Origin of the sequence: Granulicella arctica (assembly GCF_025685605.1) — a bacterium.
Classification (GTDB): Bacteria; Acidobacteriota; Terriglobia; order Terriglobales; family Acidobacteriaceae; genus Edaphobacter; species Edaphobacter arcticus.
The window spans coordinates 4,143,519-4,374,204 of the sequence record NZ_JAGTUT010000001.1; the positions used below are offsets into that span (position 1 = coordinate 4,143,519).

Genomic DNA, 230,686 nt, shown 5'->3' on the forward strand with positions numbered 1-230,686 from the left:
GCTGGTGTACCCACTTGCGCCAGCTCGCAATCCAGGCCGTCGCCATGGGCGACTTCCGCCAGGATCTAGACGCCGAGCAGTTCGTCTTCGAGCTTTGTGGGATCTACTTCAGCTTTCATGTCTCGGAGCGCTTCATGCGCCATTCGGGCTCGCATGGTTTCGCAACAGTAGCGGTCAAGGGACTCGTCGACCGTGCCCGCCGGCATTAGCGACTACAGCAGCCCCTTCGGGAGCAAACTCGGGAAAACGGGAGGCCTATGCTTTAGACTCCCTACGCCAACGGCCTGGGCTGGTGCCAGTGAGCTTCGCGAAGGTTCGATTGAACGACGCTTGGTCACAGAATCCGGCTTGGAAGGCGATCTCTATAAGAGATTCGTTGGAGTTGAGAAGGAGTTGTTTAGCGTAATCGACTCGCTGCTCGATAACCCAGCGGTGAACAGGAAGTCCGAAGGTCTTCTTGAATGACCGCGCAAAATGGCTCACAGACAAGCGGCACTCTTTGGCGATGACCGCCAGCCTTACATCGTCGTACGTTCCCTTTGACAAGAGCTCCATCGCCCGCCGCCTCTGCCAGGTGGAGAGACCGCCGCGGTGTACCTCTTCATCCTTCGGCCGGGAGCTCCAAAGATGAACCACATGGGAGCAAAAGAGCATCACAAAATGATTCATGAAGGTGGACGAGAAGAGAGAGGGCGCTTCAATGCAGGGAATGATAAGGTTCGTGAGCTGAGCAAAGACCGGAGACTCACTCAAATCCCCATGGCATTCAATGGAGAGTCGAGGCAGCCCGTTCGCGTCGGTGAAGTCGTTGAGTGTTGTCCGCGGAAGATGAAACTGCACGGAATCGCACGTATGAGCGACCTCAGGGGAAAGTGCCGAATCAGGGTCGATACTGGGATTTTCGGCAGCGTCGATCTTGGGATCTCCAGAAACATCCAGCAGCCACCGTTGTTGCACCCGGACAGGGTTGAGATGGACCGTGACGACCAGCCTTGGCAGATGAACGTAGTCAACCGAAGCATTTGTCGCTCGGGTGTGAGGCAATAGAGGTATCACTGCCGTTCTGCCGCGCGTCTCTGATGCGGGCAGGGTATACATGCTGTTTGCGATTGAAGGGAGCGAGCTCCCTGGAACGTTTGTGTAGGGCTGTGGGTTGCGTCTGTCATTCATGTCCGCTACCGCCTTCATATGCTTCTGCAATTGATAATACGACCAGTCGTATTCCGAAACCATGAAAAGGAATTACCCATTCGTGGGGGGTCCTTTAGGGTGTTTCCTCCTTTTTTGAGCGATTCGACGATCAAGCGACAGCCAATCTATTGACAGGCAAGAGGTTCCAACGATGCGAACCGTCCGAGATTCACTGAACAGTCGTTGGAGGTCGGAGCCTAATGCCTCACGGACGCCTTTCGGGCCAGTTCCGCTAAAAGCCGAGTGGCTTCGACAAGAGAACTTCGGCGTATGTCAGTTAGCGTTGCGATAGTCGATTTCACACAGATTCGTTTGCACTTGGAGGTTCACTATGCCCAGAAGAGAGGACACCTCATCAGTCCGACACCGGATCTTATGTGTGGATGACGATCTTGTCTGTCTTCAGCTTCGTCAGACTCTTCTTGAAAGCAACGGGTACGCCGTGATCATCTCCGATCGACCGTTCGAGGCTTTGAAGCAAGACTTCGACGCTGTCGACCTGGCTTTTGTGGATTACGACATGCCTGGGATGAATGGCAGAGAGTTGCTGCTCAGAATGCGCGCGTCAAACGCAACATTCCCCATTGTTCTCCTGAGCGGACAAGCCTATACGTTGCCGGTCGAGGTGCGCGTCCTCTTCTCGGCTTGCATCGATAAGGGCTCGCCGGTACAAGAGATGCTCGAAATCATCGAGCGGTTTCGGACCCAGGGATACGTGGAGGATGGGCTTATGCGAGGTGCGTTCGGCTCTCAGACCTGAGTTGCAGGTCGGTTTTCCTGCCAACCAGCAAAGGAGCAGCGACAGGTGGCCTCCGCTTCGCTATGATTGCTCTGTAAACGGAGTGCCATGACAAACACCGGAACTCGCGAGAAGATCATAGAGGCAGCGTATCTCCGATTCTATGAGTTCGGATACAACGGCACGAGTGTACAAGACATAGTCGATCAGGTCGGCGTTCCCAAGGGAACCTTCTACAACTACTTTAAGAGTAAAGAGCTGTTAGGCCTTGAGGCGCTCGATCTCTATGCTTGTGTCGCCGACAAGGTGTTCACGCCACCCGAAGCCGCACAAGGATCGCCCAGGTCGAAGAAGCCTCAGCCATCGGAGATTGCTCGCCTCCGCGGCCAATTTGAGGAAGCTCTTAAGTTTCAGGAGCGGCAGAAGATCTCTCTCGGCTGCCTTATGGGAAATTTAACCGCGGAATCTTCTGCATTGCCAGAGAGCTTCGGGAAGTTGATTGAAAAGAGCTTTAATCGTTGGATCGCAGCGGTCTCTGCTTCCCTGCGAGCAGCTCAAGTGAGTGGGGAAGTTGCCCAGTCGCATGATCCGGATGGTCTTGCAAGATACCTGATGGCGGCATGGTTCGGCTCGTTGCTGTTGATGAAGAATTCGCAAAAGAAGACAGCGATCGATGATTTCTTCAGACTAACCTTCGATACGCTCCTGAAAAGTGAGCCTCCGCTAACGAAAAAGAAAGTTCCGCAACGTCGCAAGCGGAAATGAGAGCCTTTGAATTTCGGGCTGGAGAGCGGGATGACACGTTATCCGTCGAGGAAGCCGCGCCTCATCGCGATCGTTACAGCATGAGTTCGATCGTTCGCGGATAGCTTCGTAAGAATGCTACTCATATGATTCTTGACGGTGTCTTCCGAAACAGAGAGGCGCGCTGCGGTGAGTTTATTCGAGTGACCGCCCGCAACGAGTCGCAGGACCTGGATCTCTCGCGTCGTCAAAACTGTATCGCCAACATGCTCCGCGATGAGCTTCGCGATTTCCGCAGGAATGCAGCGCTCTCCATTGTGTACTGCGCGGATCGTTGCTAGAAGGTCCTTGCGGAGCATGCTCTTTAGCAGATACCCCTGTGCGCCTGCACGTAGAGCACGTACCGCTTGAACATCTCCGTCGTATGTAGTGAGAATGATGATGCGAGCCGAAGGTGCTTCGCTGCGAATGGTTTCAAGCGCTTCTAACCCGCTCATCTCCGGCATTTGGAGATCCATCAAGGTGATGTCCGGTCTGTGAAGCCGATGGAGCGCGACCGCTTCGAGTCCATTTGTGGCCTCGCCAATCAAGTGCATGTCAGGTTCACCGTCGACCGCCCCAGCGATGCCCTCGCGAACGATTGGATGGTCGTCGACGCTGAGCACGCTTATGAGGTGAGTAGTGTTCATGGGAGTGTTGTCCTAAAATCGCTGAGAAACACGCTCGACTGGAGCTATCATACTGCGCGCTATTCACCGGAAAAGCATCTTGAGTCGCTCGACCCTGCTTTGACCTTTGGACTTCCGATAGGCGACTGCTGCCGGTACGCGTAGCGTCACGCGTGTTCCCGGCTCTCCGTCGCAGGTGATCCTCACTGTACCGCCGATTTTGGCGGCGCGCTCTCTCATGCCACTCAGCCCCCAATGGCCTTCGCGAACACCAGCCGCCAAAATGCCAGATTCGATCCCGCGGCCATTGTCCGAGCATGTCATCACAAACGTTTTGGGGCCAAAATCCAGGCTTAGACGGATTGCTGTAGCGAAAGCATGTAACTGGGCATTTGACAGCGCTTCACGCCCAATCCAGTAGGCCTCTTCCCGAACAATGGGGTGGAGTTCGCGCTCGTCGCCGACCTTTGTGACAACGAATGCCGCGGCTTGTCCAATCGTCAACTCATCACTGAAGTCGCTGAGAGCAGTCAGCAGGTCTGAAGAAGTTACATCATCAGCACGCAGATCTCTCACCCTGCTTCGTCCTTCAAGGAGCACCTCGTCGGCGCGATCAAGCGCACTCTCCATCATTGCCTTTGAGGGTTCACCTTTTGGTATTTGCCTTGCAGCTGTACCAAAGCGCAGGATCAGCCCTTGGAAGCCCTGCAGAAGCGTATCGTGCAATTCACGCGCAATGCGCTCCCGCTCCACCATGCGTTCTGAAAGCTGTGAGCGAATCGCTTCACTCAAGTAACGCATACGGGCGACGATCCCGGCGACAAGCACCAATAGAAGAATGGCGACAATGAGAATCCGAAACCACAAGGTTTGTATCAGTGTTGGCGGAATCACAAATGTGATGGATTCGCCGGACCGATTCCAAACACCGTCGTTATTCGAAGCTTGCACCTGAAAGGTATAGGTGCCAGGCCCAAGGTTCATGTAGAAGGCCTGACGCCTCGTGGTGACATCGCTCCAATCGTTCTCCGCACCGAGGAGCCGATATCGGAAGGTCACCTTCTGCGGTGCGACGAAGCTGAGTCCCGTGTAGTCGATCTGAACGTCTCGTGTGCGGGCAAGCAGGCGCATTGTCTTGGCGATCGGATAGCTTTTGTGGTCTGCGAGGAGCGCTTCGATCTTGGTCGGCGGAGGCAGGAGATTATGCTGGATTCGGCCGGGATCGACCATCTGTAGGACATTTGATGTCACGAACCATAAGCGACCGTCAGATGTTTTAGCTAACCTAGGTGCGAAAATGCGGGGGCTCGTTTGCGCTCCGTCGGTCGCGTCGAACAGCTCATACTTCAACCTGCGCTTTGGATCTTGCCGCCACGCTGAAACCTCCCCACTCGGCACACGAATAATTCCGCATGACGCGTAAAGCCAAAGTGACTGTTGATTGTCTCTGATTGACGCGTATATCTCTTCGCAAGGCAGACCGTTGTTTCGGTCCATTGAGATCCACCTTCCGCTGGTCATCACAATCATGCCTTTTGTCTGAGATAACCATAGAGAGCCATCTCGCTCAATGGAAAGGCTGTTATTGCCTCGACTGGGTATTTCATATTTAGCGACAGCTATCCCTTCACTTGTCACATGCAGAAGGGATCTCTTGCTCGATCTGACCCATACACCATTCACGGGGTCGTCGGTTATTTCAAGGGCATCCTCGTTGTACCTGGCTAACGGTCTTGGAACGTAATCGGGTCCAATGCGGTACGGCTTGGAATCATAGGGGCGCATTGCCCAAATCCAACCGGACCTATCTTCGCATAGTGCTCGGATAGGCCCAAAAGCGGAGCCGTCTGGAAAAGTGATCGATCGAAAGTGACCCTTGCTGTACACCCGGAGAGAATCGTCGACACCCACCCAAAGTTTACCGTCATGAGCTGCCAGCACAGAAGTTGTGGTATGCCCCGGAACGGAAAGATTGCTAACGGAAGCTGCATCATCTCCCGGCCTAAAAGTGAATACCTTCTGCCCTGAGGCCACTGTGACCGATCCATTCGGGGATGCAGTGACTGATGTAACCCGATCTCCTCGCAAACCTGCAGCCTTGGAAAAGGTTAGAACATTACGTCGATGGAAGCGATCTAGGCCGGCCGTAGTCGAAACCCAAATGTCATTTTCGCGATCTTCGTAGATGTCCTTAACAGAGTCTCCCGTGAGACCATCAGCATTCCCGAAGTGTTCCATGTGTTCTTCCGTCAGGTGATACACCCCGCGGTCTGTCGTCCCTATCCACAGACTCTTTTTTCGATCAACAAATAGCGCTGAAATGTTGAGGGTTGCTGGATCGAAGTCAATAACGCGGGGTGACATCCAGACACCTTGATTGAATTTCCACAAGCCGCGATGGATCCCAATGGGAGGCATACCGACCCACAGTGAGTCAGCTCCAGAGACCAAGGCAGTGATACCTTGCAAACCATGCTGCGACTTCAGCTCTGCAATGTTGAAGGTTTTAGAACTCCCATCAAGCCAGCTGCAGATCGCATCCACGCTCTCTATCCAGAGTCTCCCTGAACGGTCCTCAACGACGGCACTAGCTCCGGGGCAACCCGGTACCTCCTTGGTGGAGATACATTGCAGTTGGTCGCCAGCAAGCTTACAGATTGAACCGGATGAATCATTGACGCGGGAACGCGCAAGCCACACAGTGCCGTCCGCATTGCGAGACAGCCAATTGATATGTCCGGTGGAACCACTCAGAGGACTCAAGAGACCGTTCGCGATTCGTTTCAGTCCGCTCCCATTACCCAACAGCAGTCCACCGTCTTCCATCGGAAGCATAGTGATGACTTCCGAGGTGTATGGTTGTGCGGTGACTGGGTCCACCCAAGGGGAAAACTGGATACCGTCAAATCGAAACAAACCGCCGTCGGTGGCCACCCAAAGATAACCATCCGAAGTCTGGACTACTTGACTCGGCACACCTCTGAAGGCTCCATCCTGGATGCGCCACGCGGCGTGGGAGTATTGGGTAAACGAGATATGCTTATCTTCGGCAGTCGCGGTCGATGAATTGAAGATGCCGAAGAAGCAGAGCAGGCATTGCAGCAAGGTTGTGAACGCCGCTCCTCCATTTTGGAAAGAAATCCTTTGCGTGGCATCTCTTGATCGCAGTCCTAAAGGCCATTCGCAAATCGCGCGGCATGAAGTAACAAAGCTGCAAGACGTCCAGCTAGCGCGTGAGGTAGGCGGAGCGGCGGCATTCACGTTCATACGCGGAGAGCTCTGGATCCAACGGCCTCTAGCAAATCTGTGGGCCTCTTTACTTCGAATCGTAGACAGAGATTGCTGAGGTCTCTTCGCTAAAACCACCTTCCTTTTGCATTCCTGCTCAAATGATTCATATCCCGACTAGGTTAGTGCATCCCCGGCAACACGATGAGATCTGTTCTGTCGATGGTGACCGAACACAGCGGAAGATTATTGCGATTCGAACGACGCCGATGGCGACCGCCTTTGACCCGCCTATCGCTCTGTTAGGAGGTAGCGTCCGACATCTTCTGGGCGATCAAGTTGCGGCCAATGGCCGGCATCCAGCAGATGTACTGACGCTCCGTTGAAGTGGCCGGCGAGATCCTGCGCGACCCCGACATTGAGATACGCGTCGCTCTTTCCCCAAACGATAGTCGTCGGAATACCCAACTCTGCTAGCTTGCTCACTTGCAGATTGTTCACAGCGATCTGGGGACGAAGGTCTGCAGCTAAAGCCGCGAAGGCGGGTCCAGCACTCGGCTGTTGGGCAAAATTGTCGAAGATGAGCGGCTGTACCAGCTTGTCAATGACGTCGATCTGGGCTTGCGACACGCCGATTTCAAACTGGAGTTGCTGAAACCTCAGAAGAAAAGCTAGCTGCTTGGGGTCGGAAGCCATAGCTAGTCCAAAGGCGCGTGTCTGAGGTAATGAAAACAGTTCGATCAGTTCTGGTATACGGAGCGTCGGCGCATCTGCATAGAAGGTATTCAACAGGACAAGCCCTGCAATCAACTTAGGTTTTGACAAGGTGAAGTTGATAGCGGCCACGCCGCCGGCATCGTGAGCGACCGGCACAATGCTGTCGAGTTTGAGGAAGTCGACAACCGCGTGCAGATCTCCGAGTTGCTGTTTAAAACCATAGTCGATTCCAGCAGGTTTCTCGGAAGCCCCAAAACCAAGGAAATCGAAGGCTACGACATGACGGCCAGCAGCGACGAGTACTGGGATCAGCAGGTCATAGATATGCAGATTGTCGGGATAGCCGTGCAAGAGAACAAACGTCGGTCCCTTGCCCTCGTACTCACGGGCATACAGGAAATGGCCTTCTCGCGGAACGCGGTGCTCTAAGAACGGAGGTATGGACTCCGAACCCTTAGCTTGCGATGCTCCTACCCCGCCCAATAGGTTTTCAGGTAGGTGCTTCTCCACCATTGCTCTTGTGGATGAGGGCGCTACGAGCCAGGCTGCGGCGACACCAATTCCGGTAACTATCTCTCGTCTGTTCATCTTTAACTACCCTTCAGAGCGCATGCACATCGTGAGATTTTGGAGCGGCATACCACCTCACCATAGAGTTCCGGTCGCCCCCCGTCTTCCCAAATAAGCTCATGCTTTGACCGGAAGAGCCTAAGAATGCTCGTGCTCGCCGACGGAACCGCTTTTGGGTTTGAAATGGAAAAAGGCGGTACTTTCTACAAAGAGATGTCTCTCGCCAACCCGTAGTGTCGAACGATGACACAGCCAGCTCATGCGCTGCCAATGGGGACTGTCGGCTCCGCACAATCACGGGAAGTGAGCAGGTCCGCCACGCTTGCGGCGCTGACACTTGCCAGCGCCGCAGAGACTTGGACCACGTCTGGCGTGAGTCTCACTCTTACGGATCTTACGGGCACTCTGAGTGCCTCGAGCGATCAGGCTAGTTGGGCTCTGACGGTGTACATGGCTGCGTTTGCCGTCTCTATTGCGCTGTCAGATCGCCTCTCCCTGAAATACGGAAACCGGCACTACCTCACAGTTCTCGCCCTGTCTTATGCGGTCGCATCGGTAGGGTGCGCGCTCAGTACCGAGCTGAGTATCTTTCTTCTCTTCCGCGCTATCGCCGGATTCGCGGGCGGGGCGTTTCTGGTCCGTGCATTCGTTTTCTTCACACAGCAATATGAACCTGCGGTTCGCCCTACACCCCTGGTTGGCTATGCGATCGCCTACTTCTTTGTTGGCAGATTCTTGTCACCAATGATATGCGGGTGGCTCGCAGATGTTGCTTCGTGGAGATTCCTCTTTGTTGTACCAACCATCCTGATGCTCACGGCCGCGTGGTTGTTTGATCGGTACGGAGCAAATCACTGGGCGACGGAGGATTCGCGTAAGCCTCTCGACTCATTCGGCATAGGACTTCTCATTCTCGGCGCTGTATGTCTGCAAACCGCTTTGAGCCGCGGCGAGGTAGACGGTTGGCTTGAGTCTTCGATGCTCTGCACCTTTTTCCTCGTGGGGGTCACCGCAAACTCGCTCTTTGTGCTGTGGGAACTGTCTTCCTGGAATAGATATCCTCTGCTTGATTTTGCGCTCCTTCGCAATTCTCTAGTTCGCGGGGGCGCGATCCTAGGCTTTATCGTCGGAGTGTTGCTGGCCGGCAGCCTTTACGTCATTCCCCAGTATTTGCGGAATCTTGAAGTTCATTCTGCACTTCAGACAGGTGTACTCCTCAGCATTGGCGGTGCCTCCTCTGTCCTCGTGCTTTGCTGCTTCCGTTCAATCATTCCTCTCTTCGCGAAGATTGGCGGGACGGGCGTACTTCTTTTTGCTCTTGCCGTGGAAATAGCTTCGCAACTCCTCTTTGCGCATTTCGTAACGACTGATACACCCGATCGAGATCTATGGCTGCCCTTGGCACTAAATGGGATATTTGTTGGGCTGTCCGTCCCTACCCTTGGCATTGTGGCGTTCGCAACGGTCGACAACCAAAGGGCTTCGAATGGTCGCGCGATGTATTACGGATGCAGACAACTCGGCGCATCCGTGGGGGTCACCTTATCGGCGGTCCTCATCGACCGAAGGATGTCACTTCATTCGTCGAGGCTTCTCGACGCCTTTGTTAATCGGAACCTTTCCGTGCTTGGACAAGCTTCATATCTCAGTGACAGAGCACTGTCTGCGATGGTCCGGAAGCAAAGTTCGGTATTGAGTTACGCCGATACCTTTTACACGATGGCGTTTGTGGCCGCGATCACTGTGTTCTTCGTTCCACTTCTTTCCTATCGCGCGGCGGCCCCGTCACCCACGCGAACTCCTCTCGACGAACCGGCCTCTGCCAGCCTCCCGCAAGCCGCTGGAGGGCGCACATGAAAAGGTCATTGTGGTCGTTTGGTCGTACAGTTTGTTTCACTCTCGGTGTGGCAGTTTGCTTGACAACAAATGGTCGAACGCAAAGTACCGGAAGCGGGAGCTCTCCGCAAAATACGGTTGACACCCCTCGTCCCTTCAACCCCGGTCAGAACACCACCAACCCAAGCGCATTTGCGGTGCAATCGCAGAATCCCTTCCTTGGCAGCGTGCCGACAGGACGGGTGGTTCCCGGGGTTCTTGAGTTCTCTTTACGCGCCGCCGTGGAATTAGCACTTCGAACAAACCTTGGTTACATCGACTCGGAACAAGATCACCAGCGGTCGCGTGCTGCAAGGCTTCGCGCTCTCTCGACGTTGCTTCCGCAGATTGGGGTCGAATCCACTGAGGACTACAGAAATCTCGTGATGGACGCCTTGGGCACGGAGAAGCTTGGCGTACCGCACGTCGTCCAAGGCTATAACTACCAGACGGCTCACGCCACACTCCAACAGCGAGTTGTAGATGTCCAGGCACTGCATGATCTGAAAGCTTCGAGCAAAGAGATGGAGGCCTCGGCTGCATCGATGGCTGACGCCAGGAATATCGTCGTTCTGGCCTCAGTCAGTTCTTACCTGCTAGTCGCGGCGAGTCAAACTAGGCTCGAAACCGCAAGAGCGCAGTTCGCAACCGCCAAGACCATTGAGTCCATTCTGTCGAGCAGGGTGGTACATGACCTTTCTCCTCAGATTGACGAGATACGAGCGCACGTCGCTATGCGTTCTGCGGAGCTTCGGGTGACTCTTGCGACGACCACGCTGGAGAAGGACAAGCTAGCCCTAACTCGGATCATTGGTCTACCCATCGAGCAAGAGTTCACGTTGACAGACGGGTTGAGGTACCTTGAAACCCCTTCCACCAATCAGGCGGAACTGCTATCGAAAGCCGCAGAAAAGCGCCAAGACTTACGAGCTGCGAGGGCGCGCCTCGATGCAGCTGAGCTGAGTGTGAAGGCGGAACGAGCACAGCGGTTGCCGTCCGTTGAGGTACTCGCCAATGGCGGCGAAACAGGCATCACTTATGGACACCCCTATCGGGATTATGACGTCGAGGGGCGAATCTCAGTGCCTATCTTTACTGGTAGGCGGATCGAGGCGGATGTGCTGGACGCAAAGGCAACCGCTAACCGGAGGAGAGCCGAGTTCGCCGACACGCAGGCAAGGGCGGTATTCGATGTTCGGACGGCTCTTCTGGATTTGACAGCTGCCAGCAAGAGTGTCGAAGTGTCCTTGGAGAATCAAGCCTTGGCGGTCGAGGGCCTGCGCCAGGCGAAGGACCGATTCGACGTTGGTGTGTCGAATGCAGCCGACCTCATCCAAGCTCAGCAGTCCGTGGCGGAGGCCGAGGATAACCGGATTGCCAGCATCTACGCGCATCAGGTCGCGAAACTTCTGCTCATCCGAGCCACTGGCACAGCAGAGCAAGACTACTTATCGTACCTAGGGGCACACTAATGGCATTGACCGAGACCAAAGGCAGGAAGGCTAGCAACACTCTGCTCGTCGCGTTATTCGTAGCGGTACTCATAAGTGCGCTCTTGGGCCTGTATTTTGTGGTTCATCCCAACGAGGTGAGCACGGATGACGCGCAGATAGACGGCCACGTTCACCCGATTAACACTCGAATTGCAGGGACCATCACCTGGGTAAACCCAAATGTTGAGGATACGTACTATGTAACGGCTGGTACCGTGATCGCACATCTGGACCCCAACGACTATCAACCAACAGTCAATCGATTAGAAGGCGAAGTGCAGGCTTCCGAAGCGCAGGAGCATGCCGCAGCGCTGAACCTACCTATCGCTTCAGCGACTGCCTTGAGCAGGCTGACCTCAGCTCAGGCCTCGCTTGCGGAGGCAGATGCAGACTCGGAATCTGCCTTATCTCAAAAGACCGCAGCCGAAGCGACGGTTGCTCAGACCGAGGCGAATTATCACAGAGCAGAAGATGATAGAGTCCGATATCAAGCCCTTGTGGCGACACACGAAATCTCACGATCCGAGTACGATCAGCGCGTGACGGATGCTAAAAGTGCTGCGGCACTTCTTGCAGCCGCTCAGGCCAACAGCGCCAGCGCTGATCAAAGGATTGAGGAATCACGCCAAAAAATCAAAGAGCGGCAAAGTGATCTTCGCATGGCCGAAACCGCTCCGGAGTCAATTGCGAGTGCGCGAGCAAACGTGCTTCGCGCTGCGGGTGAAACAAGGAAATCAAAAGCCACACTTTGGAATGCGCAGCTTGACCTCGGCTACACCAACCTGGTCGCACCCGTCAGTGGAATCGTGGGTCGTAAATCTATGGAAGTTGGAGAGCGAGTGGCGGCCAACCAACTGATGCTAACTCTCGCACCGCCGAAGGATGTATGGGCCATTGCCAACTTTCGAGAAACGCAGATGAAGAAGGTGCGCATCGGCCAGTCCGCAACTGTGCACGTCGATTCAATAGGTCGTGATTTCCAAGGAACTGTAGAAAGTATCGGAGGGGCTACCGGGTCCAAGTACTCAGTGATCGCCCCAGACAATGCAACCGGCAACTATGTGAAGGTCGTTCAGCGCATCCCTGTGCGGATTCGGCTGAATGGCCTTGAATCAGCAGGCCCGCTCTTGTTGCCCGGTATGTCGATCGAAGTTTCAGTTCGAGTGAGCCCATAGCTTAGGGTCTGAGGCTTCCTCACCTCTATCCGCGAAGTCTGTAACGCGCGAGGCTAGAGATGGCGTATGAGTAGGAAAAAGACAGCCACCGCGAGAACCACCATCCCCACCAGCAGAGTCGACACAAAGATGAGCGCGCCGCGCTCCTTGGCAGGGGTCGGAGGCGTGATACCGACGGTGAGGATAAACGCTTGTGAGATTGCCCGCAGGGGATTTTTCATGGTGGTGTGTGTCGCTTGATATATCGCAGATAGATGCCGTACAAGTAGCAAGGATAGAAGGACAAGGGATGGAGTTCTTTGCGGAAACGACCGTTGTTTGTCGCAGATGATAAAGATCACCGCCGAACCCCAAGACTTGGCGCTTCGCATAGAAAGACAAAACCTTTTGGCAGCAGCACTGCAAAAATGCAGTGCATTTTGAAAATCCTTCTTGGAGCAAGGTCGGTAGTCTCGCTGTATTGGCAACCGGGACATTGTCTTTGGTAGCTGGTCTGATATCTGTTCAACCAGAGCGGAACAAGGGAGATCAAATGACCAAGTCCAAGATTTTGGTGACCGGCGCAACCGGAGGAACCGGTGGCTGGGCCACCCGGTTCCTTCGCGATGAAGGGCATGAAGTACGAGCATTTGTCCTGAAGGACGACGCGCGGGCCGACGAATTACGCTCCCTAGGAGCAGAGATCGCAGTCGGCAATCTCCTGGATATCGATAGCGTTCGCACGGCGATGGAAGGAGTTGCTGCTGCGTATTTCGTCTACCCTCTGGCCCCACAACTCCTTGAGGCAACCGTCGCCTTCGCCCAAGCAGCGAAGGAAGCGGGGGTGGGTGCCATCGTCTACACCTCCCAGATGACCTCAAGGCGCGATTCGAAGAGCCATGCGGCTCAGAGTCATTGGCTCGCGGAGCAGGTGTTTGACTGGTCCGGCGTGCCTGTGACCCACCTTCGGCCCACCCTATTTGCTGAGTGGTTGCTCTATCCCTTCTCGTGGAAGGACTATGCAAGCAAGGACACATTGGCCCTGCCGTTCGGTCGAGGGAAGTTTGCGCCTATCGCTTCAGAAGACCAAGGGCGTGTGATTGCCAAGATCTTGGCGGACCCCGCTCCCCATGCCGGCCATCTCTACAAGCTGCTTGGGCCCGTTGAGCTTGACGTTTACGGGATAGCCGCCGCCGCGAGTGAAGTGTTAGGACGCACCATCACATACACTCCGCTCGAAGTCGACGAGTTCCTCGCGATTCTTGGGAAGATGCCAGACTATTCCTCGCCCTTCTTTACCCAGCACATCGGGGCCGTAGCCTTGGATTGCCAAAATGGCATAACCGGCGGAACGAATGACCATGTTGAGCACATCACGGGCCGCCCCCCCATGACCATCCAGGAATTTGTTACCAAGCATAAGGCTGCGTTTGAGGTCACCTCCAACTCTAAGGCGATCACTTAGAGCTGGGCAGCCGACCTCGTCCGGACGGGCCAGTCGAAGGCCGGCTACCATCCCCTAGAGCTCAGGGCCTAATACCTAAAGTCGCGCACGTGACGACCAGTCATTTCATACCAGAGGGCCGCCAAATGAACAATGGACTTGGATCATCGAACGCGGCTCCAGGAACCGAACCGGGGATAAAGACCGAATACGTACCTGACAATCGTCTTGTGGAACTGATCAGAATAGGAAGTCACGAAGCGTTCGAGATCCTTCGAGGTAGGCATGAGAAGCGTCTATTGAAAACCGCGATCCACATCTTGAGGAATAGGGAAGATGGCGAAGACGCGGTACAGGACTCCTTCCTGAAGGCTTATCGGCGAATCGAGACGTTTAGTGGAAGATCTACGGTGTCGACCTGGCTTACTCGGATCGTCATTAACACCTGCTTGATGCAGCTACGAAAGCAGAGAACGAGACCCACCGTATCTCTCGATGAGCCCAACGAGCACGGCCTTTCAAGGTGCGACGGCATACCCGATCGCTCAATCAACATCGAGGCTTTTTACGTCGGATGGGAGAGGCGTGAGCTATTGTCAATCGCAGTGTCACGATTGAAACCCTCGTTGCGTTCAGTAGTAGACGCTTACCGTCACCACGACTACACAATGGCCGAACTCGCGGAACAAAGTGGCTTGTCGGTTCCTGCCGCTAAATCTCGTTTGCGGCGGGCGCGTCAAGCTTTGGAGAGATCCCCAGTGATGAACGCATGTCGATAGTCTTTTCCACGATGTCATTGCACGCATTGCCACAGATTTGGATCCAAGGAGTTCGCCGATGAATTACCTTCCACTTCCTATCATTGTCTTCTTTCTAGGAGTCACCGCTCTAGCCCTTTTCCTGTTCGGCAAAGCCGTCCGTGGGTCCAGGCCGGCGATCTTGATTTCGCTGGTTTGGATGGTGTTGCAGTCGGCTATTGCACTCAGTGGTTTTTACCTGATCACCAACACGACCCCACCACATTTCATTCTGGCGATCGCACCGCCCGTGATCTTGATTGCTGGCTTGTTCGTAACCGAAGCCGGCCGACGTTTCGTTGACCGGATGAACCTGAAGTGGTGCATCCTCGTGCACATCATCCGGATCTTCGTGGAGGCCACTCTTTACTGGTTATTCCTCTATAAGCAGGTACCCGCACTGATGACGTTTGAGGCCGGAAATCTCGATATCCTGGCGGGGCTTACAGTGCCTTTCGTCTGGTGGGCGTTCAATACCGGAAGGATTGGAAGGAGAGGCTTGTTCATTTGGAACACGCTCTGTCTATTCAGCGTGCTGAATGCTCTTGCGCGGGCCATGCTCTCTGCACCGTTCCGCTTCCAGCGCTTTGGCTTTCAGCAGCCGACAATCGCTATTCTTCATTTTCCGTTCGTTTTGTTGCCGGCATTCATCGTTCCAGCTGTTCTGCTGTGCCATTTCGCAGTATTTAGAAAGCTCACTTCTTCGATGAGCTTGCCTGAGTAACGCAGCGAGTCTGTGGCTATCGGCTATCGGCTAACCGCTGACCGCACTTTCCAAAGGTATTCTGTGGGCTTGCTCTTAACCCTCGCTAGATTCCAGGCCAAACTGCGACTTTCCCGCCGTCCACACGATGACGAGCGTGCCGAGGAAGGTGGTGAAGGCGCAGCCGAACATCACATCCCGGTAGGCAGTGACAAACGAGTGTTGGACTATCGCTTTTGCGCGTAACGTCTGCGAATACCCAAACTGTTGAGGGATCGGAAGCGCCAGCATGAGCCCTTCTGTGCTGACGAGTACATGTTGCATCTCGACGGGTAATCCGGAAGACTGCAGTTGTCTTCCAAGCTCAAGATTGAACGTGTGGCTCACCGCGACGGCGACGACTGAGACTGCGATGAGACCTCCAAGCCGAGACACGGAGTTGTTCACAGCAGATGCTACGCCCCTGCGGCTCGCGACTACGGAAGACATAAGAAAAGACGTAAGAGGTGCGACGGTCAGTGTAATGCCCACCCCCAACAGCAAGACTCCAGGGAGAAATCCAAAAGCGTAACGGGTCTCCTTGGAGACTAATCCCAACAAGGCAAAACCTCCTGCGGTCAGTGCTGAGCCTACGACCATGAACTTTACTTCACCTACCTTGGCGGCTATCGTTCCGACCCTTCCCGAAAAGGCGAACATGATCGCAATCATCGGCAGAAAGGCGGCGCCCGCGGAGCTGGGCAGGAGATGCCGTGCACCAATCAGGAAGTACGGAACGATATAGAACGCGCCGCCGAGCGCCCCGTAGGCAAGAAAGGTTAAGACATTCGCACCAGAAAACGCTGCGCTACGAAACAGTGAGAGCGGAACGAGAGGGTTGGGGCTCCTGCGTTGAGACAGAACGAAGACGAAAAGCAAAACAAAGCCAGTGAGGAGAGATAGGCTGATTCGCGGATCTTTCCAGCCGAGTTGCGGCACGAAGGACAGGGCGAAGACGATGGCGGCGAATCCTAAAATGTTGAGCATTGCGCCCCGATAGTCCAGGGGAAAAGACGTGACTGGCGGTTGGTCATACGCCGTTCGCCTAAGCTTAGGGGCGAGCCAGATTATCCATAAAGTGAAGGGGATGTTGAGTAGAAAGATCGCGCGCCAGCCAGAAACTTGGATCAGCCATCCGCCGACAATAGGCCCCAGCGCAATAGAAACAGAAGTCCATGCCGACCAGGTTCCGATCGCGCCGGCACGCTCACTTTCCGGGTAGGTGTCAGAAAGTATTGCGAGCGCCTGCGGAATAAGGAGTGCCGCGCCAAAGCCTTGGATTGCACGCGCCAGGATTAGCTCACTGAGGTCGAATGATGCCGCACAGCCGATTGAGGCTAAAGCAAATACGGCAACACCTAAAAGGTAAATTCGCATCCGGCCGAAGCGATCTCCCAAGGCTCCGCAAAACAAAAGCAGCGCCGAGCCTAAGAGGGAATAAGCCTGAACAACCCAGAGGATGTGATAAGAGCTCGCTCTGAAACTTGCCTGAAGTGTAGGTAATGCCACGTTTACGACGGATCCGTCCATGAATGCCATGGAGGAACCCAGCACAGTCAGCAGAAGGGTCGATCGCCGATCAGACGCAAGGCACTGCAAGTCCACTCCGGTGTGGACCTCGGATGCAACACATGGCGGACTCATTGGCGACCGAGAAACGGCTAAGGTCATAAATTATTCTGGTGGAAGAAACATGGCATTGCCACTCACTGTGTTCTCGGCTGGTACCTCTTCCTGCATGACATCCCAATGTTCGACAAGCTTTCCGTCGACGATTCGGAAGATATCGACAGCAATCAGAGGTTTGGCTGCCCAACCGGTGTACCGACCGTGAATTGCGACGAACTCGCCTTCAGCAATGACCATGCCCATTTCGTATCTGAATTCGGCCGGCAGAGCACGAATCAGGTCAGGAATGGCTTTGCTGCCATTCGGAATGGCAGGGTTGTGTTGCTTATAGCCGACATCGAAGAGCTCTTCAGGCACATTGGTGTCCCGTTTGATAAAGACACCTGTGATCACTTTAATAGCAATGGCCTTATTCTTAGCGGTATTCTCGTTACTCATCAGGTCTCGATTCCTCCAGCACAAGGCAAGATTTTCCAGTCACTTCAGATTCATGGTCGAGCGTAGTTCATCGTCCAGATCGCTTTGTCGCCCGCGTGATACTCATTGCCTTCCCATGGACTCCCGCAGACGTGGAGGTAAGAGTAGGGCGTTCCTGCAAACATCACCCAGGCTCCCTTATCCCGGACCGTAGTGGGAAGTCCATTCGCCTGAGCATCGAAAGGCCAGGTAATCATCCAGTGGGGCCCAATGGGTATAGCGGGGCCAGTCTTGTCCGTTGCATCTGTATTGCTCCGCTGGGTCGCGCCACACAGCATGTAGATCATGCCGGGAGCGGGATTGCCCGGCTTCGGCTTGCCCTGCATAGCATCCATCATCCACTGCATGCCGAGCGGATTCATGCACATCGGCGGCGAACCGATTCGGTTCTCATCCCCGGGAACGCACACCCATTCGTTTGATCCTTGAACCAGAACCTTCATGACCCCTCCTGGTCCAAGTTCGGCCACGGTCGCATTCTTCGTCACTTGCTCCGGCCCTGAGAGCCGCGCTCTGGTGACCCTCGGATCTTCTGCTTGGTCCTGCATATTAGTACCCCTTTCCGTCTTGTTAGGGGTGTGTTCCAACGCCGCAACGCGTCCGACTGAAGCGGCTGAACTTTCACCAGAATTGGTCGCCAACGAAGCCGCAGTGGCAATCGTTCCGGCGATGAATGTTCTACGAGTCGTCATGTGAAAAGCCTACCCAAACCGGCAAAGTTTCCTGTTTGCTACGGTCGATGACGTGGCACGAGGGGAGGCATTGGTGGCTCTTCCTCGCGCCGCCTGGAGATGGTCAGAGAAGTCAGGCCTTGATGAAGGCGAGTACATCAGCGTTAACCTGATCGGCGAAGGTGGTGCAAAGCCCATGCGGCTGACCAGGGTAAATCTTCAGCGTGGAGTTCTTGACCAGCTTGGCGGTGAGAGGCGACGAAATCTGCAAAGGGACAATTTGATCGTCGTCGCCCTGCAGAATCAATGTTGGGATTGTGATCTTCTTAAGATCCTCCCGAAAATCCGTCTCGGAAAATGCCTTGATTGAGTCCAGTTCGCCTTTCACAGAACCCAACATTCCCTGAAGCCAGAAGGAATTCCTGATGCCTTCCGAAACCTTCGCGTCCGGTCGGTTATAACCATAGAACGGAACGGAAAGACCACGGAAGAACTCGGCCCGATTGTTCACAACGCCTTGTCGCAGCCCGTCAAAGACCGACATGGGAGCTCCGGGATGATCGGGAGTTTCGAGCATAAACGGCGTCACAGCTGAGATGAGGACTGCTTTCGATATGCGCTTGCTTCCGTGCCGGCCAAGGTACCGGGCAACTTCGCCCCCGCCGGTCGAATGGCCGACCAGAACAGCGTCCTTCAAATTCAATTTCTCGATCAGCTCCGAAAGATCGTCGGCATAAGTATCCATATCATTCCCGTTCCAGGACTGACCGGAACGGCCGTGGCCCCGACGATCGTGAGCGACGACCCGATACCCTTGCTCGCCGAAGAAGAGCATCTGCGCATCCCAGGCATCTGCTGTTAGCCGCCAACCATGTGAGAAGACAATGGGCTGACCGGTGCCCCAGTCTTTGTAGTAGATGGATGTTCCGTCTTTGACTTTGAGCATGTCCAATGAATCCTCTCCGGAGTGTGGCCTCGAAGGAGAGTCCCCCGTGCCGTGTTGTGAAGCGAAAGACTTAAGCGGAAGCGCCAATGATGTAGCCATCGCAGCGCCGCCGATCAGAATAGTTCTGCGTGAAAACTGGCTTTGAACATCAACTTGTTGAACGCGATCTTCACCCTCTTCTCGCAAAGTTTTCTCAAGGTTTGACATGTCGTTCTCCTGGGATTCGGCGCGTTAGACATTGATGTCGACGATCAGTAGCCTTGATGATTGAGCATGGCGCGTTGCGGAAAGCTTTGAGGTGTTTCACCCCAGATGACCGCTTCTAACTGATCTCCAACCTACCGGAAGAGCAAGCAATCCTCTTTCTGATTGCAACTGTATTTTGACGAATACAGCTTCGATGTTTCGGCGAGATCCCCGCTCTCAACCGACCGCGCGAGTGCGGCTGGAGAAGTGTGGATTAGTCCTTTCTTTCGACAAAACCCAGCCGCTTTGGCAAAGAGAGATCATGCGATTCGGCTCTATGGTCACTACAGATGGCTGTGGCCGTCATCAGCCGGGACCAGCCTCGCCAAAACCAAAAAGCAGTCAGGAGATTCTTATGAGTGTAAAAAGCCAAGAAACAATCCAGGATGCAGATAACCTGAAAATATTCTTTCGGTCCTGGCGCCCTGAAACGAAAGCCCGCGCCACCATAGTCATCGTGCCTGGATTCAACGCCCATAGCGGTTACTACGAAGACGTAGCCGAGCACCTCGTTGCCGACGGCCTCTCCGTGTACGCCGTGGATCTTCGTGGCAGAGGTAACTCTGAAGGCGAACGCTTCTTTGTTGAATCGTTCGATGACTACGTGAGTGACGTTGAGGCCGTCATGGAGATCGTGAAAACCCGTGAACCGGCCTTTCCGATGTTCATGCTCGGTCATAGCGCCGGAGGTGTCGTCGCGTGCCTTTACACCCTCGATCACCCAGCGGATCTTACGGGACTGATCTGCGAGAGCTTTGCCCATGAACTACCCGCTCCCGAGTTCGTCCTGTCAGTCTTCAAGGGACTGAGTCATCTCGCCCCTCACGCACACATCCTTCATCTTCCGAATGAGCGATTCTCAAGGGATCCTGTTGCTGTAGCGGCGATGAACAACGATCCGCTGATCGAGAACGAGACTCAGCCTACACAGACCATGGCCGCGATGGTTCGGGCGGACGAACGCCTTAAGCAGGACTTTCCCCAGATCACATTGCCTGTTCTTATTCTCCACGGAACAGAAGATAAGAACACACGGCCAAGTGGTAGCCAGCACTTTTACGACAATGCTGGCTCTTCTGACAAGACCCTCAAGTTCTACGACGGCGGATTCCACGACCTTCTCAACGATGTGGATAAGGATGTGGTTCTGGCCGACATCATCGCCTGGATCAATGGTCATCTGGTTGCGACGGCACACATTCCCGAAGAGCTCCCCGCACTTGCGCATTGATGTGTTGTGACCAACGTTATGCGCCCCTTTCCTCTGCCGCGCTGCGTTTTCGCCGCGTGGCAGTTTTATCCTTGTCCCCTGGGTCAGAGCGATGAAGCCCTAGGATCGATGCTTCTGCCCGCACAGGCAGGAGATCCCGTTGCTCATCAGCTCCTCTCTGCGATGAAGCGCGACGAGATCAATGGAAAGGAAGTTTGTTATGAATGTGGAGAACTACGAAAACGTCGTCATCGGCAGCGGCGAGGGTGGCAAGTACCTCGCTTGGCATTTGTCACAGTCTGGACAACAAGTCGCTGTAATCGAGCGGCGTTGGATCGGGGATCCTGCCCGAATGTAAACTGCCTCCCGAGTAAGAACGAGATTTGGAGTGCCAAGGTCGCGTACCTCTCGCAGCACGCAAGCACCTTTGGTGTGGCTCCCACCAAACCCCCATCTGACATGGAGGCGGTCCAAGAGCGCAAGCGAAGAATGGTGCAGGGCCTAATCGCTACAAATTTGGAACACTACAAGAGTAGTAGCACTGAGCTTGTGATGGGTGAGGCAAAGTTTGTTGGTCCGAAGACGCTTGAAGTACAACTAAACGACGGTGGGACTCGAACACTGAAAGCAGAGCGGATCTTCCTCAACCTGGGAACCCACGCCTCAATTCCCCCGGTCCCGGGCCTCGCAGAGGCTCGGCCCTTAACGAATATTGAGCTTCTTCAACTCGATCGTATCCCCGAGCACCTTATCGTCTTGGGGGGAGGATATGTCGGGCTCGAGTTCGCTCAGGCGTTTCGTCGTTTCGGAAGCCGAGTAACGATCCTGCACCGAGGGTCGCAGTTGTTGACGAACCAGGATGCAGATATCGCTGGCTCTCTACTTGAAACGTTACTCAAAGAGGAAATCGAAGTGATTGCCGTCTCCGAGACTCTGAGGGTGGCGGGGACATCGGGTTCTAGCGTCACTTTGCTCGTAAGAACTGATGCTGGCGAAACCGCGCTTGCAGGAAGCGATATCCTCGTCGCGACCGGCCGAGCCCCGAACACCACCTCAGTAGGTCTAGAGATCGCTGGTGTTCAACTCACTGACCAGGGGTATGTAAAGGTGGATGATCGTCTCCAGACGACCGCTGCGGGTATATGGGCAATCGGGGAATGCGCAGGGAGTCCGCAGTTTACCCATATTTCCTACGATGATTTCCGTGTGATTCGTGACAATCTCGCCGGCATTGATCGGACGACAGCCGGCCGCCTGGTACCCTCCTGTCTCTTCACCGATCCACCGGTCTCGCAGATTGGTTTGACAGAGCAGGAAGCTCGCCGTCGTGGAATACCTGTACGAGTAACCAAGTTACCCATGGCTGCTGTGCTAAGGACGCGAACCCTCGATGAGAGCCACGGGTTCATGAAGGCACTGCTTGAGGTGGGAGGGGACTGCATCCTGGGCTTCTCCATGATTGGACCGGAGGCGGGCGAGGTCATGGCCATCGTGCAAGTAGCAATGCTGGCCGGTCTTCCTTATACAACCTTGCGTGACGCCACATTTACACATCCGACGATGGCCGAAGGCCTCGTCTTTCTCTTTTCACAAGTGGAGCCACGACGTTGACGGTTAGTTAGAGCCCCTCACAAGGGGCTGCGGAGATGGGAGAGGAAGTGCTATGGCAACACACGGATTCGGTGCGCAACTTAGTAATCGAGAGTTTTTCATCAAACGTTGGCAGCAAGAACACTCTGCCTTTGTCAATGTGATCGCGGCACTGCCGATCGATCTTTTGGACTTCCGGCCACATCCTCTTTCGCGTTCAGCGGCACAGCTAGTTGCGCTGCTCATCTCAGCCCAGCGGAGCTGTATTCAACTCTGCGACAACAAAAAGAGCTCATACACTGGGATGCACTGGCAAGAACCAACCACCTTGGATGATCGTCTTCACACTGTGGCAACCTACGAACGCGACCATATCGAATTGAGAGGTCAGCTTGGCGCCTTGGACGATGACAGTTGGAATCATCAAGCCTGGTTGATCCATGGTAAGGACGAAATCCTACTAAGGGATACTTTGGGTGGGCTTCTGTGGATTGCTCTCTTCGATACGGTTCATCACCGCGGCCAGTTGACTACCTACATCCGTCCCATGGGTGGGAAGGTACCGAGCATCTATGGCCCCTCCGCCGACGACCAAAGGGAATGGCACTAATTGGTCGGACGAAGGTCCATTCTTAGGGTCCGCAGCGTCGACGCGTCGGTCATAGTCGTACGCACAACGCCAATCGGAGCAGGAGACTTGCACATGTCGACCGATAACAACGAGAACCACTCAGTACTCTTTCCTCGCCTTGACGCTCAAAGCCTTCGAACGCTTGAGAGAAAAGGTACGGTGCGAAAGACCACGGTGGGTGAGGTCCTGTTCAACCGGGAAACTCTACAGCATGGGCTCTTCGTGGTGCTGAGCGGCAGTATTGATCTCGTCGGCGTTGCAAACGGGCATGAATCCATTATCAGCGTGCTCGCTCAGGGTGAGTTCACGGGCGAGTTGACTCAGCTCTCTGGTCGGAGAAGTCTTGTCTCTTGTCGAGTCTCGACAGCCGGAGAAGTTCTTGAGGTGGATCGTGCATCGTTGCGCCACATCATGCAAACGGATGCCGTCGTCGGCAATCTGCTGCTTAATGCGTTTGTGCAACGAAGAATCTATCTGATAGCGAATGCCGTGGGTGACGCAGTCTTAATCGGCTCAACCCACTCCAGTGACACCCTACGCTTGCGCTCGTTCTTGGTACGTAACGGGCACCCCTATACCTATCTGGACATTGATGAAGATCCCGATATTCAAAGCGTTCTAGATCAGTTTGGTATTGAAGTGGCCGACATTCCGGTTGTGATCTGCAGAGGAGACATGGTTCTGCGTGCTCCTAGCAATGCCGAAGCAGCCGTATGTTTCGACCTGAACGCTGGGGTGGACCAAACGGATGTGTTCGATGCGGTCATCGTTGGAGCTGGACCATCTGGATTGGCGGCTGCAGTCTATGGAGCATCCGAAGGACTCAACGTATTAGTTGTTGAGAGCAACGCTCCTGGTGGGCAAGCAGGATCGAGCTCCCGCATCGAGAATTACCTCGGATTCCCCTTCGGGATTTCGGGACAGGAGCTGGCGGACGCTGCTTACATTCAGGCAGAAAAATTCGGAGCTAGGTTATCCATTGCTCGAAGCGCCTGTACGGTGCAATGCGAGCAGCATCCTTATCGGATCAAGCTCGATGACGGAACTTTGATCCAGACCCGAACTGTTGTCGTTGCCACCGGATCTCGTTATCGTCGATTGGATATCCCTAATGTCGCTCGCTTTGATGGTAATGGAGTCTATTACGGGGCGACACAACTTGAGGCTCCTCTGTGTCAAGGCGAAGCCGTCGTAATTGTCGGAGGCGGAAATTCTGCCGGGCAAGCCGCGATCTTCCTTTCGAGTTTCGCGACTAAAGTCTATCTGCTTGTCCGTGGGCCAAATCTCAAGACCAACATGTCCAAATACCTGATCTCAAGAATTGAGGCTTCGCCAAAGATCATCCTTAAGACGCGCACGACTGTAGTGGCTCTGGAAGGTGGAGACAGGTTGGAGGGCATCCGTTGGATGGATCACTTGACAGGCGAATCGGAAGACCATGAGGTCCGGCGCCTATTCATGATGGCTGGGGCCGACCCAAACACAAGCTGGGTAAGCGGCTGCCTTTCCTTGGACACTAAGGGATTCATAAAGACGGGTACGAGCGTGCTTGCAGACTGGAGTCTCCAGCGTGCTCCCTATCCCCTAGAGACAAATGTGCCAGGAGTGTTTGCTGTAGGAGACGTAAGGGCGGAAAGCGTAAAGAGGGTAGCGTCGGCCGTGGGAGAAGGTTCCATGTGTATCCAGTTCGTTCATCGTGCACTGGCGAATCAATGATCGCAAACCAGACAGACAGAGAGCAATTTCTTTTGACAAACGCTGGCGGCTTCCGCAAAGACCTCCCCCTCGAAGAGATCCTATCGTTGGAATCAGCTTCCGGAGAAATCATGACCTTCACTGACACAATCACTCTACGAAACGCCGAGTTTGCCAAGGAACGGTATTCGTCTGATCTGAAGATTATCCCCTCAGCGAAGACCATCATCATCGGGTGCCTCGATCCCAGGGTCGATCCGGTAGACGTCTTCGGTTTGAAGTCGGGGGAGGCAGCGATTTACAGAAATCTTGGCGGCAGGATCAATCCTGCCCTCGTCGAAGCCATGGTCTTGCTTCCGATCGTGACCAGAGCCGCAGGCCAAGAGATGGGCGTAGGGTGGGACCTCATCATTCTCCACCATACCGAGTGCGGCATTATCGGTTGTTATAAACACGCGCCTGATCTGCTCGCAGTCCATCTTGGTGTTAGCAGGCCCCAACTCGATCTGATGGCGATCGGCGACCCGCGCAAAGCTGTAGCCATGGATGTTGAAGCCTATAGGAGCAATGAAGACATCCCTGGTGGATTCATGATCTCTGGGCTTGTCTACGACGTTGCAACAGGGTTGATCGAAGTCGTCGTGCCTCCAAGCCGACTCCGCTTGGGTGCGTAGGGTCAAGCCCGCGCCCATCGGATTCGACCTTAGCCCTCCTTCCAAACCCTAAATCAGCAACGCGTAAGTGATTCTGATTCCCAAGATCGCGTGAGGCGAGCCATGAATTCTGATCAGGTAAGCAAGCGTAGTACAGCATCTGACGAGGACACAAAGCTGATCCTGGTCACCGGGGCAACAGGCGACACTGGACGGCCAACGGTGAAGCTCCTCCTAGAGAGAGGTCACCGAGTAAGAGCATTGGCGCGCAAACAAGATGCGCGCTCGAGAGCACTTCAGGAGCTTGGCGCCGACGTTGTCTTTGGCGACATGTTGATGATTGGGGACATCAGGGCTGCGCTGAAGGGTGTCAGGAGTGCCTATTTCGTCTATCCTCTGGCGCACGGACAAGTTGAGGCCTCGGTAATCTTTGCCAAGGCCGCGGAAGAAGAAGGACTGGAACTCGTCGTAAACATGTCCCATAAGCAATCTCGGCCTTTCGCGAGAAGCCAAGCAACGATGGCTCATTGGCTTTCGGAGCAAGTTTTTGACTGGTCAGGAATACCCGTAACGCACCTCCGGATTACGTTCTTCGCCGAATGGATACTTTACATCTCCGCCCTTATCCGCAAGGGGCGTTATGTCGTTCCGTTCGATGGGGAAAGCCGGTTTGCTCCCATCGCGTCAAGCGATATTGCGCGGATCGTGGTCGGTCTACTTGAGAATCCAGCGAAACACGTCGGGCAGGCCCTATCCCTACACGGGCCCGTTGAATATAGCCATGTCGAGCTTGCGGCCCTTATCGCGCGGGTCCTCGAAAAAGACGTTCGATTCGAACAAGTCTCTACTCCCGAGTTCCTTGAGTTGCTTGGCATTCCGAACGACACCGCAAAGGGAGCGCACTTCGAGGCGGTGAAGATTGATCAGCAGGAGGGACTTCTCAGCGGGACCGACAGCCTAGGATCGGAGATCGCCGGCGGCCCACTCATGACGATGGAAGAGTTCGTTGCAAACCATCGTGCGCATCTGACGTGAACTGCGCAGATTCAGACGCATACCTCAGACCGCCAGCCCAGGTCGGTAAGGTTGTCATCACGTTGTGAAGGTCCATAAGGCTGAGCCATCTAACGGAACCGACACTCTGTCAGGTGCTAAGCGGGTTGCTAGTGATAAACCTATGACGGAAAAGAAGACCCGAGGCCGTCAGCGTAGCAGTGAATCGCAGGAGGCGATTCTCAAGGCGACTGCCGAACTGCTGACAGAAAAGCCTCTTCGAGATGTCACCATCGAATTTATTGCCACTAAGGCGGGCGTGGGAAAGGTGACTATCTACAGGTGGTGGCCCACCAAGGCCTATATCGCGCTGGACGCCTATCTGAGAATACTTGCCAAGCACATAACGGTGCCGGATACGGGCGACATAAAGACAGATCTCACAACATTGCTTCGCTACAGCATGAATTTAGCGGCTATGCCAGAGTAGTCTGCCCATCTTGGCTTAATACCTCTTGCTCCTCTGTCCTATGGAACATGCGTCGACCGGTTAGAGAGCGAATAATTTGCACCAGCCATCTCATCGGACCGCAATGGGTGACCGGGGTTCTTCCGTGTGCCTACCGAATGTAGGCGGTTGAGAGCGATGGTCTGCTTGTTCTTAGCTGCCCATACATGGAGAGGCATCAGCGCACCGCGTAGGGTCTGGCCCAGTTCCGTCAATTCGTAATCGACACGGGGCGGCACGGAGGGAAACAGTGTGCGTGTGACGATGCCATCGGCCTCCAGGCGTTTCAGCGTCATCGTAAGCATTCTTTGCGAGATCCCACTGACACGCCGCTGAATTTCGTTGTAGCGCAGCGAGCCTTTCGACAATGCCCCAACGGCCATAATGGTCCATTTGTCTCCGACGCTGGCAAGCACATCGGCTAGACCCTTGCAATCGGTGGGAGAGAGGGAGCCGTCAGGAACAGAAATGTTCGTTTCGCTCAAAATAGTGCCTCCTTGTGCAGCTTTCGCATACATCCCATACTAGCCCTACGAACAGATTGTTCGCGTTATACTCACGAACTTCCGGCCTGAGCGAACGAAAGGACATGATATGCAGACATTCGCCAGCACCTCCGTAGACGCTGCAATACAAGCCCAGGTCCAGAACTCTGTCGTGAAGTCACAACGGCGGAACAAAATCATCTACTGGACATTAACACTCGTCATGTTCCTGCCGGCGACCGCGGGAGCGGTCGTCGAAGCATTCACCCATGGACCGGCGAGCATCGTGAAGATCATGATTGCCCTTGGGTATCCGCTCTACCTCATGAAGCCCTTGGGGGTAGCGAAGATCTTCGGAGGAATCGCGACCTCACGGGCAAGCTGCCCAGGATGAAGGAGTGGGCTTATGCGGGTTTCTCGTTCGACTTCCTTGGTGCAACGGCGTCGCACCTCATTACGGGAGACGTGGCGTATGCGCTCTTCCCGTTCGTCTTCTTTCTGGTTCTCTTGGTGTCGTACACCTTGTGGCATAAAACGGCGGCAACTCCGCTGCCATTTGATGACCGGGAAGCTCATGCCTAACCATAGCTGCCACGTTTTCATAATTGTTGGCCCTTTTCCTCGATGAGAGGAAAACGGCGAAACACGAAAGGACAAAGAATATGCCAAAGCTTCTAGTTGTTGAGGCAAGCCCACGGGGAGAGTACTCGATCTCCCGCAATCTGACAGTGAATTTCGTAGAGCAATGGAAAGCCGCGCATCCGGGAGGCGAGATTGTGGAACGCGATCTCGCGAAGATGGATCTGCCCTACGTGAATCTGCCTTGGTTGGGCGCGAGCTTAACCCCAATCGAACAGCACAGCCCAGAGATGAAAGAAGTCCTTCAGGTGTCGAACGAGCTTGTGGCCGAATTGGTGGCCGCGGATCACATCGCCATCAGCACCCCGGTCTACAACTACAACATTCCTGCAAACCTCAAGTCTTACGTGGACCACATCGTACGCAAAGGTCTAACGCTGGGCATGAAGGGCGAGGGCCTGCTTCACAACAAGAAGTGCACGGTCCTGATGGCCTCGGGTGGCGTCTACACCGAGGGCTCGCCGATCCGCGACCGCGATATCGCAACCACGTACCTGCGTCTGATTCTCAAGGTCATTGGAATCGAAGATGTGACAGTCGTTGCCGCGGGCGGAAGCAAGGTTGTCGACCTTGGAGAGAAGTCGCGAGCTGAGTTTCTCCAGGCGTTTGAGCCAGCCGTCGTATCCGCTGCGCAGATGTAATGCACTTGTCCCTAGTCCTTTAGGAAGGAATGCTTTATGAGTAATACCGTTGAAGATCAAAGCTTGCAGCCTGTAGCGGCTGCGCTGCCTCTCCTATCGGCAGCAACGAAGCTCGGGAAGGTTGGACTGGTCGTGTCCAACCTTCAGCGCTCGCTAGAGTTTTATGCAGACATCATAGGCTTGCAAGTCCTGGCTCAAAGCGAACGCTCCGCGCAGCTTGGCATCACCGCAGAGAACCGCATTTTGCTTGAGCTGGAACAGAGAGAAGGTGTCCGTAAACTTATAGGCAAGCGGCTTGGCCTTTACCATTTTGCCCTGCTGCTTCCTTCTCGGGCGGATCTGAGCAGTTTTGCTGAACACCTTCAAACTGCAGGGGTGCGAGCCGGGATGAGCGATCACCTGGTGAGCGAGGCTTTCTATCTGGAAGATCCAGATGGCCTTCAGATCGAGGTCTATGCTGATCGTGACCCGAAAGAATGGCTCTGGGACGGCGATGAGATTGCCGTCGCGACGCAGCCTTTGGACCTTCGCAAGCTTCTGAGTCACCGCCATCAACCGTGGGCGGGAGCTCCTCTCGGCAGCACCATCGGTCACATCCACCTCTACATCGGCGACATACCCCGTGCAGATCAGCTTTATCACCATGGATTGGGTATGAACGTCCGTTCCCGTAGCTTCCCCGGAGCGTTATTCCTCGCAGCAGGCAAATATCACCATCATGTCGGTCTGAACACATGGGCAGGAAGCGTGCCCGTGGCCTCCGAGACCGATGCGCGACTGTCGATCTGGGAACTCCAGGTGCCATTGACAGACCTGATCACACTCAGCGACAGGATGCTGTCGAACGGCTGGCAGCCCTTGGAGAGTACAACCTTCGTGGACCCGTGGGGCATTGCGCTGCGGCTGGTTGCCGTCCAGTAAGATGCGCTACAAGTGGAAGAGCTTCTTTGCGTTGCCGCTTGCAATGGCTAGCTCTTGCCCGTACGCTGCTTGCCAAGCACCCGCCCCTCCACGCCTTCCGCACCTGGTGTGACCGATTTGCGAAGTTCGGGAGGATGAAGTACTTAATCGCGAACATCGTCCATGCGGCGACATCAAATCAAGATCTCCAAGATAGCTACACGCCGGTGCCGGGCGCCGTTCGCCAGTTCATTCATGCCTGTGAGGGGCCAGGCGATATCCGTACCGGAACCGCCCCCAAAGATTTCCTAGTCTTGGTAGGACTCTTATGGCGCATCCCTCCAACTTCGTCCGGTGAGGCGTGAGTCAAAAGACTTCTTGCCCTCGCGGTTCGTCGGTTGGGCTCAAACGATCAGGAACTATAAACGCATCTCACACCATCTGGTCTTTCCCTACAGGCTAGGAATAGGTTTTCGCTTGAATGGGATCACTTAGTTTTATCGGCACTTTGCCCGGTGAGACCACAACAGGGCTAAGAGCACGAAGTTTCCAACTCACACTGACGCCTGCCGCAACAAACGGATCGCCTTTGACAATCTTGTCCGCCTCTTCAATCGTCTCGACTTCGAGTATCCACAATGCTCCAGACTCGTCATCAAACGGCCCAGCGGCGCGCAGCCGGCCATTCTCAAGGAAGCCTTGTCTATATGCATGATGGGCAGGCCAAGTTGCTTCGATCTTTTCCTTGTCCTGAATGTATTCGATAATTGCTGCGATCTTCATTTTTGTTGCTCCGTTTCATGACGAGTATTTCGGCTGTGGCAGGTTGCAGGATCAAATTGATCCCAGGTTCGCGCTCATTCGAATCGAGGGCGTTCAGGCCAGCGAAGCCCCCTGAGAAGCAAGCGCAATTGGTGTCGTCAGCCCTTTGCCTGAGTCGAAGAGTTCGTGAAGCTTACACGGTGCCCCATGAACACGGTCGTGCACAGCAAATAAACGACGAGGGCTGCCGCAGAACTCTTTGATTGCGACGTGGCATGGTAGAGCGTGGTGTTGAAGTTGATCGCCGCAAGAACGGTGAGCGCCAAGGCTACAAAGCACTTTATTAATAGCAATATGCCGGCGATGGCTTGAAGGAAAGCGACCTTCACCATGTAGGGAAGGTCCAGTAAAGCTTCCATGTATTGCTTCGCCACAAGGAGAGTAGCGGAAGGGTGGTAGGCCAAATCAAGGAAAGCGTTAAGGCCTCCCCACGTCATAAGGAAGTCAACAAGATAGCGGACTATGGTGATGGCTATTCGCTCAACTGTTGACGAAGGGACAGATGTCGGATCAGATTCCACTTGACCGGGTGTCTTGAAGTTTTCAGCGGTTTCCATCTACTTAACCTAGTGCGTTAGGCATCGGTCCGCCGTCAAGGATGGTATGGATTTGTAGTCGAGCGTAGACGACTTCGCACACAGTCCCTCCGACTTATACGCCTACACTTGCTTACACGAACACACTAAGTCTGACCGCATGCCTCCCGTTCAACGACTAAGGTCGGGACATGAACGCTCTGCAGAAACTTAAGAAGATTAGCATTTCTGTCCTCGAAGACGAGCGGCGTCGGTTGGTAGTTCTCCCTTTCAGCCTTTGTCTGTTCCTTCTTGCAACTGTTCTCCCTGCAGATGCTCAACAACAGGCCGGTACACCTACGGCGGTCAGCGCCGTTCTCCCGGACGCTCCGCTGCCTGAATTTGGTTTGCAAAGCGTTCCATCTACCACGCAAACAGAGGGCCAAGGCACCATTTTAGGCGTGGTGCTTGATCTGAGTGGAGCTCGCGTTGTTGACGCTCGGGTAACGCTCACCACTGCCAATGGAGTCCAGGTGCAGACGTTGCAGTCCAAGGATGACGGCACTTTTGTGTTCAAGGCTGTTCCATCAGGCTCGTATCAGGTAGTGATTGACGCTAAAGGTTTGGAGCCGTTTACCTCTGCTCCGATAGTACTCGGAGCTGGGCAGGTCTATGAAATGCCGAGAGAACTGCTGGGCATTGCCTCGACGAGCACAACGGTTGAGGTTCGACCAACTGAGGAGATTGCTGCCGAGCAGATCAAGCAGGAGGAAAAGCAACGTATTCTCGGTTTCGCGCCAGCCTTTTACGTGAGCTATGTCAAAGATGCAGCCCCAATGACCACAAAGCAGAAGTATTCCCTTGCCGCGCACGACACTCTCGATTGGACTTCGTATATAGGCGTCAGTGTGGCCGCCGGTATTGAACAAGCAAGCAATACACACCCCGGATACGGACAGGGTGCGGCTGGATACGGCAAACGTTGGGCGGCACAGTTTGGTGACGGACGCTCCAGCGACTTTCTGAGCCATGCGGTCTTCGCTTCCATGTTTCATCAAGATCCCCGCTACTTCTACCAGGGTACGGGAACAACGAAATCGCGTTTATATCACGCCTTGAGCAGTGCCTTTGTCGCACGCAGCGACAGCGGAAAGACGATGCCGAACTATTCGTATCTTCTTGGAACAATGGCATCCGGCGCACTCTCGAACGCCTATTATCCCCATGCGGATCGTGGGGTAGGTCTCGTCTTCACAACTGCCGCCATAGGGATCGGTGGACGTGCCGCTCAAGCCGTGCTCGAAGAATTTGTGAGTAAGAGGATTACAAAGAACGCGCCCAAGTCGATTCCGGCTGGGCCAACACCATGAACGGCACGCATCACCTCCAATTTCATTCCGGCCTGCTTGCGAGTTGCTGAACGGTGATGATCCTCGACGTTGCCTGTACCCGTCTGAAGTGGCCGGAAGACGGCAAGAAGATTCCTCTAAGGAAAGCAGAGTGATGAGAGTCAGACGGAAGCGAAGCCTAATTGCAAGTATCGGGGACATTGGATCTATCACGCGGCGTGTTGCGCAGGCCGTCTCAGGGAGCCGTATGAACTACTGGGCCTCTTACGTGACTGACTTTACGTGTCCTCTTCTGTTCGCATATCTCGGAACGAGACACCATTGGAACTGGCCCTCTGTCATCTTCAGTTTCTTATCTGGCTGGACCGTATTCAGTCTGATCGAATACTCGGTTCATCGCTGGCTTCTTCATGCCGGGGAGGGGCTCCTCTTTCGCCTTCATGAGAGTCACCATCAGCACCCTGAAGAGCCTTCAGCCTTCTTCTTTCCTACGAGCATCGTGGTACTGACACTGGCCTGGCTGCTCCTCGACCGGGCTCTCCATCTCGACGGCGCATCTTTTTTTATCTGTGGTGTCGCGAGTGGCTACTGCTATTTTGGACTTCTTCATCACCTCGAACACACGACCCGCATCAATCGAATACCTTTTCGATGGCTGCAGAAACGATGGGCGGCTCATAGCGTTCATCACCGGCTGGACCATCATAATTTTGGAGTCATCACGTCTTTTTGGGACCTTGTGTTCAGGACACATCAAAGCAGTAAGAAGCGGGAACGGTCGGAAGTCGTTCCATAAGCGCGAGCACAACCGATGTTTTCGCAGGCGGGAATCTCCTAAGCCTTCGTCGATAGACATTCAGTAAAATTGGCAGACGTGAGCAGCCAAAGCTCGATTCATTGTCCTAGGAGGCGCTATGCTGGAGAGCCTCATCAATCGAAGTGCAGCAATCTTAGGACACGTTCCAAGATCGCGCCTGTTCTTCAAGATCTTCGGCTGGTTCTGGTTCACGACGATAGCGATCCATGTAGCCTTTTCCGTCGGCAGTGCGCTCACCGGTGTTCACGTCGTTCCCCAAGGCAATATGTACGCCACGGTTGCCCCGCTGCTGGCGGCCGAAGCAGTCGATACGTTTGAGACCGGGGGAGCGCCCGCGTTTGCGCAGTTCTCTGAACATAATTTCAGCCAGAATCAAGGAACGCTTTTCCTTCTGAATGGTTTCTACGCGGATGTGCTTTCGAGAACTCTTCCTCCCAACGGAGTTCGAATCGCGAAAGAGGCTCGACTGGGACAGTTGACCGTCTTCGGACCGCATCTTGCTGCCTATAGATATCTCAGCCGCTCAGGTCGACCCTATACTCTTCTGCTCGCAATGCGAGATGGGCCTGGTCAGTTTCGCGAGATATGGGGTCTTTCCGCCCTGTGGTTCGTGGCTGCAATCGGAACTGTGGTCACGATGCTTTGCTGGTGGCTGACCTACCACATTGTCTCTCCGGTACATCAGATTCAGGCTGCGGCACGGGACGTGGCCCTCGGAAACCTAAGTGCCCGAGTCGCGCCGGCAGTACATCGGCGAGGAGACGAGCTTGCTGCTTTGGCAAGGGACTTCGACGGGATGGTATCCCGGCTGGAATCCCTTATCCGGTCGCAGAAGTCTCTGCTCAATTCTGTTTCGCATGAAGTGCGGTCTCCTTTAGCTCGAATTACTCTCGCCGCCGAGGTCCTCCGTGATGGCCCTGTCTCGGAGGCGGAAAACGCTTTAGCTCACCTCGACAGGGATGTAAGCCGGTTGGATATTCTGATGGGGCAGCTGCTCACGTTATCGCGCCTCGATACGGGTCTCGGCTATGGGGAACGCGAGAGCCTCGATCTTGTACAACTCGTAGAAGAAGTTGCTGCGGACGGAGACTTTGAGGCGCGGGCGAATGGGAAACGTGTTTTGTTCCGCTCGGGCTTGACACGGCTCGACTTGCCCGCAAATGCATCTGCGCTGCGAAGTGCTGTTGAAAATGTCGTTCGCAACGGCATCCGCTTTTCGGACACTGGTGCCGAGGTCTTGGTGGATCTTCGGGTTGTAAATCAATCCATAGCCCCGTGCGTTCAGGTGCGCATCCGTGATCATGGGCCTGGCGTGCCGGACGATTACCTCGATACGATCTGCCAGCCATTTTTCCAGATCAAGAACGCTTCTATCTCACAGGTTGGCAATGGTCTTGGATTGGCCATCGCTCTTGAAGCAGTCCGGATGCACCGTGGCTCTATTCTTGCGACAAACCTGTCTCCGTCGGGCTTGGAGATGATGATCGAGATACCTCTCACTCATGCATCTCCTTCGGAGCATACCGTCGTAGGGAAATCTTTGACACTCAGCTAGAACCAGCAGAAACCTACAAATCATGACGAATCTGATCACATCCTGACGGCACTCTAGGGTGTATCGGGTGATGCTAGTGATTGTTGGCTTGCGCCTGCCTTCCTTGCTCAGTTGTGCCGGAAGAAGTAAGGAGGAGAATTACGAACTTTGGAGACCCAATGCAGAGCGAAGTTCAGATATACCATCCGACGCGTGAGCAGAAATTGATTCGGGTGCTGAAAACGGCTTTAAGGTGGGGAGGACGCATCGTGATGATGGGTTTAGCGGTTCTGGTTGTTGCAATTGCTTACCTCAGCCACGTCGGGGAGCCAAGCTCTGCCTCCTCCATGAAGTTTGAAGGATTCATCAAACTGCCGAAAGATCGCATCCTCAACATCTTCGACTACATGGCTCTTTCCGACCGAACCATCTTCGTCGGTAATATGCTGTCGGGCAGCGTCATCAAAGTGCAGCTGACCAACGATCACGGTGGGCCGCTCGCCAGTGTTTCTGAGCAGCGCGGAGCGGGGAATGCGCATGGGATCGCAGTCATTCCGCACGAAGACAAAGCATTTGTGACCCGCAGCGGCGAGAACGTTGTCGATGTGTTTCAGCCCAGCTCACTCAACCTGTTGGGACAGATTCCGGTCGCCGACGATGCGGACGCAATCATTTACGATCCTGTGAGCCGCATGATCTATGTAGCGAACGGAGCGCCTAAGCTGGCGACGATCATCGACCCGGAAAAGCTCCAACCAGTAGCGACCATTCCTCTAGGGGCTGAGCCGGAATATCCCGCCGCCGACGTGCAGCATGGCCTCATTTATCAAAACATGCATGACACGAACGAGGTCGCAGCGGTTGATTTGAAGACTGGTTCTGTCGTCGGCCGATGGTCTCTCGCGCCATGCGTCGGTCCATCCGGGCTGGCACTCGACCCCGTCCAGGGTCGTCTATACGCCGTCTGTATGGGAAGCTCGCAACTTGTGGTCTTTTCACTTGAACAACACAAAGTAATCGCCTTCCTCCCCGTGGGTGGCAAGCCGGACTCAGTCGCCCTGGATCTTGAGCTTCATCGCATGTACACCGCTGGCATAGAGGGTGTGATGACCGTGATCGAGCAGAGCGGGGAGGACTATCGCATCCTTGACAACATCGAGACCCACCCTTTTGCCCACACCCTGATTGTCGATCCCCAGACCCATCGCGTGTACCTCACCTACGCGGCACTGCTGAGCGCACCGCGGATCGCGGTGTTTTCCCCTAAGCCGTAAAGAACAGACATGGAGGACAATGGTTCTATGACACGCACGCCATTCGTGGCCTCAGACTCTGGAAGTGTTCCAGTGCAGGCACCCGCCGTCATTGAAAGGCCAAAAATCCTTTTGATCGATGACGATCAAGAGTTGTGTCAGCTCCTAAGAACACGCTTCGCCTCGGAGGGCCTCGACCTGAAAACGGTTTTTCTCGGCAAGGAAGGGCTGCGATGCGCCTTAGAAAGCTCGTTCGCCCTGATCGTGCTCGACGTGATGCTTCCCGATATGCGAGGATTTGAGGTGCTCATGGAGCTTAGAAAGCACACGCTCACGCCTATCATCATGCTGACGGCGCAGGGCGATGAAGTAGATCGTATCCTTGGGCTGGAATTAGGTGCGGATGATTACCTGCCCAAACCCTTCAGCACTCGGGAATTATTGGCGCGAATGACGGCTATTCTTCGGCGCTCGGCATGGAAAGTACCCTTCACCGCCGGGAAGCCGCCGAAGTTCCTCTCCGGGGACCTGGAGATCGATCGTGCTCTCCGCATCGTTCTCCGGAATGGGGAACAGATCAAGCTCACCTCGACTGAATTCGATCTCACGCGGAGCTTCTGTGAGGCGCCCGGCGAGGTGCTGACGCGGGAACTGCTGGTAGTGAAGATACTGGAGCGAACCTTTGTCCCGTTCGACCGGAGCATCGATTTACATATCAGCAATCTCAGACGCAAGCTCGGTCCTCGACCCGATGGCTATGAGCGGATTCAGAGCGTGCGTGGCATTGGCTATCTGTACGTCTGGCCCGCATAGCCATCCCCTAGGATCAGCAGAACGCTACAAACCTAAACAACATCTCACCGTTCTAAACAGCACAGCCATTCTCCAGACCAGAAAATAAGTCAATGAGGATTTTTTGGATGATTGTGGCGACGGCGGGAATGATTAACCTTGGCGATCCGAAAGAGCTTCAGGCCCAAAGCGAAGCGAGCAAACCAGAATTTTATCTCCAGCATGTTAGGCCGATCTTTGAGGCACATTGCGTTCGCTGTCATGGGAACTCAAACCACCGAGGAGGGCTGAGCATGGAATCTCGTCAAGATTTGCTGATGGATCGAAGGAACAAGCCGGTCGTGATCCCGGGAGATGCAGCAAACTCACTGCTTGTGCGGCTGATTCGACACGAAGGGCCGCCGAACGATCCAATGCCGATGCCCAGCAAACGAGAGCGTCTGTCCGATGCCGATATTACGATGATCGAGCGATGGGTCCAGGCGGGAGCGATCATGTCCTCCACCGTGTTGGAAAACAGACGTTAACTCTTCCTGGAAGAGGTCGCACCGAGAATGATGGACACCCAAGTCTTCCACCCAAGACGAGTCAGCACCTGCGGGCGCACCAAGCAGGGATGTAAGAAGATCCGATAGCCAAAATCAGGAGATTAGAACGGCTGGTCGCCGAGCTTTGCTACAAGAACCAGGTCCTGCGCAACTGCCTCGCGACGCTAGAACACTCGCAAACTTACATGGAGGCTGATCTACGATCAGAGCAGCTGCCCGTGAAAGTTGTCGCAGTTATCTAAAAGGCGAAATCATAGAGTGGGTACGACTCACGACAAACTCACTGCGAGCACGTGCAGCTCGAATCATTATCAGCGACCCGCTCCGTCTCGCTCCCTCGGAGCCAATGAGACTCTGGCGTCTCGGGTGTCATTTCCTAGCACTTCTGCACCTGAGCGGCACGGGTGCCGAGGCCGTCTTTGACGGTTTTGTTCCAGGATGCCTCTATGTTTTTCTTGGTTTCCTCGAGCATCGATTGAGGTTCAAGGTTGCGGTAGCTATCGGTTTCGCCTGCGACTACCTTTGTCATCGTCGCGATCATGAGGGCTGGATCGAACTGCGGTCTCGGGAATGCCAGCTCTGCATCATTGAAAAGCCTTTCAAACGGCTCGTCTTCCCAGCTTTCCCACGTCTGGAAACCGCGATCGTTGAATCCGGTTAGCAATAGCCCTGGATTGATGGTCGCCACCTCGATCCCGAACTCCTGCAGTTCCATGCTCATCGTTTCTGCGATGGCCTCAATGGCGTGCTTGGAAGCTGCGTAGATGCCAGCGAAGGGATTGACGTTTAAACCTTCCCGGGAGGAGACCCAGTTTCACCCAACATGTCCAATGACGTTCACAGGTGTCGAGCACTCTGATCCCATTTACGGAGCGACGGTCGGTTCAGGCAAGCTTCTTGAGAAGCAGCTCAGCAGCCGCAGCCGAAGACTTCGGGTTCTGGCCGGTGATTAGAAGTCCATCCACGACTACGTGTTCGGCCATGTCCTCACCTTTCGAATAGAAGCCACCCAACTTCTTGAGTTCGTCTTCGAGCAAGAACGGGACGACGTCAGTGAGTTCCATCACAGCTTCTTCTGTGTTGGCGAAGCCGGTAATGTTCCGTCCGGAGACTAGTGGCGCTCCGGACGCCGTCTTCACATGACGGAGCGCGGCAGGCGCGTGACATACAAGGGCAATAGGCTTTTCCGCTGCAAGAAAGGATTCAATGAGGATCTTCGAATGCCTGTCTTCCGCGAGGTCCCACATCGGTCCATGCCCGCCCGGGTAAAAGACCGTATCGAAATCTGACTGAGAAACGCTATCTAACCGTTCCGTGGCTGCGAACTGGTCTTTGGCTGCAGCGTCAATCTTGAAGCGGAGCGTGGCTATCGTTTGACATTTCATTTCATCGCTCCTTGGGTCGATCGGGGGCTGACCGCCCTTTGGTGAGGCGAGAACGATTTCTGCACCCGCATCCTTGAATGTGTAGTACGGAGAAGCGAACTCCTCGAGCCATAGGCCCGTCTTTTTGCCGGTATTCCCTAGTTCGTCGTGCGAGGTAAGCACCATCAGAATCTTCATTGATAATCTCCTTGAGACAAAGCCTAGATCTTAGGCGGGTCGATTGTGAATGCCTAAGGCTGCCGAAGAAATGCCTAATCCTGCCTTGTACAATTTTGTACATATGCCAAGCCGCGCAGATCAGAGCATGTCGTACCTGGCAGAGTTGACCTCACTAGTGGATCGATACACCGACACCAAACGGGAGGATAGGCTTTATGCGACTGCAATCGATGGTGTGTCGACCCTGCGCTCGGACCGGCTTACACAGTCAGCCCAATGCATGATCAAGCCTGCTTTGTGCATCACTGTGCAAGGGGAAAAGGCAGCCAAGTTCGGTTCTAATATGTACGAGTACGGGGCAGGATATGGGCTCGTTGTGACCGCTGAGATGCCCGAGCGGGGTACCGTTTGCGCTGCAAGCAAAGAAAAGCCTTACCTTGGGCTCGTGTTTGAGCTAAATCTCCAGACACTGCAGGAATTAGTCGAAGGTAGGTCCGCTGAGGCGAGAACGTACGCGAGGCGAAAAGGCACAGGACCTTTCACCCTCGAACTGAACGTTCAACTGCTCGATTGTGTCCTACGCACGGTGCGGCTGTTCGACATGCCAGATGCTATTCCCGTTCTGTACCCCGGCATCATGCGTGAGATTTGTTTCTGGCTCCTGAAGGGCCCGGGTGGAGATCAGCTTAAGCGCATCATCGTCATGGCGAACGGTCAAGACCGCAGAGTCATGCTGGCGGTCCAACACCTTCGTAGTCGCTTTCGCGAGCCCGTCCATGCTGAGGAGTTGGCCAGAGCAGCTCATATGAGTCCCACAACATTTCATAGACAGTTCAGGATGATTACGTCGATGGCTCCATTGCAATATCAGAAGCAGTTGCGCCTTTTTGAAGCGCGGCGTCTGATGATCTCGGACCACGCAACAGTCGAAAGCGCTGCCTTAGAGGTGGGCTACGCGAGCGTTTCTCAGTTCAGCCGAGAGTATGTACGTACGTTTGGCAGCCCACCGCGCCGTGAAGTCTCCGCTTGGAGAACTTCTTCGTCGACTGGGCAAGCGCACCAATAGCATGGAATCCATTTTTTATCGTAAGTCCTTTACTTTGTGATATATACGATACTAGCAAGCAGCCGGCAAGAGAAAAGCGCCAGGAGTGATCCCGGCGCTTCCGTGTTCAGGCCGGTTACTTCTTAGGTGGCACGACCGCGTCTTTGGCAGCTTTGGAAAGGCGGAACTTCACGGTCGTCTTGGCGGCGATCTTGATCGATTCGCCCGTAGCCGGATTGCGGCCCATGCGGGCTGCACGCTGCGCCTTCAAGAGCTTGCCCAGACCAGGAATTGTAAATTCTCCAACGGTCCTGGTCTGCGTGGTTGCCGTCTCGATCAGCAGGTCGAAGAAGCCGGTCACCTGCTTCGGGGACACTTCCATCTGTTCTGCCATCTGCCGGATCAGTTGCGTCCTGGTCATCTTCGCAACCGGTGAGGTTTGTGCCGCAGCTTTCTTAACCGCAGCTTTCTTAGCCGGGGCTACGAGCTTCGTTTTGGCTATCTTCTTCGCTATAGCCTTTTTTGCTGCACTCTTCTTCGTTGCCACTGGATCTCCTTTAGGCTTCGACTGCGCTTGTTTTCGGGCGACCGCGCTTCTTGGCGGCTACCTTTTTGCTGGCCGATACGGGTTCGACAGCTTTCTTCGCTGCGCGCTTTCGAACCGTCTTCTGCGCAGGCTCTTCTGTCTCAAGTTGCTCTTCGCTCTGGATGGTCGTGCGGACCTGATCGCGAAGCTGTTGGAGCCGATCGATCTCGGCCTCGATTTGCTTGATGTACTCATTGGATTGTTGGGTAAACATGGTTGCCATGCTTCAAGCATAACCAAAGTGTGTGAGTCGATAAGGAAGGGTGGAAAATCCTTCAATCCAAGGTGAACATCGTTAGCTCATGGTGTAGTAACAAAACCACATCTTGGCTTCACACAATAATGTCGCAAGAGTTTCCGAGATACGGCCAAGCGATAGATCTCGTGTAACGTTGGAAAGGGCCAATCTCAAGCAGCCCATAGTGCTTGTGCGAAGCGCCAGCTCTCTCATCGAGTGCCCTGAGAACCGGAGTTGTTGTGGGTGACTGTCAAAATCGGGGTGAGTATTGGGCTCGCCACTGCACCGTTTATCCGTTTAGCAGCATGGACTTTCATGTCCGAAACATTAGGGCTGCTGTACGCTGTTCTGTTCTGTTCTGAACCTGATATTGTCCTTGTGCCCAGCCTGTGATGCAACGGTCCATCGCACGAAGGCAGTTCTCTTCGCGATGCCTCCGCTTCTCCTAAAGCTATGCGGGAGCAGCACCATGGTTGACCGCATCGAAAAACCCGGCGATGTCGGCGTCCACGATCCAGTTCACCTTCGTACTGGTAATCCCAACCGCCAACGCGTCCAGCGCATCGTGCTGGCCGCGTCCAGGCCGGAACCCATACGAAAAGCCCAGAAAGTCTTCCTCGTAGATCGCATCGAGCACTTGCGCCACTGCCCGTTGAACGATCTTGTCTTCCAGTACGGCGATGCCCAAAGGACGCTGCCGGCCATCGGGTTTAGGTATATATCGTGGCCTAGAAGGGAGTGCTCGGTACGTGCCTTGATGCACTTGCACGTGCAATCTCCTAAGGTTGATTTGAAGGTCCTGCTTATAGCTCTGCCATGTCGTCCCGTCCACTCCGGGAGCTGCTGCCCGCTTGAGGCTGGAAAACGCTTCCGTCAGTCGATCAACCGTCACATAGTGGAGCAAAGCGGTGAACCGTTCCTTCTTCCTTTGCTGCGATGCTTCTCGTACACGGTCAAGCCCCTCGGACATGCTTTCCCGGCTCTGAGTCTGGCGCATGTGTTGCTCGCCCATGTTCCCCTTGGCCCCTTCCCTTCGCTCCACTGACTCCGCCTCCGGTTGTCCGGTCTTGTTCGCCAGCTTCATCGCTACTATGGAAGGGTCTGACTTCTCCCGCCCGTGCATCATCGGCTTCGACTCCTCGTCTTCTCGATGCGGACCGTTCTGAAATAACCGGAACGGTCAGGCTGGAGATCTCCCGGTTCCCGAACAAAGAGCGTCTCTGCATGCCAGGGTCTAAGACCACGCAGGGCCAGACAGGCACTCGCAATAACGTGCTCATCCGTATTGCCTTCCGCCACGCTAACGGCGTCGGCACCCTGAACTGATGTATCGCTTTCGCGGCTTAATGGCTGGCCTACAGTCTCCCCTGTCAACGCTTCGCCCTGCACCTCGCGGTGCACAACGCATGACTCGGGGTCAGTGTGGTTTGCTATTCCTTCACTGCACAGGACTTCCACCTGCTACTCCTTGCCGATCTCCCGGCGCACTAGCGTACGATTTTTGACGTTTGGTGTAGGGACCCCTACCAGCGCTATGGCTCGACGTCCTGGCGTGTCGATGAGACTTACATCAAGGTAGGCGGCAAGTGGAAGTACCTCTTTCGCGCTGTGGATAAACATGGCGTGCTGATCGACTTCATGCTGCTGGACAGGCGGAATACCCTTGCAGCTCATCGTTTTCTGAGCAAAGCAGCTACCACGATGCGGGACTGGCCACCGACTTCCATCACGACGGACAAGTGCCCTTCGTATCCTGAAGCCATCGCTCAACTCAAGCGAGACGAACTCTTAGCGGAAGACACAAGGCACCGAACTTTAAAGTACCTGAATAACATCATCCAAGCAGACCATGGCGCCCTCAAGCAGCTGATCAAGCCAACCCCGAGGCTTCCAGACGATGAAGACTGCTGCCGCCACCATCAAGGGCTCGAGATCATGCGGATGATTCGGCGCGGGCACTGCCTCACCTGCAAGGGAGGCGTGCAGAACGAAGTGCGCTTCGTCAACTCGCTGTTCGGTATTGCCGCATAACGCCAGAGAGCAAAGCCAACATACTTCGTCTCAGCCCGTTAATGCAACAGAGCCGTTAGGCCTGTCTACGACGATCTGCGCCGATACAGGAACGGCTACCGCGGCACAAAGCAGGGCATAATACAGGTGAACACAGCGCGTGAGAGACATACCGGCAATGTAACTGATACCACAGATGAGAAGCAATTTGCTCCGCGCTTCTTCTGTCTGCATTCGATACATTCAGCCAGGAAACCCACTATAAGACACCTACCTAGAACTATGCCAACCAATTAAAGGCAAGTTCGAGGTGAATGGTTAGCGGTTCGATGCGCGGCCACTTGCCTTGTGGATCACACAGCGCCACTCGCTCCCAATATTGAGACGGCAATCGAAAGGTCTGCCGCTCACTGAAGCGTCTACACTAACTGTTGTTGCGGCTCCACCCGGCTGCAATTTTGAGCGCGGTGATCTGTGCTCCAGCTATCAGTGCATCTCCGAACCTGGATCTGTACCCATGTTGCTCTCAAACTCTCCAGTCGTACTGCAGGCGCAATGCGGCCGGCGCAGCTGGCAACGCAATAAAGAGCTTCGCTTTCAAGGCGAACCCGGACCATCCCTCAAGGGGGCTTACCTGTTGCCGGTCGAACATTCAATCGGCAAAGCGTTTCGCAATAAGAACCAGCAATCGATCTCTTTCCCGTAGAGCTACGGGCATGCATTTGAGCGGAGTGCTGTGGCACGCGCTGCGTGCGCTGTACGGGCAGGAAGAGCCTGCGACTATATGCCCTCTGCAAGGCGATCTCAGATTATGTGGGGCGTCACGGAGTACGATGCTCCCCTGAACAAGTGATCATTACCTCTGGTGCACAACATGGGCTTGATCTTGTTTCCCGCTTCCTGCTGGACCCCGGTGATGAGGTCTGGATGGAAGACCCTGGGCGCCCTGGCGCACGTCAGGCCTCCCGTGCTGCTGGTGCGGCGCCTGTTATAGTTTCGATCGACGCTGAAGGCTCCCAGTTTAGAGCGCACTATGCTTGCGTATATGCGTGTCGGAACCGATGAGTGCGAGTGTAAAAGCGAGTTGCCTGTTTATCGTGCACTCTAACGCTTGGTGGAGAGATCTTCTTCCTTCCCGCCTGCGCAGCCGGTAAGATTCGTCCTAACTTTGCAAAGGTCGACTGTATGTTGAAGAACATTCGGCCGTGTGATCACTCGTGTACTATAGACGGCGTCCTCGAGCAAGCATTGCGCCATGCCGGGCGAGTTCGTCGTGATAGATCGCGCGCCCGGCACATAGCTTGCGAGCTGATCCCGCTTAGAAACGATATGCCTATCTCCGTGGTGAACGGCGTGAGGCCTAATTCGGGCCTTGTCTGTGCATTTTGTGCCGATCAAGCCCGATGAATAACTGCCGTCGGGCCACACCCAGTCCAGCAAGTGCCGGCGGCCGGCCTCGAAGTCCTGCTAGTCGGCGGATGGAACTCTGGGCCGAATGGTAATGGCTTGTAAAACCAGACGAATCTACTTGGATGACGCGCTATGGGAGATCCACTGTTTCCCACGTACCAAACCGTTGTTACGGCCGTAGTTATAAGATACTAAGGCGTTTCTTGAAATTGCAATTGAAGCTCATGATCGAACAATCGGCCTGATGTTTGCCTTAGGACCCCGGATTTCCTATAGAGTCTACCTTCCTTCGCTTGCAGCCGGGATGTGCTGCAAGCACTGTTGTTGCGGACGTTCTACTCGATCCCTGACCGTGCGAAAAGATGGTCTTAGGGGCCTGGTAAATCAACTGAGGTGATCCTTTGATCGTCGCAGGTAAATACCACACTGTCAGAGATCCAAAAAACCGCGGCGTACAGCGATGGCTACGGAATGCGCTCGATCGCTCGCACTCAGCTTATCCATAATGTGACGTAGATGTGCTTTTACGGTCTGTTCGCTGATGAAAAGTAGCTTGCCTATCTCACAGTTACTGTTCCCAGCTGCGACACATTTCAAGATCTGCGCTTCACGCAAGGTAAGCTGTTGGTCAGCCATATGCGTCGCAAGCTGGACGGCAACAGAAGGTGGGATTATCTTACGGCCTGCGTGTACTTCACGAATGGCATCAAGCATTTCATTGGGCTGCATTGTTTTCAAGACGTAGCCGCGGGCTCCAGCGGTCAGTGATCTGGTAATGCTTGCATCACCTTCCGACGTAGAAAGCATGAGCACCCGCGCACTCGGATGAGAAGCGCGTATGGCGATCAGTGCTTCAATACCGGAGAGGTCAGGCAAACGAACATCCATTAACGTGACACTGGGCCGATGGATCTCGTATGTGGCAATTCCCTCACGAGCGGAAGAGGCTTGGGCAATGAGCCGCATATCGTTCTGCGTATGCAGAATCGCCGCGAGTCCTTCCCGGAAAGCCGGGTGATCGTCGATGCTGAGAATAGTTATTACCCGGCCCTCTTCGCTCACTGATGACATATGTCTCTACTCCCTTCAATCAGACTTACCTGTAGCATTTACGCCATTGCCGGAGAAGTGTAGGTATGCCGCTTTGCCGGCGATGGAGAGTTCGACGACGGTGCCCGAAGGTGCGTTGGGACTTATGTGAAGCTTCCCGCCTATTGCTCGTGCGCGCTCGCGCATGCCAAGGATGCCCCAATGACCATGATGAGATAGCTCGGACAGATTTGCTTGAATGCCACAGCCCGAGTCCGTGATACTGACGAAGAGGTGGAGCGTTTGATATATGACATCTACACGGATGAGGTCGGCGCCAGAATGCCGGACGGAGTTGGTGATTGCCTCTCCCACGATCTGCTCCACTTCCTTCTGTACCGCTGGCGCTAGCACCTGAGGTTGACCGGCGCAATGCACCTTTGGATGAAAGCCGGGCGGTAAGTTCATCGCTCGTATGTTTTTGACTAATGACGATTTTAGCAGGCCAGGAGAGGTGAGCGATGAGCGGAGACCTTCAACAGCCTGGCGGCTTTGTTCGGCAATCTCACGCAGCCGCTGCGATGCATTGTCGAGTAAGGAGGAGGGGTACGTGGTGCCTCCGGCCTGCTGTGAAGCAGCGTACATCTGCATTGACACGCCGAGTACTCCTTGAAGAAGTGTATCGTGCAGTTCACGGGCGATCCGCGCACGCTCCAGCATGCGGACATTCATTTGGGAGCTTACACGAGCTACACGCATTCGATGAAGTTGCCAAAAGCAGCCCGCAACAGAGAAGGCAAGCAACGAGAGAAACCACAGGGTTTGATAGAAGTAAGGGATGATCCGAATCGGCAAAACACTAGGGATGGAGTTCCAGTGATCATAACCGTCGGAACTTTCAACCAGAAAGCTGTAGTTCCCAGGGGGAATGCCCGTGTAGGTGGCATAGCGGAGCGTGTCCGCTCTTCTCCATTCTTTGTCCCAGCCCTTGAGCCGGTAGCGGAAGTGGATGCGGCGGGAAATTTGCAATTCAGGAAGCGTATACCGGATCTCCAAGCGATGTCTTCCGGGTGGGATGATCAATGGTCCGTTTGTAGGAATAATGACATCGCCATCATCCAAAATGATCTCGTCCACAAAATTAGGTGTGGGTGGGCTTGACTGTGTCTTACGCGGATCAATGGTAGCGATCTCATCGGGAGTGACGAACCATAGGTCACCGTGTTTGGAGAAGAATGCCGAGTTAGGGCGTGACAGTGCGTTATGGAAACCGTCGGCAGTTCCAAAAATTACAGGTAGGGCATGTGTGTCCGAAGCAAGCAGATTGCTTTTGCGCACTCGAATGACCCCCTGCTGTGTGCTCAGCCAGAGATTGCCTTCGGTGTCGGCAGCAAGGCCTACGATAACGCTTGTGGGCAGATTATCCCGTTGAGCAAACAGACGCGCCGTTCCCAGACCTGGAGGCACATAGATCAACCCCGACTCGGAGCCCGCCCATGCGCTTCCGTCGGTTGAAGTTTCAATCGATGTCACGTGAACGGACCCCAAGACGCGGCTCGGGATGCTATGCCGAATGATATCGAGGCCGGAAAGTGTACCTACCCAAATAGAACCTGATGCATCCTCGGCCAACGCACTCACATTGTTGTCATCTAACCCATCCGCGGAGGTGAAGGCACGAGAAGGACCGTGGGGCGGGTAGGCACGTACTCCGATCTCTGAACCGGCCACCCAGATCGTGCCGTCGCGACCGATCAACATCGTTCCAACGGAATGCCACGGAATGCGAGGCAGATGCTGTTCCACCGCGCCGTCGCGCAACACCGCTCTGCCTTGCTTGTTCACAAAGACCATGCCTTGGCTGCCGCGACGATAACTGCGCACCCATAGGGGGATTACCTCCTGGCCCTTTGTTTCTCGAGAAGTGTTTCCTGAGGACGAGGCTTGCTGCGCAGCAGTGCCAAGCGCTATCGGAAGAAGTCGGTCGCCGCTCACATGGAACGAATACCTGCCACACCCGAACCAAAGCTCGCCCTCGACGCTCTGCGATCGTTGCATACAGCTCGTTGACTGCGATGTCCCTTTTCCGGTGCGGTAGGAGGTGACCGATCCGTCGCTGAGTTGATTCAATCCGTCATTTGCACCGAGCCAAAGGCTGCCCTCGCGCGAGAAGTACAACATCCACAGTTCGTTGCTTACTAGACCTTCCCGTGCTCGCATACGCTCTATGCCTTGCGGGGTCATCCGGAAGAGCCCTTGTCCGGTGGAGCCAGTCCATATAGCATTGTTCGTGCAGTTGCTGTCGAGTGCCAGGATTGTTGCCGTGGGTAATCCCGGCAAAGGCAGGACGGTGAAGCGACCACCATCGTACCGGGTCAGCCCGCCATCCCCTGCGATCCATAGTGCGCCTGTACAGCCGACCGCGAGTGCATAGGTCCGCGTTCCCGCGAGCCCGTTCGCTTTCGTAAACTGCTTGAATCCTGAACTGGGGTTAAAAGCCAAGAGACCTTGAAAGGTTGCTATCCATAGCATTCCCTGCCGATCTTCGATGAGCGCATTCACCTCCTCAGGTAGTTTCAGGACTTGGGTTGGAAAGAGTTGCACACGACGACCATCAAAATGAAACAACTGGCTCTGCCAGGTGACGGCCCAAACTCCACCTCTTGAGTCAGACGCGATGCGCCAAACGGATGCTGCAGGTAGGCCGTCAGCGACTCCAAAGGTGTGGAAGTGGCCGCCACGATATTGTGTCAGACCATTGTCACTGCTGATCCAGAGGCTACCATCCTCGTCCTCGGCCAAACCTGTGATCGAATCGCTTGGGATAGAGTCGGCCTGGCCGACCTTCCAGGTGGTGAATGTCGCGCCATCGAAGCGTGCTAGACCTCCTCGCGTGCCGATCCAAAGAAAGCCGTCGTGCGTTTCAAGCATCGCACGGATCGAGTTTTGTGGAAGGCCATTTTCCGAGGTCCACGTGCGCAAGAGATGTTGCTGCAGGCTGCGCCCCGGATCGAGTCCGAAGCAACTCATGCTGATGAGGCAGAGAACGAAGTAGTACAAAACAAGCTCTGATTGCGGGCGAAGACTGGGATGTGTCTTCTGAAACTCAAGTGAATCCCCTTGACGGCTTACAGGACAGAGCAGCACCGTACTAACCTCCACGTGAGACTTGGGCACGAACTCGGATATCTGGCGATCATAACCGTCTTGATGCGGGCTGTTAGGAGTTGGGGCGTCCACGTTCCGTTAATAGCCAAAAGAAGTACGGATAAAGCACTCTTTCTCCCGATGCCAATCTATGCGCGATGCATCTAGACTTCACAACCGTAACCCTTAGTTGAAATTAATAAGCGGTCCGCCGCCACATGTGGCTAGGACTGCCTGCAAAGTTTTAGAAACTATCTTATTAGAGGCTGAGACGATGAGTATCTTGCGTTTTAGAAGTAGCTGTTTCTTAGTGTCCTTTCTGCTTATGTCTATGGTCGTGAGGGTGGCGCAGGGTCAGCAGGACCAAGGGGCGATCGTGGGTGTCGTTAGCGACAGTTCGGGCGCTGTTGTTCCGAATGCCCAGGTCACGCTCACCAACACGGATCAAGGTCTCGTATTGAAGGTCACCGCAGATGGACGCGGAGTTTACAGCTTTTCTCCTGTGAAGATTGGGAATTACTCGGTCAGCGTGACGGCTTCAGGATTTGCTACCACGCTTCAGGAACACCTGCATGTTGACGCGCAGCAGCGCGTTAATGCCGACCTTGTTCTCCATCCGGGCAGCGCATCGCAAAACGTGACGGTGAGTACGGCCCCGCCACTGCTTGAAACGGAGCAAGCCTCGGTGGGCCAAGTGTTCAGTGCGGAAGCCTTGGACCAGGCACCCTTGAACGGCCGGAACTGGCTCTTCATCGCTCAGTTAAGCGCCGGGGTCGCTCCCCCGTCCGGCGCTCGCGGCGCAGGCACAGGCGACTTCTCCGCAAGCGGGTCTCGATCAGACCAGAACAACTTCATTCTGGATGGCGTCGACAACAATGTAAACGTCGTCGACTTCCTAAACGGCGCTTCTTACACCATACAGCCGCCGCCGGACGCCATGGCCGAAGTCAACATCCAGACTAGCAGCTACAGCGCTGAATTCGGACACTCCTCCGGAGCCGTCGTGAACGCGAGCATCAAGTCGGGAACAAATAATTTTCATGGCAGCCTCTGGGAGTACCTCCGCAACGACGCCTTTAATACGCATGAATACTTCGATCAACCGAATACCTCAATTCCGGAGTACCGCCAAAACATCTTCGGAGGCACGCTGGGCGGTCCTCTCCTGCGGAACAAACTCTTCTTCTTCGGTGACGTCCAAGGCAATCGCGTTGTGAACGGTACCAATGAGATCTTGACGGTGCCGACCGCGCTCGAGCGGCAGGGCAACTTCAGCGAGCTGTTGAACTCGACACAGACCGGCGGCGCGCCAATCTATCTATACCAGCAGCGGTCCGGTGGCGGACCAACCCCGCAGGCGCCCGGCGCCACAATTGCCACGGCGAGTTCCTACCAGCAAAGCTGCAACGGCCAACTCAACGTATTGTGCCCATCGGCCATCAATGCTACTGCGCAGAGGCTCCTCAACCTTTACCCGCTTCCGAACCGCGTTAACACTGCAGGAAACGGCCTGCTCAGCAGCAACTTCACGGAACCGCTCAACAACACCGACAAGACCGTGCAGTGGGACGCGCGCGTCGACTACAATCAGAGCGCGGCCGACCAGGGCTTTGTGCGTTACAGCTACCAGCACGAGTATCAGCTCTACCCGCCGCCGCTCGGACCTGTCCTGGACGGTGGCAGCTTCGGCACGGACGGCAACGAGGTAAACCTCGGCGAGAATTTTGCGCTAAGCGAAACGCACATCTTTTCTCCGAAGGTCTTGAACGAGTTCCGTTTCGGCTATAACTATGGGCACTTTTCCTATACACAGCCCAACGCGACCAATCTCGGCCTCGCCGCTTCCTACGGCCTGGGGGGCATTCCTGAAAGCCCGCTGAACGGCGGCCTGCCAAACCTGTACTTTTCGGGCAACGCCGGCATCCAGGATGCCGGTTCGCCCAACTACTACCCATCAGACGAGCATGAGAACGTCTGGCAGGCGCTCGATAACGTGACTTTTTCCTTCGGTAACCATTCCATCAGAACTGGAGTCAGCATCCAGCGCATACGCTTCAGTACGCTACAGCCGCCGGGTGGGCATGGCAACTATAACTACACGGGGAGCTACTCGAGTGCGTATGGGATCGCTAACACGGGCAATCCCGTCGCCGACTTCCTTTCGGACAATCAGAACAACAGCTATCTCACTTCAGCGAACACGGTAGACGACGTGCGCTGGGATCGCGCCGCCTACATTCAGGACGACTGGAAAGTGTCGAAGCGCCTGACCGTCAACCTTGGGCTTCGGATCGAAAACCAGACGCCGTACTTCGAGCGTCACGGCGAGCAGGCGGACTTCTATCAGACTGCGGGCGTGACGTACAACCCTTCGGCCGGCCAGCAGGGACAGTCGAGCAGCGCCGGCGTGTACGTCCTGCCGAACAGTGCCCGTAACACTCCATTGCCTGCTAATTTCGTAAGCCAGCTTGAAGCAAATAACATCACGATTAAGTATTCGAGTAGCCAGTACCTGATTAACTACCAGACGCTGGACTGGGGGCCGCGCGTCGGGCTTGCCTACAAGCTGGATTCCCAAAGCGTAATCCGCGCCGGTTATGGTCTTTACTATGGTGGCCTTGAAAGCACCGGGTTCGCCCCCAATTTAGGGCTGAACTACCCTTTCTTCTATAGAACCGCTATTACAAATCCTGGCAACGTGGCCTGCATTTACAGCAATGGGTGCCCTACGGACGGGATCGCCCTAGAGACTGGCTACACCAACTTTCTTGCCAATGGGGGACTTGCAAACGCGAACGGAACGCCTAGCCTCAACGGCATTACGAACAATCTCCGAACGCCTTATACGCAGCAATTCAACCTTTCTTTTCAGGTAGACCTTGGACACGGATTTACGACGACAATCGGCTATGTGGGGTCGCTCACGCGTCACGCCTCGAACTTCGTCAACGCCAACAGTTCGCCTGTTATTACGCCGCTTTGCAACAGCGCCGGGGTTGGCGGTGCGCCGACCAATCTCCCCTGCGGGACCAGCAACTCACAAAATCCATTCAGCAACATTGGACTAAGTTATCAGTTGAACGACGGCCTTGCGGCGTATCACTCCTTACAGACGAAGTTGGAGAAACGCCTCAACAGAAATCTCAGTTTCCTGACGACCTACACCTGGTCGCACCAGATGACGGATTCGGGAACCGCCATCGCGCAGGGCGATAACTTTACCAGCGCGGGTGGAGCGCCCAACTATTACATCTTCGGTACGCGCGCGGGCTATGCCAACGGTCCGGAAGATGTGCGCAACCGCTACACCTTCAGCGGCAATTACACTCTGCCGGTGGGCAGGGGCCAGCGCTGGTTGAACGGCAATGGCATCGCTACGGTTGCCTTAGGCGGGTGGCAGACCTCGCTCACCGAGCAAATTCAGGACGGCGAGCCCTTCACCGTGGGAACAGCCAACTTCACGGGGGTCAACAATCTCAGCCAGAACGCCATCCTCATCCGAGATCCGTTCGCGGGTGGCGGGACGCCGGATCCAAGCTTAAACTTCCCCGCAGGAGCCACCTGCCCGACCAAGGTGCACACGTTATCAGCCTGGTTCAATCCTTGCGCGTTCAAGAACCCTCTGGCGGCCTCGGCTGTCACAGGTCCGATCACCACCGCTGGGGCGGCCGCCCCGTTCCTGGGCGACCGCAATAACCAGATCCCAGGCGTGGGATATAACCGCACCAACATGTCTGTATTCAAGTCATTCCCGGTCTACCGCGAGTCGCAGCTACAGCTGCGCGCAGACATCTTCAACGTCTTCAACACGCCTGCCTTTATTATCACGGGCGGAAACGACGGTCCCAACGGAGCAGTCATTGGTCCTGGGAGCTATCGGTTTTTCCAAAATAACACTCCAAACTCACGCTTTTTTCAGTTCTCGCTCAAACTTACCTACTAAAGCTTTCTGGTAAGTCGTCTGATTGAGTCTTTCAGAACGGGTACGCTCGCTGTACCCATACGCTCCCATCGCAGTGATGAATACCTAAACAGGGGAAAGATAGGGACCGTAGATGGTGAGCAAATGGTTGCATACGGCGATTGCGCTCCTGATAATGTCGCTGCCAGTGGCGGCGCAGGAACACGCAGCGCCAGAGTTAGCCACGAGAGTCAACCTTGATGGAGCGGGCACAGGGCGCACCTTCGGAGGTGTCGGGGCTATCAGCGGCGGCGGCGGAAATTCGCGGCTGCTGATTGATTATCCGGCGAAGCAGCGCAATGAGATCCTGGACTACCTGTTCAAGCCCGGGTATGGGGCGTCGCTGCAGATCCTCAAGATAGAAATCGGCGGAGATGCCAACTCTACGGACGGCGCCGAACCAAGCATCGAGCACACACGTGGCATTGTGAACTGCAATGCCGGGTATGAGTTCTGGTTGGCCGAAGAGGCCAAGCGCCGCAATCCAAACCTAAAACTTTACGGATTGGCCTGGGCCGCCCCGGGTTGGATCGGAGACGGGAAGTTCTGGTCACAAGACATGATCGATTACCTTATGACCTGGTTGAATTGCGCAAGTTCCCACGGCTTAACCATTGATTACTTGGGGGGTTGGAATGAAAGGGGCTTTGACGTCGGCTGGTATAAGCGTCTTCATTCTGCTTTAGCGGCAAAGCATTCGGCGATCAAGATTGTCGGTGACGACTCAGGCTGGGAGGTAGCCGCCGAGATGGCGAAAGATCCCGACCTCGCCAAGTCGATCGACATCATTGGCGTGCACTACTCCTGCGAGGGTGGTGATGGAGGAAACGCAGAGTCGTGCCATTCCACGGCCGCCGGTGTCAATTCGGGCAAACCGCTTTGGGATAGCGAAAGCGGTTCACAAGATGACAATACGGGCGCCGGTCCCCTAATCCGTGCAATTACTCGCGGCTACCTCGACTCGAAGATGACGGGCCTTCTGAACTGGCCTCTTGTTGCGGCTATCACTCCGAACCTGCCATACCCGACCGTTGGATTGATGATTGCTGCGGAACCTTGGTCAGGCAATTACAGCATCGGACAAAGCTTATGGATCACCGCGCATGTCACTCAGTTCACCCAATCGGGCTGGAGCTTTGTGGACAGCGCCAGCGGCTATCTTGGTGGGGATCGTCTCAACGGCAGCTACATCTCCCTGCGTTCGCCAGACGGTGCCGACGCGAGCACGATTGTCGAAACAACTACTGCTACTTCATCTACGGCCTTGGAGTTCAATGCTCCCGGCATCCTGAGGGGAAAGCAGTTGCACGTATGGGCCACCGACCTGAATGCCACATACGGAACTAAAATTTTCACCCATGTGGCCGACCTGAACCTAGACGGTTCAGACCGCTCACGGTTCACTCTTCAACCGGGCTATGTTTACACCTTTAGCACCATCAGAAACGCGGAAAAAGGGAACGCGGAGCCTCCGGCAACAAGCCACCTCGAACTTCCATACAAGGACGACTTTGAGCGCTACGCCTCAGGGAGCGAAGCTCGGTATGTCTCCGATATGCAAGGATCGTTCGAGGTGCAAGCCTGCGCGGCGAGTAGGGGAGGCAAGTGTCTTCAGCAGATGGCGCCAACAAAACCAATTGAATGGCAGGATGACAGCGACGTATTTACCTTAATAGGAGATCCATCCTGGTCAAATTACACCGTGAGCGTTGATGTGGAATTGGCTAAACCGGGAACCGTCGAATTGATCGGCCGGGCTGAGGTCCAGAAAAGACCGCAGTCGCACCAGCAGGGCTACTACCTACAAGTGGACGATCAAGGTGTATGGACGTTGCTAAAGAACAACTCAGACGGCGACCACACTCTGCTAGCCAAGGGAGTAGCAGCGCCTCTCGGCACGAGCCGTTGGCATCGTCTAAGCCTTTCGTTTGACGGTGCACACCTTACCGCCTCCTTGGACGGGCACGATCTCACCTCGGTTACGGATGCCTCCTATCGAAACGGTCAGATCGGATTGGGGACCGTCGGCTACGACTTGGATCAATTCGATGACCTTTCCATAAAGCAGCCCCGGTGACAGGGTCAGCAGATGGTGTGAATTAAGGAGCAAATCGTTGCAACCGACAAGACGCTGTGATCGTGCATTTCTGAAAATGTTCCTACGGAACAAGTTGGAGTCTTCAACGTGTATCAGGGAGTTGGCAACGTTGTCTTCAGCACGCAACATTCTCGGAGTTGTGAATTCCTCAAGTTGGGATGTGGGTGCTGTTCCTGCCGTTTCTTGAGAAATGGCTTGCCTCACAGCATCACAAGACTCGATCTTCCGATCAAGTCGTCCATCAGAGCTTTAGATTGTCCCCGTGAGGTGTTGTGACTTTTTCTCGAAACATTGCTCGCGCCCTAGCCATTGCTGCTTTTGCTATTAGCCCTGCCGCGCCTTACGTCTTCGCACAGGCGCCTTCCGACGTAACTAGGCAACCGACCCTTTATGTGGTCCCTTACGCCCATTTAGATACTCAATGGCGTTGGGAGTTTCCTCAGGTCATTAGCGAGTACCTGCTCAAGACCATGCGCGTCAACTTCGACTACATGGATAAATATCCACATTACGTCTTCAACTGGTCAGGCTCTAACCGTTACCGCTTGATGAAAGAATATTATCCCGCAGATTTTGCCCGCCTTAAAGGTTATGTCGCAAGAGGCCAGTGGTTTCCAGCCGGATCTTCGGTGGAAGAAGGAGACGTCAACCTACCCAGCGCAGAGTCGATTTTTCGGCAGATTCTTTACGGCAATACCTATTTCCGCGGCGAGTTTGGTAAGGCAAGCGCCGAGTACATGTTGCCGGACTGCTTTGGATTTCCAGCATCGCTGCCAACGATCCTCGCTGCTTCCGGCATTAAGGGATTCTCGACACAGAAGTTGAGCTCGGGCTGGCAGCCGGCCCCCAGAATTGGCGGACCGAACTCTCCAGAGAAGACGCCGGAAGGCATTCCTTTCAATGTTGGGGTTTGGACCGGACCTGACGGCGAGACGGTTCTCGCCGCGCTGAATCCGGGAGGGTATGGCAGTCAGATTCACTCTGACCTGAGTAAGCCTCCCGTGGCGGGTTCTATCGCACAAACGAGGAATGAGCCCGAGATCGACTGGCCCTCGCGCATCAACATCGATGGCAAACTTACCGGAGTTTTCGCCGATTATCACTATATCGGTACCGGGGATATCGGCGGAGCGACGAACGAAGAGTCCGCGAAGCTGTTGGAAGCTATTGTTACCGGCGGCGAAGCTATCATTCCCACATCTCTGGTGCGCACGCCTGCTGGCGCGGCGGGAGAGATCGTCACAACCGGAACTCCTGTTCGCATGGGTGACGGACCAGTGAAGGTCCTATCCGCGACCGCCGAGCAGATGTTTTTGGACATTAAGCCCGAGATGCAGTCGAAGATGCCTACCTACCATGGCGATCTGGAGCTTATCAATCACTCGGCAGGCTCGCTGACCTCGCAGGCGTATCACAAGCGTTGGAACCGCAAGAATGAATTGCTTGCAGACGCGGCCGAGAAGGCCTCCGTCGCCGCATCCTGGATAGGCGGACGGCCTTACCCGCAGCAACAGATGGACAACGCGTGGACTCTCGTCATGGCCGGACAGTTCCATGACACGGGCGCTGGCACGGCTACCCCACGGGCGTATGAGTTTGCCCAAAACGATGACATTATTGCGTCGAACCAATTTGCTGATGTCCTGACCACCGCAACACAGTCGATAGCTTCCTCGCTCGATACACAGGTGAAGGGAACCCCTGTCCTGGTTTGCAACCCACTTAACATCGCGCGCGAAGACATGGTTTCAGCCACCGTTCCCGGTATGATCGCCAAGGAAGTAGAAGTATTTGGTCCAGATGGCAGGCAAACCGCGGCCCAAGTCGAAAATGGCAAGGTGGTATTCCTCGCTAAAGTGCCCTCTGTCGGGTATGCCGTCTACGACATCCGTGAAGGCAAGAAGTCAGAGAAGTCAGAAGAACTGAAAGTTACTGAGTCCAGCCTTGAGAACGCCCGCTATAAGGTAGCGCTGGATCCAGCCGGAGACGTCAGCAGCGTCTTCGACAAGTCGATCAACAAAGAACTTCTGGCGAGCCCTATTCGCCTCGCCATCAACAACGACGCACCGAAGGAATGGCCGGCATGGAACATGGATTTCAACCAAGAGCAGGCCGCTCCCCGTGCGTTCATCGGTGGTCCGGTTAAGGCTCGCATCGTCGAGAACGGTCCGGCTCGTGTAGCCATCGAGGTCACGCGCCAAGGCGAGGGATCGAAATTTGTCCAGACGGTTCGCCTGTCCGCCGGCGACGCTGGCAATCGGGTCGAGTTCGGCGAATCGATCGACTGGCGTTCACTCTCAGCCAATGTCAAGGCGGTCTTTCCACTCGCCTCCGCCAACAGATTGGCTACCTATAACTGGGAAGTCGGTACGATCCAACGCCCGGTGGCCTTTGATCGTCAATTTGAGGTGGCGTCGCATCACTGGATCGATCAGACAGACGAGTCCGGAAGCTATGGTGCTACCATCCTCACCGATGTCAAGAACGGCTCTGACAAACGCGATGACAGCACCATCCGCCTTACCCTCCTTCGCTCGCCCGGCGGCGCGTCCGAGATGAAGGGTGCCTACACCGACGAACTAAACCAGGACTGGGGCCACCACGAGATTCTATTTGGGCTGGCAGGTCATGCAGGTGATTGGCGCCAGGCTCATACCGACTGGCAAGCGTATCGTCTCAGCACCCCACTCATCGCCTTTAACACGGAGAAGCATACCGGGAGGCTCGGTCACACTTTCTCACTCTTGACCGTGGACAGCCCAAGTGTTCGTGTACTCGCACTCAAGAAAGCAGAACTTAGCGACGAGATCATCGTGCGCCTTGTTGAGCTCAATGGTGCGGCAGCTAACAGGGTCAAGGTTAAGTTTGCCGGTCCGATTATCGCAGCACGTGAGGTCAACGGACAGGAACTTCCTCTCGGAGGGGCGAACGTTGTCGACGGCGCGCTCGAGACCTCATTCAAGCCTTATCAGCCGCGCACCTTCGCCCTTAAGCTCGGAACACCCGCCGTGCTTCAGGCCCTCATCATTTCGCAGCCAATCGCACTGAAGTATGACCTTGCTGTTGCTAGTAATGACGACACTAAGTCGATTGGCGGCTTCAACGAGCAAGGTGATGCTCTCCCCGCCGAGATGCTTCCTACAGACCTCAAGATCGACGGCGTTGGCTTCACCCTCGCGCCCGCCGCCACCGGCAAGCCCAATGCGGTCATCGCCAAGGGGCAGTCTATCGAGTTGCCGAAGGGTAAGTTTAACAAGGTCTACGTCCTTGCTGCCTCGGAGAACGGTGACCAGCAAGCCAGCTTCAAGGTCGGCAAAGTTCCGGTGAACCTCACCGTAGAGGACTGGGGCGGCTTCATTGGGCAATGGGACACTCGGCTCTGGAAGTCCAAGCCTGAAATTGTCACGGAAAGTGGTCGTCGCGGAACACCAACACGGCAGGTTGCCTTACGCAAAGACTTTGCTGTATCAGCCAGCCACCAGGATTGGGATCTTAGAAACTCGGGCTCGCCCGACTGGTCTCCGAAATACCCGGAAGATTACCTTGGTCTTCGTCCCGGTTACGTTAAGCCGGCTATCCTGGCCTGGTACGTCTCACATCACCATACCGCATCTGGCCTTAATGAGCCTTACCAATACAGCTACCTCTTTGCCTATGGCCTCGACCTGCCCGCTGGCGCAAAAACGATCACGCTCCCTGAAAATTCAAATATCCGCATACTGAGCATTTCCGTCGCTCTGGAGGAGCCACGCGTGATTCCCGCTCAACCTCTCTTCGATACCCTTGGTATGACGAAGAGCGACAAGATTGAAGCTCCCAGGCAGTAAGCGATTAGACCCTTCTACTAACGCTGTCACGCGACCCGCACAACGAGGAAAGCGGCTCGATCAGCATTGGTAACGAACGCCGTACCTTGGACCACGTACGAGGGGATTCCAGATATGAGCAAGCAGTTCACACGCCGCGGCATCATGAAGACCGGCATCGCCGCCTCTGCCGCCTTGATAAGCTCGAATGCTGTCGCATTCGAGATGCCCACGTCCGGCAACGAACCCTTTGAGGTTGACAGTGTCTGGCTGCCTGCTGCCGATGGCACGGATGCTTCGCACTCACCCCGCCAGCGCTTGCTCCTGGACTTTGGCTGGCGCTTTCACCTGGGCGATGCCAACGACGCCATGAAGGACTTCCGGTACGGCGCGCCGACCCGTGAAGGCACCTTTGCCAAGGCTGGGCAGAACTGGCTGCACAACGCCAAGGAGGGGCCGCTGCAGCACAGCTTCGATGACAGCGCCTGGCGATTGATCGACCTGCCGCATGACTGGGCGGTGGAGCTGCCCTTTGAGCCGATCGAAGGTCCGGAAGGATCCGTCCACGCGGCACATGGCGGTAAGGCGCTTGGTCGTGAATATCCCACCACCAGCATTGGCTGGTACCAGCGCACCTTCGACATACCAGCCTCCGATGAAGGTCTGCGCATCTCCATCGAGTTCGACGGCGTGTTCCGCGATTCCACGGTGCTGTTCAACGGCTTCTACATCGGACGGAACCTCAGCGGCTACGCGCCCTTCAGCTTCGATGTGACCGATTACGTCAAGTACGGCGGCAGCAACGTCATCACCGTCCGCGCAGACGCCACGCTGAACGAAGGCTGGTACTACGAGGGCGCCGGGATCTACCGGCACACATGGCTGGTGAAGACGCATCCCCTTCACGTGGCGCAGTGGGGCACCTGCGTGCGCAGCGAGGTCCGAGCCAAAGGCGCACGTGTCTCGGTCGAGACGGAGCTGCTCAACGAAAGCGATACGGCGGCTCGCGGCCGTCTGACCTCGAAGATATTTGGACCGGATGGCGCCCTTGTAGCGACTGTGCCGGCCCGGCCATTTGAGATTCCAGCCTGGGGCACGATAACGATCACAAGCCAGGTGCTTCTGGCGGAGGCTAAATTGTGGTCTGTGGAAGAGCCGCACCTGTACAAAGTGACCACGCAGGTGGAGAGCGGCGGTCGCATCGCGGACGAACATGGCACGACCTTTGGCATCCGGTCCATCCGCTTTGACCCGGACAAGGGCTTCTTCCTGAACGGCAAGAGCGTCAAGATCAAGGGCACATGCAGCCATCAGGACCACGCTGGTGTCGGCATTGGCGTGCCGGACCGCATGCACTATGACCGGGTCGCACTGTTGCGGCAGATGGGATCGAACGGCTGGCGCACCGCGCACAACCCCGTGGCGGCAGAGGTTCTCGACGCGTGCGATCAACTGGGCATGATGGTGATGGCGGAGACGCGCATCATGGCATCCACGCCCGAAGGCCTCAGCGAACTGGAGCGCATGGTCAAGCGCGACCGCAACCATCCCAGCATCGTCATCTGGTCTCTTGCCAACGAGGAGTACTTCTATCAGGGAACTCCCACGGGCGCGCGCATCATCGCATCCATGAAGCGCGCCACAAAGAAACTCGATCCCACACGGCCAGTGACAGGAGCCATGAATGGCAGTTGGGGGAGGGGCATGTCCAATGTTGTAGACGTGCAAGGCTTCAACTATTTCAACGGCGGCATCCCCGACGAGAAGCGGCCTACTGGCCGCGCGGAAACCGCGGATATTGACGACTTCCACGCCAAGTTTCCGAGGCTGCCAACCATCGGCACGGAGATGGCGAACGGCAAGAGTGTACGCGGCATCTACGAGACGGACCCGAAACGCGGCTATGTGGCCGCCTACAAGCCCGGCTGCGCGGACTGCAAGACTCCCGCTGAAACGTGGTGGACAATCTTCGACGAGAGGCCGTTCCTGGCGGGCGGCTTCACCTGGGCCGGCTTCGACTACCGCGGTGAACCGACACCGTACGATCACGTCGCCACCGGCTCTCAATCCGGCATCCTGGACATATGCGGTTTCCCGAAAGACATCTACTTCTACTACAAATCATGGTGGGGCCAGGAGCCAGTGCTGCACCTCTTTCCGCACTGGAACTGGCAGGGCAAGGAGGGGCAGGCGATCGATGTACGCAGTTACTCGAACCTTGATAGCGTGGAGCTCTTCGTGAATGGCGTCAGCGGGGGCGTGCAGTCGCCAAAGCGCAACTCGCACCTGTACTGGAGCGTCGTCTATGCGCCGGGGGTGATTGAAGCGCGTGGCATGAAGCAGGGGAAAGTTGTCCTGACCGTACGGCGCGAGACGACTGGCGCGCCGGCGCAACTGGCGCTGCTGCCAAACCGGACTTCCTTCCAGGCCAACGGAGAGGACGTGGTCTCCATTGCGGTAGAGGTCCGCGACGCGCAGGGCCGCCTGGTTCCAACGGACTTCAGCAAGGTCCACTTCTCTCTCTCAGGAGCGGGCAGGATCATCGGCGTGGGCAATGGCGATCCCAGTTCTCGCGAGACAGACCGTCCCACGTCCGCGCATTCAGCGGAGAGAAGCGCGTTCAGCGGACAATGCATGGTCTTTGTACAGTCAGTGAAGCAGGCAGGCGCGGTGGAACTGCAGGTCTCAAGTGAAGGTCTGGCAAGCGCAGTTGCGACACTTCACAGCACGGCTGATGTAGCCCGGCCGGCCGTTGCATAGGAATGGGCTCGTACAGGCTTGCAGCATTCTGGCTGGAGCCTGAAGCGAAGTAAGCTGACACTGCACGTGATTCGTCGGCGATGTTGCTCTGAGTGGCACGGAGGAAACACCTTGAAGACACCGAAGCTCCTGATCCTGATTCCGCTTCTCCTCTCCAGCGCATTGCGCATGGAAGCACAGAAGCGGCCGGTGGAGTACGTCAACACGTTCCTGGGGACGGCTCCGCTGACCGATCCTGCGGACATCGGGTTCAAGCCGCCATGGCGTGTGTGGGCCGGCCTTGTCTTTCCTGGAGCGTCTGTACCCAACGCGATGGTTCAGCTCAGTCCCATTACCAAGTTCGGCAGCGGCGCCGGTTACGAGTACGAGAACAACGTGATCTATGCCTTTGCGCACACCAACAAGGGGCATTGGAACCTGTGCAACATTCCCATGCTGCCGGTCAGTGGTGACGTCAATCCGGAGGACTTCGGTTCGCCCTTCAGTCACGCGAAAGAATCTGCGCATCCCGGCTACTATCAGGTGTATCTGGACCGTTACGGGATCAACGCCGAGCTCACCTCTACGCTCAGGACCGGGTATCACCGCTACACCTACAAAGACAATGCTCAGCCCAAGAAGCTGATCGTGAATCTTGCCCGCTCCAACGAACGCATCCGGGACTGGAAGATCGAGCAGGATGGAGACAACGCGTTCAAGGGTTTTCAGGTTGCGAGCGAGAAGATCTACTTCTATGCCGTATCGAACTACACGATCAAACAAATCGAAATGCTGAAGGGCGAGAAGGCACAACTGCCCGTCCTTGACTTCGCCAGCGGCAGCGGGCCGGTGGAGATCAGGATCGGCCTTTCGTTCGTGAGTACGGACAACGCAAAAGAAAACCTCCAGAAGGAACTTGGGAATAAGAGCTTCGACACCGTCAAGGCAGAAGCGTCTGCATCCTGGCAGGCGCTCCTGTCGAAGATACAAGTCTCCGGCGGCACGGAACGTCAGAAGGAACTCTTCTACTCTTGTCTGTACCGGTCGTTCCTTTGGCCCGCCCTGCGGAGCGATGTGAATGGCGAGCACATCGACGAGAAGGGCGCCGTGGTGAAGGCGAACTTCCAGTACTACACTCTGCCATCCCTCTGGGACGACTACCGGAACAAGCTAGTCCTGCTGGGCATGATCTCTCCGGAGGTCACTGTCGACGTCATCCGCTCACTGGTGGAACGTGGTGAAAAGACCGGGTTCATTCCAACGTTCTTCCACGGCGATCACGCCGCGCCTTTCATTGCAGGCTCCTATCTGCGTGGGCTGCGAGGCTATGACGTCCGCAGCGCCTATAACCTTTTGCTGCGCAACGCCACCGTGGAGGGCGGCACGCGCCCGTACATCGGCGAGTACATGGAGAAGGGGTTCATCTCCGATCCGGACGTAGCCAATCCCGTAGTCGAGACCAAGGGCAAAGCGGGTGTCACCAAGACGCTGGAATATTCTTACGACGATTATTCCGTGGCCTTGCTCGCGAAGGAGCTGAACGACCAGCCCAACTACGACATGCTGATGAAGCGGTCACAGAACTACAAGCACATGTTTGATCCGTCCACCGGTCTGATGCGGGGGCGCCTGGACAACGGCGAGTGGATCAAGAACTTCAACCCGCAGTACCCTTACTACGAGTACATGTACCGCGAAGCCAACGCGTGGGAATCATCCTTCTTCGCGCCGCATGACACGGACGGTCTGATCGGCCTATATAAAAGCAAGGCCGACTTCGAACAACATCTCGACTCCTTGTTCACCATCCCCTGGAATCCCAATTACATCGCGGAGAACATCAATTCGTTCATCGGGCAATACTGCCAGGGAAACCAGCCCGACCATAGCTTCCCCTTCCTGTACTACTTCGTAGGCAAGCCGGAGAAGTCGCAGGCCATCCTGAACACCATCATGAGCCGCTTCTATGGCATGGGCGAGCAGGGGCTTGCACTGTCTGGCATGGATGATGCCGGAGAGATGTCGTCGTGGTACGTGTTTACCGCAATCGGCTTGTACCCGTACTCTCCCGCCGATCCCAGGTACATTGTTTCCGTGCCCCTGTTTCAGAAAACCACGTTCCGTCTGAACGAAGGAAAGACACTCACGATCGTGAAGAAGAACGCAGGCGAACGGATCACCGGCATCACGGTCGGCGGCAAGAAGGTAAACGGCTACTTCGTCGAAGACAGCGATCTTGAGGCCGGCAAGGAACTCGTCATCGCAACGCAGTAGCAAAACAGTGAACTGGACAAGGTAAAACAGCAATGGGAGATGGGATGATGACGAATCGAGTTCGCAGTTGGATGGGTGTTGGCGCGCTGCTGGGAAGCACGCTCCTTGCGCAGGCGCAGAGCCTGCCCCGGAGCACACCGGAGGCTGAGGGCATTCCATCAAGCGCCATCCTGGAGTTTGTGCAGGCTGCGGACAAGAACGTAGATACCTTTGACAGCTTCATGGTCCTGCGGCACGGCAAGGTTATTGCTGAGGGCTGGTGGAAGCCGAACTCCGCCGAAGCTCCTCACATCCTGAATTCCGTCAGCAAAAGCTTCACGTCCACAGCGGTTGGACTCGCCATCCATGATCACAAGCTGAAGCTGGATGATCGGGTGCTGAAGTTCTTCCCAGCAGATGCTCCGCCGGATCCTTCGGCGAACCTGCATGCCATGACGGTGCGTGACCTGCTCACCATGTCCGGCGGCCACGAGGTGGAGCCAACGCGTGACGGCGGACCATCGGTAAAGCAGTTCCTTGCACAGCCTGTCGTGTTTCAACCCGGTACCCACTTCCTGTACAACACCATGGGCACCTACGTGCTCTCCTCCATCGTCACCAAGGTCACGGGACAGACGGCGCTTGAGTATCTCAAGCCGCGTCTCTTCGGTCCGCTGGGCATCGAATCTCCCCGCTGGGATGCCAGCCCGGAGGGTAACTCCCTGGGCGGCTACGGCCTGTATCTTCGCACGGAGGACATCGCCAAGCTGGGGCAGCTCTACCTGCAGAAGGGCAAGTGGAACGGCAAGCAGTTAGTTCCGCGTAGATGGGTCGAGCAAGCCACGTCCAAACAGATCGACAACGCGAAGGAAAGCCACTCGAAGATCGGCCCTGACTGGATAGAAGGGTACGGCTTCCAGTTCTGGCGCTGCCGCCACAATGCCTACCGCGCAGACGGAGCCGGCGGACAATTCATTGTCGTTATGCCAGATCAGGAGGCAGTTGTTGCTATCACTGCGGATACCGGCAACATGCAGGGAGAACTGAACGCCATCTGGGATCACCTTCTGCCCGCTTTTCAGGCCGCGCCAATTGCTGCAGATGCTGCAGATCAAGCGGAGCTGAAGGCTACGATAGCAAAGCTCGTCGCCCATCCAATGAAGAAGGATCACTGAAGGCAGACGCGTTGTTCATGTGCCCGATGATGAACGGCACTGAAGAGTCTGTTCCTTGCAACGTTTTGCTGTTCGGAGATGCTATACGTTCGTTCTGCCGCCTTACGTTTCTGTTGCTCCTTTGTGTGGCTTCAGTAGCACACGCCGCCGAAACTGAAGTTCAGTACCTGTCCGGCCTCGGCAAGGACGATGCGGTGAAGTGGCAGTTTCTCTGCGACCACGGCCCGAACGCAAACCAGTGGTCCACCATCGGCGTGCCTTCCAATTGGGAACTGCAGGGCTTCGGCATCTACACCTACGGCCGGGTCGCGCCGGCAGGCGGCTGGACCAAGGTCCACGGCGTCTACAAGCGCACCTTTACGGCACCCGCCACTTGGCGGGACAAGGCCGTCATCCTGAACTTTGAAGGCGTTATGACCGATACGCGTGTCACGGTGAATGGTCAATCCGCAGGTCCGCTGCACCAGGGCGGCTACTACGCCTTCCACTACGACATCACCCGTCTGCTGAAGCCCGCAGGCCAGCCGAACGAGATTCAGGTCGACGTGGATGACGAATCCTCAGACGCCTCTGTCGATAGCGCCGAGCGTCGTGGCGACTTCTGGAACTACGCCGGCATTTTTCGTCCGGTGTACCTGGAGGCTGTGCCGAAGACGTTCATTGAGCACCTGGCCGTTAACGCCACCGCGGCAGGCGTCCTTGAAGTCGATGCCAGGCTGGCCGACCGGCGCTTGGCGGAATCGTCCGGCGCAACGGCCAGTGTAGAAGCACAGGTGTTCGACCTGAGCGGCAAGCCCGTCGGAGAGCCGGTCACCCTTTCGAATGCAGCCTTCGGCAGCGTGGCACATCTTGCCGGAAAGATCTCCAATCCGCGACTGTGGACCGCTGAAACGCCGAGTCTATATCGACTCGACGTGCAGTTGAAGATAAACGGGACCGTCGTGCACACGGTTCACCAGAAATTCGGTTTCCGCACGATCGAGGTTCGCCCCGGTCAAGGCCTGTTCGTCAATGGCAACCGCATCTTTCTGAAAGGCGTCGACCGGCATTCCTTCTGGCCCGATTCCGGCCGCACTCTGTCTGAGAAAATTTCCAGGGACGACGTCAACCTGATCAAAGAGATGAATGGCAACGCGGTCCGTTCCAGCCACTATTCCCCGGACCGTCACTTTCTGGACGCCTGCGATGAACTTGGCCTCTATGTGCTGGACGAACTTACAGGCTGGCAGGCGAAGTACGACACCGGCGTCGGCAGGAAGCTGGTGAAGGAACTGGTCGAGCATGACGTGAACCATCCCTCGATCCTGTTCTGGGACAACGGCAACGAAGGTGGTTTCAACTTCGATCTTGACGCCGACTACGCGAAGTACGATCCACAGGCGCGATTAGTCCTGCATCCCTGGTCTGAGTTTCCCGTTGGCATCGCGGATACCAAGCACTATCCCACCTACGAAGGACTGCAGCAGAAACTCGCCGCCGATCCTGTCCTGTTTCCCACAGAGATGCTGCACGGCCTCTACGATGGCGGTGCGGGCGCAGGCTTGCAGGATTACTGGGATGCCATCCTGAGAAGCAAGGCAGGTGCTGGCGGATTCATGTGGGCACTACTGGACGAAGATGTGAAGCGCGTTGACAAAGGCGGCATCCTCGACTCTCAAGGCAACTATGCGCCTGACGGTATCGTCGGCCCGTACCGCGAGCATGAGGCCAGCTTCAATACCATTAAGCAGCTCTGGTCACCCATCATCGTCACGCCCCCCGCCGGCGGGTCGCATGCCTACACTGTGACCAACCGCTACAGCTTCCTGGACGCGGGCGGATGCACGTACGAGTGGCAGGCCATCGCGTTCCGCCGTCCCAGTGACGCACAGTCCGGGTCCATGGTGCTGACCTCTCGCATCGATCATGGCCGCTCGCTGGCGCCCGGCGCCTCGCAAGCGTGGGATGGATGGGGACTCCCGGCATCCGCATCCGGACGCGGCAAAGCCAGGGCAGACGCCACCCGGCTCATCATCCGCGACGCGACCGGACAGGTGATCCAGACCTATGTCTGGCCCGTCGAGACCGCCGGAAGTGCGCCGGACGCCACGGCGAGGTCCGGCGGCGGAGCAAAGCCTGCAGTAACAGAGACGCCGGAGGTGTTCACCGCGAAGGCCAGCGATATGTCCATCCAGATTGACAAGAGCAGCGGGCTGCTAGTGTCTGCCTCGCGGCAGGGACATACGTACTCGCTGAAGAACGGCCCGCGCGTTGTTGCCATGGACCCGCGGCCGGTTCCGGTGCGCGGACAAACCGCGCCACCGCCGCAGCCGGCCATTGCAGCACCCTCGAAGTTGGTCTCTCTCACGCATGCCATGGAGGGCGAGGATCTGGTCATTTCGGCGGCGTTCGACGGCCCCATGAAGACGCTGCGGTATCGTCTGAAGCCCAACGGTTGGCTCTCGCTTGACTACGTGTATGCCATGACGGGCCCACACGAGTACTTCGGCATCGGCTTCGACTATCCTGAGGCCGATGTGAAGAGCATGCGCTTCTTCGGACAGGGGCCGGATCCCGTCTACCAGAATCGCCTGGCGGGTGGAACTCTCGATGTCTGGCAAAGGTCCTACAACAACACCATGGTGGGCGACCCGGATGACCTGAAGCCGGGAGAACACTTTGACTACCCGGTGTTCAAGGGCTTCTATTCCGGCGTGCGTTGGGTGCAGTTCAAAACCACTGAGGGCGAGATGACCGCCGCGGTGGAACAGCAGCCTGACTCGCCGGTGTACCTGCAGGTCTTCGCGCCCAAAACGGCATCGGCGAAATTGGTCGGGCAGGTCGCCGTGCCGTTTCCCTCCACTGGGCTCTCGTTCCTGAATGCCATCCCCGCCATCGGCAACAAGTTTGGCGGACCGCAAACCATGGGACCCATGGGGCAGTCCGCCATCGCAACGGGTGAATACAAGGGCCATATCAGCCTGTACTTCGGAACGTTGCCGAAACGGTAGCGTTTACCTGCTCGAATGAGCACAGTACCGGGTGTTCTGCATTAGACGCTTGAGTGCAGATGCCCCAAAAAGGAGTTTCTGACCGATGAATCCTGCTGCACCTCGTCGCGATGCTTTGGCGCGGCCTTTCCGTTCGCTGCCCGCACGTCTCTGTCTCCTCCTGGCAGCGGCATGCGCCTGTTCGTCTGCGCAGGTGGATGTGCTCACACAGCACAACGATGCTGTCAGAACGGGCGCGAACCTTCACGAAACGGCACTGACGCCGCGCAGTGTGAATCAGGCCGGCTTCGGCATGCTGTTCAAGCGTGCCCTGGATGACCAGCTGTACACCCAGCCGCTGGTGGCGACCGGCATCCAGGGTGGCGGCGGCACACGCGACATCGTCTACGTGACAACTGTGAACAACAGCGTGTACGCCTTTGACGCAAACGACCCAGAAGCCGCCCTGCCGCTTTGGCACGTGAACTTTGGCGCACCGGCTGACGTTCACAGCGCCGACTTCGGATGTCTGGACATCAACGGCAACATGGGCATCATCGGTACGCCCGTGATCGATAAGGCACGCGGGGTCCTATACGTGGTCGCGCTCACGCGTGCGCGCGCCGCCGCCGGTTCGGGAACAGGGTACACACAGAGGCTGCACGCGCTGGATCTGGCGACCGGCGCGGACGTGCCGGGAAGCCCGGTTGTCATCAGCGCCCCGGCCTTCGATCCGCTTATGCAGAACCAGCGTCCTGGCCTGATGCTGGCCAACGGCATGGTGTACGTGGGCTACGCATCGCATTGCGACAAGGAGCCGTATCACGGCTTCCTGATGGCGTATGACGCGAAGACGCTGACGCAGGTGGGCGTCTTCAACACCTCGCCTACCGGATCAGAGGCCAGCATCTGGCAATCGGGGCAGCCACCGGCCGTCGATCCCGAAGGAAACATCTTTGTCGTGACCGGCAATGGAAGCTGGGACGGCATTTCAAACTTCAGCGAGAGTTTTCTAAAGCTGTCGCCACATCTCAAGTTGCTGGACTGGTTCACACCGACGAATCACTTCGAGCTCGACAAGGGGGACACCGACCTCGACTCGTCCGGGGCGACGCTGATTCCGGGAACCCATCTCGTTCTGGGCGGCGGTAAAGAGGGCGTGCTGTACACGCTGGACACCCGCAACCTGGGTCACCTGGGCGATGAACATGCGTTGCAGCACTTCCGCGCCACCGCCTCACACCTGCATTCACTCGTGTACTGGACCAGCGCGAAGAACGGCAACCTGCTGTACGTCTGGGGCCAGCGGGACAAGGCCAAGGTGTACAAGCTTGAAGGCAGCAAGATTGCAGAAACTCCGCTGGTGAGGAGGGACATCCCCAACGAGGGGCATCCCGGTGCCATGCTGTCGCTGTCGGCGAATGGAGACAAGGACGGCATCCTGTGGGCCGCGATTCATGCCACGGGCGACTCATGGCATGAGTCCAGGCCGGGTGTTCTTTACGCCTATGACGCCGACGACATTCGCCATGAACTGTGGAACTCCCTGCAGATGCCAGGCCGCGACGACTGTGGCCGGTATGCCAAGATGGCTCCGCCGACGGTCGCGAATGGGCGAGTCTACCTGGCCAGCTTCGGCTCGGAGAACATCGGCACCGGCCAGTTCTGCGTCTATGGTCTGCTGCCATCCGCGGGTGCTGCACCGCTTGCTGCGCCTGCGGCGGTTTCGGCCACGGTCGCCGCAAAGCGCCTCACGCTTAGCTGGACGGCAGTGCCGGGCGCGCGTGTCTACCGCGTGCTGAGAAAGAGCACGCTCGATCCCGCGGCAAAGACGGTGGCGATGGGACTCACTAGCCCCGCATACACGGAGCCTGCTCCGGAGCGCGGAGAGTTCATGTCGTATTCGGTCGTAGCGGTGGCCGCCAACGGACGGGTCAGTCCGGTCTCCAGCCCCGCGACCATTGCTTCTCCTAAACGCAAGAAGATGGAGGATTAATCGATGCTGCCACGGCTTCGTCTACTCGCGTGCCTCTTGGTCGCATGCGCCGCGTGCGCCGCGCAAACTCAGGGCGGCGCCCGCACGACCTCACCGCTGCCCGGCAAGGGTCTGGTGGAACATGATTTTCTGTACGCCGGCGAATCGCACGACCGCCGCATCTTCCTTGTGCGACAAGGCAAGGTAGTCTGGACGTACGACGACCCTGCAGGCAAGGGCGAAGTCAGTGACGCCGTGATGCTCTCCAACAGCAACGTCCTCTTCGCCCACCAGTTCGGCGTCACCGAGATCACCCCGGAGAAGAAGGTCGTCTGGAACTATGACACTCCGGCAGGTCATGAGGTCCACACCGCCATGCCCATCGGTAAGGACCGCGTCCTCTACATCCAAAATGGCAATCCGGCCGTGTTGCGGGTCGTCAACATCGTCACAAATGTGACCGAGCACGAGATCACATTGCAGACGAAACATCCCGACAGCACGCATGGGCAGTTTCGCCACGCCCGCCTCACGGAACAAGGCACGCTGATGGTGGCGCACATGGATTCGAACAAGGTTGTCGAATACGATTTCGACGGGAAAGAGCTATGGTCGTTCCCGGCAGCCGTGCCATGGGGCGTCACGCCCCTGTCGAATGGCAACGTGCTCATCACGGACCGTGAAGGCGTGCGCGAGGTCACGCGCCGCGGAGACATACCCTGGAGCTTCCGTCCGTCTGACACACCCGCCTACCCGTTCACCAGTTTGCAGCAGGCGTGGCGGCTGCCAAACGGCAACACCGTGATCAACAACTGGATCAACGAATGGACCAAGACGCCGGCAAACGAACCGGGTTCCGTGCAGGCAATTGAACTCACACCCACAAAGCAGGTAGTGTGGGTACTCCAGTCATGGAATCCGTCGGCGAACCTGGGTCCAGCCACAACCATCCAGTTTCTTGGCACCGGCCCGGCAGCGGAGGACGTTCACTTTGGGCCGATCCACTAGACAGCTTACTGAAGCCAAATGATAGTGAGTCTGCTGTTTGGAAGAGCTTCTAACACGGTGTGCGCCGAATTAAGCTTCAACGATCCGGCAGCGAGTGCACCCAAACTGCAGCGAGACCACTTGATTTACCCGGCCGACCGCAGCGACCGGTTTGTAGCGCCTGCCAACAGGAACGAGCCACTCAGGATGCCAGACAGCACTAGAATCGACAATTAGGGACAGCCTCGGGAGAACACATCGCAAATGCGTTACAAGAACATATCCATCTCAGCCTTACTCGTGTTATTTGCGTTGACACTCACACTGCGGGCGCAGACCCCGTCAATACCGCCCGAGGTTGAGAATGAGGCCATTCTTGGCATTCACAAGGAGCCCTATCACGCCACGCTGATGCCGTACAAAGACCGCACGGAGGCTCTGGCGGCTGACCGCAAGGCTTCCAGTTGGGCCCGCACCTTGAATGGTTCCTGGAAGTTCCACTGGGTCCCGCGGCCGGAGGAGCGTCCCGTTGACTTCTGCAAGCCGGCCTTTGATGTAAGCGGCTGGAAGGATATCCCTGTCCCATCCAACATGGAGGTGCAGGGTTATGGAACCCCCATCTACACGAATTTCACGTATCCCTTCAAGAAGGACTGGCCCAGGGTCACCGGCGAACCTCCGCGTGAGTTCACCACGTATACGGAGCGCGATGCCGTCGGCAGCTATCGCCGCGAGTTTGACGTTCCGGCGAACTGGAAGAGCCGGCGTATCTTCGTCACCTTCGACGGTGTCGACTCGGCTTTCTTCCTCTATGTCAACGGCAAGAAGGTCGGATACAGCGTGAACAGCCGCAATCCTGCGGAGTTCGATCTAACCCCCTATGTGATTCCCGGCGCAAAGAATCTGATCGCCGTTGAGGTGTACCGGTTCAGCGCAGGCAGCTACATGGAAGACCAGGATATGTGGCGGCTCAGCGGCATCTTTCGCAACGTAACCCTGTGGAGCGCTCCACAGGTTCATGTGCGGGATTTCTCTCTCACGACGGACCTGGATCCCGGGTATCGTGACGGAGTTCTGCGCGTGTCCGCGAAGATTCATAACTATTCCGCTGCACCGCAGCCGGCACGCCGTCTCCAGGTGGAGGTTGTGCCTCGCGGACAGACGGCAAGCATCGCACAGACGGCAGTCGACATTCCCGCGCTGGCGGCAGGTGAGGAGCGGCAGGTTTCCACTTCGCTCCCGGTTGCAAATCCTGCAAAGTGGACGGCGGAGACGCCGAATCTTTACACCGCGGTGCTGTCGTTGTCCGGCGGTGGAGACGTGCCTGCGGAGATGCTCTCGGCTCGCACCGGCTTCCGCAAGATCGAAATCAAGAACGCCATCTTCATGATCAACGGCGCGCCGGTGAAGCTGAAGGGCGCGAACCGCCACGAGAACTGGCCCGACACCGGGCACACCGTCTCAGAAGACCGCATGATCCGCGATTTGGAGCTGTTGAAGCGGGTGAATGCGAATCACGTGCGCACCTCGCATTACACGGACGATCCGCGGTGGTATGAGCTTGCGGACGAGTACGGCATTTACCTTGTGGCTGAGGCAAATGTCGAGTGCCACGGCTACATGAACGTGCTGGACCGGGAGCCGCGCTACGAGCCAAGCATCGTCGATCGCAATGTGGCGAATGTGGAGAACCTGAAGAACCATCCCTCGGTGGTCATCTGGTCGCTTGGAAATGAATGTGGCGGCGGCAGCAGCTTCCGGACTGCGCTCTCGGCAGTGCGGGCAATCGACAGTACACGGCCCACGCACTATGAACCCTTCGGCGGCGGGGCAAGCCTGCCCACCGACATCGAAAGCCACATGTACACCAGCCCGCAGGAGCTGCAGGCGGCGGGCGAGGATGCCAAACGCACCAGGCCGGTCTACCTCTGCGAATATGCGCACGCCATGAATAACTCCATGGGATCAGTGGGCGATTACAACGACCTTTTCGATAAGTATCCAACGTTGATGGGCGGAGCCATCTGGGAATGGGAAGACCAGGGACTGTGGAACGGCCGCGATCCCAATCACCAGTACATGGCCTATGGCGGCGGATTTGGTGATTTTCCCAACGACAAATACTTCATCCACAAGGGTGTTGTCTTTTCCGACCGCACACCGAAGCCTCATTACCCTGAGCTGAAGCGTGCCTATCAATGGGTAAGCTTCACCCCGATCGCTCTGGATCGCGGAACGATTGGCATCCGGAACAGGTATGCGTTCACCAACCTGAACACCTTCGTGCCGCACTGGACCCTCAGCGAAGACGGTATGACCATCGACGGTGGCACACTTCCCCCCATCGACGTGGCGCCGGGTGCGAGCTCTGAGGTGACGCTGCCGATCCGCCCCCTGTCCCGGAAGCCAGGGCGCGAATACTTCCTCCAGCTCTCCTTTGAGCTGGCAAAGCCGGAGCTCTGGGCAGATGCGGGATATCCAGTCGCGACACAGCAGTTTGTACTGCCCGTCGCACCTGCCGTAATGAGGGAGATTGCACAGTCAGACGTACCTGCATCCCTGAAGCTTGCCGAGGACGACAGGTCCATTACCGTGACGGGTAACTCGTTTCGCGTTGCGTTTGACAAACGGCAGGGAACCATCTCGCAGATCGAGCGGGGCGGCACATCGCTGTTGATGGAAGGTGGCGGGCCGAAGCTCTACCTGTGGCGTGCACCCCACCGCAATGACGATGAGTGGGCTTCCAAGGCGTGGGACAAGTACGGCATCAATGAGCTGCAGACATCGGTGAAGAGCATCAAAGCGACCCAACTGGGTGACTCGCAGGTGCTGGTGGAGGCCACGCTGCTGGAGCAGGGGCGCCAGGGTTGGTCGGCAACCTACAGGACCGCGTACACCGTTTCAGGCGACGGCTCCATTGCGGTGAAAAACAACTTCGTACCTGCGGGCGAGAGGATTCCGCTGGCAAGAATCGGTGTGCGTCTGATGCTGAACAGGGCTTACAACCGCTTAACCTACCTGGGCCGGGGACCCATGGAAAACTACTCCGACCGTGATCGCGGATCGGACGTGGGTCTGTATTCCAGCACCGTGCAGGAGCAGTTGACCCCCTATCCGAAGCCGATGGAAGCGGGGAACCATGAAGACGTCCGCTGGGCTGCGCTGGCCGCCAGCGGTCTGCCCTCGCTGGTAGCCGTGAGTGAGGGCAAGCTGTTGCAGGTATCCGCTCTACCGCTCCGGGATGAAGATCTCGACCAGCCGGCTCATGCGGAGGACCTGCCGCCGAGTACGTCCACGGTGCTCACGCTGGATACACGCACGCTCGGCGTCGGCTCCAACAGTTGCGGACCGAAGCCCCTGCCGCAATACATGGTCTGGTCCGATCCAACGGAGTTTTCATATGTGCTGCGACTGCTGCCCGCCGGCGACCATGAGTACCGCGATGCGGCGAGACTGCCGAATCTGGCGCAGTCACGGCCGTCTGCAACGCGAGATAACTTGCGATGAGGTCTGGTGTGCGCGGTGTCAGTTCACCCGCGGCGGTGACACCGCGCAGGTGCCAGGGATGCTGACAGGGTGTCAGCCCAAAGGTAAACGTCAACTCTGCACGGCCGCACAACACCCGTTAGACTGGCACTCCTTCATCGAAAGGCACACGCATGCACTCTCACACTTCTTCGGCACAGACCTCATCCTGGACCCGGCGGCAGTTCGTTCAGATTGGAGGGTCAGCCGTAAGCGCGGGTGTGGCCACGTCGTGGCCGGCACTTTCGTTTGCATCGTCACTGCCATCGCATACTGCCGGGACCTATAGCAACCCGGTGATCGCGGGTGACCATCCCGATGCGGGTGCTATCCGCGTCGGCAGTGAATACTACCTGGTTCATACCACCGACCACTTTTCGCCCGGCCTGCTCATCTGGCACTCACGCGATCTGGTGCATTGGAAGGCCGCTGGAGCGGCGCTCGATGCCTACTATGGAGCCGTCTGGGCGCCCTTCCTGTGCGAATACAAGGGGCTCTTCTACATCTACTATCCCTGCGACGGCAAGATCTTCGTTGTACACGCGCCGCATCCGTTGGGACCATGGAGCAAGCCGATAGCGCTCGGTATTGGCGGGATCGATCCCACACACGGTGCCACTCCGGAAGGCCGCCGTGTCCTCTATCTGGCGGGCGGAGGGATGGCGGAGCTTTCAGACGACGGCCTCTCCGTGAAGGCACCGCCGCGCAAGGTATTGTCCGCGTGGACCATTCCAGACAACTGGCAGGTCGAATGCGAATGCCTTGAGGCGCCCAAGCTGCTGTTCCACGACGGCTACTATCACCTGACGGTCGCAGAGGGCGGAACCTCCGGGCCGCCCACAAGCCACATGGTGCTCTCTGCCCGCAGCCGCAACATCGACGGCCTCTGGGAGTGGTCGCCGCACAACCCCATCGTTCACACTCGCAGCAGGGCAGAGACGTGGTGGTCGCAGGGTCATGGACGCCTGGTGGACGATGCGGACGGCTCCTGGTGGATGACGTACCATTCCTACCGGAATGGCGCTCAGAACCTTGGCCGCCAGGTGCTGCTGCTGCCCATCGAATGGACTGCAGACGGCTGGTACAAGGTGCGTGATGACATCTCGGCTGGAAACCCCATCCCTAAGGCTCACCTGGAACCCGAACCGTCAGCGGACACGGCTGGCGCGTTCTCCGGCACAGCACTTGATCTGCAATGGCAGTTCTGGAAGGGCTATGACCTGAACCGGGTGCGCCTTGCGGACGGCTCGCTCACACTCGCCGCCCACGGCGACAGCATCCAGACCACATCGCCGCTCACGCGCGCCGCCACGCACCCGAACTACACGGTCGAGGTTGACATCGAGATCACGCAGGGGTGCGAGGCAGGATTGATCCTCTTTTACGACAGCACTCACCTCTGCGGACTGCGCCTCACCTCGGACCCAAGAACCCGGTCTCCCGGCAAGACCTTCCTCGTGCAAGGCGGACGAGCAACCCTGCGGATCGTCAACGTGGACCAGGTCGCAGACTTCTACTATCACCTTCAGGACGGACCCACCGCAGGCAAGTGGACGCACATCCGCGATTCACTAGATGTCACGACTTACCAGCAGAATGCGATTGGAGGCTTTCTTGATTTAAGGCCCGCTTTGTATGCCTGCGGCACTGGATCAGCGACCTTCCGGAAGTGGAAATACGAGCCGAAGTAGCGACTCCACGGAGGTCGTACATCGGTGAGGTGAGCTAAGGACAAGAGGAAATCGTTCCATCGCGAATCAACTCCGCTCGCGAATCTTCGTGACCGCAAGTCCTGTGCGGCGAGAGCTTGCTTGTAGGGCTCTTAGCGACATCCTCACCCTGTTCTGAAGTCTGAAGGAGCGTGTGATCCGATCCGCCGAGAGAAGCTTTGAGGTCTCCTCAGACACGATGGACCGCACCCATTTGCACGAGCAAACGGAGACAGCAAATCTTTGTGATCTTTGCCCGTAGTTGGGATCTGGCGATCCCAGGAGGTGCATGGTCCTCGGCATGTACCCGGGGTATTTACAATGTCCGAAAGTCACCCGCTCGAAAGCAGCACACCATCATGGAAACGCAGATCGTCAATGTTAACGAATACCGCAACGTAACACTCGCATGCTAAGTGAGTCCAAGACCAACCCCCGTCGCACCTTTGAAGCAACGGCCTTGAAGGAGCTGGCAGAGTCCATCCGTACCCAGGGGGTTATCTCGCCCTTGCTGGTTCGGCCACTTACCGAGAATGGCTTCGAGATCATCGCAGGAGCACGGTTTATCGCGCCGCGCAGATGGCATAAGCCTCGACCGTGCCCATCCGCATCATTCATCTCTCCGATGCAGCAGCACTGGAGGCTCAATTGGTGGAAAACCTGATAACGTCTGAATTCATCCGATGGAGGAGGCGCAGGATTCCGCGCTTTGCCGGATTGGAAGACCCCACGTACAGCATCGAGCAGATTGAGGCGAAGGTGGGCAAATCGCCCGTCTTCGTGGCTTCGAGGTTGAAATTATCCGACCTTGTCCCGTCTGCGGTCGATGCCTTCTATGCCGATGAGATCGGCGTTGGCCATGCGCTATTGTTGGCGAAGCTGCCCGCCGATCAGCAGGAAGCGGCCCTTCAATCCTGTTTCAAGGAGGTCCACAATGGAGGATCGAAGCCCGCTCGTATCCTGCTGCCTTTCCGCAACCTGCAATTCTGGATTGACAGCAATATCCTGTTAGTCCTGAAAGATGCGCCGTTCAACAAGCGGGACGCGCAGCTTATCCCGACCGCTGGCAGTTGTGCCGATCGCCCCAAACGGACAGGCCATAACAAGCTGCTGTTTGGCGATGACCTCGGAAGACAGGGTGACCGATGCACCGATCCCAATTGCTATCAGGCCAAAGTCTCAGCGCATGTCGCGCAGACCGTCGCCGCGAAACCGGAGTTGGTGCAGATCAGTACGGCCTAGGGGGGCAGAAAGAAGGCAGCCTGGTATTGCCGCGCAACAGGTACACCGTGTTTCGCGACGACCGTCCCAAATCCAAAGACGAGGCCAAGCGTGGCGAATACAAGAGTGCAAGTTCACCACTGAGGCCATCATCACCGAAGGTACGGACGTAGGCACGACCCATAAGGTCTGCGCAAACGCGAGCTGCCCGGTACATCATCCGAAGCAACCAGCGAGCCGAGACGAAAGCTGGAAGGCAGAACAGGAGAAGCAGCGCAAAGAGGCGGCTATTGCCAACACCGTTGGCCTTCGCATATTGTCTGCCATCGGCTCCGCCGTCCCGGTTCGCTTATTGAAGCGTGACATGCTTCTCATCATCGAGAAGCTGACCACTTCAATGGACGACAGCCGAGTGGAGATGTTGGCGCGGCAGCATGGCATCCGTCAGAAACGGGACAATGGCGGTGTGAAGAAAGCCTTCATCGCCTTCCTCAAGAGAGCGGACGAAGGCACGCTGTCTCGGATAGCCGTCTAGGGCAGCATCTTGTTGGCGGCATCACGTAGTAACTCCACCAACGTCCTGAAAGACGCAGCAGCCGCCTACAAAGTTGACACAGACGCCATCACTGCGAAGGTGCGGCAAGAGTTCTCTGCGAAAGAGAAGGCGAAGAAGGCCGCACAACCAGCGGCGAAGGCAACCAAGAAAGCGGCCTAACGGGGTCGGTTCTCTCGAGGGGCGCCCAATGGCCGTCCTTCGTTTATTCCTCAAAAAGCCGCAGGGAGAAACCGCTTTGGTTTCTCCCCGCACCTCTCATCCCGTTACCGGCCCCCGCTCGCCCGCTGCGCGGCAGGAGTCGAGTTCCTCCTCCTGCACCTTCCCCTCCTGCAAATGAGCAATTGCTGAGAATCGCGTTGACCGTTCCTTATCTGCTCCGATTTATGCCATGTCAAGCTTCAACGCGCAGGGTCCGCATGGCACCCGACCAACGAAGCACTTGCCGCAACATCTCACGGACTGAAGCTGTGAGCGCTTCTGTAGGGACGAACGCTCCGGAAGCAAAGGTGGGATGCGTTAGAACCGCGGGCTGGAAGCGCACGGTGGCCACCTGAAGTTCAGCAAGCACGAGTCTGAGCGCTTCTGCTGCTCGCACTCCTGCTGCCCAGCCACCGTAGCTCACGATACCAGCGGCTTTGTCGTTCCACTCACGATAGACATAGTCCAGAGCGTTTTTTAGCGCCCCGGGGTAGGAGTGGTTGTACTCCGGAACGACGAACACATATCCATCAAAGCTCCGGATGACCTGACTCCACTTTTTTGTGTGCGCATGCTCATACTTTTGGTGATTTGGGTTACCACCCTCATCGAGATTTCCAAGATGGTAGTCGGCCAGGTCGATCAACTCGTAGGCGGCGCCACCGTGGTTCCGCGCCGTGTCCAGCACCCAGGATGCGATCTGGTCGCCCCGCCGTCCGGGACGTGTACTCCCAAGAATGATTGCAATGCGAAGATCCATGACTGCACCTTTATAGTTGATACGTCAACACTATAAGGCCATCAGTTGATGCGTCAACTGTTACTGGATAGAATAAGAAGATGAAGCGATCTGCAGACCTCTCACCTCAGGAATGGGAGCAATGGCATCGGTGGACGCTCATGCAGCGTCTCTTGACGCAGCAGATAGAGCGGCATCTACAGTTGTCGTTTGGGATATCGAAAGCAGAATTCAGCATCCTGGTAACCCTGCTCCGTTCGTCCGTCAAGGAACCACGCGTCGGCGACCTTTCGCAGTCGCTTGGTTGGGAGAAAAGCCGTGTATCCCATCTGCTCACCCGAATGGAAGGCCGTGGGCTCGTAAAGCGAGTAGAAACTGGAGCCGCCGGACGACGCACGGGCTTGCGACTCACGTTTCAGGGACGCCAACTTGCGGAGCGCGCCGTCACCGGGCATGCTCAGAACATCAAGCGCAACTTTTTCGAGGTATCTACACCTGACCAAAACGTCACGATCAGGTCATGGATAGAGCAAATGATCGTGGCCCTCCAGGGCCCTGAGGCGGTTAGCCAGGGCTCAGTCGAGCCCTGACACATAGGGCCTTCGACCTGGCCCCTCCTATCGACCCTCGATCATTCGGTACTTCCACAACACCTTTGGTCTCCAGAAGTCTTAGTGCTGTACTGATGTGACTCAGTGAGTGCAATGGCGATTTGGTACACATTGAGAAGGGGCCTTTGCTTTTCTGAACATCGGACTGGATTTGTGGAGAGGACAGGTCCGCTGAGATTCTCTCTCCCTTGTCTAGGCTTTCTTTTCTCTTTACGGGCGTCCAGAGGGGATATTTCTCATTCCAGTTTTCGTAATTTCGGGTCCATGGTTCGTATACCCATCGTATGTTCGATTATGAGCTGACTTCGAGGGCGTCCATGGAAAGCGAAACGGAACGAATCGCGCTTGGGTTGCGCCAGCGAGATGTCGTCGTCCTTGAGGCTCTGGTCGAGCAATACCAATACCGGCTTGTTCGTTATCTGGTCTCCCTGTTGGGCAGACGCGATGGAGTTGACGATTTCGTGCAGGAGACGTGGCTACGAGTCCTGGAGCGGGGTGGGTCCTACGACGGGCAGTATCGCTTTGAACCCTGGCTCTTCAGGGTGGCACGCAATGTTGCTCTCGATGCCATGCGTAAGCGACCGATGTTCAGTCTGGACTCAGATGAGGCGGATGGCGTTGGCTCATCGCCTGCTTCCGGTGAGCCTTCGCCATACACGCTTGCGGCGCGGACACAAGATGCCGAGCGGATTGCCCACTCGCTGCAAACTCTGGAGCCCGTCTATCGCGAAGCCCTCGTACTGCGTTTTCAAGAAGATTTATCTCTAGAGGAAATATCTGTGATTGTGGGAGCGCCGGTCTCTACCGTAGCTTCCAGAATTTATCGAGGACTGGCAACGCTGCGGCCGCGGTTCGAGGGAGACACAGCATGAATATTGACCACCACGAAACTTTCCAACGCATGATCGACGAGAGTCTGGCGGGCGCCCTCTCAGCGGAGAACGAACAATCTCTTCGCGAGCATCTCTCCACTTGCGCTACCTGCAGGGAGTATCTCAGCGCCAGCAACCGGATTATCGCGGGCCTCAGCGGTTTTTCCTTCGAGGTAAATCCAACCCTCAATGCCAGGGTTCTCGTAGCCCTTAAGCTGTATAACACCGGGACAATGCGACAGCACAGCGTGCCATTCAAGAACTGGGCTGCATTTGCTGTGGCACTCTCGATGTCATTTGTCGGATCGGGACTCGTGTACCAGATGGCCGAGCGCCTGGCGGTCCCAATGCATTTTGTCTCTGCTCAAGTCCAGGCAGGCGTGCTCGTCTTTTGGCTGCTGCCATCTCTTTGCGCGGCCTTATGTCTGCTCGCGGCGCCTGGTGAGAATAGAGGTATTGCATGACACAGCAATCGGCGGTGCTTTTGATAGCGTTCTTGGCCGGGATTGTAATCGCGGCTGTCTTATTGGGATCGGCAACGCGGAAGCTTCTACCGCGATCTGCAATGGGCATCGCGGCACTGGCGATCCCGATGTGGGTGCTCTATTTTGTTTCCGGCCAGGGCCGTTCCCTACTTGCCACCAAAGGATTTCTCAATGCGATGCCGGAAGCGCTTTGGTTTGGCTTAACGTTTGGCGTCTTCACCGCGGCTTTTTTCCTTGCCCTCGGATATATCTATGGGGACGCAAAAAGGCGTCAAATGCCTGCCTGGGCCTGGGTGATTGCCGCTTTCCTCATACCCAATTTCATTGGATTCATCCTTTATCTTGTGTTCCGAAGGCCTCTCCTTGGGCCTTGCAGTTCCTGTGGCAAGCCTGTTCGCGGGGGAGAAGCATTCTGCAGGCACTGCGGGCACTCGCAGGGTTCTTAGTATCGAACCCATCGCAGCTGACGATCACACAGAACGGAGGACGGTATGAAACGTGAACGCGCCTTACAGGTAGTGTTGGTGTTGGTGGGCTTGATTTATTGCTTTTGGGGCTATCTCCTGTTCGACAATCTGTGGCACGATAAGTGGCTTCGCGGGCATAGTGACGTCATGCCGATGTTCCTGAGCCTTAACACGGCGCTTGGAGTCTGCCTGTTGCTGGCCGTTAAGCAACCGGCGAAGCATCGTTTGATGATCGGCTACGGGGCGTGGTCCAGCCTTGCCCACGCGTTCACGATGACCATCATGTCGGCAGAGGCGATAGTTCACGGGACCCACAGGCAGGATAGTCCACAGGACATTGTGATGTTTGTTGTTATTGGAGGCACGCTGCTTGCGCTCCTCCCGGCAAAACAAGCATCGCAGGCCGGTGAACATATCGGTGAGCCACGCTTTGTCGAACGTTAGGATCTCGAATTTCAACTGTCGATAGCAGGCCAATGCACTCATCGAGCACTTGCTCAAGCGTTGCGGACGGGATTAGTACCGGGAAAGGCCGTTCTCGTCGTCTGAGCCATCGCTGACGAGAAGCCGACTTTCTATGAGCAGGTCACTAGTGTCAAGGGATTGTTCTTTGTTTTTCCTTCATAGGGCTTTTGCTTTTGTCGTTGCTCTTGGTTTCGTTGCTCTCCACCGTGTTTCTATTCGCACTCTTGATGAGCTGTCTTGAAGCAAGCTCGGTGCCGGTTGGGGTTCGAGAGAAGAGTCGATGCTGCCATTTATCGGTCGGCCTCGAAGGCCGAAGTCGGCTCGCAGTCATCGGAACACGGTGTCGTCGCAACGGGTGAACATGTTGATCTCTCAAGCAGCTTGTTCGTAGAACGGCACGTACGGCTCTTGAGTGCTCCAGAGGTGATGAAGCAACACGGCAAGCTTGCGGGCTACGGCAACGACGGCCTTACTTTTGGCCTGTTTGCCGCCTCGGCCAGCTAAGTGGAGACCCCACTGTCGCAACGCCGAGTCTCGTCCGTGCGGTCGCAGGATGTGGTTGGAGCACTCGATCAGCAGACTTCGAAGGTATGCGTTGCCAGCATGGGTGATGCCGAGTTGAGGATCGTGATCTCCGGACTGACTTCGACGAGGTCGTAGGCCCAGGTAACACCCAACGTCGCGACTTCGTCCGAACCGCTCCTTGCTGCCGAGCGTTAGCACGAAGGTCAAGGCGGTGAGGTGGCCGACGCCGTGAACCTTCAGCAGAGCCTGTGTCTCCGGATACTCGGTCTGGCCGAGCTGCTGGATCTGCCGGTCGTACAGCTTGATCTTTATTGTCATCTCCGCGATCTGCTGAAGTACCGGACCGAGCGCCTGTGCCAGTCCAGGCGGCATAACGGCCAGGCTGCGCTGGGCGAAGCACGTTGTGGCGGAGGCAGGCATACGGTGGCCGCACGACTTCGTCAGACCACGAACGGCATTCACCGCAGCGGTACGCAGTCGCACCAGCAGAGCTCGCGCACGGATCAGAGTCAGAGCCTGCTGTTGCTCGACCGTGCGATGGGCGATCGGACGAAGGATGTTCGGATCAAGCCGGGCATATCTTGCCAGCTTCTCAGCATCGACCTGATCGCTCTTCCGGTCACTGTGCGAGATCGCCCGCAACTCGCGAACGTTCGCCACGATGACTTCGTGACCTAGTTCCTGCAACTGTGCGCTGATCCAGATCGAGTGTGTTCCAGCCTCCATCGCAACCCGCGCTGGAGCCACGTCGGTAAACCACTTCTCGATCGCCTTCGGGATAGTTCTGAAGCGGCCACGGTCGACCACTTCTCCGTCCTGGTTAAGGGTGCAGTAATGACTCCAGACATCGCCAAGGTCGATGCCGATCGTCATCTCGACCTTGGCTTGCCTGCGTGGAGCTTCAGCGATGAGGTGTTGCGCTGGATTCTTCATGGGAACAGTCTGCTCCTCCTTCAGAGGACCTGCTCATCCCATTTATGATGACTATTCGTCTTGCGCACACTAGGTCTGACAGCTTTTGCTCTATGTGGATTGAATATTCTGAGCACACCTTTGCAGCAGAGTCACGAGGGTGCGGATCTCCGCAGCAGTAAAGCCGGCCGTCATCCCCTTCTCGACTGCATGGATAGCTTCACGAGCGCTTGTCAGCACCTTCGTACCTTTTGGGGTCAACTCACTCTGCATGATACGTCCGTGTATCTCGTGCGGCGTCCGGCGCATCAGCTCCGCCTTCTCCAGGTTGGCCACGATGCCAAGCATGCTCTGTGCTGTGACGAAAGACCCGCGTGCGAGGGAGGCATTTGAAATACCTGGCTGTTGTTGAACGGCGGATAGCACATTGAACTGTGCCGTGGTCAGCCCCAGATGGCTGAGCTGGTCATCCATGGTTGTCCGGAGTGCGTGTTGTGCTCGTTTGAGTACATAACCAAGTCGATCTGCCATCGGATGTTCGGCTGCCATATTCGTCCACGTGTTTTCCGCTCTTGACATATAAGGTTCCTTATATAATATAAGGAACATGACAACATCAAGCAAGCACGCAGATAAGCCACAAGTGATCGGACCAAGCTTTATCGCACTCCAGGTACGCGATCTTGAAGCCTCCAGGAAGTTCTACTTAGAGCAGGTCGGCCTCACGGCATCGCCGCACATGCCGCCCGGCGCGGTGATTTTTGAAGCCAAGCCCATCCCATTTGCGATCCGTACACCGATGGTCGACCTGGATGCGACGAGCAAGCTGGGATGGGGCGTATCTTTTTGGATGGCCGCAACGGACGCCGATGCGCTCCATGCAGAGCTTGTCGAGAAAGGCGTATCCATCGTCCTTCCTCCGGCTGATGGACCGTTTGGAAGATTCTTCTCGTTTCGAGATCCGGATGGATATGGCATTACGGTCCACACAGCAAAGCAGGCAGCAGCGTAATGCTTCGCTATCGGGTTGGTGTCGCAAGCCACGACCACGTGCAGGGCGCGGTTGAAGGCGGCTTCTGCCAGTTGGGTCATGGCAAGGAAGCTCCAGTGCGCCGGCTGAAGTCCGGCGACCTCATCATCTACTACTCGCCGCGCGAAGGGATGAGAAGTGGAGCTGTCCTGCAGGCTTTCATCGCTGCAGGGCGCATCCTCGATGAAAATCCCTATGTAGCGGAACAGTCTGCTTGCTTCCATCCCTATCGTCGTAAGGTGAAATTCTTTAAGAGCAGACGGGCGCCTATCCGGCCGCTACTGCAAGAGCTGACATTTACCCAAGGGGACGAGCACTGGGGCTTGGCGTTTCGCAGAGCAGCGTTCCAGATCAGTGAGGACGATTTCAAGAGAATTGCAGGGGCCATGACCCTTGATGCGGAGCTCTAGAGCCAGCGGCCCGTTGAAAGCTTGGAACTTAGTGCTTTGGCGTTCCGGACTGTTGACCTCACCTGAATTTCTCTTGAGTCGATGTCTTCGCGTTCGAGTCCTTCGAACAGGGCCGTGCCCTTATTGAGTACGGTTTACTATCGAGCGAGCAAGAAATAGGTAACGAGAAACGTTAGTACCCTATCAGGGCTGCACCGCGCACGAAGCTGGATGTGCTGCGCAGACCGTCGGGGCAGTTTTGATAGGGTACCGTCCCAACGCGAACCTGATAGCGACGGCGTAAATGCGATCTGAGCTAATCTGAAAAAGCAGCGAAGGGGAAGGACCGCATCTGCGAGGATGCCAGAGGGTAATGCTGACCGCGCCCAGGGTCTTGGGTACCGTCTGCGAGAAACGGTCGAGCGCAGACCAAGCTTTCGCTGCTAAAAGCTTCCGCCGAAGTCTCCACAGGAACAGCAACGACGAAAGAACAGTCACAACGGCGTGCCTTCAACCTGATACTGATAATGGTCGTCAACGACCGACCGACTTATAAGGACAGGCACGCAGCGGAACTCATCATGGCCACGAGAGATATCTCCACCTAAAGGCCGAATACATTGCCGCAGACTTGTCTTCTCGCACGCAGCTTTTCCGTTGCAGTCCTGCGGCGGACCATACATTGGCAGTACTATCAAACAAATAATAGGCCAGCAGTGACAGAAGGGCATGGTGGTGATTCTGGCACTCTGATCTGGCCCATTATGGCGGTTTAAGTTGGCCCACCCTTGGGCAACACGGACTCTACCCTGTTTCTCAGTGATATGAGAGGCGGAGGGCGAGTTGGATTGGAGAGCCAAGGTGGAGCTATACGAGCAGATTCGTCGGGAGTATGAGTTTGGCGTTGGGTCGGTGATTGGTGTGGCGCGGAAGTTGGGCGTGCATCGGCGCATGGTGCGTGAGGCGGTGCGCAACGCAGTTCCCACTCAGCGGAAGAAGACGGAACGTCCAGCAGTGAAGATGGCACCGGCGGTGTCTTTGATCGACTCGATATTGGAGTTGGACCGTAAGGCTCCGCGCAAGCAGCGCCACACATCGCGGCGGATCTATGACCGGATTCGTGCCGAGATCCCAGGATGCACGCCAGCGCAGCGAACGGTTCGGCAGTATGTAGAGCGGCGCAAGCAGGCTCTGGGTCTGGCTGAACACGAGGTGTTCGTTCCGCAGAGCTACGACTGGGGCGTCGAGGCGCAGGTCGATTGGTATGAAGCGTATGCCGATCTGGACGGGGAACGGATCAAGCTACAGGTCTTTGAGATGCGCTCGATGGCGAGCGGTGCTGCCTTTCATCGGGCGTATCCATGTGCGACGCAGCAGGCTTTTCTGGAAGCACATGAACTTGCCTTCGAGTATTTCGAAGGCGTCTTCCGGCGGCTTCGCTACGATAACCTCTCGAGTGCGGTGAAGAAGATCCTGCGCGGCCAGCAGCGAGAGTTGACGGCACGGTTCATCGCGTTCCGTTCGCACTGGCAGTATCAGGCCGAGTTCTGCACTCCGGGCGAAGGCCACGAGAAGGGCGGAGTGGAGGGCGAAGTTGGTTACTTCCGCCGCAACCACTGGGTGCCGGTGCCGGTGGCTGCCGATTTAGCGGCGCTGAACCGGAAGCTGCTGGAGGACTGTCGCGCCGATGAGGGCCGGATCATGTCAGGCCATAGCGAGTGTGTTGGAACCCGGCTGCTGACGGAGAAGGAGCATCTTCTGCCGCTGGCCGACGAGCCCTTCGATCTGGCCGAGGTTAGCTTCCCGCGCGTCGATCAGACAGGATGCGCGAAGGTGCGGACGAACTCCTATTCCGTGCCGTTGAAGCCGGGCTCGATCGTCGAAGCCCGCGTCTATTCCTGCACGGTCGAGTTCCATCACCATGGCAGCCGAATCGCCAGCCACGAACGCTGTTACAGCCGATTACAGAAGATCTTCGATCTGGAACATTACCTTGACGTGCTGGACCGGAAGCCTGGCGCGTTGCGCGGGTCGACGCCGCTGGCGCAGTGGCGAGCACAGGGCCGTTGGCCTAAGAGCTATGACCGGATCTGGCAGCAGATGATCGAACGGCAAGGACGACAGCCCGGCACCCGTGCCATGGTGACGCTCATCCGCATGGGTCGTGAGTTCGGCTATGAGAGCCTGACGGCTGCCGTAGAGCAGGCGCTCGATCTGGGTTGCGAAGACGTCGCCGCGATCCGTCATCTGCTCATGTCCGATCAGTTGCAGCATACCGTTGGCGAGCCGATCGAGATCGGGGCTCTGTCCGCGTATGAACGCCCGCTGCCGACCATGATCGAGTATGACCGGCTGTTACAGGCGGTGCAGGCATGAGCCTCCAGATCGCAAGTATCGCTCAGAACTGTAAGGCGCTGCGACTGCCATCTGTCGGTGCGCAGTTCGCATCGCTCGCCGAAGAAGCCGCTCAACGCAAGCACTCGCATCTGCACTATCTCGAGGCTCTGCTCCAGTCGGAGATGGAAGACCGAGAACGACGCAGCATCGAGTTGAGGATGAAGGAGGCGCACCTGCCCAGGGTCAAGACGCTAGAAGAGTTCGACTTCGCTCAGTCGCCGCACATCCCCGCCGCCCGCATCCGCGCCCTGGCCGAAGGAGGCTATCTCGAACGTGCCGAGCCGGTCCTGCTGGTTGGAGATCCCGGCACAGGCAAGAGTCATCTTGCCACCGGTCTGGCGATCGCTGCCTGCCGTCAACGCAAGCGAGTGCGCTTCACCACCGCCGCCGCCCTGGTCAACCAGCTCGTAGAAGCGCAACGGGAACAGAGCCTGAGCCGGATGCTGGCACGCTGGTCTCGTGTGGAGCTGATCGTCATCGACGAACTCGGCTATGTCCCGCTTGCCGAAGTCGCCGCCGAACTGCTCTTCCAGGTCATAGCAGAGAGGGCTGAGAAGGCTGCCATCATCGTGACCACCAACCTGCCCTTCTCCGAGTGGCCTCAGGTCTTCACCAACGCCCGGCTCTGCAAAGCAGTGCTTGATCGGCTCACCGATCAGGCGCACATCATCGAGACCGGATCGGAGTCCTATCGCTTCCGTAGAACCCTGCGGAAGAAGACCAAAGAGTAAGCCCTGGGCGTTAGGTTCTGCTTCCGCTACGCCCTCCGGGCTACGCTCCAGCAGAACCCAACTCCCTCAAGATCAACACCCAAAGGGTGGGCCAAAATAAACCGCCGAAGTGGGCCAAGCCAAGTTGCCAAACTCAGTTGGTCAGGTACAAGCGCGTGAGCGCACCCGACCAGGCCGACCTCTGGCAGCTCGACGGAGGTGAGACCGATAAGTGGTTCACTGACAAGGCTTACCCGCTTGACGACAGTATGAAACCTTTTCGTGCAAGAAACTTAAGATGCGTATCGGGATGCTAATCCCTTTGAAATTACGCCTAAACCTAGACGGGGTCAGGAACCCAATTCCCATGAAACCCAAACGGGACACGCACTGGCAAGCGGATCCTAGCGACGGGTGCCTCGGAGAATGCTTGCGCGTCCACGATAACGACATCGGAAGCGTCGCGCGCAGCATCGTAAACGAAAGATATGATCCAGCCGTCGTCCTCCGCTGATGCAGCTTGCCTAGGAACGAAAACCGGCTCAAGCGTTACACAACATGGGCCATAGTCATGCACTTCCGTGCGCCCGGTGCTCACGTCATGTTTGTAGGCCGGACCGAAGCGTAGTCCCTCCATCGAAGCGGTGTAACCGTACTTGTAAGCCTGGCCAGCGTATGCGTCGTTAAAGCGAGGGAACTCACAACCACGCTCTTCAAGTATTGACTCCTGAAGAGAACCGGTGGCGAGATTAATCGTCCAGCGCGCAAGGCGCGGTACAGCCTCACTGGGGCCGCGCCGGTCCTGATCGAACGTGTGGGAGTGGCGTACCACGTCCAAGACGACCGTGTTGTCTCGATCAAAGGCATTCATGATGTGGAAGACGAAGCATGCGAGAGCCTCGAACCAGCGCAGCTCGGCAACATTCCCGCTTCGCGGCAGTAAGCCCACTCGTGCTGGTGACTGGGCGTTCCATGTATAAGGAAAACTGCGGCCGACCTCTGCCTTGTTGAAGGTTACGGGGAGATCTAACACAATCACCTTGGTCGCGGTGAAACCCATATCGTGAACCATTGGGCTGTTTGGCACGGCAATCTCGGCGACCGAACGACTGAGGCCATCCTTACCCACGACAATATAGCTCAGGTTGCTAAGCCCGGGTTCATAGGTGATCGCGTGAAGCTCTCCAGTCTTGGGATCCAGCTTCGGATGAGCTACGAAGCCATGCTGGAGACTACCGCGGAAATCAGATCGGGCGGAACTCTCGAGAGTGTACGTAAGTTCGACCGGTAGGCCGCCCGCTTCAACGGTGGCGTAGGTGCGCCCAGCAATGTCCAAGATATTTGTGTTTACGACATTCTTATATCTGCCGTTTCGTGGGCCGGGCAGGGGAGGCCGTCCGAGGGACGACGCGGTGATGTCGTCCACCACAAAGCGGTTGCGATACCACTCCGCCTTCCCTCCACGCAGACGAAGTCCGTGTGCCATCCCTGAGCCCATAAACCAGTGGTGCGTCTCTTCCTCTGGCGTTCCCGTAGGATTCGGCCCGATCCGAAGAAGTCGACCCTCCAGTTCGAGTGGGATCTCACCCTCTACAGGCAAGTCGAAGGCAGTGGTTTCCGTCAAGACCGGAGCGAAGTTTCCCATGAGATAAGGATTGGTGTGCGGAAGATGAATGCTTGCAAGGTCGAGTTCCGGCATGATTGCGCCTTTCGGGTATGTGATTGTAAATCACATATGTAATGCTACATTACATAAACGCACTGTGCGCCGAGGTAGGAAAATGCCAATCATGAACCGCGAGTCACCGCAAATACTGGGGAAAACTGCTCGCGCTGCAGGAGCGAAGGGCGCCACGAGGGCCTATCACCATGGTGACCTCCGTGCTTCCCTCATCGCTGCTGCCCGTGAAGCGCTAGAAACGACTGCGCATGAAGACATATCCCTGAAGGGGCTGGCGTCTCACCTGGGTGTGTCTCAGCCTGCACCTTATCGGCACTTTGCCGATCGAGGGGATCTGCTGAGGGCTGTGGCAACGCAAGGATTCCAGGAGTTTTGTGCCAAACTTGAACCTGCCTCCGGTCTAAGCGCACGCCGAGACTTTACGAGGGCCTGCGAGGCCTACCTCAACTTTGCTCAAGGCAACCGCGGTCTGTACCGCCTGATGTTCGCATCACGCCTTTTGAAGGATTCGGAGGGAAGTGAGCTTAGCAAGGTGGCTGACGACGCATTCATCTTATTGCTCCAAAGAGTTCGACGTTGCATAGGAGCGGAGGATGCACTAGTAAACGCCGTCTGGATATGGTCTACGCTGCATGGGTTGGCGATGCTTGATGCCGAACAGATCACGTCTGGTCCGCTCGCGGGCCATCTCACGTCAGTACAGGTCATACGTCATATGTTGAAATCAATGATGCGGAAGTGAGTGACACACGATTAGCTTCATCGAGCAAGCCCTGACATGTGCAAAGGTCTGCACAAGAAAAGGAAGATCTTGCATATGTCTCTCTTCCGGGAAGCCAACAGCTCAGCATCAGATCTTGCTTACCGGAAAGATAATGAAATTCAGCCAAGACCTCGGCAGGTTGTGACGTTCCAGTCCCCTTGCTAACTACTTCTGAAGCCTCTAACTACGTTCTCTTAAACCGAGTTATTGTCGGTACCAATTGGGCGTGAGATTCCTGGTAGCTCTCTGCGATGCTCCTACATGGACCTCGACCCTACGCGTAGATTCCTGGGGAGCACCTCAGAGTATCTGAACCCTTCGACGAAACCCCAGTGGTCGTACGTTGCACCAGAAGCGGGTATATTGCCGATCTTATCGGGGCAACGTCGTGCATGCTTTGATAAGTTCGGTGACATTGCACGTGGATTCAAGTCGTGGCTTCGGGCGCGGCCAGTTGTCTAACATCCCAAACGCGCCATTTTGGCAGAAGCAGAAGGAGTAAAGCTCCCAAGACTTCCACCAACGCTGATCCCCGCATCGTCCGACTGATGGAACCGCGATCTGCTAGGTACGCAAGTCCAAGAGCGGCGACCGGCTGCGATCCATAAAACGCGGCGCCGAAAAGACCGAAGAGAGGCCCATGCGTAGGAACTGGTGGGACGGTCTGGATGAGGCCAAGCGTGGTCACGAACAAAACGGTGGTCGCGAGCCCAAGAGGCCACATCGATATAAGCTGAAGGGGGAGAAAGTCAAAGCTTGCGGTGACAGCCAGAGCGGAGCTCATCCAAAGGAGCGCGCCGCACAGCAACAATCCCGGACGTCGAAACCCCTGGAAGAACGGCATCACGCAAAGGGCGCTTGTGAGTGATCCAAGTCCGGCGGCTCCGAGGAGAAGGCCTGTCGCGCGGGCGTCGCCGGCTTCCAAAGCCGGTATCAAGGCATAGCAGGATTGGCCAAACACATTCATCAGTCCAACCGTTGCGAAGACTCCAAGCATCCGCACATCTTGTGAAAGATACTTTACTGTCTTTAGCAGGCTCCAGCCTTCCTGTCGCTCCACATGTTGCTTTTGTTCCTCACGGAGAAGCAGCAGCGATACGATCACAGCGACGAATGAAAGACTATTCAAAAAAAAGGCGATGCTGATCCCGAAGCTGCCAATCAGGAGACCTGCAAGCGTTGGCCCCCCGAATCGAGCGATATTGCTGATGACGGCGCTTAGACCCACGGCAGAGCGGATGTGAGTGCTGCCCGCTATATCGCGAAGGAGGCGTTGCACTGCGGGGAAATATATGGCCTCGGCGCATCCCAAAAGGAAAGCTAAGACATAGACGCACGCGGGTGTCGCCCTGTGGGCGTGGACAAGCAAGCCCAACACGGCAGCTAGAAGCAGCTCGACGGCTTGGGTGGCTATTACAAGGTGGCGACGGGGGATGTGGCTCGTCAAGTTGCCAAGCAGCGGCCCAAGCAGGATCAGAGGAATGGCAGTGCAACACGCGGTGATGGCAACCGGTTCCGAATGGCCGCCGGAGACCCGGTAGACCAACAACGCCTGCGCGGTAGATTGCAGCCATGTACCGACAAGGGAGATAGCTTGTCCGGCAAAGAAGAGACGCAGGTTTGGAATGGACAAAGGGTCAAATGTTCTGCGCCATGTCGCTTTGATCGAGGAAGAGGTGGAGGTTCTTATCATTTCTGACCAGACTGAACCGACTCGCGGGTGCGATATTCAACGCCAGCGTGGCGGCACCAGTATTCCCATGCACGGTCATAGCCCTCGTTTGGTTTTGCGTTGGCAAGGCGTTCAGAAATGATCCTGATCTCACCGTCGGACAGAAAGGTGATCGGGGAGAAACGACTCGCCTGCATCTGCAATTCCGCGTTCACCTCCAGGTAAATCGCCGTGTAGACCGCCTCGCGTATCGAACGCCCGATGACGGTACAACCGTGGCCTCGCATAAGGGCAGAGTTGTTCTGTCCAAGTGTCCTCGCAAAGTCCCGACCCATTTCCAAAGTGGAGATCAGAAGATTGCTGTCGCCAAACATCGTGTGAGCGTCCCACACCGGAATGTGAGCGCCGATGGTGGCACAACTATGCACGATCGGCCGAAGTTTTTCACTGGTGACACTGTATGGAATCAGTCCCTTGCTATGGTTGTGAACGATGGACTGAACGTCCGGACGCGCCTCGTAAATCGCACCGTGAATAAAGCGCTCAAGGTACGCCTTGCGAACGTCGCCACCGGGAACCTCACCGTCAAACGCAACTTCCATGAAGTCTTCTGGGGTGACGAGCTCGGGTGATATTGCCCGCGCGATGATATAGCAATCCGGGTATTCGGGGTGGCGTACGCTCACGTGTCCAAACGCATCCACGACCTTCTCGATAGCGAGGATACGATTTGCCGCGACGAGATCCGCGATGATAGCGCTTATGTTTAGCTTCTGATTCAACGGTCTAATTCTCCTGTCATCAAGCAGATCTATTTGAGAGTGCTTTGGCGGAACATGAGGGGAGAGTCAGGAGAACTCTAGCTTCCTGTTCGTGTGGTGGTGCCTCCTAAGCCCCTGTCAAGTTCAGAGCTTGGAGGATCTCTTTTGTCGTACCTGTCTCTCCCAGTCGAGGAAGGATATACGACACGCTGTTGTCATGGGCTGCGATGCTGCGGTCACTCATGGCATCGGTGGCGAGGGTTACATTGAAGCCAAGTGCGTAGGCCAGCCGTGCGGTGGACTCCACGCCAATGCTGGTGGCGGCTCCAGCGATGACGACCTGCGTCACTCCTTTGCTTTTGAGGTAATCTTCGAGGCCTGTATGGGTGAAGGCGTCCCAGGTTTTCTTGATCACGCGATAGTCTTCGCTATGCGCGATGAGCTCCGGCATTAACTCGGCCCAATCGTCCGGGCGTGGCCCTTTGCTTAGAGTCTGCTCCGTTCGGCCGGGCGCGGTGCCGACGACGGTCACGAGTACAACCGGGAGCTTCTTATTTCTAAACGAGATGGCTAGTTCTGCCGCGTTCTGAACGACGATGCTCACCGGATGTACCAAGGGATGAGCGAGGACACCCTTCTGCAAATCGACAACGATCAAAGCTGTCACGGGATCAATGGTTTGGATCGACATTCTTTTACTTCCTCCTGGTGCTGATAAAGTTGGGATCGGCTCGGGGGAACCTGCAACACCTTTGCGTTTCGGCTCGATCGCGGACAGACGAAACGGCATGAAACTGCTGCAGCAGAGGCTGGTAAGTGCCACAACGAGGGACCTACGCGAAGTTGGATGATCATCAGAAAACATTGAATGCCTATAGCGCTCAACACTTGTGAACTATTAAGTGTTCTGCCTGTTCCAAGGCTAGGCGAAATGGTCCCTTGCAGCAATGCTGTGCTCGACAATGTATACTTGCCCAAAATGAAACAGTTCGATGCCAACCTGCTGTTTGCCCTGAATGCGCTGCTTGAAACCGGCAGTGTCACCGAAGCCGCGGAACGAACGGGTGTGAGCGTTCCAACGATGAGCCGGACCTTGACGCGTATCCGCAAATTGATGGGTGATCCCATCATGGTGCAGGCCGGGCGGGGCTTAGTGCCCACTCCGAAAGCTCTGGAAATGAGGGCGCGTTTACATGCTTTTGTGCAGGAGGCGTACGATCTCACGCGTACTTCCTCGCCATCGCTCGCGGATGTAGCCCGAACGGTAAACATTCGAGCGGACGAGTCCTTGGTCGCGGTGTTTGCCGCTTCTATCCTTGAGACCGTTCATCGTAAGGCGCCGAAGGTCAAACTACGCTTCGTGTCGCACGGAGAAGAAGCTGTCGGGCCTTTGAGAGAGGGCGTTCTCGATCTCGACCTCGGGAACATCAAACTGAGCGGGCCTGAAGTGAAGCTGCAAAAGCTTTTCTCATCCCGCTTTATGGGAGTGGTGCGTACAGGTCACCCGCTGTCGAAGGGGAAGGTTACGGCAAAACGATACGTCGAATATGAACACATCAGCGCTTCACGGCGGGGGCTACTCGGAGGTCCGATTGACGATGCGCTGGCCGAGCTAGGTTTGAAGAGGACGGTATCTCTGAGTGTGCCGACACTCTCAAGCGCCCTCGCGATTGCAGCTACCTCTGACCTCGTGGCCGCCATACCCGAGCACCTCAGCGGCATTGCAAAGACGCTCTACCGTTCCTTTATCTTTCCATTACCCGTTCAGACAGCAGACCTCCGCATATCTTTAGCATGGCACCCGCGCTTCGACAATGAATCCGTGCACCGCTTTGTGCGTGAAAGCATCGTCAAAAGCTGCTCTACGATTCACTCGCAGCAATCGAAGCTAAGTAGCAGAAAGATGCGCTTCAGGTAAGGACGACCTGGATTGATGCTAAATCGCCGAGTCACTCATTGAGCGTAGTGATTACGAAGGAATCTCACAGCGGATGCTTACCGCTACGCTGCGTCAGCTGGAGCGGATGGTTTGCTCTCTCGCGAGGTATTCTTTACGGCGCTGCCTAGGGTGGAATACGAACTGACAGGACTTGGACTCAGTCTTCTTCAACCAATGCGAAATCTGGTCCTCTAGATCGGGAATAACTGGGAGCCCATCAAGAAAGCATGAGAAGTTTTTGACAAGTGAGTCGGCTGATTGACGACCTGCTGTTCATTCGCTCGGATAGGCGAATGGGCTTGATTGGAGCTTTACCTGAATACTCACCAGGAACTCCAGGTTCTCCCGAATAAGGGAACAGCGGTCGCGATGGCGAGTTCTATATCGATTCAGGCATGGAAAGTGCTGCGAACAGATTGCATCTGCCCGCAGCTTCCGATGGCTATGCTTCCTTCAGCAGCTCGGTACGGTACTTCGGAGCAAGAGCGTTGGCTTTCTCCATGAACCGTTGCTGCTGTTCTTTATCGAGTTTGGGTGGGGCGGTCGTGCGAGTGGCTACAGGCACTCCCACTTCCTTGAAAAAAAGCTCTTGCCCCGAAGGCGAGCAAATGCACAGCAGACGAACCGGCTTGGAAGATGACTTATGAAATTGATGCGGCGCGTTTGCGGGGATATTGATGGTTTCGCCGGCGCGCACTAGGGACTTCTTCCCGCGGAACGTGGCCTCCATTTCGCCGTCAAGCAGGATGAAGGTTTCTTCAAAGTCATGACGATGTGGCGCGGGACCGCCCCCTGGCGGGATGTGCATGTCAATGACGCAGAAGCGACCTGCAGTATCCTCGCCCGAAACGATGATGGTATAGGTATCGCCTACGAGGCCGATGTGGGGCAGTATTTGATCGCTGTCCGGTCGTGCGATCGTGAGCGCACGCTTCAAATCATCGGGCGGAACGGGTGGGTATTGCGTCGTGGACTCAGACATAGCAGTTCTCCTTGTGGAATCTTGAGGCTCTGATTTAGGGGATGGGCTGCCCAAAACTGCAGAGGCCCAAAGTTTGGAAGAAGAGAGTCCTACGCCAGCCATGGCGGCAAGCGTGAGAACAGAGCGTCGGCTAAGGTCTGTCATACTCGAGCGACCCCTCCGACGAATTCCTGAAAGAGGCGCATGAATTCAGCGGGTTGTTCTTCCGGGATGAAGTGACCACATGCCGGGATAACTTTTCCAGTCACATTCTTCGCGACCGCCTCAACCATCTGGCCGACCTTGGCGCCAAGCGCTTTTTCTCCGCCAATGGCAAGCACCGGGACTTCGACCTTGTTCTTCTTCAAAGGCGTGGTCTGCTCAATGGTCGTAAAGGCGGCACGGTACAGGCCAAGCGCTCCGAGCACACCTTCCGTGCCACTAAAACTGCGGAGAGTTTCCTTGATCGATGTTTCGCTGATGGGCGATGCATCTGCTGTGGCGCCCTCATAGAACCATGTCAGAAAGGCGCGCTCATTGCCAACGATAAGGCGTTCCGGTACGCCAGGTGCTAGCGGGAGAATCCACCACCACATGGAACCCTTTGCCATCGCCTCCGGCTTGTACACAATTACTTTTGTCAGGAACTCTTCGAGCATCGTGGGAACTTCCATATACACGAGGCCCCTGATTTCGTCGGGGTGATGTGCAGCCCACAGCAGGGCTGGGTGTGCCCCCATATCGTGGGCGGCAAGGATCAGCTTCTGACCATTCCCGAATTCGATCTGCCTGACCAGGGCTCGGAAGTCTTCCGCAAGTGCCCGTGCGTCATAGCCTTCTGTTCCGGCGGGCTTGTCGGAGTCTCCATAGCCGCGCATATCCGGCACCAGAACGCAGTAGCCGGCTTCCGCGAGAAGCGGCATGACCTTGTACCAGCTATAAGCGGTGCCAAGAAATCCGTGCCATAGCAGGACTGGCCGACCATGAGAATTGCCGCCAATCCAATAGTGCAGGCGTACCCCATTCACGATTGCCGTTTCACTGCGAAACGTTGCTATGTCAGGCGCGCTCGACTGGGCCATTCCGCTCTCCTAATTTCAGTTGAGTTCTTCGAAAAATGCCTGCAGCGTCCGCGGCTCCCGCCCAAGGATCGCTCGAAGTGTTGTGCTGTTGCCGAGCAGAGCATGTCTGTCGTACCAGGCGAACATCCGCGTGAGCTTCGGAGACATGTTGGCCTGCGCGGGAATCTCCACTTTGATCGGCTTTATCTGCTTGCCAACGACCTTGCTCATCAAGGCAGCAAGACCATGCCGATTCAAGTTGCCTTCGGCGCAGAGCTCGAATGTTCCATACAGGAGCCGATCTTCGGTCAACGCAATCGCCGCAACCTCGGCAACATCGCGGTAATCGACGCGGGAAAAGCGGGTCTCAGTGGACCAAGGCTCGCCATATACGCCAGTTTCCTTCATCCTCGCCCACGCAGCGCCGATGTTCTGGAAGAACATCGCAGGATGGAGGAACACATACTCCAACCCGGAATCGAGCAGTGCTACTTCCACTGGCGCTTTGTCGGCGTGATTGACGAGGTCGCTAAGGACTGGGTGTATCACGGACGAAAAGACGACGCGCCGTACCCCTGCTTGCTTCGCTGCCGAAGCAAATTGTTTGTCGACTTCTGCTTCATTCTCAAGGGCTGCCGGGGCGATGTAGAAAGCAGCGTCTATGCCCTCCAATGCCTTGGCGACCGCCGCAGCGTCGGAGAGTTCGCCCACTACGATGTCAGTGACACCGAGCTTTTGAACGGTTGGTCTATCTTCCGATTTGTGGACGAACGCTCGTACCGATACGTTTCGCGTCAGCAACTCTGGAACCACCATGCTTGCTGACGGACCTGCCGCTCCCACTGCGAGTACTTTGAGTGTCTTGTTGGCTTGCATCGTTCATTTCCTCCAAATTCCTGGTCATTTAGTGCTTGATCTTTCCGCCGTCTACGACAAGCATTTGACCGGAAACAAAATCGGCATCCGGAGAACACAATAGAAAAACGGGCCCAGCTAGATCTTGTGGGTGCTCATCTCGTTTAATGGCCCGGAGGTCCACTTGAGTCTTTATCAACTCTTGCGGCATGCCGTTGAGCACAGGTTCTGTAAGCGTCAGGCCGGGAGCAACGATGTTGACGGTGATCCCGTAGTCTCCAACTTCCATTGCCAGGGAGCGCGTGAAGCCTACGATGCCAGCTTTAGCCGAAACATAATGAGTTTGCCCAACGACACCTTCGAACACCGAAGCGGAGCCTATGTTTATGATTCGTCCCCAACCCCGACTTTTCATCAGCGGCAGCAGCGCGTGTGTCACCCGGAAGGTTCCCGTGAGGTTGATCGCGATCATCTCCAGCCACTGCTCCTGCGTCATCTGCTCGAATGAGACAACGGGGTAGGACCCCGCGCAGTTCACAAGCACGTCAACATGACCATGCGTTTGGTTGATGTGCTTCGCGAATTCGGCGACAGCATACTCGTCAGTTATATCGACGCAAGCAGTCGAAAGCTGATTGCCAGCGTTCCGGCTCGTGGCTAACTCTTCCAACGAGGACTTTGCGCGGTCCAAATCGATCACCCGATCCCCATTGGCGAGAAAGCGATCCACAATCTTGCGGCCAATGCCTCCGCCCGCTCCTGTGATTGCGACAACTCTTCCGTCTTTCATTGCTATGCCTCATCCAAAATCATCACTCGCATCCTCCGTCGGAGGATGATGCGCAGCCTAACGAGTATTGGTCTCACGGAAAATCTGTTGCAGAAATTCGCCTATATTGGCCAGGGCATCCTTGGCACTCTGGAGCGCAAGGTTGGAAACAAAAACGTGCGTCATTCCCTCCTAGATGTGCAGTTCCGCGACTCCGCCCGCAACATCAATCCGGCTCGCGAAGCGTCGGGAATCGTCCAGCAGGATCTCGTCTTCGCCAACGTGGAACAGAACAGGCGGTAGACCGCTCATATTCCCGTACAGCGGAGAGGCTCTGGGATCGCGGTGATCCTGATCTCCCAGGTAGTGTTGAGCTGCCCCATCAAGTGCTTCCCGCGTGAGCAAGGGGTCCGCTGCTGCGCGACCCTCCATGCTGTCGCCTGTGAGCGCAAGATCGGTCCACGGCGAGATCACCACCGAGGCCAAGGCCTTCGGTATGCCTTCCTCCTGTGCCCCCTCTGTCGTGATCAGAAGAAGCGCGAGAGCCAGTCCACCGCCAGCGGAGTCTCCTGCTATAACCAGCCGGGAAAATCCCAAGGCCGCGAGGCCAAGATAGACGGCCTTAGCGTCTTCGACCGCCGCAGGAAACTGATGCTCAGGAGCGAGACGGTAGTCAACTACGAAAATTGCCGTTTCCGCGCCTGCTGCAATCTGAGAGACAAAATTGCGATACGCCTTCGCAGAACCGAGGGCGTATGCGCCTCCATGGAAGTAAACAATCGCCGACCCGGGAAGTGATCCTTGCGGTTTACACCACCATCCCGCTACCCCACCAACTTCCGCCGTTTCATACGTCACCCCCGCCGCCTCGGGTGTCTTCTCCATCAGGCTATCAAAGTCGGGACGAGCTTCTGGAGTGAATTGTAGTTTGGGCTGAACCGCCAGCATCGTGCGCATAAGAACCATTGCGGCACGATCGAGGAGGTGTTCCTTGTGGTAAGTCGTCATTCCTTACTCCAATATCAGCGTGTCTATCCAGTGCTCCTGCGGACCCGAAGTCAGGCTTTCCACGATTCCGCCGTTTCGGTCGCAAACTCTTCGTAGCTGCGCGGCGTATGACCAAGTAGTTTTGCGAGACGCGCGACTTCCGTTTCGGTCGAGGCGAAGCCGCGTTCGAAATATCCCTGGAGCATCATGCGGAGATCGTAGGCGCTCCAACCGGGCATTCGTGCACGCATGCCCTGCTCCCACTGATCAAAATCGTGTCCCGTGTACTTGATCTCATTGCCGAGGAGTTTGCTCCATAGAGTCGCATTCCCAGGACCGCTGATCAGCGTGGGCGACACGATATCGTAAGTCTGCCCGTCATGGCCATCTTCCGTCAGTGAGATTGCCGCTGCTTCCGCGATGTCTCTCATGTCGGCCGCCGCGATCCCGGCCGTTCCGAGGGGCATGGGATATACACCCGCTTTAGTTAGCGGGTCCTTAAGCCCAAGATCGTTCTGGATGTAGTACCCGGGACGAAGGATGGTGAATGGTACCCCGAACTCGCGCAATGCACCTTCAACCGCGAGCTTGGATGCGAAGTGCGGTACGTCGCGGAACTGTTCAACTTTGAAGACAGAAAGATAGGTCACATGCTTCAATCCGAGACGCTTCGCGATGCCGTACGCGATCAACGCCTGCGTCAATTCATCCGCAACAACCGCATTCAACAAGAAAAGCTTATCGACCCCTTGCATCGCTTGTTCGACAGACACTGGGTCAAGCAGGTCACCTGTGACAATCTCTACGCCGGCCTGCACCTTCTCTTCCGGCCGCTTGCGAGCGAGCACGCGAACGTCAGCCCCTCGCTTCAATAACTCCGACACAACCTTGCCGCCCACATTTCCGGTTCCGCCTGTTACCAGAATCTTCATACCAGCCTCCAATCCATACTTCGGGCGGTTCTGCGGTTCCGCCATGTTGTTAAAGATGCTTGTCCGGGAGATGTCGCACGCCAGGACTGCGCAAAACGGAATTGCGCGCTTGCAAAACCCGAACCAACGTTAGTTGCCCTTGGAGCGCAATATGAGTGAAACGGGCGCATCGTAGAATCAAAGGATGGACGCAGTCGACCTTAACGACATCCGTATTTTCACAGTGGTGGGTCAGGAAGGCACCCTAAGCTCCGCAGCCGTGAAACTGAAGGTGCCGACTTCGACGGTCAGCCGCGCTTTAACACGCCTGGAGAAGAACCTGGGCGCACTACTGATACGGCGAAGTTCGCGAGGCCACGTTCTGACAGATTCCGGCAGGGACTATTTACAGGTCTGCCGGCGCGCGCTACGCACCCTGGATGAAGGCGGCGAAATGCTGGCAGCTCAACGAGAACGGCCGAGTGGACTCATCAAGGTAGCATGTCCCGTGACGATGACCCAGCTGATCCTCGCGCCATTACTCAAAGAGTTGCAGGAACGATACCCGCAATTGCGATTACAAATTGAGTCTTACACTCCGGCAGCCGATCAGGAATTCCGTGAAGACATCGACGTCGTTTTCAAAGTAAGAACACCGCGAGATTCGATACGGCGGATGCGCACTTATCCCGGCACAAAGCGTGGATTCTTTGCGAGCGCCCAGTACATCAAAACGTTTGGGATGCCTTCTCGACCTGAGGACTTGCTGACACGCACATGCATCGGTTCGGGACCATGGCAGCTGAGTCGCGGCGACACGACTATGACTCCGAACATTCAATCTTCCGTAATTCTGAATGATCCAGCAGTGCTGCTAGATCTCATATTGAAGCATTCCGGTATCGCACTGTTGCCGCTTTACATGGCTAGGTGGCCAGAGATGGGCAACAAACTCGTCCCTGTTCTGGCACGCTGGACTGCCCAGCCGGTCACCCTTTGTGCGCTCTTCTCAGGCCAATCACGCCTGACCCCAAAGGTTCATGTTTTGCTCGACTTCCTGGGAGAATATATCGGCACTCCCCGCGATCCACGGTTACGTGGCGCTGACGCCAAAGGACTATTCATGAATCCACGCGAGTAGGATCGATACCCTTGATTTACGACGACCAGTCGCGATACCGACTTGTCCTAATACTTCTAGCGAGCAGTGTCTCTAACGAGAGTGTTGATCAGAGAACCAGGCCCTGGGACGATGATGAGATTGGAGGCATCTGCATCTCTGTCGACGTTAACTGAAATCCAATTCCCGCCGCTTATTGTTAAACGTCTCTGTATAACTTGCTTCATACTCTCCCTCAGATGCTCACGATGCAAGGAGCACCTGCTCCACAGGCGAGGAGCTCAGGCAAAGCAGTGAGGTCGGGCAACACAGCGTCCAGTGTCCAGTCAGGATTGAGCGTTTCTCTCAACCTGTCGATCCACACAGCGCGTATCCCCAATTCGTGACAGATCCAGAAAGCAGGTTCCAGAAGGCTGCAACGTCGGTGGAAGTACTTGAGCTAGCGGAAGTAATATCCGCCGTTCGGCGGCTCAACGAGTGCATCGGCTGGAAATCGACAGTCAAGACTTTCACCCCTGGCATTGAGTCGACGCAAAACGATCTCGCGTCAGGAACCGGAGTTGTCGAAATAGCGCATACGGTCGAGATCTTCCAGAAGCCCCGGCCCGGCCGATGTCCAACCGAGTCGCTCCCGAGTCCAAGCGCTCGACGCGGAAAGATCCATGCCTACGTATCCGCCGATACGACCAAATCGGGCTTGTGCCTCTTCCGATGAAATAGAGGTGATCGGAACTCTAAGGCCCCGGCCAATGGCGGCTGCAATATCCCTAAGGTGGATTCCTTCTTCGCTGACTGCATGGTAAGTGGAGGCTTCCCCTTTTTCGAGGGCGAGCCTATAAAGACGGGCAACGTCTGTGACATGCGCGGCCGGCCAACGGTTAAGTCCCTCATTCACGTATGCGGAGGCTCCCGTTTTGCGCGCTGCACCAATGAGGGTTGTGACGAGGCCCTGTTTGACTGTGTTGTGAACTTGGGGGAGCCGCACGATCGTGGCGTTGATGCCCTGTTGACGCAATGAACGTACGGCCTGTTCGGGACCGCGAGGTGATGCTGAGACGGCGGGCGCATCGACATCCTCTGTGATCGGACGAATCAGTGATGCGAGACCAAGTCCTGAACTGACAATGAGAGGACGATCAGAGCCTGCAAGCGAAACGCCCAAAGCCGCGATCGCCAGCCTCTCAGTCTCGCTACTTTCTTCAAAGTTAGCGAAATCCAAGTCGAAGGCACAGTGAATCACTCCGTCAGCCTTGCTTGTACCCTCACTGAGGGCTTGGACGTCTCCGAGAGTTCCCATAAGGACCTCAGCTCCAGCTGAGAGGAGAGCTCTTGCACTTGTCTCCGAACGGGCGAGGCCCAGGACCTGATGCCCAGAATTGATAAGCTCCGGAATGATCGCTGAGCCGATGAGTCCCGTGCCGCCGGTAAGAAATACACGCATTGAAATCTCCTTATATTCGTGAATCCAGACGCCCTTGCGTCTCGTGGTTGACTCGCCTACGGTTCAAAAGTCCCAATGTGATCAGCTCGATGGTTACTCTTCTATACCTACATCATGGAATGAGTGCTACGTTTAGGGAAGACGGCACAGTCACCTCAGTAACGGAGCTGGAAGTAACCCATGAAAAAGCCCAACAAAGATGCCGTTGGAGGCCCTGTCGCTCTCACGTGTAGAAGTGAGGAAACGGAGCCACTTCGCGATCTTCTTGCGAAAATCGGAGACAAATGGAGCATTCTGCTCTTGGTTTCGCTTTCGAGGAGGCCGGGCTATCGCGCGCGCTTTTCAGAACTCCAACGCTTGATAGATGGGATCTCGCAACGGATGCTCACAACTACGTTGCGCCAATTGGAGCGAGACGGCCTCCTGTCACGTCATGTGTTTGCGGAGGTTCCCCCAAGAGTGGAGTATGAACTTACTCCTCTGGGTCTCAGCCTTTTGGAACCGATGCGGACATTAGTTCATTGGATTGGAAGAAATTGGGACGTCATCAAGGAAGCCAGGGTCGGCTTTGATCGTCGCAATCGATGATTCAAGTACGAGTTTTCTCCACAATCAACCATCTTGATAAGCGGTCTCCGCGGAATGAACCGCACTGGATAGATGACAAATCGCCGATGCATCCGCTGAGTCAGATTAGTACCGTTATTGTATGGTCCGCCGCGCGACTGCAAGGGGTAGTTTGGTCGAGAAGACAGGTCTGCGGCAATGTATTCGGCCTTTGATGGAGCCGCGTGCTCCTAGCCAGGATGAGTTCCGCTGCGTGTCTGTCCTTACAAGTCGGGCGGTCGTTGATGACCATTATCGGCATCAGGTTGCAGACGCGCCGTTGTGACTGTTCTTTCGTCCTTACTGTTCCTGTGCAGACCTCGGTGGGGAAAATAAAAGTCGTCGTCGTGGAGCGGTAAAGTGGGAGCGCATAGCGCTTCCAAGCCGCAGGCGTCTTTTCCGCTGCTGCTTATGCGGGCGTGCTTGCCACTGGTCTGTACTCGTTGCCGCTAGAGAGAACAGCCCATGCGATGCGTGCGAGCTTGTTAGCCATGGCGACCACGAGGACGTTGCGAGGTGCCCGCGCTTCGAGCGCGTCCATCCACGCTCCAATCGGAGCTCGGTCACGCTTAATGCGCATCGCTGCGGCGCGTGCTCCGTGGATCAGAACCTTGCGGAGGTAGATGTTGCCGCGCTTGCTGATGCCCAGCAACTTGGCCTTCCCTCCGGTCGAATACTGTCGTGGCACCAGGCCTAGCCACGCTGCGAAGTCTCGGCCCTTGCGGAAAGCCGCGCCGTTGCCAATGGCCGCGACGATAGCAGTGGCGACGATCGGCCCAATCCCAGGGATCTTGCGAATGCGGCAACAGCCGGCGTCACTGGCAGAGATCTGTTCGAGCTTGTCGGTCAGCTCCTCGATCTGCTGCTCAACGGTCTTCCACTCACCCCATAGCATGTCGATCAGGTTCCGCATCATCGGCGTCAGCGTGTTCTCCGCGTTCTCCAAAACATCTGCCATCGCAGCCTTCAACTTCGCCGGCTTCTGCGCGAACACCATGCCTCGTTCCAACAGAAAAGCCCGTATCTGGTTAATGACCGCCGTACGCCGGGATACCAATCGGTCGCGCACGCGGTGGATTGCCTGGAGGTCCAGCTGGTCATCCGTCTTGATCGGGACAAAACGCATGTTCTTGCGCTCGACGGCTTCGGCGATGGCCTCCGCATCCACGAAGTCGTTCTTGTTGGACTTCACAAACGGCTTCACGAACTGGGCTGCGATCAGCCGCACATCGTGGCCCTGATCTCGCAGCGCCTTGCCAAGGAAGTGCGCTCCCGAGCACGCCTCGAGGCCGATCAAGGAGGTCTGCATGTTCGCCGTGAATGCCAGCAACTGCTTCTGTGTGAACTTCTTCCGAACGAGAACCTTGCCGGCAACTCCCAGAGCCACAAGGTGAAAGGTCGTCTTGCCCAAATCAATGCCTACTGAACGAATCTGCATGTCGATGATCCTCCTCATAGAAGCTGCCACCACGATCCCTCTACGACGGCTGAGGAATCAAGCGGCGGACCATCTCATTAGTCGGCTTCTCGTCGGCGATGGCCAGCTTCCGACCAGTGCGTTTATCGCTATCTATCCGACCTACCCGTCGATGGTTCCTTTCTGGCACTCACTATGCAGACGACCAGCGGCAGGTGAACTGAACAACGCATTCTAGCCGTGCGCGGGCAATTTTTTGACGAAATCATGTTCGCTCAAGAGAGGTCGAAAGCTCTGGATGGGCTTCGGCTTTGAAACGCAATCTGATAACTTCCCGCAAGTTAGGATCGCAATTAATAAATAGAGAAATACTTGTCGCTAATAATTTCGCCAAAAATTCTTTTCGCGCGGCTGTTCAGCGGAAAGCTGAATTGAAGATGTTGCAGTGGAATTGTAGAAGAACAGGCGAAGTGGATAATCTGCGAGGTCTAGGCAGAATGCGCGCGAAATGGGTCCCTAGGTCGCTCGATGAAACCGGACTCGTGAGCGGCTCGGCTGTATCGGCGTGGTGAAGAACCCATCACCGTACGAAATGCCTTCCGGAATGCACTCTCAGAATCGTAGCCCGACGATAGTGCAATGCCGGTGACCGAATCTTTCGTGTTGCGGAGACGGTCAGAGGCCACTAACATTCGCCATCGGGTGAGATACGCCATCGGCGTTTCGCCTACAGCTTCCCTGAAGCGCTTCACAAAAGATGATCGTGACAGACCAGACTTACGTGCAAGTTGTTCAAGCGTCCATGGATGCGAGGGGTCTTCATGCATGCTGTTGATCGCTGCTTTGAGAGAGTGATCCGCCATCGCAAAAAGCCAGCCAATGTTGCATGTGGTTCTGTCGGAGAGATGTTGCCGCAACGCCTGCACAAGAATCATGCATGCAAGCTGTTGCGCGATCAGGTTGCGTCCCGGCTGATCGCCCTGAAGTTCCGACCGCATCCGGTCGAGAGCCCAACGCAACTCGGTTTTGTCAGACTCGGAACGGACAAGCACCAGTGGTGTTAACAGATTCGTCAGGAGTTCGGCTAAGCCACTTTCTAAAGAAAAGTGAGCCCCAATAATGAAACACTCGCCACCATTTTGAAAGGTAGTGGTTCCCGTGCCCTGCACCATGGAACTGCAGATCGACTGCAATGCATCGATCGGGAGGATGCTCTGGTCTGTTCCCATGCCGAACGACAATCCGCGCGGCAGGAGAAAACAATCGCCGGTCCTCAATTCGAGCGGACTTTCTAAAGCCTCCATGGTGAGCCAGCACCGACCCGCAACGACCGCATAGCAGTTGATGCCATCCGGCAGATCCCATCGGAAGGCCCACGAGCCACCGAAATCGAACCCGCGGCATGCAAGGTTTTGAGGCCTCAGTAGCGAGAGCACATCAGACAACGGATCCGAACTCATCTTGACCTCAGCTTCATCGCGATTCTCGATACGATTTCGTCGAAAATAAGTACTCGACGACGTAGATCGTATCATTCTGGGGCCTTAGCCTCAACAAAGTGGAGCTGGAGTTTGTCAGCAACTCAGCGCTCCACGGATCTCAGAGGTTCAAAGGAGTTTTATGAGCAAACGAGGTACCGCTGTTGTTACCGGCGCATCGTCCGGCATCGGAGAGGTCTACGCGCAGCGCCTCGCCGCGCGCGGCTATGATCTGATTCTTGTCGCGCGCCGCAAGGACCGACTCGAAAAGATCGCCGCGGCTCTTCAGTCACGTTTCGCAATTCGGGCCGAAACGATCGTTGCAGACCTAGCCCAGGAAGCGGGCTTGGCCGAAGTCGTCCGGAAAATCTCGGACGACGCCTCCATCACGTTATTGGTAAACAACGCCGGTATCGCTGTGATCGGTCCTGTTTCTCAGACTTCTGCTGCTGCAACGCACAATATGATTGCAGTCAACATCACGGCTCTCACGGCCTTGACGATGGCGGTGCTTCCCGCCTTTATCGCGCGAAATGCTGGAACCATCGTGAACATCGGCTCGGTTGCTGGCTTCGCGCCGTTTGCATTCGTCCCCATCTACGGCCCCACTAAGGCCTATGTCCGCCAGTTCACGCAGAGTCTTCAGCAAGAACTTCAGGCCACCGGGATCCGCGTGCAACTAGTTAGCCCAGCCTCCACAGTCACTGAGGGTTTCGAGAGCCTGGGTATTCCTCCGTCCGTGCTCGATCCAGCTACGCTCATGACCGCGGAAAACTGCGTGGATGCTGCGCTGGAGGGACTCGACAACGGCGAGCTCAACACGGCTCCCTCGTTGCATGACGAAAATCTGCTACACCAATTCGAGGAAACCTCTACAAAGCTGCTGATGGCAACGCAGACTGGTCAACCAGCACCACGCTACCTTCTCAAATGAGGTGTCCCAAAGGCAAATCGAAGAGAAGGTCTCTCGGGGGCGCCGTCACGCTCTCCAGAGGGATGGTGATCACGAGAAGATGAACCCCCTTACCCTTCTCTCGTGCGCTCGTCCAACTCATATTCGATATGAAGCACGAGCTCGCTCATGTCTCTTCGGACAGCGATTCCATCAGCTTCCAATTGCCGAAGATTTGAATCAGCATTTTCTTGGAGGCGCCAGGAATAAGCCTCGCGAGCTGACCCAGGCGTACTGGACCAGATCGCATAGCACATAGAATTTTGCACTCTCCATTTGCTCTGGAGGAGCAGATCAACAGCAACAGTAGAGGAGTGTCAAGATCCTCAATCCCGTTCTTAATTACACAGCAGTTCGACAGGTTTCAAGTTTGAACCTCGAAAAACTGAAAAAGGAGAATTTATGGCATCGCAAAAAATCGAATTCACAACGCAGGGACGATTTGATTCGCGTAGGCGAAGAGGGCATAAATACAGGTGATGAAAGCGTACTAGACCCCTATTTTGCAGACGATTACATCTTCCATGGACCGGATGGAGACATGAACTTCACTCAACTTAAGGCGTTCTGGTCGGTCTGGCGAAGTGCGTTTTCCGGCTTCAGAATCCGGCGCGAACAAATCATGGTGGAGGGAAATTTCATTGGTGCACGAAACACCTTCTCGGGAGTATTTGACAAGGAAATGACACACTCTCCGATAGGTCCGATTCAACCAAATGGCAAGACTGTGCACATAGAAGTCATTAACACCTTTCGCTACGATGATGACGGCCGGCTCGCCGAAGAATGGGTACAGTACGATAACGTCGGCTATTTAAAACAGCTCGGCGTAGAAGTCCTGAAACACTAAACCTGCTCTGGCGCTCTTCACAAGTGCGGAACGCCGTTAACCGGGGTAAATGAATACGATTTCTAGAAAGGGGAGGCGCGGACAGCGCAAGATGAAGGGCTTGGATACTAGGTACGTGCGGAATGCGCTCGCGGATGCCGCGTCCTCTTTCGCTCGAAGCGTCGTCCAAACTGTCTTCATAGGACCTCCCACGCCCTGTGCGACCAAAAACGACAACAAAGACCACCTGTCTCTCAGAGGCCGAACTGTTCCCTTATGTCTCGGAGCCAGACGGCATCGTCGTCGATTTTTCGCTGGGCCCGCCGATCTTCTAGTCCCCGGACGCCAAGTTTGAGTTATTCGCTTATTTCAGCTTTTTTGGATTACGGTCAAAGCGGCAGATCCTGCCAGCGTTTCAAGTTTCTGCGTGGACATGTGGGCTCAGTGGCTGGTGGTTCGTAAGCGTCCGGTGTTGGCCGCGTGTACTTCGGGTTGTTCTGCCGTGATGATGTTGAGATGGCTGATGTTGAAGTGAGCGGTGGGTTGGTGGTGGGTCCTCGTCGTCGGCGGAGTACGGTGGAGCGGCGGCGGATTGTGGAGGAGACGCTGGAGGCCGGGGCTTCGGTGGCACGGGTGGCGTTGAAGTATGGCGTGAACGCGAACCAGGTGTTTCAGTGGAGGCGTCTGCATCGTGACGGCAAGCTCGGAGTGGCTGCTGAGCAAGCGATCAAGCTGCTTCCTGTCAGCGTCACGGAGGAGACCGAGCTTCGCAAGCCGGAGCTTCGCGAGCCTGAGCCGTCTCAGATTGAGCCGGCCAAGTGTGGTGCGATCCATATTGAGTTGCCAGGCAAGGTGCGGATCAGTTTGGAAGGTAACGTTGATCCAGGCATTGTCCGTGCGGTGCTGAAGAGTTTGCGCTCGTGATCGGGCTGCCGACAGGAACGCGGATCTGGATTGCAGCTGGCGTGACGGACATGCGGCGTGGCTTTCATGGGCCGATTGCGCAGGTGCAGACGGTGCTTGAACAACAGCCGTTGTCAGGCCATGTGTTCGTCTTTCGAGGTCGGCGTGGGGATCGTCTTTCATGATGCATCCTCCTTCAGAAGCCCGGTAGTTTGAGAGTCTTATTTTGGTGATATTGAAGCACTTTGAGGGGTCTTCTTCCGATTACATCCTGCACGCCTATCTTAACTTCCTTTGATTCGAGAGCCTGGACAGGTACTTTCCATGGGGCACAAGACATCAGTTGCTCAGCAGGAAGTATGCCCGCCTTGATGAGACGGATTACGGATCCCACGCAGATCTTCAGTCGTCGGGCGGTTTCATCGACACTGATCGTCTCCGGTCCCGCCGCAGCAGCGTCGAACTCCGCTACTCCTAGGCGTTCGCGCAGCGCTCGCACGCGAAGCGTGGTCCAGGACTCGCCATCATTTCTTTTGCATCGCATCCGATTCATGGTTACGGCAAGCTGGCGATCAGGCCAGTGTCCGCCAAGCATTCGGATCACTTCCACTGGGCTCGGATGACGATCATCTGGATACCTTCCGGTCCGGGTGCGAGCCAAGCGGATTTCGGTGTGTCTCCCGCCGGTCCAGTGGACCGTTATAGCCACTTCGTCTTTCCCATCATCCAGATCGATGACGACCTCCTGGATCAGGACCCGAGTCAACCGTTGCTTCGTTCGCATTGTGGCGCTGGGCGCATTCCATGCCGATGCCAGATCCTGCGCGAGCATCAGCAGGCTATCCTTATCAACTTGCGGGCGACAGGCTGTTTGCTCGTCCATACGAGCGAGTCGCTGCTCTAGTTGAACCACACGCTCAAGAGCGACATTCCATCGCGATTCAAGCTCGCGAGCAACCAGACGTTTTGCCGGATCAACTGCTTCGTAGCGTCGTGATGCCAGTGAAGCCTCGTACCGAGCTTGCTCCAGATCGCGCGTAGTCGCCTGCTTCACGTCGTCATCTCCGCTGATCACTCGTTGTGCGGCTTCGAGCGCTGCTTCGACTGCAAGCGTAGAGACAGCTTCCATGATGTAGTTCGCGATCGTTTGATCGACCCGTACTCCTCCGATTCCGATGCATTGGCCAGCACCCACATGTGCATCATCACCTCGACATTGATACCGATGCGCGTGGCCAGACCTCATGCCATAGAACACATGCATCATCCGCCCACAACGGCCACAGCGGACCAGACCTGTGAGGAGAGCCCTGCCACCTCGGGCTGCCTTCCGCGAGGCTCGATGCAGCATGTAGGCATTCTCAGTCAACATGCGACGGTTCTCCTCGAAGTCTTCCCAACCGATGTAGCCCTCATGATGACCTTGGATCAGCACGTTCCAGGCATGCATCGGTTTTCGATGTCCGATGGTCTTCCTGGGCCGGCCATCGACGACTTGTACCCGCTGCGTCCGCCTCCCGAACGCATACGCGCCAGCATAGATTGGATTCTGCATCATCTCAACAAGATTGTGATACGCAGGCGCCTGCCAGACGAGCTTCTGATGCCTCGCGTTCTGGCGAACTACGGGGATTTTGAGCTCTGCATCTCGGGCCCAGAGGAACAACTGACGCGCACTCCCAAGTTCTCGGAACTTGCGGAACAGCAACCTGATGGTGGCGCTAACGCGCTCATCTGGATCGACCTCGATTTGATCAACATCGTTCCAGCAGTAGCCCGGCGGAAGGGCGAAGCGTAACTCTCCGCGTTTGGCTTTGGAGTCCCTTGCCGCAAGTCCCCGTTGCCGCAGAAGATTCAACTCGTACTCAGACATCGTTCCCTTGAGGCCAAGCAGAAGGCGATCGTTGACCAGCCGGGGATCGTACACGCCATCATGATCGATCACCAACACGCCCACGACCGCACATAGATCCACCAGATGGTGCCAGTCTCGCCCATTTCTCGCTAGTCGAGAGGCCTCGATACAGAAGACGGCACCCACTGCGCCACCGCACACACTTGCCACGAGCTTCTGGAAGCCCGGACGAGCGACCATACCTGACCCGGATCGACCTAAGTCGTCGTCGATTACAGCTACCGAAGAAAAACCCATACCGGAAGCTGATTCGGCTAGGGCATACTGCCGTCGCTGGCTCTCCGTGTTTTCGATCACCTGCCCAAGTGTCGACTGCCGGATATACACGATAGCTCCCCGTCCAAGATGTTCAGGCGTGATCTTCGCGTTCATCGCTGACCTCCTTTTGTTTCTCGACGCTGCAGCTTTCCTGCAGACCCATCGCTTCGAGAAGAAGATCCGCTAACACCTCGATTACTTCGCTGCGGACGTGCTCCACCGGATGCGGTAGCACCCTGACCGGCTCGAGCGAGAGTTGTAGTTGCGTTCGGCTCCGCTTCATCAGTTGGCTCATCGGACATGCCCTCCTTCTTCTGGCACCTCCATGATCCAAGCGGACGGCCGCGATCACCATCTAAAACATTTCTGAGTTCCTGCAAGGCGACCAGGCTCAGCTGAGGCGGCCCAACCACCATCGTGGCGCACAACGAAGCATCGAACATCCATGCCGGCAGGTCACGGCATAACCCCTCCCGCACCTCAACGCAGAACTGTGGCTTGAGGTGTCTTCCGGCCTTTCGTATCAAGCGCACCTGTTTACCATGCAGCGGGTGCCACGGATATGCGATAACGACGTGGCTCGCTCGGTATGCAGAACATTGTTGTATCTGGCGACATCGTGAAGGTGCTCTGGTTTGATGGCGACGGGCTTTGCCTGCTGGCCAAGCGGCTGGAACGTGGCCGCTTTGTGTGGCCTCAGGCGAGCAGTGGTACGGTGTCTCTAAGCCGTGCGCAGCTGTCGATGCTGCTCGAAGGCATCGACTGGAGAGCACCGCTCCGGACGGCAGAACCGGTGATGAGTGTTTGAGCGTTTTGCCTTGTATTTATGCGGGTTTTCTGCTGTAACGCGATCCCGATTCATGGCATACTTCGCACATGCTGGCTGCTGCGCTTCCGGACCTTGAGTCGCTCGATATTGAAGCGATGAAGGCACTCGTCATCGAGCAGCATGAGCGCTTTACGCGCACGCTGAACTCGCGTGCCGGCGAGATCGAACGGCTGGTGCTGCTGGTTGCGAAGCTGAACCAGATGCTGTTCGGCCGGAAGAGCGAGAAGGTGCTCCGCCAGATCGAGCAGCTGGAGTTTCAGCTTGAAGACCTGCAGGTTGCCAGCGCTGTGGAAGAGACTCAGGCGGAAGCTGCCGCAGAGCGGCCCGCAGCGGCGAAGCCGCGTCGCCGCCCCTTGCCTGAGCATCTTCCACGCGAGATACACACCCATATGCCGGGTCATGACGCGTGCCCCGACTGCGGTGGTCGGCTCCGCGAGCTGGGCGAAGATGTGGCCGAGATGCTGGAGTACGTCCGCGCGAGCTTCAAGGTGCTGCGCCACGTGCGCCCGAAGCTGAGTTGCGACGGCTGCGACCGGATCGTGCAGGCACCGGCACCTTCGCGGCCGATCGACCGAGGGCTCGCCGGGCCCGGGCTGCTGGCGCATGTGCTGGTGTCGAAGTACGCCGACCATCTGCCGCTCTACCGGCAGTCAGATATCTATGCCCGCGAAGGCGTCGACCTGGATCGCTCCACGCTTGCTGGCTGGGTTGGTGCAACCAGCGAGCTGCTGAAGCCGCTGGTGGAAGCCGTTCGGGATCACGTTCTGAGCGCAACCAAGCTGCACGCCGACGACACGCCGGTGCCGGTGCTCGCGCCAGGCAACGGCAAGACGAAGACTGGCCGGCTCTGGACCTACGTGCGCGACGACCGGCCCTCAGGCGATCCCACCGCGCCCGCCGTGTGGTTCGCCTACTCGCCCGACCGCAAGGGCGAGCGGCCACGCGAACACCTCAAGCTCTACCGGGGTGCGCTCCAGGCCGACGCTTACGCCGGCTTCCACCACCTGTACGAAGCAGGAACGATCTACAAGGTCGCCTGCTGGGCCCATGCCCGGCGCAAGTTCCACGAGATCCATCTCGCGCACGCCTCGCCAACAACGTCACAAGCCATCGAGCGGATCGCCGCTCTCTACGCCATCGAAGCCGAGATCAGAGGCAGTAGACCGGAGATCCGTAAGACCATCCGACAAGCCAGGGCAAGGCCGCTGCTCGACAACATGCGCCGTTGGCTAGAAGCCACGCTCGCGAAGCTCTCGGCGAAGTCCGACACCGCGGCTGCCATCCGCTATGCGCTCTCGCGCTGGCGTGCGCTCACCCGCTACGTCGATGACGGCCAACTGGAGATCGACAACAACGCCGCCGAACGGGCGCTGCGCGTCGTCGCGCTCGGCCGCAAGAACTATCTTTTCGCAGGTTCAGACTCGGGAGGAGAACGCGCCGCAGCCATGTACTCGCTGCTCGGTTCAGCCAAGCTCAACGGCCTCGACCCGGAGATCTACCTTCACCAAGTTCTCGAACGTATCGCCGACCATCCCATCAGCAGGATCAACGACCTGCTGCCCTGGAATCTGGCACTGCACACACCACCCGTACCCTCATAATTTATGTATCCACATAACGTTATGTGGATACATAACTCTGACACCCACCCATAACGGTCCACACCGCACGCTTACGGTGGTTCTGCATTCTGCATGAACATGGATACTTCGTCGGCGCTGGGGCTCCAGCTTGCGGGAACGGCGACATTGAGCAGGCGCACTCACGTATGTTCGGTTCCCCCAAAACGCGGCATCGTAACAATTCGTGAGCTTCTCAGTTGATCCTCCGTTTCAGCAGAATTTGCTATAGAACGACTGTCGCTGATACTTGCCTGATACACTTTTGAGCGAGGTCGGTAAGAAGCGCCTGCATAGTGATTGTTTCGAACTCGAATCATTCGATTTTGAAGTGAGCGTTTCTTCGCTGAATCGCCTCTTCAGATGTTGGAACGAACATCTTCTGCCCAAATTTGACCGCCCGCGTTTGAACCTCCTCGACGAAGGGACGCAGGATGTCGTTGTACTCCTGAAACGCCGCCTCGAAATCGCTGGGGTGCTTCTGGAACGCGTCAGCCAGGGCGGTCGCTCCGACAATTGCCAGCGACCCTCCCATCCCTGCTGCGGGCGAAGCGCAATAACCGGCGTCGCCTACCAGGGCTACTCGCCCTTTGGTCCAAGAGGGCATCCTGACCTGACACATCCTGTCGAAGTAGAACTCTTTGCTGCGGCCTAATTCATCCAACAGTTCGCGCGTCCTCCAGCCTTCGCCGCTGAATTGCTGGAGGATGATGCCTCTCTGTTCCTCCTGATCGCGATAGTTGTAGGAGATTTCCTTGTCGGAGTGGAAACAGAAAATGATGTCCGTCTTGTTGTTGTAGGCGTTCAGCATCACAGACTTGCCAGGGACGTTGTACATCTGCGCCGTGTCTTCTTCGATCAGAAGCCTGTCGATGATCGTGATTGAGAAATACTTTTGAAGCGAGTAGGAGTATGCGGATTCTTCGCCGACGCACATTCTTCTGACGCTCGAGTGATTGCCATCGCAGCCAAAGAGGAGAGAGAAGGATTGTTGCCTACCGCTCTTGAACGCGACGGCAACCTCGTCTGCGGATTCATCGATGCGGGCGATGCTGTCCTCGAAGATGAATTCGACATCGTTCTTTACGCTGTCAACGTCATGTGAAGAAGGGTGTCTCTTTCAATTTCATACTCTGGATTCGAATCCTGCGCATCGCCGGCGTAGGCCGGCAACTTCGCTATCGTCACACCTTGGGCATTCAGAAAATCAATCCCCTTGGCCTTGAGGCTGGTGGCTTGAATTTGCTCCAGCAGTCCCATGCGCCGCATGATGTCCACGGTGCCTTCCTTGATATCGACCGGCGACCCGCCTGTCTTCAGGCCCTTTCCGATCTCGATGACCGTCACCTTGTATCCAAGCCGATTCATCCAGAAGGCCGTAGCCAGACCGGCGAAACTCGCTCCTGAGACGAGTACGTTCAAATGTTGACGTTGGTTTTCTGCGGCGATGTCGTGTTGTTGTGAGGAACTGGTCATAATGAACTCTCCGTGCTTATACTGAGTATAACTATATACCCTATACAATAGGTACAGTTAAACTATGGTGTCCATACCCCCAGATCGCCGAACGCGAAAGCGCCTCGCAACGCGGCAGAACATCTCGGATATTGCCTCGCGGCTCTTCGTCGAACGCGGGTTCGATCATGTGACGGTGGACGAGATTGCCGAGGCAGCGGACGTTGCGCGGATGACGGTCTTCAACCACTTCCCACGCAAGGAAGACATGTTCTTCGACCTTGACGAAGAAGGCCGCGAAGATCTGCTGGCTGCTTTACAGAGACGCGACGCGGGGACCTCTCCTATCGAAGCATTGCGCCTGTTCGCCCATTGGGCCATCGCCGAACAGCGCCCCTACGTCCGGTTCTTTGAAGGAGGAAGCGAACGATTCATTGAGACGATCCGGGCGAGCGAAGCACTCAAGGCTCGCGCCCGGGCGATACGCGACGAACTGACGGATACCCTAACCATCGCGTTGACCAAGGCTGCGAAGCGGCGTCAACCCGATCCTGCCGCGACCCTCGCGGCTACACTCCTTGTCGCGACTTGGGAGGTAGCCTTCCTTGAAGCGCATCGGATCTTCCACCAGAGCCGGAATATCAAAAAAGCAAACGCGGTCTTTCTCGCGATTGTTGACCAGGGGACCCGGGGTCTGAAAGCCGCTGTGGTAGGTTCCCCATATCCATGAGGCCATGTGGAACGATCATGATTTCGGTTCAAGCGGAGAGTCGATGTTGCCATTTCCCGTTTGGCTAGAACTGATAGGCGAAAGCGTTCACTAGCGCGCTTGTCGCCGCTGCCTCAATGACGGCATCGATGAGCGACACCCGTAGCTGAACACTCACGATGAGCGCTTCCAGCCGGCAAATGCTTTCCGGCTGCTACGGCGCTTCTGCTGTTTCTCCTTCATCTCAATCTGCGCGGCATTACTTGCCCCGGAAGGATTCGTTGAAACTCACGTCGGAGAATTGATCACAGCCGGAAAAGCTCACTCGCGCTCGATTGAATTTGAAGGATTCAACTCCGTACCGGAGGCCCTCTTGGGTCTTTTCGAGGGCGAGAACATGGGGAAGATGCTGATAAGACTCTAAGAGGTGCTGTTGCAAATTCGCGACGGTCGGCTAGGAAGAAGACACAGAAAAGCCCTTGTACCGACTAAAGGGGCAGCATTTTCAAAGCCATATCGGTGACACGCTTCAGTTCTGCTTTACCGTCTCCGTTCGCGGCCAGAACGCGCAATCCATACAAGATGGTACACACGTAACCTGCTAAATCATGAACACTGGCAGTTCGCGGCAGGTCACCCTCGGCCTTCGCTCGCTTGAACCGTTTGAGCAGTTCAGCCTCTCCGCTTTTGCGCCGGTCAATCAGAGCTTGCTTGACGGGTGCCGCTCCGACCCCCGTGGCGAGCGCTCCCTGGGTTATCAGGTCTCCCCGAGGATTTCTGGTATCGCCGAGCAGATTAACTGAACCCGTGAAGAGACTTTTGATGACATCTGCTGCTGTTTGTTCTTTGAGGGCGATCTTCCAAAAGGCAGCAGGACCGTCCTCGTATCGTGCCAATGCCTTAAGAAATAGGGTTTCCTTATCGCCAAAGGTCGCGTAAAGACTCGCGCGATTCATGTCCATCGCCTCCGTCAAGTCGCTGACGGAAGCGCCTTCGTATCCTCTCTCCCAAAAGAGGCGCATGGCAGCTTCGAGGGCCGTTTCCTCGCAGAAACAGCGAGGCCGTCCCATCTTTGCCGCCGAAGATTTCGTCATGCTCACACTCATCTGATGTGAATCATAACTGATCGTTCCAAAAGTTTTGAAACTTTGCCTGAGGCGAGACATCTAGAACGTACGGTCAGAAAGTGCCGGAGGAGAAGATATGTCAAAAAAGCTTGAAGGAAAGATTGCAATCGTCACGGGTGGCAGCACTGGAATCGGTCTCGCGACCGCTAAGGAATTTGTTGCCCAGGGTGCATATGTCTTCATCACAGGAAGGCGCCAAGCCGAACTCGATAATGCGCTCAAGGAGATCGGATCGAATGTTACCGCGATCCGCGCCGACTCTTCATCGTTGAGCGATCTGGACAAGGTGTACGACCAGATCAAACAGGAGAAGGGACGCATTGATATTGTCTTCGCCAATGCAGGCATTGCTGCTTTTGCTCCTCTGGGATCAATCACGGAAGAGCACTTCGACAGCATCTTCGACACGAATGTAAAGGGTCTCGTATTCACTGTCCAAAAGGCGATTCCTCTGATTCCTGACGGTGGCGCGATCATCCTCAATGCTTCCATCACATCGGTCAAGGGCACCGCTGCCTTCAGCATCTACTCCGCAACAAAAGCCGCAGTGCGTTCGCTTGCCCGCTGCTGGACACTGGATCTCAAAGATCGCAAAATTCGCGTCAACGTGGTTAGCCCTGGGCCAGTCGATACCCCCGGCCTGAATGGTCTCGTCCCCGAGGATCACAAAGCAGGACTGCATGGTGCTCTTGCCTCTCAGGTCCCCTTGGGGAGGCTCGCCCAGCCCGGGGAAATTGCCAAGACAATCGCATTCCTTGCGTCCGACGATGCCAGTTACGTCGCCGGCGCGGACATCCCCGTAGACGGCGGAGCAGCTCAAGTCTAACGACACAGTGGGTGCGTCCCGGTTTTGGACGCACCCATCTTCAATACGGACGAATGGACCGACAACGCATTCACGCGATTGTGACGCTGGCTCTTCCGCATTGAGTCCCCCGGTCTCGCTGTCTTGTTACTGGAGCCGCCATTGGCATCGTTCTAACAACTGCAGACATGAAGATAGGGTGAGACCTGGATGCTCAATGAGTGCGTTGGCCTGATTTCACTCTTCGACCTTCGGACGATATGCTACAAAGGCCAAAGTAGACCTAGTCGAATCCTTTGCTTCAACCACCAGGGCGTGGAGGCCGGCAAGCCGTTCCAGGAGATGGATCAGGCCGGAATGCAGACCTCGCAACTGGATCAAATTATGCGCCAAAAAGACGCAGAGCTGTTGAAGGCGGTCCAGCACCTTGCCACTAGAGAGACGGAGAAGGGTGTTGGTTTGTTGGTCCAGCAGGGACGAGTGACCGAGGTAAAGAGCGGCGTAGACCGTGTCGCGGCGATCGCCAAGGACTATGCTGCCCAACCAGAAAATACCCTCGTCGTCTCACCTGACAATCGGAGCCGTCAGCAGATCAACGAGTCCATTCGCGCTGAGCTTCAAAGCACCGGTCAGCTCTCCACGGACGGCCGCGCGTTCCAGACACTCGCGCATCGTTCCGACCTCACCGGCGCGGGCCGCACCTGGGCGGCACTCTACCATCCCGGCGATGTGATCCGCTATGAGTCCGGTAGCAGCACTCTCGGCTTCGAGAGGAATTCTGAGGCCCGCGTGGTCGGCGTGGACGCCCGGACCAATATCCTTATTGTCCAGAAGCAGGACGGCGAACAGGTCTCCTATGATCCGAAGCGGCTCTATGGCGTGAACGTCTTTGAAGAGCAAAGCCGCGATTTCAGTTTGGGTGAGCGAGTCCAGTTCACCTCTGGGAACCGCGATCTCGGCATCGCCAACCGCGACCTCGGCACCATCACGGCCCTTGAGGAGCGTTCCATCACCATACGCATGGATGGCAAGAGTGGGCGCGAGGTGACTTTCGACCCCACCGAATTCCGGCAAGCTCGACCATGGCTACGCTGTCACGTCCCACAGCTCGCAAGGACTCACCGCTGACCGTTTGATCGCCAATATCGACACCGACTCCAGCCGTTCGCTTATCAATGACCGGCTGGCCTATGTCGCCATCTCCCGCGCTGCGTATGATGCGCGCATTTACACCAATAACGCCGCCACCTTGGGCGAGCGGCTGGCGACCGATGTTTCGAAAAGCGCGGCTCTCGACCTCGACGATGTGCGGCAAGCGGTAGATATTTTCCGGCGCGCCGACCCTCAATCGGCAACCATGTTCCTGCGGGACACCAATCGTATCCAGGTCTATAGCGACCCGGAACACCGCACGGCTGCCGTGGCCCAAGAATACGTTTCCAAAGAAGACCGCGCCGTCATCTTCGCACCTGATAAGACGGAGCGTGAAGAGTTGACCCGGCTCATTCGTGCGGATCTTCGCGAGCGGGGTCGGTTGGGCGAAACTGTCAGCGCCAACGTCCTCACAGACAAACCCCTGTCAGACAAAGATGCAAAGATTGCCGCCAATTACGAAGTCGGCGACGTGATCCGCTATGGCAGCAAGGGCAGCGATGAGCTGGGCATCTCCCCGAACACCTATGGAACAGTGACCGGCTTAGACGCCGGGAGGAACCTCATCACCGTCACCGGAGCGGATGACAGCCCGCGCGTCTACAATCCTGCAACCGAATGGCAGATGCGCCTCAAGGCTATTGTTTACAAGCCCGAAGAGCGCGAGTTGGCCGAGGGAGAGCGCATCCAGCTCACCCGCTCCGAGTGGGGTCAAGGTATCCGTATCGGCAATGTCGCCACCATCGAGCAAATTTACGAAGACGGCGGCCTCTCAGTTCAAGTCGATTCGGGAGCGAGTCTGCACCTCACCCCCGAACAGGCGCAACATGTTGAGTATGGTTATGTCGTCGAGTCGACCGCGTCATCCTCAGCGGCGAAGCCGAACAATCACTGTTCAGCGCGAAGCACTCTCCCAACTTCCGGCCAAGCTCCACGAGCTAACCGTGTACACGTCGGACGGCTACCACCACGCCGCGCCCGACCTTGCCATGCAGAAGGAGCTTGTCGGTCCGGTTGTGGCGGAAATCCCCATGCCGGAGATCGACGCCCCTTCGATTGAGTTCGAGGGATATGCGATCGAGCTTTAGCCGATTCGGTCAGCAGATCGTCCTCTAGTCCCGAGAACCTTCTGCAGTTTCAGGCCCGGAATCGCGGGTATGACTCGCAGCGCAGCGATTCGATTTGAGGTAGCGAACCGCAAACACAGGCGACGGCATCAGCGCATAATTGAGGTATGGCGAAGTGCCTATATTGCGCAGCGGTTGGTGAAACGGAAGAGCACGTGATCCCGGCAGCGTTCGGCGAGTTCCGATCTGCTCCCAAGCTGCCTATACCTTTATGCCCGAAATGCAATAACGAACGGCTCAATCATCTGGACCAGCAAGTTTCGCGATGCGGACCCGAAGGATTTATGCGGGAATCTTACGGCATTAAGGGCCGGGCGCATAAGACCAAGGTCAACCCTTTTGCGCGGGGAAGCGCCGGTGGGAGCAGGCTGGAGTTTTCGACATTCGATCGTGAAGTGGGGGTGGAAGTCCACCTTGAAGTCGTGGATGGCGTTGTCACCCAGATGTGCGAGCTGATCCTCGTTGAAACCAGCATGGGGCGGGCGCATCATTTCCCTCTGTCGGAAACGACCACCGCTGATGAACTTCGGGGCGCGATTGCTCGGAAAAATGTTCCTGCACCCTATGATGTGCGCCTCTCCTGCCATCCGCATGAGCAAGAGTGGGTTGAGAAACTGCTACGCGAGCACTCACCCGGCATCGTGTTCTCCGAGCCGAAGCTCATGAGCCACATCATCAAGACGCCAGAGGTGAAATTCCAGTTGAGCGAGCGCTATTTCCGGGGAATCGCCAAGATCGGCTTTCACTATTTCTTGTCACAGTTCCAGGCCTATTCAGGCCATCATTCGATGTTTTCGGGCATCCGGTCGTTCATCTCTGAAGATACGAATGAGCCGGTGCGCCGAGTGAACGATTTCATTCAGCACCGTAACCATCCCCTGGTGTACCAAATGCTGAATGACGAGGCACGCCCCGACGGATGGAAGGCGCACATCCTTGCAGCCGAGGTAAAGCCGGGACTATGCCAAGCTCACGTGCAAATATTCCTAACCCAGGAAAACCCGAACCTTATCTATACCGTGAAGTTGGCTCATGACCGATCCCTTGTTGAGCAAGAGGTAGCCGCGCACGCGTACCGCTATTTTCATGACGGTAAGCAAGGGTCGTTTTCTGGGGAAGCCAGTCCACTTCCAGCTATTCGCGTCGACCAGGCATTCCCGCCCGCGACACCCGCAGTATCTGCATAGTGTCGTCTTGGACGCGATGATGAATTCGCTCAGCAACGCGATAGCATGGATTCGCTGGACATTCCACCAACCGATTGTGTGAATCCGCCAATGAGCTTCAGCATGAGAAACGTTAAGAGACTCGGTGACCAAGTGAGCGTGCCGATGCACAGCGACGAAGACGGTTATTTCGGACGTGAGTGCCCCGTCGAAGAGTGTCGCGGTTATTTCAAGGTCACGCCGGGAACAGGCGTCCAGGGTAGCCCCCTTTGCCACTGTCCGTATTGCGGCCACAGCGGAGACAACGGTACATTCTGGACTCAGGAGCAAATTGAGTATGCCCGTTCCTTTGTTCTCCGGCAGGTCACCGACGCTCTGCACAAAGACATGAAGTCTATGGAGTTCGACCATAAAACCGCAAGGTGGGTTCGGAATCGGCATCAGCCTCAAGGTGACGCGAGTCGCGCCTCATCCGATCCAATACTACCGAGAGAAAGAGCTCGAGACTCATGTGGTCTGCGAGAGCTGCGCACTTCGCTTTGCAATCTACGGCGTCTTTCGTATTCCTTCGGGAATGTCTTGGAGATCGCGAGACAGCGCCCGACAGCCACGAAATTCGCGGGCATGTATGCGTGGAACCAGTTAGGACGCCGCGTGAAGAAAGGCGAGAAAGGCATCCGCATTCTAGCGATTGCGATGCCCATCCCACCGCCGATGCATAGGCTGGCAACGCTTAATTCTTTTCCTCTAGCACGAAAATGGGAAGCAGATACTGGCCACGCTCAAGCGAATGGTCGTTTCGCTGTCACGGTCAGAGCATCATCCCTCCGTTGCTGCTCTTCGGAACTCGCTGGGAGTCGTTTGCATCACCTTCTTGAAGACCTTTGTAAAGGCGCTTTCTGAGGCGTATCCGACACCCTTAGCGATTTTGCCAATGTTGGAATCGGTTTTTCTTATGAGTACCGATGCTCGATGAATGCGCCATTGCGTCAGGTACTCCAATGGGCTCTGCCCGACGATCAATTTGAATCGGGCTGCGAAGGCGGAGCGTGACATGCCAGCACTCGCTGCCATGGAGTCGACGGTCCAATTCTTATGCAGATGCGCGTGCAATAACTGAATCACCTGTCCCAGTTGGCCGTCCGAGATGCCAGCCAGCCAGCCGCCTTGGTTCTGAGTCAGGTCCTGGGTATAGGCGCGAATGGCATGAATGAAGAGCATTTCACACAGTCGATTGATCATCTCTTCCGAAGCAAGCCCCGGGTGCTCGGTCTCAAGCGAGATCAATTCCATGACTGACTGGAACGAGTGAGTGCGTTTTTGATCGAGTTGAAGATGAATAGAAGCTGGAAGCACTTTGAGGATCGGACCTGCCTTCACTTGGTCGATGACAAAACGTCCAGCCGCGAGGGTGGTCGGCACACCACCGCCTCCGAATTGAATGACGCTGCCAATTCTCGTGAACACCAGCGCTTCACAATGGACACGCTGGGAGCTGGCCTCATTGGCAAGTGAATAGTCTCCGCCAAAGAGGATGAACAGATCGCCGCCGCGCAGTGATAGAGGCTGAGAGAGGGACTTAGTCTCAAGAACCGCGGATCCGCGAAGCATCAAGATGAAACGGATCTCGGGGCCCGAGGTCGAATGGAAACCCCATGGAGCGGTGACCTCAAGGCGATCGACCAGCGCTTGCTGGACGCTCATAGAACTAAATATCGCGGAAAGTGGATCCATGAAGGTCTCTGTCAACGTGGACGCACGCGCTAGGAATATGGACGACGAGCGCTCGCCTGCTCTCATCCTATCAGTGCACATGGATTGATGAGCATCTATCAACAGGCGCTACGGAGGAAAAATGACAATCACGATGACGAGTGACATTGAAAGAGTAGTGACTATGTTTCAAGGGTTTGGTGATCGGGATCCACACCTTGCGACCAAACACATTCACCCAACCAGTTACATCACTCACAACCCACTCGCGTTCGACGGCATAGAGGGAGTGAAGCGCTTTATCGATCACCTTCCTGGTGAGAAAAGTCCTGTGAAGATACTCCGAGCTTTTCAGGACGGGCCTTATGTCTTCACTCACGCTGAAGGAGATTTCTTCGGTCAAAAGCTCTTCTTCGACATCTTCAAACTGGAAGAGGGTCAGATCGTTGAGCATTGGGATAGTTCGACGGAGCCGACCCCTCCGAACGAGAGTGGGCACACGCAGACTGGCGGCCCAATTGAGGCCAAGGACCTTCACGCCACAGAAAAAAACAAGTCGATTATCCGTGATTTCTACGAGTCCGTTGTTGTTCCGGGAAAGATACCGGAGTATTTCGCCGGCGATCATTTCATACGCCACGACGCCAATGGCGGCGATGGAGTTGCGGCCTTTATGGCACGGTTGAAGGCATTGGCTCAGAAAGGAATTGTGTTCCAGATCGACGAGATCAAGTTCGTCCTGGGGCAGGGAGACTTCGTCCTTGTAGCCGCTAAAGGATCACTTGCAGGCGAGTCATGCGTCTACTACGACCTTTACAGGGTCGACAACGAAAAGATTGTTGAGCACTGGGGAATTACGGAGAACGTTCCTTCACAAGACAAGTGGAACAACAAAAACGGCATACTCTAGTTCCGATGCACCCTTCCGCATTCATGAATCGCTTAAGGCCCATCGGCAGCCACTCTGTGGTCGCAACAAGGGATCAAGGAGAATAGAGACGAAATAAGATCGCATTGTGATCATTTCTGGGGCTGCTGGGATGTACGGCTGGCAGCTCCAAGAATCATCGAGCCCTGCCTCAGGAGCAATCCAAGAGCTTTCTGCCGTCACGCACCACCGGCGCCTCCGTTCCACACCTTGCCAAGCCCAGGAAAAGAGGCCATCCGAGCAGGAATCGCCCATTCAAATTTCATAGCCTCCCATCGCATCCGCTGTGTTAGCCGCTTCCTTTCAAACGGCCCTATCAAAATTGCTCCGATAGAACGCCCCGCAGGTCCCGCCTTCCTGCACGGGACAGCCCTGATAGGTCCCTCACGTTTCTCGTTACCTATCTTCGGCGTGAAGTCGCGGCGCGAGATTTAACATGAGCGGTACAACAGCGAGAGCTGTAATGGCAGCAGCGACTATAGCCCAGATGATGCCGGCCGAGTCACCCAGACGACCGTACAGCACAGGCGCGAGCGCGCTCGAACCGAGAATGCCCGTGTAGAAGATGGCGAAAGCTCGCTCGATGCGATGCGGAGCCACAAGCTCCGGAACCGTGCCGTACAGCACGGACGATGTGCCATTGAGCATTATCCCGAGGAGCGGCAATAGGATCATGTATGGCCTAAGGGGCAGGATCAACAGCGACAGGATCGCGACGGCGGTACCGACCTCAGTGGTGAGGACCGTTGCCAGCAGCCCAAGACGTTCCCCGAGCCAGCCGCAGGCTGCCTTTCCGAAGGCTCCGCCGATAAAAACCAACGACAATGTAAACCCAACGGTCGTTAGCGATGCGACCTTCGTTTTCATGAGAAAGGGCAGGAACAATAGAACCCCATTCGTGTGGCGGTATCCAGGATGCCGATTACAAAGAGCAGCGCGAATCCCACATTGCCCTTTGTCACCCGGTGGGTCAATGCGACGAGCTTCACTTCGCCTGGAGAGGTTGAAGCGAGCGGCATAAATAGCCGGATGGAGACTGCAACGAGCAGGCCCAGCCCCGCAGCCACCCAAAGCGTCGAGCGCCAATGCATCACGGTCAGTAAGAAGGAAATGAGGGGTGGAAGCGTGGCCTTCCCGAGGTCGCCCGCGAAGTTATAGGTGCCCAGCGGCCCGCGTGATTTCTCGCCGTACGCCCGCGACACGGCACTGGAGGCAAGCGGATGCTGGGTGCTACTGCCGACGCCAGCCAGCGCCAAAGAGGCGGTCAAGCCTATGAGACCGCCTGAGAGACCAGCCACGGCATAGCCGGTTGCACTCAACAATGTTCCTAGGGCAAGGACGGTTCGCGCATTCAGACGCTTCGCAAGGTGCGCAGACGGAACCTGAAGTGCGGCCAATACCCCCACGTAGACAGCGCGAACGACTGCAAGAGCTACGTAATCAAGAGATAAGTCTGTCTGCCAAGCCGGTAGCAGCACGTAGATCATGTCCACATAGCCGTCATGCAGTGCATGCGCAACACTGGCGAGTGCCAGCGTGCGCCCTGCGCTTGCCGTTCCTGAGATTTCACCAGCCATGTATCACCCGCCTCTGCCCAATCCTGATTGCTACTGTGCCGAAATGGATGATCCCCTGGAAGGGGCCAGTATGGCGCTGCGATAGATCAAAGCCCCAAGACCGATGAGCAGATTCGACTACTTCATGTGGTGGCATCCAAGAATGAACGGTGATGCTGCCCATATCTGGCTTCGCAATGTCGTCGTCAGGTGGCTGAGAGTCTGTGACGCTCCGCATTACGGGAATATGTTTGCCGGTACTCAGGATGCAGCTAGTCGGGTACAGTGAATGCGTGCTGAATACCGCCATCGATTGGGAACACCGACGCAGTGATGAATCCTGAGTCATCACTAGCCAGGAATGCTACCGTGCCTGCAATTTCTTCCAGTGTGCCGAAACGCCCTAAGGGCATATGGGTAAACCGGCGTTTGCGCTCCTGTTCACCGATCCGAGAGAACACTTCGATGAGTTGAGGTGTTTCAATTGGACCAAGGGCAAGTGCGTTCACGCGGATGCCGTCTCGTGCGAGATTGGTCCCGAGATCGCGGCTGAACTGAGAGACCGCAGCTTTGGCGGCGTTATAGGCCATCTGTCCGGTTGCTGATCCCATATTGGCCAGAAATGAGCTGCTGTTCACAATGGAGCCGCTCGGCGGATTGTTCTTCAACATGAGAGGCACGCAGTATTTGCAGCAGAGCCAAGCCGTGCGGAAGTAGTCGCTATTGTGTTGGAGCTCGAGCGACTGCGAACGAAGTGACATCCGAAGGTGAGTCTCTTACTTAATCGCCTCGTTGAGCGACTGGAAGGCTCGTTCAAAATTCCCTAATTGCGCCGCGTCGCGCATCGGCTTGGCGCGGGCAACCACAATCTCGTGGGCCTCTGAAGAATCTCCCATCAAGCTAAACACCTCAGCGATAAAGTCGGGAAGCGGCATGGCACGGGGATCTACACCATGGCTGGGTCCGAGGTCGGTTTGCACGTATGGCGGGATCAATTCCATGACGCGGACCGGCGTGGATCGAAGTTGATATCGGAGGCTTTGCGTATAGGAGTGCATTGCAGCTTTAGTGGCACAGTAGGTGGGAACCCCTGCCAATGGAAGGAATGCTAAAGCCGAGGTCACATTGATGATGGTGCTTTGCTGTTGTCTTTCGAGAAGGGGCAAGAGGATTTTGGTGAGTCGGACTGGAGCAATCAGATTTGTCTGCACCATGCCTTCCATGGCTTTCAGGTCTTGAGCTTCATCTCTGAGTTTCTCCGGCGATTGAATACCGGCATTGTTGACCAGTATGTTAAGCGCTGGGAATTCGGCTGCAATTGTCCTTCCGAACTTCCGCACCTCGCCGGAGTGCGTGACGTCGAGAGGAAATGCCCGCATTCCTGGATTGACCCTTGTCACCCCGTCAAGTGCGGTTTGACGCCGTCCCGTGATGATTACCTGGTTGCCGAGTCGATGGAATGCCTCGGCTAGCCCTCGGACAATCCCAGAACCTCCGCCAGTGATTAGAATGGTGTTTCCTTGTAAAATCATGTTGCTCCTTCTGTAAGCGCTTCGACTCACCATTATTTGTCTATCAAGTAAGTCGCCTGTAGGGACGTTACTGATGAGTTTCAGGGTTTTATCGGTAGCTTTGAGGCACCCCGCAATCGTCGACCCGACAGGCAAGTACTAGATTGCTTCGCGACCAATCAAATTGAAGCTTGCCGTTCCGTCATCCATCAATTGACAAGGGAGATTTCTTTTATGGACCGAAAAGGCCTCGATTGCCGAGGCGTTGAACGCCTCGGCAAGTTCGGCGCGGCTAGCAGCGACCATGCAGCTCAACATGGTCAACTTCGTTCTATGTCAATGAGCCTGCTTTTTCCACTTCACCAAACCGTTCAGTTAGAAATTCCCTGATAAGTCCGAGGGCTTTTGCGGAAGCTGTCAGGCGTCCAGCGCCCCCCAAAAATCCGTGCGCCATTCCTTGCCATATGTCGACCCGAGCATCCACTCCGGCGGCAATCGCCCGCTCTACCAGCCGGATGGAATCATCGAGCAAGACTTCATCGTTGCCGACATGTACACGGATCGGTACGAGGCCTTTCAGGTCGGCATAGAGCGGCGAGGCGAGCGGATCCTCTGGATCGGATCCAGCCAGATAAGACCGCACCAGCTCGGCCGTTTGTGGCTGAGTGAAGTATGGATCGGCGATAGCGCGTGTCGACCAGCTTTCACCGGAAAAGGTCAAATCAGTTACCGGCGAGAGCGCTACTCCGCCGACAAGCGCTTCACTCGCGCTTTTACGCGATGTTGAAAGATGCACAAGCAAACCAAGTGCCAAGTTGCCGCCGGCAGAATCGCCGGTGATGGCGATCTTCGAGAAGCCTTTCTCCGTCAGACCGGCATAGCAAGCCTGGACATCTTCGACGGCAGCCGGAAACGGATGCTCCGGAGCGAGGCGGAACTCAGGTACGAAGGCCGCTACCCCTGCACTGGCAGCGATATGGCCTACCAGGTGACGAAAAGCTTTCGCAGAACCAAAGTTGAACCATCCGCCGTGTAGATGCATGATGGCCTGGCCTGCCCGCGCGGCTTCAGGGCGGCACCACCACCCTGGGATACCTCCCACACGATCCTCCTCAAAAACGACGCCGATGGGCGCAGCAACGCGCTCCATGATGGCGTCGTATGGAACTCGAGCTGCAGCTCCTTGAAGTTGGCCTTTGTTGGGTTCGACGATGGCCCGCATGGCGGCCATAGCAGCCTGGTCTTCTGCGCTGCATGGATGATCGACCAACCACGAGGCATTGTTATGATCTTCCCGAAGTGTTTGCATGATGTTCTCCCTTTTCACTGATCCACTGAAGCCCTTGGGCCTTCACGTTACTAGACGTAAAGGAAACCTATTCCGATGCATTTATTTTTACGTTCCGTTCAGGTAACGTTAGGTATGGCGAAGACGATTGCAAAACCGTTACAGATTGGGAGGCCGCGCAGTGAAGCAGCGGTTTCTCATGCCGCGATCATGGATGCCGTCTACGGATTGCTCAAAGAAAGACCCGCGCGTGACCTGACCATGGATGCCGTGGCAAAGCGAGCAGGTGTTGGGAAGCCAACACTCTACAAATGGTGGTCCTCTAAGCCTGCCCTTATTATGGCCATGTTCCATGAGCGATTCGGTTCTATCCTCGAAATCCCGGAAGCACGTACGGCGGAGGAGGCGCTGCGGACAAGAGTGAAATATCTGATTAAGCAGTCCAATGGTCTGTTCGGAAAGGTGATCGCCGACCTCATCGCGGAAGGTCAGGCAGATGAGTCGATTTTAAGCGAGCTGTACGAGAGCCACATTCGCCCGAGAAGGTTGTCCACGGGGACCGAAATCAGGCGTGGGATCAAGACGGGTGAGTTCGCCTCGAACACAGACCCAGAGCTGCTGATGGATGCGATCTTTTCGCCAATTTATCTTCGCCTCTTGCTCCGTCATCCCACATTGACAGAGGAGTATGGGATGCAGGTTATCGATCAAGCCCTCCTCGGTGTCCGAACACCCAAAGGGAACCTTTCGCGGCGGGAGTAAACAGGCTAGCTCAGCTTAGGATCAGTATGTCGGTCACGGTAACGCATGTGTGCAGGATATTTGCTTGCGTCTGCAAGAGGTTGAACTCGCCGGTCAATAGTAGCGAACCTGACAGCGCACGCACGACCTGCATAGAAATGGAAATGACAGAGAGGCGACCCGGATCGAGCGTAATCAGAAGACAGATGGCAGCCCGATGAGGAGGGAATCCACGCAAGTTGCCTCTGTAATCATGTGCGTTTTCACTAAACACTCGCGGAGAAAGGCGGGAGCGTCCGCTCGCACCGACGTTCCCGTCGAAACCAAAACAAGATATAGCGGGGCCCCTCTAGTGCTTGGCGAAAGCCGCAGACGGGGCTGCACCCGAGCCGGATTTCGCCTCCTTGAGTGTCATGCGTTCGATGAGACCCTTTTCGAACGTGTAGACATGCCATACTTCGCTATCTGAGAGAACCTCACCGCCGAGGCTTTTCACTAGCTGATGGACCCTCACGTCCGTCTTGCCATCTTCACGATCAATCACTTCCATCGGATCCACATGTGGATCGAATTCGGCCCATTGGCGCGTCCAGTAAGCCCGTATCTCTTCCTTCCCAATCACACTCCCACCCTCTGAAGCTTTGGGCCAACTGACCCCTTCACTCATGAGCGCCAGGGCTCCGTCGATATCGCGATTATTGAAGGCAGAATATGCCTGAGCAATCAGTGTTTGCGTGTTTGCCATGGTTCCTCCAAAGTGCATGCATGTATTATACACATATGCTGCCGAAAATGCATTGGTGCTCATGAGCGCTAAGCATGTGTATGATACACAGAGTGGTCGTGATGTGACACATGACAAAAGCAGGATCGAAATGGGCACTTATCCGGGCGTCGTTGCCACAGTTGCTCGGCTCGGTGCTCGACATAGTCGGCATCTTTAATAGCCCCGAGCGCGATGCGGCGATGCTCGAGAGCGCAGGCTTGAATCTCGAACGGGCGCTGTACCCGCTTCTTGTGCTTATTGGAAAATACGGCCCCATCGGCGTCGTCGATGTGGCAACCCGCGTCGGGCGGGACTACACTACCATAAGTCGGCAGGTTGCGCGACTCGAACAGCTTGGCTTAGTCACGCGCCGCAACAGTCCGGTGGATCGACGCACGCGAGAAGCGACTGTGACACCGCAGGGTAGGATCGCGACAAATGCCGTCGATGCTGCGCGCGAGCGGTTAGCTTTCCGTATGTTCCGTGATTGGTCTCGCTCCGACTACGAACAGCTTCTTCGGCTGACAAGAATGCTGGGGGATGGTCTAGACGAGACGCCAGCGCCAGGATCGAAACTGGCACAGACGATGGCGCGACGAAAAGCTTCACCTCCACGTACCTAGGGTGCTAGCTCTAGTCATAGGAAAAGCGTTGCTGCCGTGCGTTATAACAACATAGAATAATCCGGGCAGTACCGGCACTTCATGCGTACATCCGGCGTTCGTGACGGACGCGAACGTGCGTTGACGATCCTGGAGCATTGATGAACGTCGCTATGCACGGAAATGCCTAATGCGAGATATTTGCATCCGTCAAGTGGGCAGATGAAAGGGGCCCTTCAGCAGCGACCGAAGCATGACGGTGCATGGGTGTGCTCCGGCATCTTTGCTGTTCTGTGCCGACGGCCTAAGCAGCCCATCCTGCTGCAGGCGTCGCCACTGAAACACCTGGGTCACGTTACTCCCGTACTTGCGAACTACACGCGGAACCGACATCCCGTGCAAATACGCCTCTTCCACAATCCGCAGCCCTTCCTGAGCACTCCGACGGCGACGAGGACTAACCACCTCAACCGTATCTAACTTCACTTCAGACATACAACATCGTCATGCCTGATCAAACCCATGTACACACGGCCAATACAACACGCTTATTCCACAATCGTGCTCAGGTGCCCATCATCCACCAGGGCCAAGGCGCGCTCAGAGCATTCGACCTCGCAAGTGCCAAGCACTGCTCGAAGACTTCTACCCCGATCCACCAGCACCACTAGATGCGTCGCTATTCGGGCTTAGTTTAACCGTTAGAAGACCGGCCAGCAACTCGGAACAGGACTAAAAGTTTCCTTCACCCCGATAGATAAGGAAGAAAGTGAAGCTCAAAGCACTGGCCCTGGCATCTCTGACAACTCTCTATTCTGCAGTTCTTTCCGCTCAATCTCCACGCCCAAGCCCGGTAGCGACTGCTACCGAGCGGAAGTGGGTCTCGTTTTTTGGAGGCATCGCCTACGGGCGAACTGACCAAGCAGCCATCGTTGGCTGCATCTAGCTCGTGCTGGGTGTAGTCGGGCGTGAGATCCGACACATCTTCAAATGCTCTGCCTTCTCCATCCTCCATCTCTTACCCCAGCTGGAGACGGTCGGCTTCACCCAGGTCACATTGTTCAAGTGCCGCCTCTTCCTCTTCGAGGGAAGACAAGACTACGGCACCTCTCACCTCGCCGCAGCAGAATGGTTTCAGCACGTAAAAGCCCCGAAAAAAAAGCTCATCTGGTTTGACTACTCCGGTCACCTTGTAGCAGATGAGCAGCCCGGAAGATTCTTGGTTCATCTTATCACCGACGTTAGACCCATCGCATTAAGAGCAGGCAACGCAGCTCCCGAAGATGAAACACATAATTAGCGCATGCTAACTGGTTGGAGTGAACGCCTTGCTCTTCGGTCGAGCGACGAGGAACCCCCCAGCTTCCAGCTTCTTGCGGAATTAATCTTCAGTATCATGCATTGTACTCAGCAGGAACTGAGCTATGAAAAAGACGGCAAAGAGCTGCCTTGGAAAACGCCCACAAGCGTTGCTTTGGAAGTTCTTAGCTTCGAGAAGGTGATTAGCGCTTCGTAGAAGCGCCACGCGAAACTGTTTGAGCAGCTTGGATTTCTATGATGCTTGTGACGATCGCCAGGTATGATACGGACCGCTTAGGTGAAACGTCCTGAACTGGACAAGTGCGGCTGCAAGAACCCGTACTCTTGTTGGATGCGTGCAGCCGCGTAAATGAATTAGTTAGTGGGGTTGCGCTTCACAGACACCACTGCCGACATAGGAGGGCTTGGGAACAAGCACGGCAGCATTCGCACTACTTGCTGGCCCTCCTGTCCCATTGATGATATTGCTAATTTGCCCGCTACCATTGAGGAAAACAGTTCCAACGTCTGCTATTTGGATCCCCGCATAAGTCGGCACTATCATTGCGTTATCTTCTACGATTTTAACGCTCTGATTAAAGTAGGAGTAAATTCCGAGACCATACGCCTTGTGATTGCAGACGGACAGAGGAGATACCACGTATGACGGATAACCGTTCACCGAGCCATTGGCTGAGGGATAGGCTGACGAACTGCTGGACCATGCAGCTTGGTTCGGTGGATCATACGGCAGTTCGCTTTGGTAGAAGATCGTTTGTCCATTGTCTCCAAACCATAGGACCTGTTCTTGCTGGTAGTGCTCAACGGCAAGGCCCAATGCCGTTACGCCGTTTCCATTTACGACCACGCCGTGAGCTGCCGTGTTCACAGTCCAACCCACTGTTCCTGGATTTCCATGATCGGCGCGCCACGCCCAGATGTTATCGAGGATAACGCTTCCGCTATCAACCTGTAGACTCGTCGTTGCCGACCCTGCCGTAGAACCTCCGATGCGGAAGAACACGTCGTTGAGCGAAGTTGGATTGGCCGCGTGAGTGTTGTTTACTGAGCCTGCCACACCCACTTCCACCAATACGCTCGAATTCACCGGGCCTGCGTCAATCATCACTCCCGCCACTTGCACGCCATCAACGTCTGCCACAGTGATGGCGGGCGTTCCGGCTTGAGGAACAATGGTCGGGAAACCCATTCCGAGTACAACTGTATCTGCGTTTTCTACGCGAATCGAGTCTGTGTATTGGTAGATGCCCGGTGTGAGAATGAGATTTTGACCCGACGCCAGAGCACTGTTAATCTCATCGATCGTGCTTGAGGGCTGCGCGATATAGAAGCTGGTGATTGGCAGCGAGTGACCGGTGCCCAGAACGTCGCCAGCCCAACTCGTTCCAGTGGAATTCGTGCGGACTGTTGGTACAAACACGTTATACAGATTGTTGATGTCGAGATATAGGAACGGTTTCTCCCTGCTTACCGGCGTTGTCGCGACATTGGTGACATTAACCGCGCCAGCTGGTCCACCTGGATACGATTGAGCGGGCACGATTCCGGTATCACCCGAGAAGACAAAGTTCCACACGTAATTGTTGAAACCGCCTACGAGGTAAGTATTGCGCGTGTACCACTGCTGTTGAGAGCAGGCGTTTACACCGTTTCCACCGCTGCCTAATTGCGAGTCAGCAATAAAGCCTCCACTTGCTTCCTGACACGGATAAGCGGAACCGATCGTTCCAGAGTTCGCTAACCATAAGCCGCCAGAGACCAGCATTCGTCGAAGAGACGCACCCTGAGACACGCCCCAATCCAACACGTTTGCTGTCAACCCACCCGCGGGACTCACAGCCATGTTCTCTTGCGAGCGCCAGAAGTTCTGGGTCATATTGCCGGAAATCAGTTGATCCGCACCGAAACCGCCCGTCACGCTGACGTTAGTCGGCGACTGTCCTAGACCTGAGATTTGCTCGTAGAAGCCTAGTTGTGCGACCACCGGACTGGAAGCTGTTCCGTAGTTACCCGGCTTCAGTAGAACCGCATGACGATTCGTACTGAACTGTGTCTCCTGATTGAGCGAGTTCAACGTGGCGTTGATAGAAGCGGCTGACATCGTAGGGTCGAGCACAATCACATTTGGCCCGAAATCGGGAGCGCTGGAACTTCCTGTCGACCCCGAGCTTGCAGATTGTGGAATGGGGATGTCGAATTGATAATAGCAAGCCTTGACGACTCCCTGATTCGGATCACCGAACACAGAGGCACTGCATGGCGTGCCTCCGCTCAGCGTTTGATAATTGAAATGTCCATTTGCGCCGAAGGCTATTCTCCCCGGGCCTGCATAGCTGCATGTTTGATTTTCTTGTGCACACAAGACATATCCAGCGGGTCCCCCGTAAAGGTTTCCGGATGACAGTTGGTAGTAACAGGTTTTCGCGTGATTTGGAGCCGGGTCGGTGTAGAAGGTCGAGACGCTGCAGGCAAATGAGTTTTGGAAGCCGGCGATCGAGGCAAAACTTCCACTCAAGCCAAGGGCTCCGATCGCGACTCCGTTGAAGGTGCAAGTTCCGCCTTCGTCGGCGCAGTAGACGCCTGGTTGCGAATGGTTGCCCCGAAGACCGAGAGCGGGACTGTAGTAGCAAGCCTTGGTCAAGCCGGGAGTAGGATCCCCGAAAGCACTAACACTGCATGCGGTGGTGTTTGTCACCGTCAGGTAGTTATATTTACCATTCGCGCCGAAGGCGACTACCCGCGTGCCAGCGAAGTTGCACGTTTGATTTTCAGCAATGCAATGGGTATATAGGGTCGTACCGTCAGCATTGCAGCCAGGGTAAACTGCGCCATTGACACCACTACAGTTATTTCCATCAGAGTAGCCATTTTCTTGCATATAACTCAAGTTGCGAAGACCTAAACCTGCAAGCTGAGCGGCCCAACCCGCAGCAGAGTCAGCGGTGATAATGTTGAAGTTCTTACCGACCACGAAGTTCAAGTCGCTGCGAGTGTCAGCAGTGTCGGCAGGTGTGCCACCCGGGTAACTATAGTGAAACATGTTGAGAGTTTGGCAGGTTTGTTGAACGCCATCGTAAGTAATAAAGCAAGAACCATTTTGTGAACTGAAGAAACGCGCAGTATGCGTAGGATCATTCGGGTCGAAGTAGTCTCCGGTAGGACTAAATTCGGCAACAGATCTTCCCTGAGCGATATTCGTCGTCCTCATGGTATCGAGGATACCCCCAGATTGTTTCTGGGTAATTTCCGCCGAGATCGTGCTGAGTGTGGTGTCCTGATAGAAGCTGTTTAAAGAGTTGGTGATAGCTTGTTCACCGCCGCCGAACGGCGATGATGGATCGATGTCGCTTGTGTTATAGATCCACCACATGTTGAGGTATGGAGCATCCGCTCCGAAGTCGTTATGGAAGGCCTGGGGTGTCGGATAAAGATTTCCACTGATCTTGAATACAACATCCTGCCTAAAAGGACGGCCGAGAAAGTCCATCTGTTGTTGTTGGTTTGTTTTGCTGTTGCCATTTATCGCATTCCATACCAGATGGAATGTTGCCGCGTCTTTGATGTCAAATGCCAAGACAGTTTGGATTTGATTCGCGTTATAGAAATTGATGACATTTTGGAGCGTCGGCGGAGGCTCCGGATTGCTGGGATAGAGTAAAGAAACAGAATCGCGCAAGAGCAGATTTGCCTGAGTTTGCGCCATCGTCATACTCGTTATCAGGGGGTTGAAGGCGGTTTGCCCTGCCGGATCGGTGAAGGGATTGAATATCGAACCAGGACCCCCGCTTGTAAATACTGCTTGACGGCCCCAGGTCTTGTCGTGACTGAAGGTCAACTGGCCATCAGATGTCTGCTTAACATCAAGCTCAAGCACCTCGAGTCCGGCCCGTGCGGCAGCGGCAATAGATGCGAGCGAATTTTCGGGCACTCCTGGGACGTTTGGATTGTCTCCCGGGATTGCGTGAAGGCCGCGATGAGCGGACATGAGCGTTAGATCGGAGTGAGGTGTCTTCATCGCCTCGATGACTCTAATAGCATCCAAATGATTAGGGTTGTAGGAGTAGCTTCGCGTTTGTGCTTCGGACGAGCGGCAAAACAGCGCAACGCATAGCAGACCGACCGTCATACAGACGGGGTAGAAACCGGATAGTGACTTATTTGACCCTCGGACGCTTCGAATAATTGTGAGTCTCTTCGCGTCCTGAACGGTTCTTGACAGATGAAGGCAGCGATCTCGGAACATGCATTCTCCTTGGTTGGTTATGCTGCGGTTGGTGATAAGCGGAGGAGGTTACGCTGTGATCCTGCACCCCTTGTAGCCCTGAAACAAGTGAGGGACAGGTGAGATAAGGCCCGATGAAGAGTGAGTGATCCTCCTCTCTCTGCGCACGATGCAGTGCTTTCAAGAACTTGCAAGCGTGGACCGTTACTATCGCTAAGTGAAAATCTAATGAATGCGAAGTCCCTCAAAGAAAGCCTGTTCTAGGCGTCGCTCAGGGTGCAGTTCTGGCTTTGTTCCGAGAGGGTCTTGTTGGGCTTTCGAGCCGCGCCAGAATAAGCAGCGAGTTCTCTGCTGCTGGCAGTAACGTTCTTTACTTGCGGTCGCCGTTCGGCCACACTGCTAACTTTACAGAACGTAATGGGTCCACTCTGCAAGAACGTTGTAATCTGAGGACTCAGGAGAAGCGATGAGAGTAGGTTTCGCTCTAAAGTTTGGTGCCGCCCTTGTCACAGCAGCGTTATACTGGGGCGATGCGATCGCTCAATCGAGGCCTGGTGCGGTAGTCACGCCGGATGCGCACAACTGTTACCCATACGCAGGGCTGTGGAGTGACCGGATTGATCGGGCCTTGGCAGGAGGAACGCCAGTAGCGATCGAGCAAGATCTCTTCTGGTATCGTCCTGATCCGTCCCTACCGGGACGCTCGGTCGTTGCTCATGGAAAGCCAGTCAACGGCAGCGAACCAGGGATGGTGCAGTACTTCTTCGAGCGTGTGCGTCCGCTGGTAGAAACTGCGACGCGCAATCCGAACCACTCCCACTGGCCGATCATCACGCTCAATTTGGACATCAAGACGGAGGAGCCGGAGCACCTGAGAGCGATCCACGAGCTGCTCGTTAAGTATCAGGCGTGGCTGACAAGCGCGACGCGCACAAACGACGCTTCGCATGTTGAAGTTCTGACCGTCGGTCCGATTCTCGTGCTAAACGGCCCATCGGACGCGCAGCAGAAGGTCTTCTACGACGAAATCCCGGTAGGCGGCAAGCTGCTGACGTTCGGTGCCGTACACAGCGATGTGCATGACCTGGCAGCTCCAGCGAACAAAATCGAGACGGAGAACGCATCGAATTACCGTCGCTGGTGGAACAACTCTTGGATCGTGATCGAACCGGAAGGGCAGCCACACGCAACGGCATGGACCCCGGATAAGAATGCGCGACTAAGATCGTTTGTTGCTCAGGCTCATGCCCGAGGACTCTGGATTCGCTTCTACACCCTGGACGGTGCGAGCAAAACCGAACAGGATACGAATGGCTGGTTCGCCGGCTATAACTTCCCGAGCCTCGATGCCGCCGGTCTGCGCTGGATCGACTCCATTCGAGATGGCGTGGACTATCTAGCGAGCGATCAGTACGAGCTGGTCTCTGCTTTGGTGCGGAAGATGACCCCATCTAAATTGCCGATCCGATAGCGCCCCTCTGGAATTGCGACGTGGCGTTTTTAGAGGAACACCCGGCGTGTCAAGGGATTCGGATCTTGATGTCGCTGCGCATTTGATCCTGCTGAGCCACAAGCAACCACTTACCGTCCGGCGAAAGACTGACATCGGGATCATTGGTGACCAGTGGACCCGTAGGAGTTCCGAGAGCCGTTACATTGCCGTTCTCGAAGACACAGATTTTGAAGGTTCCGGCGCTTGCGCCCTCAGTCGAATAAACGAGTCCGTGCGTAGTCGGAGCCCAGCTTTTCACAGGGAATGCCGTTATGTTCAACGGGTGAGCACCGGTGCCGTCGGGGTTCGCTTCAAAGAGATGGCCGGAACGGTCGCTGTAGTACAACTCCTTTCCATCCGGCGACTGGGCGACCGTGTACATCTCGTGTTCACTCACCCGGACAGTCGTTCCTGCTACTAGGTCTTTCAGGTAGATGGCCACGGCACCGTCTTTGACAGAATTGAAGTAAACTGACTTTCCACTCGACGCCCAGCCAGGCATTCGTTGTTCAACGCCGGCATCATCAATCACTTCCATATCCCCTCCGTTGACCGGGATATCGTAGATTGCTGCGTGACCATGAGGCCGAGCGTCGAATGCGATTCTGCTCCCGTCTGGCGACCACGCAATCGAATTGACCCATGCCCCGTTTAAGTGGGTGAGTTGCTTCGCCGACGACCCATCCGCCAGAGCAGTCCAAATCTCCAATGTCCCGGAACGGTCTGAAATAAAGGCGATCCTTCTTCCATTGGGGGAAAAGCGAGCGTCATGGTTCCGGCCGGATGAAGAGATTAGTAGCGTGCCTGCCCCAAGAAATCTTTTTTGTACCGGATACCGCCACACATTCCAGTTTTCACTAGCATCGACAAATGCGAGTCGGTTCGATTGATGGAAAGCTACTGGACTTGTCGCGGATGTTGTATTGGTTGGCAAGAGGACTGGGGTTCCCCCCGCTGTCGGAATTGACCACAACTGGAAGAAGGATCGCCGGTTCGAGCAGAAGATAATCGATCTACCGTCTCGGCTCCAGCTAATTCCTTGGATGTCGCGAACATCGTTCGTCAGTTGAGTTGGAGTTCCTCCGGAGGCTGGGGCGATAAACAATTCGCCGTGACCGTGCGAGAAATATCTTACGAATGCCAACGTGTGACCATCATGAGACATCCGCGGAGCGAAGTCCCTCTGTTCGCCGGGCGCGGATGTAATTTGTTTTCGAGCGCCGGTCTCAATATCAATCTGATAGATTCCTCCGACGCCACCGTCGGAAAATTGCCGATCTGCTACGTAAACCGATTTGCCGTCCTTGCTCCATTCAGGACCAATGTTGCCTAGCAACGGTCCGCTATCCGACGACCATCTCCCCATCTCCCGGCGGATGCCAGCAACCAAGTGTCCCGATCCGCTCCGCAAATCTCGCACCATCAGATCGAGCTTTTCGTCTTTGAGCCTCAGGTAGCTGAGTTGCTTGCCGTCGGGTGACCATGCTGGCAGGTAATACTCCCCGTCATCACTCGTTAGCTTCCGACGCTGGGAGCCGTCAGCATTCTTCAGGTAGATGTTGGCTTTTCCAATGTTTCCGTCCCAGACATAGGCTATGACGTCATCGTTAGGCGATACCGCTGGGCTGTACTCTTCACCGATTTCATTGGCGAAAGGGACGATGCTGAACGCAGCGGCTCCAGCACTCGCCGGATGCCTGGACAGCTGGACACCTGTACCTATCGCAAGCATTAGTACGAAGAGTGCGATCAAACCGATAAAGAGCCACCGCTTGCGCAGGGAAGTCGGTGGCCGTGTCGTTAGAGGCTCCGGTTCAACGGCCCTTTGCAAAGGTTCCTCGCGTTGTGGCGTCGCAATCGAAGCGAACGTCGCCACATAGCTCCCAAGAGGAAGATCGATCAAGACGGTGGAGTCTGCCCCAGTTCCCGCATAGAACTCCCGAAGCTTTCGACGGAGACGGCGCGCTTCACTGCGAACAATCGTGTCGGCGCGAGGGTCCCATCCGTGCTCCTTCCCGAACACAGTCTCGCCGATACTTCGCTCTGTTAGCCTAGCCTTTTCGTGAGCGAGAGTCGCCTGGACGACCTCCGTCAGGAATGATGACATCCTCTCGGACCGAAAAAACTCCGGACTTGAAATGATCCGTTTGAGTTGCGAGGACACAAGTCCGCGGTCAACTGTCTGTGCGGTGGACACCGGCACTGGTCGCGCAGCCCCAACCGACTTTTCCGAGTGCTCCTCTGCGCTTATCATTCTCCACCCTCAAGGCACCACTGACGCACGAATTTGGTATCACTTAGACCCTACTACGCCGGTGTTTCGCAAATATTAACCGTATTGTCACCGAGTCGGGAAAGCGTCCATAATATTGATTATAAAGGACATAATACGGTGATCGCAACTGCTCACCTTTGTAAATCCCTCATTTTCCGGAGGGGCGCTCACCTCGCGCTGACTTCCTCACATGACGCGATATCCCGCACCCTCGAGCTACCGGAAATCTTTCGGAACCTTAGGAGATCAGTTATGCACGCAATTTTGTACTGCACGAAACGTACCCAGAGGCTAGAAGCCGTCCCGGGACGGATGACCTTCGGATTCCGATTAGAATCCGTCTTCTTTCTCCTTCTCTTCGTGTTTCTCATCTGCTCACAACTCAGCGCTCAAGTCGACTTGGGCCGCGTAGCCGGATCGATCACTGACCCCTCGGGAGCGGTTGTGCCGGGTGCCAAAGTCGTTGTAAAGAATGTCGACACCGGCGTCACACGTTCTACCGCGAGTGACACCGGCGGTCTCTATGTGATCCCATCCCTGCCTGCCGGTCACTATCAGGTCACGGTTGAAGTTACGGGTTTTCAGCCGACTTCCCAAACAGCCGATGTCACCGTGGGCGGCACAGTCGAACGGTCTTTCCATCTTTCCGTGGGCGGGACTAATCAACAAGTGGACGTCTCCGCTCAAGGGGGCCTGGATCTCCAGACCGAGAGCCATACGGTTGGCGGCATCCTCGGTACTGCCCAGCTCGAACAACTCCCCGTAAGCGGTCGCAATCCATTGGCCTTCGCAAGCGTGGAGCCCGGCGTCTCTCCCGGCAGCGACCCTTCTGTTAGCACTTCTTCTGCTCAGTTCTTCGGTAATACGAGCAACTCTATCGTATTAGGCGGTGCCCTAGACCAAGAGACCGGCTATCTGCAGGATGGCGTTGAGAATGTCACCCTGCTCACACAGACAGCGAACATCCTGCCCTCCGCCGAATCCATCAGCGAACTCAACGTCCAAACAAATGGGTCTGATGCCCGTTACCGTCAGCCAGGGATTATCAACATCACAACGAAGAGCGGGACGAACAAGTTCCACGGCACAGCATACGATTTTCTACAGAACGACGATTTGAATGCGAAGTCGTACAACTTGACGGCATCAGCACAGACAAAGACCCCATTGCGCTATAACCTCTTCGGAGCCAACCTCGGAGGTCCAATCTGGAAGAATCGTGCGTTCTTCTTTTTCGATTACTCCGGACTGCGCGATCAGAACACAACACAAACGCTTTACCGTGTGCCGACTGCGGCCGAGCTTCAGGGCGACTTTACTGGAGAGCAAACCCTATACGATCCGACAAGCTACAGCGCGACTACGGGAAGCAATCTCTCGTATCTTACGGAAACCGGCAAGAATGCGATCCCTGGAGGACCATCTGCGTTCAATGCCTTTGCCGTTCAGTATCTCAAGTACCTTCCAGCGGCAAACATCCCGCTGAATACCGCGCTTAATGTCAACTACCAAATCCCATTGAAACAAACGATTACGAACAACGAATATTTGGGTCGAGTAGACGTGGCACTCTCACAGAAAGACCAGGTCTACGGAGCGTTCGGCTACGCAGACATGCCCACCACCAACCCCACGCTCGTTCCGAACCTCTTCGGACGAATCTATGAAGGAAAATCGGTCAACGCACTTGGAGAAGAAACACATACCTTTTCATCAAGACTCGTCAACTCCGCACGTTTTGGATACAACCGCTCAAACTACTTCGAAACCATTCAGGGAGCGGGCGCAGAGAATTACGATCAGGCATTCGGTCTGAAGAACCTGGCACCTCTTCCGCAGCAATGGGCTCCGCCGTATATCAATCTCACCTCAGTCATCAGCCCCGGTTATCCTTACGCTCCTCAGGGTGCCATCCAGAACCGTTTCCAGGGAGTCGATCAGCTCAATTACATTATCGGCAAACACTCGCTATTCTTCGGCGGAGAATTGATCGTCACACGCTTCGACGGAAACTGGGTCATCGCGAACAACGGTAGCTATACCTTCAATGGACTGTTTACCTCGCAGTTTACCGGTGGCACACAGAGCAAGACCAACACCGGAAACTCACTCGCCGATTTTCTCCTGGGCTTTCCCTCCGGCGCCACTGGCGCGACCGGAACGACAGCCGGAAAGTTTCACGAGACCGAAGCCGCTGGATTCTTTCAAGACGACTGGAAAGTCCTTCCCAGCCTGACCCTGAACCTTGGTCTGCGCTACCAGTTTGACAATCCTCCCAATGACGCCTCCGGACACTCCAGCATCTACGACCTTCCCACCAATCAAAACATCCCGGGTACATGGCAGACCAACTATAACGATTGGGCTCCTCGAGTTGGTTTTGCATGGGCAGCCACTCCCTCGACTGTTGTTCGCGGAGGCGCAGGAATCTACTTCTCGCAGCCGCCCTACAACTTCCTTCAGTTCCTCCTCGCCCATGCACCAAACTTTATCCCTCAAGCTCCAACCTTCCAGATCACCAATCCAACACCAATTCAAAACGTCTTTGTCGCGAATCCATCGGCTGCCGGCCAGGTTCCTCAAACCCTGGCCTTGCACATGCCCGACACGAACGTGCAGGAGTTCAACCTATTCATCGATCAGAAATTTGCTAAAACGTTCTTGGCCACCGTCGGATACGCCGGCGAGATTGGTCGGCACGAGTCAATTCGCCTCAATGCAAATCAACCAAACGCCATTGCGCCGGGAACAACCACAACAAAATTCAACCTTCGGCCTTACACATACATCGGCGACGTTTTCGGTCAATACAACAAAGGAAGTTCCAACAGCAACGCGTTGCAAGCGAAGATTGATGGGCGTTTTGAAGGTGGTTCGCGGCTTCTTGCAAGTTATACCTGGGCCAGGTCAATGGATCTCGCCGACGGGGACCGCAACCCGATAACGGATTACTACAATCCGCAACTGAATTACGCGCCCGCAGCATGGGATCGCACCAACTCCTTTGTTCTGAGTGGCATTTACAAGCTTCCGTTCGGACCGGGACAGCGATTCCTGCAGTCGAATCAGCCCTTGTCAAGGTTGGCTATCGAGGGCTGGGAATTTACGGGAATCTATCATCTCGCGTCAGGCCTGCCAGTGAGTATCACTGAAAGCAACAGTGCTGACACGGGCACTGACGAAACCCTCTTTGCGCAGAAAGTTTGCGATCCTACGACAGACTTTACGAAGAGCCATACGGCATACTTCAACAAAGCATGCTTCGCTCAAACTGGACCGTTCACCTACGGTTTGGGAGGACGCGCCGGTGTTCGTCAACCAGGTATCGATAATCTCGATGTCGGATTCGACAAGAGCTTCCTCCTTACCGAAACTCAACAATTGCAGTTCCGAGCGGAGGCATTCAATGCTCTGAACCACGCTCAATTTAGCTTACCTGGCTCGATTGCAGTTTCAAGCACGTCACTCGGAGCTGTGACCGGCACATCACGCCCTATGAGAACCATGCAGCTAGCATTGCGCTATTCGTTCTAAACCTTCCAGCTGATAGGCGACCGCCGTTTCTCGGCAGTCGCCGAGTCTTTTTTGACCGTCATGATTGTGGATCGGGATCCGCATTGCTATCTTGCCGGTGACGGCCACGACGACTCTGTTGCAAGAAATAGGCATGAACAGGGGGCGTCCCGGGGGTGGCGTTTGATCTGGACGTCAGGCGGGTTGGAGTTCAAGCTGTTCCGTGATAACTGCGACGGCCTCGGCGAGCGTACTGGCACCGATCCCGAAGGCGCGTTCGACGATGCGCGCCTCGCCTCGGATGTCTTGTGTGAGGTTGAAGATCGCCGCCTGGCCCTTACGTAAGGCACGCATCACCTTAAATCCCATGATAGTCGCATAGGCGGTCTTCAGCGTCTTGAATCTCCGCACTCGACGGATCAGTCCGCTGCGGCGACGACGGGCATCTGGAGATCGACAACAACGCCGCCGAACGCGCGTTGCGCGTCGTCGCGCTCGGAAGGAAGAACTATCTCTTTGCGGGGTCGAACGCCGGCGGAGAACGGGCCGCCGCCATCTACTCGCTGCTCGGCTCGGCCAAGCTCAACCCCGAGCTCTATCTCCACCATGTCCTCGATCGGATCGCCGACCATCCCATCAGCAGGATCAACGACCTGCTGCCATGGAACATCACACTCGCAAACCAGGCCGCACCAACTTAGTTATGTATCCACATAATGCTAAGTGGATACATAACTCTGACACCCTTCATAAGAACGGCCAAGACCAAAGCTTACGTTGTAGCTGGGCATGGTGACACGCCATTTTTGCAGGCTGGCCAAACTGCGGGTTGCAAGACTGCATCCGGCCTTCAGATGAACGAAGCGGAAATGGAATTGATGCCTGACTTCTTTCTTGGAAAATAGACCTGGAGGTCAATTCAACCCGACATCGACAACCGTGTTGGCGCCCGATAGGAATGTCTCTGTGGGCGCCGGATAGAAATGTCAGTATAGGTCCTTCTGATAACTCGTAGTAGTCGGTGCGGTGGGAATGTGTGAAATCGCTGCACTTGCGATTTCCAAGGACTGTGGGAAGGGAGGGAAACGGCTTTATTGTTTTCCTCCCTTCCCATCAGGCCGTCATTTCCACCGCGGGCGCGTCCGCGAGTTTTTCTTTGTGGTCAGGCCCATAAACCTGGCGCGGTCGTTTCTTGTATCCGTTCTTGTCACTGTTGGTCAGGATCTCGGGCAAGCGCTTGAGATCCTGCTGCGCCTTCACCGTAGCGAGTGCATGTCGCAACCTCTTGTTCTCGACGATTGCCGTGTGACTGACACGCTGATCCTTGCTGAAGATGCGATAGGGAGGCAGTTGACCCTTCCATCGCACTTCAAGCGGCCGATCTGCGAAGTCATAGATCTCGACATACTGACCTGCCAAGCCATCCGCTAGAGCACTTCGCTCCAGGATGATCTGCCTGCGATCGTAGGCCAGGCTGAGCTGCTGGCCTACATGGCGTTTGTTCACGATGGCACAGGATGTCGGCCAGGCGAGGAGCCTGCACGTTCAGCTTGCGATGCAGATCCTCAGCCTTCACCGCGGACAGTGAAAACCTCTCGTTATAGTGCTTCATGAACTCGGGCAGGAAGGCGTTGCCAGTGTCCATGTCGCAGACGTTCTCAAGCCGAAGTTCCTTCACAAGACGATCCTGGAGCGTCCGGTTGGCTCGTTCCACACGGCCCTTAGCCTGGCTTGAGTTCGCACAAAGGATCTCGATGTTCAGCTCCGCCAGGGCGCGGCCGAACTGCGTCATCCCCGAGCCGCCCTTCGCATCCGGCTTGTTGACGCGGAAGACAGTGTGCTTGTCGGAGTAAAATGCGACAGGGCAGCCGTGCTCGTTCACGTAACCCTTGAGCGCGGCGAAGTAAGAGTCTGTGCTCTCGCTGGGCACGAAGCGCAGTTGCATCAGCTTGCTCGTGGCATCGTCGATGAAGACCAGTAACGTGCATGGCTCCCCACGCTGCTCGAACCACCTGTGGTCACTGCCGTCGATCTGGATCAGCTCACCATAGCTCTCCCGCCGAAGGCGAGGCTGGTGGAAGCTTCTGCGTTGCTTGCGGGACTGCCAGACACCTTCCTCCAACATCCACGATCGCAGGGTCTCGCGGCCAACCTGGAGGTCATGCTTCGCAAGCAGAACTTCAGTCGCCAACGTTGGCCCGAAGTCAGCGTACTTCGACTTGACGAGATCGAGCACGTACTCACGAACGCCAGCGCTCATGCTGTGGTTCGAGGACTGACCTCGACCCTTATGGATCAGCCCACCCCCACCGTCCTCTCGAAACCGGATCAGCAGCCGGTTGACCTGCCGCGCGGTGATCGCCAGCACGACCGCAGCCGAAGCTATCGTCCGCCGGCCAGACAGCACTTCCGTCAAAACCTCGATGCGCCGTACGTCCCGTTCGCTCATCAGCACCCATCCCATAAACATCCGTCTCCCAGGCCAGACCTAGGAGAGTACTTGGGACACTTCTATCGGGCTAGGGGGGGTGCGGACGAAAACTTGGACTGGCCAGGAGGTCGTCCATGTATTCGTATGAAGATCGCATTCGAGCGGTCGAGCTCTACGTCACGTTCGGAAAGCGGGCAGCTGCTACTGTTCTTCAGTTAGGTTACCCAACCACAAGAGCTCTCAAGCGCTGGCATGAGGAGTACCAGCAACGTCATGATTTGCCGGCTGGCTATGTGCGCTCCAAGCCGAAGTACTCACCCGAACAGAAGGCCATGGCAGTTGCTCACTACTTGAACCACGGCCGCTGTCTTGCTTTCACGCGGAGGGCGCTGGGATATCCGGGAAAAGGACAGCTCCCGGCCTGGCTTGATGAGTTGTCCCCCGAGTCCAGGAGACGCGTCACCGGCAAGGCCGGGAGCGTCTCTCGCCCTTCAGAGATAAAGCAGGCGGCAGTCATCGCACTCTGCACTCGAGGGGAGAGTGCACAGCAAGTTGCTCAGAGGGTAGGCGTGAGCAGGCCAACGTTATACAACTGGAAAAACAAGATACTTGGTCGCGAGGTTCCTGCATCGATGAAGCGCCACGACGATTCACCACAAGCCCCTGAAAAGAGAGAACTGGAGCGGCAAGTCGAGTTGCTTCGACAGGACATCCGGCGATTGCAGCTTGAACACGACATTTTGAAGAAGGCGAATGAACTGCTAAAAAAAGGTCTGGGCGTCGATCCGCAGCTTCTGAGCAATCAGGAGAAGACCCTGCTGGCTGATGCCCTGAGACAGACCTACGCGCTTTCAGAACTGTTTGCCGAATTAAAACTTGCCCGCAGCTCCTACTTTTATCACCGTGCGCGGCAGCGGGCTTCTGATAAATTCGCTGACCTGCGCTGTGTCCTCACGAGCCTCTTTGAACTCAATCATCGTTGCTATGGCTATCGCCGGATGCGAGCGGCTCTCTCGCGGCAGCAAGTCTTCATTTCGGAGAAAGTCGTGCGGCGTTTGATGAAGGAAGAGCGCCTCGCCGTTTCCACCCCGCGTCGTCGCCGCTACGGCTCCTATCTGGGAGAGATCAGCCCTGCGCCGAAGAATCTTATCAACCGCGACTTCCAGGCGACGGCTCCGAATGAGAAATGGCTTACCGATATCACTGAGTTCCATATCCCGGCCGGTAAGATTTATCTGTCACCAATGATCGACTGCTTCGACGGTCTGGTCGTTAGCTGGACAATAGGCACACATCCCGAGGCTGAGCTTGTCAATGCGATGCTGGATGCAGCCATCGAGAAGGTGACCCACAGCAACGATCGGCCTGTTGTCCACTCTGATCGCGGTGCCCACTATCGCTGGCCGGGATGGCTCTCACGCATCAGCGATGCGAAGCTGACCCGGTCCATGTCGCGCAAAGGATGCTCGCCAGACAATGCGGCCTGTGAAGGCTTCTTCGGACGGCTGAAAACAGAGCTGTTCTATCCTCGTAACTGGCAGGCGACAACCATCGACCAGTTCATCGAGCTGGTTGACTCCTACATCCGCTGGTATAACGAAAAGCGGATCAAAATCTCGCTCGGCTCACTCAGTCCTATGGAGTACCGCAAAAGCCTTGGGCTCGCAGCATAAAAAGAAGCCGGTCCAAGTTTTCGTCCGCACCCCCGGGTAGGACATTTCTATCCGGCGCTAATAAACCGACTATACATAAGCAGGCTTACCGGACGTAGTCCATTGTTTTTCCAGCCATGTTCCAACAGTATGGCGAAGTTCATCGGTTGTGCGAGGATGTCGTTCAGTTCCTGACTGGAGATGGATCCCGCAGAATCGTAGCCGGCCACAGTTCGCTTCTTAGAAAAGGCGAGCAGCTTGCGAATCAGCTTCGCGTCAGCTCCGATGGTGTACTCGAGAGTTTCGATGGTGCGGGTATGGTGCCCTTGCTGATTAGTAGTCCGATACCCGCTTGCACGCAAGGAGGTGTTGGCAAGCGCGAGCACAGCGTTGAAGCTCGTGTAAAAGCGCAGATCGTCAGAAATGCTTCCGACGGCGCGTCGTTCATAGAGCGAGCGACTATGCCCATTTGGTCTTCGATTTCTTGGCGGTTGTTGCGCAGGCTACGCCGGCGATGACACGCTTTAGCTCAATCTTCCAATGAGCGTCAGTCGTTTGCGAATTTCATTTATACGGCGGTGGCATTCGCGAAGAATGGTATGAACCGCTTTCATCACTAGCAACCATACGCATAATCCGTTCCGCCATCTCTTCAGTTGCCGGCATGAAAACCATCATCGTGAGATCCTGGCGTCCGTCTACGGCGAAGTTTGAGACCTCGAAGCTCATTTTGCCCAAACTTGGATGCTGCATGTCCTTTGCGGTGTGACTTACTTTAGACACGGCATTGTCCTGCCATATTGCTTTGAAGGCGGGACTGAAACGCGACAGTTCATCAACCATTGCAGCGACCTCAGTCACAGCACCAGCCCTCGCCACGTCTGCGCGGAAGCCTGCGACAGCCAATCGCGCAACAGCTTCCCAGTCGTAATACAGAGTCTTAGCGTCTGGATCGACGAAGAGCATTCGCAGCGTGTTCCGTTCTCCGGCAACATCGTGTCTAAGGTTGGGACAGATGAGCTTCGCAGCCTCGTTGCAAGCCACGACATCACAGGTTGCCGTCTTAATGAACGCCGGCGCAGGACTGAGCTTGTCCAGCACCCGTTGCAATCGAAGTTCAATATCCTCGGCCCGCTTGTAGCGACTTTCCGGCGCTCTCCCCAGTCCGATGAGGAACAGATGTTCGCGCTCGGCATCGGTCAACAGAAGTGCGCGCGCAAGATTATCGAGAACATCAGCCGAAGCTGCTCCTCCCCGTCCTTGCTCTAGGCAAACATACCAAGCGGAACTGATGTTCGCACGCTCTGCAACTTCTTCCCGCCGCAGACCGGGGGTCCGACGGCGGGTGGAAGAGAAGCCGAAAGAAGCTGGATCGAGTCTCGCCCGTCGATCCTGGAGAAACTTTCCAAGGGTCCAGTCGGGGTCCGTCTCCACGCTCATGGTGCCAGTTTTTATCATAGGATAGATCCTCGTCTTTACTATGGTAGCCGATGCTTCCATCATGGAGTCATGGTCGAGGAGGCCATGTTCATGCGTGTATTTGTAACCGGAGCGACAGGATTTATCGGCAAAGAATTGGTAAGAGAACTCATCAACGCAGGCCACAGGGTGCGTGGACTGACCCGCAGCGAAGCTGGCGCTGAGCAGCTGACGGGAGCAGGGGCCGAAATACACCGCGGTGATATGGAAGATCTGGACAGTTTGCGCAGTGGCGCAATCAGCATGGACGCCGTTATTAACTTGGCGTTCGACCAAGACTTGTCGAAGTTAGCCGAAAATGCGCAGAAGGAAATTAGTGCAATAGAAGCGATGGGCGCGGTACTCGAGCCGGGCAAGCTGCTGCTGGTGACTTCGGGTGTCGCCATCGTTAGCGGCAAGCCGGGACAAGTGCGCATGGAGACCGACCCTGCAATCGATTCACCGGTGATCCCGCGCAAACCGGAACAAGCCGCGCGAGCGGTAGCAAAGCGAGGCGTGCACGTTGGAGTGCTCCGTATGTCGCAGATACATGACATCTATAAGCAGGGCCTTGTCATATACCTGATTCAGATCGCGCGAGAGAAGGGGGTTTCAGCTTACGTCGGTGACGGAGCGTTCCGCTGGGCTGCAGCTCCCTTGAAGGACGTGGCATGGCTCTACCGCTTGGCTTTAGAACAGACAGGGCCTGGCGTAACCACATTCCACGCTGTGCAGGAAGAGGGAGTGTCATTACGGGAGATTGCGGAAGCAATTGGCAAAGGCCTTAACGTACCGGTGGTTTCGATCCCTCCGGAGCGGGCAGAGGAGCATTTCGGCATGTTCTCTCACTTCGTAACGTTGGACATGCCAGTGTCAAGCGAATGGACGCGCAAGACCTTGAAGTGGGATCCAAGCGGACCAGGTATGATCGGCGATCTAACGAACATGAAGTTCTGAAGCCCCGGTACTTGTGGCGAGTACCAGCTTTATTAGGCTCCTGAGCATAACCAAGACCGTGAAAAGAGAGGGCATAAGACACTCAGGCTCACGCAGGACAGGAAGGAACGGACCTCCACCCTGTCCTGCGTGAGCCGACATTTGAGGCACGAATTAAGGGCTGCGCCGTAATAGGGGTCACTACACCAAACGTCAAAAATCGTACGCTAACGCTCCGAGCTGAGGATCACCAACGGTCGTGAAGTTCGCTTGTGGGGACTAAACAAACAAATGATTCGATAGACTTGCACGATGCGGCGATCAATTGACTCCGTCCCAGAAATAGTCAAATTCGTGCTGCTCACCATGGCGCTCTACTTCGCCGCGCAGACAGTGATTGTCATCCTGCACGAACACGCGCACAGCACAGCGGCCTGGTTTCTGGGGTATACACGTACCCCCTTTTACCGTGGTCTGGGGCAATCCGCTGACGATCCTTGGTTGGGATGAAGGGGTGCCGTACGATCGGCTTTTCCCATCTCCCGGTCATCCTGCGGAAGCTGTAATTGGCGGCATTCCGTTGCTGATGCATGCGCTCCTCGCGGCGTTCGGGTTGTACTTTCTACAAAGGCCCCTGTCCACCTGGCGCAGGCTCACGTTCTATGCAGTGTACTGGTTCGTGGTCGCGAACCTGACTGAACTGGTTGCATACATTTTTATGGGCCCATTCATAGCGACAGGCGACACAGGGCGCTTTAATGAGGGCTTCGAGCTTTCCCCGTGGCCACTCTTTTTGGTGGGTTCAGCGCTGCTCCTAGTCGCGCTGTGGACGCTGCTGCGCAGGGTGATGCCAAGGCTCGACCTGGTCGCGGGTGAAAGCAGAACAAGATACCGGATCACAGTATGCTTCACCGCCTTCGTCATGTTTCTGTGGGGAAGCGGGCTGCGGATCATGTTGCTGTACCCTGACCGGCAATGAAGATGGGGACTGGTTGGTGTATTTGCCTTCATCGGCTGGATCGTTGCAGGTCGCTCCCGAGCAGCTCTTCCATTGACTCAAGCAACATCTGGACTCTGACCATCGATTCGGTTACAGAGAAGCTGTCGTGCGCGTCTCAGACGGATAGCCGACCGTCTTCGTTGCACAAACGGTTCGTTTGCACAACAAAGCGTGAGGGGCCTGTCGGTGAGCACATTGGCGATTTTGCACCAACTCAGAAGAGTTTCTGACGGGAGGCACTTTTCTGAAGACGTATCTACCCGCCAAAGATTCCCTGTTCTCAGGTTTATTGAACTGCTTCTTCATGCGCGTTGAAGCGTGCATTCCTCTGCTTAATCTCCTCCTCTGTTCTCGGAGCGAACATGGCGAGATCGATTTCGACCGCTTGCCGTTGAATCTGCTCAACGTTGGGGCGCAGGCTCCGGTCATATTTCTGGAACGCCGTCCCGAAGTCATCTGGATGCATCTGAAAAGCATCGGCTAAAGCTGCAGCTCCAAGAATTGCCATGGAACCGCCCATTCCTGCCGCGGGCGAAGGGCAATATCCTGCATCACCCACCAAAGCGACACGGCCTTTGGTCCACGATTCCATCCGGATCTGGCATAGCTTATCGAAGTAGAAGTTTTCGCAGGTGTTCATCTCGAAAAGCAGTTCCGGTGTTCTCCAGCCTCGACCTCCGAAATGCTGCTGGATCATTAGCTTTTGCTGTTCCACGTTACGGCGGTCGTAGGCGATCTCCTTATCCGAGAAGAAGGAGAACGCGATATCCGTCTTGCCGTTATAAGCATTGAGCATCACGGTCCTGCCCGGTAGATTAAACATCTGCGAGGTGTTCTCTTCAATCAGAAGTTTGTTCACGATCGTGAGCGAGACATAGTGCTGCAGGAAAAGCGAGAACAAGGACTCTTCACCGAAGCAGATCTTTCTAACCACTGAGTGAATCCCATCGCAGCCAAACACAAGAGAAAAAGATCGCTTCGTTCCGCTCGTTAACGTAACGGCGACTCCCTCATCGGTCTCCTCCAGGCCCCAAATGCTGTCCCCGAAGAGGAATTCAACGTCGTCCTTCACCTTGTCGAGGAGCATGTCGAGGAGATCGTTCCTCTCGATCTCGTATCCTTCCTCCTGTGCGCTGTTCTGGTCGTCCGCTGTCCTTGTGAGGCGCGCGAGAGGTGTCCCATCGGCACTCAGAAATTTGATGGGCCGCGGCGGAAGACCTTGGGAGCAGATGCGGTCAAGCAAGCCCATGCGCCGCACAACCTCAATCACACCTTCCCTGATATCGACGGGAGTTCCGCCCCTCTTCGGGCTTTCTGCAATTTCGACGATAGTCACCGCATAGCCGAGGCAGTGCATCCACCAAGCCGTAGCCAACCCTGCGAAGCTGGCTCCCACGATGAGAACGCTCGATTGTTTCCCCTTCATTATCTGGTTCCCCGCAAATTGCTCTGTACCCATTAAGTCACCCCGCTTCATACTTATACTATGTCAAGTTATAGACTGTGTATACTAAAACGGAAGGGGCTGAATCATCGTGAATCGACAGACTCGCAAGCGGCTCGCAACACGGCAGAAGATCTCCGACGTCGCGACCGGTCTTTTCATCAGGCATGGCTTCGACCAGGTAACCATGGGCGAGATTGCCGAGGCCGCTGACGTCTCCCGCATGACCGTGTTCAATCACTTCGCCCGAAAAGAGGACATGTTCTTCCACCTCGATCAGGCAGGGCGCGATGACGTATTGACTGCCCTGCGGAAAAAGCACCCTGGAATTGCTCCCGTGGAAGCGTTGCGACTCTTTGCGCATCGAGCCATCGCCGAAGAACGGCCCTACGTTCGCTTTTTCGATAATGGAAGCAAGAGGTTCATCGAGACGGTTCGGGGGAGCGAAGCGCTTAAGGCCCGAGCCAGGACCATACGCGACGAATTGTCAGATGTTCTGAGACTGGCGCTCACGGAATCTGTGCAACGTCCCCCACTCGATCCCGCGGCCTGCCTGGCAGCCTCGATGCTACTTGCGACATGGACCGTAGCCCTGAACGAGGGCTATCGCGTATACGAATCGAACAAGGATGTCGAGAAGGCGAAGAAGACCTTTCTTAATTTGGTCGATCAAGGTACGAAAGGCGTGCAGGCAGCGATCAAGGGCACTCCGTACGTTTGAAGTGACCGGTACCATGAGCCGACTTCTCGGAAGCAATCAGCCTCTCGGATCTCAAGTGGCGCTAACAGACCTTAGCGCGAATCGACACCTCGGCCGGGGTGCTTGGGCGCCGATCGTGGAGGGCTAAGAGCGGAACTTCCCATTAGCGTAAGATTTTTAACGTCTGGTGCAGTGACCCATTCTAAGTCGCGCGAACCGGCTGTCGTGAGCTCGCCTCCGCCATGAAAGCGAAGCAGCAACAATGACCAACCTTGCGCTGTCGTCATTTTCAGTGTCTTGACGACAAACGTACGCCGGTATCCTGACGAAAGAGCGGGATCAGTGGCTGATGCTTATATAGTTTCGGTCTGAACGCTTGGTTGTAAGTCCAACGAAGTAGACTTTGGACATGTCCGACCTCAGATCGACGCAGAGCGTATCGAAAGAGATGTTGAGCATTGCAGATCGCTTGAGACAGCTCATAAGCCGATGGGTCCGCATCACCCGCGACCAGGCTGGAACTCCCACTTCGGTACAAGTTGAGACGCTAAGGATACTCAACAACGAGGGACCGGCGAGTATAGCCGCGCTCGCACAGCAACGTGCGGTGAAGCACCAGAGCATGCGTGTCGTGGTCGAGCAGCTCGCGATCGAAGGGACCATCGTGAAGAGCGCCGACCCCACCGACCGCAGAAACCAGATCGTCAGCATCACTGGTAAGGGGAGATCGCTCTTGAGGCAGGAGCGACGCGCCCGCGCGCTGTGGATCGCCCAGCTCCTGCAGCAGAGTTGTACCTCAGATGAAGTCGCTCAAGTCATCGCCGCGATGGATACCCTTGAACGAATTCTGGCCAAGGCTCCGAAAAACAGCTCCTCGTAGCTTATTTGAGGCTCGCAATGACTGAGGACAACGTATTGATACCCCAGTGCTCGGCATACTGCCCATTCGCGAGTCTCACAACATCTATAACGTCGATGGCGACCTCTTTATGCGTTGGGGCGATGGACAGGAAGACACCTGTGTGGATTCCAACGATCGTCTTACGAGTGGTGACCTTGTCTCCCTCGGCAATTTGATCATGAATCGCCACCCGCAGGCCAGACAAGGCCGGTCTGAGAATGTTCTGAAAGGTATGCCACATGCCCTCGGCGCCTTTTGAAGTGCCCTCAGGAGCAGAATGATTAATGAACCCGTCTGCCATTAACTCCTTGAACACAGCCTCATTTCCTTCTTGTATGACCTCGCGGTTAAAGCGGAGCACAACTGATTTGTTCAATTCTGTTGACACAAAAAACCTCCTTGTCGTTCCAGAACATTATACAGGTACCCTGTACGTTTTTACTGGTCGGTTCCCGTCGTGGTGCTGCGGGTTGTACCCGAGAGGCTGGCGCTGTGAACTGCACACATGAACGTTTGTGAAACGATCTATAGAGAAACCCCAATCTCAGCGCCGTGATCGCACGAGAGTATGCAGCGGTAAGCCTCTAACTCAAAGCGCCATGGATCATTTCCGACATAACCCTCAGGGGAGAAGTGCCACCCCGTAACTGACCAGCTCGTACTTTAGCGGGAACCTAGCGAACGGACAGTAGACTAGCAAGTGCGGACGCTCCGGCCGGAGCCTCCGACCCACTCAAAAAGCTAGGATCCCGCCGTAACGCTTATAGTCGAAGAGCGTTCGAATCGGCACTGATCCATAAGCTTGGATTAGTTGACTTGTTGCGATGATGCCCAACCAATCCCGTCGGCATTGTTTCCAACTTTGATAAGTCCCTTGATGGACCAATCAGACAGATTGATCATGGCAACGTAACCACTCTTCATGCAAGCTACATAGGCGGTCCGATTGTCAGGCGTGATCACTACTTCATGCGGTCCTTTGGGAACGGAGATGGTTCGAACTATCTGTTGCGTGTACAAATCGACCACTGCTACCCCATAGGAGTTCGGGAGGCTCACGAGCAGCCATCGTCCATCCTGTGTGGTCCCAGTTCCGTATGCGACTGCAGGGAGAGAGATCCACTGCTTTATGGTGTTCGTCGTGGTGTCGATCGCGGCGAGCCTTGGACTAGTCTGGTCGGCGGTAAAAACCGTGCGGTCATCCGGTGTGATGGAGATGCGTTGAACGTTGCCAGACACTTTGATTACGCTAAGCAGCTTGCGTGCCTTCAGGTCTAGGACTGAGACAGTGCCCGGCCCTACGTTCGCGGTGTAGCCGAAACGGCCATCGTGTGAGAGCACCAGCATATGAGACTGATCTTGACCTGTCGGAATGTAGCCAACGATCTTCAGGAGTTTGGGGTCAATGATAGTGACCGTCTGATCAACCTCCGTCGTCACATAAAGCAAACCATCCCGCGGATTCATCACGATGCAGTGTGGACGGACACCGTGACCAAAATCAAGCCTGCCCACAATTTTGTGAGAGGCAAGATCTATAGCGAGCAGCTCCCTCCCATCCGTTCCAGCATCCCCAACACTGGAATCGCCGTAAATAGGAACGTAAGCGATTTTTCCATCTAGAGACGCAGCTACTTCATGACCTGCTACTACGCCTTCCGGAACACGAGCTACTTCTTTGACAGCGTTAAGGTCAACGATGCTGATGTTTGAATCAGCTTGGTTGACTGCGATCAGGGTACCCTGGGATGTTTGAGCGAAGATGCACTGCGGCAATGATGAGGTAAGGATCAGTATCGTGGCGAGACCGATGTGTGAGTAGAAGTGACGAGCGGCGGAACTTCTCTCCGAAAAAGACATAAGAACATTGTGGAAAATCGTGGTTTTCATGGATGCTTCCTCCGAGTCAGAACTTAGTTGTTGAATCTGTAGATTTGCTGAAGTAGAGTAAGCGTACGCCCTTCCCATCTGGTAGCGGATTGCCCTCAGGAGTGATGATGGCGTCATGATTGAGGCTGCGGTGAGTGACGTTCGTCGTGTTCGCCATTGGCGGAGTGTCGCCGAGAAGCGTCAGATTGTGCAGTTGACGATGGAACCGGGTGCGAGTGTGGCCGAGATCGCTCGCTCGTACGGATTGAACGCGAACCAGTTGTTCAAGTGGCGACGGGCGTGGGATCGTGGTGAGCTGATGGAGGGCGCTGGATCTTTGCTCCCCGTAACGTTGTCGAGTCCGGTTGAGCCTGCTACCGTTGCTCCTGAAGAGACCGTCGTTGTCGCCGAGCAGCAGTCGAGTAGCCCTTTGATTCATATTGAGCTCCCAGGTAGAACGATCATTCGGATAGAGCGTGGTGCCGATCCTGAGATGGTCCGCCTGGTTCTGAAGAGCGTGAGCCGGTGATCCAGCTACCCGCAGGTACCCGGATCTGGATCGCTGCCGGCGTCACCGATATGCGGCGAGGCTTTCATGGCCTCAGCGCCCAGGTGCAGACTGTTCTTGAACTGCATCCCTTCTCCGGACATGTCTTCCTTTTTCGCGGACGCAGAGGTGACATCGTCAAGTGTCTCTGGTTCGACGGGGATGGTCTCTGCCTCTTCGCCAAGCGCTTGGAGAAGGGCCGTTTCGTCTGGCCGAAGGCAGACAGTGGTACCGTCTCACTGTCCCCGGCGCAGCTCTCGATGCTGCTCGAAGGGATCGACTGGAGACACGTCGAGAGAACCTGGACCCTGCAGAGTGCCGTATAGAAGATCGGCATATTCTCCAGTATTCATCGGTTTTTTATAGATGTAACTACGCCGGATCAGTGCCATACTACAGGCATGGATTGCGCCTCCATCACTGATCTGGATAGCCTGGACCGTGAGGCGCTGATCGCGATCTATCTGGCGCAACAACAGCAGCTCTCCTCTCTCATGACCGGTCATGGGCAAGAGCTGGAACGCATGGAAGCGGAGCTTGAGCTGCAACGAGCCGAGCTCGAACTCCAGCGAACTGCACTCTCTGAACAGTTCGCAGAACTCCACTCGCGCAGTGAACGCATCGAGCACCTAAAGCTGATGGTAGCGAAGCTGCGCCATGTAATCTTTGGGGCGAAGAGTGAGAAGATTCTTGTCCAGCTCGGTCAGCTGGAGCTCCAGTTGGAAGAGGAAGAGAGCGCCTTGGCAGAGGTAGCAGCGGAGCTCGAACGTATCGCTCCCACGCCTGAGCCGAAGCCACGAACAGAACGCAAGCCGTTGCCAGAGCACCTTCCGCGCGAAGTGATGACGTATGCCCCCGATGCAGACTGTTGCTCGGAGTGTGGAGGCGAGCTAAGACAGTTTGGCGAAGACATCTCCGAGCAACTGGAGTACGTCCCCGATAGCTTCCGGGTGATCCGCCATGTGCGGCCGAAGTTCTCCTGCCGAGGATGTGACCTGATCGTCGAGGCACCCGCACCCTCACGGCCGATCGAGCGAGGACTTGCAGGACCAGGACTGCTGGCTCATATCCTGATGTCGAAGTTTGGCGATCATCTACCTCTGTACCGGCAGTCCGAGATCTATGCCCGGCAGCAGGTCGAGATCTCCCGTTCCACCATGGCCGGTTGGGTCGGCGCAGCCAGTGAGTTGCTTAGCCCACTGGTCGACGCCCTCCGCAGGCATGTTCTCGCCGGGCAGAAGCTGCACGCCGACGACACACCGTTGCCGGTGCTCGCTCCAGGCAACGGGAAGACCAGAACCGGACGGCTGTGGACCTACGTGAGGGATGATCGACCAGCCGGCGTTGAGATTCCACCGGCAGTCTGGTTCGCGTACTCGGAGGACCGCAGGGGAGAGCATCCGCGCCAGCACCTCAGCAGCTTTGAAGGAACGCTGCAGGCCGATGCCTATGCAGGATTTCAGCATCTGTACCGCAACGGGCTTACCGAAGCGGCATGTTGGGCCCATGCCCGCAGGAAGTTCCATGAGATCCATATCGTTCACGCATCGCCAACGACCACTGAAGCCCTGAACCGCATCGGTGCCCTCTATACGATTGAGGACGAGATCCGCGGCAAGCCAACCGACAGGAGGCTCAGTGTTCGTCAGGCAAGAGCCAGACCATTGCTCGCCGAACTGCGTGCCTGGCTGGAAACCGCACAGGCGAGACTGTCCGCGAAGAGCGCTACTGCGGGTGCGATCCGATACGCGCTCTCGCGGTGGCACGCCCTGATCCGCTATGCCGATGACGGGCTGTTAGAGATCGATAACAGTGCCGCTGAACGTGCTCTGCGTGCAGTAGCGCTTGGCCGCAAAAATTTCCTGTTCGTCGGATCGGACGCTGGCGGACGAAGCGCCGCTGCCATGTACTCCCTCATCGGATCCGCAAAGCTCAACGGGCTCAATCCGGAGCGCTATCTGAACACGGTCCTCGCAAAGATCGCGGATCAACCAATCAGCCGCATCGCCGACCTGCTGCCATGGAATCTGCAAGCCCCTTCCCCAACAAGCTAAGACACACGCAATAGGTGTCCGCTAAAAAATAAGCGGACACCTATTGGACACTCTTAGACCATCAAGGGGACACGGCGTACGCTTACGAAGTAGAGGGCGCTATGGCTTTGCAAGTTGTTTTTCGATGGCGGAGGACTTCCACAGGAAGAGAGTTGCAAGAAAGAGGGTGCAGCTCAACGCCGTGCTGAAAGGAAGGCCGAGATGAAGACCGTTGTTTAATCCTGGGTCGTCGCGAAACGCCAGCCAATCGCCCGCGGTCGTCCCTGCCGCCCGCACGGCAATAAGCGGGATCCAGTAAGCAGCCTTGGTGGTCCATCGCGATCGGCCCCCAATGGCAAGCACAACAGCAAAGATTGCGCCGAGCACGAGCGTGCCGTACCCCGTGCCGAGATGGAGTTGCTCGGCTGTGCAGTCTCCGATCGCGGTGCCCAGAGTTCCAGCGGTCAGGAGTGAAAGCCAGTACCAGGCGCTCGTTGCCGGCCGCCCCATTTCATTCGTCCCAGCCGCGAGCAGCCGTGGCAGCACCGGCCACACAACGAGTGTCTGCAAGACGGCTAATCCCAGAATGACGCTTGGATAGGGCCATTCGAATGTATGGGTGGCAAGATCGGCCAGATTCGTTGCGCCTGCGCGCAAGACAATCACAACAGCCCAGTACCAAGCCTCAGTCGCCCGGGCCGATTGGCGTTCACCGAACACGAGCGCGCCGAAGACAACGGCCAATGGAGCCAAACCGATCCAGTGATTCCAGTGTGCGTAAAACGAAAGGCAATCGCCCAGGTTGCAACCAAAGATGCTAGCCAACGTAATGGCAGTCCAGTATCGGGCGTCGATAGCCGGCACATTTGCGTAGCGCATGGGCCGAATGATGAATGGCCAATGGGAGCCCTTTGCCCGCTGTTTCAAACTTGCGACTTGCTGATTCATCGGTTGATCTCCCAACTCACTTATTCGTTCTTGCCCACTCAGTGGGCTTCAACAAAAGTGAAGTTACGGGAAGATACTGAAGATCTGCTGAAACGCCGGAACGATATTTTCAGAGGGAACGCATTGTATTTGCGTCCCCAACTCAGATGGGGGACGAGACCATACCAGTAGAGACTACGGTCTCGTCGCACCAATCCGCGGCCCTATCGGAAGGACAGTTCCACTCCGTCGTCCAGCGGGATTTCACACGATATGTACCCGTTAGCTCGATCTCGCACATAGTCTAAGTAGGGTCGGCATTTTGCAGCGAGGCTGATAACATCATCAGCCACCACCAGGCAGCGCGGGGAAAGAACCGGCTCCAATTTCTGAAGCAGTGGCAGGTAAAGAGGCTTCCAGCCATCGAGGACGAGCATGTCAATCTTTTCGACCCCCGCAAGCGTGGTAAAAGCATCTCCCTGGCGCAGTTCAATCAGGTCTGAGAGGCACGCCTGCTCGAAGTGCTGCGCCGCACGTAGTACTTTCTCCGAACTGTGTTCGGTCGTCAGGATGCAGCCCGACCCGTTGTCGCGCAAAGCCGCCGCGAGGTGTATGGCCGAGATACCAAACGAGGTCCCAAACTCGACTATGCGGGACGGCTTGTGGGTTCGAACGAGAAGATAGAGAAGTCTTCCAACCTCTGGAGCCACAGCCATGAACGTTCGATTCTGAATCGAAGCTAAGGTGTCGTCGTCCAAGCGTCCGTTTTCAGCGGCCTTGAGGGCAGCCTCTTCTTCGAGCTTCAGTTGAGCGTCGTTTTCAACGGCTTCGCTGTATAGACGCAACAAAACCGCTGCAACTTCGGGTTTGAAGAGCGTCATTTGCGCGGGTGCTGCCACGGTCGAAGCTTCGCGAGCCTCGGTAAGATGATGAGGGGGACGAAAAACATTACGGGTAAAGCCATAAACACACCTCCGCGCTCGCTGGCAAAAGAGCCAGTTCGCATAAACAGGGTGCGTTGGTTACCGTAAACGCTTACGACGTGCAAACGGGATGTCTGCCGCAATTCGACTTTGGGGCAACCAGCAAAATTTGTCAAATCATGCGCAAGAATCTTTGACGACGAAGAAGGCCCGATCCAGCGGAGATCACATCTTGTCTTCACACCCTGGAACCCTCTACAGCAAATCTTCAGCTACCGACCGTAACCTGCTACATGGCGGCTAATCTTAGGAAGCGACGTTGGTCGCGAAGGAGCACTTGCGTTCGTGCATATCCTCATCGTGGAAGATAAACGGAGTCTCGCTAAAACACTGAAGACGAGCCTCGAAGAAAAAGGCCACACGGTGGTTCTTGCGTTCGACGGGCTAGAGGGCCTTTCCCATGCGGAGACGGATCACTTCGATGTAATGGTGCTAGACATCATGTTGCCGGGGATCGATGGCTTCGAGGTCATCCGAAGACTCCGCAAGGGCAAACATCCATTGCCAGTGCTAGCGCTGACAGCTCGGGATACAGTCGGCGACATTGTTGCTGCGCTGGATCTTGGTGTTGACGACTACTTGACCAAGCCGTTTTCTATGGTGGAGTTTATGGCCAGACTTCGTGCTGTGGCGCGTAAGGGACCGGTACAAAATGTAAAGCTTGAGGTCGCGGACCTCGTCCTCGATCCCGCAAGTGGACAGGTCAGCCGCTCGGGCTTGCCGTTGTCTCTGACTCGCACGCAGTTCGTTCTCCTTGAGTACCTCATGAGACGCGCGGGGCATGTCCTAACGCGTGACGCGATCATCGAACGCATTTGGAGCGACAACCCGGACATCGAGGCCAACACACTCGAAGTCTTCATTCGAACACTCCGGTCAAAGATTGATGTCGATCGCGACGAAAGCGTCATCAAAACAGTGCGGGGTGTTGGATACCGCATGGACGCGGAGGGGCCACGATGAGGCCGCCCCCGATCCGGGTTCGGCTGACGGCTTGGTATCTGGCAGTAATCTTCTTGTCTCTCGTCCTGTACTCCATTGGTATGTACTTTGGTCTTCGAAAAGCGATTGAGGACACAGTCGATCACCAGCTTCAGGCGCGTAGCGCCAACATCGGGCAATTCCTGAAGACAAATGCAATCCAACAAGGGGCTAACGCGCCGCAGCTTCTTCCCAGGGCCAGTTGGTTGGGTCCTGGCGATGAACTCTATCAGGTGACAGATGCCACCGGTGCCATGATCTTCCAGTCTTCGGCGATGCGCGACCTGGATGTGCCGCTCGACAAAACGCGGCTTCGTCACCATTATCGTCATTACCGCGATGACGGTGACTTTACAACCTACTACCATCGCCAAGGCGATGTCCGTGTCTTAGCTTCTAAAGTGCAGGTCGGCGATAACGAATACAACGTTCAGGTCGCGACTATCGTCAGCCCGCTCTATGACGTGCTGCAAACGTTCCGCGCATGGGCCTGGACCGGTTTACCCCTTATCGTATGTCTTGCAGGTTTTGGCGGCTACTGGCTTAGCGGACGAGCGATGAAGCCGGTCCACAACCTTGTCATCTCAACCCGGGCAATCTCTGAACGAACTTTATCCAAACGGATTCAGGTGTCTGAGGCGCACGATGAGCTACGCGAGTTGGGGGACACCATCAACGCGATGCTCGGCCGGCTAGAGTCGGCGTTCACGAGGATTACTCGTTTTACTTCAGATGCCTCTCACGAGTTGCGAACTCCCATCACGGTCATTCGCACCACGTCAGAGGTGATTCTGGAGAGAGATCGCTCGACCGAGCAATATAAGGAAATGGTTGGGCAGATCCTGCGAGAGTCTGAGTCCACTTCGCTGTTGATCGAACAACTCCTCACCCTGGCACGGGCTGACGCGGATACTGAGCAGCTTTCCTTGGAAAAGACGGATTTGCGCGCACTGGTTGAGGAACTGGTGCCTGCCAGCAAAGCACTTGCTGAGAACCGAAACATTCGCTGGTCGGCACAGATTCCGGATGAACCCGTTGTGGTGCTTGGAGACCGGCCGCACTTGCGACGCTTGCTGTTAATTTTTATTGATAACGCGTTCCGGTACACCGACATAGACGGCTCGGTTCGGCTAAGGCTGGCTGCGCAAGAAGGCCAAGCGCTCCTTGAAGTGACCGATACCGGCATCGGCATACCACCGGACGAACTGACCCAAATCTTTGATCGCTTCTACCGCGCGTCGAATGCGCGTTTTTTCGAGCCGGATGGAAGTGGCTTGGGTCTGTCGATTGCCCATTGGATAGCAACGGCCCACGGTGGCACCCTAACAGCGCAGAGCATGCTCGGTTCGGGCACTTCCATGTTAGTGAGCCTTCCGATGGTCTAGGCGGTATTAGGTGACGTTGGTCGAGTGTAGGGCCGGCAAGACTGCGGCCCGTTCGTGTGCGGTCTTCGCATCTTCAGCATCTGCTGGATATGTCCTTGTTTCCGTGATCACCAGATGCCTAAGAGTTGGCCTGGACACAGGGCGTGAGCACCTTTGACTGTTGCAGTTCATGTTTATTGAATTCTTCAACAGACCTTCAGGTGTAGGGCATAACTTCAAACATGTGCAATGCACAGGAGGTACTACAAATGCGATCCATCACTTACAAACTCTTCCTCGCTTCAGCATTCGTCGCTGCGACATTTATGTCGGTCGCCGCAAAAGCCGAGACCACACTCAATGTTCCTTTCAGCTTCAACGTAGGCCACAATCTTGTTCCCGCCGGAACGTATTTGGTCGAGCGCAGTGGAGCACCTTGGGAGGGATTTGTCACTCTCAAGAATATACAGACGTCATCGACTTTCACCTGGGCCCTTGCTCCAGGAGATCCTGCGCCGACTGATACTCGCGTTGTCCTAAGGTTCGATGAGATCGGACAAACGCACTTGCTACGGTCAGTTCAGTACCATTCGATGATCACCTCCCAGCTGGATGAATCCACACGAAGCAATCAGCAGAACGATCTGCACTCTCGCGAAGGAAGTTAGCCCGTCGCAGACGCTGAGCGTGGTAGAAACTTGTTTGACGGAATAGAGAAGAGTCCATTGAGGGAACCTGAACGGGACCACTTTGTTCCATAAAAGAAAGGTAGGAGCCCTTGTTAAAGTGGAATGTGCGAAGTGCATCGTGGTTTGCTGGCGGCGTATTGTTTGCGATGGCGCTGCTGTTCGGAGCTGGATGGGTATACCTTGCCAACGGCAGCTTGCCCGTGGCTGTGGCGGACCGAGGCTTGCCTTTCGAACAGCAGCTCGTAGACATTCCGCTGGATGCAAGGATCGGCAGGGGGAAGCAGCCCGCCCCCTTTTACCCGAATCAAGTGGTCTATGAGGCCGGTGCCTCGATCTATCGAGAGCACTGTGCCTCGTGCCATGGAGATCCAACGAGCAACGTGGAAGCTGCTAAGTGGATGTACCCAAAAGCCCCGCAATTGTGGAAGCAACACGATGACAGCGATGTTGTTGGAGTAAGTGATGATGAACCCGGCGACACGTTCTGGAAAGTGAAGAATGGGATTCGGTTGACGGGGATGCCGGCGTACAGTCACCTCCTCTCGGAGGAGCAGATGTGGGATGTTAGCCTACTCCTGAAAGCGGCCAATCAACCCCTACCTGATTCGGTGAAGGAGCTCCTCTCAAAGAAGTGAGGGAATCGGCCAAAGTTCGCTTTCATGGCAGGTGCCCGATATCGTCTGCTCGCTCGTGTGCCGATGATTTGCCAGGTTCAGAGGCTGGAACAAGCTGACTTGGCTGTCGGGCATTCCTCGCACGACCGGTTAGGTAAGGGACGTGGGCAAGTTTCCTAACAGCCTCGTTGCTGCCGGAACTTTAGCGGCGCGTTCATCGGCTCTCGCCGTCAAGCCCGTTCAGGGCCTTTCGAGTCGACAGCAAATAGGTGGGCCCAACTTGAACCAAAGTCCCATCTTTAAGGAGCAGGCTCGACGCACCTCTTCTGAAGTTCTTCCAGCCGTGAACCCATCGCACCGCCACTAACGCAGATCGATGTACCCGAACGACCGACGATCCTAGCCGCTCGGAGAGCTGTGACATCGTCGCTCTAATCATGTGAGTTCGTGTACTGGTATGAATCAAGGCGTAATCTTTTGCGGCTTCAATCCAGATAATGTGGTCTTCTGGGAGGCTTCGACCGTTGGCCAGGATGAAGGACCGCTGCGCTTGATCGTTCGGCGGGACATGTGTTGGGTGTATAGCGATCCTCTCTGCTTTTCGTCGCTCCGCACGAGAGATGGCCTGTCCTAATCGCTCCAGGTTGAGTGGTTTCAGCAGGTAGTCCGTTGCTTCTACCGAGAATGCTTCTTCCCCGTAATTGTCGAAAGCGGTGACGAACACTACCTCAGCGGCGTGATCGCGTCCAAGAGTTGCCGCTACTTCAATCCCGGTCTTGCCGGGCATGTCTATGTCTAGAAAGACAAGATCGGGATTGAGGCTCCTAATCATGCTCAGCGCCTGATCTCCGTCCGACGCAGATCCAATCACCTCGATGTTTTCAAAAGTGGTGAGTGCCTGAGACAGTCCCCGACGTGCCAGTGGCTCGTCATCCACGATGAGCACCTTCATTGACATTCCACGCTGTTAGGACTGTTAAACTGCAAAGGCATGCGAAGTTCAGCAAGAAAACCTTTTTCGCGCTGCTCAGTCCTCATCATCGCCTCGTTTCCATGAAGTGCATCTAGACGTTCCGCGACGTTTTTCAGTCCTACGCCAGTTCCTGCTTTTGCAGTTACGCCCAGAGAACAGGAACCATCATCCTCCACGGTCAGGATCAGTTCCTTCTGATCGGCACGGGCTGAAATCCTAACATGTACGGCTTCCTTGGAGCGCGAGACACCATATTTGACAGCATTTTCAACAAGGGGCTGCAGAATCAGGCTTGGGACGAGAGCGTCGCTGAGGTCCGGTTCACAGAGATAGTCCACTACGAGGCGCTCTCCGAAGCGCACCGATTCGATTGCAAGATACGCCTGCGTAGTCTCCAATTCTGCGGCCAGTGTAATAGATCCATCCATTGATGAGGAAAGCGAAGCACGCATGAAGTCGGCGAGCCGCGAAATCATCTCTTCAGCTTCGTGAGCACCCAAGTCAGCAGCAAGGATAGAAATCGCATTCAAAGTATTGAATAGAAAATGCGGATTGAGTTGATACCTAAGGGCAGTGAGCCGCGCTTGCTGCAGGGCTGCACGTTCCGTTGCCAGTTGTCTTTCTCGGGCCAGAAGCGTTTTACTTGACGCAAGAAGAGCTAAAGCGACTATCTGCAGGCTGAACAGCAGATTGTAGTAGACCCAATTGAAGCGTGCCATAAGCACATCGCTCTTGGTCGGCGTCCGAAAACTGAGCAACGGTAAGTTCTGCGCTTGAACGATCAAGTCGATGGTCCACAGTGCTGATCCAGCCAAGAGAACCAGGCCTCCCAACAAACACCACTCGCGAGAGGTGCCGCGCCCTAGCAGCCGCTCTGCGAGAACAGACAAAACTAGAGAGATCAGCGGTCCGGCAAGGCTTGTTACGAGCACCTTGACTGTTTCTCCTCTTTGGGGCGGGCCTAGGAAGGACATCCCGACGTTAGCCAACCCAACGACAAGCCAAAGCGTCAGGATGAGACGTCTTGGTGACAAGATCTTGAGATCTGAGACGGGCGCAGACAACGTAGAAGCCATGATTCAACTGTATTCGCGTTGGTCGGTCCATCTGTCGTCTTCGTCGCAAAAGGGGCGCTTTGGTCGCAAAGGGAGATCATTGCGTTGAAGCCTCTCTTAGCCTTCTCCATAGGCACACTGCTCGGCAAACTTTCAGCTGATGTGCAAGGAGAAGTCATCTTGAAGTTCAGCAAGCTAATGGAGCGTTTGTACTACCCAAAGCTATTCGCGATGGCGGCAATCCTGATGTACGCGGGCTGTCCACTTTCGGCACAGCGGCTTTTGTCGCCAGGCGAGCCTGTCACGCACCCTCATTTCGGTACATGGGGGGTTGATACCAACGGAATGGATTCCGCTGTAAGACCGGGCGATGACTTCTTCCTGTACGCGAACGGAGCTTGGATCGAGAAAACCAACATTCCTCCTGACCAAAGGAGCGTCGGTCCCTTTTCCGATTTGCACCGACTCTGCGCGGAGCAAGTTCACTCTCTCTTAGAGAAGCCGCAGAAGGAGCGTCTAGATTCTGATGAGGGGCGGGTTCTCACTCTCTACCACGCTGATATGAACGATAGCGCGATTGAGGAACAAGGAACTCGGCCCCTTCAGTCCGACCTTCAGGCGGTGAGGCAAGTTGGCAAGAGAGCGGACGTGGCGCGATTGATGGAACAACATGGCTTCGAGGCCTCGTTGTTTCATTTGGAGATCGAAAAAGACGAGAAGCATACGGATCGATACGCGGTCCATTTAGGTCAAGGTGGTCTCGGACTTCCCAATCGAGATTTCTACCTGGATGCGCAGTTCGCAGACAAAAGATTCCTTTACACAGGCTACGTCGCGGAGATGTTGAGGTTAGCCAGGTGGCCAGATGTAAACGAATCAGCCTCAGCTGTGGTGGCATTTGAAAGCCAGATCGCGGCGGCAAGTTGGCGCGGCGAAGACCTTCGCGATGACACCAAGACCTACCATCCCATGTCGCTCGCGAGCCTTCGTCGTATGGCTCCCACGTTTCCATGGACGGAGTTCATGGCGGGCGCTCATCTTTCGGAGGTCAATCTCCTCGTTGTCACGACGGATACCAGCGTAGTGAAACTCGCCGAACTGTTTCACAAGACGCCCCTGTCGACCCTGAAGGCGTGGGAGGCGTTCCGCATTACGGATGCAGCAGCAACTTACCTGCCTCAGGCCTTTCGACAAGCACGCTTTATATTTCGAGGTCATGTCATCAATGGTCTGGAGTCAACTCCATCGGAACGCTGGCCCGAGGCAGTCAGCCTCTTGAATGACCTGATGGGATCCACTGTAGGCAAGATGTATGTTGCTGCTTACTTCCCCCCCGAAAGCAAGGCGGCGGTACAATCCATTGCCGACAACGTCAAGCAGGCTCTCCGTTCCGACCTTGCGCAACTCACCTGGATGGACCCTCCGACTCGGATCAAGGCCCTTCGTATGCTCGATAACATCGCGGTCCAGATGGGATATCCTGAGCGCTGGCGTTCTTATGAAGGTGTCAATCTGAACGACAAGACTTTATACAAAGATGTCGAAACACTTCAAGTTCACAACTGGAATTATCAGGTAAGTGAACTGAAGTTGCCTTGGAACAAGAATGACTGGCGCTTCTGGCCTCAAGAACCCGTTGCATACACGGAGAATGGCCAACTCATCTTTCCTGCGGGGATGTTGCAGGCACCGTTTTTTGATGCGCAGGCAGATGCAGCAGTTAATTATGGCAGTATCGGACATGTGATCGGTCACGAGCTGACGCACCCATTCGACGACCACGGCGATTGGTGGACGCCGGAAGACAGACATCGCTTCAAAGAACAGTCGGCTCGTCTGGCAAAACAGTACTCAGCGATGGAACCTCTGCCCGGCGTCCATATCAAGGGAGAGTTGACACTTACTGAGAACGTTGCGGATCTAGGTGGCTTGACGCTGGCATACAAAGCTTACCGCGCGACGCTTTCTCATGATCCGGATGCATCCGAGCGCGGCTTTTCCCGTGATCAGGAGTTCTTCTTGGGCTATGCCCAAGTCTGCCGTGAGAAGGAACGTCCAGACTCGCTACGCAACAGGCTGGCTTCTGAAGTCCATAGTCCCGCTGCAGCCCGTCTCGATGGTGTCGTTCAGAACATGCCGGAATGGTACAACGCTTTCGATGTAAATGTCGGGGACCGCATGTACATCAAGCCAGATGAGCGTGTTTCCATCTGGTGAATCCCCCATGTACCTCCAGCTCAATCGAGCTCTATCCCGCACTGCAACACCAGGAACCACTTGGGAACATAATCTTTAGCCGCCCGTCGCGTGGGCGTAATTTCAGCTTAGATATCCATGCTATCGTCACCGCGCATAAACATGTAGATGTAATTAGGAGACACGACATGAACCATTTTACAATCCGCAACTCTTTGGCTCTCGCACTTATAACGTCAACTATGGGCTTCGCACAAGACTCAGTCTCTGCTTCGAGGATTAAGGCGATCGCTTCCAGCGTCACGGCGGATACGGTCGACGTTCAGCATGTGATCAACGCGTACCATGATGCTGTTCTGAATCACGATGGATCTCGTCTCGCTAGCCTCTTCATCCCCGAAGGCAGTATGTGGCTCAACGTACTTTCCGATGACACGTACGCTCGTGCGAAAGCTAAATCACCGGATGCCCAGAAGATTCGCGTGGGAAGCTACACGGACTTCGCCAAAAGATGGTTCCCACCTCCAAAGCCAGCTTCAATCCAACGCACACGCATCTTCAGGAAAACAGCGACGGCACGATTGCCTCTGTGTATTTTGACTTCATCTTCTTGGTAGACGGAAAGCCGACGAATCGCGGCAGTGAGACTTGGATCTTGGTCAAAGGAGGTCAGGGCTGGAGAATCGCAGCAATAACCTTCTCGTCGAATCCACCCATATCCTAAGCGTCGTCACCATTGTCACAATCCCTTGTGCAGTGTTCCAAGGCTACATACTCAGTCTAGAAGTGCAAGGAACGCTGAACCTGAAAGCAAAGAAACACGTTCCTTCACGGAATGTGTAATATACACATAACGGAGATCGTCATCATGCAAATTGTTGAACCGGGTATTAACCACCTGTCGCACACCAATCCGTTTTTGAAGGGCAACTTTGCCCCGGTCACCGTCGAGACAACAGCCTTCGACCTGCCGGTCCAAGGCACGATTCCAGAAGAACTAGAAGGGCGGCTGCTGAGGATTGGTCCCAATCCAATACAAATGCCGCAGCATCAGCAATATCACTGGTTCACGGGTACAGGCATGGCGCACGGTTTACGCCTCAGAGGGGGCAGGGCAGAGTGGTATCGCAATCGCTTCATCGTTGACGGTATGAACGCCCCGATCCTAGGTCGTCCAAGACTACCTGGACCAGAGAATGGGGCCGGTCCGAATGTAGTCAACACAAACATACTTGGAATCTCGGGACGGACCTACGCGACTGTGGAGGCCGGCGGACTGCCTGTTGAGCTTTCTTACACACTGGAGAGCGTGTCGCGTTCCAACTTGGCAGGAACCCTGGAACATGGTTTTGTAGCTCATCCGAAATATGACCCCTCGACAGGCCAACTCCATGCCGTAAGCTATGAGCCGAAGTTGGAGACCCTGAGCTATATGGTGGTCGAGCCGAACGGAATGGCGAGAACGGTTGCACAGATACCTGCCGCACACCGACCCATGGTCCACGACATGGCCTTTACGTCGAAGTGGATTGTTGTGTTGGACCTTCCAGTGACCTTCGATCAAACGATCGGCCGTGGCAATTTTCCCTTCACTTGGAATTCGGACCGGATGCCTCGCATCGGCCTATTACCGCGCGATGGAGACGTCAGGCTCCTGCGTTGGATTGAAGCACCTTCCTGCTTCGTCTTCCATGTGATGAACGCGTTTGACTCAGAAAATGCTGTCATTCTCGACGTTGTGCGCCACGCTCGTGTGTTTGATAAATGGCGCAATGGGCCATTCGAGGCCGGGACCATGCTCATGCGTTGGCGCATTGATCTCCTAAACGGAAAGCTGACCGAGACCATGTTGGAAGAGCGGAATTGCGAGTTCCCCCGCTTCAATGATGCTTTTGGTGGAAAGGAATACCGATTCGGCTATACTGCATCAGTCGCTGCGGACAGTGTTAACTTCGGTCCGGCCTATAAGCACGACGTGAGCACAGGTCAAACCGAAATACATGATTACGGACCTGCTTGCGCTACCTTGGAGCCCGTCTTTGTCGCCCGACAAGGCAGCACCGAAGAAGATGACGGCTGGATACTTTCCTTTGTCTATAACGGAGAACGGGACGCCTCAGACGTCGTCATCCTAAACGCCAAGGCCTTCTCCGAAAAGCCGGTTGCCATCATAACGTTACCCGTTCGCGTACCTTTTGGCTTCCATGGAAATTGGGTTACGGATGCAGGGTGACGTGTGGGAAAGTCGCGATTTCAAACGCATTGTTCTTGCAGCGTGAAAACAATGAACCCCGTCGACTTTCGGGCTCCTCTGCGCAACTTATCCGCGACGGATCGAGTACGCAACATGCGATGTCCGTGGACGAAGCTGGTCTGCCCGATCTTTTGCACCACTTAGCTTGTTAGTGTAGCGCAGCTTTGAAGGGCCCAGCATTTCTATACCAAGGTCAGAGTTAGTCTTCGACCGGTTTAGGTTCCAGCCAGTACGCGGCTAGCCGCGTACTGGCTGGCGAACTCGCTTGGCGTCCTGTTATCGAAGATGCGTGAGGACGACTCTCATTGTATTCCGGCCTCCAGGCCTCGATCAGCTGCCTAGCTTCCTTCAGATCTATGCACCAGTGGATGTTCAGACACTCCGATCGGAACGTCCCGTTGAAGCTTTCTACGAACGCATTATCTGTTGGCTTGCCTGGTCTGGAGAAGTCGATCTTCACTCCATTCCGATAGGCCCACAAGTCCATCACCTGACTGGTGAACTCGCTGCCGTTGTCGCAGTACAGCACCTTTGGAACTCCTCGGCTGGACTTCAGCCGGTTCAGCGTTTGTACAACGTCCTGTCCCTTCAGGCTCTGCCCAGCGTCGATTGCGACGGCTTCGCGGGTGAACACTTCGACGATGGTCAACGAGCGGAAGCGTGTTCCGTCCTGCAGTTGGTCCGAGACGAAGTCCATACTCCAGGTCCGATCCGGTGCCGTCGCCTTCAACTTCTCTTCACGTTGCCGTGACGCTTTGCGCTTCCCAGCAGGCTTCATCCGCTTCAGCATGAGGCCTTCCTCCTTGTATAGCCGGTACACCAGATACTTGCCCACATCCCAGCCTTCACGGTTCAACAGCACGCGGATCTTGCGATATCCGTAGCGCACTCTTGCCGGAGCGATCTCGCGGATCCGCATCCGCAACTCAGTCCGTGGATCGAGGCAGCTCTTGTAACGGTAGGTTGCTCTTGCCAGGCGAAGCACTCGGCACGCACGCCGTTCGCTTACCAGGTAGCTCCCAACCAGACGCTCCACCATCGGTCCACGCCGCGAAGGCTTCACCATTTTTTTGGAGAGCACATCCTGACGCATCGTCTTGTCCAGCGTCAGCTCCGCCACCAGCTGCTTCAGGCGCATGTGCTCCTCTTGCAACTGAGCCATCTTCCGAACCTCGTCCACCTCCAGGCCCGCATACTTCGCCTTCCACCGGTAGAACGTCTGTTCGCTGATCCCAGCCTTCCGGATCACCTCAGCCACAGGAACACCAACCTGCGCCTGCTTCAATACCCCAACAATCTGCTCCACAGTAAAGCGCTTCTTCTTCATTCAAAGCCTCCCCTTATTCAGGTCAGATTTAGTCGAAGACTAACATTTCAACTGGTCCAGGAATAACGCGGCCGATCAACACCGCTCGGTTTCTCCCTGCGACCTGCGTTCCCGCTTTGACTCCGGCCCCGCACGCCGGGAAGCACGGCAGAATTCCTGTTTCCACGAGGGGCATACCTCGTCCCTTTTCGTCGCCGGTGCCGAAGCTACGTGCTGAACATCAATGGCCGGGCGTGGCATCAGGGTCGATACGAAAATTCCTCGTGAAAAGCGCAAGAGGAGCGATCATCAAAGTTAGCACACCAATAGCCCAGAAGCAGTCCGTGTATGCCAAGATGCGAACCTGCGCATCGAAGAGCTGACCGACAAAAAAGATAGCTCCTCTGGCTGCATCGGCCGGAGACCGCCCATGCTGTTGAAGGTATCGATCAACGGCGTTGATGGTTTGCTGTAAACGCAGGGATGTTGCTGGAAGATTGTCTGCAAGACGTGATTGATGGAAACTCGTCCTTCGTTCTGCGAGAGTGGTGGCGAAAGCGATACCAAAGCTTCCACCCCAATTTCTGAAGAAATTTGTCAAGCTCGACGCTTTGTCGTTCTGATCGGGTCGCAGTTCCGAATACGTAATCACCGTTAACGGGACGAAGAAGAATGCGTAACCGAATCCCTGCAAGGCACGCGCGAAAGCGTAATGACCGTAGTTTGTATCCAAGTTGAAATGACTGTAGTAAAGAAACGAGAAGCCCGCAAAGGAGATCGCCATGAACATCAGATACTTAGGACGGATGACTCCCCTTTGCACTAAGACTGCCCCTACGGGAGCTAGAACGGTGATAACGGCGGCGCCCGGTCCGAGGACGAGGCCGGCGTCCAGCGCACGATAGCCATAGAGTGTCTGCAGAATCTGCGGAAGTAGGGTTGTCGAAGCAAAGAGGCCGACCGCGAAAAGGAAGTAGAAGACGTTTGCGATGGCAAAGTTTCTTTTGGCTAGAAGGTGAAGGTCAATCACCGGATCTTTGTGATTCCATTCCCAAAAAACAGCAGAAACGAGACACAGAAGCGCAACAACGAAGGCCCAACAAATAAATGCGGAGCCGAACCAGTCATCTATCTGACCACGGTCAAGAAGAACCTCTAGTGCTGCCGAGCCGAGTGCGAGCAAGAAGATTCCGACCACGTCGATGTTCAATTTACCGCTCGGGGAACGTGCCGTTTTTCTCTCCTCGGTAAATGCCGGAGGGTCGTGCACGAAGCGATTCGTCAGAAACAGCGACAGCAATCCTATAGGTAGGTTGATCAAGAAGCACCAGCGCCAACTAAAGTTGTCAGTGATCCAGCCTCCTACCACCGGACCGACAGCGGGGGCTACAACAATGGCCACTGTGTAAAGTGCGAAAGCTGAAGCTCTCTTGGCGGGAGGGAATGTGTCTACAAGGATTGCTTGCTCAACCGGAGCCAAACCGCCTCCTCCTATCCCTTGTAGAACGCGAGCAATCAGCATGATCGGCAGGCTGGGAGCCACGCCGCATAGGAGTGAGCTGAGCGTGAAAAGCAGAACGCAGGCCATGTAGTAATTCTTTCGACCGAAGACACGACTAAGCCACGCGGACATTGGTAGGACGACAGCGTTCGCTACGAGATACGTTGTGAGAATCCAAGTCACTTCGTCGAAGGATCGGCCCAGACCTCCTGCCATATGAGGTAGAGCCACATTCGCGATGGAGGTGTCGAGGAGCTCCATGAATGTCGCGATTGTTACAGTCAATGCGATGATCCATGGGTTCACTCCTGAGCGCATGTTGCGTTTTGGCCCATCCCCTTGCTTGTTCATTGTTTGTTGCTCTCCAACCTGACTGCTTAGTGTTGCTTTGAGAGCGCACGATGATAATCCGCTTACCGTGGGCAGAACTTACTGCGTCCGGTGAGAGTCGGTTTGTGAGTCCGCTGTTTTGAGTGAGTGAGCAACCATGGGCAGATCTTATGGTTGCGCTTTCCAACGCTGAAGGCATGTTTCTCTCTGAATGATAGGAGCAAAGATCAGGGCGCCATCGGACGCTTGCGCAGCTCTCTCGCAAACATTGCGAGCGTCGTGGTTGGCTTTCCCAAGTTTCGCCAAGTATCAGCGGCGTAGAAAGGATCCTCATGACTGCCAAAATATGCGAAGAGATGACTGACAAACTTCATCTTGGTGTTGAAGAGCCCTATGATCCGGATCACCCACAGCGGCGCCACCCGGATCTTTAGCGCCGGATCATAAACCTCGACAAATAATTCCATCGCTCGTCTGATGGAGATGGCTTCGGGGCCCTGAATCGGACAGTGCTCAGGCATCTTTTCACGGTTCTGAAAGGCCTTGACCACCTGCCGAGCATAGTCCACGACGCTGATCCAATAGATCTTTACCTTTGTGTTGCCGACCCACTGGAGGGCGCGCTTGTCTATCATGTTCGGCAATAGCTCCATGAAATGGGTCGGCGCAAAGAATGTATGGGGGATGCCGGAAGCCGCGATGATCTCATGTCCCTCCATCCGAATTAGATTGGGGACCATGTTGCTCTTCATGCTCTTGAGTGCTGGAGGATAAGCGCCGAGAGCACCGATCTTTGCGACATACTGAATTTCCAGCCCTTGGGCGGCGGTCATCAGGTTTCTCACGCCTTCCCGCTCCTCGTAAAACGGCAGATTTAGGTCTGTCGTCTCGGTGGCCAGATTTAGGTAAATGGCGTCCATTCCTTCGAGGGCAGCGCGAAGACTCAGGATGTCGTGGAGGTCCCCTTGGACGATCTCGACATTTGAAGGAAGCATCGTCTTTGCTTTTTCTCGCGAACGAACGATTGCCCGAACTTGGAAATTCTTCGCCAGCTCTACGACTACTGGCGCTCCAAGACGACCCGTTGCCCCAATGACAGCTATCTTCTTTATCGATTTCATCTTTACTCCTGACCTATGCGTGCAAGGATGCTCTTAAGCTCTTTGGGATCGTAGTGCCGATTGATGGCGGTATTTTTCAGTCCAAGGCCGCGCAGCAGAAAGCGGACAGCGCTTTCCGTCAGTCGTTCTTGGGTCATGCCGTAATCGACGACATCGTTTTCCGGTAGACGGATCAAATGCAGCGTGTTCGCGAGATGGTGAACAAACCAAATCTCGGCCTTGCCGGTAGAAATTCCCTCCTCGACGTCTCCAGCCGCCCTCGCGGCATCAAGGGACTTTTCAAACAAGCCGACCCACGGCTTCACATGCCGATCAAGAAACGCCTTCGCGAAACGACCGTCGCCGACCAGGCTGGAGGTGACGAGACGCTTAGTGTCCTCGTGAGACTGTCGTGCGCCGATCCCTGGGAACACAGCTTGCACCAGCACAGCGACGCCCATAACCAACGTCGCCGTTGACGGCGTTGCTCCCTCGATAAGGGACACGCCGAGCGCGTTTGCCTCGACGCAATGACTCTCGAGCTCGGCATACAGCGCGTCCTTTCCTGGAAAGTGCCTATAAAGAAGGGCTTCGGAGACGCCCGCCGCCTTGGCGAGGTCCTTCGTTGTGGTGCCCGATCGTCCGAGGCGTGCGAACACCGGCGCAGCAGCCGTCATAATCGCTTGTCTGCGGTCTGCGGCAGGGAGTTTCGAGTTTGTGCGCATGATTTCTCCTTACCTCTTGACAGTAAGTGAATATTTACTTACTGTCAAGACAAGGGTGGGGCGGGCATGCGGAAAAAGGCGGTCATATCAATCCATGCTGCAGGAGAGGGGTCGGAGATTGAACGAGCTTTGTTCCCGCTGCTTGTGCTCGTCAGAAGTACGGTCCCATAGGCTTGGCCGACGTAGCGATCTGGGTCGGGGGCGACTACACCCCCGTCGTCCGGCAGGGGCGCGGCTTGAACAGCCTCGCCTGGTCGCCCGGCACACCATGTCAGCCGATCGTTGTTCCAGGGAAGCGGTCGTGACACCTCAGGTTAGTGCCGCAACGAATGCCGTCGACGCCGCGCGCGAGCGGCTGGCATTGCGCATGTTCCGAAACTGGAGTTGTCCCGATTATGACCAGATTCTTCGGCTCACGCGGATGTTGGCGGATGGCTTGGACGACGCGCCAGCGGCAGGGTCGAAACTGGCGGAAAGCATGGCTCAGGAGGGAGCTTCTCCCACGGGAACAGATGCACGGAGTGATCGGCGCACCATGAAGGTTATTTACGACTCTCACATCCAAACGTAAACGGCTTCATCCTGGGCCTAAAGACCAGTGTTTCTCTCTCTACAGAACACGTCGTAGCGCGCCCCTCTCCAAAGTTCAAGATCTTTTGAGCCTAAGGAAAAAGATTTGACCAGAAGCGATTAGAACACCAAACATGTTTCGGGACAGGGTGCAGAGATGAACTTCCCAGTCGAAACTCGCTTGCAGCTTACAGCTATCACCCTCGCGGATGAATTGAGCTTCACTAGAGCTGCCGAGCGACTGGAAATCACTCAGCCGGCTCTCAGTAAACGGATCGCCGAACTGGAGAAGCGAGTTGGCTTCATCATCTTTAAGCGTAACCAGAGAACAGTCGAGTTAACCGAGGCCGGACAAGTCTTCGTCAGAGGTTGTAAGGATGCCGCCGCTCTGCTCGAAAGGGCTGTGAGGCTCGCGCGCGCGACCCACGATGAGGTTCGACCCGTACTCACTATTGGGCACAGCCCGTATGTTGACCCCAGCCTAGTATCTGCCGTTTTGAGCGTTCATCTTCCCCTCCATGCAGACTTGAGGCTTCGCATGGAGAGCATGTTTGCTCTAGACCTTGCCCACTCCGTCTTGGCCGCAGAACTGGACCTTGCCATCATTACAGAGCCGTCCGATAATCCGCTTCTGACAAGCGTCGAAATTGCCACGGCTCCCCTCTGTGTGGTGATGCCAGTTGAACATCCGGCTGCGCAGGGTAGAAGTGTATCTATTCGAGACTTAGGGGAAGTCGGGTGGATGATCTTTCCCCGAAAAGCGCATCCTGTCGTTTATGACCGCGTCCTGGAAGTCGCGAGGCAGGCGGGAACTTCACCAGTGGAACTGCATCATTACGTCAGCCCACAAGAAGTGGTCCAGCTCATAGCGGAAAATTTTGGCGTTGCCTTTGTGGCAAAAGGCGTCGCCGAACCTCTGCAGAGTCGGGAAATCGCCGTCAGACCGTTGTCTGAGCGGTCCCTCCAACTCAAGAGTTACCTCGTGCTTCGTGCCGATCAATCAGCTCGCTTGGTGAATGAGTTCGGAAGGGCGTTCCTAAAGAAGGTCTTCCCGAACGCCAAACTTGTGGACTCCAATGGGCAAATGCTTCTCAAGCTGTAGAGCGGCGGCGAGCACTTATTCCCTGGGGGAATAACTCAAATACGAAAAGGAATTGGACGGCGTGGAATGGTACAGTCAATCCTTGTCTCCACAGAGTTGCCGAGTTCGTAAGCCGGCAAACGGTTGCGGAAACTTGGCAAAACCGTTGGATTTTCGTGGAGGAGAAGCCTCATGACCGAGCTGCGCAAGCCGCCCGTTTCCGAGAAGGGTGAGATCCCAGTATTTGGTCCGGGAGCCGCCCCGCTCATTGACAGCAATCAAGCCGCCCAGTTTCTGGGTGTCCATCCGAGAACCTTACAAAGGATGGTCCTGCGAGGTGAGATCGCCGCCGTCAAGGTTGGGAAACTTTGGCGATTTGTGCCGTCGGCGATTCAGGAATGGGTCGCACAGCACAGCATCGCCAGCTAGCCCCGGCGCTCCTTTACACACCTTCATTTTTATAGTTTTCCCGCGGACGTTGGGCTAAGCTTAAGACAGCCATTTGTGCCGGGAAATCAAGGAAAGGACCTTGATGGAACGTGCATGTTATCAATTCGGAAGTCTTACACGAAAGAAGCGGGCGAAGGGACGAGACACCTGGGAGTTTCGGTACTACGAAGCAACAGAGAAGGGCGGACGCAGGCGTAAATCCTGCATCGTCGGAACTGTTGAGAAGTTGCCTACCAAGACTCACGCGCAGAAAGCGGTCGAAGTTCTTCTCCTAAAACTCAACTCAGAAACTCCACAGCAGCGGATGGCCGCGGTAACGTTCGGTGCCATCTGTGACCGGTACCTTGAGGAAGAGTTGCCAGAACGATATTCGACGGCGAAATCCTACCGTTCGAACATCAAGAACTACCTCAAGCCTCGCTGGGGCGACCATCTGCTTGAACGCATCCGTCCGATGGCGGTCGAAGATTGGTTGAAGAATCTCCCTATGGCTCCGAAGTCCAAGACCCATATCCGAAGCGTGATGCACCTGATGTATGAGTGCGCGACACGCTGGGAGCTTTTCACGGATAAACGCAACCCCATCGCGCTCGTTCGTATCAAGGGCGGAAGCAAGCGGCGGGAACGTCCCATTATTCTGAGTGTGGACCAGTTCGAAAGTGTCGTCGCGACTCTGCGTGAGCCGTATCGCACGATGGTTCAAATCGCCCAATGCCTCGGTCTTCGCGTGAGCGAGATCGCGGCGCTTCAATGGGACGACTTCGATTTTGAAAAGAATCAGCTCCTCGTTCAGCGCAGCTACGTGAGCGGGCGGGTCGATGACGTCAAGACCGAATACTCCCACGACTATGTTCCTTTGCATCCATCCCTGACCAAGATCGTCTTGGCTTGGAGCAAGCAAGCCGTCCCCACCGCAGAAGGGTGGGTCTTTGCGAATCCGATGACGAACCGACCGTACCACCCGACCGAGATCCAGAAGCGGCATCTTCGCCCTTCGGGATGCTGCGTGGTCGCGTGTACGACGTGCGGCGCGGCTCCGGGTGTGTGGTGTTGGCAAGGTCAGCCCACGGCAAATGGCAAGCGCGTTCTGATCCATGACACACGCAAAATTTCGGCGGGGAAGCTCGGAGAGATCGGTTGGCACACGTTCCGCCACACGTACCGTTCGTGGCTGGACGAGACCGGAGCTCCGATGAAAGTGCAACAGGAACTGATGCGGCATGCCTCCATCCAGACGACGATGAATATCTATGGACAGGCAATGTCTTCATCGAAAAGAGAAGCGAATGGGAAGGTAGTCGAGATGGTGCTCAAGCCTGTTTTGGCGAGCGCCTAAATCGGTGATTTTCTTATTGGGAGATATTGGGAGTTTGTTTCAAAAGTCCGATCCTTGTAAGTGATTGAAAGGATTGGTTGCGGGGGTAGGATTTGAACCTACGACCTTTGGGTTATGAGCCCAACGAGCTACCGGGCTGCTCCACCCCGCATTCCCAATATAACGATTCGGTGAACATCGGTCAACCGTACGGCGGCTCACGCGACAGTTATCGTCCCCTTTTAGTAATGCTGGCCATAGCGTAACTTTTTCCTGAAAAGTGAGTCTTCATCCATATGGGCTTTAGGCGTCGTACTGCCTGGGTTCGTACGGAGGAACTATGCGGCAGAGTAACTACAAGGGAATGTCCAGAACGGGCCTCGCGATAGCGAGCATCGTGCTTCTCAGCAGTCCGATCTATGCGCAGACGAATGTGCCGGATGCTCAGATTGAGGCGAACGTGCTCAAGAGCCTGGCGGGTGCTCCTCAACTCGCCAACGAGAACATCATCACGAACACCATCGGCGGAACGGTGACGCTGAGCGGGACAGTCAAGGACGAGCCGACGCGCCAGATGGCTGAGAACCTGGCCTCACGCGCATCCGGCGTCAAAAAGGTTGTGGATGAGCTCACGCTCGGTGCCGGTGATCCGGGGCAGGGAACGCAAGGCGTCCTGCAGTCCGATGGCACCATGGCCCCAGCCCCTGGAGCGCATGCCCCGGATCCCGACACCTACGCCGCGCAGCATGGAATTACCGCGACGAACGACCAGGCATCTGGACAGAGTGCGCCGCCGGATGACTCTGCCATCACTGGCCAGCCCGGCGGTGGACAACCAAGTTCTACGCAGCCGGGCTATCGACAGCCGTACGACGCACAGAATGGTGCTTCGCCGCAACAGTACCCGCAGGGTCAGCAGCAGTATCCTCAGAATCAACAGCCATATCCGCAAGGTCAGCAGCCCTACCCTCAGGGTCGTCCTCCGTACGCCCAGCAGGGACAGCCTCCCTACCCGCAAGGTGGCTATCGCGGTCAGCCCGGCAACGCTCCTCCGCCCTATGGAGCTCAGGTAGCAGGGCGACCGGTCACCGTTCCTCCAGGCTCGTTGCTCCGCATCCGCATCAACGAAGGACTGGACAGCAAGCACACAGCGCCCGGAACTCCGTTCGACGCAGTTGTCCTGAACGATGTAATTGCTGACGGCGAGGTAGCGATTCCGCGCGGCGCCAGCGTGCAGGGAGTCGTGACCGAGTCAAAGAGTGGCGGCGTCATCAAGGGTCACGGCGAGATTGCCCTCCAGCTGAATCAGGTCATGCTCGGCGGTAAGACCTTCCCGATCACCTCCGACATCTGGTCGCGCGATAGCTCCGACAAGAGTGGCCAAACGATCGGCAGCGCAGTTGGCCTCGGAGCCTTCGGTGCCCTGATTGGTGCCGTTGCAGGCGGCGGACCAGGCGCGGCGATTGGTGCCGCTGCTGGCGCAGGAGCCGGAATTGGCAGTTCGGCAGCGTCAGGTAGCCGGCAGGTCCTGGTACCATCCGAGGCAATCCTCACCTTCCGCCTGACGGCACCTGCGCCCATGGTTACCATCTCGCAAGCCGAGATGGACCGGCTCTCGTACGGTGTGCCGACCGGCGCGCAGCAGTCCATGCAGCGGCGTCAGCCACCCTACTACGGCCCCGGCTACTACCCCCGTCCCTACCCTTACTAGAGAAATTCTGGCCGGAGTGGCCCGCGCGCTGCTCCGGCCCTTTCTCTTGTAGTCTTCGATTACCCACACACCTGATTTATACTGAGCACTTGCCCTGCAGTCGGCGTGGCGCGTGTCCTCAGACATGCAGCCAGGTCGCGCAAAACCCCGGGTAGGTGCCTGCTTTCCATGAATGCAGGGCGCTCGAACAAAGGTCTTTAGTCAAGCATGATTCGTATTCTGCAGCAGGACAATCGCATCATCAAGATCATCTTTGCGGTCATCATTGGCCTCGCCGTCATCACCATGGTGATCACGCTGGTTCCGGGCATCTTCGACAATACGGATGCAAATGCCTCGACCGTCTTCGCGACGGTCCGCAGCCCCGGCCTTCTTGGCCGCGTCTCAGGCGATAGCACGCCGATTCAGACGACCGAGGTCAATCAGCTCGCCCAACGCCAGCTCCAGCAGCAGAAGCTGCCGGACTTCCTGCTGCCGTACATGGCCAATCGTGCAGGCCAGATCCTCGTACAGCGCGCCATCCTGAAGCATGAGGCTGACCGCATGAGCCTCCAGGTCAGCGATCAGGACCTTGCCCGCGAGTTGAAGACCGGGCCGTTTGCCCAGTATCTCTTTCCGAACGGCACCTACATCGGCGACGACGCCTACATGAATTTCGTGCAGGCCGCCTTCCAGACCAGCCGTGGCGACTTCGAGTCGCAGGTCAAGCAGGATATGGAGCTGAATCGCCTCCAGGCACTCATCACCGGCGGCGTCACGGTCTCCGATTCTGCCGTGCGCGATGCCTACCGCATCCAGGGCACCAAGGTGAAGTTCGACTACGCCGTTATCTCGGCGGACGATCTGCGCAAGACCATTAACCCGACCGACGCCGAGCTGCAGAAGTTCTTCCAACAGAACCAGACGCGCTACGCATCGGCAATTCCTGAGACCCGCAAGATCCAGTACGTCTCCTTCGACGCCTCCAGCCTTCCCGGCGGCAAGCCGCAGGTTACGGACGCAGACATTCAGGCCTACTACACCCAGCACCAGGCACAGTATCAGGTGAAGGAGCAGGTCAAGGTTCGCCACATCCTCATCGCCGTGCCACAGGGCGCGGACGCGAAGACCGATGCCGCTGCCAAGAGCAAGGCTGAGGATCTCCTCAAGCAGATCAAAGCAGGCGGCAACTTCGCCGACCTCGCCAGCAAGAACTCCGACGACCCCGGCAGCAAGACGGCTGGCGGTGAACTCGGCTTCCTCGATCGTGGCAAGACGGTCCCGGAGTTCGATAAGGCAGCTTTTTCGCTCAATCCTGGTCAGACCTCCGACCTCATCAAGACCCAGTTCGGCTACCACATCCTGCAAGTCGAAGAGAAGAAGACAGAGCACCTCCGTCCACTCTCTGAGGTCAAGGCGGAGATCGTTCCTGTCCTCGAGCAGCAGAAGTCCGGCGCCGTCGAGCAGACGTTTGCGCAGCAGCTGGCCGCACAGTCCCAGAAGGAAGGCATCGACAAGACAGCCGCTGCCCACAACCTCAAGGCCGTCACCACTGACTACGTTGCCAAGGATGGCGTCATCGCCGGACTTGCCGACGGCTCGGCGCTCCTGACCGGTGCCTTCGGCGCGAGCAAGGGAGCAGCTCCTGCTTCGGTCTCGACCGGCGATGGCTACGCGATCTTCCAGGTCGTCGACGTCAAGGCAGCACACGCTCCTGACTTCAACGAGTACAAGTCGCACATCGCAGACGACTACCGCGAGCAGCAGGTTCCGCAGCTTCTGAACGCCCAGCTCCTCAAGCTGAACGATCGGGCCAAGGTCACGAACGATCTGCGCAAGGCAGCCGCTGAGATGAACATCCCCCTCAAGACCAGCGACCTAGTCGGTAAAGACGGTCAGGTTCCCGATCTCGGCGCGATGAGCGGTCCAGGCGCAGTTGCCTTTACGCTTGCCAAGGGTGCCATCTCCGGACCCATCAATGCAGGCCGCGTCGGCATCGTCCTCAGCGTCACGGATAAGCAGGAGCCGAGCGCCGAGGACATCACGAAGAACTTCACCGCCACCCGTGAGCAGTTGCTCAACGAGCAGCACGAGGAAATCTTCCGCGTCTACATCGCCGGCCTGACCGAGAAGTACGAGAAGTCAGGCTCCATCCGCTACTCCAAGAAACAGCCCGCACCGGGAGCCTCTCCCTTCGGCAGCTAGTTTTAGATAGAACAAATGGCCTGTTCCCTTGTAGCTTCCTACAACGGAACAGGCCATTTTCATTTGCGAAAGAAGCGTGATTCGGCATCACACTTGAAGCGTAAGAATAGAACTAGGTACTCGGGGGAATGATGGGTCAGGATCGGCTGTCTGGAGTATTGCTACACGTAACCTCTCTGCCTTCGTATGGCGGTGTCGGCGACTTCGGCCCGGCCGCATACGCATTCGTTGACTTCCTCGCCGCCGCCAAGCAGCGCCTCTGGCAGGTCCTTCCGCTTAGCCCTACAGGCTACGGAAGCTCTCCGTACTCCGCGCTCTCCGCCTTCGCTGGCAACTTCCAGCTCATCAGCCTCGAGCGCCTCGCGCAGGATGGCTGGATAGCCTGGGACCGCATCCAGGGCCTCCCAGGCCACGATGGTCCGGCGGACTTCGAAGCCGCATCCGAGCGCAAACTCCCGCTGATCCAGGAGGCTGCAGGGAACTTCCTCGATCGCGCCTCGGGCGACCAGCGCGTCCGCTTCCAGAAGTTCTGCCAGGACAACATCTCGTGGCTCACCGACTATGCCATGTTCAACGTCCTCCGCCGCCTCAACAACTACATAAGTTGGAACGAGTGGCCCATCGAGTACGCCCAGCGCCAGCACGACGCGCTGACAACCCTCCTCAACGACCACGGTCGCGAGCTCGCAGTCGAACAGGTGATCCAATTCCTCTTCAGCGAGCAGTGGTGCGCCCTCAAGAGTTACTGTGGCGAGCGCGGCATCCGCGTCCTCGGTGACGTCGCCATCTTCGTCAACTACGACAGCGCCGATGTCTGGACCAATCCCGACATCTTCGAGCTCGACGAGGAGCGCCGCCCCACTCGCGTCTCCGGCGTTCCACCCGATTACTTCTCCGCCACCGGCCAGCGTTGGGGCAATCCGCTCTACAAGTGGGGCCTCCTGCGCGAGCGCGGCTTCGACTGGTGGGTCGCCCGCATCCGCCGCTCCCTCGCTTTATACGACATGATCCGCCTCGACCACTTCCGCGGCTTTGAGGCCTTCTGGTCCATCGCCGCCGACGAGGAGACCGCCATCAATGGCCAGTGGGTCAAAGCCCCCGGCCAGGAACTCTTTCAGCGCCTCAAAGATGTCTTCGGCGACCTCCCCTTCATCGCAGAAGACCTCGGCCTCATCACCCCCGAGGTCGACGAGCTGCGCGAGCACTTCTGCATGCCCGGCATGCGCATCCTCCAGTTCGGCTTCTCCGACCGCGGCAGCCACCTCTATCTCCCGCATCGCTTCGTCCAAAATACCGTCGCCTACACCGGCACCCACGACAACAACACCACGCTCGGCTGGTGGCGCGACGACTGCAACGACAACGATCGCACCAACGTCCAGAACTACCTCCAGACCATCACCAACGAGGGCGACATCGTCTGGGCCATGATGCGCGCCGCCGCGCGGTCCGTCGCCAACATCTGCATCTTCCCGCTCCAGGACGTCCTGCACCTCGGCACCGAGGCCCGCATGAACCGACCCTCCGGTGCCTTCGGCAACTGGACGTGGCGCTATGACTCGAACGCCCTCCACCCCGACTTCGCCACAAAACTAGCCGCGCTCATGGAGATGACCGACCGCGACGGCTACGAAGAGCCCGCCAAAGGCTCCGACGCCGGCAAGCCGACCGAAGAGGCACACGAGCGCGCCGAACTCGGGTCCACCACCTAGCCCCCACGCAAACCCGTCACCGTTTAGACTGGTTGAGAGAAACATACTTACAGGAGTCACGATGCCTCTTTCCGGCGAAGCAATCCGCACCATGAACTACGTTGACGATATCTCGGTGACGCTCCGGCGCATCCTCGCCGTTCTGCCCTCCCTCACCGATGAGGATAAGCAGCGCGTAGCGGAGCACTTCCGCGTCTCCGAACCAAGCTACGAGTCCGTCCTCACCGCAGTAGCGAGCAAGAAGTAGTGGCAACGGCCTTCCCCGCACCAGGTAGCGCAGTCATCCGGACTGTCGCCGTCATCGGAGCAGGGAAGGCTGGCCGCAGCTTCGCTCTTGCCTGCGCCGCTGCAGGCTTCCACGTCGTCCTCGAAGATGTCATGCCCGCCAACCTTCGGCAGGCCGAAGCGGACTTCTCGGACATGCGTCTCCACGCCGCGCCCGGTCGTCTCGAACTGGCCCTCACCGTCGAAGACGCCGTCCACGCCGCCGATCTCGCCATCGACTTCGTACCGGACGAACTCGAATCCAAGCTCGAAATCCTCAGCCTGCTCGACCGCATGGCCCCACCCCGCACCATCCTCTGCACCCCCACCAGCGGCATCAGCATCACCGACCTTGCCTCCTGCACCTACCGCCCCGAGCGCTGCCTCGCCATCCGCGGAACCCTCGGCAGCAGCGTGCGTCTGCTCTATCCAGCTTCGGTCGACACCACCGCCCTCAGCGCGACGGCGCATTTCTTCGAAACCGTTGGCAGCACCGTCGAAACAGAGGCCGATCCCGACCTCCCCATGCTCATGAAAAACATCGTCTACACCCGCTAAGAAGTCTCCCTACACAAAACGGAACTCCTTCCGCATTCTCTGCGTAACGCACTAAGGAGAGCTGAGTCTAACCACCGTATGCGCGCCATCTTAGACACTTTCAGTCAGGTCTTTCGCGCCATCGGCGCGAATAAGCTGCGCTCGTTCCTCACCATGTTCGGCATCGCGTGGGGCGTAGCCTCGCTGCTCCTGCTCATCGGGCTGGGCGAAGGTTTCCGCTCCGGCCAGCGTCGCAGTCTGGCCGAAGTCGGCGACGACGTCATCATGATGTTCGGCGGAACCATCCCCGCACTCCCCAACCAGCACACCGGCATGCGCCCTTATAAATTGACGCTGGCTGATGCTGTCGCCGTGCAGTCTGGCGCCTCGCACGTGCGCAACGTCACCGCGCTCATCAATCGCGGCGACCTCAAGCAGGTCAGCGAGTTCTCAAGCTCTGGCGGCGCCGTCATGGGCACCCAACTCAGCTTCCCCATGATCCGTCATCTCCCCATCGCGCAGGGCCGCTTCTTCGATCAGGATGACCTCGCCCAGCGCCGACAGGTTGTCATCCTCGGCCAGAAGAACAACGCCCTCCTCTTTCCCGGACACCCCGCGATCGGTGCCTTCATCACCTTGAATGGCTACCGCTTCCAGGTCATCGGTGTGGCCGCCAAGATCGGTCGCGGCAACAACGACGGCGACAACCAGAAGGTCTACGTCCCCCTCACCACCATGATGGAGCTCTTTCCCATCACCGGCGAAAACGTCCCGGAGGACGCCATCACGTCCATCCAGTACCAGCCCATCACCGAGAAAGAGAACGAGGACGCCAAGGCCGATGTCCACCGCATCGTCGCCGCCAATCACGGCTTCTCGCCCGATCTCAAGGACGCCTGGGAGGAGTGGGACACCATCAAGTCCAACCAGACCGTCGGCATGATCTTTACCGCCATGGACTTCTTTCTCGGCGGCGTCGGCATCGTCACACTCGCGCTCGGCGCCGTCGGCATCGTCAACATCATGCTCGTCACCGTACAGGAGCGGACGCGCGAGATCGGTCTCCGCAAAGCAATCGGCGCTACCAACCGCAGCATCATGACGCAGTTCTTCCTCGAAGGCATGATCCTCACCGGCCTCAGCGGCTTCATCGGGATCGCCGCCGCGGCCGCGCTGATGGCCGTCCTCGGCTCGCTGCTCGGCAACAACCAGATGGGCATGGACCCGCCGCGGCTCGTTCCATGGTCGGCAGCCATGGCGATTAGTATTCTCACGCTCTGCGGCATCGTCGCGGGCGTCTACCCGGCGAGTGTTGCCGCAAGGCTCGAGCCGGTGGAAGCCCTGCGAAAGGAGTAGCCCCATGCTCAGAGACATCTTCGGCCAGGCTATGGAGGCCATGCGCTTCAACGGCCGCCGCACCATGATCACCATCCTCGGCATGGCTTGGGGCATCGCCACAGTCGTGCTCCTGCTCGCGTTCGGAGCAGGCTTCGGACGCGCCTTCGAAGCGATCTTTTCGCAGTTCGGCACCAACATGATCGGCGTCTTTCCCGGCACCACCAGCGAGCAGGCTGGCGGTGCAAAAGCAGGCGTGAAAGTCCGCTTCACCCAGGAAGATGTAGAACGCATTCAGGAAACCGTTCCCGGCATCATCCGGGTCTCGCCCGTCGACTTTAAGACCGTCCCCGTCTCGAACGAACTCCACAACTACACCTGGGAGGTCGATGGCATCACGCCCGCTCTCCAGCAGATCCAGAAGATGGATCTCAGCGCCGGACGCGCCATGAGCGAGGCCGATCTCGTCTCCCGCGCCCACGTTGCCATCATCGGTTCCGAGGCTAAGACCAAGCTCTTCTCCGGCCTCTACCCCATCGGCGAAAGCATCCACGTCAACGGCGTCAGCTTCCAGATCATCGGCGTCCTCAAGCCCAAGATGCAGGAGGGTGATGACAACGACAACCGCATCGTCAACATCCCGCTCAGCACCATGAGCGACCTGAAAGACACCAAGTATCTCGGCGGCATCTGGATGAGCTACCAGGGCGATCACATGGCCGTCGAGCGCGCACTTCGGAACACCCTGGGTGCCGCCCACGCCTTCAGACCCTCAGACAAAAACGCCATCTTCGTAGCCAATCTGATGGAGCAGCTATCCCAGTTCCGCGCCGTCAGCATCGGCCTGCAGGTCCTGCTCCTCTTTATCGGCGCACTCACATTAGGCATCGCGGGCATCGGCCTGATGAACATCATGCTCGTCAGCGTCAAACAACGCACCCGCGAGATCGGCGTCGAAAAAGCCCTCGGCGCACGCAAGCGCCACATCCTCTTCCAGTTCCTCGCCGAAGCCCTGGTCATCAGCAGCGTAGGCGGCGTAACGGGAGTCGCCCTCGCCTACGCCGTCAGCAAACTCATCGGCAGCGTAAAGTTCTACAGCGCCATAGCCGCCAACGCTACCGACGCAGACATTCACCTCATCATCTCGCCCAACAGCGTCCTTGTCGCCACCACAATCCTCATCATCGTAGGCACCATCAGCGGCATGATTCCCGCCATGCAGGCCGCAAACCTCGACCCCATCGAAGCCCTCCGCTACGAGTAGCAAAGCTGTCCCCAGGACTGCGATCCCGAGCGCAGTCGAAGGACCTGCGGTTCCGTGACTAACCGACTAAAGACAAAGCACCCTGTTTGACAAATACGCCCTTCAAGTACCCCACGTCACCCGAGATACTGCCCAGGAGTAGGGGTACTTGGTAAGGTACAAGTACCCCGCCAACCCTCCTGTTTAGAAGACTTTGGTACTTACAGGTACGGGGGTGGGGGTACTTTAATTATCGGTCTTAGGGCGCTTGTAAGGATTTTGCATCAGCGCCCGAGCCTCGTTCACAGCGCCCTGTGTATTGTCGTTCGTCTGTACCGCAAGCCGATACTCATTCACCGCCCGATCGCGCTGACCAGTGACATCAAACACACGCCCAAGCTCAATATGACTCCAGACCTCAACCCAGCGAGGATCGCCATCGCCGCGCAGCGCATCGCGAAAAGAGTTTGCCGCAGATTGGTAGTTCCGCTGCGTAAAAAAGATCTCGCCAATGCGATAGCTCGCAAGGGAACTCGTCTTGTTCGTATCCAAAGCCTTCTGATATTCGGCAAGCGCTCCTGCCATATCGCCTTGCGCCACAAGTTGCTGACCGCGAAGCACAGCGACGCGAACCGCCAGATCAGGCGTGCTCTTGAGCAGCCAGTTCTCCGGATCGATGCTGATCTTGCGCGGACGACCGAAGGTCTCGACGGAGTATTGCGACTCGGTTCCGCTCACGTCGACGCGACGCGTTTCAGTCTTGCCATCTGTCTCAATCCGCAATTCAACAGGCATGCGGAAAAGGTCCAGATCCTGCTGGACAGCTCCGACAGTACGAAAGCCCTTTCCATTGCCAAGCCGGAAGACGCTGAACTTGTCCGTGAACGTTGGAGCGCCCGTTCCATCGAGCCACTGCGCGAAGAACGGCTCAAGCGTCGTCTCCGACTGTGTCTGCGCTACAGTCTGGACATCGCTCGTCCGAATAGGCTTGTCGGCAAACTGGGTCAGGAGCATCCGCAGGAACTTGTTGAAGACGTCATCGCCCATCTCCCAACGAAGCATGTGGAAGACCATCGCACCTTTCTCAAGGGTCATCGACTGGAACTGCGGCGAGAACGGATCGAGACGTCCAACGCTGGTCAGCGGCTCGGTATCGTAGGCAAGCGCGCCAGCCGAGATGTCCGTAACAGCGGTCTGAAAGGCGGTCTTTCCACCGGAGTCTTCGAGGTACAGCAACTCGGCGTAGCGCGACATACCGTTCGTAATCCACGCATCGTTCAGGTTCGCGGGTGAGACTTCGCTGCCCCACCATTGATGTGCGAGCGTGTTCGAGAGCAGTCGCTGGCTGTTCCGATCCGCAATGCGTTGCCCGCTGATGGCCGCGATCTCAGGTCCCCAGGCTGCTGAAACGGAGTCGTCAGGAAGCTCGACGACGTTAATTAGACCTGTTTCAGGCTGACCGAAGATGCTGCTGAAGTACTCGAACTCGCGGGCTGTTGTGCGGACGTAATCGAGCGCGAAGTCCTTGCGCTTCTCGGTCGTATACACCTTGATGTTGCGGATTCCCGGAGCAGTCACGGGTTCGAGGAACTTGCCCGCGATGATCGTGCCGGGAAAGCCAGGCTTGGTCCAGTTGAAGCTGTACTCTTCCTCCTTGCCGACGGACTTGTGGCCTGTCGCGCCACTGCCGATGACGCGCTCATCGGACGGAACACGGATGTGCATCTCCGCCGTGAAGCGGTTGGTGAAGAGGCCAGTCATAGGAAACCAGCGACCAGCATAGAGCAGGATGCTGATCGGATCGGCCACAGCCGCAAGCTTGATGCCCTCGACAGGGCTTGTCTCCGAGCCGACAAGCGCGCCGGTGTACTCGAAGTTGAAGGTCGTTGAGGTGCCCTTCGGTACGGGCGTGTTCAGCGGCACGCGAACGGTTGACGTTGTGGTAAGTCGTTCCGGGGTGAGAACTTTGCCTGTCGCATCGGTCAGCTTTGTGATCGCCAGACCGTTATTAAGCTCGAAGGTAACGGTGTTGAGGTCTTCGAGGGCGCTCAGCGTGACCTTTGCTTTGGCCGTCAACTGGTTCGTCAACGGCTCGAGGTCCGCGCTGATGACATAGCCGGTAATCTGCATCTGGACGCGCGCAGGTGCTGCCCAAAGGCTCGCGCCAGTGCTGACTGCCATACAAACGGCTGCAATCCTGACTAGAAAGGGGTTAGGGCGCAAAGACATGCAGGCAGATTCCTCAATCCATCGTAGCTCTATCGATACTTTAGACGCTTGAGCGCGCGATTGGGCGGTCGCGCGCTAGTAGTGACTGTACGGCATCGCAAACACTGTGGATTGGGTTTGATTCGGGACTCGGGAGAAGCGATCTGCGGACCGCCGCGAGGTCGCTGATCATGGTCTCGCGGGCAGGTCCGTCAGCCAGAAGAGGTTGCAGCGTCGCGGCGAGGTTTTCGGCAGTGAAGCGGGATTGTAGGAGTTCGGGAACGATGCGTGTGCCGGCGATCAGGTTGACCATCGCGATGGGCAAATGGCCATCTGCATCGCGTGGAGCAGGGATCTCGGACGGATAGCGGATGAGGCGTTTGGCCAGGGTAAAGGTCACGTTCGACACCTGGTAGACCACCACAAAAGGGTTGCCGATAACAGCCGCTTGCACGGTAGCGGTGCCGCTGGCGACGATGCTGGCGCGGCTGTGGAACATGGCTGTGCGGGCGTCATCGACGAGAGTGATGGGGAGTTTGGCGGTGGATGAGTCTTCGGCGAGGGCGGTTCGCATAAAGTAGTGGCCGATGGTGTTGGCGACGGGCAGGAGGAACTCGTAGGGCTGGTCGTTGAGGAGCAGAGCGGCTGCCTTCAGCATCTCGGGAAGGTTGAGGTGGACCTCCTTGCGGCGGCTTCCGGGTAGAAGGGAGATCCATTGTTTTGTTGGTGTTAGGCCATGAAGTTGAGCGTATGCTTCACGAGTTTCGGTGGGGAGTGGAAGGGTGGCGAGCGGATGGCCTACGAACTCGGCATCGACGTTGCGGGCGCGGTAGAAGGCGGCTTCGAAGGGGAAGATGACCATCATGCGAGTGACGCGCTGTTGGACCCAGCGGAGACGGGAACGCTTCCAGGCCCAGAGTTGGGGGCTTACGAAGTAGACGACCGGGATATCGAGCTTCTTGAGTTCTCTGGCGAGGCGGAAGTTGACGTCGGGGAAGTCGATCAACACGGCGACTTGCGGGCGGCGCGACTTGATGGCGCCGACGAGCTTCCGGTACTCGCCGTAGATGCGGGGCATGTGGCGGACGACTTCGGTGATGCCCATGATGGCTACGTCTTCGGCTTTGACGATGTGGTCTAGGCCTTCCTGGGCCATCTCGAAGCCGCCTAAACCAAAGGCTGTCAGGTCTGGGAGGCGGGATCGGAGGGTGGCCAGGATCTGGGCGCCGTAGTGGTCGCCGCTGGCTTCGCCTGCTGAAATAAAGATGCTCGGGTTGGTTTCGTTAGCGATGGTGAGAGTGTAGCGGATGGTGGATGTCAGCCCGATGTGTCCTCGGATTTTGGCACCTTTTAACTTTTTCAAAACTACGAAAGTCGTCAAAACATTGGACTTAGGTCGGACCTGTTTCGGCTCGGTATGAGATGGTTATTGGCGAGAGAGTAACAGTTTTGCGGAGCTAAACCGGGGCGTACGCTATCCGGCCAGGAGCGATTCAGTGTCGAGCGGGGCGGTGATGATTCCAGACTCCTGATCGCGATATTGGAGCTGGTAGAGCTTCCAGTAGAGGCCGCGCTGGGTGAGGAGTTCCTGATGGGTACCGCGCTCGCGCAGCTGGCCTTTGTGCATGACGAGGATCGAATCGGCAGTCTGAATGGTCGAGAGGCGATGGGCGATGAGGACGGAGGTGCGGCCGGTGATCATGCGCGACAGGGCAAGGCGGACACGAAGCTCGGTCTCGGTGTCGACGGAGGAGGTGGCCTCGTCGAGGATGAGGATGCGAGGAGCGTGGGCGAGGGCGCGAGCGAAGCTGATGAGCTGCTTCTGGCCGGTGGAGAGGGTAGATCCTCGCTCGCTGACGGGTTCCTTGAAGCCGAGGGGTTGGGCACGGATGAAGTCACCCACGTTGACCTCGTCGGCTGCTTTTTCGAGTTGCTCGTCGGTGATCCACTTGGAGCCGAGGCGGATATTGTCGCCGATGGTGCCGGAGAAGAGGAAGGGGTCCTGCAGGACGACACCGAAGCGGCGACGGAGTTTGTTCAGGTCCTGATCGCGAACGTCTACGCCGTCGATGAGGATCTGGCCGTGCTGGATGTCGTAGAAGCGCATCATCAGGGCGGTGATGGTGGTCTTGCCGGCGCCGGTGTGGCCTACGATGGCGGCGGTTTCGTCAGGCTCGATGGTGAAGGAGACGCCGCGGAGGATCCACTCGATTTTAGCGAGAGGACCACTTTCCAGGGACTCTGAGCCCCGAATGATTCCGTGACTTTCTGGCAGCGAATTCACCAAGGAGAGGCCCGTGAGATATTCCTGCTGCTCAGCGGTAAGTTTCTGGTAGGTGAACCAGACGTTGCGGAACTCTACGCGGCCGGAGTTATCGCCGGGGATGGGGTTTGGCGGCGAGGTGATCTCGGGGGCGGTGTCGAGGAGGTTGAAGACACGCTCAGCGGCGGCCATGGCGGATTGGAGGATGTTGTATTTGTCGCTGAGATCCTGGATGGGCCGGAAGAATCGCTGCGCATATTGAATAAAGGCAATGAGGACGCCGATGGAGACGGTACCGAAGAAGCCGGGGGCGCGCTCCAGATGCAGGTTCGGGAAGGCGGCGAGGAAGCCGGCGTTGTGGAGGACTGCGGAGCCGCCGCGCCAGAGGACGAGGGCGATGGCGACGGAGCTAAGGAATTCGACGATGGGGTAGTAGAGGGCGTAGGCGAAGATGGCGTCGGTCCACGCCTGCTTATTCTCGGCATTGACGGAGGAGAAGTCGTCGTAGGCGCGGCGCTCGCGGTTGAAGAGCTGCACGATGGACATGCCGGAGACATATTCCTGCGTGAAGGTGTTGATGCGGGCGGTGGCGTGGCGCTGGCGGCGATAGCTCTCGCGGACGTACTTGCGGAAGATGCCGGTGACGTACAGGATGGCCGGGATGACGGAGATGGTAATGATGGCGAGGGGCCAGGACATCCGCAGCATGATGATGACGATGAAGGCGAGGACGAAGACGTCCTCAAAGATCGCGAGGACGCCGGAGGTGAACATCTCGTTGAGCGCGTCGACGTCTGAGGTGACGCGGGTGACGAGCTTGCCTACGGGGTTGCGGTCGAAGAAGGCGGGGGACATGCCCTGGATGTGGCGGAAGATCTGGCTGCGGAGATCGAACATGATCTTCTGGCCGGTCCACTGCATGAGGTAGGTCTGGAGGAATTCGAGGATGAAGGTGATAAGGAGCGAGCCGAGATAGAGGGAGGCGATCTGGGTGATGCCGGTCATCGGGACGGGGCTGAGGTGACGGGCGAGCCATGAGGGCCTGGGGTTCGGTGTGCCGGTCATGTACTGGTCGACGGCTACCTTGACGAGGTAGGGGCCGATGACGTCGCTTCCTGCTTTAAAGATGATGGAGACTGCGGAGAGGCCGGTCTGGAGCTTGTAGGGGCGGAGATAGGTGAGGAGGCGGCGCATGAGGCGGCCGTCGTAGGCCTTGCCCATGACCTCGTCGCCGTGCGCTGCCTTGCGCTTCTTGTCTTCCTGCTTGCTTTGCTTTGCCATGCGTTGTCTTCATTCTAGATGCTCGCGGATGGTGCTACCGACCAAGATTTGTTTGTCGCCGGGCGTGGTGGCGGATTTCTGCATCGATCTTGCGTGAGGTATTTGCATGGCGACAACGACGAGGCGGACGCTGGTGGACTTGCTGGGGAACGAGTTGCAGGAGTTGCTGGCTGCGGAGAAGGCGATTCTGAAGGTGCTTCCGCGGCTGGGGAAGGCTGCGCATACGGGTGAGCTTCGTGAGACGCTGACGGCGCGAGTGCGTGAGGGCAAGGAGCAGGTGGCGCGGCTGGAGAAGGTGGTGAAGATCCTCGACCTTGAGGGAGTGCGGGTTTGTGCGGGGACGAGCGGGATTCTGAAAGGATGTTCACAGGTGCTGACGGCGTACGAGGCGGGTAATCTGCGGGATGTCGCGATTTTGAGCGGGATGGAACGGGTGGAGGCTTACCGGGTGGCGGCGTACGGCTCGTGCCGCGAGATCGCGGAGCTGCTGGGACTGGATGAGGTTGTGGGATTGGTTGAGGAGGGGCTTGAGCTGGATGTGCTGGCGGGCAAGAAGTTCGCGCAGATTGCGGTGCAGGTAAATGCAGAGGCGTTTGTGGATGGGAACTCGCCGGATTGCTTTCTGAAGAACCATAACGATTAGCGGGCGGCGGCTACCTGGGGTGAGGTGGATGTGGGCGTGCTGATGGCTGCTCCGAGGATGGGGCCGAGGGTGGCGTTTGGGGTGACCTGCTGAGCGAAGACGACGACCTGCATGGTGGCAGGGGTTGCGCTTTCGGGGGCTGTGAGGGTGAAGCGGAGTGGACCGTGGGCGAGGTCGCGGGTGGTGCCGATGCGGGTGAGCGTGCGTACGACGGAGACGTGCTGGAGGTGACGGCCGGAGTTTTCGCCGCGTTGGACCTCGGTGGTGTCGTAGGGGTCGATCAGTGCGGCGTAGAGGTCTGCGTCGGATGCCGGGGGAGTTGCGAGAGAGACTGAGGCAGCGATGGTGCGGCCGCTGGTGGTGAGTGCAGAGAGGCTGAGGGGGAGTTTGGCGGTGCGGGCGGCGACTGTGACGGCTCGCCAGGCCTGCGTCTGATCATTGCCGACAAACTGTGCGGTGCCGTCGACGACCATCTGCGGGGTGTAGATGCTGTCGAGGTGGAAGCCGGTGCTGTAGTGATTCTGACGCGCGGTGAACTGGGCGGAGGAGAAGCGGTCGTGCCAGCCGAGCTGGTCCCAGTAGTCGACATGCTCGCCGAGGACGATGATCTGGGCGTTGTCGATGGGCTGGTTGTGGGCGAGGCGGGAGAGGAGCGCGTCCGCCGGCGGGCAGCTTGAACAACCCTCGGAGGTGAAGAGCTCGACGAGGACGGGTGTTCTGGCGGGTGTCTGTGCGGCTGCGAAGGACGGGAGGCTAAGGGCTGCGGCGAGGAGGATGAGGCGCATGATTGGAACTCCTGAACGTTGGAGTCGTTTGTTCGTACGAAGGTTACAGGTGGAAGGGCGTGAAAGAATTGAGGGATGGAGTCGGTGGGCGTTTACATCTCGGTGCCGTTCTGTAAGGCGAAGTGCAGCTTCTGTAACTTTGCCTCGGATGTGTTCGGGGCCGGGCGGATGGAGGGGTATGTTGCTCGGCTGGTGGAGGAGATTCGTGAGGCTCGGGTGCGGGCTGCGCGGATGGGTGCGGTGCTGCCAGAGCGGGTGGACACGGTTTATTTTGGCGGAGGAACGCCGAGTTTGTTAGAGCCGAAGATGATGAAGGAGATCTTTGCAGCGCTGCGTGGGGAGTTTGTGGTCGATGCCGGGGCGGAGATCACGCTGGAGTGTGCGCCGGGGCAGTTGGCGGATGCGACGTTGGCGGAGTTGCTGGGGCAGGGGCTGAATCGGGTAAGCCTTGGGGTGCAGAGCTTTGTGGACGCGGAGGCGGCGGCGGTGGGCCGGCTGCATACGCTGGCGATGTGTCTTGGGGAGATGGAACGGCTGCGGGCGGCGGGGGTGCTGGATCTTGGTGTGGACCTGATTGCGGGGCTGCCGCTGCAGACGGAGTCGAGCTGGCGATACTCGATTGCGGAGGCGGTGGGGACGGGGTCGGCGCATGTGAGTGTGTATATGTTGGAGGTGGATGGGGAGTCGCGGCTGGGGCGCGAGTCGCTGGCGGGCGGGACGCGGTATGGTGCGGGGGCTCTGCCGGCGGATGAGGCTGTGGCGGACTGGTATCTGGAGGCTTGCGCGGCGTTGGGGTCGGCTGGGGTGATGCAGTATGAGATCTCCAACTTTGCGCGGCAGGGGTTTCGGTCGCGGCACAACGTGAAGTACTGGCGGCGCGAGGCTTATGTGGGATTCGGGCTGGATGCACACTCGATGCTTCGGATGGAGGATGGGGTGGTGCGGTTTCAGAATGGGGATGAGCTGGACGGGTATATGGGTGGGGGGGTGCTCCCGCTGCTGGGCGCGAGGGTGGAGCCTGTGTTTGTGCGGGGGGATGAGGCATTTGAGGAGGCTGTATTTTTGGGGCTGCGGATGAACGAGGGAGTTTCGTTGGCGGGGCTGCGGAGGGAATTTGGTCTGGGGCTGGTGTCGGGGTTGACTGACGCGCTGGTTGAGTTGGTTGAGGCTGGGTTGGTGGGGATGGAAGGGGAGCGGGTTTGGCTTACGGGGCGGGGAAGACTGTTGTCGAACGAGGTGTTTGAGCGGGTTCTAGTGGCGGCTTGACGGAATGCGGGGGCCTCTCCACTTCGCGTTGCTCCGGTCGAGATGACGATAGTTGTGGCGCTCCGTCCGAGATGACGGTCTTGGTGGTTCGGCCGAAAACGGTTTATTTGGGGCGAGTCTTAAAGGCAGTTTGTGATGGTGATTCTAGGAGATGCGATGTATCAGGGTAGTGATGGTGTGATGGGAGCGGGTTTTGTGGATTTGCGGAGCGATACGGTAACGAAGCCTACGGCGGCGATGCGGGAGGCGATGGCCTCTGCCGAGGTTGGGGATGATGTGTATGGAGAAGACCCTACGATCAATCGGCTGGAGAAGCGGGCGGCGGAGGTGTTTGGGAAAGAGGCGTCGATCTTTGTGCCGACGGGGACGATGGGCAATCAGATCGCGATCCGGCTGCATACGGAGCATGGGCAGGAGGTGATCTGCGAGGCGCGGGCGCATGTTCTGGACTGGGAGATGGCGATGACGGCGGCGTTCTCGGGGTGCCAGCACCGGGCGGTGACGGCGGAGCGAGGGATTCTGACGTGGGAGCTGATCAAGCCGGCGATCGGCGCGAAGATCTACTATCGGGCGCAGACGGGGCTGATCTGCCTTGAGAACACGCACAATATGGCTGGCGGAACGGTGACGCCGCTCGCGGTGATGGAAGAGGTCTGGGAGGGCGCGAAGGCGGCTGGGCTGCCGGTGCATCTGGATGGTGCGCGGGTGTTCAATGCGGCGACTGCGCTTGGGATGGATGTTGGCGTGATGACGCATGGGTTCGATACGGTGAACTTCTGCCTGTCGAAGGGGTTGGGCGCTCCGGTGGGGTCGATGCTGGTGGGGACGCGCAAGCATATCGAGCGGGCACGGATGTTCCGCAAAGCGCTTGGGGGCGGGATGCGGCAGGCCGGGGTACTGGCGGCGGCTGGGCTGATTGCGCTGGAGGAGATGCCGAAGCGACTTGGCGAGGACCATGCGCATGCGCGGCTGCTGGCGGAGTGTGTGGCGAAGTCCGATAAGGTGGCGATTGATCTGGGTGCGGTGCAGACGAATATCGTGATCTTTGAGCTTAAGGGTGGCGGGGATGCTCCGGGTTTTGTTGCCGGGTTGAAGGCTCAGGGCGTGCTGGCCAGTGCGATTGGGCCTCATGCGGTTCGGTTTGTTACGCACTTTGATGTGGATCGAGAGGCTTGTGAGCGGGCGGCTGGGATTGTATGGGCGGCTTTGGGGGCGCTGTAGGGCAGCGGCGCTCCATGTGGGAATGCAGCAAAGTAGGCGCTTAGGGTCGAGCTTCGCACATTCCCATGTCCCAGGATCGGGACATGGGGCACCCGACCGTTCACGGCTGGACTCACAGCAAAGGCCGACCGCAGGTCCTTCGAACTTCGCTCAGGATGACAGTGTGTGGGGTGGGTCGAATTAGTGCTTTGCCTCTTGCTGGCGCATGGGCATGCTGTCGATGGTGTCGCGGAGCTTGTCGAAGGGGATGGGTCTGGTGGAGCGTAGCTTTTCGCCGCCGTCTTTGCCTACGAGGATGACGACGAAGTCTTTCGGGGCGACTTTGAAGCGGCGGCGGAGTGCTGCCTGCTCGCTGTCTTCTGGGGTGGGATGGCCGGTGACTTCCATGGTGAGGACGAGTTGGCGTTCGTCGGCCTCGGGCTGGTTGATGCGAATGGCGCGTGCCTGCTCGACGGCGCGGGGGTCGTTACCGGAGGGTGTGAAGACGTAGAGGGGACGGTTGGTCATGGGTTCGGAGCTCTGTGCGGTGAGCGAGGGTGCGGCAAAGAAGGCGGCGGCGAGGGCGAGATATAGAGCTTGCTTTGAGCGGGCCATGTCGTTCTATGATGGCAAATATCGAAGATGAATGCTGCGTTACAGGTCTTTTTGCCTCGTAAAGGTGGCAGATTCATCCCCTATTAGTATTTGCAGGCTTGTGGTGCGCTAGGCTGGACACGGTAAGTTTGCAGGATTAATCGAGGTCAACGCTTTGAGTCAAACGATCTTCGTTCTGGAAGATGATGCGGATATCTCCCGCCTGGTGCAGTATCACCTTGAGAGCGCGGGCTATGCGGTGCGCCCATATCTGGCGCCGAGCCAGATTGTTACAGATGCTGAGCGGCAGCCGCCGGCGCTGTTCCTTCTGGACATCATGGTGCCGGGTGGCGATGGCCTGGACCTGTGCCGAAGGCTTCGGCAGAATCCCAGCCTGAGCAGTATTCCGATCATCTTCCTGACGGCGCGAGCAGCGGAAAACGACAGGGTGCATGGGCTTGAGCTTGGCGCGGACGACTATATTACGAAGCCGTTTGCGACGCGGGAGTTGGTGGCGCGGGTGAAGGCTGTATTGCGACGCTTTGAGCGTCCGACCGGACCGTCGCTGATCAAATTCGAGACGATCGAGATCGACGCGAGCGCGATGCAGTTGCGGGTTGGTGGGGAACTGGTGACGACGACGGCTACGGAGTTCCGACTGCTCGATTATCTGGCGCGGCATCCGGGGCGCGTGTTCAGCCGGGACCACCTGCTGGATGCGGTGTGGGGCGATGCGCGCTTTGTTACGCCGCGGTCAGTCGATGTGTATGTGAGGCGGATTCGCGAGAAGATCGAGGCCGATGCTGAGACGCCACGGTATCTGAAGACGATGCGTGGGGCAGGATATCGGTTTGAGATTCCCAAAAGTGCTGCGGCTGTTCAGGAGAGAGGCGCTTGATGCGGACGAGTGCGGCTTGCACCGATTTCAGGAACCAGAACTTTCCAGGAAAGCTTTATTTCTGAACGGTGTTCTGCACGTGGGTGTGTGGCGTGAATCGTAGTTTCTTTCTTGTTTTTGCGAGCAGGTTGACGGCGCTGATGGCGCTGGTTGTGGTGGTCTGCCTGGCTTTGCCACGTGGGGCGTGGTTGCTGTACCTGGTGGTGGTCATCGTCGGAGCATGGGTGGCTTCGTTCTGGATCGCTCACTCGCTGCGGGTGGCAATTCTGCCGTTGCGGCGGGCCGCGGCTGCTGAGGCGACGCACGCTGATCCTGTGAAGCCCACGCTTTTTCGGGATGTAACCGATGTGGCTGAGGCGATGCGAGCGGCGTTGATGCGAGCGGATGTTTCGTTGGCCGATTCCGTGGGGGCTCGGCAGGAGCTGGAGGCGATGCTCGACAGTATGCAGGATGCGGTGGTCGCGGTGGATGCGGGCGGGCGCATTCAGTGGACCAATCAACGCCTGCAGCGATTGGTTCCCGGGGCTTCTTTTTCGAGTTCGATCCGGATTGGGCATGCGCTGGTGCAGACGATTCGCGACCCCGAGGTGCTGGATAGCGTGCGGATTGCGCTGGCGGAGCGGCAAGTGGTGGAGCGGCGATCGACGTCAGTGATCCCAGGCCGGATCTTCGAGGTAAGTGCAGCGCCGATGCCGGGTGGCGGGGCGGTGGCGGTGCTCCATGACATTACGCGGATCGAACAGGTGGAGCGGACGCAGCGGGATTTCGTGGCGAATGTGAGCCATGAACTGCGGACGCCGCTGACGTCGATTACAGGGTACGTAGAGACGTTGCTGGACCACGAAGCGAGTTTGAGCCCGCAGGCGCGGGAGTTTCTGTCGACGATTCTGAAGAATGCGACGCGCATGAATCGGTTGACGGAGGATCTGCTGGTGATGGCACGGGTAGAGGCGGCTGAGGAGAAATTGCATCCGGCACCGATCCCGGCGGACATCCTGGTGCGGGATGCGGTGCAGGGGATGAGCGGACTGGTGCAGGACAATGATGCGGTGCTGGAGATCGGGGAGGTCACTGACACGCAGGTGTTCGCGGATACGGATGCGGTGCTGCAGGTGTTGAGCAACCTGATCGAGAATGCGATCAAGTATGGACGAGCTAAGGGCGCGGCGCACTGTCGGGTGGTGGTTTCGGCGCGGGAGGTTGCGGAGCCGTACGAGGCGGTGGAGTTCAGTGTGCGGGACTTTGGGCAGGGAATTGCGTCAGAGCACCTGAGCCGGATCTTTGAGCGGTTTTACCGGGTGGACAAGGCACGGTCGCGAGAGTCTGGGGGGACCGGGCTTGGCCTGGCGATTGCGCAACATATGGTGCAGGCGCAGGGTGGATGGATTCGGGCGGAGAGCGAGTTGAATGCTGGGAGTAACTTTCTGTTTACGCTGCCAAAGGCGATGTATCCGGTTGGGGTGAAGGCTTAATGCCGGGCGTTCACGTAACTGTAATGTTCGGTTTATCGGCCTATTTATTGCGATGTAACGTTCTCGTAACACGGCTTGGTGAGACTGGAACAGTATGCTTCACTGGCGTGTTGCGACGCGATTTCCCGGAGGACTTATGAAACTGAAGGCGGCCTTAGTTACAGGATTCTTCGCACTGACCGCAGCAGCGGCATGTGCACAGAACATCAACGGAGCGGGAGCGACGTTCCCGAATCCGATCTATTCAAAGTGGTTCAGCGAGTATAACCAGCTTCATACAAATGTGAAGATCAACTACCAGTCGATCGGATCGGGTGGCGGTATTCGCCAGGTGTCCGAGGGTACGGTTGATTTCGGCGCGACCGATGGTCCGATGAGCGATCAGCAGATCAACGACGCCAAGGTCAAGACAATGCACATTCCTACCGTGCTTGGTGCGGTGGTTCCGGTGTACAACCTGCCGGGCGTTGGGCAGGAGTTGAAGTTCTCCTCCGATGTGATTGCGGACATTTACCTCGGCAAGATTACGAAGTGGAACGACGGTCGTATCGCGAAGGATAACGCCGGCGTAAATCTGCCGGACAAGTCGATTCTTCCTGTATACCGTTCGGACGGCAGCGGCACGACGTACATCTTTACCGACTTCCTTTCGAAGGTTAGTTCAGACTGGAACAGCCGTGTGGGTAAGAGCACTTCGGTGAAGTGGCCGGTGGGTATTGGGCAGAAGGGCAACGAAGGCGTGGCTGGGATGGTTCGCCAGTCGCCCTATGCGTTTGGCTATGTCGAGTTGATCTACGCGGCGCAGAACAAGATGCAGTTCGGGTTAGTGAAGAATGCTGCGGGCAAGTTCGTGAAGGCGTCGCCTGAGGGTGTCACGGCGGCCGCTGCGGCCTCGGCGAAGGTGATTCCTGCGGACTATCGTGTGTCGATCACAAATGCTGCGGGTGCGGATTCGTATCCGATTTCGAGCTTTACGTGGTTGCTGATTCCGCTGCACTCGACCGATCCGGCGAAGGGTAAGGCGCTTGCGGACTTCCTGACGTGGATGCTGGATAAGGGCGAGAGCGAGGCTGCGGCGATGACGTATGCTCCGCTGCCGAAGCCGATCCAGGATCGTGTTCGCGCGACGATCAAGCAGGTCAAGTAGGATAGTTTCGACGGCGCGGGTCTTTGATGAGACCCGCGCCAAGCTATTCTTCCTCTTCCGTTCTATCCTTGAAGTGTTGGAACTGCAGGATCAGGAAATTGCCTCCCAGCCGCATGACTCTAGAACGTGAACCCAAGACGTCGACACCTATGCCCATTTCTGTGCCCGTGACAGTTGTTGCTTCCACGGCTCCTGAGAGTTCGGGGCCGCCTTCCGTAGTTCGCGAGTTTTTGCGTGCGCGGGGAAGCGGCAAACTGGCTGATGCGGTGTTCTCTTCAGTGATGCTGGTGTGTGCGCTCAGCATCTTTGCGATCGTTCTGTTTATCGCAAGCATCCTCATTCTGCGCTCCCACCTGAGCCTGGTGCAGTTTGGGTGGAAGTTCTTCTCGCGACAAGCCTGGGACCCGGTGCAGGGAGATTTTGGAGCGCTGCCGTTTATCTTCGGTACGCTGGCGACGTCGTTTCTTGCGCTGCTGATGGCTGTTCCGCTGGCGCTTGGTGTGGCAATCTTCCTGACGGAGCTTTGTCCAAAGGCTCTGCGTGCGCCGATCTCCTTTCTTACGGAGATACTGGCGGCTATACCGAGTGTTGTGTACGGACTCTGGGCTGTGTTTGTGCTGGTGCCATTGATGCGTGATTCGATCGGGCCGGTGCTGTACAAGTATCTCGGTTGGACAGGGTTCTTTGAGGGATCGAACTTTGGCGTGGGGCTGCTGACGGCTAGCATCATCCTTGCGATTATGGTGCTGCCAATTATCTCGTCGCTGACGCGGGACATCATGACGGCTGTACCGAACTCGCAGCGTGAGGCAGTGCTGGCGCTTGGCGCTACGCGGTGGGAGATGATCCGCACGGGCGTGCTGCGTAACTCGCGCATCGGGATTGTGGGCGCGGTGATGTTGGGACTGGGCCGCGCGCTGGGTGAGACGATGGCTGTGACGATGGTGATCGGTAATCACCCTGACATTTCGAAAAGCCTGTTTGCGCCCGGCTACACGCTCGCAAGTGTGATTGCGAATGAGTTCACCGAAGCTACGGGTGATCTGTATATCAGTGCGTTGATCGAAATTGGCCTGGCGTTGTTCCTGGTGACGATTGTGGTGAATGCGATTGCGCGACTGCTGGTGTGGGCTGTGACGCGCAATGCTCCGGCGAGGGTGGCTTAGATGAGCACACAGCCGATGGGACTGGGCGTTCGCGCCAAGCCAATGAAGATGTACGGGGTGTACCGGGCGTCGATGAACTACCTCGTGACCGGGCTTGCGGTTCTGAGCACGATTGTGGTGATTGCACCGCTGGTGGCGATTCTTGTGTACCTCGTCTACAAGGGAGCGAGTTCGCTGAACCTTGCGTTCTTCACGCATATTCCGAGGCCTGTCGGTGAAGATGGCGGCGGCATGGCAAACTCCATTCTCGGGTCGGGTGTGGTGCTTGCGCTGGCCAGTTCACTTGGCGTTCCGGTTGGGATTGCGGCTGGCGTGTACCTCGCGGAGTTTGGCCGGGGCAGGATGCTGGCGAATGCAATTCGCTTTACGGCGGATGTGCTGAACGGCGTGCCTTCGATCGTGATGGGCATTGCGATCTATTCGCTTGTCGTGATGCAGCAGAAACACTTCTCGGCGTTTGCGGGTGGGTTGGCACTGGCGATCATGATGGTGCCGACGATTACGCGGACGACCGAGGAGATGCTCGCCACGGTGCCGTTCGCGGTGCGTGAGGCGGCGCTCGGGCTGGGTGTGCCGAAGTGGCGAACGGTGATCTCGGTAAGTCTGCGAACGGCCTCGCCGGGAATTATTACGGGCTGCATGCTGGCGTTTGCGCGGGTAGCTGGTGAGACGGCTCCGCTGCTCTTTACGGCATTGGGTAATGAGTTCTGGAGCTTCAAACTGAACGAGCCGATTGCGGCGCTGCCGTTGCAGATCTACAAGTACGCGACGTCGCCGTATGACGAATGGCATCGGCTGGCGTGGGCCGGGTCGCTCGTGCTGATCGTACTGATTATGGTTTCGGTAACACTGGTCCGCATCTTCGCTAACCGCGGTGCGTTGAAGGGAAATAGTTAAATGGGCGTTGGCATTGAAGTCGAAAATCTGAACGCCTGGTATGGGACGACGCATACGCTGCAGGACATCAATCTGAAGATTCCGGCGAACCACGCGACGGCGCTGATCGGGCCTTCGGGCTGCGGGAAATCGACGTTTGTGCGGTGCCTGAATCGGATGCACGAGACGAACCCGATTGCACGTGCGACGGGCACGGTGATGATGGGCGACGTGAACATCTACACGAGCGCTTCGCCGGTCGAGATCCGGCGACGGATTGGCATGGTGTTTCAGCGACCGAATCCCTTTCCAACGATGTCGATCTACGACAATGTGGCGAGCGGCTTGAAGCTGAATGGCTTTCGCAATCGCAAGGTGCTGGATGAGACGGTGGAGCGCTCGTTGAAGCAGGCTGCGTTGTGGGAAGAGGTGAAGGATGACTTGAAGAAGAAGTCGGGGGCGAGTCTTTCGGGCGGCCAGCAGCAGCGTATGTGCATTGCGCGCGCACTCGCCGTGGACCCTGAGGTGTTGCTGATGGATGAGCCTGCTTCGGCGCTTGATCCGGTTTCGACCTCGAAGATCGAGGACCTCATCTTTCAGTTGAAGAGCCAATATACGATCGTGATCGTCACACATAACATGCAGCAGGCTGCGCGTGTGGCTGAGAATACAGGCTTCTTCCTGAACGGCAAGATGGTTGAGTTCGATTCGACGCATAAGATCTTTACGAACCCTAAAGACAAGCGCACGGAGGACTACATCACCGGGAGGTTTGGCTGATGGCGCGCATTAAGTTTCAACAGAGTCTTGATGACCTGAAAGAACGCCTTTTGATGATGGCGGGTATGGCGGAGCAGGCGATCCAGCGGTCGATTGAGGCGTACCGGTCGCGGGACCTGAGCATCTGCGAGCTGGTGTTTCGGTCGGAGCCGGCGATCAATCGGCTGGAGCGCGAGATCGACCAGATGGCGCTCGATCTGTTGGCGATGGAGCAGCCGATGGCAATCGATCTGCGCTTCATTCTGTCCGTGATTCGGATCAATGCGGACCTTGAGCGTGTGGGCGATCAGGCTGTGAACATCGCGGTGCGTGTGCGCGAGATGGGTGCGTTCGCGAACATCGATCTGCCGGTTGATATTCCGAAGCTTGCGTCACTGGCTTCGGCTATGGTGCGCAAGGCGCTACAGGCGTTTATAGAGGGCGATGCGGAACTTGCGCAGTCGGTGCTGACGCTCGATGACCAGGTGGATGAGATGAACGATGCGGCGTTTTATGCGCTGAGTTCGCTGATCAAAGAGAAGCCGGAGCTTACGCCGCAGTCGTTGAATGCGCTGATTATTTCGCGCAATCTGGAGCGCGTTGGCGACCATGCAACGAACATAGCCGAAGATGTGATCTTCTGGGTGCGCGGCGCGGATGTGCGGCATAACAGCAGCGTCGTCTAGAGCTATTTTGGCATCAGGATGAAGCGCTCCACGGCTACCTTGCGACCGGCGGTTCGGTGGCTCGGGTCGGGTACGAGGGTTACCGTAATTGTGTCGAAGCGCTTGATACTTCCATGGGCTGGAAGCGGGAATGTCAGGGTCTGCTCGATGGGTGTGGTGTTTGCCTTTTGTTGATCGCTGTGGCCGGTGGACTTAATGCCTAAGTCCTGGGATGGTCTTCCTTTGGTTTGAGTGTCGGCAAGGGAGATACCTACGGCGAGGGCTCCGACGAGCCCGTCATTCTTGAAGACGATTTGTATTTCGCGACAGCATGCAAAGTCGATCGGTTGCGAGAGATGCTGGTGCGCCTGCATCAGGAGCGCTCGCTGATCTGTGGAATGAACGTTGACCTTAAGGGGATCGCCGCGGGTGGTGCGTGAGTTTGGACCGGGTGTGTCTCCGGCAGACTTGAAGTACCAGTATGGTCCGTAGAAGGGAATGATCCACGTCTTTGCTGTGCCTGAGGGTGTGCTGATCTGGAGTGGAGGCGCAGGAATTTCTTTCTGCTGTTTCTCGAGCGGCCAGAGAACGATCGTCTGGTAGCCGCTGGAGGAACGGTCCGGTGGCGCTTTCTGTTGACTCGGAGGAGGGTTTGACAGGACGCGATCCCAGCCAGGGAAAGGAAAGCGGATGCCGTGCGGGGAGAGCGAAAGCGCGATGAACGTTGAGCAGAAGGCTGCTGTGATCAGGATATAGGGGTACGACACTCGCTTGGATTTTCGCACAGTTTCAGGGGGAACTGCAGTGACCTGTAGGCAGAGGAGAAAGGTTCCTGCTGCGAGAAGGAGGGTCTCGAATACGTTTCTTCCAGTGGCGCCCATGAGGATTGTGCCGTAGAGGCAGAGTGAGAGCCAGAAGGGGACCCATGACGTAGGAGTGAGGCGAACTTCTGTGGAGAAGAGGGCGCTGTCAAGAGGCTGAGGGAACCACGAGGTGCCGAGGGCGTCGTGCGGCACAGCCTGTGTACGGCGGCGCAGGTAGATTGCCATGAGGGTTGCGGAGATCACAGCGACGAGTAGCGCCAGGGGAGACTGACGTTGGAGGAAGAGGACCATGGCGGGCAGGAAGATCCAGCCACGTAGCCCGCTTTGTGAAAGACCGCGAAGTTGGGTTCGTGAGGTGCGGGGCAGCGTGATCCACGTTCCCAATGCGCCGACGCAGCAGGCAAGTGCCAAGTAGACGACGGCAACGAGCAGGCGGGCTGTCAGGGAAAGCTTGTGAGGTTCGGGAGCGTTGCAGACGAGATAGCAGAAGGCGAAGGCAAGATTCAAACCGGTGGCGAAGGCGAGCCAACCACGTAGATCCAGCTTGGTGGTCGCTTGCTCCGCCGATACGACCTGGTACCTGGTAAAGCCCATGTACTGCACCATGCGTTGCGACGAGCGATTGGAGTCAGGCAGCGGGAGAAGCGTGATGTAGCTGCCGCGCGGGCTGAAGTGCGCATATTAGGGCGGAGAACAGACTCAGTGCCAGTGACAGACTTTGATACGAGAGGCGATCGTCGACCGGCTGCTGGGTTGCCAGGTGAAGAGCAATCGTCGACAGGAGGAGTGCGTTGAGACTGATGGACAGGCTTGCGACGAGCCTCAACGCGGGAGGCCTGTTTGTGCGTGATGCGAGATAGAGAAAGAGGCCGAACCAAACGAAGAGGATCGCGGGAAGGAGAATAGCGACTGCGTGGAAGCCGGTGGAGTAGGGCCAATCGTGTGTGGCCAGGCGTCGCGTTGCGGCTTGTGTCAGCGGCCCTCGCATGATGGAGGGCCATCCTGCGGAATAGACGAAGCTCCAGGCGACTGAGAAACCGAGGGGCAGAAGGTATGCCCGGAACCTGATGGAGACGGAGGTGGCGATTGCGGAGAGGACCTGCCGCCAGTACCAGCCTTTCGAGCGGCCGGATTGGAGTTCCTCGAACAGGTCGCCTGCGAGGGACTCGTTTGGAGAGCCGAGGGTGAGGTGCTGCAGGAGCCAATTCGCCAGAGCGATTGTTCGTGGAGATTTCATGAGAGGCCTTCGCTGAGAGGCGGGAGAGATTTCCAGAGTGTGCTGAGAACCTTGCGCGTCTCGTGAACGGTGCGTAGACCCTGATCGGTGACGCGGAAGTAGCGCTTGGCCCGACCACCTCGCTCCGGGGTGGACTCTCCGAGGTGGGAGGCGACGAAGCCCTTTGTTTCGAGACGGTCCAACGCTGCATAGACGCTGCCGACGGCGATCTCCCGACCGCGCTGAAGAGCTAACTCTCGCGACAACGGTACGCCATATGCATCGGCTCCGAGGCGAATGATCGTGAGGAGAAGGATCATCTCGAACTCACCCAGGTAGTTGTGCTCACCCATTTCTTCACTATAAATGAAGAAATAGAATTGCGGCGCAATTTTTACTCACAGGAAGTCCTACTTACTTGAGTAGATGTGCCAGACGTGGCTACAGTCCTATCGACAGACGCGGCGGACTTATGTCGGGAGTGCTCACTGTCTCACAGGAAGTCCGGGCGAGAAGTGTGCGGAAGGAGGAACAGCTTTGAGCAGAGATGATGAGAGTTACTTATGGGGGGACGCGAGCTGCGGAGAATCTTTAGGAAATGACTTGGCTAAATAATCGGCGATCAGGTCGGCCTCATCGTCTGTTGCTACGGCTCCTCTTCCCAGCATGACCTGAACCATGTCGTACCAGCCCTGATCGTCGAGGCGCTGTGCTGCGAGGACGGCGGCCGCGTGACACCGGGTGCACACCTTGATCGTGACGTCACGGCCAGTCCCGAGCGGCAGAATCGCGAGGCCTGTCGTAAAGCGGTTGTTCGGCATGTTTGCCGCCGCCGGTGTCGTTGGAACAGGCAATGAGTTCACGGCAGACTGTTTAGAAGAGAGCGCTTGTTCCGAGGAAGCGGCTGTCTGTCCGGCCCGTCGCAGTGTATAGACAACCAGTGAGTCGCTCAACAAGGGTGCACCAACAAGTCCGCCGCCTGTAGCAACCACCGCTACATATTGTCTACCGGTCGCATCCGCGTAGGTGATTGGGGTAGATTCCGCAGCGGCCGGAAGTTTGACGGTCCAGATCTCTTTTCCGCTTGCAGCGGCGAAGGCCCTGAAGCGCGCATCATCCGTGGCACCTATGAAGACAAGGCCGCTCGCAGTAGCGATAGCGCCTCCGAGACCAGGGCGACCCGTGTTTTGTTTTCCTTCAGGAAGAGTGTCAGTCACGCCCAACGTCGAACGCCACGCGATCTTGCCGGTATTGACGTTGACTGCAACCAACTGGCCCCAGGGTGTTGGTGTGCAGGGCAGATGATTGCTCGGATCCCAAAAACGCGTCAAGCCTGCGAGTGGACCGGCGTTGATATAGCTTCCATCATCGTTGCGGACGATGCGCATCGGTTGACCCAGATTATTTACATTGGCAATGAACAAGCCAAGCTTCGGATTGAAGGCTCCACCGTAGTAGTTAACGCCGCCCTGCGTACCGGGCATCGGTACGGTGTAGCGATCGAGTTGCGGCGGAGTGTAGGGAACCTCGCCAAGCACCATCTGATTGTCGTCTACATACTTCTCACACCACGCTTGATGTTCGGGCGTGTCTTTGTAGAGGTTCGTGCGGGTCAGCGTGTTTTGGGACAACGGCTCAGGAAGAACAGGGAAGGGTTGCGTGGGCGATGTCTGTTCGCCCGGTACGTTGCTTTTAGGTACGGGGCGTTCTTCGACTCCATAGATCGGCTTACCGGTGACGCGATCGAGAATGAACATCAGACCGTTCTTGTTGACGGTCGCTACAGCAGGAATGATCTTGCCGTCGTGCTTCACATCGAAGAGGGTTGGAGGCGATTGCGTATCCATATCCCAGATGTCGTGATGAACCACCTGGAAGTACCATCGCAGCTTGCCGGTGGAAGCGTCGACTGCAACGAGGGAGGAGCCGAAGAGATTGTTACCGGGACGATCTACGCCGACGCGATCATTATTCGGCGCTCCAAGGGGCATGTACAAGATGCCCCGGGCAGGGTCGAGCGTCATGAGTCCCCATACGTTGACGCCGGATCGATTCTTCCAACTATCACCGGCCCAGGTTTCGTGCCCCTCTTCGCCGGGGCGAGGCACAGAGTGAAAGGTCCATACCAGTTTGCCGGTACGAGCGTTCCACGCGCGCGTGTCGCCCGACGGACCGAGACCTCCGCCAAGACCGCCTGGACCTTCGCCCGGTCCAGCACCGGTGATGACTAAATCTTTATAGATGACGGGCGGAGAAGGAAGAATGTAACTATGATCCATCCCGGTCGTCATCACCTCCGCCGTCTTGAGGTTGACTACGCCGTTGTCGCCGAAATCAGCGTTGAGACGTCCTGTCATTGCGCTGATCGAGAACATCCTTCCGTTGCGTGTCCCGAAGATCAATGCGGGTGCGGCCGTTGCATCTCCCGGCCAATAGGCTGTTCCACGAAGGGAAGCATTGTCTCCATCTGGAATCTCGAAGACCCACTTCTCCTTGCCATCGGACGAGTCCAGTGCAACGACGCGGCTATAGGGTGTGACCACATACATCGTCTGCCCGATCACAAGAGGCTGATCTTCCGACTCGTGAAAACTAACGCGCTTCGCTGGACCAGCGGTGGAAGCGGCGTCAAGCTTCGACGCGGGTTTCATGTGATAGGTCCACGCTACCGTCAACTCTCCGACGTTCTCCGGGGTGATCTGCGTCAACGGAGAGTAGCGCTCGCCTCCGGGATCGCGACCGACCATAGGCCAGTCTCCCATAGCCGTAGCTGTTGCAGGCCCTGAGGGCACGTGGTGCTGAGCGGCATGGCCCGGTCGCAGCAAAGGCAACAACAAGAGCAAACAGGTCAGGCCGGTCAGCCATCCCCAACTTAGTCCCGGACGCTTCTTCATCCTTGCTCCTCATCACCCTAATGAACTCTTGCTAGAAATGAACGAACCGCCCCCAACGCCTAATGTGGTTTGACTGGGGGCTTGTAGTCGACGAGTTCGTCCACCTGCCTGTGGCCAGCCCAGGCCATGCCGCGAAGCAGCATATCTTCAATCTGGGGATTCGCGTAGTTTGCATAGATGTGCCCTTGCATCCACACAAATGCCCTGGCAGGCTGGCCGCCCGGAAGAGTGTGCTCATAGGTCCAGATCTGTGGCACGACCTCGCCTTTGTGGGTGCCGGCGCTCTTGGTTCCTGCAATGGTTGCCGTTGCCAGGGGGTGTATGGCTGGACTCTGCGCCCAGGTCATGTTGAAGAAAGCCTCATCAACAATGGTCAGGTCCGTCATACCGCGCATGATCGGGTTTGCCTTGTCGACGATGGTGTAGGGGACATCGGCGTCGAGGGTATAGTTCACCTCACCGTGCTTCTTTGCGCCCCCGACAAGTGATGCGAAGTACGCGGGATCGGGCCCACATAACGAGTCGTGAAGGCTGATCAGACCACCCCCTCGTTCGATGAACGCCGTGAGAGCGTCCTGCTCGGTATCAGTCATAAATCCGGCATCGCCCTTGTACATCACCAGCACGTCCGTATGTTCCAGTTCGGAGGCAGTTGGGGCGTGCAACGAGCCATCAACCACGGCTCCATGCTGGGTCAGAATCTTGCTCCAATCGGCAAGGAACTGAGGATAGTCGTGTTGACCGGCCAAGTGTGATTTCAAACCGGCTCGGATGTAGATGTGCATGCCATGAGGGTTTTGCCCAGGCGGCAGAGGCGCTGCTTGCTGAGTCTTCGCACTCTCCTGCGGCACAGAGGCCGCCTGCAGTCCTGAAAGAATTGGGGAAGATAGCATGATCGCGCTAGTAAGGGTACCCGACAACAGGAGGGATGTGACTCTTCTCATAGGTACTTTCTCGAACCACTTTCTATCGACGAAGATTCAGTGCAGACACTCTGAGCCTGGACCGCGTTTTCTTGCCTGTTGCCATTACTCATACATCGCTATAGTGTTCTCACATCCTGCGGCAGCATCGTTTGGCGTACGCTGAGCAGCTTACCTCTTTCACCTATGCATGGTATAGGTCACGCTATCTGAACCGTGTTCGTCGGAGCTAAGTGCATTGGATCAAAGCGAAAACAAGTACCCATCAAAGCCAAGCCGTGTGCGCTACAACGTGGTTGCGTTAGCGATCGCGCTTGCGGTTCTCTCGTATGTGCAACGGGTTGCGCTGTCGCAGGCCGCAGGTCCCATTTCGCGCGATCTGCATCTTAGCAAAGCTCAGATGGGGCTGGCATTCGGCGCCTTCGGGCTGTCGTATGCCTTGTTCGAACTTCCCATGGGATTGCTTGGCGACCGCTTTGGTGTGCGGCGCGTTTTGCTGCAGATTGTTCTGGCCTGGTCGGCATTTACGGCACTCACCGGGGTGGCGTGGAACGCTGGCTCTCTCGTATTAATTCGGTTCTGTTTCGGTGCCGGAGAGGCAGGCTGTTTTCCAAACCTCACGCGCATGCTGAGTGTGTGGCTGCCCAAGCGCGAACGATTCTTCGCCCAATCTCTCATGTGGGCCTGCACGCGATGGGGTGGTGCCGCAACACCGCCGCTGGTGCTGGCAAGCATCTCACTTTTTGGCTGGAGATGGGCCTTCGCACTCTTCGCGTTATTAGGCATTGTCTGGTGTGGCGTGTTCTTCTTCTGGTTCAAAGATGATCCGGCCGCTCACAAAGGCGTAGATGCGGGCGAACTGGAGCTGCTCGAAAGCTCCCGGGTCCTGACGACGCACCAACGTGGTCACGGTAAGACATGGTTGTCGATCTTAGTGACGCCACAAGTCTTCTTCCTGGTTCTCCAGTACTTCTGTTTCTCGTTTGTCTGGTACTTCTACATCACCTGGCTGCCAACCTACTTGCGCGAGGGGCGAGGACAATCCGCAGGTCACGCGGCTGCTCTCTCGGTGCTACCGCTTCTCTTCGGAGGCTTTGGTTCGCTGATCAGCGGGCTTGCGTCGGTCCATGTACCGCGTCGCGCCCTAGCGTTCGGCGGCTTTCTCTCGACCGCGATTCTTCTATTTCTCTTCACGCGCGTTCATGCTGTTCTACCAGCGATGCTCTGCATGGCGACGGCTAGTTTCTGCAGTGACCTCACCATGCCTATTTCGTGGAATGCCTGTGTCGAGATCGGTGGTCCGTTCACCGCCACCGTCGCAGCGACCATGAATATGTTCGGCAATCTCGCTGGCTTTGTCGCGCCGGTGATCGGCGGGTTGATTCTTCAGCGCACAGGCGGCAGCTGGAACCTCCTGATCTACCTTATGGTCGGCGCGGCGACCGTCTCAGCGCTATGCTGGCTCTATCTCGATCCGGAAAATGCCGATCGCCAACCTGCGGTCCTGTTGAACAGCAGAGGCCCACTTGTTCAGGATGCCGCTCTGTAATCGCGACCGCAGGTGTCAGGCTTGGTCCTTACTTGGCCGTCCAACCACCATCAATCACGATATCGGTTCCTGTAATGAAGCCTGCAAGCTCGGAGCAGAGATAGCAGGCGAGACCGCCGATCTCTTCGACCTTGCCCCAGCGTCCTATCGGCAGGCTCGCAAGAAACTGCGCGTTCAACTCCGGATTGTTCATGACGGCAGCATTCATCTCCGTTCCAAATGGACCCGGGCTGATCCCGTTGACGGTAACTCCTTCACCCGCAAGCTCCAGTGCCAGTGACCGTGTTAGCCCGAGAAGCGATGCCTTTGCCGAGGAGTAAGCCGTACGCCCGGGGAGGGAGACGTGGCTCATGATGGACGTCATGTTGATGATGCGACCATAGCCCGAGCCTGTCATTCCAGGTACAAATGCGCGGCACATCAGAAAGGTAGAGATGAGGCTCGAGTCGATGACGCTGCGGAACTCATCGAGGGTGAAGTCTACGAGCGATTTACGAATGTTGGAGCCCGCGTTATTAATCAGAATCTGGGGTGCCCCGAATGACCGCGCGATAGCCTGAGCGACCTTGGAGACATCATCCTCTACGGTCACATCACCGACAAAGTACTCCGCTGTGCCGCCACGCTCCCTGATCGCCTGCCGGGCCGACTCAAGCCGTTCCACATCGCGTGCCACAAGCGCAATCTGTGCTCCGGCATCCGCGAGAGCTAAGGCCATCGCGAGACCAAGGCCGCGGCTGCCGCCCGTAACGACCGCTGTTTTGCCCTTCAGATCAATCTGCATTTCATATTCCCTCGTCGAGTCCTGGATACGCGGGCTGATGCGATTCCGCGGTGCGATAACTGTACAGCCTTGGAGCTGGCGACCTGGCGACCCAACGCCCGTATCTTCGCTGACGACGTCACAGCCTGCTCTGTAGACCTGATTACGTAGAATAAAGGCATGAGTTCAGCAGATGTCTTCGCACTTGTGTCGCCGGTAAACACTGAGGTTGTTACCAGTCCCGTTCGCTTTAATTTTCAGAATACGTACGTGCGGTTGCCGGAACGCTTCTACTCTCGTGTGAACCCAACACCCGTAGCAGCTCCCGGTCTGGTCAAGGTAAATGAGGATCTGGCACGAAGCCTCGGACTGGATCCAACCGAACTGTCTAGTCCGGAGGGCGTGGCAATCCTTGCTGGCAGCCGTGTGGCTGACGGGTCTGAGCCCCTGGCCATTGCTTATGCCGGACATCAGTTCGGGCATTTTGTGGCCCAACTTGGGGATGGTCGCGCAAATCTTCTCGGAGAGGTGATGGGGCTTGATGGAGTGCGTTACGACCTCCAGCTCAAGGGTTCGGGTCCGACACCCTTCTCGCGCAATGGGGATGGCAGAGCCTCTCTCGGCTCGGTCCTGCGGGAATACATCGTGAGTGAGGCAATGGCGGCACTCGGCGTTCCCACCACGCGGGCGCTGGCCGCCGTGACCACGGGCGAATCCATTTATCGCGAAACGATGTTGCCCGGAGCGGTGCTTACCCGGGTGGCCGCAAGCCATCTACGCGTTGGAACCTTTCAGTATTTTGCCGCGCGGAACGATACGCAGGGGGTCCGCATTCTGGCGGACTATGCGATTGCGCGGCACTATCCTGAGGCCGCAAGTGCGAAGCGGCCGTACCTGGCGCTTCTCGAGGGCGTCATCTCTCGGCATGCCCAGCTTGTCGCCCAGTGGGTGCTCCTCGGCTTCGTCCATGGCGTGATGAACACCGATAACACCTCGATTTCGGGGGAGACGATCGACTACGGTCCCTGCGCGTTCATGGAGGCGTTTGACCCGGACATGGTGTTCAGCTCGATCGACCGCCAGGGACGCTACGCGTACAGCAACCAGCCCCGAGCGGCACTCTGGAATCTGACGCGCCTCGCTGAAACGTTGCTGCCCATTTTGGATGAGAATCCGGATACCTCGCTGGCCTCTGCAAAGGAGGCGCTCAGCACCTTCGATCCGCAGTTTGAGATGGCGCGTCTTGCGGGGCTGCGTCGCAAACTTGGCCTTGTTACAGAACGCGAGGGAGACCTGCCGCTGGCAGAGCAGTTGCTGGCGAGCATGGCCGCCAACGATGCTGACTTCACCTTAACCTTCCGCAGGCTCTCTGATGTTGCAGGTGGATCTGCGGACGATACTGTCCGGACGCTCTTCGCTGATCCTCGCGCGTACGACTCATGGGCTGCAGCATGGCGGAGTCGTCTGGCTGAGGAACCAATCTCGGCACAGGAGCGCGCTGCCATCATGAGGAGGGCGAATCCCGCCTTCATTCCGCGCAATCATCGCGTCGAAGCTGTCATCGAGGCCGCTGTTGAGCGTCAGGATTTTCAACCGTTCGAAGAGATGCTGGACGTTGTCTCACATCCCTACGAAGACCGACCAGAGCTGGAACGCTACACCACACCGGCCCGACCGGAAGAGTGCGTTCGCCAAACCTTCTGCGGAACCTAAGCTTCCGGCAGAAGCGGTTAGCGGACGACCTTCATCGTGCGATTCCAGCGCGTCTGGTCAAAGATGTGGATCAGTTCATGGAAGGTGAAGGTCACGCGGTCGGCGATGCTGGTCTTGTTCATCTGGTCGGCCGGAGTTTTGAAGGACCAGTAGAGGAAGAGCGGTCGGCCGAGAATGTTTTCGCGTGGGACGAAGCCCCAGTAGCGGCCGTCGAGGGAGGCGGTCCGGTTGTCGCCCATGGCGAAGACCTTGCCCGGGGGAACGACGAGGTCATCGCCCTGAATGTGGCTTGGCTCTTCGACGGACCAGCTTTCCGTGGCACCGACATCCGTACTCGGCGCAATGGAGGGGAAGTCGTCGCGGTAGGGGTTATAGGCGTGATAGGGGTCGCCGTCGTTCGAGGGCTTGCCCGCCTGCGGCTCATCTTGAGCTACTCCGTTGAGGTAGACGATGCCGTTGCGCAGGTGAATGCGATCGCCCGGAATGCCGATGGCGCGTTTGACGAGGATCAGGTCAGGCGTTTCGGGATTGGGCTTTAAGAAGACGATCACGTCGCCGCGGTGAATCTCGCGGTAGGGCATGAAGAAGGCCCATTTCGTGGGCGGCGCGAGCATGATGCGATCGACAAGAGGGTGATCGCCGATCAGGAGCGTCTTCTCCATGGAGGCGGAGGGAATGTCGAAGTTCTGGAAGATGAACGCCGTGAGAAAGAGGTAAACGACCAACATGTTGCAGATGGAGGCGAAGCCTTCGAGGGGCGTTTCTACCTGCTCCTGCGCTACGACCTTTGCAGGCTGTGTGTCGGGAGTGTCAGTTGCGATCTGCACAGCTTTCGTCGACATGCGGTCTCCGTTGGTATGGAGTTAGTGTACCGCGTTGCGCGTGTGGTGAGACTCTGTCGTACCTAACGAAGGCTTTGGGAGTGGAGCATCGTGATCTTCGTGATGTCACCCTGTGGGCGAATGGTGATGACCTTCTTTTCGCTGCTGCTCTCTCCAACGGTTATCACGGTGCTGCTGCCGCGCTCAGTGACGGTAGCCTGATCGCCCAGTTTGTCTTTGTAGAAGGCAATGACCTTGTCTGGCGCGTCCGGAGTGTTGTAGGTGGCGGTGACGAGAGAACCGCCTGGCGTCTTCATCTTCATGGAGCCGGTGGAGCGCTCGGAGTTGGGATACTCGGGAATGGCGAGGTCTGCCTGCGTGACCGAGGAGGCGTCTCCGGTGGAGAAGGTGCCTGCGGGCGTCGAGAAGCTGACGTCGCCGTTGGCATTCTTGTGGACCGCCTTCGAGAGCTTGTACGCTCCGAAGCCGATGACCGCAGCGGCAAGGATTCCGAAGAGCGCCAGAATGCCGACGACGATAAGGATGACCTTAAGGGCGGTGTTATTGGACCTCGGCGGATAGCCGGGCTGCGGATAACCGGGTTGAGCGTAGACGTTCGACGGAGCAGGTGGGTAAGCTCCTGCGGGCTGCTGGACGGGAGGGACGATGACCTGCTCGTAGTTTGGTGGTGGAGGTGTTGGCGGGTTGGTCATGAAGGTCTCCTGCGGGGCATTGTGCAAGCGTCTTTCACGGTATGACCGAACGCTCGGAAACACAAGGAGGATTTCGGTGATGGTCCGAGGTCTGGCGGCCTTCCCAGGACTTTTCGAGTGGTACCCCTCCCCCCGTACCTGAAGTACGAAAGTCTTCAAAACAGGGGGCTTAGGTGCGCACGCCGGTACGGTCCTGGTACCCCTGCGCGCAGCCAGTTGGACGCATCTGGGGCCTGCTGAGAGGTTGAAATGTCAAATTGTTCCGGATAGATTGCGGGGTTCCAGGGTCATCATGACGGGGTTTTTGGGACGCAGGGTGATCTTGGGTTGAAGTTCGATGGGGTAGGTCGGGACGAACCGGGGACGCCAGCGCTGGGCTAGTGTGGCGAGGGAGAGGGTGCCTTCCATCCATGCAAACGCTTCACCAATGCACTGGCGGCTGCCTCCACCGAAAGGGAAGTAGGTGTACTTGGCACGGGCTGCCTTGGCTTCGGGGGTGAAGCGGTCGGGGTCGAAAGTGAGCGGGTCGGGGAAGTATTCGGATGAGCGGCCCATCATGTACTGGCTGAAGAAGACGTGGGCTCCCGGCGGGATGGTGTAGGGGCCAAGCTGAATAGCCTTTGTGGACATGCGTCCCATGGCCCACGCGGGCGGGTAGAGGCGCATGGACTCGGCGAAGACCTGTTCGGTGTAGCGGAGATTGGGGTAGTCCGCGAGCGTGGCCAGTTTGCCTTCGAGGACAGCGTCGACCTCGGCATGCATACGGGCTTCGACGTCGGGATGCTGCGAGAGCAGATACCAGGTCCAGGTGAGGGCGTTCGCCACGGTCTCATAACCCGCTAGAAAGATCGTGAGGACTTCGTCGCGGATCTGCGCGGGGGACATGCCGGTGTACTGACCCTGCGCATCGGCCTGCTCGTCGACGGAGGTGAGGAGCATGTGCAGGAGATCTCCCTTTTCTATATATTCGCCCGGAGCACCGGCGGCCATCTCCGCGCGGCGGGTGGCGACGAGGCGGTCGACGACAGCGTCGAGGCGACCCTTGGAACGGCGGAACTTCATGATGCCAGGGATCGGCAGCTTCATGAAGAGTTCGATCTGGGGGAAGGCGATGAGGAAGTTGTAGAGGCCCATCACCGTGTTTACTTCGTCGTTGATGCGGCGAATGTCGGCGTCGACCTCGGTGTCGAAGAGGGTGCGGGCGACGATTTCGAGGGAGAGTTCCATGCTCGCCGCGGCAATGTCGATGGTCTCACCAGCCCGCCACGTTGTGGATTGGTGGGCGGCGATGGCGACGATCTGGTCGGCGTAGGCGGCGATGCGCTGGCGGTGGAAGGCCGGGGCGGCGATGCGGCGCTGACGGATGTGGATGGGATTGTCGGAGGTGATGAGACCTTCGCCGAGTAGGACCTTCATGCGCTTGACGGTGCGCTCTTTGACGAAGTGGGCGGCCTGGGTGACGAGCACTTCCTTGATGTAGTCGGGATCGTTGATGAAGACGATAGGCGTGCCGAGGAACTTGTAGTGGGATATGTTGCCATAAGTCTTGTGAAGGTAATCGAAGAGGCGGATGGGATCGCCGAGCTTGACCCATGGTTTGAAGGCGTAGAAGGGCAGGGAGTGCTTCAGGCCGGGGGGCAGGTTGTAGCGGCGCTTGCCTGCGGGGGCAACGGGCGTTTCGGCCGGCTCGGGCGGGGTTTCGAGGGTCGGCGGAGGGGTGGTCATGTGTATAGGATGCCCTTGCCGCGAATCCGATGGGACTGTGACTTTTCGGGGACTCACTGGGGTGGACAAATCGGGCCTGGATTTGGGCCGGGTCCATGGCGGACGGCTGCCACGGATTACCATGGAGATTCGGTCCGCAGCAGGTGGCGGCAGGGGTGGAACTTGGCTTACAGCGATCTACGGGAATTTATCAAGCAACTCGACAAGGCTGGCGAACTGAAGCGGATTACGGTGGAGGTCGATCCGATTCTTGAGATGGCAGAGATTGCCGACCGGGTGTCGAAGCTGGGTAAGGGGACGGCAAAGGCGGGTGGACCGGCGCTGCTGTTCGAGAACGTGAAGGGCTATCCGAAGGCGCGGGTGCTGATGAATCAGTTCGGGTCCGAGGCGCGCATGAAGCTTGCACTCGACGTGACCTCGCTCGACGGCATTGCGGACCGAATCCGTACGCTGCTGCATCCGGTGATGCCGACAAGCATGATGGACAAGCTGAAGATGCTGCCGATGCTGGCCGAGGTCGGGAGCTTCTTTCCAAAAGTGATTGCGGCGCGCGATGCCGCCTGTAAACAGGTCATCCACAAGGGTGAGGATGTGAACCTGCTGGAGCTGCCGATTCTTAAGACCTGGCCGCAGGATGGCGGGCGCTTCATCACGCTGCCCTGTGTCATTACGCGTGATCCGAAGTCGGGCAAGCGGAACGTGGGCATGTACAGGATGCAGGTCTACGATGGCAAGACGACGGGCATGCACTGGCAGCGCCAGAAGGTAGCGGCTGAACATATGCGGGATCGTCTGCGCGAGGCTATGCCGGACCTGGCGAGCCGGGTTGACCTGATGGCGATGACGGCGGGTGGGACTGCGGCGGCAACGTCAATCGACGGTATGGATGCGCAGGTGATGACGAAGCTGCGTGGCGACCGGATGGAGGTCGCTGTGGCGATCGGGACAGATCCGGCGATTACGTTTTCGGCGATCGTGCCTGCGCCACCTGAGGTCGAGGAGTATCTGATCGCTGGTTTTCTTCGCCAGAAGCCGGTAGAGCTGGTGAAAGCGGAGACCGTCGATCTGGAGGTTCCGGCACATGCGGAGTACATCCTTGAGGGCTACGTGCAGCTGGGCGAACTGCGGACGGAGGGGCCGTTCGGGGATCACACCGGCTTCTACACGATGCAGGATGAGTACCCGGTCTTTCACCTGACGGCGATCACGCATCGCAAGGACCCAATCTACGCCGCGACCGTAGTAGGCAAGCCGCCGATGGAGGATGCGTGGATGGGCAAGGCGGTCGAGCGGATCTTTCTGCCGCTAATGCAGTTGACGCTGCCGGAGATTGTGGATGTGAATCTACCGGCGGAGGGCGTCTTCCATAACCTGATGATCGTCTCTATCCGTAAGAGCTATGCGGGCCACGCCCGGAAGGTGATGAGCGGTATCTGGGCTATGGGGCAGGCAATGTTTACGAAGTGCGTGATCGTGGTCGATGAGGATTGCGACGTGCAGGACGTGGCCGAGGTGACGCTGCGGGTGGCGAACAACATCGATCCGGAGCGGGATATCCAGTTCACGCTGGGTCCAGTCGATTCGCTCGACCATGCGAGCCGGTTGCCAAATTTTGGAAGCAAGATGGGGATCGATGCGACGCGGAAGTGGGCGGCGGAGGGCTTCACGCGTCAGTGGCCTCCGATGCTCGTGATGGATACGTCCGTCGTGGCAAAGGTCGATGCAATCTGGAAGAAACTCGGGATCGAGTAAGGGAGCGGTATGCGTGCGTTCGTACTGATGGTGCTGCTTGGTGGTGGTGTTGCGTTGGCGCAGGTAGAAAAACCGGCGACTGTCGATTGCAGCGTGGATGGCAGGGCGCTGACGTGTGATCGGACTGATTTTCTGAAGCGGTTTGCGGAGGGGCGGACGCTGGCTCTGGAGTCGCAACCGCGGGATCGTGTGGCGGATGGGCAACTGGCTACGCTGTCGAAGTCGTTGGGAAAGACGGTGGTGCCCGTTGGGGCTGCGGCTGATCTGACGCTGCGGGTCGTCCGGCCTGCGGAGTCAGGCATCGCGGTCGGGACAGGGGATGAGGAGCTTGGCAGCTTGCGGCTGTTTTCCGCTAAGGATGGAGTGTCGCGGCTGGTCTGGGTGGAGCGTTATCGGGGGCCGCTGGATACGCCGTGGCAGGTGGTGGTGCGCGCGCTTGGACAGCAGTTTCAAGGGTCGCTGGCCGGGCGGTAAGCCCCTAATCAGACCGGTAAAACTTGACAACGCGACCCCCGGCGACCCCTCTCACCTCAACAGGCTGGGCCGACGGGGCGTGCCCGCTCAGGGTGTTGCGTAGGGCGAGGTGGGCACCAGTTTGTAGTCGGCTGGGACTGTGAGGAGTTTCGGGTCAGGTTCGGTGAGGTTGATGTTGCCGACCTTGAAGTTCTGCTGGCCGGAGCGTGGATCGAAGCGCTGGACGGCGACATTGATCTGCAGGTGAGGTGAGTACCAGAACTCTTTGACGATGGGCTGTGGGGTGTCGTTGCCGAAGGCACCAGCGCGGAGGGTGGTGATCTGCTGGGAGCCGATGGTGTCCAGACCCTCGGTGTTGCGGGTGCCAAGATCCTTGGTGACCGTGGTGCCGAGGTCAGACGGGAATGGGTTGGTTGCGGTGAGGCTTACAGAAGTGGGGGCGTTGTATTGGAAGACGACGCAGAGCCTTCGCTCAGGATGGCAGTCGTACATCTCGTGACGCGCCGGGTCGCTGTATTGCAGGTTGGTGATGCGGGATTGCTGGGTGTCGCCATTGGGAATGAAGGCGCGACGTTCCTCAAAGATTCGACCGGAGCTGTCCCGCGCCACGGTGCGGTGATTGCTCAGGACACTGGTTGTGCCGTCCGGGAGCAGTTTTTTCCACTCGGCGGTAACAGTTGCGGTGAAGGGAGCGTTGGGAGTGGGCAGGATGGTGATGTTCTGGATGCGCTCGCGGATGGCACCGTCCGGGGCATGCTGGGGCGACTGTTGGGCTGTTAACGGAAGGATGAAGGCTGCCGAAAGTGCCAGGATGCTGAGTCGCGCCATAGGGTCTCCCATCGGACAGGAATAGTTTGCCACAGCATGAGGGCGGCGGCTATGAATTTAGTGGTGCGACTCGCCGGTGCTGTCTGCGGATTTTACGGTGATGGCGGTGAGGTTGCGGACCCAGCGGGCGGGGCGTTTGTCTTCGGAGCTGACGAGTTTGAAGGCTCCATCGGTGGTGAGGGGAGCGCCGTTGAGGGTGTCGGCTACGATGACGTCGCCGGTGTGATCGACGGCGTCGACCTCCGAGAGGGAGTAGAGGACGCGGTAGTGATCGGTGCCCTCGGCGAGGATGTAGAGAACGAAGGCGGGGCCATGGAGATCTTTGCCCACGGGAATGTTGACGCGCGTGAGGAGGTCCGTGAGAGGGACGCCGGTGTAGGTCTCGCTGGTTTTGGTGTGCTCGTTCTGGACGGTGACGGTCTTGTGGGGCATTGCCTTGAAGTCGGCCGGGCTGAGGGTGAGGGTCTTGCCGTCGGGTTCGGTGATGGAGAGAACGGTTGAGGGATCGGCTTTGGCGTGCTGATGGGTCTCCATGCCGCCCGTCTGACCTGCCAGGTGAGTGGAAATGCAGGCAGGAATTGCCATGGCAGCAACAAGCAGGGTGCGGATGAGACGTGGGTTCGGCATCTTCACAGCCTACTGGCAGACCGTCGTATACTCAAGCAATGTCCATCGTTAAAAACGCAGCCGCGATTGCCAAGGGAATGAGCATCACGTTCATGGAGATGTTCCAGCCGACCGAGGTCGAGAACTATCCGGATGGCAAGGGGCCGCTGCGTGGAGCGGTATTTCAGGAGCGATTTCGCGGAAAGCACCAGTTGCAGCGCGACGAGAATGGCCTGGAGAAGTGTGTGGCGTGCTTTCTCTGTGCAGCGGCATGCCCGTCGAACTGTATCTACATAGAAGCTGCTGAGAACACGGAAGCGGTGCGGATTTCGTCTGCAGAGCGGTACGCGAAGGTCTACAACATTGACTACAACCGGTGCATTTTTTGCGGATACTGTGTCGAGGCCTGCCCTACGGATGCGATTACCCATGGCCACGGGTTTGAACTTGCTTCGCTCAACGCCACAAACCTGGTGATGCGGAAGGAAGACATGCTGGTGCCGATCTCGACGTTGCCGGACGCTGTGTTGTCCAATAAAGATCAGGCGGAGATGCTGGCCTAATTGGCTCCCCCGGGACGTAGCGATGTGTCCAACTGAGCAGAGCTTGACACGTTCGTTACACTAACATCAACACAATATGGATACGCTGAACGATCCCCTACCTGATGCCAAGCCCGCGATCCTGCATATCTGCAGGCGCGAGATGCTTCGTCCGCTAAGGGATCAGATACTGCGCATCTCCGGCTTCGACGTCGACTCAACCCTGCGCGCTTCGGAGGGGCTTTCGATGTTCTGGGGACGGCACTACGATCTTGTACTGATCGACGTCGAGGGCGAAGAGGGTATCGCTGAGGCGGAGCATCTGTGCTCCGAGATCAAGACGGCGCAGCATGGTCAACTCGTCGCGTTTGTGTGCAACTGGCGGGTGGCGATTATGACGGATTGTCCAGACGAGATCGTGCGAACGGAGTTCAACCCTGGGCAGTTCGTGGGTGGTGTTCGCGAGGCTGTCGCCCGGCATTAAATCTGCGGGATGCAATAAGCCGAAAACCCTGCGAATATACCGTATGGCTCCAGGTACGTTTCATCCAGTTCGATACGGCAGGTATCTTCTCTTCATCTCCGGCCTTGGCGGTCTGCTGTATGGGATCGACGTGGGCATCATTGCTGCTGCGCTGCTCTACCTTGGCAAGACGATCAGCCTTTCGCTCGAGCAGACATCGATCGTCGTAGCGGCTGTGCTGGGTGGCGGCATGCTGTCGTCGCTGGTGGCGGGCGTGCTGGCTGACTGGATAGGCCGCAAGAAGATGATGATCCTGAGCGGACTTATCTTTGTGGCGAGTGTAGGGCTGATCGTTGTATCGCAGGGATTTCTGCCGTTGTTTCTAGGACGGCTGCTGCAGGGGATCAGCGGCGGATTTATTGCCGTTGTGGTGCCGCTCTATCTCGCAGAGTGTCTGGGTGCGGATGTGCGTGGGCGGGGCACGGCAATCTTTCAGTTCGCACTGACCTTCGGAATTGTCATTGCTGCGCTGACCGGTTTTTACTTTACGAACCAGGCCGAGAGCGCGATCCTGGCAGCAGCGGGCAACGCCACCCTGATTCGGGCAGCTCAGGATCACGCGTGGCGGGCTATGTTTCTGTCCGTGGTGTATCCGGGGCTCCTGTTCTTTGGAGGAAGTTTTTTCCTGAGCGAGACGCCGCGCTGGCTGTTCAGAAAAGGAAAGACCACGGAGGCCCTGAACGCGCTCCGACGGTCTTCTTCTGAGGACCAGGCGCAGTTACAGATGCGCGAGATGACAACGCTTGCTGCGGAGACGCAGGCACAGACGACCTCCGGGGAGCGGGGCAGTTTGTTGCAGCGCAAGTACGTGATTCCGTTTGTGCTGGCCTGCTTTATTCTGTCGTGTAATCAGACGACGGGAATCAACTCCGTGCTGGGCTTTCTAGTCATTATTTTGAAGCAGGCGGGTATGACAGCGAGCCATGCGACGCAAGGCGATGTGGCCGTCAAGGTGCTGAACTGCGTCATGACGCTGGTGGCGATTGCCTTCGTCGATCGGAAGGGCCGACGGTTTCTGCTGAAGACGGGAACGGCGGGGATTGTGATTTCGCTGGTGCTGGGAGCGTTTCTGTTCTATCGGTTCGAATCGAATCGAGTGGATGTGGCTCCCAAGGCAAAGGCTGCCGTTTCGGGGAACGCTTTGGCTTTGCCCGTGGACTCCGCGCTGGGTGCTGAGGTTGGCGGCCATGCGATGGCGCTGACGGTTGTCTACAACGCCGGTGCAGGCGACATGGTGGCGACAGTTCGGAACGACGATCCGGCACCGGTTTTGAAGCTTGCTGGAACGGCTACGTCGCCGCTGGTGATCAAGCAGGCGACGTATGGTCCGGTGCCGACAGAGCAGACCGGATGGCTGATCACGGCATGCCTCGGACTGTTTATCGCGTCGTATGCGTTTGGACCAGGTGTAGTGGTGTGGCTGATGCTTTCGGAGCTTATGCCGACCCGCATTCGATCCGTTGGAATGGGTATTGCGCTGCTGTTGAACCAGGGTGTCTCAACACTGATTGCAGCAGTCTTCCTGCCTGTGGTTGGGCACTATGGCTACTACGCAATGTTCTCGTTCTGGGCGGTCTGTACGGTAGCGTACTTCCTCGTGGCGAGCTTCTTTTTACCGGAGACCAAGGGAAAAACGCTGGAAGAGATTGAAGCGTACTTTGACGGTCGGGCGGTGGCAGCGAGCCGGGCCTGAACACTCGAAAGGCTCAATTTGGTATGGTGGAGAGAGTCTCCTCCATCTGAAGTTGTCCGGTTTTTACTGAATCAGGAGTCCCTGTGCTTACCGCGAAGTATATCGAACTCGAAGAGCAGTATGGTGCTCACAACTATCATCCGCTGGATGTGGTGATCGAGCGTGCAAGCGGCTGCTGGGTCTATGACACGGACGGCAAGCGTTATCTGGACTGCCTGGCGGCATACTCCGCGGTGAACCAGGGGCACTGCCATCCGAAGATATTGCAGGCGATGCTGGAGCAGGCACACAAGGTGACGCTGACGTCGCGGGCGTTTCGGAACGATCAGCTTCCGCTGTTCTATGAGCAGTTGCACCAGTTGACTGGCTTCGAGATGTCGCTGCCGATGAACTCGGGTGCCGAAGCTGTCGAAACGGCGTTGAAGGTGGTGCGCCGCTGGGGCTATGCGGTGAAGGGGATTCCGCAGGATCGGGCTGAAATCATCGTCTGTGCTGACAACTTTCACGGTCGCACGATCTCGATTGTCAGCTTCTCGTCCGACCCTCAGTATCGCAAGGATTTCGGACCGTTCACTCCCGGCTTCAAAGTGGTCCCGTTTGGTGATGTGCGGGCTCTGCGCGAGGCGATTACACCGCATACCTGCGCGTTCCTTATCGAGCCGATCCAGGGTGAAGCGGGGATCATCGTTCCCCCCGAAGGGTACCTTGCCGAAGCTGCTGCTCTTTGTCGCGAGAACAACGTGCTGCTGATGTGCGATGAGATTCAGTCGGGTCTTGGCCGCACGGGCAAGATGTTCGCGTACGAGCACGACGATGTGGTGCCGGACGTGTTGATTCTTGGCAAGGCGCTGTCAGGTGGGTACTATCCTGTGTCAGCGGTCCTGGCTTCCCGAGCGATCCTTGGGCTGTTCGAGCCGGGCGATCATGGGAGTACGTTCGGTGGCAATCCCCTGGCATGTGCAGTTGCGCGGGCGGCACTGAAGGTTCTGGTGGATGAACAACTTGTAGCGCGCTCCGCAGAGCTTGGCCCACTGTTTATGGCGCAGCTTCGTGAGATTGACAGTCCGCATATCAACGCGATACGCGGGCGAGGACTTTGGATTGCAATCGAGTTGAACGTGCCGGCGCGGCCCATCTGCGAGGCTTTGAAGGCGGAGGGTATCCTCTGCAAGGAGACGCATGTGAACTGCATTCGCCTTGCGCCGCCACTCACGATCACCCGTGACGAGATCGCCTGGGCTTCAGGGCGCATCCGCGCTGTACTTGAGGGGCTCGACTCCGCGACCAACTCCCCGGACAGGCTTACAGTCGCCGCAGTCTAACTGCTGCCCGCGCCGCTTAGCAGGGTGTGCTAGTTGGCGTTCACGATCCACCCAACTATTTTGTTGAGATTCTTTGGCTAAGCCACTAATCGCTCAAGCGGCAGTTGCTCTTTCCATACTCTTCAAGAAAGGATGCCGAGGTGAGCCATCTTCAGAGCGCCTGCGCTGTTTTAAGAACGTCGCCTGCCAGCGTGACGGCTGCGGGCGTGTTGTGAATGATGAGCAGATAAGGATCAAGCGCGAGAGTAGGCTCGTCGTGCATGAGTTGCAGGCGCGAGATCCCACCATCGAGGCTAAGACCGATAAACGTAACACCAGCAAACATGCAGGCTCCCTTCACGACTGAGCCAAGACAGGAGAGAAGCGGGTCCATGAAGACGACAGTCTCTCTATTACGTGAAAAACGATCTCCGTTCGCAAGAAAAGCCCATAAACCTCCCCAGAGTGCTCCCGTGATCGTCGACAATTTCATTTGCGAAAGAGCGCTCTTCATATCCGCTTCCTGTCGCTGTATCGGTGTAATCCTGTTCTCAATCGACATACTCTTTCTCTCGAAGCCACTTCTTTCGAGGAGCTGCGCCGCGTTGTTAGCGTCAGCGTTCGTTCCAAATGCAGCCACTACGGAATAGATCTCTGTCATTGCTTCTCCTGGGGACTTGGAACGGTTTTCAATCCTGTGCGCGAATCGGTTTTTTTTGCTTTGAGACTTTACTCATCGCGGGGCAGTAACGATGTCGGCACCCGCCTCAGCCTTAGCAAGAACAACCTTCGACTGTCAGTCAGACAGAGCAATCTGCACGACTGTTTCCAAGTCAAAGCTGAGGCGAGCGCTGATAGTCGGGAGAGAGGGAAGAGAGGGCGGGCCGCCGTCGTCTCATTCCATGAGGGGCTATTCCAGGGCTAGAAAGGGACGTTTTTCCTCGATCCGCCCGAAGGTTGAATCGAGAAGACGCTGCATTTTGTGAGCAGCTCCGGTCACCGCAATCAACAGGTCGGGAGAGTCCGCCGTTACGGTAAGCGACTGGTGTTCCTTGGGTCGCGCTTCGAGCAGACATCGCTTCGTTCGTGGACCGGCTTTAAACGCATGTTCATCGCTGAGATGAGCCTCTATGCGGGTAAGGTCAGGACTGAACCGGTCAAGAATTCGGTTGATCTCCGTGTCTACAAAGTTCGAGAGTTTGCGGTGAAGCACAATGTGATTGTCGCTGTTTACCAGAATCTGCATCGATCTCTTCTCCTTGATTGCGGTTGTCGTTCGCTAAGGTCTCTCCTTGTTCTTGTCCTATTAGACTCCTCTTCCTAGAGTGGCGAGGGTTACTTGAACAACGGTCAGCAAGCGCGTATTGTGCACCGAAATTGATAGATGCTGCTCCACCGTTCTCATCTACACGTCGCTCAGTTTTAGTTGCTTAGTTCTTGCTAAAGCGCAAGTGACTTCGCGTACCTCCCGTATGCGGAGCTCTATATGTGCGGTAGGTGACAAATGTATGTACGGTAGCGTACCCTCAGTCTGGTTCAACATTTGTCCAAACTGATCTTACTGAACGTCATCTGTTCTTCCCTCCGCCCTGTTGGGAAGCGATGAGGTATACGGACGCTGAACTACCCTTTGGAGGCTTTAACTTGCACAATCCCATCAAACGTCAGGTCCTGTTCGCAGGCCTATTCGCTGGTGTTTCCGTACTTACCTTAGGAACACCAGGCTTGAAAGCACAAGCTGTTTACGGCTCGATTTATGGCACAGTTGGTGACAGCACTGGCGCGGCCATTCCAAATGCGACTGTAACGATCACCGACACAAACAAAGGAACCCAGCAGGTTGTTCAATCAAACGGCGCTGGCAACTGGTCTGCGGATCATTTGATCCCTGATACCTATACGGTCAGGATCGAGGCAGGCTCATTCAGCTCTGCCGAAGCCAAGGGTGTTGAGATCCATGCCGACGCTTCACAGAAGGTGGATATCGCCCTACAGCCAGCCGGCTCCGCAACCACAATACAAGTGTCTGCGAACGACACACCAGCGCTCAAGACCGATCGTGCCGATGTAGCCCAAATCCTCGACCAGCGCTCACTGGGCAATCTCCCCAATCTGAATCGCAACTTCACTCAGTTTGCGTTGCTGACACCAGGAGTCCAACACTCCTCCTTCAATATTAGCGGCCCAGAGGATCCCCAAGGTTCCGTATCTCTCAACACAAACGGTTCGAACTACGGCGTCCAGGGCTTTCTGCTTGATGGAACCGATAATCGCGATCCCGTGCTGGGCATTATCGTCATCAATCCCACACTCGACTCTGTCGGCGAACTGAAAGTTACATCGGCAAACTACGACGCCGAGTTTGGAGGCGCGGTCGGCGGTATTGTCAGTGCGCAGACCAAGTCCGGCAGTAACACGTTGCACGGAGACGTTTTCTTCTATCGTCACACGGATGCCAACCTGGCTCGTGACCCCTTTGCACAATCCACACCTGATGCTGTCACAGGACGTTATATTCCTTCTCAATCTTTCGGGCAGTATGGAGGCTCCGTTTCCGGCCCCATTTGGAAGGACAAGACCTTCTTCTTCCTCGACTACCAGGGAACTCGCCAGAAGGTTGGAACGAGCTTCTTGAGTTCGGTTCCCACTACCCTTGTCCGAAATACCTGCCTCACGGCTGGTTCCGCTACCTGTGACCTCAGTGAGTATGCCGGCGGTAAGCCGTTATACGTTTATCCCACTTCGGGCGGAACCCCAACGGCTTACACGAATGGCGTCATTCCCACCTCCAGACTGTCCCCGCAGGCGATCGCTCTTCTGCGGCTTCTCCCTGCGCCAAATCTCAGCATCAGCGGCACACAGAACAACTTCGCTGCATCCGGGAACGGGGTCAACAATGGTGACCAGGCGGATGCGCGTATCGATCACCAATTCAATAGCAAGGCACATGCCTTTGGTCGGTATGACATCGCGTTCTATCGGTTACAAGGCAATGCGGCGTTTGGCGCAGCAGGCGGTCCGGGCTTTGGTCTCACGGGTACGAGCGGCACGGACAAAGTACAGAACCAGAGTGCCGCAATTGGTCTCGATTATGCACTGAGTGGAAGTGTCCTTACCGATGTTCGCGCCGGTTTTCTCGCCTATCATGTCGCCGAAAATAAGCTCGATGCCGGCACCAACCCGGCTAGTGCACTCGGTATTCCGAACCTCAACACCGGCTCATTTGACACCTCCGGTCTGCCTACCTTCAACGTCACCGATAGCAGTATCACTAACTTCGGTAGCCAGGGCTGTAACTGCCCTCTGCTTGAGAGTGAGCAGGTCTTCCAGCTAGCTAATAACTGGACGAAGATTATTGGTAACCACTCCATTAAGTTCGGCGGCGATGTCCGCTACGCCCTCAACCTGCGCAATGCAAGCGATAACAATCGCGCGGGCCTCTTCAGCTTCAACAGCGGTCAGACTGCGGGGACGGGCGGACAGGGTGTTGGGCTTGCTTCTCTTCTCGTGGGCCAAGCTGATCGCTTCCAACGCTTCGATGTCTTCCAGCAGAACGCTGCAAATCGCCAGAAGCGTGGCGCATTTTACGGTCAGGACTCCTGGCGAGTTACTCCTAAACTCACGGTCAACTACGGCGTTCGGTGGGACATAATCTTCCCCGAGACCGTCAACTCACCCGGTAACGGCGGCTTTGCCAATCTCGCAACGGGCAGCATCAATGTTGCAGGCGTAGGCGGCTTCGGAACCAACGGTGGTCAGAAGATGGACTACACCAACGTCGCCGGCCGCTTCGGCTTCGCATACCAGGTTCATCCGACCACGGTCATTCGCGGCGGCATTGGTCAGGTCTACGACGACGTAGGCTTCTTCGGCACCCTGTTCGGCTCGGCACTTACTCACAATCTCCCGGTCCTCGCTAACGAAGACACCAACGCCAGCAATGCTACCGGTCAGTTCGCCACCACACTTGGTGCGCCGCCCATTCGCGTCTCCGCTCCCATCATCCCCTCCAACGGACAAATTCCGCTGACCAACTCCGTCAGTCCGACTTTCCGTGGCGACCGTATCCAACTCCCCCGCGTTGATCAGTGGAACCTTACTGTCCAACAACAACTCACCCCGAACATGACCCTGCAGGTTGCTTACGTTGGCAATCACGCAGAGCGCATCTATCCGGGCGAGACGGAGGGCTATGACCTCAATGCTCCTGTTCTGCCTACCAGTCCGGCTGACCTGACGGCAAGTGACACCGACACTACGGGCGTCAGCTTCAATCGGCGTCGTCCGTTCTTTGGCAAGTTCAACAACGGCCTCTGCTGCAGCAACGGTCTCACCTCCGCTCAGCCATCAGCAAATGCGAACTATCACTCGCTCCAGACCGTCTTTGAAAAGCGTCTTGCCAATGGTCTTCAGTTCAATGCGAACTACACCTGGTCGAAAGCAATGAACTATGCCAACGATGAGGCATTTGCTCGTTATCCTGGCGTCAGCTATGGGCCGAATGATACGAACCGCGCTCATGTCCTCGTCTTCAGCAGCGTCTATCAGCTGCCGTTTGGCAAGAATGGTATGTATCTGCGCAGTTCAAATCGTCTTATCAATGGTCTCGTCAGTGGCTATACCGTGAGCGGTAACACGACGTGGGAGAGCGGATTGCCGTTCACTCCCACTTATGCCGAGTGCGGTTCCGACCAGGACATCGACAAGAACTTTGCCGGGCCGGGAACTACAAGCGACTGCCGTCCGGATGGCAACGCACATAACCTGCCAACCAATGTCGGCGGGCTCAATCCCGTCACTCACAGTCGTGCATACTTCACCCCAGTTGCTGCTCTTACGTCTGGTGCCAGTGTCACGACAGCGTTCCAGCGGCCAGCCTTCGGGACCTTCGGAAACGTAGGGCGCAACTCGCTTCGTGGACCTCACGACTACTTCGCCGACGCCAGCCTGAGCAAGGACATTCCTTTGTCTGAGCGCTTTCACGGCCAGCTTCAGGCGCAGGCATTCAACGTCTTCAACCACGCAGCGCTCGGCGTTCCGTCAGCAAGCCAGGCCCGCTGCGTCGACTGTTCCACCGGGGGTGTCATCACCGGTCTGGAACCGAACAACACCATGCGTCAACTGCAGTTCTCCGGAAAGATCCAGTTCTAGAAGCGAAGCGGATGCTCAAGCGGGCCGCCTGCTTGAGCATCCGCAAATTGAGAAGTATCGAGTTATCAAGAACACGATCTTTTCAAGTTCTCTGTGAGGTAATGGAACCACCATAGGGTAGTTGCGTCCAATAGGGTGAATTTTTCGAGAGAAGAAGTTCTAGCTGCTGTTGAACGGTAGCTCAGTGAAGGTCTGACGTTCTCTGAAGATCTTGGTGCAACCTACTTTTCATTAGATCGGAAGCTCTAAGTAGATCTGCGCCGCAGAAGGATGTGTGGCGAAGCCACGTCTTCGGTCACCGCAAAGCTCGTATTGCAAAAGTTTGGCCCAAATGGCAAGAGTAGAGTGTAGTTTCAGAAGAAAGCCGATATGGAGGCGTTGCTGCAGAGACGATGCGGGGGCCCTTACTGGACGCTTGTTTCGTTCCCTGCTTTCAAACCCCCAAGTGAATCGGAGCCATACGAGTCAGGGTTCTCCTTGTCTAACTGCAACAACCCTCCGGTAGCCTTTGTCCGTTGCTGTGTATCTACTCTAGTGATTTCTATTTGTCCATGAGCTTCATGATGAGGAGCGTCATGTCGTCGTGTTGCTCCGCGCCAGCAGTGAATTGATCAGCAGCTTTGAAGATGTGTTCGATGATTTCGGACGCCGAAGCGGATGTGTGGCCGGGAGCTGCTTCAAGCATGCGGGTCTCTCCCCACTCTTCATCGTCGGCGGTCATGGCTTCGCTGATGCCGTCGGTGTAGGCGATGAGAAGATCTCCGGCTTCAAGGATCAAGGACTGTGCCTCGTAGTCGACGAGGGGAAGGAGGCCAACGACAGGACCGCAGGCTTCGAGGCGGTCGAGCTTTCCGGACTGTGCTCTTGCGACGATCGGTGGATTGTGTCCTGCGTTGACATAGCGCAGTTCGCGGGTCTGCGGGTTGAAGGTGGCAAAGAAGAAGGTAGCGTAGCGGCTACTGGAGGATGCTTCGTAGACGAGGCGATTTACTTTCTGCATCATCCGAGCCAGATCGTCTGGCGTGTCCAGAATGAGACCGCGGAGCGAGGCGCGGAGACTTGCCATGATGAGTGCGGCGGAGATGCCCTTGCCGGAGACGTCGCCGATTGTGAAGCCAAGATTGCCATCTTCCATCTCGATCAAATCGTAGTAGTCGCCGCCGACTTCGGAGGCGGGACGGCACATGCCGGCGAGAC

General features: G+C 56.6%; 201 protein-coding genes, 1 tRNA gene and 6 pseudogenes (2 of these 208 only partly in view). 122 read left to right on the forward strand and 86 right to left on the reverse strand.

Annotation, left to right across the window (positions count from 1 at the left end; all coding sequences use genetic code 11):
- Positions 1-209, forward strand: the 3' end of a protein-coding gene (locus tag OHL20_RS17575) for a TetR/AcrR family transcriptional regulator (RefSeq protein ID WP_263384474.1). 394 nt of this gene lie to the left of the window's left edge; 209 of the gene's 603 nt are visible here — the last part of the coding sequence; its start codon lies beyond the left edge, outside the window; it ends in the stop codon at positions 207-209.
- A gap of 46 nt (positions 210-255) precedes the next feature.
- On the opposite strand, the gene OHL20_RS17580 is transcribed toward OHL20_RS17575, so the two are convergent.
- Complete coding sequence (locus OHL20_RS17580) at positions 256-1,170, reverse strand: helix-turn-helix domain-containing protein (RefSeq protein WP_263384475.1); 915 nt, start codon at positions 1,168-1,170, stop codon at positions 256-258.
- Positions 1,171-1,570: 400 nt separating this feature from the next.
- Between OHL20_RS17580 and OHL20_RS17585 the strand changes: the two genes are divergently transcribed.
- Positions 1,571-1,951, forward strand: a complete 381-nt coding sequence (locus OHL20_RS17585) for a response regulator (RefSeq protein ID WP_263384476.1) — start codon at positions 1,571-1,573, stop codon at positions 1,949-1,951.
- A gap of 87 nt (positions 1,952-2,038) precedes the next feature.
- Complete coding sequence (locus tag OHL20_RS17590) at positions 2,039-2,695, forward strand: TetR/AcrR family transcriptional regulator (protein WP_263384477.1); 657 nt, start codon at positions 2,039-2,041, stop codon at positions 2,693-2,695.
- A gap of 38 nt (positions 2,696-2,733) precedes the next feature.
- Here OHL20_RS17590 and OHL20_RS17595 read toward each other — a convergent pair whose 3' ends face one another.
- The 4 genes and pseudogenes from OHL20_RS17595 to OHL20_RS17605 all read right to left on the reverse strand — a co-directional run bounded on the left by OHL20_RS17595 (position 2,734) and on the right by OHL20_RS17605 (position 7,875).
- The gene (locus OHL20_RS17595) at positions 2,734-3,363 is read right to left on the reverse strand and encodes a response regulator (protein ID WP_263384478.1); all 630 of its coding nucleotides are present in this window, start codon (positions 3,361-3,363) and stop codon (positions 2,734-2,736) included.
- A gap of 63 nt (positions 3,364-3,426) precedes the next feature.
- Positions 3,427-4,593, reverse strand: a complete 1,167-nt coding sequence (locus OHL20_RS17600; protein ID WP_263384479.1) for an ATP-binding protein — start codon at positions 4,591-4,593, stop codon at positions 3,427-3,429.
- 900 nt (positions 4,594-5,493) lie between these two features.
- Positions 5,494-6,609: pseudogene (locus OHL20_RS25260) on the reverse strand (ligand-binding sensor domain-containing protein); the annotation flags it as partial.
- 252 nt (positions 6,610-6,861) lie between these two features.
- Positions 6,862-7,875 (reverse strand): alpha/beta fold hydrolase, encoded by a 1,014-nt coding sequence (locus tag OHL20_RS17605; RefSeq protein ID WP_263384480.1) that lies wholly within the window; start codon positions 7,873-7,875, stop codon positions 6,862-6,864.
- A 225-nt stretch (positions 7,876-8,100) separates the two neighbouring features.
- Between OHL20_RS17605 and OHL20_RS17610 the strand changes: the two genes are divergently transcribed.
- From OHL20_RS17610 to OHL20_RS17620, 3 genes are read left to right on the forward strand one after another with little or no spacing between them, the layout of a single operon-like run.
- Positions 8,101-9,714, forward strand: coding sequence for an MFS transporter (locus OHL20_RS17610; RefSeq protein WP_263384481.1), 1,614 nt, complete (start codon positions 8,101-8,103; stop codon positions 9,712-9,714).
- 59 nt (positions 9,715-9,773) lie between these two features.
- Complete coding sequence (locus OHL20_RS17615) at positions 9,774-11,204, forward strand: TolC family protein (protein WP_263384482.1); 1,431 nt, start codon at positions 9,774-9,776, stop codon at positions 11,202-11,204.
- The gene (locus OHL20_RS17620; protein ID WP_263384483.1) at positions 11,204-12,400 is read left to right on the forward strand and encodes an HlyD family secretion protein; all 1,197 of its coding nucleotides are present in this window, start codon (positions 11,204-11,206) and stop codon (positions 12,398-12,400) included. Before OHL20_RS17615 ends, OHL20_RS17620 begins: the two co-directional genes overlap by 1 nt.
- A gap of 53 nt (positions 12,401-12,453) precedes the next feature.
- On the opposite strand, the gene OHL20_RS17625 is transcribed toward OHL20_RS17620, so the two are convergent.
- Positions 12,454-12,621, reverse strand: a complete 168-nt coding sequence (locus tag OHL20_RS17625; protein WP_263384484.1) for a hypothetical protein — start codon at positions 12,619-12,621, stop codon at positions 12,454-12,456.
- 311 nt (positions 12,622-12,932) lie between these two features.
- On the opposite strand from OHL20_RS17625, the gene OHL20_RS17630 reads away from it, so the two are divergent.
- From OHL20_RS17630 to OHL20_RS17635, 3 genes are all read left to right on the forward strand, one after another.
- Complete coding sequence (locus tag OHL20_RS17630; protein WP_263384485.1) at positions 12,933-13,844, forward strand: NmrA family NAD(P)-binding protein; 912 nt, start codon at positions 12,933-12,935, stop codon at positions 13,842-13,844.
- A 125-nt stretch (positions 13,845-13,969) separates the two neighbouring features.
- Entirely contained in the window at positions 13,970-14,602 is a 633-nt protein-coding gene (locus OHL20_RS25265) for an RNA polymerase sigma factor (protein ID WP_396272365.1), read from the forward strand.
- A gap of 160 nt (positions 14,603-14,762) precedes the next feature.
- A complete protein-coding gene (locus OHL20_RS17635) occupies positions 14,763-15,344 on the forward strand; it encodes a hypothetical protein (protein ID WP_263384486.1) in 582 nt (193 codons plus the stop codon).
- Between the two features lie 75 nt (positions 15,345-15,419).
- Here OHL20_RS17635 and OHL20_RS17640 read toward each other — a convergent pair whose 3' ends face one another.
- The 4 genes from OHL20_RS17640 to OHL20_RS17655 all read right to left on the reverse strand — a co-directional run bounded on the left by OHL20_RS17640 (position 15,420) and on the right by OHL20_RS17655 (position 19,091).
- Complete coding sequence (locus OHL20_RS17640) at positions 15,420-17,033, reverse strand: MFS transporter (protein ID WP_317890966.1); 1,614 nt, start codon at positions 17,031-17,033, stop codon at positions 15,420-15,422.
- Between the two features lie 3 nt (positions 17,034-17,036).
- Positions 17,037-17,429: a nuclear transport factor 2 family protein gene (locus tag OHL20_RS17645; protein WP_263384487.1), complete on the reverse strand. Its 393-nt coding sequence runs from the start codon at positions 17,427-17,429 to the stop codon at positions 17,037-17,039.
- 50 nt (positions 17,430-17,479) lie between these two features.
- Positions 17,480-17,911, reverse strand: coding sequence for a hypothetical protein (locus OHL20_RS17650; RefSeq protein WP_263384488.1), 432 nt, complete (start codon positions 17,909-17,911; stop codon positions 17,480-17,482).
- A gap of 361 nt (positions 17,912-18,272) precedes the next feature.
- Positions 18,273-19,091 carry an alpha/beta fold hydrolase gene (locus OHL20_RS17655; protein WP_263384489.1) on the reverse strand — a complete coding sequence of 273 codons (819 nt, stop codon included), beginning with the start codon at positions 19,089-19,091 and terminating at the stop codon, positions 18,273-18,275.
- Between the two features lie 595 nt (positions 19,092-19,686).
- Between OHL20_RS17655 and OHL20_RS17660 the strand changes: the two genes are divergently transcribed.
- The 8 genes from OHL20_RS17660 (at position 19,687) to OHL20_RS17695 (ending at position 26,593) form a co-directional block, all read left to right on the forward strand.
- Positions 19,687-20,562 carry an alpha/beta hydrolase gene (locus tag OHL20_RS17660; protein ID WP_263384490.1) on the forward strand — a complete coding sequence of 292 codons (876 nt, stop codon included), beginning with the start codon at positions 19,687-19,689 and terminating at the stop codon, positions 20,560-20,562.
- Between the two features lie 181 nt (positions 20,563-20,743).
- Positions 20,744-20,899, forward strand: a complete 156-nt coding sequence (locus OHL20_RS17665; RefSeq protein ID WP_263385073.1) for an NAD(P)-binding protein — start codon at positions 20,744-20,746, stop codon at positions 20,897-20,899.
- A complete protein-coding gene (locus tag OHL20_RS17670) occupies positions 20,872-22,152 on the forward strand; it encodes an FAD-dependent oxidoreductase (RefSeq protein ID WP_263384491.1) in 1,281 nt (426 codons plus the stop codon). Before OHL20_RS17665 ends, OHL20_RS17670 begins: the two co-directional genes overlap by 28 nt.
- Before the next feature lie 52 nt (positions 22,153-22,204).
- Positions 22,205-22,741, forward strand: a complete 537-nt coding sequence (locus OHL20_RS17675; RefSeq protein WP_263384492.1) for a DinB family protein — start codon at positions 22,205-22,207, stop codon at positions 22,739-22,741.
- Positions 22,742-22,834: 93 nt separating this feature from the next.
- A complete protein-coding gene (locus tag OHL20_RS17680) occupies positions 22,835-24,478 on the forward strand; it encodes an FAD-dependent oxidoreductase (protein WP_263384493.1) in 1,644 nt (547 codons plus the stop codon).
- Between the two features lie 110 nt (positions 24,479-24,588).
- A complete protein-coding gene (locus OHL20_RS17685) occupies positions 24,589-25,131 on the forward strand; it encodes a carbonic anhydrase (protein ID WP_263384494.1) in 543 nt (180 codons plus the stop codon).
- Positions 25,132-25,233: 102 nt separating this feature from the next.
- Complete coding sequence (locus OHL20_RS17690) at positions 25,234-26,145, forward strand: NmrA family NAD(P)-binding protein (protein WP_263384495.1); 912 nt, start codon at positions 25,234-25,236, stop codon at positions 26,143-26,145.
- Positions 26,146-26,287: 142 nt separating this feature from the next.
- Complete coding sequence (locus OHL20_RS17695; RefSeq protein ID WP_263384496.1) at positions 26,288-26,593, forward strand: TetR/AcrR family transcriptional regulator; 306 nt, start codon at positions 26,288-26,290, stop codon at positions 26,591-26,593.
- A gap of 38 nt (positions 26,594-26,631) precedes the next feature.
- Here the strand turns inward: OHL20_RS17695 and OHL20_RS17700 are convergent, their stop codons facing one another.
- The gene (locus tag OHL20_RS17700; RefSeq protein ID WP_263384497.1) at positions 26,632-27,096 is read right to left on the reverse strand and encodes a winged helix-turn-helix transcriptional regulator; all 465 of its coding nucleotides are present in this window, start codon (positions 27,094-27,096) and stop codon (positions 26,632-26,634) included.
- Between the two features lie 109 nt (positions 27,097-27,205).
- On the opposite strand from OHL20_RS17700, the gene OHL20_RS17705 reads away from it, so the two are divergent.
- From OHL20_RS17705 to OHL20_RS17720, 4 genes are all read left to right on the forward strand, one after another.
- The gene (locus OHL20_RS17705; RefSeq protein WP_263384498.1) at positions 27,206-27,490 is read left to right on the forward strand and encodes a hypothetical protein; all 285 of its coding nucleotides are present in this window, start codon (positions 27,206-27,208) and stop codon (positions 27,488-27,490) included.
- Positions 27,487-27,678 (forward strand): DoxX family protein, encoded by a 192-nt coding sequence (locus OHL20_RS17710; protein WP_263384499.1) that lies wholly within the window; start codon positions 27,487-27,489, stop codon positions 27,676-27,678. Before OHL20_RS17705 ends, OHL20_RS17710 begins: the two co-directional genes overlap by 4 nt.
- A gap of 80 nt (positions 27,679-27,758) precedes the next feature.
- Positions 27,759-28,376, forward strand: a complete 618-nt coding sequence (locus tag OHL20_RS17715; RefSeq protein ID WP_263384500.1) for an FMN-dependent NADH-azoreductase — start codon at positions 27,759-27,761, stop codon at positions 28,374-28,376.
- Positions 28,377-28,412: 36 nt separating this feature from the next.
- Positions 28,413-29,297, forward strand: coding sequence for a VOC family protein (locus OHL20_RS17720; RefSeq protein WP_263384501.1), 885 nt, complete (start codon positions 28,413-28,415; stop codon positions 29,295-29,297).
- Positions 29,298-29,735: 438 nt separating this feature from the next.
- Here the strand turns inward: OHL20_RS17720 and OHL20_RS17725 are convergent, their stop codons facing one another.
- Both OHL20_RS17725 and OHL20_RS17730 read right to left on the reverse strand, forming a co-directional pair.
- Positions 29,736-30,059 (reverse strand): YciI family protein, encoded by a 324-nt coding sequence (locus OHL20_RS17725; protein WP_263384502.1) that lies wholly within the window; start codon positions 30,057-30,059, stop codon positions 29,736-29,738.
- Between the two features lie 137 nt (positions 30,060-30,196).
- Positions 30,197-30,655 (reverse strand): hypothetical protein, encoded by a 459-nt coding sequence (locus tag OHL20_RS17730; protein WP_263384503.1) that lies wholly within the window; start codon positions 30,653-30,655, stop codon positions 30,197-30,199.
- 170 nt (positions 30,656-30,825) lie between these two features.
- On the opposite strand from OHL20_RS17730, the gene OHL20_RS17735 reads away from it, so the two are divergent.
- The 6 genes from OHL20_RS17735 to OHL20_RS17755 all read left to right on the forward strand — a co-directional run bounded on the left by OHL20_RS17735 (position 30,826) and on the right by OHL20_RS17755 (position 36,885).
- Positions 30,826-31,983, forward strand: coding sequence for a carboxypeptidase-like regulatory domain-containing protein (locus OHL20_RS17735; protein WP_263384504.1), 1,158 nt, complete (start codon positions 30,826-30,828; stop codon positions 31,981-31,983).
- 226 nt (positions 31,984-32,209) lie between these two features.
- On the forward strand, positions 32,210-32,758 hold the full coding sequence (locus OHL20_RS25270) for a sterol desaturase family protein (protein ID WP_396272371.1): 549 nt from the start codon (positions 32,210-32,212) through the stop codon (positions 32,756-32,758).
- 118 nt (positions 32,759-32,876) lie between these two features.
- Entirely contained in the window at positions 32,877-34,334 is a 1,458-nt protein-coding gene (locus OHL20_RS17740; RefSeq protein ID WP_263384505.1) for an ATP-binding protein, read from the forward strand.
- A 158-nt stretch (positions 34,335-34,492) separates the two neighbouring features.
- Positions 34,493-35,587 (forward strand): YncE family protein, encoded by a 1,095-nt coding sequence (locus OHL20_RS17745; protein WP_263384506.1) that lies wholly within the window; start codon positions 34,493-34,495, stop codon positions 35,585-35,587.
- A gap of 27 nt (positions 35,588-35,614) precedes the next feature.
- A complete protein-coding gene (locus OHL20_RS17750) occupies positions 35,615-36,379 on the forward strand; it encodes a response regulator transcription factor (protein WP_263384507.1) in 765 nt (254 codons plus the stop codon).
- A 128-nt stretch (positions 36,380-36,507) separates the two neighbouring features.
- Positions 36,508-36,885: a c-type cytochrome domain-containing protein gene (locus OHL20_RS17755; protein WP_263385039.1), complete on the forward strand. Its 378-nt coding sequence runs from the start codon at positions 36,508-36,510 to the stop codon at positions 36,883-36,885.
- A 397-nt stretch (positions 36,886-37,282) separates the two neighbouring features.
- Here the strand turns inward: OHL20_RS17755 and OHL20_RS17760 are convergent.
- Positions 37,283-37,702, reverse strand: a pseudogene (locus OHL20_RS17760) (SDR family NAD(P)-dependent oxidoreductase); the annotation flags it as partial.
- Between the two features lie 88 nt (positions 37,703-37,790).
- Complete coding sequence (locus OHL20_RS17765; RefSeq protein WP_263384508.1) at positions 37,791-38,468, reverse strand: type 1 glutamine amidotransferase domain-containing protein; 678 nt, start codon at positions 38,466-38,468, stop codon at positions 37,791-37,793.
- Positions 38,469-38,595: 127 nt separating this feature from the next.
- Between OHL20_RS17765 and OHL20_RS17770 the strand changes: the two genes are divergently transcribed.
- Entirely contained in the window at positions 38,596-39,516 is a 921-nt protein-coding gene (locus OHL20_RS17770; protein ID WP_263384509.1) for an AraC family transcriptional regulator, read from the forward strand.
- Between the two features lie 115 nt (positions 39,517-39,631).
- Here OHL20_RS17770 and OHL20_RS17775 read toward each other — a convergent pair whose 3' ends face one another.
- From OHL20_RS17775 to OHL20_RS17785, 3 genes are all read right to left on the reverse strand, one after another.
- Entirely contained in the window at positions 39,632-40,042 is a 411-nt protein-coding gene (locus OHL20_RS17775; protein ID WP_263384510.1) for an HU family DNA-binding protein, read from the reverse strand.
- A 10-nt stretch (positions 40,043-40,052) separates the two neighbouring features.
- The gene (locus OHL20_RS17780; RefSeq protein ID WP_263384511.1) at positions 40,053-40,304 is read right to left on the reverse strand and encodes a hypothetical protein; all 252 of its coding nucleotides are present in this window, start codon (positions 40,302-40,304) and stop codon (positions 40,053-40,055) included.
- Positions 40,305-40,770: 466 nt separating this feature from the next.
- Positions 40,771-41,403: a reverse transcriptase domain-containing protein gene (locus OHL20_RS17785; protein WP_396272375.1), complete on the reverse strand. Its 633-nt coding sequence runs from the start codon at positions 41,401-41,403 to the stop codon at positions 40,771-40,773.
- Positions 41,404-41,816: 413 nt separating this feature from the next.
- Here OHL20_RS17785 and OHL20_RS17790 point away from each other — a divergent pair, with 413 nt between their 5' ends.
- Entirely contained in the window at positions 41,817-42,350 is a 534-nt protein-coding gene (locus OHL20_RS17790) for an IS6 family transposase (protein WP_263385040.1), read from the forward strand.
- A gap of 729 nt (positions 42,351-43,079) precedes the next feature.
- Positions 43,080-43,394 carry an aminotransferase class I/II-fold pyridoxal phosphate-dependent enzyme gene (locus OHL20_RS25275; RefSeq protein WP_396272377.1) on the forward strand — a complete coding sequence of 105 codons (315 nt, stop codon included), beginning with the start codon at positions 43,080-43,082 and terminating at the stop codon, positions 43,392-43,394.
- 774 nt (positions 43,395-44,168) lie between these two features.
- Here OHL20_RS25275 and OHL20_RS17795 read toward each other — a convergent pair.
- A complete protein-coding gene (locus OHL20_RS17795) occupies positions 44,169-44,810 on the reverse strand; it encodes a response regulator (RefSeq protein ID WP_263384512.1) in 642 nt (213 codons plus the stop codon).
- Positions 44,811-44,825: 15 nt separating this feature from the next.
- Positions 44,826-47,798 (reverse strand): sensor histidine kinase, encoded by a 2,973-nt coding sequence (locus tag OHL20_RS17800; RefSeq protein ID WP_263385041.1) that lies wholly within the window; start codon positions 47,796-47,798, stop codon positions 44,826-44,828.
- 427 nt (positions 47,799-48,225) lie between these two features.
- On the opposite strand from OHL20_RS17800, the gene OHL20_RS17805 reads away from it, so the two are divergent.
- The 15 genes from OHL20_RS17805 (at position 48,226) to OHL20_RS25030 (ending at position 77,048) form a co-directional block, all read left to right on the forward strand.
- Positions 48,226-51,858, forward strand: coding sequence for a TonB-dependent receptor (locus OHL20_RS17805; RefSeq protein WP_263384513.1), 3,633 nt, complete (start codon positions 48,226-48,228; stop codon positions 51,856-51,858).
- Positions 51,859-51,970: 112 nt separating this feature from the next.
- A complete protein-coding gene (locus tag OHL20_RS17810) occupies positions 51,971-53,953 on the forward strand; it encodes a family 16 glycoside hydrolase (protein ID WP_263384514.1) in 1,983 nt (660 codons plus the stop codon).
- Between the two features lie 293 nt (positions 53,954-54,246).
- The gene (locus OHL20_RS17815) at positions 54,247-57,801 is read left to right on the forward strand and encodes an alpha-mannosidase (protein ID WP_263384515.1); all 3,555 of its coding nucleotides are present in this window, start codon (positions 54,247-54,249) and stop codon (positions 57,799-57,801) included.
- Positions 57,802-57,915: 114 nt separating this feature from the next.
- Positions 57,916-60,540 (forward strand): beta-galactosidase GalA, encoded by a 2,625-nt coding sequence (gene galA, locus OHL20_RS17820; RefSeq protein ID WP_263384516.1) that lies wholly within the window; start codon positions 57,916-57,918, stop codon positions 60,538-60,540.
- Positions 60,541-60,651: 111 nt separating this feature from the next.
- Complete coding sequence (locus tag OHL20_RS17825) at positions 60,652-62,793, forward strand: GH92 family glycosyl hydrolase (RefSeq protein ID WP_263384517.1); 2,142 nt, start codon at positions 60,652-60,654, stop codon at positions 62,791-62,793.
- A gap of 44 nt (positions 62,794-62,837) precedes the next feature.
- Positions 62,838-63,947, forward strand: coding sequence for a serine hydrolase domain-containing protein (locus OHL20_RS17830; RefSeq protein ID WP_263384518.1), 1,110 nt, complete (start codon positions 62,838-62,840; stop codon positions 63,945-63,947).
- Positions 63,948-64,072: 125 nt separating this feature from the next.
- Complete coding sequence (locus OHL20_RS17835; protein ID WP_263384519.1) at positions 64,073-66,937, forward strand: glycoside hydrolase family 2 protein; 2,865 nt, start codon at positions 64,073-64,075, stop codon at positions 66,935-66,937.
- Between the two features lie 85 nt (positions 66,938-67,022).
- On the forward strand, positions 67,023-68,912 hold the full coding sequence (locus OHL20_RS17840; RefSeq protein WP_263384520.1) for a PQQ-binding-like beta-propeller repeat protein: 1,890 nt from the start codon (positions 67,023-67,025) through the stop codon (positions 68,910-68,912).
- A gap of 3 nt (positions 68,913-68,915) precedes the next feature.
- Positions 68,916-69,899 (forward strand): beta-propeller domain-containing protein, encoded by a 984-nt coding sequence (locus tag OHL20_RS17845; protein WP_263384521.1) that lies wholly within the window; start codon positions 68,916-68,918, stop codon positions 69,897-69,899.
- 243 nt (positions 69,900-70,142) lie between these two features.
- Positions 70,143-73,385, forward strand: coding sequence for a glycoside hydrolase family 2 TIM barrel-domain containing protein (locus OHL20_RS17850; RefSeq protein ID WP_263384522.1), 3,243 nt, complete (start codon positions 70,143-70,145; stop codon positions 73,383-73,385).
- 152 nt (positions 73,386-73,537) lie between these two features.
- On the forward strand, positions 73,538-75,094 hold the full coding sequence (locus OHL20_RS17855; protein ID WP_263384523.1) for a family 43 glycosylhydrolase: 1,557 nt from the start codon (positions 73,538-73,540) through the stop codon (positions 75,092-75,094).
- A 427-nt stretch (positions 75,095-75,521) separates the two neighbouring features.
- Positions 75,522-75,776, forward strand: a complete 255-nt coding sequence (locus tag OHL20_RS25015) for a ParB N-terminal domain-containing protein (RefSeq protein ID WP_317890967.1) — start codon at positions 75,522-75,524, stop codon at positions 75,774-75,776.
- Complete coding sequence (locus OHL20_RS25020) at positions 75,710-76,354, forward strand: ParB/RepB/Spo0J family partition protein (protein ID WP_317890988.1); 645 nt, start codon at positions 75,710-75,712, stop codon at positions 76,352-76,354. The genes OHL20_RS25015 and OHL20_RS25020 overlap by 67 nt, the downstream gene beginning before the upstream one ends.
- Positions 76,355-76,697: 343 nt before the next feature.
- Entirely contained in the window at positions 76,698-76,868 is a 171-nt protein-coding gene (locus OHL20_RS25025; RefSeq protein WP_317890968.1) for a hypothetical protein, read from the forward strand.
- Between the two features lie 12 nt (positions 76,869-76,880).
- Positions 76,881-77,048 (forward strand): hypothetical protein, encoded by a 168-nt coding sequence (locus OHL20_RS25030; RefSeq protein ID WP_317890969.1) that lies wholly within the window; start codon positions 76,881-76,883, stop codon positions 77,046-77,048.
- A gap of 232 nt (positions 77,049-77,280) precedes the next feature.
- Here OHL20_RS25030 and OHL20_RS17865 read toward each other — a convergent pair whose 3' ends face one another.
- Entirely contained in the window at positions 77,281-77,847 is a 567-nt protein-coding gene (locus OHL20_RS17865; protein WP_263384524.1) for an NADPH-dependent FMN reductase, read from the reverse strand.
- Positions 77,848-77,927: 80 nt separating this feature from the next.
- On the opposite strand from OHL20_RS17865, the gene OHL20_RS17870 reads away from it, so the two are divergent.
- The 5 genes from OHL20_RS17870 (at position 77,928) to OHL20_RS17890 (ending at position 80,705) form a co-directional block, all read left to right on the forward strand.
- Positions 77,928-78,416, forward strand: coding sequence for a MarR family winged helix-turn-helix transcriptional regulator (locus OHL20_RS17870; RefSeq protein WP_263384525.1), 489 nt, complete (start codon positions 77,928-77,930; stop codon positions 78,414-78,416).
- Positions 78,417-78,754: 338 nt separating this feature from the next.
- A complete protein-coding gene (locus OHL20_RS17875) occupies positions 78,755-79,309 on the forward strand; it encodes an RNA polymerase sigma factor (RefSeq protein WP_263384526.1) in 555 nt (184 codons plus the stop codon).
- Entirely contained in the window at positions 79,306-79,773 is a 468-nt protein-coding gene (locus OHL20_RS17880; RefSeq protein ID WP_263384527.1) for a zf-HC2 domain-containing protein, read from the forward strand. Before OHL20_RS17875 ends, OHL20_RS17880 begins: the two co-directional genes overlap by 4 nt.
- Positions 79,770-80,240, forward strand: a complete 471-nt coding sequence (locus tag OHL20_RS17885; RefSeq protein ID WP_263384528.1) for a zinc ribbon domain-containing protein — start codon at positions 79,770-79,772, stop codon at positions 80,238-80,240. Before OHL20_RS17880 ends, OHL20_RS17885 begins: the two co-directional genes overlap by 4 nt.
- Positions 80,241-80,285: 45 nt before the next feature.
- On the forward strand, positions 80,286-80,705 hold the full coding sequence (locus OHL20_RS17890) for a DUF6632 domain-containing protein (protein ID WP_263384529.1): 420 nt from the start codon (positions 80,286-80,288) through the stop codon (positions 80,703-80,705).
- A gap of 393 nt (positions 80,706-81,098) precedes the next feature.
- Here the strand turns inward: OHL20_RS17890 and OHL20_RS17895 are convergent, their stop codons facing one another.
- Both OHL20_RS17895 and OHL20_RS17900 read right to left on the reverse strand, forming a co-directional pair.
- Positions 81,099-82,184, reverse strand: a complete 1,086-nt coding sequence (locus tag OHL20_RS17895; protein WP_263384530.1) for an IS110 family RNA-guided transposase — start codon at positions 82,182-82,184, stop codon at positions 81,099-81,101.
- Between the two features lie 90 nt (positions 82,185-82,274).
- Complete coding sequence (locus tag OHL20_RS17900; protein ID WP_263384531.1) at positions 82,275-82,742, reverse strand: MarR family winged helix-turn-helix transcriptional regulator; 468 nt, start codon at positions 82,740-82,742, stop codon at positions 82,275-82,277.
- 28 nt (positions 82,743-82,770) lie between these two features.
- Between OHL20_RS17900 and OHL20_RS17905 the strand changes: the two genes are divergently transcribed.
- The 4 genes from OHL20_RS17905 (at position 82,771) to istB (ending at position 86,710) form a co-directional block, all read left to right on the forward strand.
- Positions 82,771-83,175, forward strand: a complete 405-nt coding sequence (locus OHL20_RS17905) for a VOC family protein (RefSeq protein ID WP_263384532.1) — start codon at positions 82,771-82,773, stop codon at positions 83,173-83,175.
- Entirely contained in the window at positions 83,175-83,603 is a 429-nt protein-coding gene (locus OHL20_RS17910; protein ID WP_263384533.1) for an EVE domain-containing protein, read from the forward strand. Before OHL20_RS17905 ends, OHL20_RS17910 begins: the two co-directional genes overlap by 1 nt.
- 822 nt (positions 83,604-84,425) lie before the next feature.
- On the forward strand, positions 84,426-85,958 hold the full coding sequence (gene istA, locus OHL20_RS17915) for an IS21 family transposase (RefSeq protein ID WP_263384534.1): 1,533 nt from the start codon (positions 84,426-84,428) through the stop codon (positions 85,956-85,958).
- On the forward strand, positions 85,955-86,710 hold the full coding sequence (gene istB / locus OHL20_RS17920; RefSeq protein WP_263384535.1) for an IS21-like element helper ATPase IstB: 756 nt from the start codon (positions 85,955-85,957) through the stop codon (positions 86,708-86,710). The genes istA and istB overlap by 4 nt, the downstream gene beginning before the upstream one ends.
- A 319-nt stretch (positions 86,711-87,029) precedes the next feature.
- Here istB and OHL20_RS17925 read toward each other — a convergent pair whose 3' ends face one another.
- Positions 87,030-88,388 carry a carotenoid oxygenase family protein gene (locus OHL20_RS17925; RefSeq protein ID WP_263384536.1) on the reverse strand — a complete coding sequence of 453 codons (1,359 nt, stop codon included), beginning with the start codon at positions 88,386-88,388 and terminating at the stop codon, positions 87,030-87,032.
- A gap of 91 nt (positions 88,389-88,479) precedes the next feature.
- On the opposite strand from OHL20_RS17925, the gene OHL20_RS25280 reads away from it, so the two are divergent.
- The gene (locus OHL20_RS25280) at positions 88,480-89,112 is read left to right on the forward strand and encodes a TetR/AcrR family transcriptional regulator (protein ID WP_396272387.1); all 633 of its coding nucleotides are present in this window, start codon (positions 88,480-88,482) and stop codon (positions 89,110-89,112) included.
- Between the two features lie 448 nt (positions 89,113-89,560).
- On the opposite strand, the gene OHL20_RS17930 is transcribed toward OHL20_RS25280, so the two are convergent.
- The 3 genes from OHL20_RS17930 to OHL20_RS17940 form a co-directional block, all read right to left on the reverse strand.
- Positions 89,561-90,766, reverse strand: coding sequence for an MFS transporter (locus tag OHL20_RS17930; protein WP_263384537.1), 1,206 nt, complete (start codon positions 90,764-90,766; stop codon positions 89,561-89,563).
- A gap of 56 nt (positions 90,767-90,822) precedes the next feature.
- Positions 90,823-91,587: a class II aldolase/adducin family protein gene (locus OHL20_RS17935; protein ID WP_263384538.1), complete on the reverse strand. Its 765-nt coding sequence runs from the start codon at positions 91,585-91,587 to the stop codon at positions 90,823-90,825.
- Positions 91,588-91,693: 106 nt separating this feature from the next.
- Positions 91,694-92,257, reverse strand: a complete 564-nt coding sequence (locus OHL20_RS17940; protein WP_263384539.1) for a cysteine hydrolase family protein — start codon at positions 92,255-92,257, stop codon at positions 91,694-91,696.
- Between the two features lie 288 nt (positions 92,258-92,545).
- On the opposite strand from OHL20_RS17940, the gene OHL20_RS17945 reads away from it, so the two are divergent.
- The gene (locus OHL20_RS17945; protein ID WP_263384540.1) at positions 92,546-93,484 is read left to right on the forward strand and encodes a LysR family transcriptional regulator; all 939 of its coding nucleotides are present in this window, start codon (positions 92,546-92,548) and stop codon (positions 93,482-93,484) included.
- A gap of 463 nt (positions 93,485-93,947) precedes the next feature.
- Here OHL20_RS17945 and OHL20_RS17950 read toward each other — a convergent pair whose 3' ends face one another.
- The 6 genes from OHL20_RS17950 to OHL20_RS17975 all read right to left on the reverse strand — a co-directional run bounded on the left by OHL20_RS17950 (position 93,948) and on the right by OHL20_RS17975 (position 99,070).
- The gene (locus OHL20_RS17950; protein ID WP_263384541.1) at positions 93,948-94,487 is read right to left on the reverse strand and encodes a cupin domain-containing protein; all 540 of its coding nucleotides are present in this window, start codon (positions 94,485-94,487) and stop codon (positions 93,948-93,950) included.
- Positions 94,488-94,627: 140 nt separating this feature from the next.
- Positions 94,628-95,548, reverse strand: coding sequence for an alpha/beta fold hydrolase (locus OHL20_RS17955; RefSeq protein WP_263384542.1), 921 nt, complete (start codon positions 95,546-95,548; stop codon positions 94,628-94,630).
- A 15-nt stretch (positions 95,549-95,563) separates the two neighbouring features.
- Positions 95,564-96,403 carry an SDR family oxidoreductase gene (locus tag OHL20_RS17960; RefSeq protein WP_263384543.1) on the reverse strand — a complete coding sequence of 280 codons (840 nt, stop codon included), beginning with the start codon at positions 96,401-96,403 and terminating at the stop codon, positions 95,564-95,566.
- Between the two features lie 28 nt (positions 96,404-96,431).
- Complete coding sequence (locus OHL20_RS17965) at positions 96,432-97,172, reverse strand: SDR family NAD(P)-dependent oxidoreductase (RefSeq protein WP_263384544.1); 741 nt, start codon at positions 97,170-97,172, stop codon at positions 96,432-96,434.
- 171 nt (positions 97,173-97,343) lie between these two features.
- Complete coding sequence (locus OHL20_RS17970) at positions 97,344-98,159, reverse strand: alpha/beta hydrolase (RefSeq protein ID WP_263384545.1); 816 nt, start codon at positions 98,157-98,159, stop codon at positions 97,344-97,346.
- Positions 98,160-98,209: 50 nt separating this feature from the next.
- Positions 98,210-99,070: an SDR family oxidoreductase gene (locus OHL20_RS17975; RefSeq protein ID WP_263384546.1), complete on the reverse strand. Its 861-nt coding sequence runs from the start codon at positions 99,068-99,070 to the stop codon at positions 98,210-98,212.
- A 184-nt stretch (positions 99,071-99,254) separates the two neighbouring features.
- Between OHL20_RS17975 and OHL20_RS17980 the strand changes: the two genes are divergently transcribed.
- On the forward strand, positions 99,255-100,190 hold the full coding sequence (locus tag OHL20_RS17980) for a LysR family transcriptional regulator (protein ID WP_263384547.1): 936 nt from the start codon (positions 99,255-99,257) through the stop codon (positions 100,188-100,190).
- Between the two features lie 526 nt (positions 100,191-100,716).
- Here OHL20_RS17980 and OHL20_RS17985 read toward each other — a convergent pair.
- Positions 100,717-101,610 carry an SDR family oxidoreductase gene (locus OHL20_RS17985; protein ID WP_263384548.1) on the reverse strand — a complete coding sequence of 298 codons (894 nt, stop codon included), beginning with the start codon at positions 101,608-101,610 and terminating at the stop codon, positions 100,717-100,719.
- Between the two features lie 180 nt (positions 101,611-101,790).
- Here OHL20_RS17985 and OHL20_RS17990 point away from each other — a divergent pair, with 180 nt between their 5' ends.
- Complete coding sequence (locus OHL20_RS17990) at positions 101,791-102,198, forward strand: winged helix-turn-helix transcriptional regulator (RefSeq protein WP_263384549.1); 408 nt, start codon at positions 101,791-101,793, stop codon at positions 102,196-102,198.
- A 427-nt stretch (positions 102,199-102,625) separates the two neighbouring features.
- Here the strand turns inward: OHL20_RS17990 and OHL20_RS17995 are convergent, their stop codons facing one another.
- Complete coding sequence (locus OHL20_RS17995) at positions 102,626-103,654, reverse strand: IS110 family RNA-guided transposase (RefSeq protein ID WP_263384550.1); 1,029 nt, start codon at positions 103,652-103,654, stop codon at positions 102,626-102,628.
- Positions 103,655-104,121: 467 nt separating this feature from the next.
- Positions 104,122-105,093 (reverse strand): AraC family transcriptional regulator, encoded by a 972-nt coding sequence (locus OHL20_RS18000; RefSeq protein ID WP_263384551.1) that lies wholly within the window; start codon positions 105,091-105,093, stop codon positions 104,122-104,124.
- A gap of 160 nt (positions 105,094-105,253) precedes the next feature.
- On the opposite strand from OHL20_RS18000, the gene OHL20_RS18005 reads away from it, so the two are divergent.
- The 4 genes from OHL20_RS18005 to tnpB (OHL20_RS18020) all read left to right on the forward strand — a co-directional run bounded on the left by OHL20_RS18005 (position 105,254) and on the right by tnpB (OHL20_RS18020) (position 107,980).
- A complete protein-coding gene (locus OHL20_RS18005) occupies positions 105,254-106,045 on the forward strand; it encodes an SDR family NAD(P)-dependent oxidoreductase (protein WP_263384552.1) in 792 nt (263 codons plus the stop codon).
- 388 nt (positions 106,046-106,433) lie between these two features.
- Entirely contained in the window at positions 106,434-106,913 is a 480-nt protein-coding gene (locus OHL20_RS18010; protein ID WP_263384553.1) for an ester cyclase, read from the forward strand.
- A 495-nt stretch (positions 106,914-107,408) separates the two neighbouring features.
- Complete coding sequence (gene tnpA / locus OHL20_RS18015; RefSeq protein ID WP_263384554.1) at positions 107,409-107,816, forward strand: IS66-like element accessory protein TnpA; 408 nt, start codon at positions 107,409-107,411, stop codon at positions 107,814-107,816.
- Entirely contained in the window at positions 107,813-107,980 is a 168-nt protein-coding gene (gene tnpB, locus OHL20_RS18020; protein ID WP_396272396.1) for an IS66 family insertion sequence element accessory protein TnpB, read from the forward strand. Before tnpA (OHL20_RS18015) ends, tnpB (OHL20_RS18020) begins: the two co-directional genes overlap by 4 nt.
- Before the next feature lie 11 nt (positions 107,981-107,991).
- Here the strand turns inward: tnpB (OHL20_RS18020) and OHL20_RS18025 are convergent, their stop codons facing one another.
- On the reverse strand, positions 107,992-110,082 hold the full coding sequence (locus OHL20_RS18025) for a recombinase family protein (RefSeq protein ID WP_263384555.1): 2,091 nt from the start codon (positions 110,080-110,082) through the stop codon (positions 107,992-107,994).
- Positions 110,060-110,263 (reverse strand): hypothetical protein, encoded by a 204-nt coding sequence (locus tag OHL20_RS18030; protein WP_263384556.1) that lies wholly within the window; start codon positions 110,261-110,263, stop codon positions 110,060-110,062. The genes OHL20_RS18025 and OHL20_RS18030 overlap by 23 nt, the downstream gene beginning before the upstream one ends.
- Before the next feature lie 294 nt (positions 110,264-110,557).
- Here OHL20_RS18030 and tnpB (OHL20_RS18035) point away from each other — a divergent pair, with 294 nt between their 5' ends.
- Both tnpB (OHL20_RS18035) and tnpC (OHL20_RS18040) read left to right on the forward strand, forming a co-directional pair.
- The gene (gene tnpB, locus OHL20_RS18035; protein WP_396272398.1) at positions 110,558-110,776 is read left to right on the forward strand and encodes an IS66 family insertion sequence element accessory protein TnpB; all 219 of its coding nucleotides are present in this window, start codon (positions 110,558-110,560) and stop codon (positions 110,774-110,776) included.
- A 68-nt stretch (positions 110,777-110,844) separates the two neighbouring features.
- Entirely contained in the window at positions 110,845-112,398 is a 1,554-nt protein-coding gene (gene tnpC, locus OHL20_RS18040; RefSeq protein WP_396272400.1) for an IS66 family transposase, read from the forward strand.
- A gap of 334 nt (positions 112,399-112,732) precedes the next feature.
- Here tnpC (OHL20_RS18040) and OHL20_RS18045 read toward each other — a convergent pair whose 3' ends face one another.
- Positions 112,733-113,458, reverse strand: coding sequence for an FAD-dependent monooxygenase (locus tag OHL20_RS18045; protein WP_263385043.1), 726 nt, complete (start codon positions 113,456-113,458; stop codon positions 112,733-112,735).
- Positions 113,459-113,499: 41 nt separating this feature from the next.
- Complete coding sequence (locus tag OHL20_RS18050) at positions 113,500-113,892, reverse strand: FAD-dependent monooxygenase (protein WP_263384557.1); 393 nt, start codon at positions 113,890-113,892, stop codon at positions 113,500-113,502.
- Between the two features lie 64 nt (positions 113,893-113,956).
- Here OHL20_RS18050 and OHL20_RS18055 point away from each other — a divergent pair, with 64 nt between their 5' ends.
- On the forward strand, positions 113,957-114,601 hold the full coding sequence (locus OHL20_RS18055; RefSeq protein ID WP_263384558.1) for a TetR/AcrR family transcriptional regulator: 645 nt from the start codon (positions 113,957-113,959) through the stop codon (positions 114,599-114,601).
- A gap of 467 nt (positions 114,602-115,068) precedes the next feature.
- Here OHL20_RS18055 and OHL20_RS18060 read toward each other — a convergent pair whose 3' ends face one another.
- Entirely contained in the window at positions 115,069-115,674 is a 606-nt protein-coding gene (locus tag OHL20_RS18060) for a TetR/AcrR family transcriptional regulator (protein WP_263384559.1), read from the reverse strand.
- A gap of 109 nt (positions 115,675-115,783) precedes the next feature.
- Here OHL20_RS18060 and OHL20_RS18065 point away from each other — a divergent pair, with 109 nt between their 5' ends.
- The 5 genes and pseudogenes from OHL20_RS18065 to OHL20_RS18085 all read left to right on the forward strand — a co-directional run.
- Positions 115,784-116,533, forward strand: a complete 750-nt coding sequence (locus OHL20_RS18065) for an SDR family oxidoreductase (protein ID WP_263384560.1) — start codon at positions 115,784-115,786, stop codon at positions 116,531-116,533.
- A gap of 189 nt (positions 116,534-116,722) precedes the next feature.
- On the forward strand, positions 116,723-117,640 hold the full coding sequence (locus tag OHL20_RS18070) for an AAA family ATPase (protein WP_263384561.1): 918 nt from the start codon (positions 116,723-116,725) through the stop codon (positions 117,638-117,640).
- Positions 117,641-117,644: 4 nt separating this feature from the next.
- On the forward strand, positions 117,645-118,724 hold the full coding sequence (locus OHL20_RS18075; RefSeq protein ID WP_263384562.1) for a hypothetical protein: 1,080 nt from the start codon (positions 117,645-117,647) through the stop codon (positions 118,722-118,724).
- Positions 118,725-118,898: 174 nt separating this feature from the next.
- Positions 118,899-119,978, forward strand: coding sequence for an HNH endonuclease (locus OHL20_RS18080; protein ID WP_263384563.1), 1,080 nt, complete (start codon positions 118,899-118,901; stop codon positions 119,976-119,978).
- Between the two features lie 537 nt (positions 119,979-120,515).
- Positions 120,516-120,647: pseudogene (locus tag OHL20_RS18085) on the forward strand (ArdC-like ssDNA-binding domain-containing protein); the annotation flags it as partial.
- 129 nt (positions 120,648-120,776) lie between these two features.
- Here OHL20_RS18085 and OHL20_RS18090 read toward each other — a convergent pair.
- Entirely contained in the window at positions 120,777-121,691 is a 915-nt protein-coding gene (locus OHL20_RS18090) for an AraC family transcriptional regulator (RefSeq protein WP_263384564.1), read from the reverse strand.
- Positions 121,692-121,812: 121 nt separating this feature from the next.
- Here OHL20_RS18090 and OHL20_RS18095 point away from each other — a divergent pair, with 121 nt between their 5' ends.
- A complete protein-coding gene (locus tag OHL20_RS18095) occupies positions 121,813-122,580 on the forward strand; it encodes a nuclear transport factor 2 family protein (protein ID WP_263384565.1) in 768 nt (255 codons plus the stop codon).
- A gap of 414 nt (positions 122,581-122,994) precedes the next feature.
- On the opposite strand, the gene OHL20_RS18100 is transcribed toward OHL20_RS18095, so the two are convergent.
- From OHL20_RS18100 to OHL20_RS18120, 5 genes are all read right to left on the reverse strand, one after another.
- On the reverse strand, positions 122,995-123,465 hold the full coding sequence (locus OHL20_RS18100; protein WP_263384566.1) for an MFS transporter: 471 nt from the start codon (positions 123,463-123,465) through the stop codon (positions 122,995-122,997).
- The gene (locus OHL20_RS18105) at positions 123,462-124,175 is read right to left on the reverse strand and encodes an MFS transporter (protein ID WP_263384567.1); all 714 of its coding nucleotides are present in this window, start codon (positions 124,173-124,175) and stop codon (positions 123,462-123,464) included. The genes OHL20_RS18100 and OHL20_RS18105 overlap by 4 nt, the downstream gene beginning before the upstream one ends.
- Before the next feature lie 251 nt (positions 124,176-124,426).
- Positions 124,427-124,915, reverse strand: coding sequence for an SDR family oxidoreductase (locus OHL20_RS18110; protein ID WP_263384568.1), 489 nt, complete (start codon positions 124,913-124,915; stop codon positions 124,427-124,429).
- 15 nt (positions 124,916-124,930) lie between these two features.
- Positions 124,931-125,686 (reverse strand): SDR family oxidoreductase, encoded by a 756-nt coding sequence (locus OHL20_RS18115; protein ID WP_263384569.1) that lies wholly within the window; start codon positions 125,684-125,686, stop codon positions 124,931-124,933.
- 310 nt (positions 125,687-125,996) lie between these two features.
- The gene (locus OHL20_RS18120; protein WP_263384570.1) at positions 125,997-126,974 is read right to left on the reverse strand and encodes an alpha/beta hydrolase; all 978 of its coding nucleotides are present in this window, start codon (positions 126,972-126,974) and stop codon (positions 125,997-125,999) included.
- Positions 126,975-127,088: 114 nt separating this feature from the next.
- Between OHL20_RS18120 and OHL20_RS18125 the strand changes: the two genes are divergently transcribed.
- On the forward strand, positions 127,089-127,715 hold the full coding sequence (locus tag OHL20_RS18125; RefSeq protein ID WP_263384571.1) for a TetR/AcrR family transcriptional regulator: 627 nt from the start codon (positions 127,089-127,091) through the stop codon (positions 127,713-127,715).
- Between the two features lie 328 nt (positions 127,716-128,043).
- Here the strand turns inward: OHL20_RS18125 and OHL20_RS18130 are convergent, their stop codons facing one another.
- On the reverse strand, positions 128,044-128,439 hold the full coding sequence (locus tag OHL20_RS18130) for a nuclear transport factor 2 family protein (RefSeq protein ID WP_263384572.1): 396 nt from the start codon (positions 128,437-128,439) through the stop codon (positions 128,044-128,046).
- A gap of 110 nt (positions 128,440-128,549) precedes the next feature.
- Between OHL20_RS18130 and OHL20_RS18135 the strand changes: the two genes are divergently transcribed.
- A complete protein-coding gene (locus tag OHL20_RS18135; protein ID WP_263384573.1) occupies positions 128,550-129,083 on the forward strand; it encodes a MarR family winged helix-turn-helix transcriptional regulator in 534 nt (177 codons plus the stop codon).
- A gap of 189 nt (positions 129,084-129,272) precedes the next feature.
- Here the strand turns inward: OHL20_RS18135 and OHL20_RS18140 are convergent, their stop codons facing one another.
- Together OHL20_RS18140 and OHL20_RS18145 are read right to left on the reverse strand one after the other, a co-directional pair.
- Positions 129,273-129,557 (reverse strand): transposase, encoded by a 285-nt coding sequence (locus OHL20_RS18140; RefSeq protein WP_263384574.1) that lies wholly within the window; start codon positions 129,555-129,557, stop codon positions 129,273-129,275.
- 1,183 nt (positions 129,558-130,740) lie between these two features.
- Positions 130,741-134,625, reverse strand: a complete 3,885-nt coding sequence (locus OHL20_RS18145) for a glycerophosphodiester phosphodiesterase family protein (RefSeq protein WP_263384575.1) — start codon at positions 134,623-134,625, stop codon at positions 130,741-130,743.
- 445 nt (positions 134,626-135,070) lie between these two features.
- Here OHL20_RS18145 and OHL20_RS18150 point away from each other — a divergent pair, with 445 nt between their 5' ends.
- Positions 135,071-136,075, forward strand: coding sequence for a PI-PLC domain-containing protein (locus OHL20_RS18150; protein ID WP_263384576.1), 1,005 nt, complete (start codon positions 135,071-135,073; stop codon positions 136,073-136,075).
- 49 nt (positions 136,076-136,124) lie between these two features.
- On the opposite strand, the gene OHL20_RS18155 is transcribed toward OHL20_RS18150, so the two are convergent.
- Positions 136,125-138,203, reverse strand: coding sequence for a hypothetical protein (locus tag OHL20_RS18155; RefSeq protein WP_263384577.1), 2,079 nt, complete (start codon positions 138,201-138,203; stop codon positions 136,125-136,127).
- 420 nt (positions 138,204-138,623) lie between these two features.
- Here OHL20_RS18155 and OHL20_RS18160 point away from each other — a divergent pair, with 420 nt between their 5' ends.
- Positions 138,624-141,905 carry a TonB-dependent receptor gene (locus OHL20_RS18160; protein ID WP_263384578.1) on the forward strand — a complete coding sequence of 1,094 codons (3,282 nt, stop codon included), beginning with the start codon at positions 138,624-138,626 and terminating at the stop codon, positions 141,903-141,905.
- Between the two features lie 174 nt (positions 141,906-142,079).
- On the opposite strand, the pseudogene OHL20_RS18165 reads toward OHL20_RS18160, so the two are convergent.
- Positions 142,080-142,307, reverse strand: a pseudogene (locus OHL20_RS18165) (IS6 family transposase); the annotation flags it as partial.
- Between the two features lie 14 nt (positions 142,308-142,321).
- On the opposite strand from OHL20_RS18165, the pseudogene OHL20_RS18170 reads away from it, so the two are divergent.
- Positions 142,322-142,585 (forward strand): annotated as a pseudogene (locus tag OHL20_RS18170) (IS66 family transposase); the annotation flags it as partial.
- A 412-nt stretch (positions 142,586-142,997) separates the two neighbouring features.
- On the opposite strand, the pseudogene OHL20_RS18175 reads toward OHL20_RS18170, so the two are convergent.
- Positions 142,998-144,348 (reverse strand): annotated as a pseudogene (locus tag OHL20_RS18175) (ISNCY family transposase).
- A 101-nt stretch (positions 144,349-144,449) separates the two neighbouring features.
- On the opposite strand from OHL20_RS18175, the gene OHL20_RS18180 reads away from it, so the two are divergent.
- Positions 144,450-145,988: an IS3 family transposase gene (locus OHL20_RS18180; protein WP_263384579.1), complete on the forward strand. Its 1,539-nt coding sequence runs from the start codon at positions 144,450-144,452 to the stop codon at positions 145,986-145,988.
- A 47-nt stretch (positions 145,989-146,035) separates the two neighbouring features.
- Here the strand turns inward: OHL20_RS18180 and OHL20_RS18185 are convergent, their stop codons facing one another.
- On the reverse strand, positions 146,036-146,353 hold the full coding sequence (locus OHL20_RS18185) for a hypothetical protein (RefSeq protein WP_263384580.1): 318 nt from the start codon (positions 146,351-146,353) through the stop codon (positions 146,036-146,038).
- Positions 146,354-146,531: 178 nt separating this feature from the next.
- A complete protein-coding gene (locus OHL20_RS18190) occupies positions 146,532-147,470 on the reverse strand; it encodes a helix-turn-helix transcriptional regulator (RefSeq protein ID WP_263384581.1) in 939 nt (312 codons plus the stop codon).
- Positions 147,471-147,476: 6 nt separating this feature from the next.
- Between OHL20_RS18190 and OHL20_RS18195 the strand changes: the two genes are divergently transcribed.
- From OHL20_RS18195 to OHL20_RS18205, 3 genes are all read left to right on the forward strand, one after another.
- Positions 147,477-148,382, forward strand: coding sequence for an SDR family oxidoreductase (locus tag OHL20_RS18195; RefSeq protein WP_263384582.1), 906 nt, complete (start codon positions 147,477-147,479; stop codon positions 148,380-148,382).
- A gap of 291 nt (positions 148,383-148,673) precedes the next feature.
- Positions 148,674-148,871 carry a hypothetical protein gene (locus tag OHL20_RS18200; protein WP_263384583.1) on the forward strand — a complete coding sequence of 66 codons (198 nt, stop codon included), beginning with the start codon at positions 148,674-148,676 and terminating at the stop codon, positions 148,869-148,871.
- Positions 148,872-148,875: 4 nt separating this feature from the next.
- Complete coding sequence (locus tag OHL20_RS18205; protein ID WP_263384584.1) at positions 148,876-149,340, forward strand: hypothetical protein; 465 nt, start codon at positions 148,876-148,878, stop codon at positions 149,338-149,340.
- Positions 149,341-149,647: 307 nt separating this feature from the next.
- Here the strand turns inward: OHL20_RS18205 and OHL20_RS18210 are convergent, their stop codons facing one another.
- Positions 149,648-150,820: an FAD-dependent monooxygenase gene (locus OHL20_RS18210; protein ID WP_263384585.1), complete on the reverse strand. Its 1,173-nt coding sequence runs from the start codon at positions 150,818-150,820 to the stop codon at positions 149,648-149,650.
- A 76-nt stretch (positions 150,821-150,896) separates the two neighbouring features.
- Between OHL20_RS18210 and OHL20_RS18215 the strand changes: the two genes are divergently transcribed.
- Positions 150,897-151,526 (forward strand): TetR/AcrR family transcriptional regulator, encoded by a 630-nt coding sequence (locus tag OHL20_RS18215; RefSeq protein ID WP_263384586.1) that lies wholly within the window; start codon positions 150,897-150,899, stop codon positions 151,524-151,526.
- A 388-nt stretch (positions 151,527-151,914) separates the two neighbouring features.
- On the forward strand, positions 151,915-152,385 hold the full coding sequence (locus tag OHL20_RS18220; RefSeq protein ID WP_263384587.1) for a MarR family winged helix-turn-helix transcriptional regulator: 471 nt from the start codon (positions 151,915-151,917) through the stop codon (positions 152,383-152,385).
- Between the two features lies 1 nt (position 152,386).
- On the opposite strand, the gene OHL20_RS18225 is transcribed toward OHL20_RS18220, so the two are convergent.
- The gene (locus tag OHL20_RS18225; RefSeq protein WP_263384588.1) at positions 152,387-152,794 is read right to left on the reverse strand and encodes an ester cyclase; all 408 of its coding nucleotides are present in this window, start codon (positions 152,792-152,794) and stop codon (positions 152,387-152,389) included.
- A 419-nt stretch (positions 152,795-153,213) separates the two neighbouring features.
- Positions 153,214-154,296 (reverse strand): YncE family protein, encoded by a 1,083-nt coding sequence (locus OHL20_RS18230; RefSeq protein ID WP_263384589.1) that lies wholly within the window; start codon positions 154,294-154,296, stop codon positions 153,214-153,216.
- Between the two features lie 115 nt (positions 154,297-154,411).
- Between OHL20_RS18230 and tnpA (OHL20_RS18235) the strand changes: the two genes are divergently transcribed.
- From tnpA (OHL20_RS18235) to tnpC (OHL20_RS18245), 3 genes are all read left to right on the forward strand, one after another.
- Positions 154,412-154,804: an IS66-like element accessory protein TnpA gene (tnpA, locus tag OHL20_RS18235; RefSeq protein WP_263384590.1), complete on the forward strand. Its 393-nt coding sequence runs from the start codon at positions 154,412-154,414 to the stop codon at positions 154,802-154,804.
- Positions 154,801-155,148: an IS66 family insertion sequence element accessory protein TnpB gene (gene tnpB, locus OHL20_RS18240; RefSeq protein ID WP_263384591.1), complete on the forward strand. Its 348-nt coding sequence runs from the start codon at positions 154,801-154,803 to the stop codon at positions 155,146-155,148. The genes tnpA (OHL20_RS18235) and tnpB (OHL20_RS18240) overlap by 4 nt, the downstream gene beginning before the upstream one ends.
- A 198-nt stretch (positions 155,149-155,346) precedes the next feature.
- Positions 155,347-156,876, forward strand: coding sequence for an IS66 family transposase (gene tnpC, locus OHL20_RS18245; protein WP_263385044.1), 1,530 nt, complete (start codon positions 155,347-155,349; stop codon positions 156,874-156,876).
- Positions 156,877-156,975: 99 nt separating this feature from the next.
- Here tnpC (OHL20_RS18245) and OHL20_RS18250 read toward each other — a convergent pair whose 3' ends face one another.
- Together OHL20_RS18250 and OHL20_RS18255 are read right to left on the reverse strand one after the other, a co-directional pair.
- Positions 156,976-157,803 (reverse strand): COG4705 family protein, encoded by an 828-nt coding sequence (locus OHL20_RS18250; protein WP_263384592.1) that lies wholly within the window; start codon positions 157,801-157,803, stop codon positions 156,976-156,978.
- 203 nt (positions 157,804-158,006) lie between these two features.
- Positions 158,007-158,681: an O-methyltransferase gene (locus tag OHL20_RS18255; protein WP_263384593.1), complete on the reverse strand. Its 675-nt coding sequence runs from the start codon at positions 158,679-158,681 to the stop codon at positions 158,007-158,009.
- Between the two features lie 369 nt (positions 158,682-159,050).
- Between OHL20_RS18255 and OHL20_RS18260 the strand changes: the two genes are divergently transcribed.
- The 4 genes from OHL20_RS18260 to OHL20_RS18275 all read left to right on the forward strand — a co-directional run bounded on the left by OHL20_RS18260 (position 159,051) and on the right by OHL20_RS18275 (position 162,434).
- The gene (locus OHL20_RS18260) at positions 159,051-159,728 is read left to right on the forward strand and encodes a response regulator transcription factor (RefSeq protein ID WP_263384594.1); all 678 of its coding nucleotides are present in this window, start codon (positions 159,051-159,053) and stop codon (positions 159,726-159,728) included.
- Between the two features lie 53 nt (positions 159,729-159,781).
- Positions 159,782-161,131, forward strand: a complete 1,350-nt coding sequence (locus OHL20_RS18265; RefSeq protein ID WP_263384595.1) for a sensor histidine kinase — start codon at positions 159,782-159,784, stop codon at positions 161,129-161,131.
- A 248-nt stretch (positions 161,132-161,379) separates the two neighbouring features.
- Positions 161,380-161,778 (forward strand): hypothetical protein, encoded by a 399-nt coding sequence (locus tag OHL20_RS18270; protein ID WP_263384596.1) that lies wholly within the window; start codon positions 161,380-161,382, stop codon positions 161,776-161,778.
- A gap of 167 nt (positions 161,779-161,945) precedes the next feature.
- Positions 161,946-162,434 carry a c-type cytochrome gene (locus tag OHL20_RS18275; RefSeq protein WP_263384597.1) on the forward strand — a complete coding sequence of 163 codons (489 nt, stop codon included), beginning with the start codon at positions 161,946-161,948 and terminating at the stop codon, positions 162,432-162,434.
- 193 nt (positions 162,435-162,627) lie between these two features.
- Here the strand turns inward: OHL20_RS18275 and OHL20_RS18280 are convergent, their stop codons facing one another.
- Both OHL20_RS18280 and OHL20_RS18285 read right to left on the reverse strand, forming a co-directional pair.
- A complete protein-coding gene (locus tag OHL20_RS18280) occupies positions 162,628-163,365 on the reverse strand; it encodes a LytR/AlgR family response regulator transcription factor (RefSeq protein ID WP_263384598.1) in 738 nt (245 codons plus the stop codon).
- Positions 163,362-164,318, reverse strand: coding sequence for a sensor histidine kinase (locus OHL20_RS18285; protein ID WP_263384599.1), 957 nt, complete (start codon positions 164,316-164,318; stop codon positions 163,362-163,364). Before OHL20_RS18285 ends, OHL20_RS18280 begins: the two co-directional genes overlap by 4 nt.
- 354 nt (positions 164,319-164,672) lie before the next feature.
- Here OHL20_RS18285 and OHL20_RS18290 point away from each other — a divergent pair, with 354 nt between their 5' ends.
- Positions 164,673-166,658 carry a M13 family metallopeptidase gene (locus OHL20_RS18290; RefSeq protein WP_263384600.1) on the forward strand — a complete coding sequence of 662 codons (1,986 nt, stop codon included), beginning with the start codon at positions 164,673-164,675 and terminating at the stop codon, positions 166,656-166,658.
- 847 nt (positions 166,659-167,505) lie between these two features.
- Positions 167,506-168,870 carry a carotenoid oxygenase family protein gene (locus OHL20_RS18295; RefSeq protein ID WP_263384601.1) on the forward strand — a complete coding sequence of 455 codons (1,365 nt, stop codon included), beginning with the start codon at positions 167,506-167,508 and terminating at the stop codon, positions 168,868-168,870.
- A gap of 236 nt (positions 168,871-169,106) precedes the next feature.
- On the opposite strand, the gene OHL20_RS18300 is transcribed toward OHL20_RS18295, so the two are convergent.
- The 4 genes from OHL20_RS18300 to OHL20_RS18315 all read right to left on the reverse strand — a co-directional run bounded on the left by OHL20_RS18300 (position 169,107) and on the right by OHL20_RS18315 (position 173,853).
- Positions 169,107-170,218, reverse strand: a protein-coding gene (locus tag OHL20_RS18300) for an IS3 family transposase (RefSeq protein WP_263384602.1) whose coding sequence is annotated in 2 segments (ribosomal slippage) — positions 169,107-169,174 and positions 169,174-170,218 — 1,113 coding nt in all. Because the reading frame shifts where the segments join, the coding sequence is not laid out codon by codon here.
- 220 nt (positions 170,219-170,438) lie between these two features.
- Positions 170,439-172,049 carry a DHA2 family efflux MFS transporter permease subunit gene (locus OHL20_RS18305; RefSeq protein WP_317890970.1) on the reverse strand — a complete coding sequence of 537 codons (1,611 nt, stop codon included), beginning with the start codon at positions 172,047-172,049 and terminating at the stop codon, positions 170,439-170,441.
- A gap of 206 nt (positions 172,050-172,255) precedes the next feature.
- The gene (locus OHL20_RS18310; protein WP_263384603.1) at positions 172,256-173,149 is read right to left on the reverse strand and encodes an SDR family oxidoreductase; all 894 of its coding nucleotides are present in this window, start codon (positions 173,147-173,149) and stop codon (positions 172,256-172,258) included.
- Between the two features lie 2 nt (positions 173,150-173,151).
- Entirely contained in the window at positions 173,152-173,853 is a 702-nt protein-coding gene (locus OHL20_RS18315; RefSeq protein ID WP_263384604.1) for a TetR/AcrR family transcriptional regulator, read from the reverse strand.
- Between the two features lie 173 nt (positions 173,854-174,026).
- Between OHL20_RS18315 and OHL20_RS18320 the strand changes: the two genes are divergently transcribed.
- From OHL20_RS18320 to OHL20_RS18340, 5 genes are all read left to right on the forward strand, one after another.
- Positions 174,027-174,158, forward strand: a complete 132-nt coding sequence (locus OHL20_RS18320; protein ID WP_263384605.1) for a hypothetical protein — start codon at positions 174,027-174,029, stop codon at positions 174,156-174,158.
- On the forward strand, positions 174,155-174,424 hold the full coding sequence (locus tag OHL20_RS18325) for a hypothetical protein (RefSeq protein WP_263384606.1): 270 nt from the start codon (positions 174,155-174,157) through the stop codon (positions 174,422-174,424). Before OHL20_RS18320 ends, OHL20_RS18325 begins: the two co-directional genes overlap by 4 nt.
- A gap of 156 nt (positions 174,425-174,580) precedes the next feature.
- Positions 174,581-175,525, forward strand: coding sequence for a LysR family transcriptional regulator (locus tag OHL20_RS18330; RefSeq protein ID WP_263384607.1), 945 nt, complete (start codon positions 174,581-174,583; stop codon positions 175,523-175,525).
- 171 nt (positions 175,526-175,696) lie between these two features.
- Positions 175,697-175,933 carry a helix-turn-helix domain-containing protein gene (locus OHL20_RS18335; protein WP_263384608.1) on the forward strand — a complete coding sequence of 79 codons (237 nt, stop codon included), beginning with the start codon at positions 175,697-175,699 and terminating at the stop codon, positions 175,931-175,933.
- 103 nt (positions 175,934-176,036) lie between these two features.
- Positions 176,037-177,290: a tyrosine-type recombinase/integrase gene (locus OHL20_RS18340; protein ID WP_263384609.1), complete on the forward strand. Its 1,254-nt coding sequence runs from the start codon at positions 176,037-176,039 to the stop codon at positions 177,288-177,290.
- A 74-nt stretch (positions 177,291-177,364) separates the two neighbouring features.
- Here OHL20_RS18340 and OHL20_RS18345 read toward each other — a convergent pair.
- Positions 177,365-177,441: transfer RNA gene (locus tag OHL20_RS18345), tRNA-Met, on the reverse strand.
- 168 nt (positions 177,442-177,609) lie between these two features.
- Between OHL20_RS18345 and OHL20_RS18350 the strand changes: the two genes are divergently transcribed.
- The 7 genes from OHL20_RS18350 (at position 177,610) to OHL20_RS18380 (ending at position 186,276) form a co-directional block, all read left to right on the forward strand.
- Entirely contained in the window at positions 177,610-178,980 is a 1,371-nt protein-coding gene (locus OHL20_RS18350; RefSeq protein WP_263384610.1) for a BON domain-containing protein, read from the forward strand.
- Positions 178,981-179,187: 207 nt separating this feature from the next.
- On the forward strand, positions 179,188-181,164 hold the full coding sequence (locus OHL20_RS18355; protein ID WP_263384611.1) for a peptidylprolyl isomerase: 1,977 nt from the start codon (positions 179,188-179,190) through the stop codon (positions 181,162-181,164).
- Positions 181,165-181,295: 131 nt separating this feature from the next.
- A complete protein-coding gene (malQ, locus tag OHL20_RS18360; protein ID WP_263385046.1) occupies positions 181,296-182,876 on the forward strand; it encodes a 4-alpha-glucanotransferase in 1,581 nt (526 codons plus the stop codon).
- A 61-nt stretch (positions 182,877-182,937) separates the two neighbouring features.
- Positions 182,938-183,123, forward strand: a complete 186-nt coding sequence (locus OHL20_RS18365) for a hypothetical protein (protein ID WP_263384612.1) — start codon at positions 182,938-182,940, stop codon at positions 183,121-183,123.
- Positions 183,123-183,698 (forward strand): 3-hydroxyacyl-CoA dehydrogenase NAD-binding domain-containing protein, encoded by a 576-nt coding sequence (locus OHL20_RS18370; protein ID WP_263384613.1) that lies wholly within the window; start codon positions 183,123-183,125, stop codon positions 183,696-183,698. Before OHL20_RS18365 ends, OHL20_RS18370 begins: the two co-directional genes overlap by 1 nt.
- 78 nt (positions 183,699-183,776) lie before the next feature.
- On the forward strand, positions 183,777-185,033 hold the full coding sequence (locus OHL20_RS18375) for an ABC transporter permease (protein WP_263384614.1): 1,257 nt from the start codon (positions 183,777-183,779) through the stop codon (positions 185,031-185,033).
- Positions 185,034-185,037: 4 nt separating this feature from the next.
- Positions 185,038-186,276, forward strand: coding sequence for an ABC transporter permease (locus OHL20_RS18380; protein WP_263384615.1), 1,239 nt, complete (start codon positions 185,038-185,040; stop codon positions 186,274-186,276).
- Between the two features lie 225 nt (positions 186,277-186,501).
- Here OHL20_RS18380 and OHL20_RS18385 read toward each other — a convergent pair whose 3' ends face one another.
- From OHL20_RS18385 to OHL20_RS18395, 3 genes are all read right to left on the reverse strand, one after another.
- Entirely contained in the window at positions 186,502-188,436 is a 1,935-nt protein-coding gene (locus OHL20_RS18385; RefSeq protein WP_263384616.1) for a M1 family aminopeptidase, read from the reverse strand.
- 88 nt (positions 188,437-188,524) lie between these two features.
- Complete coding sequence (gene lpxB / locus OHL20_RS18390; protein ID WP_263384617.1) at positions 188,525-189,826, reverse strand: lipid-A-disaccharide synthase; 1,302 nt, start codon at positions 189,824-189,826, stop codon at positions 188,525-188,527.
- Positions 189,827-189,937: 111 nt separating this feature from the next.
- Positions 189,938-192,007, reverse strand: a complete 2,070-nt coding sequence (locus tag OHL20_RS18395) for an ABC transporter ATP-binding protein (RefSeq protein WP_263384618.1) — start codon at positions 192,005-192,007, stop codon at positions 189,938-189,940.
- Between the two features lie 106 nt (positions 192,008-192,113).
- Between OHL20_RS18395 and OHL20_RS18400 the strand changes: the two genes are divergently transcribed.
- Positions 192,114-192,650 (forward strand): DUF892 family protein, encoded by a 537-nt coding sequence (locus OHL20_RS18400; RefSeq protein WP_263384619.1) that lies wholly within the window; start codon positions 192,114-192,116, stop codon positions 192,648-192,650.
- On the opposite strand, the gene OHL20_RS18405 is transcribed toward OHL20_RS18400, so the two are convergent.
- A complete protein-coding gene (locus OHL20_RS18405; RefSeq protein WP_263384620.1) occupies positions 192,647-193,435 on the reverse strand; it encodes a DUF1223 domain-containing protein in 789 nt (262 codons plus the stop codon). The two genes, OHL20_RS18400 and OHL20_RS18405, sit on opposite strands and share 4 nt — an antisense overlap.
- 75 nt (positions 193,436-193,510) lie before the next feature.
- On the opposite strand from OHL20_RS18405, the gene hemW reads away from it, so the two are divergent.
- Entirely contained in the window at positions 193,511-194,701 is a 1,191-nt protein-coding gene (hemW, locus tag OHL20_RS18410; RefSeq protein ID WP_263384621.1) for a radical SAM family heme chaperone HemW, read from the forward strand.
- Positions 194,702-194,857: 156 nt separating this feature from the next.
- Positions 194,858-195,922 carry a threonine aldolase family protein gene (locus tag OHL20_RS18415; protein ID WP_263384622.1) on the forward strand — a complete coding sequence of 355 codons (1,065 nt, stop codon included), beginning with the start codon at positions 194,858-194,860 and terminating at the stop codon, positions 195,920-195,922.
- Positions 195,923-196,102: 180 nt separating this feature from the next.
- Here OHL20_RS18415 and OHL20_RS18420 read toward each other — a convergent pair whose 3' ends face one another.
- Positions 196,103-196,516 carry a DUF4174 domain-containing protein gene (locus OHL20_RS18420; protein ID WP_263384623.1) on the reverse strand — a complete coding sequence of 138 codons (414 nt, stop codon included), beginning with the start codon at positions 196,514-196,516 and terminating at the stop codon, positions 196,103-196,105.
- 154 nt (positions 196,517-196,670) lie between these two features.
- On the opposite strand from OHL20_RS18420, the gene OHL20_RS18425 reads away from it, so the two are divergent.
- The 7 genes from OHL20_RS18425 (at position 196,671) to phoU (ending at position 203,499) form a co-directional block, all read left to right on the forward strand.
- On the forward strand, positions 196,671-197,393 hold the full coding sequence (locus OHL20_RS18425) for a winged helix-turn-helix domain-containing protein (RefSeq protein WP_263384624.1): 723 nt from the start codon (positions 196,671-196,673) through the stop codon (positions 197,391-197,393).
- Between the two features lie 92 nt (positions 197,394-197,485).
- Positions 197,486-198,865 (forward strand): sensor histidine kinase, encoded by a 1,380-nt coding sequence (locus tag OHL20_RS18430; protein WP_263384625.1) that lies wholly within the window; start codon positions 197,486-197,488, stop codon positions 198,863-198,865.
- A gap of 136 nt (positions 198,866-199,001) precedes the next feature.
- The gene (pstS, locus tag OHL20_RS18435) at positions 199,002-200,012 is read left to right on the forward strand and encodes a phosphate ABC transporter substrate-binding protein PstS (protein ID WP_263384626.1); all 1,011 of its coding nucleotides are present in this window, start codon (positions 199,002-199,004) and stop codon (positions 200,010-200,012) included.
- A 149-nt stretch (positions 200,013-200,161) separates the two neighbouring features.
- The gene (gene pstC, locus OHL20_RS18440) at positions 200,162-201,178 is read left to right on the forward strand and encodes a phosphate ABC transporter permease subunit PstC (RefSeq protein WP_263384627.1); all 1,017 of its coding nucleotides are present in this window, start codon (positions 200,162-200,164) and stop codon (positions 201,176-201,178) included.
- A gap of 42 nt (positions 201,179-201,220) precedes the next feature.
- The gene (pstA, locus tag OHL20_RS18445) at positions 201,221-202,075 is read left to right on the forward strand and encodes a phosphate ABC transporter permease PstA (protein ID WP_396272583.1); all 855 of its coding nucleotides are present in this window, start codon (positions 201,221-201,223) and stop codon (positions 202,073-202,075) included.
- Positions 202,076-202,834 carry a phosphate ABC transporter ATP-binding protein PstB gene (pstB, locus tag OHL20_RS18450; protein ID WP_263384629.1) on the forward strand — a complete coding sequence of 253 codons (759 nt, stop codon included), beginning with the start codon at positions 202,076-202,078 and terminating at the stop codon, positions 202,832-202,834.
- Positions 202,834-203,499, forward strand: coding sequence for a phosphate signaling complex protein PhoU (gene phoU / locus OHL20_RS18455; RefSeq protein ID WP_263384630.1), 666 nt, complete (start codon positions 202,834-202,836; stop codon positions 203,497-203,499). Before pstB ends, phoU begins: the two co-directional genes overlap by 1 nt.
- A gap of 2 nt (positions 203,500-203,501) precedes the next feature.
- On the opposite strand, the gene OHL20_RS18460 is transcribed toward phoU, so the two are convergent.
- From OHL20_RS18460 to OHL20_RS18480, 5 genes are all read right to left on the reverse strand, one after another.
- Positions 203,502-204,896, reverse strand: coding sequence for a hypothetical protein (locus OHL20_RS18460; protein WP_263384631.1), 1,395 nt, complete (start codon positions 204,894-204,896; stop codon positions 203,502-203,504).
- 34 nt (positions 204,897-204,930) lie between these two features.
- Complete coding sequence (locus tag OHL20_RS18465; RefSeq protein ID WP_263384632.1) at positions 204,931-205,539, reverse strand: hypothetical protein; 609 nt, start codon at positions 205,537-205,539, stop codon at positions 204,931-204,933.
- The gene (locus OHL20_RS18470; RefSeq protein WP_263384633.1) at positions 205,536-205,871 is read right to left on the reverse strand and encodes a PadR family transcriptional regulator; all 336 of its coding nucleotides are present in this window, start codon (positions 205,869-205,871) and stop codon (positions 205,536-205,538) included. The genes OHL20_RS18465 and OHL20_RS18470 overlap by 4 nt, the downstream gene beginning before the upstream one ends.
- A 204-nt stretch (positions 205,872-206,075) precedes the next feature.
- Positions 206,076-208,412 (reverse strand): outer membrane protein assembly factor BamB family protein, encoded by a 2,337-nt coding sequence (locus OHL20_RS18475; RefSeq protein ID WP_263384634.1) that lies wholly within the window; start codon positions 208,410-208,412, stop codon positions 206,076-206,078.
- A 59-nt stretch (positions 208,413-208,471) separates the two neighbouring features.
- On the reverse strand, positions 208,472-209,173 hold the full coding sequence (locus OHL20_RS18480; protein WP_263384635.1) for a ThuA domain-containing protein: 702 nt from the start codon (positions 209,171-209,173) through the stop codon (positions 208,472-208,474).
- Between the two features lie 400 nt (positions 209,174-209,573).
- Here OHL20_RS18480 and OHL20_RS18485 point away from each other — a divergent pair, with 400 nt between their 5' ends.
- Entirely contained in the window at positions 209,574-210,884 is a 1,311-nt protein-coding gene (locus tag OHL20_RS18485; RefSeq protein ID WP_263384636.1) for an MFS transporter, read from the forward strand.
- 28 nt (positions 210,885-210,912) lie between these two features.
- On the opposite strand, the gene OHL20_RS18490 is transcribed toward OHL20_RS18485, so the two are convergent.
- On the reverse strand, positions 210,913-211,668 hold the full coding sequence (locus OHL20_RS18490; RefSeq protein WP_263384637.1) for an SDR family NAD(P)-dependent oxidoreductase: 756 nt from the start codon (positions 211,666-211,668) through the stop codon (positions 210,913-210,915).
- A gap of 159 nt (positions 211,669-211,827) precedes the next feature.
- Between OHL20_RS18490 and OHL20_RS18495 the strand changes: the two genes are divergently transcribed.
- A complete protein-coding gene (locus OHL20_RS18495) occupies positions 211,828-213,360 on the forward strand; it encodes a protein adenylyltransferase SelO (protein ID WP_263384638.1) in 1,533 nt (510 codons plus the stop codon).
- A 17-nt stretch (positions 213,361-213,377) separates the two neighbouring features.
- On the opposite strand, the gene lepB is transcribed toward OHL20_RS18495, so the two are convergent.
- The 3 genes from lepB to OHL20_RS18510 all read right to left on the reverse strand — a co-directional run bounded on the left by lepB (position 213,378) and on the right by OHL20_RS18510 (position 216,619).
- Positions 213,378-214,202 (reverse strand): signal peptidase I, encoded by an 825-nt coding sequence (gene lepB / locus OHL20_RS18500; RefSeq protein WP_263384639.1) that lies wholly within the window; start codon positions 214,200-214,202, stop codon positions 213,378-213,380.
- Between the two features lie 62 nt (positions 214,203-214,264).
- Complete coding sequence (locus tag OHL20_RS18505; RefSeq protein ID WP_263384640.1) at positions 214,265-214,894, reverse strand: hypothetical protein; 630 nt, start codon at positions 214,892-214,894, stop codon at positions 214,265-214,267.
- A gap of 252 nt (positions 214,895-215,146) precedes the next feature.
- On the reverse strand, positions 215,147-216,619 hold the full coding sequence (locus OHL20_RS18510; protein ID WP_263384641.1) for a cytochrome P450: 1,473 nt from the start codon (positions 216,617-216,619) through the stop codon (positions 215,147-215,149).
- Between the two features lie 162 nt (positions 216,620-216,781).
- On the opposite strand from OHL20_RS18510, the gene OHL20_RS18515 reads away from it, so the two are divergent.
- Both OHL20_RS18515 and OHL20_RS18520 read left to right on the forward strand, forming a co-directional pair.
- The gene (locus OHL20_RS18515) at positions 216,782-218,371 is read left to right on the forward strand and encodes a UbiD family decarboxylase (RefSeq protein WP_263384642.1); all 1,590 of its coding nucleotides are present in this window, start codon (positions 216,782-216,784) and stop codon (positions 218,369-218,371) included.
- Between the two features lie 9 nt (positions 218,372-218,380).
- A complete protein-coding gene (locus OHL20_RS18520; protein WP_263384643.1) occupies positions 218,381-218,845 on the forward strand; it encodes a hypothetical protein in 465 nt (154 codons plus the stop codon).
- 87 nt (positions 218,846-218,932) lie between these two features.
- On the opposite strand, the gene OHL20_RS18525 is transcribed toward OHL20_RS18520, so the two are convergent.
- Complete coding sequence (locus tag OHL20_RS18525) at positions 218,933-219,673, reverse strand: hypothetical protein (RefSeq protein ID WP_263384644.1); 741 nt, start codon at positions 219,671-219,673, stop codon at positions 218,933-218,935.
- A gap of 57 nt (positions 219,674-219,730) precedes the next feature.
- Positions 219,731-220,300: a molybdopterin-dependent oxidoreductase gene (locus OHL20_RS18530; protein WP_263384645.1), complete on the reverse strand. Its 570-nt coding sequence runs from the start codon at positions 220,298-220,300 to the stop codon at positions 219,731-219,733.
- A 38-nt stretch (positions 220,301-220,338) separates the two neighbouring features.
- Between OHL20_RS18530 and nuoI the strand changes: the two genes are divergently transcribed.
- From nuoI to rocD, 4 genes are all read left to right on the forward strand, one after another.
- Positions 220,339-220,842 carry an NADH-quinone oxidoreductase subunit NuoI gene (nuoI, locus tag OHL20_RS18535; protein WP_263384646.1) on the forward strand — a complete coding sequence of 168 codons (504 nt, stop codon included), beginning with the start codon at positions 220,339-220,341 and terminating at the stop codon, positions 220,840-220,842.
- 76 nt (positions 220,843-220,918) lie between these two features.
- Entirely contained in the window at positions 220,919-221,305 is a 387-nt protein-coding gene (locus OHL20_RS18540; RefSeq protein WP_263384647.1) for a response regulator, read from the forward strand.
- Between the two features lie 43 nt (positions 221,306-221,348).
- Positions 221,349-223,037 (forward strand): sugar porter family MFS transporter, encoded by a 1,689-nt coding sequence (locus OHL20_RS18545; RefSeq protein WP_263384648.1) that lies wholly within the window; start codon positions 221,349-221,351, stop codon positions 223,035-223,037.
- An 83-nt stretch (positions 223,038-223,120) separates the two neighbouring features.
- The gene (gene rocD / locus OHL20_RS18550) at positions 223,121-224,359 is read left to right on the forward strand and encodes an ornithine--oxo-acid transaminase (RefSeq protein WP_263384649.1); all 1,239 of its coding nucleotides are present in this window, start codon (positions 223,121-223,123) and stop codon (positions 224,357-224,359) included.
- 151 nt (positions 224,360-224,510) lie between these two features.
- On the opposite strand, the gene OHL20_RS18555 is transcribed toward rocD, so the two are convergent.
- On the reverse strand, positions 224,511-224,999 hold the full coding sequence (locus tag OHL20_RS18555) for a hypothetical protein (protein ID WP_263384650.1): 489 nt from the start codon (positions 224,997-224,999) through the stop codon (positions 224,511-224,513).
- A 249-nt stretch (positions 225,000-225,248) separates the two neighbouring features.
- Entirely contained in the window at positions 225,249-225,584 is a 336-nt protein-coding gene (locus OHL20_RS18560; RefSeq protein ID WP_263384651.1) for an HPF/RaiA family ribosome-associated protein, read from the reverse strand.
- Positions 225,585-226,063: 479 nt separating this feature from the next.
- Between OHL20_RS18560 and OHL20_RS18565 the strand changes: the two genes are divergently transcribed.
- A complete protein-coding gene (locus OHL20_RS18565; RefSeq protein WP_263384652.1) occupies positions 226,064-229,489 on the forward strand; it encodes a TonB-dependent receptor in 3,426 nt (1,141 codons plus the stop codon).
- 541 nt (positions 229,490-230,030) lie between these two features.
- Here OHL20_RS18565 and OHL20_RS18570 read toward each other — a convergent pair.
- A protein-coding gene (locus tag OHL20_RS18570; RefSeq protein WP_263384653.1) for a SpoIIE family protein phosphatase crosses the window boundary here: on the reverse strand, positions 230,031-230,686 show its 3' portion. Its footprint extends 1,933 nt past the window's final position; only the last 656 of its 2,589 coding nucleotides appear in the window; its start codon lies beyond the right edge, outside the window; its stop codon occupies positions 230,031-230,033.

What these genes read in the sequence shown, in the direction of transcription:
- OHL20_RS18330 (WP_263384607.1), top strand. Translation starts at nt 174,581, where the DNA reads ATGAACTTCCCAGTCGAAACTCGCTTGCAGCTTACAGCTATCACCCTC.
- tnpB (WP_396272398.1), top strand. Translation starts at nt 110,558, where the DNA reads ATGCAGAACATTGTTGTATCTGGCGACATCGTGAAGGTGCTCTGGTTT.
- OHL20_RS18190 (WP_263384581.1), bottom strand. Translation starts at nt 147,470, where the DNA reads ATGATGGAAGCATCGGCTACCATAGTAAAGACGAGGATCTATCCTATG.
- tnpA (WP_263384590.1), top strand. Translation starts at nt 154,412, where the DNA reads ATGATTGAGGCTGCGGTGAGTGACGTTCGTCGTGTTCGCCATTGGCGG.
- OHL20_RS17695 (WP_263384496.1), top strand. Translation starts at nt 26,288, where the DNA reads ATGACGGAAAAGAAGACCCGAGGCCGTCAGCGTAGCAGTGAATCGCAG.
- OHL20_RS18335 (WP_263384608.1), top strand. Translation starts at nt 175,697, where the DNA reads ATGACCGAGCTGCGCAAGCCGCCCGTTTCCGAGAAGGGTGAGATCCCA.
- OHL20_RS17950 (WP_263384541.1), bottom strand. Translation starts at nt 94,487, where the DNA reads ATGTCTGAGTCCACGACGCAATACCCACCCGTTCCGCCCGATGATTTG.
- OHL20_RS25015 (WP_317890967.1), top strand. Translation starts at nt 75,522, where the DNA reads ATGCTAAGTGAGTCCAAGACCAACCCCCGTCGCACCTTTGAAGCAACG.
- OHL20_RS18495 (WP_263384638.1), top strand. Translation starts at nt 211,828, where the DNA reads ATGAGTTCAGCAGATGTCTTCGCACTTGTGTCGCCGGTAAACACTGAG.
- OHL20_RS18365 (WP_263384612.1), top strand. Translation starts at nt 182,938, where the DNA reads ATGCCTCTTTCCGGCGAAGCAATCCGCACCATGAACTACGTTGACGAT.
- OHL20_RS18340 (WP_263384609.1), top strand. Translation starts at nt 176,037, where the DNA reads ATGGAACGTGCATGTTATCAATTCGGAAGTCTTACACGAAAGAAGCGG.
- galA (WP_263384516.1), top strand. Translation starts at nt 57,916, where the DNA reads ATGAGCAAGCAGTTCACACGCCGCGGCATCATGAAGACCGGCATCGCC.
- OHL20_RS17625 (WP_263384484.1), bottom strand. Translation starts at nt 12,621, where the DNA reads ATGAAAAATCCCCTGCGGGCAATCTCACAAGCGTTTATCCTCACCGTC.
- OHL20_RS17945 (WP_263384540.1), top strand. Translation starts at nt 92,546, where the DNA reads ATGAAACAGTTCGATGCCAACCTGCTGTTTGCCCTGAATGCGCTGCTT.
- OHL20_RS17710 (WP_263384499.1), top strand. Translation starts at nt 27,487, where the DNA reads ATGAAGGAGTGGGCTTATGCGGGTTTCTCGTTCGACTTCCTTGGTGCA.
- OHL20_RS17740 (WP_263384505.1), top strand. Translation starts at nt 32,877, where the DNA reads ATGCTGGAGAGCCTCATCAATCGAAGTGCAGCAATCTTAGGACACGTT.
- OHL20_RS17880 (WP_263384527.1), top strand. Translation starts at nt 79,306, where the DNA reads ATGAATATTGACCACCACGAAACTTTCCAACGCATGATCGACGAGAGT.
- OHL20_RS18065 (WP_263384560.1), top strand. Translation starts at nt 115,784, where the DNA reads ATGTCAAAAAAGCTTGAAGGAAAGATTGCAATCGTCACGGGTGGCAGC.
- OHL20_RS18210 (WP_263384585.1), bottom strand. Translation starts at nt 150,820, where the DNA reads ATGGGTACAGAGCAATTTGCGGGGAACCAGATAATGAAGGGGAAACAA.
- OHL20_RS18310 (WP_263384603.1), bottom strand. Translation starts at nt 173,149, where the DNA reads ATGAAATCGATAAAGAAGATAGCTGTCATTGGGGCAACGGGTCGTCTT.
- OHL20_RS18380 (WP_263384615.1), top strand. Translation starts at nt 185,038, where the DNA reads ATGCTCAGAGACATCTTCGGCCAGGCTATGGAGGCCATGCGCTTCAAC.
- tnpC (WP_396272400.1), top strand. Translation starts at nt 110,845, where the DNA reads ATGCTGGCTGCTGCGCTTCCGGACCTTGAGTCGCTCGATATTGAAGCG.
- OHL20_RS17905 (WP_263384532.1), top strand. Translation starts at nt 82,771, where the DNA reads ATGACAACATCAAGCAAGCACGCAGATAAGCCACAAGTGATCGGACCA.
- OHL20_RS25025 (WP_317890968.1), top strand. Translation starts at nt 76,698, where the DNA reads ATGCTTCTCATCATCGAGAAGCTGACCACTTCAATGGACGACAGCCGA.
- OHL20_RS18470 (WP_263384633.1), bottom strand. Translation starts at nt 205,871, where the DNA reads ATGGGTGAGCACAACTACCTGGGTGAGTTCGAGATGATCCTTCTCCTC.
- nuoI (WP_263384646.1), top strand. Translation starts at nt 220,339, where the DNA reads ATGTCCATCGTTAAAAACGCAGCCGCGATTGCCAAGGGAATGAGCATC.
- OHL20_RS18100 (WP_263384566.1), bottom strand. Translation starts at nt 123,465, where the DNA reads ATGAAAACGAAGGTCGCATCGCTAACGACCGTTGGGTTTACATTGTCG.
- pstS (WP_263384626.1), top strand. Translation starts at nt 199,002, where the DNA reads ATGAAACTGAAGGCGGCCTTAGTTACAGGATTCTTCGCACTGACCGCA.
- OHL20_RS18545 (WP_263384648.1), top strand. Translation starts at nt 221,349, where the DNA reads ATGGCTCCAGGTACGTTTCATCCAGTTCGATACGGCAGGTATCTTCTC.
- OHL20_RS17900 (WP_263384531.1), bottom strand. Translation starts at nt 82,742, where the DNA reads ATGTCAAGAGCGGAAAACACGTGGACGAATATGGCAGCCGAACATCCG.
- OHL20_RS17640 (WP_317890966.1), bottom strand. Translation starts at nt 17,033, where the DNA reads ATGACCTTAGCCGTTTCTCGGTCGCCAATGAGTCCGCCATGTGTTGCA.
- OHL20_RS17990 (WP_263384549.1), top strand. Translation starts at nt 101,791, where the DNA reads ATGAAAAAGCCCAACAAAGATGCCGTTGGAGGCCCTGTCGCTCTCACG.
- OHL20_RS17840 (WP_263384520.1), top strand. Translation starts at nt 67,023, where the DNA reads ATGAATCCTGCTGCACCTCGTCGCGATGCTTTGGCGCGGCCTTTCCGT.
- OHL20_RS17800 (WP_263385041.1), bottom strand. Translation starts at nt 47,798, where the DNA reads ATGAGTTGCTTCGGACTCGATCCGGGGCGCAGCCTGCAGCAACATCTC.
- OHL20_RS18220 (WP_263384587.1), top strand. Translation starts at nt 151,915, where the DNA reads ATGTCCGACCTCAGATCGACGCAGAGCGTATCGAAAGAGATGTTGAGC.
- OHL20_RS18290 (WP_263384600.1), top strand. Translation starts at nt 164,673, where the DNA reads ATGGCGGCAATCCTGATGTACGCGGGCTGTCCACTTTCGGCACAGCGG.
- OHL20_RS17910 (WP_263384533.1), top strand. Translation starts at nt 83,175, where the DNA reads ATGCTTCGCTATCGGGTTGGTGTCGCAAGCCACGACCACGTGCAGGGC.
- OHL20_RS17925 (WP_263384536.1), bottom strand. Translation starts at nt 88,388, where the DNA reads ATGCCGGAACTCGACCTTGCAAGCATTCATCTTCCGCACACCAATCCT.
- OHL20_RS17590 (WP_263384477.1), top strand. Translation starts at nt 2,039, where the DNA reads ATGACAAACACCGGAACTCGCGAGAAGATCATAGAGGCAGCGTATCTC.
- OHL20_RS17630 (WP_263384485.1), top strand. Translation starts at nt 12,933, where the DNA reads ATGACCAAGTCCAAGATTTTGGTGACCGGCGCAACCGGAGGAACCGGT.
- OHL20_RS18540 (WP_263384647.1), top strand. Translation starts at nt 220,919, where the DNA reads ATGGATACGCTGAACGATCCCCTACCTGATGCCAAGCCCGCGATCCTG.
- OHL20_RS17890 (WP_263384529.1), top strand. Translation starts at nt 80,286, where the DNA reads ATGAAACGTGAACGCGCCTTACAGGTAGTGTTGGTGTTGGTGGGCTTG.
- OHL20_RS18230 (WP_263384589.1), bottom strand. Translation starts at nt 154,296, where the DNA reads ATGAAAACCACGATTTTCCACAATGTTCTTATGTCTTTTTCGGAGAGA.
- OHL20_RS18120 (WP_263384570.1), bottom strand. Translation starts at nt 126,974, where the DNA reads ATGCAAACACTTCGGGAAGATCATAACAATGCCTCGTGGTTGGTCGAT.
- OHL20_RS17960 (WP_263384543.1), bottom strand. Translation starts at nt 96,403, where the DNA reads ATGCAAGCCAACAAGACACTCAAAGTACTCGCAGTGGGAGCGGCAGGT.
- OHL20_RS17865 (WP_263384524.1), bottom strand. Translation starts at nt 77,847, where the DNA reads ATGGATCTTCGCATTGCAATCATTCTTGGGAGTACACGTCCCGGACGG.
- OHL20_RS17605 (WP_263384480.1), bottom strand. Translation starts at nt 7,875, where the DNA reads ATGAACAGACGAGAGATAGTTACCGGAATTGGTGTCGCCGCAGCCTGG.
- OHL20_RS18420 (WP_263384623.1), bottom strand. Translation starts at nt 196,516, where the DNA reads ATGGCCCGCTCAAAGCAAGCTCTATATCTCGCCCTCGCCGCCGCCTTC.
- OHL20_RS18525 (WP_263384644.1), bottom strand. Translation starts at nt 219,673, where the DNA reads ATGGCGCGACTCAGCATCCTGGCACTTTCGGCAGCCTTCATCCTTCCG.
- pstB (WP_263384629.1), top strand. Translation starts at nt 202,076, where the DNA reads ATGGGCGTTGGCATTGAAGTCGAAAATCTGAACGCCTGGTATGGGACG.
- OHL20_RS17735 (WP_263384504.1), top strand. Translation starts at nt 30,826, where the DNA reads ATGAACGCTCTGCAGAAACTTAAGAAGATTAGCATTTCTGTCCTCGAA.
- OHL20_RS17750 (WP_263384507.1), top strand. Translation starts at nt 35,615, where the DNA reads ATGACACGCACGCCATTCGTGGCCTCAGACTCTGGAAGTGTTCCAGTG.
- tnpA (WP_263384554.1), top strand. Translation starts at nt 107,409, where the DNA reads ATGGCTGATGTTGAAGTGAGCGGTGGGTTGGTGGTGGGTCCTCGTCGT.
- OHL20_RS18140 (WP_263384574.1), bottom strand. Translation starts at nt 129,557, where the DNA reads ATGTCTGAAGTGAAGTTAGATACGGTTGAGGTGGTTAGTCCTCGTCGC.
- OHL20_RS18490 (WP_263384637.1), bottom strand. Translation starts at nt 211,668, where the DNA reads ATGCAGATTGATCTGAAGGGCAAAACAGCGGTCGTTACGGGCGGCAGC.
- OHL20_RS18135 (WP_263384573.1), top strand. Translation starts at nt 128,550, where the DNA reads ATGACAAAAGCAGGATCGAAATGGGCACTTATCCGGGCGTCGTTGCCA.
- OHL20_RS18180 (WP_263384579.1), top strand. Translation starts at nt 144,450, where the DNA reads ATGTATTCGTATGAAGATCGCATTCGAGCGGTCGAGCTCTACGTCACG.
- OHL20_RS17970 (WP_263384545.1), bottom strand. Translation starts at nt 98,159, where the DNA reads ATGACGACTTACCACAAGGAACACCTCCTCGATCGTGCCGCAATGGTT.
- OHL20_RS18055 (WP_263384558.1), top strand. Translation starts at nt 113,957, where the DNA reads ATGGTGTCCATACCCCCAGATCGCCGAACGCGAAAGCGCCTCGCAACG.
- OHL20_RS18150 (WP_263384576.1), top strand. Translation starts at nt 135,071, where the DNA reads ATGAGAGTAGGTTTCGCTCTAAAGTTTGGTGCCGCCCTTGTCACAGCA.
- OHL20_RS18465 (WP_263384632.1), bottom strand. Translation starts at nt 205,539, where the DNA reads ATGAAATCTCCACGAACAATCGCTCTGGCGAATTGGCTCCTGCAGCAC.
- OHL20_RS17770 (WP_263384509.1), top strand. Translation starts at nt 38,596, where the DNA reads ATGTCGTACCTGGCAGAGTTGACCTCACTAGTGGATCGATACACCGAC.
- OHL20_RS18095 (WP_263384565.1), top strand. Translation starts at nt 121,813, where the DNA reads ATGACAATCACGATGACGAGTGACATTGAAAGAGTAGTGACTATGTTT.
- OHL20_RS17955 (WP_263384542.1), bottom strand. Translation starts at nt 95,548, where the DNA reads ATGGCCCAGTCGAGCGCGCCTGACATAGCAACGTTTCGCAGTGAAACG.
- OHL20_RS17875 (WP_263384526.1), top strand. Translation starts at nt 78,755, where the DNA reads ATGGAAAGCGAAACGGAACGAATCGCGCTTGGGTTGCGCCAGCGAGAT.
- OHL20_RS18110 (WP_263384568.1), bottom strand. Translation starts at nt 124,915, where the DNA reads ATGTCACTTCGTTCGCAGTCGCTCGAGCTCCAACACAATAGCGACTAC.
- OHL20_RS17885 (WP_263384528.1), top strand. Translation starts at nt 79,770, where the DNA reads ATGACACAGCAATCGGCGGTGCTTTTGATAGCGTTCTTGGCCGGGATT.
- OHL20_RS18250 (WP_263384592.1), bottom strand. Translation starts at nt 157,803, where the DNA reads ATGAATCAGCAAGTCGCAAGTTTGAAACAGCGGGCAAAGGGCTCCCAT.
- OHL20_RS18155 (WP_263384577.1), bottom strand. Translation starts at nt 138,203, where the DNA reads ATGTCATCATTCCTGACGGAGGTCGTCCAGGCGACTCTCGCTCACGAA.
- OHL20_RS18560 (WP_263384651.1), bottom strand. Translation starts at nt 225,584, where the DNA reads ATGCAGATTCTGGTAAACAGCGACAATCACATTGTGCTTCACCGCAAA.
- OHL20_RS18355 (WP_263384611.1), top strand. Translation starts at nt 179,188, where the DNA reads ATGATTCGTATTCTGCAGCAGGACAATCGCATCATCAAGATCATCTTT.
- OHL20_RS17580 (WP_263384475.1), bottom strand. Translation starts at nt 1,170, where the DNA reads ATGAATGACAGACGCAACCCACAGCCCTACACAAACGTTCCAGGGAGC.
- OHL20_RS18305 (WP_317890970.1), bottom strand. Translation starts at nt 172,049, where the DNA reads ATGAACAAGCAAGGGGATGGGCCAAAACGCAACATGCGCTCAGGAGTG.
- OHL20_RS17620 (WP_263384483.1), top strand. Translation starts at nt 11,204, where the DNA reads ATGGCATTGACCGAGACCAAAGGCAGGAAGGCTAGCAACACTCTGCTC.
- OHL20_RS17720 (WP_263384501.1), top strand. Translation starts at nt 28,413, where the DNA reads ATGAGTAATACCGTTGAAGATCAAAGCTTGCAGCCTGTAGCGGCTGCG.
- OHL20_RS18555 (WP_263384650.1), bottom strand. Translation starts at nt 224,999, where the DNA reads ATGACAGAGATCTATTCCGTAGTGGCTGCATTTGGAACGAACGCTGAC.
- OHL20_RS17725 (WP_263384502.1), bottom strand. Translation starts at nt 30,059, where the DNA reads ATGAAGATCGCAGCAATTATCGAATACATTCAGGACAAGGAAAAGATC.
- OHL20_RS17795 (WP_263384512.1), bottom strand. Translation starts at nt 44,810, where the DNA reads ATGTCATCAGTGAGCGAAGAGGGCCGGGTAATAACTATTCTCAGCATC.
- OHL20_RS25265 (WP_396272365.1), top strand. Translation starts at nt 13,970, where the DNA reads ATGAACAATGGACTTGGATCATCGAACGCGGCTCCAGGAACCGAACCG.
- OHL20_RS18000 (WP_263384551.1), bottom strand. Translation starts at nt 105,093, where the DNA reads ATGAGTTCGGATCCGTTGTCTGATGTGCTCTCGCTACTGAGGCCTCAA.
- OHL20_RS18395 (WP_263384618.1), bottom strand. Translation starts at nt 192,007, where the DNA reads ATGGCAAAGCAAAGCAAGCAGGAAGACAAGAAGCGCAAGGCAGCGCAC.
- OHL20_RS18510 (WP_263384641.1), bottom strand. Translation starts at nt 216,619, where the DNA reads ATGACCACCCCTCCGCCGACCCTCGAAACCCCGCCCGAGCCGGCCGAA.
- OHL20_RS18475 (WP_263384634.1), bottom strand. Translation starts at nt 208,412, where the DNA reads ATGAAGAAGCGTCCGGGACTAAGTTGGGGATGGCTGACCGGCCTGACC.
- OHL20_RS17785 (WP_396272375.1), bottom strand. Translation starts at nt 41,403, where the DNA reads ATGAAGCTGGCGAACAAGACCGGACAACCGGAGGCGGAGTCAGTGGAG.
- OHL20_RS18385 (WP_263384616.1), bottom strand. Translation starts at nt 188,436, where the DNA reads ATGGCAGTCAGCACTGGCGCGAGCCTTTGGGCAGCACCTGCGCGCGTC.
- OHL20_RS17940 (WP_263384539.1), bottom strand. Translation starts at nt 92,257, where the DNA reads ATGTCGATCCAAACCATTGATCCCGTGACAGCTTTGATCGTTGTCGAT.
- OHL20_RS17855 (WP_263384523.1), top strand. Translation starts at nt 73,538, where the DNA reads ATGCACTCTCACACTTCTTCGGCACAGACCTCATCCTGGACCCGGCGG.
- OHL20_RS17715 (WP_263384500.1), top strand. Translation starts at nt 27,759, where the DNA reads ATGCCAAAGCTTCTAGTTGTTGAGGCAAGCCCACGGGGAGAGTACTCG.
- OHL20_RS18025 (WP_263384555.1), bottom strand. Translation starts at nt 110,082, where the DNA reads ATGAACGCGAAGATCACGCCTGAACATCTTGGACGGGGAGCTATCGTG.
- OHL20_RS18375 (WP_263384614.1), top strand. Translation starts at nt 183,777, where the DNA reads ATGCGCGCCATCTTAGACACTTTCAGTCAGGTCTTTCGCGCCATCGGC.
- OHL20_RS18530 (WP_263384645.1), bottom strand. Translation starts at nt 220,300, where the DNA reads ATGCCGAACCCACGTCTCATCCGCACCCTGCTTGTTGCTGCCATGGCA.
- OHL20_RS17995 (WP_263384550.1), bottom strand. Translation starts at nt 103,654, where the DNA reads ATGCAGATTCGTTCAGTAGGCATTGATTTGGGCAAGACGACCTTTCAC.
- OHL20_RS18145 (WP_263384575.1), bottom strand. Translation starts at nt 134,625, where the DNA reads ATGTTCCGAGATCGCTGCCTTCATCTGTCAAGAACCGTTCAGGACGCG.
- OHL20_RS18050 (WP_263384557.1), bottom strand. Translation starts at nt 113,892, where the DNA reads ATGACCAGTTCCTCACAACAACACGACATCGCCGCAGAAAACCAACGT.
- OHL20_RS18160 (WP_263384578.1), top strand. Translation starts at nt 138,624, where the DNA reads ATGCACGCAATTTTGTACTGCACGAAACGTACCCAGAGGCTAGAAGCC.
- OHL20_RS18270 (WP_263384596.1), top strand. Translation starts at nt 161,380, where the DNA reads ATGCGATCCATCACTTACAAACTCTTCCTCGCTTCAGCATTCGTCGCT.
- OHL20_RS17705 (WP_263384498.1), top strand. Translation starts at nt 27,206, where the DNA reads ATGCAGACATTCGCCAGCACCTCCGTAGACGCTGCAATACAAGCCCAG.
- OHL20_RS18460 (WP_263384631.1), bottom strand. Translation starts at nt 204,896, where the DNA reads ATGGGCTTTACCAGGTACCAGGTCGTATCGGCGGAGCAAGCGACCACC.
- OHL20_RS18195 (WP_263384582.1), top strand. Translation starts at nt 147,477, where the DNA reads ATGGTCGAGGAGGCCATGTTCATGCGTGTATTTGTAACCGGAGCGACA.
- OHL20_RS17675 (WP_263384492.1), top strand. Translation starts at nt 22,205, where the DNA reads ATGGCAACACACGGATTCGGTGCGCAACTTAGTAATCGAGAGTTTTTC.
- OHL20_RS18400 (WP_263384619.1), top strand. Translation starts at nt 192,114, where the DNA reads ATGGCGACAACGACGAGGCGGACGCTGGTGGACTTGCTGGGGAACGAG.
- OHL20_RS17595 (WP_263384478.1), bottom strand. Translation starts at nt 3,363, where the DNA reads ATGAACACTACTCACCTCATAAGCGTGCTCAGCGTCGACGACCATCCA.
- OHL20_RS18060 (WP_263384559.1), bottom strand. Translation starts at nt 115,674, where the DNA reads ATGACGAAATCTTCGGCGGCAAAGATGGGACGGCCTCGCTGTTTCTGC.
- OHL20_RS17610 (WP_263384481.1), top strand. Translation starts at nt 8,101, where the DNA reads ATGACACAGCCAGCTCATGCGCTGCCAATGGGGACTGTCGGCTCCGCA.
- OHL20_RS17845 (WP_263384521.1), top strand. Translation starts at nt 68,916, where the DNA reads ATGCTGCCACGGCTTCGTCTACTCGCGTGCCTCTTGGTCGCATGCGCC.
- OHL20_RS17690 (WP_263384495.1), top strand. Translation starts at nt 25,234, where the DNA reads ATGAATTCTGATCAGGTAAGCAAGCGTAGTACAGCATCTGACGAGGAC.
- OHL20_RS17755 (WP_263385039.1), top strand. Translation starts at nt 36,508, where the DNA reads ATGATTAACCTTGGCGATCCGAAAGAGCTTCAGGCCCAAAGCGAAGCG.
- hemW (WP_263384621.1), top strand. Translation starts at nt 193,511, where the DNA reads ATGGAGTCGGTGGGCGTTTACATCTCGGTGCCGTTCTGTAAGGCGAAG.
- OHL20_RS17980 (WP_263384547.1), top strand. Translation starts at nt 99,255, where the DNA reads ATGGACGCAGTCGACCTTAACGACATCCGTATTTTCACAGTGGTGGGT.
- malQ (WP_263385046.1), top strand. Translation starts at nt 181,296, where the DNA reads ATGGGTCAGGATCGGCTGTCTGGAGTATTGCTACACGTAACCTCTCTG.
- OHL20_RS17870 (WP_263384525.1), top strand. Translation starts at nt 77,928, where the DNA reads ATGAAGCGATCTGCAGACCTCTCACCTCAGGAATGGGAGCAATGGCAT.
- OHL20_RS17665 (WP_263385073.1), top strand. Translation starts at nt 20,744, where the DNA reads ATGGAAAGGAAGTTTGTTATGAATGTGGAGAACTACGAAAACGTCGTC.
- OHL20_RS18070 (WP_263384561.1), top strand. Translation starts at nt 116,723, where the DNA reads ATGCTCAATGAGTGCGTTGGCCTGATTTCACTCTTCGACCTTCGGACG.
- OHL20_RS17680 (WP_263384493.1), top strand. Translation starts at nt 22,835, where the DNA reads ATGTCGACCGATAACAACGAGAACCACTCAGTACTCTTTCCTCGCCTT.
- OHL20_RS18280 (WP_263384598.1), bottom strand. Translation starts at nt 163,365, where the DNA reads ATGAAGGTGCTCATCGTGGATGACGAGCCACTGGCACGTCGGGGACTG.
- OHL20_RS17745 (WP_263384506.1), top strand. Translation starts at nt 34,493, where the DNA reads ATGCAGAGCGAAGTTCAGATATACCATCCGACGCGTGAGCAGAAATTG.
- istB (WP_263384535.1), top strand. Translation starts at nt 85,955, where the DNA reads ATGAGCCTCCAGATCGCAAGTATCGCTCAGAACTGTAAGGCGCTGCGA.
- phoU (WP_263384630.1), top strand. Translation starts at nt 202,834, where the DNA reads ATGGCGCGCATTAAGTTTCAACAGAGTCTTGATGACCTGAAAGAACGC.
- OHL20_RS18405 (WP_263384620.1), bottom strand. Translation starts at nt 193,435, where the DNA reads ATGCGCCTCATCCTCCTCGCCGCAGCCCTTAGCCTCCCGTCCTTCGCA.
- OHL20_RS18520 (WP_263384643.1), top strand. Translation starts at nt 218,381, where the DNA reads ATGCGTGCGTTCGTACTGATGGTGCTGCTTGGTGGTGGTGTTGCGTTG.
- OHL20_RS18005 (WP_263384552.1), top strand. Translation starts at nt 105,254, where the DNA reads ATGAGCAAACGAGGTACCGCTGTTGTTACCGGCGCATCGTCCGGCATC.
- OHL20_RS17975 (WP_263384546.1), bottom strand. Translation starts at nt 99,070, where the DNA reads ATGAAGATTCTGGTAACAGGCGGAACCGGAAATGTGGGCGGCAAGGTT.
- OHL20_RS18105 (WP_263384567.1), bottom strand. Translation starts at nt 124,175, where the DNA reads ATGGCTGGTGAAATCTCAGGAACGGCAAGCGCAGGGCGCACGCTGGCA.
- OHL20_RS17650 (WP_263384488.1), bottom strand. Translation starts at nt 17,911, where the DNA reads ATGAAGGTTCTGGTTCAAGGATCAAACGAATGGGTGTGCGTTCCCGGG.
- OHL20_RS18275 (WP_263384597.1), top strand. Translation starts at nt 161,946, where the DNA reads ATGGCGCTGCTGTTCGGAGCTGGATGGGTATACCTTGCCAACGGCAGC.
- OHL20_RS25280 (WP_396272387.1), top strand. Translation starts at nt 88,480, where the DNA reads ATGAACCGCGAGTCACCGCAAATACTGGGGAAAACTGCTCGCGCTGCA.
- OHL20_RS17780 (WP_263384511.1), bottom strand. Translation starts at nt 40,304, where the DNA reads ATGGCAACCATGTTTACCCAACAATCCAATGAGTACATCAAGCAAATC.
- OHL20_RS18295 (WP_263384601.1), top strand. Translation starts at nt 167,506, where the DNA reads ATGCAAATTGTTGAACCGGGTATTAACCACCTGTCGCACACCAATCCG.
- OHL20_RS18200 (WP_263384583.1), top strand. Translation starts at nt 148,674, where the DNA reads ATGCGGCGATCAATTGACTCCGTCCCAGAAATAGTCAAATTCGTGCTG.
- OHL20_RS18090 (WP_263384564.1), bottom strand. Translation starts at nt 121,691, where the DNA reads ATGGATCCACTTTCCGCGATATTTAGTTCTATGAGCGTCCAGCAAGCG.
- OHL20_RS17765 (WP_263384508.1), bottom strand. Translation starts at nt 38,468, where the DNA reads ATGAAGATTCTGATGGTGCTTACCTCGCACGACGAACTAGGGAATACC.
- OHL20_RS18130 (WP_263384572.1), bottom strand. Translation starts at nt 128,439, where the DNA reads ATGGCAAACACGCAAACACTGATTGCTCAGGCATATTCTGCCTTCAAT.
- OHL20_RS17660 (WP_263384490.1), top strand. Translation starts at nt 19,687, where the DNA reads ATGAGTGTAAAAAGCCAAGAAACAATCCAGGATGCAGATAACCTGAAA.
- pstA (WP_396272583.1), top strand. Translation starts at nt 201,221, where the DNA reads ATGAAGATGTACGGGGTGTACCGGGCGTCGATGAACTACCTCGTGACC.
- OHL20_RS17895 (WP_263384530.1), bottom strand. Translation starts at nt 82,184, where the DNA reads ATGAAGAATCCAGCGCAACACCTCATCGCTGAAGCTCCACGCAGGCAA.
- tnpC (WP_263385044.1), top strand. Translation starts at nt 155,347, where the DNA reads ATGGAAGCGGAGCTTGAGCTGCAACGAGCCGAGCTCGAACTCCAGCGA.
- OHL20_RS18030 (WP_263384556.1), bottom strand. Translation starts at nt 110,263, where the DNA reads ATGAGCCAACTGATGAAGCGGAGCCGAACGCAACTACAACTCTCGCTC.
- OHL20_RS17985 (WP_263384548.1), bottom strand. Translation starts at nt 101,610, where the DNA reads ATGCGTGTATTTCTTACCGGCGGCACGGGACTCATCGGCTCAGCGATC.
- OHL20_RS17850 (WP_263384522.1), top strand. Translation starts at nt 70,143, where the DNA reads ATGCGTTACAAGAACATATCCATCTCAGCCTTACTCGTGTTATTTGCG.
- lepB (WP_263384639.1), bottom strand. Translation starts at nt 214,202, where the DNA reads ATGTCGACGAAAGCTGTGCAGATCGCAACTGACACTCCCGACACACAG.
- OHL20_RS18125 (WP_263384571.1), top strand. Translation starts at nt 127,089, where the DNA reads ATGGCGAAGACGATTGCAAAACCGTTACAGATTGGGAGGCCGCGCAGT.
- OHL20_RS17965 (WP_263384544.1), bottom strand. Translation starts at nt 97,172, where the DNA reads ATGAAAGACGGAAGAGTTGTCGCAATCACAGGAGCGGGCGGAGGCATT.
- OHL20_RS18115 (WP_263384569.1), bottom strand. Translation starts at nt 125,686, where the DNA reads ATGATTTTACAAGGAAACACCATTCTAATCACTGGCGGAGGTTCTGGG.
- OHL20_RS18315 (WP_263384604.1), bottom strand. Translation starts at nt 173,853, where the DNA reads ATGCGCACAAACTCGAAACTCCCTGCCGCAGACCGCAGACAAGCGATT.
- OHL20_RS18505 (WP_263384640.1), bottom strand. Translation starts at nt 214,894, where the DNA reads ATGACCAACCCGCCAACACCTCCACCACCAAACTACGAGCAGGTCATC.
- OHL20_RS18350 (WP_263384610.1), top strand. Translation starts at nt 177,610, where the DNA reads ATGCGGCAGAGTAACTACAAGGGAATGTCCAGAACGGGCCTCGCGATA.
- OHL20_RS17810 (WP_263384514.1), top strand. Translation starts at nt 51,971, where the DNA reads ATGGTGAGCAAATGGTTGCATACGGCGATTGCGCTCCTGATAATGTCG.
- OHL20_RS25270 (WP_396272371.1), top strand. Translation starts at nt 32,210, where the DNA reads ATGAACTACTGGGCCTCTTACGTGACTGACTTTACGTGTCCTCTTCTG.
- OHL20_RS18415 (WP_263384622.1), top strand. Translation starts at nt 194,858, where the DNA reads ATGTATCAGGGTAGTGATGGTGTGATGGGAGCGGGTTTTGTGGATTTG.
- OHL20_RS17730 (WP_263384503.1), bottom strand. Translation starts at nt 30,655, where the DNA reads ATGGAAACCGCTGAAAACTTCAAGACACCCGGTCAAGTGGAATCTGAT.
- OHL20_RS17830 (WP_263384518.1), top strand. Translation starts at nt 62,838, where the DNA reads ATGATGACGAATCGAGTTCGCAGTTGGATGGGTGTTGGCGCGCTGCTG.
- pstC (WP_263384627.1), top strand. Translation starts at nt 200,162, where the DNA reads ATGCCCATTTCTGTGCCCGTGACAGTTGTTGCTTCCACGGCTCCTGAG.
- OHL20_RS17685 (WP_263384494.1), top strand. Translation starts at nt 24,589, where the DNA reads ATGACCTTCACTGACACAATCACTCTACGAAACGCCGAGTTTGCCAAG.
- OHL20_RS18080 (WP_263384563.1), top strand. Translation starts at nt 118,899, where the DNA reads ATGGCGAAGTGCCTATATTGCGCAGCGGTTGGTGAAACGGAAGAGCAC.
- OHL20_RS17645 (WP_263384487.1), bottom strand. Translation starts at nt 17,429, where the DNA reads ATGAGTAACGAGAATACCGCTAAGAATAAGGCCATTGCTATTAAAGTG.